Annotated in this window: 208 protein-coding genes, 1 tRNA gene, 1 pseudogene and 1 riboswitch (1 of these 211 only partly in view); of the genes and pseudogenes, 145 read left to right on the plus strand and 65 right to left on the minus strand. The window is 65.3% G+C overall.

Features of this window, described 5'->3' with window-relative positions:
- The first annotated feature begins 314 nt into the window (after nt 1–314).
- Complete coding sequence (locus FHW83_RS17535; RefSeq protein WP_229224246.1) at nt 315–2,579, plus strand: TonB-dependent receptor domain-containing protein; 2,265 nt, start codon at nt 315–317, stop codon at nt 2,577–2,579.
- 11 nt (nt 2,580–2,590) lie between these two features.
- Nucleotides 2,591–3,772 carry a hemin-degrading factor gene (locus tag FHW83_RS17540; RefSeq protein WP_176647641.1) on the plus strand — a complete coding sequence of 394 codons (1,182 nt, stop codon included), beginning with the start codon at nt 2,591–2,593 and terminating at the stop codon, nt 3,770–3,772.
- Between the two features lie 7 nt (nt 3,773–3,779).
- Here the strand turns inward: FHW83_RS17540 and FHW83_RS17545 are convergent, their stop codons facing one another.
- Entirely contained in the window at nt 3,780–4,715 is a 936-nt protein-coding gene (locus FHW83_RS17545) for a DUF535 family protein (RefSeq protein WP_176647642.1), read from the minus strand.
- The gene (locus FHW83_RS17550) at nt 4,705–5,484 is read right to left on the minus strand and encodes a MipA/OmpV family protein (RefSeq protein ID WP_176647643.1); all 780 of its coding nucleotides are present in this window, start codon (nt 5,482–5,484) and stop codon (nt 4,705–4,707) included. The genes FHW83_RS17545 and FHW83_RS17550 overlap by 11 nt, the downstream gene beginning before the upstream one ends.
- 155 nt (nt 5,485–5,639) lie before the next feature.
- On the opposite strand from FHW83_RS17550, the gene FHW83_RS17555 reads away from it, so the two are divergent.
- Both FHW83_RS17555 and FHW83_RS17560 read left to right on the plus strand, forming a co-directional pair.
- Complete coding sequence (locus tag FHW83_RS17555) at nt 5,640–6,335, plus strand: response regulator (RefSeq protein WP_176647644.1); 696 nt, start codon at nt 5,640–5,642, stop codon at nt 6,333–6,335.
- Entirely contained in the window at nt 6,332–7,720 is a 1,389-nt protein-coding gene (locus FHW83_RS17560) for a sensor histidine kinase (RefSeq protein ID WP_373997230.1), read from the plus strand. Before FHW83_RS17555 ends, FHW83_RS17560 begins: the two co-directional genes overlap by 4 nt.
- Before the next feature lie 18 nt (nt 7,721–7,738).
- Here FHW83_RS17560 and FHW83_RS17565 read toward each other — a convergent pair whose 3' ends face one another.
- Nucleotides 7,739–8,944, minus strand: coding sequence for a glycerophosphodiester phosphodiesterase (locus FHW83_RS17565; protein ID WP_176647645.1), 1,206 nt, complete (start codon nt 8,942–8,944; stop codon nt 7,739–7,741).
- Nucleotides 8,944–11,307, minus strand: coding sequence for a TonB-dependent receptor (locus FHW83_RS17570; RefSeq protein ID WP_176647646.1), 2,364 nt, complete (start codon nt 11,305–11,307; stop codon nt 8,944–8,946). Before FHW83_RS17570 ends, FHW83_RS17565 begins: the two co-directional genes overlap by 1 nt.
- A 129-nt stretch (nt 11,308–11,436) precedes the next feature.
- On the opposite strand from FHW83_RS17570, the gene FHW83_RS17575 reads away from it, so the two are divergent.
- Complete coding sequence (locus FHW83_RS17575; protein WP_229224247.1) at nt 11,437–11,733, plus strand: hypothetical protein; 297 nt, start codon at nt 11,437–11,439, stop codon at nt 11,731–11,733.
- A complete protein-coding gene (locus FHW83_RS17580) occupies nt 11,733–12,695 on the plus strand; it encodes a bile acid:sodium symporter family protein (RefSeq protein WP_176647648.1) in 963 nt (320 codons plus the stop codon). Before FHW83_RS17575 ends, FHW83_RS17580 begins: the two co-directional genes overlap by 1 nt.
- Before the next feature lie 93 nt (nt 12,696–12,788).
- Here the strand turns inward: FHW83_RS17580 and hslO are convergent, their stop codons facing one another.
- The gene (gene hslO, locus FHW83_RS17585) at nt 12,789–13,736 is read right to left on the minus strand and encodes an Hsp33 family molecular chaperone HslO (RefSeq protein WP_176647649.1); all 948 of its coding nucleotides are present in this window, start codon (nt 13,734–13,736) and stop codon (nt 12,789–12,791) included.
- Nucleotides 13,737–13,740: 4 nt separating this feature from the next.
- Nucleotides 13,741–14,265: a gamma carbonic anhydrase family protein gene (locus FHW83_RS17590; RefSeq protein ID WP_176647650.1), complete on the minus strand. Its 525-nt coding sequence runs from the start codon at nt 14,263–14,265 to the stop codon at nt 13,741–13,743.
- 135 nt (nt 14,266–14,400) lie between these two features.
- On the opposite strand from FHW83_RS17590, the gene FHW83_RS17595 reads away from it, so the two are divergent.
- From FHW83_RS17595 to bamC, 10 genes are all read left to right on the plus strand, one after another.
- Nucleotides 14,401–15,285 (plus strand): alpha/beta fold hydrolase, encoded by an 885-nt coding sequence (locus FHW83_RS17595; RefSeq protein WP_176647651.1) that lies wholly within the window; start codon nt 14,401–14,403, stop codon nt 15,283–15,285.
- Between the two features lie 210 nt (nt 15,286–15,495).
- Nucleotides 15,496–16,500, plus strand: coding sequence for a threonine/serine dehydratase (locus FHW83_RS17600; protein WP_176647652.1), 1,005 nt, complete (start codon nt 15,496–15,498; stop codon nt 16,498–16,500).
- Nucleotides 16,494–17,327 carry a 3',5'-nucleoside bisphosphate phosphatase gene (locus FHW83_RS17605; protein WP_176647653.1) on the plus strand — a complete coding sequence of 278 codons (834 nt, stop codon included), beginning with the start codon at nt 16,494–16,496 and terminating at the stop codon, nt 17,325–17,327. Before FHW83_RS17600 ends, FHW83_RS17605 begins: the two co-directional genes overlap by 7 nt.
- Before the next feature lie 105 nt (nt 17,328–17,432).
- Nucleotides 17,433–18,314: a protease HtpX gene (gene htpX, locus FHW83_RS17610; protein WP_176647654.1), complete on the plus strand. Its 882-nt coding sequence runs from the start codon at nt 17,433–17,435 to the stop codon at nt 18,312–18,314.
- A gap of 2 nt (nt 18,315–18,316) precedes the next feature.
- Complete coding sequence (locus FHW83_RS17615) at nt 18,317–18,940, plus strand: L-threonylcarbamoyladenylate synthase (RefSeq protein WP_176647655.1); 624 nt, start codon at nt 18,317–18,319, stop codon at nt 18,938–18,940.
- A gap of 167 nt (nt 18,941–19,107) precedes the next feature.
- Nucleotides 19,108–19,785 (plus strand): site-2 protease family protein, encoded by a 678-nt coding sequence (locus FHW83_RS17620; protein WP_176647877.1) that lies wholly within the window; start codon nt 19,108–19,110, stop codon nt 19,783–19,785.
- A gap of 8 nt (nt 19,786–19,793) precedes the next feature.
- Entirely contained in the window at nt 19,794–20,996 is a 1,203-nt protein-coding gene (locus FHW83_RS17625; protein WP_176647656.1) for a tryptophan--tRNA ligase, read from the plus strand.
- Complete coding sequence (locus FHW83_RS17630; protein ID WP_176647657.1) at nt 20,993–21,541, plus strand: bifunctional 2-polyprenyl-6-hydroxyphenol methylase/3-demethylubiquinol 3-O-methyltransferase UbiG; 549 nt, start codon at nt 20,993–20,995, stop codon at nt 21,539–21,541. Before FHW83_RS17625 ends, FHW83_RS17630 begins: the two co-directional genes overlap by 4 nt.
- 84 nt (nt 21,542–21,625) lie before the next feature.
- Nucleotides 21,626–22,501, plus strand: a complete 876-nt coding sequence (gene dapA, locus FHW83_RS17635) for a 4-hydroxy-tetrahydrodipicolinate synthase (RefSeq protein WP_176647658.1) — start codon at nt 21,626–21,628, stop codon at nt 22,499–22,501.
- A gap of 134 nt (nt 22,502–22,635) precedes the next feature.
- Complete coding sequence (gene bamC, locus FHW83_RS17640; RefSeq protein ID WP_229224258.1) at nt 22,636–23,778, plus strand: outer membrane protein assembly factor BamC; 1,143 nt, start codon at nt 22,636–22,638, stop codon at nt 23,776–23,778.
- Between the two features lie 217 nt (nt 23,779–23,995).
- On the opposite strand, the gene FHW83_RS30805 is transcribed toward bamC, so the two are convergent.
- From FHW83_RS30805 to FHW83_RS17650, 3 genes are all read right to left on the minus strand, one after another.
- Nucleotides 23,996–24,241: a hypothetical protein gene (locus FHW83_RS30805; protein WP_229224248.1), complete on the minus strand. Its 246-nt coding sequence runs from the start codon at nt 24,239–24,241 to the stop codon at nt 23,996–23,998.
- A 296-nt stretch (nt 24,242–24,537) separates the two neighbouring features.
- Nucleotides 24,538–25,014 carry a hypothetical protein gene (locus FHW83_RS17645; RefSeq protein WP_176647660.1) on the minus strand — a complete coding sequence of 159 codons (477 nt, stop codon included), beginning with the start codon at nt 25,012–25,014 and terminating at the stop codon, nt 24,538–24,540.
- Nucleotides 25,015–25,031: 17 nt separating this feature from the next.
- A complete protein-coding gene (locus FHW83_RS17650; protein WP_176647661.1) occupies nt 25,032–26,153 on the minus strand; it encodes a cupin domain-containing protein in 1,122 nt (373 codons plus the stop codon).
- Nucleotides 26,154–26,235: 82 nt separating this feature from the next.
- On the opposite strand from FHW83_RS17650, the gene FHW83_RS17655 reads away from it, so the two are divergent.
- The gene (locus FHW83_RS17655) at nt 26,236–26,781 is read left to right on the plus strand and encodes a peptidylprolyl isomerase (RefSeq protein WP_176647662.1); all 546 of its coding nucleotides are present in this window, start codon (nt 26,236–26,238) and stop codon (nt 26,779–26,781) included.
- Between the two features lie 6 nt (nt 26,782–26,787).
- Here the strand turns inward: FHW83_RS17655 and FHW83_RS17660 are convergent, their stop codons facing one another.
- Both FHW83_RS17660 and mutS read right to left on the minus strand, forming a co-directional pair.
- Nucleotides 26,788–27,795, minus strand: a complete 1,008-nt coding sequence (locus tag FHW83_RS17660; RefSeq protein ID WP_229224249.1) for a hypothetical protein — start codon at nt 27,793–27,795, stop codon at nt 26,788–26,790.
- The gene (mutS, locus tag FHW83_RS17665; RefSeq protein ID WP_176647663.1) at nt 27,792–30,470 is read right to left on the minus strand and encodes a DNA mismatch repair protein MutS; all 2,679 of its coding nucleotides are present in this window, start codon (nt 30,468–30,470) and stop codon (nt 27,792–27,794) included. Before mutS ends, FHW83_RS17660 begins: the two co-directional genes overlap by 4 nt.
- Nucleotides 30,471–30,756: 286 nt before the next feature.
- Between mutS and FHW83_RS17670 the strand changes: the two genes are divergently transcribed.
- On the plus strand, nt 30,757–31,248 hold the full coding sequence (locus tag FHW83_RS17670; RefSeq protein ID WP_176647664.1) for a tetratricopeptide repeat protein: 492 nt from the start codon (nt 30,757–30,759) through the stop codon (nt 31,246–31,248).
- Here the strand turns inward: FHW83_RS17670 and FHW83_RS17675 are convergent.
- A complete protein-coding gene (locus FHW83_RS17675) occupies nt 31,233–32,201 on the minus strand; it encodes a GlxA family transcriptional regulator (protein WP_176647665.1) in 969 nt (322 codons plus the stop codon). The two genes, FHW83_RS17670 and FHW83_RS17675, sit on opposite strands and share 16 nt — an antisense overlap.
- A 231-nt stretch (nt 32,202–32,432) precedes the next feature.
- On the opposite strand from FHW83_RS17675, the gene FHW83_RS17680 reads away from it, so the two are divergent.
- The 6 genes from FHW83_RS17680 to FHW83_RS17710 all read left to right on the plus strand — a co-directional run bounded on the left by FHW83_RS17680 (nt 32,433) and on the right by FHW83_RS17710 (nt 37,406).
- A complete protein-coding gene (locus FHW83_RS17680; RefSeq protein ID WP_229224250.1) occupies nt 32,433–33,146 on the plus strand; it encodes an alpha/beta fold hydrolase in 714 nt (237 codons plus the stop codon).
- Nucleotides 33,147–33,204: 58 nt separating this feature from the next.
- The gene (locus tag FHW83_RS17685; RefSeq protein WP_176647667.1) at nt 33,205–34,212 is read left to right on the plus strand and encodes a zinc-binding alcohol dehydrogenase family protein; all 1,008 of its coding nucleotides are present in this window, start codon (nt 33,205–33,207) and stop codon (nt 34,210–34,212) included.
- Between the two features lie 19 nt (nt 34,213–34,231).
- A complete protein-coding gene (locus FHW83_RS17690; protein WP_176647668.1) occupies nt 34,232–35,044 on the plus strand; it encodes an alpha/beta fold hydrolase in 813 nt (270 codons plus the stop codon).
- 24 nt (nt 35,045–35,068) lie between these two features.
- Nucleotides 35,069–35,788, plus strand: a complete 720-nt coding sequence (locus FHW83_RS17695) for a hypothetical protein (RefSeq protein ID WP_176647669.1) — start codon at nt 35,069–35,071, stop codon at nt 35,786–35,788.
- A 15-nt stretch (nt 35,789–35,803) separates the two neighbouring features.
- A complete protein-coding gene (locus FHW83_RS17700; RefSeq protein ID WP_176647670.1) occupies nt 35,804–36,160 on the plus strand; it encodes a hypothetical protein in 357 nt (118 codons plus the stop codon).
- Nucleotides 36,161–36,263: 103 nt separating this feature from the next.
- Nucleotides 36,264–37,406, plus strand: coding sequence for a M48 family metalloprotease (locus tag FHW83_RS17710; protein ID WP_176647671.1), 1,143 nt, complete (start codon nt 36,264–36,266; stop codon nt 37,404–37,406).
- Here FHW83_RS17710 and FHW83_RS17715 read toward each other — a convergent pair.
- Genes FHW83_RS17715 through FHW83_RS17725 form a run of 3 tightly spaced genes read right to left on the minus strand, consistent with a single transcriptional unit; the run spans nt 37,403 to nt 42,189 of the window.
- Nucleotides 37,403–38,032 carry a response regulator transcription factor gene (locus FHW83_RS17715; RefSeq protein ID WP_176647672.1) on the minus strand — a complete coding sequence of 210 codons (630 nt, stop codon included), beginning with the start codon at nt 38,030–38,032 and terminating at the stop codon, nt 37,403–37,405. The genes FHW83_RS17710 and FHW83_RS17715 overlap by 4 nt on opposite strands.
- Nucleotides 38,033–38,078: 46 nt before the next feature.
- Entirely contained in the window at nt 38,079–39,380 is a 1,302-nt protein-coding gene (locus tag FHW83_RS17720; protein ID WP_176647673.1) for an MFS transporter, read from the minus strand.
- A complete protein-coding gene (locus FHW83_RS17725; RefSeq protein ID WP_218106335.1) occupies nt 39,364–42,189 on the minus strand; it encodes a winged helix-turn-helix domain-containing protein in 2,826 nt (941 codons plus the stop codon). Before FHW83_RS17725 ends, FHW83_RS17720 begins: the two co-directional genes overlap by 17 nt.
- A gap of 110 nt (nt 42,190–42,299) precedes the next feature.
- Here FHW83_RS17725 and FHW83_RS17730 point away from each other — a divergent pair, with 110 nt between their 5' ends.
- From FHW83_RS17730 to FHW83_RS17745, 4 genes are all read left to right on the plus strand, one after another.
- On the plus strand, nt 42,300–42,980 hold the full coding sequence (locus tag FHW83_RS17730; RefSeq protein ID WP_176647675.1) for an alpha/beta fold hydrolase: 681 nt from the start codon (nt 42,300–42,302) through the stop codon (nt 42,978–42,980).
- A gap of 84 nt (nt 42,981–43,064) precedes the next feature.
- Nucleotides 43,065–45,200 carry a xanthine dehydrogenase family protein molybdopterin-binding subunit gene (locus tag FHW83_RS17735; protein ID WP_176647676.1) on the plus strand — a complete coding sequence of 712 codons (2,136 nt, stop codon included), beginning with the start codon at nt 43,065–43,067 and terminating at the stop codon, nt 45,198–45,200.
- Nucleotides 45,201–45,212: 12 nt separating this feature from the next.
- Complete coding sequence (locus FHW83_RS17740) at nt 45,213–45,668, plus strand: (2Fe-2S)-binding protein (RefSeq protein WP_176647677.1); 456 nt, start codon at nt 45,213–45,215, stop codon at nt 45,666–45,668.
- A complete protein-coding gene (locus FHW83_RS17745; RefSeq protein WP_176647678.1) occupies nt 45,665–46,201 on the plus strand; it encodes a hypothetical protein in 537 nt (178 codons plus the stop codon). The genes FHW83_RS17740 and FHW83_RS17745 overlap by 4 nt, the downstream gene beginning before the upstream one ends.
- On the opposite strand, the gene FHW83_RS17750 is transcribed toward FHW83_RS17745, so the two are convergent.
- Nucleotides 46,198–47,043 carry a LysR family transcriptional regulator gene (locus tag FHW83_RS17750; protein WP_176647679.1) on the minus strand — a complete coding sequence of 282 codons (846 nt, stop codon included), beginning with the start codon at nt 47,041–47,043 and terminating at the stop codon, nt 46,198–46,200. The genes FHW83_RS17745 and FHW83_RS17750 overlap by 4 nt on opposite strands.
- Before the next feature lie 103 nt (nt 47,044–47,146).
- Between FHW83_RS17750 and FHW83_RS17755 the strand changes: the two genes are divergently transcribed.
- Genes FHW83_RS17755 through FHW83_RS17770 form a run of 4 tightly spaced genes read left to right on the plus strand, consistent with a single transcriptional unit; the run spans nt 47,147 to nt 50,598 of the window.
- Nucleotides 47,147–48,229 (plus strand): L-dopachrome tautomerase-related protein, encoded by a 1,083-nt coding sequence (locus FHW83_RS17755; protein WP_176647680.1) that lies wholly within the window; start codon nt 47,147–47,149, stop codon nt 48,227–48,229.
- 59 nt (nt 48,230–48,288) lie between these two features.
- Nucleotides 48,289–48,477 carry a hypothetical protein gene (locus FHW83_RS17760; protein ID WP_373997235.1) on the plus strand — a complete coding sequence of 63 codons (189 nt, stop codon included), beginning with the start codon at nt 48,289–48,291 and terminating at the stop codon, nt 48,475–48,477.
- Nucleotides 48,478–48,491: 14 nt separating this feature from the next.
- Nucleotides 48,492–49,622, plus strand: a complete 1,131-nt coding sequence (locus tag FHW83_RS17765) for a major royal jelly family protein (protein ID WP_229224251.1) — start codon at nt 48,492–48,494, stop codon at nt 49,620–49,622.
- Nucleotide 49,623: 1 nt separating this feature from the next.
- The gene (locus tag FHW83_RS17770) at nt 49,624–50,598 is read left to right on the plus strand and encodes an SLAC1 anion channel family protein (protein ID WP_176647682.1); all 975 of its coding nucleotides are present in this window, start codon (nt 49,624–49,626) and stop codon (nt 50,596–50,598) included.
- A gap of 21 nt (nt 50,599–50,619) precedes the next feature.
- Here the strand turns inward: FHW83_RS17770 and FHW83_RS17775 are convergent, their stop codons facing one another.
- The gene (locus tag FHW83_RS17775) at nt 50,620–51,474 is read right to left on the minus strand and encodes an ion transporter (protein ID WP_176647683.1); all 855 of its coding nucleotides are present in this window, start codon (nt 51,472–51,474) and stop codon (nt 50,620–50,622) included.
- Nucleotides 51,475–51,585: 111 nt separating this feature from the next.
- On the opposite strand from FHW83_RS17775, the gene FHW83_RS17780 reads away from it, so the two are divergent.
- The 6 genes from FHW83_RS17780 to FHW83_RS17805 all read left to right on the plus strand — a co-directional run bounded on the left by FHW83_RS17780 (nt 51,586) and on the right by FHW83_RS17805 (nt 58,696).
- Nucleotides 51,586–52,596: a glycosyl hydrolase 53 family protein gene (locus FHW83_RS17780; RefSeq protein ID WP_176647684.1), complete on the plus strand. Its 1,011-nt coding sequence runs from the start codon at nt 51,586–51,588 to the stop codon at nt 52,594–52,596.
- Between the two features lie 84 nt (nt 52,597–52,680).
- Nucleotides 52,681–54,933: a TonB-dependent receptor gene (locus FHW83_RS17785; RefSeq protein WP_176647685.1), complete on the plus strand. Its 2,253-nt coding sequence runs from the start codon at nt 52,681–52,683 to the stop codon at nt 54,931–54,933.
- Entirely contained in the window at nt 54,933–55,847 is a 915-nt protein-coding gene (locus FHW83_RS17790; protein WP_176647686.1) for a glycine betaine ABC transporter substrate-binding protein, read from the plus strand. The genes FHW83_RS17785 and FHW83_RS17790 overlap by 1 nt, the downstream gene beginning before the upstream one ends.
- Nucleotides 55,844–56,989: an ABC transporter permease gene (locus FHW83_RS17795; RefSeq protein ID WP_176647687.1), complete on the plus strand. Its 1,146-nt coding sequence runs from the start codon at nt 55,844–55,846 to the stop codon at nt 56,987–56,989. The genes FHW83_RS17790 and FHW83_RS17795 overlap by 4 nt, the downstream gene beginning before the upstream one ends.
- Nucleotides 56,982–57,959 (plus strand): ABC transporter ATP-binding protein, encoded by a 978-nt coding sequence (locus FHW83_RS17800; RefSeq protein WP_176647688.1) that lies wholly within the window; start codon nt 56,982–56,984, stop codon nt 57,957–57,959. The genes FHW83_RS17795 and FHW83_RS17800 overlap by 8 nt, the downstream gene beginning before the upstream one ends.
- Nucleotides 57,956–58,696, plus strand: coding sequence for an ABC transporter permease (locus tag FHW83_RS17805; protein WP_176647689.1), 741 nt, complete (start codon nt 57,956–57,958; stop codon nt 58,694–58,696). Before FHW83_RS17800 ends, FHW83_RS17805 begins: the two co-directional genes overlap by 4 nt.
- A 51-nt stretch (nt 58,697–58,747) precedes the next feature.
- Here the strand turns inward: FHW83_RS17805 and FHW83_RS17810 are convergent, their stop codons facing one another.
- Nucleotides 58,748–59,134, minus strand: a complete 387-nt coding sequence (locus FHW83_RS17810; protein ID WP_176647690.1) for a hypothetical protein — start codon at nt 59,132–59,134, stop codon at nt 58,748–58,750.
- A complete protein-coding gene (locus FHW83_RS17815) occupies nt 59,109–59,354 on the minus strand; it encodes a hypothetical protein (protein ID WP_176647691.1) in 246 nt (81 codons plus the stop codon). The genes FHW83_RS17810 and FHW83_RS17815 overlap by 26 nt, the downstream gene beginning before the upstream one ends.
- 34 nt (nt 59,355–59,388) lie before the next feature.
- On the opposite strand from FHW83_RS17815, the gene FHW83_RS17820 reads away from it, so the two are divergent.
- Complete coding sequence (locus FHW83_RS17820) at nt 59,389–61,080, plus strand: subtype B tannase (RefSeq protein ID WP_176647692.1); 1,692 nt, start codon at nt 59,389–59,391, stop codon at nt 61,078–61,080.
- Between the two features lie 15 nt (nt 61,081–61,095).
- On the opposite strand, the gene FHW83_RS17825 is transcribed toward FHW83_RS17820, so the two are convergent.
- A complete protein-coding gene (locus FHW83_RS17825) occupies nt 61,096–62,715 on the minus strand; it encodes a sensor domain-containing diguanylate cyclase (RefSeq protein ID WP_176647693.1) in 1,620 nt (539 codons plus the stop codon).
- Between the two features lie 175 nt (nt 62,716–62,890).
- Between FHW83_RS17825 and FHW83_RS31080 the strand changes: the two genes are divergently transcribed.
- Together FHW83_RS31080 and FHW83_RS17835 are read left to right on the plus strand one after the other, a co-directional pair.
- The gene (locus FHW83_RS31080) at nt 62,891–64,597 is read left to right on the plus strand and encodes a methyl-accepting chemotaxis protein (protein WP_176647694.1); all 1,707 of its coding nucleotides are present in this window, start codon (nt 62,891–62,893) and stop codon (nt 64,595–64,597) included.
- Nucleotides 64,598–64,652: 55 nt separating this feature from the next.
- Nucleotides 64,653–65,696, plus strand: a complete 1,044-nt coding sequence (locus tag FHW83_RS17835) for an alpha/beta fold hydrolase (RefSeq protein ID WP_176647695.1) — start codon at nt 64,653–64,655, stop codon at nt 65,694–65,696.
- Nucleotides 65,697–65,699: 3 nt separating this feature from the next.
- Here the strand turns inward: FHW83_RS17835 and FHW83_RS17840 are convergent, their stop codons facing one another.
- The 4 genes from FHW83_RS17840 to FHW83_RS17855 all read right to left on the minus strand — a co-directional run bounded on the left by FHW83_RS17840 (nt 65,700) and on the right by FHW83_RS17855 (nt 72,030).
- The gene (locus tag FHW83_RS17840; RefSeq protein WP_155465105.1) at nt 65,700–66,185 is read right to left on the minus strand and encodes a Dps family protein; all 486 of its coding nucleotides are present in this window, start codon (nt 66,183–66,185) and stop codon (nt 65,700–65,702) included.
- 73 nt (nt 66,186–66,258) lie between these two features.
- A complete protein-coding gene (locus FHW83_RS17845; RefSeq protein ID WP_373997231.1) occupies nt 66,259–67,668 on the minus strand; it encodes an efflux transporter outer membrane subunit in 1,410 nt (469 codons plus the stop codon).
- Nucleotides 67,665–68,816, minus strand: a complete 1,152-nt coding sequence (locus tag FHW83_RS17850) for an efflux RND transporter periplasmic adaptor subunit (RefSeq protein ID WP_176647696.1) — start codon at nt 68,814–68,816, stop codon at nt 67,665–67,667. The genes FHW83_RS17845 and FHW83_RS17850 overlap by 4 nt, the downstream gene beginning before the upstream one ends.
- Nucleotides 68,809–72,030 (minus strand): efflux RND transporter permease subunit, encoded by a 3,222-nt coding sequence (locus FHW83_RS17855; protein ID WP_176647697.1) that lies wholly within the window; start codon nt 72,028–72,030, stop codon nt 68,809–68,811. Before FHW83_RS17855 ends, FHW83_RS17850 begins: the two co-directional genes overlap by 8 nt.
- 233 nt (nt 72,031–72,263) lie before the next feature.
- Between FHW83_RS17855 and FHW83_RS17860 the strand changes: the two genes are divergently transcribed.
- Nucleotides 72,264–72,998, plus strand: a complete 735-nt coding sequence (locus FHW83_RS17860; protein WP_176647698.1) for an alpha/beta fold hydrolase — start codon at nt 72,264–72,266, stop codon at nt 72,996–72,998.
- 1 nt (nt 72,999) lies between these two features.
- On the opposite strand, the pseudogene FHW83_RS17865 reads toward FHW83_RS17860, so the two are convergent.
- The 3 genes and pseudogenes from FHW83_RS17865 to FHW83_RS17875 all read right to left on the minus strand — a co-directional run.
- Nucleotides 73,000–74,046 (minus strand): annotated as a pseudogene (locus tag FHW83_RS17865) (YncE family protein); the annotation flags it as partial.
- Entirely contained in the window at nt 74,043–74,447 is a 405-nt protein-coding gene (locus FHW83_RS17870; RefSeq protein ID WP_176647699.1) for a DUF305 domain-containing protein, read from the minus strand. The pseudogene FHW83_RS17865 and the gene FHW83_RS17870, both read right to left, overlap by 4 nt.
- A 4-nt stretch (nt 74,448–74,451) precedes the next feature.
- Nucleotides 74,452–74,778 (minus strand): CzcE family metal-binding protein, encoded by a 327-nt coding sequence (locus FHW83_RS17875; protein ID WP_176647700.1) that lies wholly within the window; start codon nt 74,776–74,778, stop codon nt 74,452–74,454.
- Between the two features lie 127 nt (nt 74,779–74,905).
- On the opposite strand from FHW83_RS17875, the gene FHW83_RS17880 reads away from it, so the two are divergent.
- The 6 genes from FHW83_RS17880 to FHW83_RS17905 all read left to right on the plus strand — a co-directional run bounded on the left by FHW83_RS17880 (nt 74,906) and on the right by FHW83_RS17905 (nt 80,059).
- Nucleotides 74,906–75,577 carry a heavy metal response regulator transcription factor gene (locus tag FHW83_RS17880; protein ID WP_176647701.1) on the plus strand — a complete coding sequence of 224 codons (672 nt, stop codon included), beginning with the start codon at nt 74,906–74,908 and terminating at the stop codon, nt 75,575–75,577.
- Entirely contained in the window at nt 75,574–76,965 is a 1,392-nt protein-coding gene (locus tag FHW83_RS17885) for a heavy metal sensor histidine kinase (protein ID WP_176647702.1), read from the plus strand. The genes FHW83_RS17880 and FHW83_RS17885 overlap by 4 nt, the downstream gene beginning before the upstream one ends.
- 76 nt (nt 76,966–77,041) lie before the next feature.
- A complete protein-coding gene (locus FHW83_RS17890) occupies nt 77,042–77,497 on the plus strand; it encodes a VOC family protein (RefSeq protein ID WP_176647703.1) in 456 nt (151 codons plus the stop codon).
- Between the two features lie 10 nt (nt 77,498–77,507).
- Nucleotides 77,508–77,921 carry a YciI family protein gene (locus FHW83_RS17895; protein ID WP_176647704.1) on the plus strand — a complete coding sequence of 138 codons (414 nt, stop codon included), beginning with the start codon at nt 77,508–77,510 and terminating at the stop codon, nt 77,919–77,921.
- Nucleotides 77,922–77,958: 37 nt separating this feature from the next.
- On the plus strand, nt 77,959–78,771 hold the full coding sequence (locus FHW83_RS17900; protein ID WP_176647705.1) for a YciI family protein: 813 nt from the start codon (nt 77,959–77,961) through the stop codon (nt 78,769–78,771).
- Between the two features lie 31 nt (nt 78,772–78,802).
- Nucleotides 78,803–80,059, plus strand: coding sequence for an RNA polymerase sigma factor (locus FHW83_RS17905; protein ID WP_176647882.1), 1,257 nt, complete (start codon nt 78,803–78,805; stop codon nt 80,057–80,059).
- A gap of 64 nt (nt 80,060–80,123) precedes the next feature.
- Here the strand turns inward: FHW83_RS17905 and FHW83_RS17910 are convergent, their stop codons facing one another.
- Nucleotides 80,124–80,630: a GAF domain-containing protein gene (locus FHW83_RS17910; protein WP_304506227.1), complete on the minus strand. Its 507-nt coding sequence runs from the start codon at nt 80,628–80,630 to the stop codon at nt 80,124–80,126.
- 117 nt (nt 80,631–80,747) lie between these two features.
- Here FHW83_RS17910 and FHW83_RS17915 point away from each other — a divergent pair, with 117 nt between their 5' ends.
- From FHW83_RS17915 to FHW83_RS17940, 6 genes are all read left to right on the plus strand, one after another.
- Nucleotides 80,748–80,927: a hypothetical protein gene (locus FHW83_RS17915; protein WP_176647706.1), complete on the plus strand. Its 180-nt coding sequence runs from the start codon at nt 80,748–80,750 to the stop codon at nt 80,925–80,927.
- A gap of 72 nt (nt 80,928–80,999) precedes the next feature.
- Nucleotides 81,000–82,025, plus strand: a complete 1,026-nt coding sequence (locus FHW83_RS17920; protein ID WP_176647707.1) for a ligase-associated DNA damage response exonuclease — start codon at nt 81,000–81,002, stop codon at nt 82,023–82,025.
- On the plus strand, nt 82,018–83,637 hold the full coding sequence (locus FHW83_RS17925; protein WP_176647708.1) for an ATP-dependent DNA ligase: 1,620 nt from the start codon (nt 82,018–82,020) through the stop codon (nt 83,635–83,637). The genes FHW83_RS17920 and FHW83_RS17925 overlap by 8 nt, the downstream gene beginning before the upstream one ends.
- Nucleotides 83,634–86,066, plus strand: a complete 2,433-nt coding sequence (locus FHW83_RS17930) for a ligase-associated DNA damage response DEXH box helicase (RefSeq protein ID WP_176647709.1) — start codon at nt 83,634–83,636, stop codon at nt 86,064–86,066. The genes FHW83_RS17925 and FHW83_RS17930 overlap by 4 nt, the downstream gene beginning before the upstream one ends.
- Nucleotides 86,063–86,707: a ligase-associated DNA damage response endonuclease PdeM gene (pdeM, locus tag FHW83_RS17935; protein ID WP_176647710.1), complete on the plus strand. Its 645-nt coding sequence runs from the start codon at nt 86,063–86,065 to the stop codon at nt 86,705–86,707. Before FHW83_RS17930 ends, pdeM begins: the two co-directional genes overlap by 4 nt.
- 121 nt (nt 86,708–86,828) lie before the next feature.
- Nucleotides 86,829–87,206 carry a KGG domain-containing protein gene (locus FHW83_RS17940; RefSeq protein WP_176647711.1) on the plus strand — a complete coding sequence of 126 codons (378 nt, stop codon included), beginning with the start codon at nt 86,829–86,831 and terminating at the stop codon, nt 87,204–87,206.
- Nucleotides 87,207–87,223: 17 nt separating this feature from the next.
- Here FHW83_RS17940 and FHW83_RS17945 read toward each other — a convergent pair whose 3' ends face one another.
- Nucleotides 87,224–87,721, minus strand: coding sequence for a pyridoxamine 5'-phosphate oxidase family protein (locus FHW83_RS17945; protein WP_176647712.1), 498 nt, complete (start codon nt 87,719–87,721; stop codon nt 87,224–87,226).
- Between the two features lie 108 nt (nt 87,722–87,829).
- On the opposite strand from FHW83_RS17945, the gene FHW83_RS17950 reads away from it, so the two are divergent.
- From FHW83_RS17950 to FHW83_RS17970, 5 genes are read left to right on the plus strand one after another with little or no spacing between them, the layout of a single operon-like run.
- Nucleotides 87,830–88,522 carry a PepSY-associated TM helix domain-containing protein gene (locus FHW83_RS17950; protein WP_176647713.1) on the plus strand — a complete coding sequence of 231 codons (693 nt, stop codon included), beginning with the start codon at nt 87,830–87,832 and terminating at the stop codon, nt 88,520–88,522.
- 24 nt (nt 88,523–88,546) lie between these two features.
- The gene (locus tag FHW83_RS17955) at nt 88,547–89,056 is read left to right on the plus strand and encodes a DUF2271 domain-containing protein (protein WP_176647714.1); all 510 of its coding nucleotides are present in this window, start codon (nt 88,547–88,549) and stop codon (nt 89,054–89,056) included.
- Nucleotides 89,057–89,071: 15 nt separating this feature from the next.
- Nucleotides 89,072–89,911 (plus strand): DUF4198 domain-containing protein, encoded by an 840-nt coding sequence (locus FHW83_RS17960; RefSeq protein ID WP_176647715.1) that lies wholly within the window; start codon nt 89,072–89,074, stop codon nt 89,909–89,911.
- 7 nt (nt 89,912–89,918) lie between these two features.
- Nucleotides 89,919–90,929 (plus strand): FAD:protein FMN transferase, encoded by a 1,011-nt coding sequence (locus FHW83_RS17965; protein ID WP_176647716.1) that lies wholly within the window; start codon nt 89,919–89,921, stop codon nt 90,927–90,929.
- Nucleotides 90,926–92,290: a sulfite reductase subunit alpha gene (locus tag FHW83_RS17970; RefSeq protein ID WP_176647717.1), complete on the plus strand. Its 1,365-nt coding sequence runs from the start codon at nt 90,926–90,928 to the stop codon at nt 92,288–92,290. The genes FHW83_RS17965 and FHW83_RS17970 overlap by 4 nt, the downstream gene beginning before the upstream one ends.
- 93 nt (nt 92,291–92,383) lie before the next feature.
- Here the strand turns inward: FHW83_RS17970 and FHW83_RS17975 are convergent, their stop codons facing one another.
- The 6 genes from FHW83_RS17975 to FHW83_RS18000 all read right to left on the minus strand — a co-directional run bounded on the left by FHW83_RS17975 (nt 92,384) and on the right by FHW83_RS18000 (nt 96,718).
- On the minus strand, nt 92,384–93,682 hold the full coding sequence (locus FHW83_RS17975) for a DUF2325 domain-containing protein (RefSeq protein ID WP_176647718.1): 1,299 nt from the start codon (nt 93,680–93,682) through the stop codon (nt 92,384–92,386).
- An 18-nt stretch (nt 93,683–93,700) separates the two neighbouring features.
- On the minus strand, nt 93,701–94,033 hold the full coding sequence (locus tag FHW83_RS17980; RefSeq protein WP_176647719.1) for a hypothetical protein: 333 nt from the start codon (nt 94,031–94,033) through the stop codon (nt 93,701–93,703).
- 94 nt (nt 94,034–94,127) lie between these two features.
- Nucleotides 94,128–94,325 (minus strand): hemin uptake protein HemP, encoded by a 198-nt coding sequence (gene hemP / locus FHW83_RS17985; protein ID WP_176647720.1) that lies wholly within the window; start codon nt 94,323–94,325, stop codon nt 94,128–94,130.
- 198 nt (nt 94,326–94,523) lie between these two features.
- Nucleotides 94,524–95,315: a Crp/Fnr family transcriptional regulator gene (locus FHW83_RS17990; RefSeq protein WP_176647884.1), complete on the minus strand. Its 792-nt coding sequence runs from the start codon at nt 95,313–95,315 to the stop codon at nt 94,524–94,526.
- Nucleotides 95,316–95,518: 203 nt separating this feature from the next.
- A complete protein-coding gene (locus FHW83_RS17995; protein WP_176647721.1) occupies nt 95,519–96,163 on the minus strand; it encodes a response regulator transcription factor in 645 nt (214 codons plus the stop codon).
- A gap of 87 nt (nt 96,164–96,250) precedes the next feature.
- Entirely contained in the window at nt 96,251–96,718 is a 468-nt protein-coding gene (locus FHW83_RS18000; protein WP_176647722.1) for a universal stress protein, read from the minus strand.
- Nucleotides 96,719–96,987: 269 nt separating this feature from the next.
- Here FHW83_RS18000 and FHW83_RS18005 point away from each other — a divergent pair, with 269 nt between their 5' ends.
- The 19 genes from FHW83_RS18005 to FHW83_RS18095 all read left to right on the plus strand — a co-directional run bounded on the left by FHW83_RS18005 (nt 96,988) and on the right by FHW83_RS18095 (nt 118,441).
- Complete coding sequence (locus FHW83_RS18005) at nt 96,988–97,818, plus strand: protein phosphatase CheZ (protein ID WP_176647723.1); 831 nt, start codon at nt 96,988–96,990, stop codon at nt 97,816–97,818.
- Entirely contained in the window at nt 97,818–99,731 is a 1,914-nt protein-coding gene (locus tag FHW83_RS18010; RefSeq protein WP_176647724.1) for a chemotaxis protein CheA, read from the plus strand. Before FHW83_RS18005 ends, FHW83_RS18010 begins: the two co-directional genes overlap by 1 nt.
- Nucleotides 99,732–99,922: 191 nt before the next feature.
- Nucleotides 99,923–101,326, plus strand: a complete 1,404-nt coding sequence (gene leuC / locus FHW83_RS18015; RefSeq protein ID WP_176647885.1) for a 3-isopropylmalate dehydratase large subunit — start codon at nt 99,923–99,925, stop codon at nt 101,324–101,326.
- A gap of 51 nt (nt 101,327–101,377) precedes the next feature.
- The gene (locus tag FHW83_RS18020) at nt 101,378–101,503 is read left to right on the plus strand and encodes an entericidin A/B family lipoprotein (RefSeq protein ID WP_092274095.1); all 126 of its coding nucleotides are present in this window, start codon (nt 101,378–101,380) and stop codon (nt 101,501–101,503) included.
- Nucleotides 101,504–101,589: 86 nt separating this feature from the next.
- Nucleotides 101,590–102,237 carry a 3-isopropylmalate dehydratase small subunit gene (gene leuD / locus FHW83_RS18025; RefSeq protein WP_176647725.1) on the plus strand — a complete coding sequence of 216 codons (648 nt, stop codon included), beginning with the start codon at nt 101,590–101,592 and terminating at the stop codon, nt 102,235–102,237.
- An 11-nt stretch (nt 102,238–102,248) separates the two neighbouring features.
- Entirely contained in the window at nt 102,249–103,319 is a 1,071-nt protein-coding gene (gene leuB, locus FHW83_RS18030) for a 3-isopropylmalate dehydrogenase (RefSeq protein ID WP_176647726.1), read from the plus strand.
- Between the two features lie 119 nt (nt 103,320–103,438).
- Complete coding sequence (gene asd / locus FHW83_RS18035) at nt 103,439–104,566, plus strand: aspartate-semialdehyde dehydrogenase (protein WP_176647727.1); 1,128 nt, start codon at nt 103,439–103,441, stop codon at nt 104,564–104,566.
- A 183-nt stretch (nt 104,567–104,749) separates the two neighbouring features.
- Nucleotides 104,750–107,470 carry a FimV/HubP family polar landmark protein gene (locus tag FHW83_RS18040; RefSeq protein WP_304506228.1) on the plus strand — a complete coding sequence of 907 codons (2,721 nt, stop codon included), beginning with the start codon at nt 104,750–104,752 and terminating at the stop codon, nt 107,468–107,470.
- Nucleotides 107,471–107,531: 61 nt separating this feature from the next.
- Entirely contained in the window at nt 107,532–108,335 is an 804-nt protein-coding gene (gene truA, locus FHW83_RS18045) for a tRNA pseudouridine(38-40) synthase TruA (RefSeq protein WP_176647729.1), read from the plus strand.
- A 12-nt stretch (nt 108,336–108,347) separates the two neighbouring features.
- On the plus strand, nt 108,348–109,043 hold the full coding sequence (locus tag FHW83_RS18050; protein ID WP_176647730.1) for a phosphoribosylanthranilate isomerase: 696 nt from the start codon (nt 108,348–108,350) through the stop codon (nt 109,041–109,043).
- Entirely contained in the window at nt 109,021–110,241 is a 1,221-nt protein-coding gene (gene trpB / locus FHW83_RS18055) for a tryptophan synthase subunit beta (protein ID WP_176647731.1), read from the plus strand. Before FHW83_RS18050 ends, trpB begins: the two co-directional genes overlap by 23 nt.
- A gap of 87 nt (nt 110,242–110,328) precedes the next feature.
- Entirely contained in the window at nt 110,329–111,126 is a 798-nt protein-coding gene (gene trpA / locus FHW83_RS18060) for a tryptophan synthase subunit alpha (RefSeq protein WP_176647732.1), read from the plus strand.
- A gap of 157 nt (nt 111,127–111,283) precedes the next feature.
- Complete coding sequence (gene accD, locus FHW83_RS18065) at nt 111,284–112,156, plus strand: acetyl-CoA carboxylase, carboxyltransferase subunit beta (protein WP_176647733.1); 873 nt, start codon at nt 111,284–111,286, stop codon at nt 112,154–112,156.
- A gap of 145 nt (nt 112,157–112,301) precedes the next feature.
- Nucleotides 112,302–113,591, plus strand: coding sequence for a bifunctional tetrahydrofolate synthase/dihydrofolate synthase (gene folC / locus FHW83_RS18070; protein WP_176647734.1), 1,290 nt, complete (start codon nt 112,302–112,304; stop codon nt 113,589–113,591).
- 22 nt (nt 113,592–113,613) lie between these two features.
- Nucleotides 113,614–114,588, plus strand: a complete 975-nt coding sequence (locus tag FHW83_RS18075) for an SPOR domain-containing protein (protein WP_176647735.1) — start codon at nt 113,614–113,616, stop codon at nt 114,586–114,588.
- Nucleotide 114,589: 1 nt separating this feature from the next.
- Nucleotides 114,590–115,078: a CvpA family protein gene (locus FHW83_RS18080; protein ID WP_176647736.1), complete on the plus strand. Its 489-nt coding sequence runs from the start codon at nt 114,590–114,592 to the stop codon at nt 115,076–115,078.
- A gap of 50 nt (nt 115,079–115,128) precedes the next feature.
- Nucleotides 115,129–116,655, plus strand: a complete 1,527-nt coding sequence (purF, locus tag FHW83_RS18085) for an amidophosphoribosyltransferase (protein ID WP_176647737.1) — start codon at nt 115,129–115,131, stop codon at nt 116,653–116,655.
- 89 nt (nt 116,656–116,744) lie between these two features.
- On the plus strand, nt 116,745–117,989 hold the full coding sequence (locus FHW83_RS18090) for a cystathionine gamma-synthase family protein (protein ID WP_176647738.1): 1,245 nt from the start codon (nt 116,745–116,747) through the stop codon (nt 117,987–117,989).
- Nucleotides 117,990–117,991: 2 nt separating this feature from the next.
- Complete coding sequence (locus FHW83_RS18095) at nt 117,992–118,441, plus strand: hypothetical protein (RefSeq protein WP_176647739.1); 450 nt, start codon at nt 117,992–117,994, stop codon at nt 118,439–118,441.
- Here the strand turns inward: FHW83_RS18095 and lexA are convergent.
- Complete coding sequence (gene lexA / locus FHW83_RS18100) at nt 118,368–119,006, minus strand: transcriptional repressor LexA (protein ID WP_176647740.1); 639 nt, start codon at nt 119,004–119,006, stop codon at nt 118,368–118,370. The two genes, FHW83_RS18095 and lexA, sit on opposite strands and share 74 nt — an antisense overlap.
- 99 nt (nt 119,007–119,105) lie before the next feature.
- Nucleotides 119,106–121,718 (minus strand): DUF5695 domain-containing protein, encoded by a 2,613-nt coding sequence (locus FHW83_RS18105; RefSeq protein ID WP_218106341.1) that lies wholly within the window; start codon nt 121,716–121,718, stop codon nt 119,106–119,108.
- A gap of 162 nt (nt 121,719–121,880) precedes the next feature.
- On the opposite strand from FHW83_RS18105, the gene rpsF reads away from it, so the two are divergent.
- From rpsF to FHW83_RS18160, 11 genes are all read left to right on the plus strand, one after another.
- Nucleotides 121,881–122,261, plus strand: coding sequence for a 30S ribosomal protein S6 (gene rpsF / locus FHW83_RS18110; protein WP_176647741.1), 381 nt, complete (start codon nt 121,881–121,883; stop codon nt 122,259–122,261).
- A gap of 21 nt (nt 122,262–122,282) precedes the next feature.
- Nucleotides 122,283–122,588 carry a primosomal replication protein N gene (priB, locus tag FHW83_RS18115; protein WP_176647886.1) on the plus strand — a complete coding sequence of 102 codons (306 nt, stop codon included), beginning with the start codon at nt 122,283–122,285 and terminating at the stop codon, nt 122,586–122,588.
- A gap of 15 nt (nt 122,589–122,603) precedes the next feature.
- A complete protein-coding gene (rpsR, locus tag FHW83_RS18120; RefSeq protein ID WP_072781043.1) occupies nt 122,604–122,894 on the plus strand; it encodes a 30S ribosomal protein S18 in 291 nt (96 codons plus the stop codon).
- Nucleotides 122,895–122,921: 27 nt separating this feature from the next.
- Nucleotides 122,922–123,374 carry a 50S ribosomal protein L9 gene (gene rplI / locus FHW83_RS18125; RefSeq protein ID WP_176647742.1) on the plus strand — a complete coding sequence of 151 codons (453 nt, stop codon included), beginning with the start codon at nt 122,922–122,924 and terminating at the stop codon, nt 123,372–123,374.
- 121 nt (nt 123,375–123,495) lie between these two features.
- Nucleotides 123,496–124,881 (plus strand): replicative DNA helicase, encoded by a 1,386-nt coding sequence (locus FHW83_RS18130; protein WP_176647743.1) that lies wholly within the window; start codon nt 123,496–123,498, stop codon nt 124,879–124,881.
- 60 nt (nt 124,882–124,941) lie between these two features.
- Nucleotides 124,942–125,568, plus strand: coding sequence for a DUF47 domain-containing protein (locus FHW83_RS18135; RefSeq protein ID WP_092274038.1), 627 nt, complete (start codon nt 124,942–124,944; stop codon nt 125,566–125,568).
- A gap of 18 nt (nt 125,569–125,586) precedes the next feature.
- Complete coding sequence (locus FHW83_RS18140) at nt 125,587–126,600, plus strand: inorganic phosphate transporter (RefSeq protein ID WP_176647744.1); 1,014 nt, start codon at nt 125,587–125,589, stop codon at nt 126,598–126,600.
- Nucleotides 126,601–126,697: 97 nt separating this feature from the next.
- On the plus strand, nt 126,698–127,084 hold the full coding sequence (locus FHW83_RS18145) for a hypothetical protein (RefSeq protein ID WP_176647745.1): 387 nt from the start codon (nt 126,698–126,700) through the stop codon (nt 127,082–127,084).
- Between the two features lie 61 nt (nt 127,085–127,145).
- Entirely contained in the window at nt 127,146–127,997 is an 852-nt protein-coding gene (locus FHW83_RS18150; RefSeq protein WP_229224252.1) for a metallophosphoesterase, read from the plus strand.
- A gap of 199 nt (nt 127,998–128,196) precedes the next feature.
- Nucleotides 128,197–128,673: a GNAT family N-acetyltransferase gene (locus FHW83_RS18155; protein WP_176647746.1), complete on the plus strand. Its 477-nt coding sequence runs from the start codon at nt 128,197–128,199 to the stop codon at nt 128,671–128,673.
- Between the two features lie 96 nt (nt 128,674–128,769).
- Entirely contained in the window at nt 128,770–129,339 is a 570-nt protein-coding gene (locus FHW83_RS18160) for a hypothetical protein (RefSeq protein ID WP_176647747.1), read from the plus strand.
- On the opposite strand, the gene FHW83_RS18165 is transcribed toward FHW83_RS18160, so the two are convergent.
- Nucleotides 129,222–131,540 (minus strand): GspE/PulE family protein, encoded by a 2,319-nt coding sequence (locus FHW83_RS18165; RefSeq protein WP_176647748.1) that lies wholly within the window; start codon nt 131,538–131,540, stop codon nt 129,222–129,224. The genes FHW83_RS18160 and FHW83_RS18165 overlap by 118 nt on opposite strands.
- Before the next feature lie 10 nt (nt 131,541–131,550).
- Nucleotides 131,551–132,447, minus strand: coding sequence for an MBL fold metallo-hydrolase (locus FHW83_RS18170; protein ID WP_176647749.1), 897 nt, complete (start codon nt 132,445–132,447; stop codon nt 131,551–131,553).
- Between the two features lie 220 nt (nt 132,448–132,667).
- Between FHW83_RS18170 and FHW83_RS18175 the strand changes: the two genes are divergently transcribed.
- From FHW83_RS18175 to FHW83_RS18235, 13 genes are all read left to right on the plus strand, one after another.
- On the plus strand, nt 132,668–134,284 hold the full coding sequence (locus FHW83_RS18175) for an HD domain-containing phosphohydrolase (RefSeq protein ID WP_176647750.1): 1,617 nt from the start codon (nt 132,668–132,670) through the stop codon (nt 134,282–134,284).
- Nucleotides 134,284–136,563 carry a CHASE2 domain-containing protein gene (locus tag FHW83_RS18180; protein ID WP_176647751.1) on the plus strand — a complete coding sequence of 760 codons (2,280 nt, stop codon included), beginning with the start codon at nt 134,284–134,286 and terminating at the stop codon, nt 136,561–136,563. Before FHW83_RS18175 ends, FHW83_RS18180 begins: the two co-directional genes overlap by 1 nt.
- A gap of 197 nt (nt 136,564–136,760) precedes the next feature.
- On the plus strand, nt 136,761–138,344 hold the full coding sequence (locus tag FHW83_RS18185; RefSeq protein ID WP_176647752.1) for a ShlB/FhaC/HecB family hemolysin secretion/activation protein: 1,584 nt from the start codon (nt 136,761–136,763) through the stop codon (nt 138,342–138,344).
- A 15-nt stretch (nt 138,345–138,359) separates the two neighbouring features.
- A complete protein-coding gene (locus FHW83_RS30820) occupies nt 138,360–143,531 on the plus strand; it encodes an S-layer family protein (RefSeq protein WP_229224253.1) in 5,172 nt (1,723 codons plus the stop codon).
- Nucleotides 143,500–144,372 carry a FecR domain-containing protein gene (locus FHW83_RS18195; RefSeq protein ID WP_176647753.1) on the plus strand — a complete coding sequence of 291 codons (873 nt, stop codon included), beginning with the start codon at nt 143,500–143,502 and terminating at the stop codon, nt 144,370–144,372. The genes FHW83_RS30820 and FHW83_RS18195 overlap by 32 nt, the downstream gene beginning before the upstream one ends.
- Before the next feature lie 66 nt (nt 144,373–144,438).
- The gene (locus tag FHW83_RS18200; RefSeq protein WP_229224254.1) at nt 144,439–146,670 is read left to right on the plus strand and encodes a cation-translocating P-type ATPase; all 2,232 of its coding nucleotides are present in this window, start codon (nt 144,439–144,441) and stop codon (nt 146,668–146,670) included.
- Nucleotides 146,667–147,053 carry a Cu(I)-responsive transcriptional regulator gene (gene cueR / locus FHW83_RS18205; protein WP_176647754.1) on the plus strand — a complete coding sequence of 129 codons (387 nt, stop codon included), beginning with the start codon at nt 146,667–146,669 and terminating at the stop codon, nt 147,051–147,053. Before FHW83_RS18200 ends, cueR begins: the two co-directional genes overlap by 4 nt.
- Nucleotides 147,054–147,152: 99 nt before the next feature.
- Nucleotides 147,153–147,370, plus strand: a riboswitch (cobalamin riboswitch).
- Between the two features lie 77 nt (nt 147,371–147,447).
- Nucleotides 147,448–148,014 carry a MotA/TolQ/ExbB proton channel family protein gene (locus FHW83_RS18210; protein WP_176647755.1) on the plus strand — a complete coding sequence of 189 codons (567 nt, stop codon included), beginning with the start codon at nt 147,448–147,450 and terminating at the stop codon, nt 148,012–148,014.
- A 1-nt stretch (nt 148,015) separates the two neighbouring features.
- Nucleotides 148,016–148,351 (plus strand): DUF2149 domain-containing protein, encoded by a 336-nt coding sequence (locus FHW83_RS18215; protein ID WP_176647756.1) that lies wholly within the window; start codon nt 148,016–148,018, stop codon nt 148,349–148,351.
- Complete coding sequence (locus tag FHW83_RS18220) at nt 148,338–152,330, plus strand: cobaltochelatase subunit CobN (RefSeq protein ID WP_176647757.1); 3,993 nt, start codon at nt 148,338–148,340, stop codon at nt 152,328–152,330. Before FHW83_RS18215 ends, FHW83_RS18220 begins: the two co-directional genes overlap by 14 nt.
- On the plus strand, nt 152,327–154,363 hold the full coding sequence (locus tag FHW83_RS18225; protein WP_176647758.1) for a TonB-dependent receptor: 2,037 nt from the start codon (nt 152,327–152,329) through the stop codon (nt 154,361–154,363). The genes FHW83_RS18220 and FHW83_RS18225 overlap by 4 nt, the downstream gene beginning before the upstream one ends.
- 149 nt (nt 154,364–154,512) lie before the next feature.
- Nucleotides 154,513–156,087 (plus strand): methyl-accepting chemotaxis protein, encoded by a 1,575-nt coding sequence (locus FHW83_RS18230; RefSeq protein ID WP_176647759.1) that lies wholly within the window; start codon nt 154,513–154,515, stop codon nt 156,085–156,087.
- A gap of 27 nt (nt 156,088–156,114) precedes the next feature.
- Nucleotides 156,115–156,816 (plus strand): glutathione S-transferase, encoded by a 702-nt coding sequence (locus FHW83_RS18235; protein WP_176647760.1) that lies wholly within the window; start codon nt 156,115–156,117, stop codon nt 156,814–156,816.
- On the opposite strand, the gene FHW83_RS18240 is transcribed toward FHW83_RS18235, so the two are convergent.
- From FHW83_RS18240 to FHW83_RS18290, 11 genes are all read right to left on the minus strand, one after another.
- Nucleotides 156,817–157,017: a heavy-metal-associated domain-containing protein gene (locus FHW83_RS18240; RefSeq protein WP_176647761.1), complete on the minus strand. Its 201-nt coding sequence runs from the start codon at nt 157,015–157,017 to the stop codon at nt 156,817–156,819. It lies immediately after the preceding gene.
- Nucleotides 157,018–157,081: 64 nt separating this feature from the next.
- The gene (locus FHW83_RS18245; RefSeq protein ID WP_176647762.1) at nt 157,082–157,372 is read right to left on the minus strand and encodes a type II toxin-antitoxin system HicB family antitoxin; all 291 of its coding nucleotides are present in this window, start codon (nt 157,370–157,372) and stop codon (nt 157,082–157,084) included.
- A gap of 283 nt (nt 157,373–157,655) precedes the next feature.
- The gene (locus tag FHW83_RS18250) at nt 157,656–159,461 is read right to left on the minus strand and encodes a PhoH family protein (RefSeq protein ID WP_176647763.1); all 1,806 of its coding nucleotides are present in this window, start codon (nt 159,459–159,461) and stop codon (nt 157,656–157,658) included.
- A gap of 236 nt (nt 159,462–159,697) precedes the next feature.
- Nucleotides 159,698–160,153, minus strand: a complete 456-nt coding sequence (locus tag FHW83_RS18255; protein WP_176647764.1) for a peroxiredoxin — start codon at nt 160,151–160,153, stop codon at nt 159,698–159,700.
- Between the two features lie 21 nt (nt 160,154–160,174).
- Nucleotides 160,175–161,119, minus strand: a complete 945-nt coding sequence (locus FHW83_RS18260) for a polysaccharide deacetylase family protein (RefSeq protein WP_176647889.1) — start codon at nt 161,117–161,119, stop codon at nt 160,175–160,177.
- Between the two features lie 21 nt (nt 161,120–161,140).
- Nucleotides 161,141–162,181, minus strand: coding sequence for a bifunctional UDP-4-keto-pentose/UDP-xylose synthase (locus FHW83_RS18265; protein ID WP_176647765.1), 1,041 nt, complete (start codon nt 162,179–162,181; stop codon nt 161,141–161,143).
- 23 nt (nt 162,182–162,204) lie between these two features.
- Nucleotides 162,205–163,128 (minus strand): formyltransferase, encoded by a 924-nt coding sequence (locus FHW83_RS18270; RefSeq protein ID WP_176647891.1) that lies wholly within the window; start codon nt 163,126–163,128, stop codon nt 162,205–162,207.
- Between the two features lie 7 nt (nt 163,129–163,135).
- Nucleotides 163,136–164,161, minus strand: coding sequence for a glycosyltransferase (locus tag FHW83_RS18275; RefSeq protein ID WP_176647890.1), 1,026 nt, complete (start codon nt 164,159–164,161; stop codon nt 163,136–163,138).
- A gap of 5 nt (nt 164,162–164,166) precedes the next feature.
- Nucleotides 164,167–165,306 carry a DegT/DnrJ/EryC1/StrS aminotransferase family protein gene (locus tag FHW83_RS18280; protein WP_176647766.1) on the minus strand — a complete coding sequence of 380 codons (1,140 nt, stop codon included), beginning with the start codon at nt 165,304–165,306 and terminating at the stop codon, nt 164,167–164,169.
- A gap of 120 nt (nt 165,307–165,426) precedes the next feature.
- On the minus strand, nt 165,427–167,085 hold the full coding sequence (locus FHW83_RS18285; protein WP_176647767.1) for a glycosyltransferase family 39 protein: 1,659 nt from the start codon (nt 167,083–167,085) through the stop codon (nt 165,427–165,429).
- Complete coding sequence (locus FHW83_RS18290) at nt 167,085–167,477, minus strand: Mth938-like domain-containing protein (RefSeq protein ID WP_176647768.1); 393 nt, start codon at nt 167,475–167,477, stop codon at nt 167,085–167,087. The genes FHW83_RS18285 and FHW83_RS18290 overlap by 1 nt, the downstream gene beginning before the upstream one ends.
- 175 nt (nt 167,478–167,652) lie before the next feature.
- Here FHW83_RS18290 and FHW83_RS18295 point away from each other — a divergent pair, with 175 nt between their 5' ends.
- Together FHW83_RS18295 and FHW83_RS18300 are read left to right on the plus strand one after the other, a co-directional pair.
- The gene (locus FHW83_RS18295) at nt 167,653–168,885 is read left to right on the plus strand and encodes a pyridoxal phosphate-dependent aminotransferase (protein WP_176647769.1); all 1,233 of its coding nucleotides are present in this window, start codon (nt 167,653–167,655) and stop codon (nt 168,883–168,885) included.
- 122 nt (nt 168,886–169,007) lie between these two features.
- Nucleotides 169,008–170,330 (plus strand): homoserine dehydrogenase, encoded by a 1,323-nt coding sequence (locus FHW83_RS18300; protein WP_176647770.1) that lies wholly within the window; start codon nt 169,008–169,010, stop codon nt 170,328–170,330.
- A 127-nt stretch (nt 170,331–170,457) separates the two neighbouring features.
- Here FHW83_RS18300 and FHW83_RS18305 read toward each other — a convergent pair whose 3' ends face one another.
- The 7 genes from FHW83_RS18305 to FHW83_RS18335 form a co-directional block, all read right to left on the minus strand.
- Nucleotides 170,458–170,784: a BON domain-containing protein gene (locus tag FHW83_RS18305; protein ID WP_176647771.1), complete on the minus strand. Its 327-nt coding sequence runs from the start codon at nt 170,782–170,784 to the stop codon at nt 170,458–170,460.
- A gap of 208 nt (nt 170,785–170,992) precedes the next feature.
- Nucleotides 170,993–172,393: a sigma 54-interacting transcriptional regulator gene (locus FHW83_RS18310; protein ID WP_176647772.1), complete on the minus strand. Its 1,401-nt coding sequence runs from the start codon at nt 172,391–172,393 to the stop codon at nt 170,993–170,995.
- Entirely contained in the window at nt 172,390–172,953 is a 564-nt protein-coding gene (locus tag FHW83_RS18315) for a hypothetical protein (protein WP_176647773.1), read from the minus strand. The genes FHW83_RS18310 and FHW83_RS18315 overlap by 4 nt, the downstream gene beginning before the upstream one ends.
- Nucleotides 172,943–174,373, minus strand: a complete 1,431-nt coding sequence (locus FHW83_RS18320; RefSeq protein ID WP_176647774.1) for a sensor histidine kinase KdpD — start codon at nt 174,371–174,373, stop codon at nt 172,943–172,945. Before FHW83_RS18320 ends, FHW83_RS18315 begins: the two co-directional genes overlap by 11 nt.
- Before the next feature lie 112 nt (nt 174,374–174,485).
- Nucleotides 174,486–174,830, minus strand: coding sequence for a ribonuclease E inhibitor RraB (locus FHW83_RS18325; protein WP_176647775.1), 345 nt, complete (start codon nt 174,828–174,830; stop codon nt 174,486–174,488).
- A 27-nt stretch (nt 174,831–174,857) separates the two neighbouring features.
- Entirely contained in the window at nt 174,858–176,318 is a 1,461-nt protein-coding gene (locus FHW83_RS18330) for a sensor histidine kinase (protein ID WP_176647776.1), read from the minus strand.
- Between the two features lie 5 nt (nt 176,319–176,323).
- Nucleotides 176,324–177,025: a response regulator gene (locus FHW83_RS18335; protein ID WP_176647777.1), complete on the minus strand. Its 702-nt coding sequence runs from the start codon at nt 177,023–177,025 to the stop codon at nt 176,324–176,326.
- A gap of 194 nt (nt 177,026–177,219) precedes the next feature.
- Here FHW83_RS18335 and FHW83_RS18340 point away from each other — a divergent pair, with 194 nt between their 5' ends.
- From FHW83_RS18340 to FHW83_RS18460, 25 genes are all read left to right on the plus strand, one after another.
- Entirely contained in the window at nt 177,220–178,281 is a 1,062-nt protein-coding gene (locus FHW83_RS18340) for a porin (protein ID WP_176647778.1), read from the plus strand.
- A complete protein-coding gene (locus FHW83_RS18345) occupies nt 178,281–179,249 on the plus strand; it encodes a tripartite tricarboxylate transporter substrate binding protein (protein ID WP_176647779.1) in 969 nt (322 codons plus the stop codon). Before FHW83_RS18340 ends, FHW83_RS18345 begins: the two co-directional genes overlap by 1 nt.
- Nucleotides 179,250–179,273: 24 nt before the next feature.
- Nucleotides 179,274–180,359, plus strand: a complete 1,086-nt coding sequence (locus FHW83_RS18350) for an ABC transporter substrate-binding protein (protein ID WP_176647780.1) — start codon at nt 179,274–179,276, stop codon at nt 180,357–180,359.
- 12 nt (nt 180,360–180,371) lie between these two features.
- Nucleotides 180,372–182,141 (plus strand): iron ABC transporter permease, encoded by a 1,770-nt coding sequence (locus FHW83_RS18355; RefSeq protein WP_176647781.1) that lies wholly within the window; start codon nt 180,372–180,374, stop codon nt 182,139–182,141.
- Between the two features lie 25 nt (nt 182,142–182,166).
- Nucleotides 182,167–183,234, plus strand: coding sequence for an ABC transporter ATP-binding protein (locus FHW83_RS18360; protein WP_176647782.1), 1,068 nt, complete (start codon nt 182,167–182,169; stop codon nt 183,232–183,234).
- 297 nt (nt 183,235–183,531) lie between these two features.
- On the plus strand, nt 183,532–184,206 hold the full coding sequence (locus FHW83_RS18365) for a beta-ketoacyl synthase chain length factor (RefSeq protein ID WP_373997232.1): 675 nt from the start codon (nt 183,532–183,534) through the stop codon (nt 184,204–184,206).
- A gap of 4 nt (nt 184,207–184,210) precedes the next feature.
- The gene (locus FHW83_RS18370; protein ID WP_176647784.1) at nt 184,211–184,981 is read left to right on the plus strand and encodes a 1-acyl-sn-glycerol-3-phosphate acyltransferase; all 771 of its coding nucleotides are present in this window, start codon (nt 184,211–184,213) and stop codon (nt 184,979–184,981) included.
- A complete protein-coding gene (locus FHW83_RS18375) occupies nt 184,974–185,228 on the plus strand; it encodes a phosphopantetheine-binding protein (RefSeq protein ID WP_176647785.1) in 255 nt (84 codons plus the stop codon). The genes FHW83_RS18370 and FHW83_RS18375 overlap by 8 nt, the downstream gene beginning before the upstream one ends.
- Nucleotides 185,229–185,268: 40 nt before the next feature.
- The gene (locus FHW83_RS18380; RefSeq protein ID WP_176647786.1) at nt 185,269–185,520 is read left to right on the plus strand and encodes an acyl carrier protein; all 252 of its coding nucleotides are present in this window, start codon (nt 185,269–185,271) and stop codon (nt 185,518–185,520) included.
- 5 nt (nt 185,521–185,525) lie between these two features.
- Nucleotides 185,526–186,071 carry a hypothetical protein gene (locus tag FHW83_RS18385; protein WP_176647787.1) on the plus strand — a complete coding sequence of 182 codons (546 nt, stop codon included), beginning with the start codon at nt 185,526–185,528 and terminating at the stop codon, nt 186,069–186,071.
- Nucleotides 186,064–187,794 (plus strand): AMP-binding protein, encoded by a 1,731-nt coding sequence (locus tag FHW83_RS18390; protein ID WP_176647788.1) that lies wholly within the window; start codon nt 186,064–186,066, stop codon nt 187,792–187,794. Before FHW83_RS18385 ends, FHW83_RS18390 begins: the two co-directional genes overlap by 8 nt.
- Entirely contained in the window at nt 187,787–188,530 is a 744-nt protein-coding gene (locus FHW83_RS18395) for a glycosyltransferase family 2 protein (protein ID WP_176647789.1), read from the plus strand. Before FHW83_RS18390 ends, FHW83_RS18395 begins: the two co-directional genes overlap by 8 nt.
- Complete coding sequence (locus FHW83_RS18400) at nt 188,527–189,468, plus strand: acyltransferase (protein WP_176647790.1); 942 nt, start codon at nt 188,527–188,529, stop codon at nt 189,466–189,468. The genes FHW83_RS18395 and FHW83_RS18400 overlap by 4 nt, the downstream gene beginning before the upstream one ends.
- Nucleotides 189,455–191,020 carry a histidine ammonia-lyase gene (gene hutH, locus FHW83_RS18405; RefSeq protein WP_176647791.1) on the plus strand — a complete coding sequence of 522 codons (1,566 nt, stop codon included), beginning with the start codon at nt 189,455–189,457 and terminating at the stop codon, nt 191,018–191,020. Before FHW83_RS18400 ends, hutH begins: the two co-directional genes overlap by 14 nt.
- Complete coding sequence (locus FHW83_RS18410; RefSeq protein WP_176647792.1) at nt 191,013–191,453, plus strand: thioesterase family protein; 441 nt, start codon at nt 191,013–191,015, stop codon at nt 191,451–191,453. Before hutH ends, FHW83_RS18410 begins: the two co-directional genes overlap by 8 nt.
- Complete coding sequence (locus FHW83_RS18415; protein WP_176647793.1) at nt 191,440–192,048, plus strand: outer membrane lipoprotein carrier protein LolA; 609 nt, start codon at nt 191,440–191,442, stop codon at nt 192,046–192,048. Before FHW83_RS18410 ends, FHW83_RS18415 begins: the two co-directional genes overlap by 14 nt.
- The gene (locus FHW83_RS18420; protein ID WP_176647794.1) at nt 192,045–194,396 is read left to right on the plus strand and encodes an MMPL family transporter; all 2,352 of its coding nucleotides are present in this window, start codon (nt 192,045–192,047) and stop codon (nt 194,394–194,396) included. Before FHW83_RS18415 ends, FHW83_RS18420 begins: the two co-directional genes overlap by 4 nt.
- Entirely contained in the window at nt 194,389–195,642 is a 1,254-nt protein-coding gene (locus FHW83_RS18425; protein ID WP_176647795.1) for an NAD(P)/FAD-dependent oxidoreductase, read from the plus strand. The genes FHW83_RS18420 and FHW83_RS18425 overlap by 8 nt, the downstream gene beginning before the upstream one ends.
- Nucleotides 195,627–196,172, plus strand: a complete 546-nt coding sequence (locus FHW83_RS18430; RefSeq protein WP_176647796.1) for a DUF3261 domain-containing protein — start codon at nt 195,627–195,629, stop codon at nt 196,170–196,172. The genes FHW83_RS18425 and FHW83_RS18430 overlap by 16 nt, the downstream gene beginning before the upstream one ends.
- A 5-nt stretch (nt 196,173–196,177) precedes the next feature.
- On the plus strand, nt 196,178–197,371 hold the full coding sequence (locus FHW83_RS18435; protein ID WP_176647797.1) for a beta-ketoacyl-ACP synthase: 1,194 nt from the start codon (nt 196,178–196,180) through the stop codon (nt 197,369–197,371).
- Nucleotides 197,368–197,829 carry a hotdog family protein gene (locus tag FHW83_RS18440; RefSeq protein WP_176647798.1) on the plus strand — a complete coding sequence of 154 codons (462 nt, stop codon included), beginning with the start codon at nt 197,368–197,370 and terminating at the stop codon, nt 197,827–197,829. Before FHW83_RS18435 ends, FHW83_RS18440 begins: the two co-directional genes overlap by 4 nt.
- Nucleotides 197,826–198,563 (plus strand): 3-ketoacyl-ACP reductase FabG2, encoded by a 738-nt coding sequence (locus tag FHW83_RS18445; RefSeq protein WP_176647799.1) that lies wholly within the window; start codon nt 197,826–197,828, stop codon nt 198,561–198,563. Before FHW83_RS18440 ends, FHW83_RS18445 begins: the two co-directional genes overlap by 4 nt.
- Entirely contained in the window at nt 198,560–199,792 is a 1,233-nt protein-coding gene (locus FHW83_RS18450) for a beta-ketoacyl-ACP synthase (protein WP_176647800.1), read from the plus strand. The genes FHW83_RS18445 and FHW83_RS18450 overlap by 4 nt, the downstream gene beginning before the upstream one ends.
- A 9-nt stretch (nt 199,793–199,801) precedes the next feature.
- On the plus strand, nt 199,802–200,245 hold the full coding sequence (locus FHW83_RS18455) for an excinuclease ATPase subunit (protein WP_176647801.1): 444 nt from the start codon (nt 199,802–199,804) through the stop codon (nt 200,243–200,245).
- A gap of 16 nt (nt 200,246–200,261) precedes the next feature.
- A complete protein-coding gene (locus FHW83_RS18460) occupies nt 200,262–200,882 on the plus strand; it encodes a 4'-phosphopantetheinyl transferase superfamily protein (RefSeq protein ID WP_176647802.1) in 621 nt (206 codons plus the stop codon).
- Here the strand turns inward: FHW83_RS18460 and FHW83_RS18465 are convergent, their stop codons facing one another.
- Complete coding sequence (locus FHW83_RS18465) at nt 200,883–201,740, minus strand: polysaccharide deacetylase family protein (RefSeq protein WP_176647803.1); 858 nt, start codon at nt 201,738–201,740, stop codon at nt 200,883–200,885.
- Between the two features lie 59 nt (nt 201,741–201,799).
- Between FHW83_RS18465 and FHW83_RS18470 the strand changes: the two genes are divergently transcribed.
- Nucleotides 201,800–202,528 carry a class I SAM-dependent methyltransferase gene (locus FHW83_RS18470; protein WP_176647892.1) on the plus strand — a complete coding sequence of 243 codons (729 nt, stop codon included), beginning with the start codon at nt 201,800–201,802 and terminating at the stop codon, nt 202,526–202,528.
- A gap of 6 nt (nt 202,529–202,534) precedes the next feature.
- Here the strand turns inward: FHW83_RS18470 and FHW83_RS18475 are convergent, their stop codons facing one another.
- Nucleotides 202,535–203,164 carry an energy transducer TonB gene (locus FHW83_RS18475; RefSeq protein WP_176647804.1) on the minus strand — a complete coding sequence of 210 codons (630 nt, stop codon included), beginning with the start codon at nt 203,162–203,164 and terminating at the stop codon, nt 202,535–202,537.
- Nucleotides 203,165–203,306: 142 nt separating this feature from the next.
- On the opposite strand from FHW83_RS18475, the gene FHW83_RS18480 reads away from it, so the two are divergent.
- The 6 genes from FHW83_RS18480 (at nt 203,307) to FHW83_RS18505 (ending at nt 208,906) form a co-directional block, all read left to right on the plus strand.
- A complete protein-coding gene (locus tag FHW83_RS18480) occupies nt 203,307–203,945 on the plus strand; it encodes a response regulator transcription factor (RefSeq protein WP_176647805.1) in 639 nt (212 codons plus the stop codon).
- Nucleotides 203,945–205,216 carry a sensor histidine kinase gene (locus FHW83_RS18485; RefSeq protein WP_176647806.1) on the plus strand — a complete coding sequence of 424 codons (1,272 nt, stop codon included), beginning with the start codon at nt 203,945–203,947 and terminating at the stop codon, nt 205,214–205,216. The genes FHW83_RS18480 and FHW83_RS18485 overlap by 1 nt, the downstream gene beginning before the upstream one ends.
- Before the next feature lie 45 nt (nt 205,217–205,261).
- Complete coding sequence (locus FHW83_RS18490) at nt 205,262–205,462, plus strand: hypothetical protein (RefSeq protein ID WP_176647807.1); 201 nt, start codon at nt 205,262–205,264, stop codon at nt 205,460–205,462.
- On the plus strand, nt 205,459–206,025 hold the full coding sequence (locus FHW83_RS18495; protein WP_176647808.1) for a hypothetical protein: 567 nt from the start codon (nt 205,459–205,461) through the stop codon (nt 206,023–206,025). Before FHW83_RS18490 ends, FHW83_RS18495 begins: the two co-directional genes overlap by 4 nt.
- A 91-nt stretch (nt 206,026–206,116) precedes the next feature.
- Nucleotides 206,117–208,015 carry an MFS transporter gene (locus FHW83_RS18500; RefSeq protein WP_176647809.1) on the plus strand — a complete coding sequence of 633 codons (1,899 nt, stop codon included), beginning with the start codon at nt 206,117–206,119 and terminating at the stop codon, nt 208,013–208,015.
- A 147-nt stretch (nt 208,016–208,162) separates the two neighbouring features.
- Nucleotides 208,163–208,906: a hypothetical protein gene (locus FHW83_RS18505; protein WP_218106344.1), complete on the plus strand. Its 744-nt coding sequence runs from the start codon at nt 208,163–208,165 to the stop codon at nt 208,904–208,906.
- On the opposite strand, the gene FHW83_RS18510 is transcribed toward FHW83_RS18505, so the two are convergent.
- From FHW83_RS18510 to FHW83_RS18520, 3 genes are all read right to left on the minus strand, one after another.
- Entirely contained in the window at nt 208,907–210,436 is a 1,530-nt protein-coding gene (locus FHW83_RS18510) for a response regulator (protein WP_176647810.1), read from the minus strand.
- Between the two features lie 5 nt (nt 210,437–210,441).
- Nucleotides 210,442–211,935 carry an ATPase domain-containing protein gene (locus FHW83_RS18515; protein WP_176647811.1) on the minus strand — a complete coding sequence of 498 codons (1,494 nt, stop codon included), beginning with the start codon at nt 211,933–211,935 and terminating at the stop codon, nt 210,442–210,444.
- Nucleotides 211,936–212,013: 78 nt separating this feature from the next.
- On the minus strand, nt 212,014–214,161 hold the full coding sequence (locus FHW83_RS18520; RefSeq protein WP_176647812.1) for a diguanylate cyclase domain-containing protein: 2,148 nt from the start codon (nt 214,159–214,161) through the stop codon (nt 212,014–212,016).
- A gap of 263 nt (nt 214,162–214,424) precedes the next feature.
- On the opposite strand from FHW83_RS18520, the gene FHW83_RS18525 reads away from it, so the two are divergent.
- The 5 genes from FHW83_RS18525 (at nt 214,425) to FHW83_RS18545 (ending at nt 221,649) form a co-directional block, all read left to right on the plus strand.
- The gene (locus tag FHW83_RS18525; RefSeq protein WP_176647813.1) at nt 214,425–215,594 is read left to right on the plus strand and encodes an efflux RND transporter periplasmic adaptor subunit; all 1,170 of its coding nucleotides are present in this window, start codon (nt 214,425–214,427) and stop codon (nt 215,592–215,594) included.
- Nucleotides 215,595–215,605: 11 nt separating this feature from the next.
- Nucleotides 215,606–218,737, plus strand: coding sequence for an efflux RND transporter permease subunit (locus FHW83_RS18530; protein ID WP_176647814.1), 3,132 nt, complete (start codon nt 215,606–215,608; stop codon nt 218,735–218,737).
- A gap of 1 nt (nt 218,738) precedes the next feature.
- Entirely contained in the window at nt 218,739–220,172 is a 1,434-nt protein-coding gene (adeC, locus tag FHW83_RS18535; RefSeq protein ID WP_176647815.1) for an AdeC/AdeK/OprM family multidrug efflux complex outer membrane factor, read from the plus strand.
- A gap of 72 nt (nt 220,173–220,244) precedes the next feature.
- Complete coding sequence (locus tag FHW83_RS18540; RefSeq protein ID WP_176647816.1) at nt 220,245–220,856, plus strand: TetR/AcrR family transcriptional regulator; 612 nt, start codon at nt 220,245–220,247, stop codon at nt 220,854–220,856.
- A gap of 85 nt (nt 220,857–220,941) precedes the next feature.
- Nucleotides 220,942–221,649, plus strand: a complete 708-nt coding sequence (locus tag FHW83_RS18545) for a fumarylacetoacetate hydrolase family protein (protein WP_176647817.1) — start codon at nt 220,942–220,944, stop codon at nt 221,647–221,649.
- A 5-nt stretch (nt 221,650–221,654) separates the two neighbouring features.
- On the opposite strand, the gene FHW83_RS18550 is transcribed toward FHW83_RS18545, so the two are convergent.
- Entirely contained in the window at nt 221,655–222,479 is an 825-nt protein-coding gene (locus FHW83_RS18550) for a Sir2 family NAD-dependent protein deacetylase (RefSeq protein WP_176647818.1), read from the minus strand.
- Between the two features lie 70 nt (nt 222,480–222,549).
- Here FHW83_RS18550 and FHW83_RS18555 point away from each other — a divergent pair.
- Nucleotides 222,550–222,626, plus strand: a tRNA-Pro gene (locus FHW83_RS18555).
- A gap of 56 nt (nt 222,627–222,682) precedes the next feature.
- Here the strand turns inward: FHW83_RS18555 and FHW83_RS31360 are convergent.
- Nucleotides 222,683–222,907: a BRO family protein gene (locus FHW83_RS31360; RefSeq protein ID WP_373997233.1), complete on the minus strand. Its 225-nt coding sequence runs from the start codon at nt 222,905–222,907 to the stop codon at nt 222,683–222,685.
- 544 nt (nt 222,908–223,451) lie between these two features.
- Here FHW83_RS31360 and FHW83_RS18565 point away from each other — a divergent pair.
- Nucleotides 223,452–224,360: a hypothetical protein gene (locus tag FHW83_RS18565; protein ID WP_176647820.1), complete on the plus strand. Its 909-nt coding sequence runs from the start codon at nt 223,452–223,454 to the stop codon at nt 224,358–224,360.
- 161 nt (nt 224,361–224,521) lie between these two features.
- On the opposite strand, the gene FHW83_RS18570 is transcribed toward FHW83_RS18565, so the two are convergent.
- Complete coding sequence (locus FHW83_RS18570; RefSeq protein ID WP_176647821.1) at nt 224,522–225,064, minus strand: hypothetical protein; 543 nt, start codon at nt 225,062–225,064, stop codon at nt 224,522–224,524.
- Nucleotides 225,065–225,888: 824 nt separating this feature from the next.
- Between FHW83_RS18570 and FHW83_RS18575 the strand changes: the two genes are divergently transcribed.
- Nucleotides 225,889–227,820 carry a TonB-dependent siderophore receptor gene (locus tag FHW83_RS18575; protein WP_176647822.1) on the plus strand — a complete coding sequence of 644 codons (1,932 nt, stop codon included), beginning with the start codon at nt 225,889–225,891 and terminating at the stop codon, nt 227,818–227,820.
- A gap of 2 nt (nt 227,821–227,822) precedes the next feature.
- A protein-coding gene (locus FHW83_RS18580) for a YfiR family protein (RefSeq protein WP_176647823.1) crosses the window boundary here: on the plus strand, nt 227,823–228,144 show its 5' portion. It continues 245 nt past the right edge of the window; 322 of the gene's 567 nt are visible here — the first part of the coding sequence; its start codon is at nt 227,823–227,825; the stop codon falls past the right edge of the window.

Raw genomic sequence — 228,144 nt, forward strand, 5'->3', positions numbered from 1 at the left:
TGGTCCTTGCCCGAAAGCGGGCAATGCAGTTAGAGACCGAATATACGTGAGCAGTCGTACCTGAAAGTCAAAGACGGAATGTTTGCAAACGAGGAGGAGTCCATATACGGTCATCAGGCTCTAACTCATCTGACAATTCCTGTCAGAACAAGCTGAGCCGGTACATCTCATTTTCTCTTGTAAATGAGAATCATTATTGTTAAGATGCGTTTTTGCCAGCGATCGCCCCTTGTCCGAGAGCCAGCTGTTTAACCACTCTCTCTTGGATAACTATGGTCGCTACCCCTACGGGCGCCCGGCACACGGCCGCGCCTTTGTCCCTTCACGTCCAATCCGCCCTGCTGGTGATGCTGGGCGCGGTTGCCTTGCCTGCGTTTGCACAGGAAGCCAAAGTCGCCGGCGAATTGTCGGAAATCCTGGTCCAGGCCAGGCGCGATGATGCCGCCAGCACCACCCGCAATGGCAGCACCACCGTTATCAACTCGCGCCAGCTTGAGCAAAACAACGCGATCGACCTCAGCAACATCTCACGCTACTCGCCGCTGATCAGCGTGCCGGCGGCGGCCAGCGGTGGCGGCAGCGTGTGGGACAGCCCGGGTAATACCGGCGTCAACATCCGCGGCGTGGAAGGCAACCGCGTCAGCCTCGAACTGGATGGCATCTCGCTGCCGGACGCCGCGCCGAAGCCGGACGGCACCTCGATGAACTCGTTCGGCATCGGCCGCGACTACTTCGATCCGGAGACTTTCCGCGAAGTGCGCATCGGTTCCGGCTCCAGCCCGGCCGGCGGCGGCACGCCGGGCCTGGGCGGTTCGGTCTCGTTCGTCACCAAGGCGCCCGAAGACTACCTCGACGGCTCGCGCAAAGTCTACGCCGATTACAAGTTCGGCTACACGTCGGACCACGCGGCGCGCCTGCACGCCATCACCGCCGCCACCCAGATCAATCCGAGCCTGCAGGCGCTGATCGTGGCCGTGCATCGCGACGGCGAGCAGGCCGACAGCAAGAGCAGCGCGCCGCTGAATCCGGATGACTGGAATTCGGACGCCGTGCTGGCCAAGCTGCACTGGACCATCGCGCAAGGCCAGAAGCTGAACTTCACCTTCGACCGTTTCAAGGCCGAGCACAACCGCGACTACGACAACAAAACCAGCGCCCTGTATCCGACCGGCGTCTCGCAAGGCTCCAACACCAGGCGCACCCGCTTCAGCATCGACCACCAATGGGCGGCGGGCATGGCCCTGTTCGACACCCTGGACACCAAGCTATACACGCAGAAAGCCGAAGTGGTCGACCTGACCCACGCCGACTACGTCAGCGGCGGCCAGAAGTACGTGCGCGACATCAACACCGGTTACTACAACGACAGCAAGGGCATAGCGCTGGACGCCACCAAACAAATCGGCGTTGGCAACCTGCTGAGTTATGGCGTGCTGTACGAACAGCAGGAAAGCCGCCGTCCGTGGAACGAGGACCGCCTGGTGGTGGCCACCGGCGCGCACCAGTACACCAGCAAATACCGCATGGCCGACATGGACACCGACAAGTACGCGGCCTACCTGCGCGGCGAATTCGACTTTGCGCTGGGCGGCCATCAAGCGACGTTGACGCCCGGCCTGCGCGGCGAACAGCGCAAGCTGAAGCCGCAAAACCTGGCCAGGTACGGTGTGGCGATACCCAACGCCGCCAAGGAAATCAAGGAGGAAACCGATTCCTTCCTAACGCCTTCGCTGAACCTGTCAGTGGAACTGCTCCCCAACTTCAACGCCTACGCGCAGTACTCGCGCGGCACGCGTTTGCCATCGGCGGCCGAGCGTACCGGCACTTATGACTCGTTCAGCTACACCGCCGCCGGCAATGGCTATGCCGTGCTGGGCAATCCGGATCTGAAGAAAGAAACCAGCAACGCCTTCGAACTGGGCTTGAAAGGGACGCCGACGCCGGGCGTGGAATTCAGCGCCTCCGTGTTCAACACCCGCTACGACGATTTCATTGAATACGTGACGCAGCCGGCCGATCCGGTCAACTACCCGACCATCACGCAAGGCCTGTACCGTCCGGAAAACATCGGCAAGGCCAAAATCTACGGCGCCGAATTCAACACCCGTTTGCTGCTGGGGCAGTGGCTGCAGGGCATGAAGGGCTACAGCGTCAACCTGGCGGCGGGCGCCTCCAAAGGCACGGCGGAAAACGTCCTGACCGGCAAGAAGGCCGACCTGGCGTCGGTGCAGCCGTATAAAGCCAGTGCAAGCTTCGCCTATGACAGCGCGATCGCCGGCGCCGCCTTCACCGCCAGCACCGCACGCGGCAAGCGCGCCGCCAGCGACGTGCTGACCGGCAGCGCCACGACCTTGTTCAAGGTGCCGGGCTACAGCGTGTTCGACCTGACCGCGTACTGGCACATCAACAAGCACGTCGTTCTGAGCGGCGGCGTGTACAACCTGGGCGACAGGAAGTACTGGGACTACGCCTCGTCGCGCACGCTGGTGGCTGGCACCACGGCGGCCAACGTTGCCGACATCGAACGCCAGGCGCGTCCGGGCCGCAATTACGCCTTCAACCTCAAAGTGATCTACTAAGGAGCTAGCATATGAAACCCCACCATCGATTTGTGCTGGCGCTGACCGGCGCCATGCTGATCTCGTCGTTGCCGGCGGGCGCAGCCAGTCTGACCGAGCGCTACGAAGCGCTGCGCGCCGAACAACCCAAGCTGGCGCTGCGCGACGCCGCCGCCAAGCTGAATGTGTCGGAAGCCGAACTGCTGGCCGCCAACGGCATCGGCAAAACCGTCACCCGTCTGCAGGAGGGCGACAATGTGCCGCGCGAAATCATGCGCCGCGCGTTGAATCTCGGCAAAGTCATGGCGATGACGCGCAATGAAAACGGCATCCTGGAGCGTACCGGCGTGGCGACCAAAATGAAGCCGCAAGAACCGGTCACCGGCCTCGACGCCGACAAGGAAAAAGAACGCGAAGCGCGCATGCGCAACATCGCCGGCGGCTACCTGGGTGGCGAGATCGACCTGCGCTTCACCTTCAAGAACTGGAAGTACGCGTTCGCGGTGGCACAGCCGGGCAAGGATGGCGCGGTATCGCGCAGCCTGCAATTTTTCGACGCCAGCGGCAACGCCGTGCACAAGGTGTACGTGAAGAGCGACGCTGGCGTGCCCGTGTTCGACAAGATCGTGGCCGACTTCCGCAATCCGGTGCAGAGCGCGGATCTGAAGGTGGCGGCGGCACCGGTCAAGAAAGTCCAGAAACCGGACAGCGCGGTGGACGTGAAGGAATTCCAGCAAGCCTGGAATGAAATCAACGACGTCCACCAATTCAATCGCCTGCTCAGTGAATTTGGTGTGACGCGCGAACAGGGCCTGCGTCTGGGGCCGGTCGACAAGGTGCAGCGCATCGCGCCGCAGGCGGTGCGTCAGCTGCTGGAAGAGGCGGCCAAGAAACAGGTTGAAATCATGGCCTTCCTGGGCAACGACTCGACCATCCAGATCTTCAGCGGCAAGATCAACAAGGTGCAGGAGGCGGGCGGCTACTTCAACGTGCTGGACCCGGAATTCAACCTGCACCTGCGCGACAGCGCGTTTGTGAGCGGCTACGTGGTCAAGCGCGCCGGCGTGGTGAACGTCGAGTTCTACGACAAGGACGGCAACGAAGTCGTGAGTTTCTTCGGCGTGCGCAGCCGCGACAATCCCGTCCCGCAAGCATGGATCGACCTGGCCATGGCCCTGCCCAAAGCCGACGCGCCCCGCCAGGCCAGCAACTGAACCGGCGTCAGGCCGCGTCAAGCAGGTCGCGCGGCCAGCCCGGCGCCGGCACGGTGACCGCGTGCCGGCTGCGTTTCCAGACGCCCAGCGCATCGCTCATCGCGCTACAGAAGGCGTGGGCGACCTCGTGCCGCTTGCGCGCCTTGGTGGTCAGTGGCGGCGGCAAGTGGCAGGGCAGCGCATAGTTGCCGTCGCCACGCGCCACAGCGTCGAATTCGCGCCATAGCGCATCGTAGTCGGCGTGCACCTTGCCTCGGCGCATGGCGTCACGTACCGTCCGGTTGCCGTTACCGACCAGGATCATGCCAGCGCAACCGTGTTCGCAGCCCCAGCGCGCCACCAGCCTGACCATCAGATTCTTCGGCCTGAGCCCGTGCAGGTCACGGGTGGCGTGCTGCACCCGTTCCAGCCGGCCGGCCTGCTTCGGCCCCTGCAAGCCGCCGATACCGATGTGGATCGCCGCTCCCTCTAGCAGGAAGCAGAACGCCACCGAGTACAGCACGCCGGCGCCGTCCAGTAATTGCAGCACCAGTTCGCCTTCGCGCTCCATCACGCCGATGGCCGATAACTGCAGCGCATACACCTGGCCCGACTTTCCGCTGACGCTGCCGAGCGGCACCGGGCCGCGCGCGGCGCGCTGTACCAGGCTGCCCAGACCGTGCAGGCCAAGGTGGCGATAGTGCGTGCGCAGCAGCTCGACGCGCTGTCCGTGCGACAGCGAGGCGCTGAAGTAGGGGCGGTAGATTTTCTTCATCAGTCCGGGACTGATGCGCAGCAGGTCCCGCATCAGGGGCTGCTCCGCCAGTTGCCGTAACCAGTCACGCGTGGCCTGGCGATGCACGAGGGCGCGGCCGTGCAGCTTCAACCATTCGCGCAGCCTGTCCAGGCCGCGGTGGGCGCTGATGCCCGCGTCCAGGCTGACCGGCGCGCATTCAGTAGGCATAACTGACGTAAAAACCGGCGGTGGGATTGGTCTTGCGCTTGGTGAGCGGGCTGCGCGAGGCATCGCGCAGCAATTGCGTCGCCCCCAGCATGGTGGTCGCGCTCCAGCGGGCATCGAAGCTATGCTCCCAGGTGAGCATGGTGCTGGCCTCGTACAGCCCGCCACGGGGACGGTAGGCGCTGAAGCCGGACGTGGCGGCCTGAGCGGCGGTGACGCCATGGTAGGTCTGCAGGTAGTTGTTGTCTGCAAAACCAGCGGCCAGTGCCAGCGATACATTGTCCGGGCCGCCGCGAAGCAACTGCGCGCCGATGCCGGCGTGGAGCGTTTTGCCGTTTTCGCGGTGTGACAGCGGCAGGTCGGCGCTGAGCGTCAATTCCAGCATGGGCAGCGGTTTGAAGCCGAGGCCCAGCACCGCGCTGGGATTGCCCTTGATTTCGCCCATGCCTTTCAGTTCATTGCTGCCGGTGTTGCCGAACAGCGAGTGCTGATCCTTGTCCTTGCGCCCGCCGCGATAGCCGAGTGCCGCGCTGTAGCTGACCGGACCATCCTGGCCGCCATAACCCACCCCGCGCAGCGTGCTGGCAAAGAAGCCGCTGGCGTGGGTGTAGTCCAGCACCACCAGCGGCGCGGCCTTGTTGCGGTCGGAGCCGGCGTAGCGCGCCTCGACGGCGACACCGCCGCCGATCAGCAATTGGTTGTCCTCGGCCGCCGGGGCGCCGCCACTCAGCAGGCAGGTCGCGGCAAAGATCAGGCAAGAGCGTTTTTGCATAGTTAAGTTCCATTCAGGGTAGAACCGGCGCCACCCCGGGCCGGTTGACTGCGACCAGTATCCGCAGCGGCCATGAAGGCAAGCTGAGCCTTGGATGAAGAACAGATGAAGGCGCGCTTTAGCTGATCTTCAGCTTGGCGTGCTTTAATAACGCCATGAAAATCCTGTTGATAGAAGACGACCTGGACCTTGGCAACGGCGTGCGCATCGCTCTGTCCGAGCAAGGCATGACCGTGGTGTGGGTGCGCACGCTGGCGGACGCCACCCGCTGCCTGGAACACGATGGCTGCGACCTGGTGCTGCTCGACCTCGGCCTGCCGGACGGCGACGGCCTGCGGCTGCTGTCCCAGCTGCGCCGCAGCCGCGAGCGAGGCGACTGGGGCGCCGGTGTGCCGGTGCTGATCCTCAGCGCGCGCGACGCCCTCAGCGATCGCTTGAGCGGCCTCGACGGCGGCGCCGACGATTACCTGGTCAAGCCGTTCGTGCTGGCCGAGCTGCTGTCGCGGGTGCGGGCGCTGGCCCGTCGCAGCTACGGCTTTGACGGCGAGACCATCGAGGTGCGCGGCCTGTTGCTGCACGCGCCCACGCGCCGCGTCAGCATCCACGGCCGCGCGGTGGAGCTGACCGCCAGCGAGTACGCGCTGCTGAAAATGCTAATGATGCGCGCCGACCGTGTGCTGACGCGGCGCGCGCTGGAAGAGCAGACCCTGCCCGGCGGCCAGAGCAACGCCAGCAACACGCTGGACGTGCACGTGGCCAATCTGCGCCGCAAGATCGGCGAGGGCTATATCCGCACCGTGCGCGGGGTCGGTTACGTGATCGACGTGCAGCCGCCGGGCGGTGCCGCGTGAAGCTGCTGCAACGCGGCTGGCGCATGGTCCGCGAGCCGACGCTGGTGCGCCGCCTGATGGTGGCGCAGGTGGTGCTGGTGCTGGCGTTGTGGGGCACGGTGTTCGCGCTGGTCCTGAACGACGGCGGCGATACGCCCGGCTACCTGAGCTCCGCGAGCACCGGCCAGGCGGTGCTGCTGGTGGCCGACAACCTGGCCAGCCAGCCGGCGCAGCAGCAGCGCACGCTGCGCGCGGTGGACGCGGCGCTGCGCGAGGACTTCGTCGAAAGCGACCTGCTCGACATCAGTCCGCTGATGATGGTCTGGCAGGGCGGCAAGCTGATCTACCAGACCGAGGGCATGCCGTCCGGCGTGCAAGGCGCGCCCGAACACGGCGTGGAAACGATGTACCTCGGCGGCGTGCGCTATCGGGCCCGCACCTTCCGCTCACCCGACACCGGCACCACGGTGATGTTCGCCGGACCGGCCGAGCCCATGGAACTGTTCTTGGCGGTCAATTCACGCGGTTATTTTCTGCTGCCATTGCTGATCAGCCTGCCGCTACTGCCGTTGCCGGCCTGGTTGTCGATCCGCCTGGCGATGCGGCCCTGGCGGCAGGTGGCGCAGGAGGTGGCGGCGCGCGGTCCGGCCGACCTGACGCCGCTGACTTCGCGGCCGCCGCACCGTGAACTGGTGGCGCTGGTCGACAGCATCAACGCCTTGTTGTTGCGGGTCAGCAGCAGCGCGCAGCGCGAGCGCAGCTTTATTGCCGACGCCGCGCACGAGCTGCGCACGCCGCTGGCGGCGATGCGGGTGCACGCCGAGGCCCTGCAGCGGCAGACCGACCATCCAGTGCAGCGCGAACTGCTGAATGGCATCCTCAGCAGCGGCAACCGCGCCGGCCGGCTGGTGGGGCAGTTGCTGCAGCTGATGCGCAGCGACGCGCCGGACAGCGCGCCGCATGTCCGGCTGGCGCTGGACGTGCTGTTGCAGGACCGGCTGGCGATCTTGTCGATGCTGGCCTCGCGCAGTGGCGTGGAGCTGGAACTGGTGGCGGCCGAGCCGGTGCACATCCTTGGCCATAGCGAAAGCCTGGTGTCGCTGATCGACAACCTGGTGGAGAACGCCATCAAGTACAGTCCGCCCGGCGGCATGGTACAGGTGAGCATCGCCGTCGCTGGCGATGAGCTGCTGTTGTCGGTGCGCGACCAGGGACCGGGGATTGCGCCGGAGTTGCGCAAGCGGGTGTTCGACCGGTTCTTCCGCGATCCGCGTCAGACGCAAAGTGGAAGCGGCCTGGGCCTGGCGATCGCGGCATCCGTGGCGGCCAGTCACCATGGCCGCATCGACCTTGGCGACGCGCCGGGGGGAGGCCTGTTGGCAACGGTCAGGCTGCCGCGCGCTTAGCGGCAGCCTGACCTGCTCTTAACCAAGGGCGGCGCGGCCCAGGGCGGGATCGTCGGTGAAGAAGCCGTCGATGCCGGTGGCGATGTAGCGCTTGATTTCCGCGATCGAGCCCGCCTCGTTGCGGGCGAAGTCGCCGGCGTTGCTGCGGAAGTCGGCTGCGAGGAACTTGTTTTCTGGGCGGAAGGTCCAGGGTTCCACGCGCAGACCGGCCTTGTGGGCGTCGTCCACCAGCGACGATGGCTCGGCCAGCGTGCCGTCCTTTTTCAGCGGGATGATGGCGCGCGTCGGCGGCGCCACCACGTCGGCGTACTGGGCGATGTCGCGCAGGCCGGCTGGCGTCAGCATTTGCGCGAACGTCAGCGTGCCGCCGGCAGCCGCCACGTCCATCGGACGCACGTTTTCGTTGATCACCAACTGCATCAGGCGCAGGTTGGCGCGGCGTCCAAGCTTGCTTCGCAGGTATTTCAGGTTGGCGATCTCAAACGACTGGATTTCCACCGGGTTGCGGCGCGTGTAATCGTGCGCGGCCAGTATCGACAGGAAGCGGTCCTCCAGCGGCAGGCCGACGCTGGCGAAATACGTAGAATGCTTCAGCTCCGGCACGATGCCGACGATGCGCCCGCGCGCCGCCGCTTCAGCCGCCACGAAGTCGATGATTTCTTCAAACGTCGCCACCTGGAACATGCCGTTGTACTGCGCGCTGCCGGGGCGGAATTGCGGGATGCGCTCCACCGCGCGCAGGGTTTTCAGCTCGGCCAGCGTGAAGTCGTCCACGAACCAGCCCTCGTGCGTTTCGCCGTCGATGGTTTTGCGGGCCTTGCGGCTGGCGAATTCGGGATGGCTGGCGACGTCGGTGGTCTCGCTCAGGAACGCTTCGTGGCGCGCGACCAGCACGCCGTCCTTGGTGCTGACCAGGTCCGGCTCGACGTAGTCGGCGCCATCCGCGATCGCCTTGGCGTACGACGCCAGCGTATGCTCCGGACGCAGCGCGCTGGCGCCACGGTGGCCGAACACCAGCGGGCGGCCGGCGCCGGCGCCCACCGGCGCCACGCCCGGCAGGCCGGACAGATCGACGTTACCGGCCGCCGCCGCCGTGCCGGCCGTCAGCGCGGTCACGCCCTTGGCCAGCGCGGAGGAGGACAGCAGCAGCGTGCCGCCGGCCACCGCCGCCGTCTGGATGAAGCCGCGGCGCGAAAGCCGCTTGGGTAAATAAAGTGTGTTCATCAGAAGTCTGCCATCAAGGTCAGGAAGCCCTGGCGTGGGGCGATTGGGAATGTATTGTACGTGCCGCTGGCCGCGCCGACCACCACGTTGAGATCGCCCTCCTTGTTGGTCAGGTTGGTGACGTTCAGGCGGTAGCGCGCGTTCTTCAGCCAGCCGCCGTTCAGGAACGGCAGCTTGCCCGAGACGCCCAGGTTGGTCAGGAAGTAGCTCTTCACCGACAGGTCGTTGGTGTAGGTGGCGTAGCGATTGCCGACGTAGTCGCCGCTCAGCTGGAATTCGGTGTCGGCCACGGTCAGGGTGGCGACGAATTTATCCATCCACTCCGGGCTGCCCGGCACCTTCTTGCCAGCGGTTGGCACGATGTCCTTGCCGCTGACGTAGTTGTCGTCATACTTGGACTGGTTGTACGACAGCGCGTTGTACAGCGAGAAGTTGCGGCCGAAGTGCAGGGTGCCGGAGAAGTCGATGCCGTTGGTCTTAACGCTGCCGACGTTGGTCAGCACCGCCAGGTTGCCGCCGATGATGGAGGTGATGACCGAGGTCGGGCTGATTTGCAGCAGGCGGTCCTTGAAGTCGACGTGGTAGACGTTGATCTGGCCGTCGAACGCGCTCACCGCGCCCCAGTTCAGCTGGTGGTTGGTGCGCAGGCCGGCCTCGTAGGTGATCGAGGTTTCCGGCTTGGCGGTGGACTTGAACAGGTCGAACGCGCCCTGGCTCGACAAGCTCCATGGCGACACGCCGCCACCGCCATAGGTCACGAACTGGCGCATGTTCTTCTGTACGTTGAAGAAGGCCTGGTCTTGCGCCGTGATGTCCCAGCGGCCGCCGATCTGCGGCAGGAACCATTTCTTGGTGATGATTTCGCCCACCGGCAGTGCGCTCGAGTTGGCGATCGCGCCGAATTTCGGCTGCACCGGGAACTGGCCATCCGCAAACTGCAGGCTGGATTTGAAGCCGGCTTGCAGCGCTACGTCCGGCGACACGCGCCATTCATCCTGCAGGTGCAGCTGGGCGACCTTGTTGTCGATTTCGCTGCCGTACTGGGTGATTAGCGGGTTGCTTGGGCGATCGTAGGGCGAGCTTGGGTTGTTCACGTCCAGCGCGTACCAGCGGCGGTAGGCCGAGGAGCGGTTATGTTCCAGCCAGAAGCCGGCCTGCAGCTTGTGATCGCCCAGTTCGGTATTCAGGGTCGACAGCCAGCCGTTGCGGTTGATGGCGTACTCGGTGGTGCGGGTGGCGTAGCCGGAATTGCCGAACACTTGTTTCAGGTTCTGGCCAGGGAAGTAGACCGCGAACAGCGCCGGCAAGCCGGCCACGCCGATCGGACCTGCCACCACGCCGACGCCGTCGTCGTTATGGTAGTAGATCTGGTTGGTCCAGCTTGTGGTGTCGGTGAGGTTGGTCTCGAACTTGGCGTAGGTCAGATAGTCGGTACGCTGGGCATCGCTGTAGTAATTGCGGTAGTTGTTGCCCTCGGCCGCAGGCGTGGCGCCGGTGGCCGACAGGTAGGCCAGCGCCTGCTGGAAGTTCGGGTACATGAACGGGCGCGTGTACGGCTGGTATTTCTCGGTGGCCGAGTGCACGGTGCTGTCCTCGTTCGGTTCGATCTTGTCCGAGTAGGCGGCGTAGATGGTCAGGCGGCCCAGGCTGCTGTTGTTGACGAACTTGGCGTTGATCTGGTCGCCGCCCTGGCGGCCGTTGAAGTCCCACGCCTTCTGCTCGTGGTGCACGCCGGAGATATAGGCGCTGTTGCCATCGCCAAAGTTGCCGGTGTCGTAGCGCAGATAGGTGCGCGAGGTCTTGTAGCTGCCCACGGTCTGCTGCACGGCCACGTTGCGGTCGGCCAGTGGGTTGCTGGAGAAGGTCTCGATGGTGCCGCCCAGGTTGCTGGTGGAGGCGGTGGCCAGGTCGCCGGCGCCCGACGACAGGATCACGCGGCCGACGTTCTCGCTGGTGATGGCGCGCTGCGGCGACAGGCCGTTGTAGTTGCCGTACTGCTGGTCACCCAGCGGCACGCCGTCCATGGTGTAGCCCAGTTGCTGGCCGCTGAAGCCGTGGATGAACAGCGACAGGTTTTGCTCGTTGTTGCCCCATGGGTCGGCGGTCTGGAAACTGACGCCCGGCAGGGTTTGCAGCGCCTTCAGCGGGTTCACGCCCGGCAGGATTTTCTGCATGTCGCTCTTGCTCAGCTCAACCGAGGAGCGGGTTTTGCGGGTGGCCACCTCCACCGTGGCGATGGGCGCGGCGGCGGCGGCTTCGATCTCCGGCGCCTCGTTCGCAGCCATGTCGGCGACGGCGGCGGCCACGTTGGCGGCCATGGCCAGCATCGGGAGGGTCAAGGCTGCGAGGAATTTCTTGTTCATGTTTTGCTCAGGTTAGGGAATGAATAACGCTGCGCATCATAGGGGCCGAGTGTGACCGGATCATGACGTGCGCGATGCGTTACACTGCTGTCTGGAAATAAGGAGAACGCGACGATGCGGAGATTTTTATTGGCGCTTTTGCCACTGATGTTGGCGGCCTGCTCGATTGACCAGTCCCGGCTGGGGAATTTCATCAACCAGACCGTGCAGCCCGGCATGCCGATGGAGCAGGCGCTGGTGCGCATGCAGGCCGAGGGCTTTTACTGCAACGCCGGCAGTGGTGGTGATGCGATCATCGCCTGTACTCGCACGTATGAGCGGTTGGTCCGGAAGAACTGTGTGGAGCGTGTCGACTTGATCCGCAGCGCCACCAATGCCAAAAACGTCGGCGCCATCGACGTGCTGGAAGTGAAGTGTCCTAAATAATGAATCGTCCCCGTTTTTTGCCGGATAACTTCACGCTGGCGATGATCGCGACCGTGGTCGCGGCCAGTCTGTTCCCCTGCCACGGCCAGGGTGCCGTGATCTTCAATGGCATCACCCATGTGGGCGTATCGCTGCTGTTCTTCCTGCACGGCGCCAAGCTGTCGCGCGAGGCGGTGATCGCCGGCGTCACGCACTGGCGCTTGCATTTGCTGGTGCTGCTGTGCACCTTCGCCCTGTTCCCGCTGCTGGGCCTGGTGTTGAAACCGGTGCTGACGCCGTTGGTGACGCCGGATTTGTATCTCGGCATTCTGTTCCTGTGCATGTTGCCGTCCACCGTGCAGTCGTCGATCGCGTTCACGGCGGCGGCGCGCGGCAACGTGCCGGCGGCGATTTGCAGTGCCTCGGCCTCGAATCTGTTTGGGATTTTCATCACGCCGGTGCTGGTGGGCTTGCTGACCTCGGCCCAGATGCAGGGCGGCTCGCCGCTGGAATCGGCCATGCAGATCGCCTTGCAATTGCTGTTGCCATTCATCGCCGGTCAGGTGGCGCGACGCTGGATCGGCGCGTGGGTGGAGCGGCACAAGCCGCTGACGCGCATGGTCGACCAGGGCTCGATCTTATTGGTGGTGTACACCGCGTTCAGCGAGGCGGTGGGGCAGGGCTTGTGGCACCAGGTGTCGTGGGGCACGCTGGCCGGGCTGATGCTGATTAACGTGCTGCTGTTGGGGCTGGTGATGGGCATCAGCGCGCAGGCGGCGCGCCGGCTGGGCTTCAACCGCGAGGACCGGATCGCGATTGTGTTCTGCGGATCGAAGAAGAGTCTGGCCAGCGGCGTGCCGATGGCCAAGGTCCTGTTCGCAGGCGGCGCGCTGGGCGCCGTGGTGCTGCCGCTGATGTTGTTTCACCAGTTGCAACTGATGGTCTGCGCCGTACTCGCTCAGCGCTACGCGAAAGAAACCTGACGTCATTCCGGCGCAGGCCGGAATCCATAGAACGCGCGCTTTACCACAGCGCATGTGTTCTATAGGTTCCGGCCTGCGCCGGAACGACAGCCGTCAGTGCTTGGCGTCGCCGGCCGGCAGCAGGGTTTCGACCGGGGCGTCGCTGGCGAACAACTGCGCGCAGTCGACCTTGTCGTACTCGTAGTGCTGGCCGCAGAAGTCGCAGTTGACCGCCACCGTGCCGCGCTCGGCAATCACGCCTTCCACTTCCTCGCGCCCCAACATCTTCAGCATATTGCCAACCTTCTCGCGCGTGCAGCTGCAATGGAATTGCGGATGCAGCGGATCGAACACGCGGATGGTCTCTTCCCAGAACAGGCGCTGAATCAGCACGTCGATGCCTGTTTCCAGCAACTCCTGCTCTTTCAGGGTCGAACCCAGGATGACCGCGCGGTTCCACGTCTCCAGCGCCTCTTCCTGATTCAGCGGCGTGGCTTCGGCCTTGCCGCCGTGGTAAGGCAGCTTTTGCAGCAGCAGGCCGCGCGAGACATTGTCGTCGGCCGCCAGCCACAGCTTGGTGTCCAGCTGTTCCGAACGCAGCATGTAGTTTTCAATCACGGTGGCCACGTCGTCGCCATCCAGCGGCACCACGCCCTGGTAGGGCTGTTGACCCGGCACTTTTTCCAGCGGATCCAGCGTGATGATGAAACGGCCCTTGCCGTGCGCGTTCAGCAGCGAGGTCAGGTTGGCGTCGTCGGCAATGGCCACGTCCGGATTCAGCTTGGCGGTGGCGCGCAGGCGCAGCTCGGCGTCGCACTCGACCACCAGCAGGCGTACCGGGCCGTCGCCATGGATCTGCATGATGATGGAGCCGTTGAATTTCAGATTGGCCGACAGCAGGGCGGCGGCGGCCGTCATCTGACCCAGCACTTTCTTGACCGCGGCCGGGTAGTCGTGACGCGCCTGCACTTCGCGCCAGGTGGCGGAAATGTCGATCAACTCGCCGCGCACGGCGGCGTTGTCGAAGATGAATTTTTGCAGGGTGTCTTGGGTGATGCTCATTGTGTTATCCGATCTTTTTGAGTTGCGTCTTGAACAGTTGGCCGCGTTTGACATAGCTGTCGGCGCTGCCTTGCAGGGCGGCCACTTCTTCCGCCGTCAGCTGGCGCGCGACCTTGGCCGGGGCGCCGATGATCAGCGAGTGGTCCGGGAATGCCTTGCCCTCCGTGACCAGGGCGCCGGCGCCAACCAGGCAGCCGTTGCCGATCTTGGCGCCGTTCAGGATCACGGCCTGGATGCCGACCAGCGAGCCGTCTCCAATGGTGCAGCCGTGCAGCATGGCCTGGTGGCCGATGGTTACGTTGCGGCCCACGGTCAGCGGGTAGCCCATGTCCGTATGCATGACCGTGCCTTCCTGCACGTTGCTGTTTTCACCGATGGTGATACGCTCGTTGTCGCCGCGCAGCGTGGCGCCAAACCACACCGAGCTGTGCTCGTGCAGGCTGACCTTGCCAATCACGGTGGCGGTATCGGCAACAAATGACAATGCGGCGATCTCGGGCGTGTGATCGCCAAGTTGGTATATTGACATTGGAAACCTGCTTGAGTGCGGTGGGATGGCGCTATTTTACGCGCCCAGCTATCGAACGGTCGTGCTATTATTTTGCTTTGCTGCCAGCAAGGCTAGGATATGGCGCTGGCTCTCCTATTTTCAAGGCATCGCATCATGACCCACAAACCGTCCCGCTCCGAATTCCTGACCATCCGCGGCTTGCGCTGCCACGTGCGCCACTGGGGCGAGGAGGGCGCGCCCAAGCTGTTCATGATGCATGGCTGGATGGACGTGGGCGCCTCGTTCCAGTTCGTGGTGGACGAGCTCAAGGGCGACTGGCACGTGATCGCCCCGGACTGGCGCGGTTTCGGCCTGTCGCAGCGCAACGGTCTCGACACCTACTGGTTCCCGGATTACCTGGCCGACCTGGACGCCATCCTGCGCCACTACTCGCCGGATCAGGCCGTCAACCTGCTGGGGCACAGCATGGGCGGCAACATCGTCGGCCTGTATGCCGGGGCGCGGCCAGAGCGCATCCGCAAGTTGATCAATCTGGAAGGCGCGGGCCTGCGTTCGTCCAAGCCGGAGCAGGCGCCGGGCCGTTACGCCAAGTGGATGGACAGCCTGCTGGAAAAGCACGAGATGCGCACCTACCCGACTCAGGCCGCCGTTGCCGCCCGCTTGCAGAAGACCAATCCGCGCCTGAGCGACGAGAAGGCCGGCTTCCTGGCCCAGCACTGGTCGGCGCAGAACGATGCCGGCGAATGGGAAATCCTGGGCGACCCGATCCACAAGCAAGCCGGCCCGCTGCCTTATCACGTCGATGACGTGATGGCCTGCTGGAGCGCCATCACGGCGCCGGTGCTGTGGGTGGAAGCCGACCAGACCAATATGTGGGACTGGATGGGCGCCAAGCCGGCCGGCCGCGCCGAACTGGACCGCCGCCTCGGCCACCTGCGCGACGTCACCCAAAAAATGGTCTACGACGCCGGCCACATGCTCCACCACGACCAGCCCGCCGATCTGGCGCGGATGATCGAGGAATTCCTGGGGGCCTAAGAAATGCTTGCCATGCGTTTGCTTTTTCGGCATGATTGAACGCATGAAATTCCTTCACGCCTCCGCAATCAACAGCAGCCGCGCTGCTGGCGGTGGCGCACGCTCCAACATTATTCGAATTATTCAGGGTCGCTGAGCTGCGGCTGCGTGCCGGTGCTTGGCGCCCCGGAGACACGTGTACCCCTTTGAATAATCCGTTTGGAGCATCCCATGACGTCTTACCCATCGCTGTCCGAGATCCACGCCACCGCTGAGCGCCTGAGCGGCAAAGTCCTGCATACGCCCGTGTGGTGCTGGCAGACCGGCATCATCGAAGAACAATTTCCCACCACCGAGGTCTGGCTCAAGCTGGAGCTGTTCCAGAAGACCGGCACTTTCAAGCTGCGCGGCGCACTCAATAACATCGCGGCGATGGATGCGGCGGCCCGCGCGCGCGGCGTGGTGGCGGTCAGCGCCGGCAATCACGCCATCGCAGTGGCGTACACGGCACGCCTGGCCGGCTGCGGCGCCAAGGTGGTGATGCCGCGCCATGCCAATCCGGCGCGCGTGGCCACCTGCCGCGAACTGGGCGCCGAGGTGGTGCTGATGGACGGCATGCACGCGGCTTTCGCCCACGGTAATCAGCTGGTGCAGGAGGAGGGCCGCACCATGCTGCATCCCTTCGAGGGCCCGCTGACTGCGCAGGGCACGGCCACGGTCGGGCTGGAGCTGATGCGGCAGGTGCCCGGGCTGGATGCGGTGGTGGTGCCGGTGGGCGGCGGCGGCCTGCTGGCCGGCATTGCGTCGGCGGTGCGGCAGCTGAACCCGCGGTGTGCGGTGTATGGCGTGGAGCCGTTTGGCGCCGACGCCCTTTACCGCAGCGTGCAGGCCGGCGCGCCGGTCGCGCTGGAGCGCATCGATACCGTGGCCGACAGCCTGGGCGCGCCGTACGCGATGGAGTACAGCTTCAGCGTCTGCCGCCGCTTCGTCAGCGAGGTGGTGCGGGTGACGGATGACGAGATCTGCCTCGCCATGCTGCATCTGTTCCGCGACGCCAAGCTGGTGGCCGAGCCGGCCGCCGCCGTGGCCACGGCCGGCCTGATGGGACCGCTGCGCGAGCGGCTGACCGGCAAGCGGGTGGGGCTGGTGGTGTGCGGCTCCAACATCGATCCAGTCCGCTTTGCCGAGTTGCTGGCGCGGGGGGCGCGCATCCGCGATACAATGACAGCATGTTAAAAGTAGACTTGCACTGCCATTCCAACGTCTCCGATGGCGTCCTTGCTCCTGCCGCCGTGGCGGAAACTGCCCGCAAGGCGGGCGTGGACGTCTGGGCGCTCACTGACCACGATGAAGTGCGCGGCATCCCCGCCGCGCGCGCCGCCGCCGAGGCGCAGGGCATGCGCTTCGTCACCGGCGTGGAGATTTCCATCACCTGGGCCAGGGAGACGGTGCACATCGTCGGCCTGCGGATCGACGAGAACAACCAGGCCCTGGTCGACGGCCTGGCCAGCACCCGCTCCGGCCGCGACAACCGCGGCCGCGAGATCGCCCGGCAGCTGGAACTGATCGGCATCGAAGGCGCCTACGAGGGCGCGCTCAAATACGTCGGCAATCCCGACCTGATGTCGCGCACCCACTTCGCGCGCTATCTGGTCGAGATCGGCGCCTGCGCCAGCACGGCGGAGGTGTTCAAGAAGTATTTGTCCGAAGGCAAGCCGGGCTATGTGCCGCACAGCTGGGCGACGCTCGAACAGTCGGTGAAATGGATCTGCGGCGCCGGCGGGATCGCGGTGATCGCCCATCCGGGCCGCTATCGCTTCACGCCGCTGGCGCAGGGCGAGCTGTTCAGCGAGTTCAAGCAGCTGGGCGGCGCCGCCATCGAGGTGGTGACCGGCAGCCACACGCCCGATCAGTATCCCGAGTATGCGCAGCTGGCCAATCACTACGGCTTCCTGGCCTCGCGCGGCACCGATTTTCACGCGCCGGGCGAATCGCGCGTCGATTTCGCGGCGTTGCCGCCGTTGCCGGCCAACGTCACGCCGGTCTGGCACGACTGGTGGTAATTTCGCCTGTCGATTACCGATGGCCTGTAAGTGGCTGTATCTTGATTTTGCGTTAACCAGGTCTTACCTTATGATCTCGGCTAGTGTCCGAACCGGAGATCCCCTATGAAACGTATTATCCTGTTTATCGCCACCAACCTCGCGGTGATGTTGGTGCTGTCCATCGTCCTGTCGCTGCTGGGCATCGGCCGTCCCGGCTCGGGCAGCACGCTGCAGCTGGGCAGCCTGCTGGCGTTCTCGCTGGTGGTCGGTTTTACCGGCGCCATCTTCTCGCTGCTGATTTCCAAGCCGATGGCCAAATGGTCGACCGGCGCGCGCGTGATCGAGAATCCGTCCAACTCCACCGAGCTGTGGCTGGTGAACACCGTGAAGGCGCTGTCCGAGCGCGCCGGCATCGGCATGCCGGAGGTGGCGGTGTACGAGGGCGAACCGAACGCCTTCGCCACCGGCGCGTTCAAGAACTCGGCGCTGGTGGCCGTCTCGACCGGCCTGCTGCAAAGCATGAACCGCGACGAGGTGGAGGCCGTGCTGGGCCACGAGGTGGCCCACATTGCCAATGGCGACATGGTCACCATGACCCTGATCCAGGGCGTGACCAACACCTTTGTGGTGTTCCTTGCGCGCATCGTCGGCTTCTTCGTGGACAGCATGCTCAACAAGAACGAGGAGCGTCGCGGCCCCGGCATCGGCTACATGATCACCGTGTTCGTGTGCGAGATCGTGTTCGGCCTGGTGGCGTCGCTGATCGTGGCCTGGTTCTCGCGCCAGCGCGAATTCCGTGCCGACGCCGGTTCGGCCAAGCTGCTGGGCAGCACGCTGCCGATGCAGCACGCGCTGGCCCGCCTGAACGGCGTGGAGCCGGGGCAGTTGCCGCAGTCGTTCGCGGCATCGGGCATCAGCGCCGGCCGTGGCGGCTGGGGCGCGCTGTTCTCGACCCACCCGCCGTTCGAGGAACGTATCGCGGCGCTGCGTAGCGTACAATCTTAAGCATGAGCCAATTTTTCCAGATACATCCCGTCAATCCGCAAGTCCGCCTGATCAAACAGGCGGCGCAGATCATCCACGGCGGCGGCATCGTCGCCGTGCCGACCGACTCCTGCTATGCGCTGGTATGCCATCTGGACGACAAGGGCGCGGTCGAGCGCCTGCGCCGCATCCGCGGCATCGACGAGAAACACCATCTGACCCTGCTGTGCCGCGATTTGAGCGAGCTGGGCGTGTATGCCCGCGTGGACAACCGCCAGTTCCGGCTGCTCAAGGCGGCCACGCCGGGGCCCTTCACGTTTATCCTGGAAGCGACCAAGTGCGTGCCGCGCCGGCTCAGCCATCCCTCGCGCAAGACCATCGGCCTGCGGGTGCCGGAAGACGCCATCATCAATGCCCTGCTGGCCGAGCTGGATCAGCCGCTGCTGGGCACCACGCTGATCATGCCGGATGAGCAGGAACCATTGAACGACGCCGACGAGATTTGCGAGCGTCTCGGCAAGCAGCTGGAACTGATCATCGATGGCGGCGCCTGCAGCATGGAGCCGACCACGGTGATCGACCTGACCGGCGACGCGGCGGTGCTGGTGCGCCAGGGCCGGGGCGACGCCGCCGCATTTGGACTCTGATCCAGCTACTGTCATCCCGGCGCAGGCCGGGATCCATGCCGAGTGTGCGATCCCGCCAGCGTTCCATGGATTCCGGCCTGCGCCGGAATGACGAATTCCCAGGCAAGCACGCCGGCCTTCGACGGCGCCGCAAAGCAAGGCCCAGCACCTCTGGTAAAATCCCGCCCATGAACGAAACCGACAGTATTATCCAGACCATCACGGTCTACCTGATCCCTGTTCTTTTTGCAATTTCCCTGCACGAAGCCGCACATGGATACGTCGCCCGTTACTTCGGCGACCCCACCGCCGCCGACCTCGGCCGCCTGACCGCCAATCCCCTGAAACACATCGACCCGTTCGGCACCATTCTGCTGCCCCTGGTGCTGAGCCTGGTCGGCTTGCCGGCGCTGGGCTACGCCAAGCCGGTGCCGGTCGATTTCGGCCGCTTGCGCAACCCGAAAAAACAGATGGCCTTCGTGGCCGCCGCCGGTCCCGCCGCCAACTTCGCCATGGGCCTGGGCTGGACCATCCTGTGGGTGGTTCTGATTCAGGTCTTCGGCTTTGATGGCGATGATTTCTTTGTGAAGATGGCGCAGGCGGGGTGGGCCGTTAATTCCGCCATGTGCGTGTTTAACTTGATCCCTGTGCCGCCGCTGGACGGGGGACGCATCGTTACCGGCCTGCTGCCGATGTCGCTGGCGCGCCCGTACGCGCGCATTGAGCGGTACGGGGTGTATATTTTCATTGCCCTGATACTGATGATGCAGTTCGGCCTGCTGACCGGCTTCCTGGTGCGCGGCATGCATTTGGTACAGAGTATTTGGCACCTGCTGGTACTTCCGCTGCAACTCCTTTTTAGCTGAGCCAGACTATGTATCCCGACCGCGTAGTATCCGGCATGCGTCCCACTGGCTCCATGCATCTGGGCCATTACCACGGCGCCCTGAAAAACTGGATCAAGATGCAGACCGAGCTGCCGTGCCTGTTCTTCGTGGCCGACTGGCACGCGCTGACCACGCACTACGACGACCCCTCCGTCATCGAGCGCAGCACCTGGGACATGGTGGTCGACTGGCTGGCCGCCGGCATCGACCCGTCGCAATCGACCATCTTCATCCAGTCGCGCGTGCCGGAACACGCCGAGCTGCACCTTCTGCTGTCGATGGCCACGCCGCTGGGCTGGCTGGAGCGGGTGCCGACCTACAAGGACCAGATCGACAATCTGGCCAACAAAGACCTCGCCACCTACGGCTTCCTCGGCTATCCGCTGCTGCAGGCCGCGGACGTGCTGATCTACCGCGCCAGCCAGGTGCCGGTGGGCGAGGACCAGGTGCCGCACATTGAGATGATGCGCGAGATCGCGCGCCGTTTTAACCATTTGTACGGCAAAGAAAAGGGATTCGAGGAGAAGGCGCAGGAAGCCGTCAAAAAGCTGGGCAGCAAGCGCGCCAAGCTCTACAACGAACTGCGCACCGAGTACCAGCAGGACGGCAAGGAGGAGGCGCTGGAGCAGGCCAAGGCCATGCTGGACGACGCCCAGAGCCTGTCCATGGGCGACCGCGAACGCCTGTTCGGCTACCTGGAAGGCAGCCGCAAGCTGATCCTGGTCGAACCGCAGGCGCGCCTGACCGAGGCTTCGCGCCTGCCGGGCCTGGATGGCCGCAAGATGTCCAAGAGTTACGGCAACGCCATCGCCCTGCGCGAGGACAAGGATGCGGTCAGCAAGAAGATCAAGACCATGCCGACCGACCCGGCGCGCGTGCGCCGCACCGACTCCGGCGACCCGGCCCGCTGCCCGGTCTGGCAATTCCATCAGGTGTATTCCGACCAGGCTACCCAGGAATGGGTGGTAAAAGGATGTAAATCCGCCGGCATTGGCTGCATCGAATGCAAGCAGCCCGTCATCGACGCCATCGTCAAGGAGCAGGAGCCGATGCACGAGCGCGCCCAGCCGTACCTGGACGACCCGTCGCTGGTGCGCGCCATCGTGGCCGACGGCAACGAGGCGGCCCGCCGGCTGGCGCTGGAAACCATGCGCGACGTGCGCGAAGCCATGGGATTGGCCTACACATGAGCGATCAAATCTCGGCCTGGGTGGGGCGCTACGCGCCGCTGGTGCCCGGCGGCGCCGTGCTGGACCTCGCTTGCGGCAGCGGCCGCCACGCGCGCCACCTGGCGGCGCTCGGGCATGAGGTGGTGGCGGTCGACCGCGACGCCACGGCGCTGGCCGCCGCCAGCGGCCCGGGCATCACCACCAGCGCCATCGATCTGGAGGAGGAAGGCGCGGTCTGGTCCTTCGGCCCCCATCGTTTTGCCGGCATCGTGGTGACAAACTACCTGCATCGTCCGTTATTCGGCGACATGCTGGCCAGCCTGGCGCCGAACGGCGTGCTGATTTACGAAACCTTCGCGGACGGTAATGCCCAGTTCGGCAAACCTTCCAACCCGGCCTTCCTGCTGCGCCCTGGCGAGCTGCTGGAGCTGGCGCGCGAGCACGGTTTGCGCGTGGTGGCCTTCGAGGATGGCGTGATTACCGAGCCAAAAGCTGCCATGGTGCAACGTCTATGCGCGGTGAAGCCCGATTTTCCCCGAGAGGCGGCTCTATTACCGCCATTTTGAGCGTCGATATCTGGCCCCGGATGCACCACGGGCGCAAGCTATCGACTACAATCGTTGTTTTAATACTTTTAGCAGTGGTTTCCTATGATTAAGGGCAGCATCGTAGCAATCGTCACCCCGATGCACGCAGACGGCAGTCTGGACTTCGAGGGGTTGAATCAGCTGATCGACTGGCACATCGCCGAAGGTACGGACAGCATCGTCATCGCCGGCACCACCGGTGAATCGGCCACCGTCAGCGTGGAAGAGCACTGCGCGCTGATCAAGGCGACGGTCGCCCATGCCAAGGGCCGCATCCCCATCATCGCCGGAGCCGGCGCCAACTCGACCGCCGAGGCGATCAAGCTGACCCGCTACGCCAAGGAAGCCGGCGCGGACGCCACCCTGCAAGTGGTTCCCTACTACAACCGTCCGACCCAGGAAGGCATGTACCAGCACTTCAAGGCCATCGCCGAGGCGGTGGACCTGCCGGTGATCCTGTACAACGTGCCGGGCCGCACCGTGGCCGACATGAGCAACGACACCATCCTGCGCCTGGCGCAAATCCCGAACATCGTCGGCGTGAAGGACGCGACCGGTAACATCGGCCGCGGCTACGACCTGCTGCGCCTGGCGCCGAAGTCGTTCGCCGTCTACTCGGGCGACGATCCGACCGCCATGGCCCTGATGCTGGCCGGCGGCGCCGGCAACATCTCGGTCACCGCCAACGTGGCCCCGCGCATCATGGCCGACATGTGCCGCGCGGCGATCGCCGGCGACATCGCCACCGCCGTCGCGCTGAACAACCAGGTTTTCCCGCTGCACCAGAAACTGTTCATCGAACCGAATCCGGTGCCGGTCAAGTGGGCGTTGGCGGAAATGGGCAAGATGCCGGCCGGCATCCGCCTGCCGCTGGTGCCGCTGGCGGCCGACTGCCACGCGGCCGTGCGCGCGGCGCTGCAAGAAGCCGGCGTCCTGTAAACCCGTAGCAACGAGCACTCGTCCCGACTCGCGTCGGATCATTATTGCTGCACCTTAGCTTCTTAAACAGTAACGACATGACTATTCGCAAGACAGCTTTTATTTCCTCGCAGCGCGCGCTGGCAGTGGGCGCCATGGTGGCCACCGTGACCAGCCTGAGCGGCTGCGGCATGATCAGCTCGGTGGTCGGCAACGACAAGGTCGATTACAAGTCGGCCAAGAAGGCCAGCACGCTGGACGTGCCGCCGGACCTGACGCAACTGCAGAAGGATAACCGCTACTCGCTGCCGGATTCGAACAACGGCGTGGCCACCGCCTCCGGCTACAGCGCCGCTAAGGCCGCGCAGTCGGGCGCCCTGAACCAGAACGCCGTGATCATCCCGGGCCAGCCGGCCGCCGGCACCGTGGCGCAGACCACGCTGAGCGATATCAAGGTCGAGCGCGACGGCAACCAGCGCTGGCTGGTCATCAAGCAGACGCCGGAGCAACTGTGGCCGCAGCTGAAGCAGTTCTGGGAGGATTCGGGCTTCACGCTGGCGCAGGAACTGCCCGCCGCCGGCATCATGGAGACCGAGTGGAACGAGAACCGCGCCAAGATCCCGCAGGACTTCATCCGCAACACCATCGGCAAGGTGTTTGACTCGGTGTATTCGAGCGGCGAGCGCGACAAGTTCCGCACCCGCATCGAGCGCCGCGCCGACGGCTCCAGCGAGATCTACATCAGCCACCGCGGCGTGCAGGAAGTGGTGGTGGGCGCCGAGAAGGAAAGCACCAAGTGGGCGCCGCGCGCCAACGATCCGGGCCTGGAGGCGGAATTCCTGGCGCGCCTGATGAACAAGCTGGGCAACGGCGGCGAGCAGCTGGCCTCGGCCAAGACCGCGGTGGACGGCGCCATCGTCCAGCCGCAGCACGCCTCGCTGGTGGGCGCCGGCGCCGACCGCGCGGTGCAGGTGGACGAGGGCTTCGACCGCGCCTGGCGCCGCGTCGGCCTGGCGCTGGACCGCGCCGGCTTCACCGTGGAAGACCGCGACCGCACCCAGGGTATTTACTTCGTGCGTTATATCAACGACGCGACCGAAACCAAGGGCTTCTTCAGCAAGCTGTTCAGCTGGGGTTCGTCGTCGGAGGAGGAAAAGGATGCGCAGCGTTACCGCATTTCGGTGAAAGCCAGCGAAGGCAATACCAGTGTCGTGAAAGTATTGACCAATGGCGGCCAGCCGGAAACGGGTCCGGTGGGCGAGAAGATTATTGGCCTGCTGCACGAACAGTTGAAATAATCCCGTCGTCCCGGCGAAAGCCGGGATTCATGGAACGCCAGCGATACCATGCGGCGTGCGCTCCATGGATTCCGGCCTCCGCCGGAATGACGCGGTATTGTCACCGGCGCGAGCCGGTTTTTTTATGCCCGTTTAAAACCTACAGGCGAAAAAAAACCGCCTGCACTGAGCGCGATCTTAAGCGCGCTCAGGCTGGCGGTTTTTTTCTCAGCTGATATTACTTCGAAGCAGCTGGAGCGGCGGCAGCCGAAGCGGCTGGAGCAGCGGCGGCGTCCGAAGCGGCTGGAGCAGCAGCGGCTGGAGCGGCAGCGTCAGCTGCTGGAGCGGCTGGAGCAGCAGCTGGGGCTGGAGCAGCAGCTTCTGGAGCAGCTACTGGAGCTGGAGCGGCAGGAGCTTCTTCTTTTTTCGAGCAAGCAGCCAGAGCAACAGCCAGCAGGGAGGCGATCAGCAGGGATTTTTTCATGGGTTTTCCTTAGTTAATTCAAAAATTAAACACAGTGTTGCGATTAATAATTACCGGTAATTATCGCTCATTAGGTCGTCCTCGAAGGCTTTCGTACCTTTGAAAAGGTGCCTACTAGACAACGGAAACTTCCTAGCCGAATATTATAGCGATTTTTAGTGCATCGCAATAGTTCCACAAGCCTAACGCATAACTATTTTGCGTTATCGCAACATTTCGTTTACGACTCGACTTGGGCTATGTCCCGTTAATTACCAGTGTTCGCATCGAACATGCGCATTTTACCCAAAACCCGCTCATAATCCAGTTGAGTTTGCATACAATCCGGGTCCGGATTCTATCCAAATTGTAAGGAAACGTTCCAAACTGGTTTGCAGGTCGGCCGGGCCATTCAAAACTGCTTCGCCACGGAAATGGTCGGAATGAAAACGGCGCACAATATCACGCTGGTCGGCGATGCAAAAGGAATCGGTTAATTGCCGTAATTGCTGATTCGTGCGGCGAACTTCGATCAAATGCCCGTAATCCTTCAGCAAGCGCAGGAAACGCGGCGCGTCGCGCTCCATGTGCCGGCCCTCGTGCGCCACCAGCTGCAAGCGGCCGCCGCCTTGCAGGAAGCGCCGCAGCTGGGCGTCGGTGGCGCTGCTGCCCAGTTCCCAGATGGCGTAGTCGGGATCGAACATCTGCAGCGTCTGTTCGGCGCGCGACAGGCAAGTGGACAGGTGCCGCTGAAATTCCGCCCGCGTGGTGAAGGGAATGAGCTGTCTGTCCATATTGCCTCCGAATTAAATCAACCGAGTTCGACCCAGCCGTCCTGATACCAGGTGTACAGCGCTTCCAGCACGTCGTCCGAGGCGCTGGCGAACTGCTCGCCGTCGAGGCGGCGGTTGTTGGCCAGCAGTTCCAGCGTGGCCTTGTCCGCCTTGCCGACGCCGAACGATTCGCCGTTGATGAACACATGCTTGCCACGGTACAGCATTTGCGTCTTGGCCGACAGCGACAGGCCTTTCTTCATCACCGCCTCGCCGAACTTGCCCACCGTGAGCGGCTTGGCCGGGCCGGTGAAGAACACATTATGCTTGGGCTCGGAAAGATACTCGCCAAAGAAGATGGTGATGTCTTCCTCGGTGAAGCGCACCTTGTTCAATTCCTCGGTCAGCGCGGCCAGCATCTGGCGCGGGATCTCGGCCGGCTTGTTGGTCGGCTCCAGGTCCGGATCGGCGTAGCGGCCCGGCAGGTCGATCGAATCGGCCATGAATTGCAGGAAGTTCTCGCCCAGCTCCTGGTAGGACGGCGAGCGGAAGCCGATCGAGTACGTCTGGCAATCGCCGATCGCCACGCCGTCGTGCGCGTAATGCGGCGGCAGGTACAGCATGTCGCCCGGATTGAGCACGAACTCCTCCTCCGGCTGGAAGTCCGCCAGGATCTTCAGCGGCAGGCCCTCGATCAGCGTCAGGTCCTTCTGCGCGCTGATCCGCCAGCGGCGCTGGCCCTGCGCCTGCAGCAGGAACACGTCGTAGGAATCGAAGTGCGGACCGACGCCGCCGCCATCGGTGGCGAAACTCACCATCAGGTCGTCCAGGCGGGCGTCCGGAATGAAGCGGAACTGGCGCAGCAGCGCGTCGGCCTTGGCGTCGAACAGGTTGACGCCTTGCACCAGCATGGTCCACTCCTTCTTGTCGCGCGGCGGCAGGCTTTCCAGCGGGCCATGCTGCATCGCCCATTCGCCGTCGAAGCCGGTGACCAGGCGCGATTCCGCGTGGTTGGTCGAGGCCAGCCTGGCCAGCGCGTCAAAGCTCAGCAGCGGCTTGAAGCCGGGAATGGCGTTGCGGATCAGAAGGGGCTTTTTATGCCAGTAGTCGCGCAGGAACTGCGCGGGCGTGATATCGCCGAGAAGAGGTAATTTTTTCATACGCCATTATAACCAGTCCCCGGCAAGGGCTGTCTGCGATCCAAGGTATAATCCATGGCTAATTACTGAAAGGATGCACAACATGAAGATTGCCAAGAACACGGTCGTGACTGTGAATTACAAGCTGTCCGATGCCCAGGACAATCTGATCGAAGACGGCCGTCAACCCATGGTCTACCTGCACGGTGGCTACGAGAACACCCTGCCAAAAATCGAAGAAGAACTGGATGGCAAAGACGTGGGCTACTCGTCGATCATCCAGATCGAGCCGGAAGATGCATTCGGCGACTACGACGCTTCGCTGGTCAAGGTGGAAGACCGCAAGCGCCTGCCCGAACCACTGGAAGTCGGCATGCAGTTCGAAGGCATGCCGGACGGCGAGGGCGGCGAGGAAGAAGCCATGATCTTCACCGTGACCGACATCGCGGACGACAAGGTGGTCCTGGATGGCAACCATCCGCTGGCCGGCATGGCCCTGCGTTTCTCGCTGAACGTGGTGGACGTGCGCGAAGCCACCGATGAAGAAATCGCCCATGGCCACGTGCACGGCGCCCACGGCCATCACCACGATGACGAGGATGATGAAGGCGAAGAGGGCGACCACGTCGCCATCCACCCGATTCACTAAGCGTTTTTACTGCTGCGCTTCGGCACCGCCGCCCTTGATGGTGAACAGGGCGGCGGCGCCGGGCGCGACCTGCACCTCGGCCCAGTCGGCGCTCATGTTCAGGTGCCCCACATTGCCGCGCCACTGAATCGCCGGCTCTCCCGCCGCCGTCGCACCGCGCTGCGCGTCGATCAGCAATACCTTCCCCTTGTATTTCTCCGCCATGGAGCGGATCTGCTTGCGCACTTCGGCAAAGCCGTCCTGTTTGGTCTTGAAGCTGGAGAGCAGCGAAAAACCTTCTTCCTCCGTCACGCGCGGATCGCCGTCCGAGAACAGCACCAGGCCGTGCATCTTCTGCCGCTCCGCCAGCATGAACAGGCGATGCAGCCATGCGCGGTTGGCCACCAGGCGGTCCTCGTACTCGCTGTTGCGTCCCGCCTCGGCGCGGAAGTGGTTGTTGTTGGCCGGGAGGTTGATGGTGGCGAACAGCACCTTGCCGTATTCCCAGTGCGCGTTCTCGGCGTAGCTGCGGAACTTGGCGGTGGACGACAGACGCGTGACCGTCAGGTGGCGCGCGCCGAGCGATTCGCCATCGACATAAAACAGTTCACGCAAGCGGTTCAGGCGTTCGATGGCGTTGGAGCGGCCGGCGGAATTGAGGCAGGCGGTCCAGTCGCTGCCGGCCAGCGAAACGATCATCGGCTGCGCGGATTCATTGAGCAGCGCATGGCGCTGGGAGTACAGCTTGTCGCTGCAAGCTTCGTTGGCGGCCTTGATGCCGGTGGCGACCACGAAGGCGGCATCGGCTTGCGATGCTTCCGCGATCGCACGCTTGAGCGCCGCTTCGTCGCGGCCGTGCTGCAGCGGATGACCGATGACGGCGAACTGGAAGCCGCGCACTGCCTGTGCCGCGCTGCTGGCGCGCGCCGTGCCGCTCTGCGCGGCGTGTGCTGTTGCATGCGCCAAGGCCAGCGCCGCCGACAACGCCATGGCGGCGGTCAGCAGTGGATGGCGATGGCGCGCGGCGCGCATCATGCCTGCGCCGCCTCCGTCAGGCGCTTCAACTGATACAGGCGATCCAGCGCCTCGCGTGGCGTCAGCGCGTCCGGATCCAGTTCGTCGAGGGCGTCGAGCAGCTCGCGCATGGCGGGGCTGCTGGCGGGCGCCGGCGCCTCGATCTCCTCGTCATTGGCATCGACCGATGGCGCGGCGAACAGATCCAATTGCGGCGTGGCGTCCAGCGCCTGCGCCTCCAGGCGCGCCAGGTGCTTGCGCGCGGCCTTGATCACCGGCTGTGGCACGCCGGCCAACTGGGCCACCTGCAGACCGTAACTCTGCGACGCCGGGCCTTCCTGTACCGCGTGCAGGAACACGATGGTGTCCTTGTGCTCCACCGCCGACAGGTGCACATTGCTGGCGCTCGGATGGCTCTCCGGCAGCTGCGTCAGCTCGAAGTAGTGGGTGGCGAACAGCGAGAAGCTGCGGCTGGTCTCTATCAGGTGGCGTGCGATCGCCCACGCCAGCGCCAGGCCGTCGAAGGTCGAGGTGCCGCGGCCGATTTCGTCCATCAGCACCAGCGAGTGTTCGGTGGCGCCGTTCAGGATGGCGGCGGCCTCGGTCATCTCCACCATGAAGGTCGAGCGGCCGCCGGCCAGGTCGTCGGTCGCGCCGATGCGGGTGAAGATGCGGTCGATCGGACCGATCACCGCGCTTTGCGCCGGCACGTAGCTGCCCATGTAGGCCAGCAGCGTGATCAACGCCACCTGGCGCATGAAGGTCGATTTACCACCCATGTTGGGGCCGGTGATCAGCAGCAGGCGGCGTTCGTCGACAAAGCGGCAATCGTTGGCGATGAAGCGCTCGATCTGGTTCTCCACCACCGGGTGGCGGCCTTCCTTGATGTTGATGCACGGCGCGTCCACCAGCTCCGGCGCGCACCAGTTGTTGCGCAGCGCGTGGTCGGTGAGGGCGGTCAGCGTGTCCAGCTGCGCCAGCGCCTTGGCGATCGATTGCAGTGTGCCGATGAACGGCGCCAGGTCGCCCAGCAACTGGTCGTACAGCATCTTCTCGCGCGCCAGCGCGCGGTCCTGCGCCGACAGGGCCTTGTCTTCAAACGCCTTCAGTTCCGGCGTGATGTAACGCTCGCAGTTCTTCAGCGTCTGGCGGCGGCGGTAATCGTCCGGCACCTTGTCGGCCTGGCCATTGGTGACTTCGATGTAGAAGCCGTGCACCTTGTTGTACTCCACGCGCAGATTGGCGATGCCGGTGCGGGCGCGTTCGCGCGTCTCCAGGTCGACCAGATACTGGCCGGCGTTTTCCGACAGGCCGCGCAGCTCGTCCAGCTCCGCATCGAAGCCGCGCGCGATCACGCCGCCATCGCGCACCATCACGGCCGGTTCCGGCATCACCGCGCGTTGCAGCAGATCGAGGCAGGCTTCCGGCGTGGCCAGGTCGGCGTGGATGCCGGCCAGCAGGCCATTGGCATCGGTCAGCGTGCGCTGCATGCCGTGGCGCAGGGCTGGCAGCTGGGTCAGGCCATCGCGCAGGCTGGCCAGGTCGCGTGGGCGGGCCGACAGCAGCGCGATGCGGGTGGTGATGCGCTCGATGTCCGGCACCTGCGCCAGCGTGTGCGACAGCAAGCCAGTCGCGTCGGCCTGCGCCAGCGCGGCGATGGCTTCGTGACGCGCGCGCGCCACACGCTGGTCGCGGCGCGCGTGGTGCAGCCAGTGGCGCAGCAGGCGCGACCCCATGGCGGTGCGGCAGTGGTCCAGCAGCGAGAACAGCGTTGGCGATTCCTGGCCGCGGATGGTCTCGGTCAGCTCCAGGTTGCGGCGGGTGGCGGCGTCGAGGCCGATGAATTCATTTTCGGTTTCGGTGGTGAGCGTGCGCACGTGCTGCAGGCCACGGCCCTGCGTCGATTGCGCGTAGCGCAGCAGCGCGCCGGCCGCGCCAAACGCGGCGCCCAGGCCATCGGCGCCGAAGCCGGTCAGCGTGGAGACGGCCAGTTGATCGAGCAATGCCTTGTGGCCGCTGACCACGTCGAAGTGCCATTCAGGGACGTGGTTGACGTGGCAGCCGGTATATTCTTCAAACAGCTCGCCGTTGTCGCCGCGCAGGATTTCGGCCGGCGAGATGCGCTCCAGCTCCTGCTGGATGCGCGAGTTGACCGTGTGCGCGTCGCCCGAGAACTCCATCAGGCGCAGCGCGCCGCTGGCCAGCGACAGCCACGCCAGGCCGGCGGTGGCCACCTTGCGCTGGCTGATGATGCACAGGGCCAGCAGCGGGCGTTCCGATTTTTCCGGCAGCAGATCGGCATCGGTCAGCGTGCCTGGCGTCACCACGCGCATCACCTTGCGCTCGACCGGGCCCTTGCTGGTGGCGGGATCGCCGATCTGTTCGCAGATGGCGCAGGATTCACCGATCTTCACCAGCTTGGCCAGATAGCCCTCCAGCGAATGGAACGGCACGCCGCACATCTTGATCGGTTGACCACCCGACGAGCCGCGCGCGGTCAGCGTGATGCCGAGCAGGCGCGCCGCCTTTTCCGCGTCCTCGAAGAACAGCTCGTAGAAATCGCCCATGCGGTAGAAGACCAGCATGTCCGGGTGCTGGTTCTTGATGCTCATGTACTGCTGCATCATCGGCGTGAGCTTTTCGGTCGGGCTGTTCTTGACGGCTGCGGCGTTGATTTCGTTCGGGACGGTGGTCATTGGTTCTTTAGGCGATGCAAAAAGTCTGGTTTTGCGAGGGCTCAAACAGCCCCCGCGCGTAACCCGTCATTCTACCAATTTCGGCAGTGCGCTGAAGAATTCGTGGAAATGGGCTCGATATCATGACCAGATGTGAGCAGGAGTGGGCGATTGCGCGTAAACGGTGCGCAGTCTGGTTCGCGTCCCCGGACCGGCAAAGAGGGCTGCATGGAGCTACAATGGACCAATGCATACGAGGGCAGGTTAGCGAAAGATGCGGTGGAAATGCTGTCGCGAGGAAGGCGAAATGAACTACGCGCTTGAAATTGATCGAGCCATCGAAAACGAGGATCCGGCGCTTGCCTTGGCGCTTGCGGAGCGATGGGTAGCTGAGGCGCCCGAAACGCATGCGGCCTGGGGCAACTTGGCGCATGTTCATGAAATGCGGGACGACTTTGCCAAGGCAAGCCAGGCTGTCTCTGAGGCACTCAGGATTACGCCTGATTATCCCCCTTATTTGTTCGAGCAGGGCTATATCGCATATCGGCTAGGGAACTACACGCAGGCTGAACGCGCGTTCGGCTTGTGTGTCGAACAATCTGAAATGACACATGACAATTTCTATCTGGACGCCGCCCGGATCGCCCGCGCCAGATGTCTTGTGCTTGACGGACGGGCGAGCCTGGCGGCCAAAGTCATCGCCGACGCCGCTGGAGACGCGGCCGCTTGGCTGGACGGGCGCTTTTCCAAAGAGGATGTTCTGACGTCCATCCGCGCCGCGACTCAGGGACCATCCTGACCCTCCGTGCCCACGGCGCGCGCATCGCGGCGCAGCGACTGCGGCGAGACGCCGATTTCGCGCACAAACACTTCACGCAGATGGCTGCGGTCGCGGAAGCCAGTTTCGCGGGCGATCACCTCCAGCGGATGCCGGCCGCGCTCGATCATGGTGCGCGCCGCCTCCAGCCGTAGTTGTTCGATCGCCTTGGCCGGCGACTGTCCGGTCTCGGCCTGGAAGATGCGGCCGAATTGGCGCGGGCTGAGGTTGATCGCCTTGGCCAGATCGTCCACCCGCAACGGCTGCGATAAATTCTGCCGCGCGTATTCCAGCGCCTTTTGCACCCGGTCCGATTTCGGCGCCAGCTTCAGCATCTCCGACAGCTGCGACTGGCCGCCGGAACGCCGGTTGTCCATCACCATCACCTGCGCCACCCTGGTGGCGATCGCCTGCCCGAGGTCGCGCTCCACCATCCCGAGCGCCAGGTCCATGGCCGCCGTCAGGCCGGCCGAGGTCCAGATCGGCCCGTCCACCACGTACAGGTGATCGACCACGATGCGCGCGCGCGGATGGCGCGCCTTGAGCGCTTCCACATACGCCCAGTGGGTGGTGGCGCGGCGGCCGTCGAGCAGGCCGGCGTCGCCCAGCACAAAGGCACCGGTGCACAGGCCCACCGTGCGGCGCGATTTTTTGGCGGCGTGCGCGATGAAGTCCAGTTCCTCGTCGCTGGCGCTGCGGCCCATGGGATCGACCACGCCGCTGACCAGCCAGCTGTCGGCCTCGTTGCCGTCGCCCACCGCCTGGGTCTTGATGGTGATGCCCTGCGAGGTTTGCAGCTCGCCGCCGTTGAGCGAGTAGTTAGTCACCTGGTAGACCTTCTCGCGCGCCACCACGTTGGCGAACTCAAAAACCGACTGGGTCCCCAGCGCCATAACCTGGAACTCATCCGTAAGGAAGAAGCCTAACCGATGCATCGCTGATTTTCCTGTGTTGTGTCCGAAAACCTCATTATAAATGGCGTAGAAAACACGGTCGATAGCATGGATGATAGGCACTCATTTTTTACCGACAGGTGCCCCATGAACACGTTCTCCCCCAGCCTGAATGCCCCCTCCCAAATGGTAGAAACAGGCGGCCGCCGCCTCGCATACCGTACTTTTGGGAGTGGCAAGGCGCTGCTTTTGTGTGTGCGTTTTCGCGGCACCATGGACAGCTGGGATCCGCTGTTCCTCGACAGCCTGGTGGAGCAGGGTTTTCAGGTGACGGTGTTCGATTACAGCGGCCTGGGGCAGTCCACTGGTGAGCCGAGCTACAACCCGGCCTCGCTGGCGCGAGACATCATCGACTTGATCGGCGCCCTCAAGCTGGGCAAGGTGGTCCTTGGCGGCTGGTCGATCGGCGGCATCGCCGCGCAGATCGTGCTGGCGCAGGCGCCGCAACTGGTCAGCCATCTGGTGCTGATCGCCACCACGCCCCCCGGCCCGCTCGTGAAGCGTGGCGAGCAGCTGTTCTACACCATGGCCAAGCGCGAAAACAGCTTCGACGATTTCGTCAGCCTGTTCTTCGAGCCGGCATCGCCGGCCAGCCGCGATGCCGCCGTCGCATCGGCCAAGCGCCTCGCCGGGCGCACGCTGGACCGCAGTCCCGAGGTGCCGTATGAGTGGGCCGGCCGGCAGCTGGGCGATGAGCCCAAGAACCCGGTGTTCCCGGTGGACGCCGTGCTGCAGGCGCTGAAGACCACCAGCATCCCGGTGCTGCATCTGGGCGCCGATCACGACATCGTGTTCCCGGTGGAGAACTGGTATGCGCTCAACGGCCAGTTGCCCACGCTGCATCTGGTCACCTTCCCGAGCGCCGGGCATGGCCCGCAGCTTCAGCACCCGCGTGCCGCTGCCATGCACATTGCCGCATTCATTTAAACAGAAAAACGAGGACCGCATGCTGGTCATGAACTCTTAACGCTGGAAAGGAAAATACATGAAAGCTATCGTCTACGACAAGGCTGGCCTGCCGATCGACCAGGAGCAAGCCTTGTATGAAGTGGATTTGCCCAGGCCACAGCCCGGCCCGCGCGATCTGCTGGTGAAAATCGAAGCCATCGCGGTCAACCCGGTCGACTCCAAGCTGCGCCAGGGCGTGCAGCCGCCCGGCCCGCGCATACTCGGCTGGGACGCGGCCGGCGTGGTGGAAGCCGTGGGCGCGGAGGTGGAACTGTTCAAGGTGGGCGACGCGGTCTGGTATGCCGGCGACATCACGCGCGCCGGCAGCTATGCGGAATATGGTTTGGTCGATGAGCGCATCGCCGGCCACCGACCGCAGTCGATACCGGCAGCGCAGGCGGCTGCGCTGCCGCTGACCGGCATCACCGCCTGGGAGCTGTTGTTTGACCGATTGAAGGTGGATGAGCAGGGCGGCGAGGGCCAGCGCCTGCTGGTGATCGGCGCCGGCGGCGGTGTCGGCTCCATCCTCGTGCAGCTGGCGGCCAGGCTGACCCGGTTGACCGTGGTGGGCACGGCCTCGCGCCCGAACACGCAGCAGTGGGTGCGCGAACTGGGCGCGCACCACGTCATCGATCACAGCCAACCCTTCGCGCCACAGCTGAAGGCCATCGGCATCGAGCAGTTCGACCATGTGATCAGCCTGACGCACACCGACAGCTACTACACGCAGATTATCGAGGTGCTCAAGCCGCAAGGCCAGTTGGCGTTGATCGATGACCCGGCCACGCTGGACGCCTTGCCGCTCAAGCGCAAATCGATCTCGCTGCATTGGGAATTCATGTTCACGCGCTCGATGTACCGCGCGGCAGACATGCTCGCGCAGCACCAGCTGCTGGAACGCATCGCCGCGCTGATCGACCAGGGCGTGATCAGAACCACCGTTGGCGAACATCTGGGCACGATCAGTGCCGCCAACGTGCGCAAGGCGCACGCCCTCATCGAGAGCAACAAGGCGGTGGGCAAGATCGTTCTCGCCGGTTTCTGATGCATGAAAAGGACTTGATATGCCAAACACCAAATACATCGCCGTCAACGGCATTCGCACCGCCTATCGCCGGCTGGGCCGCAACCAAGGCACGCCACTGGTGCTGCTGCAGCATTTCACCGGCACCATGGACAACTGGGATCCGGCCGTGGTGCAGCCATTGGCCGCGCAACGCCCGGTCATTTTGCTGGACAACGCCGGCGTCGGGGCGTCGCACGGTCAGACGCCGGACAACGTCGAGCAGATGACGGCGCACGTCATTGCCTTCATCGAGGCGCTGGAGTTCAAGCAGGTCGACTTGCTGGGCTTTTCACTGGGCAGTTTCATCGCCCAGCAAATCGCCCAGCGCCGCCCGGAGCTGCTGCGCAAGATCATCCTGGTGGGCGGCTGCCCGCCGGGCCAGGGCTCATCCACCTTTCACAAGGTGATTTCGGACGTTGCCGATAAATCCGGTGCGGACGTGCTGCTACACCTGTTCTTCACGCCCACCGAGGCCAGCCAGGCCCTGGGGCGCGCCTTCGTCCAGCATCTGTCATTCGACGGCGAGCGCGGTCCCAATCCGCCACAGCAGGTGTTCACCGCCCAGTACAAGGCGATTGCCGCTTGGTGCGATGCGCCGTTTGACGTGGCGGCGCTGCGCGGCATCCAGCATCCGGCGCTGGTGGTGCAGGGCAGCAGCGACACCATGTTCCCGACGCCGCAATCGGTACGCCTGTTCGAAGGCATGCCGAATGCGCAACTGAGCCTGTACCCGGATTCCGGCCACGCCTCGCTGTTCCAATACCCCGCGCTGTTCACCGAGCAGGCCAACTACTTCCTGACGGCGCAATAAACCAGATTATCAAAGGAGTGACTCATGCAAAAACTGTTAGAACAAGTTATCGAAGCACACGGCGGCATGGCGCGCTGGAAGTCGTTCAACACGCTGTCAGCACATCTCAAGCAGGGCGGCATCGTCTGGCCGCTGAAAGGCAAGGGCGGCATGCTGGATGAGGTGAACATCCGGATCAAGCTGCACCAGCCGTGGACCTCGCACAGCCCCTTCGGCGACGCGCAGCGCCGCACCGCCGTCACGCCGGACCGCGTGGCGATTGAAACCACGGCCGGCGCACTGGTGGAGGAATTGAAGGAACCGCGCGCCTCATTCGCCGGCCACCAGCTCGATACGCCGTGGAGCGACGCGCAGTTGGCGTACTTCGTCGGCTACGCCATCTGGAATTACTTCACCGTGCCGTTCACGCTGGCAGGCGAGGGCTTTTCGGCGGTTGAACTGTCGCCATGGCAGGAAAACGGCCAGACGCTGCGCCGCCTGCAAGTCACCTTCCCCGAGCATGTGGCCACCCACAGCAAGGTCCAGACCTTCTATTTCTCGGCCGATGGCCTGTTGCGCCGCCACGACTACGATGTCGATATCAGCGGCGGCGCTCCGGCGGTGCATTATCTGTCCGGCCACACCAGCGTGCAGGGCATCACCTTCCCGACCCGGCACCTGATCTATGTGCGCGATGCGGACGGCGGCCATCAGCCGGAACCGCTGGTGGTGTCGATCGACGTCAGCGACATCCAACTGGCCTGATCGAAAGGACAGCGATTGACGCCAGTACGTCGTTTGAAAGTCAGCGTCTGCCACGCCGAGCCGGTGGTCAGGGCGGGGCTGGCGGCGCTGTTGTCCGGGTGCTCCGACATGGAGGTCGCCACCGGCGCGCCGCCGGTTCCAAAGTGGGCCGACGTGATCGTCACCGACTTCAGCGACGCCGTGTTGCGCCTGCGCGCCTCGGCGGCGGAGCGCATCATGATCGTTACCCAGCGCGAGCGCGAATGGGATGTGCGAACCGCTCTGGCGGCCGGTGTGCATGCCTATATTTCCCAGCGTGTGGCCGCGGTTGAAGTGCCGGTCGCCGTGCGGGCGCTGGCAGCTGGGCAGCGCCTATCGAAGTCGGCACCGTGAAAACCCATGTCAAGTCCCTATTCAGCAAATTGGGCGCCAAGGACAGGGCGCATGCGCTGGTGCTGGCCACCCGGCGCGGCATCGTCTCATAACGAATATATAAATGAACACGCAATTTCATCCCGCCACCTCGACCGGGGCGTATCTGGCGCAGATTCCGGCCGACGTGCAACTGCGCGCGGCCGATTACACCCACGGCGGCCACTGGATTGTTTTATTCAGCGCGCTGGTCGGCGTGGCCATCAACCTGTTGATACTGCGCTTGCGCTGGTTGAGCCGTTTGCGCTGGCGCGCACGCGCCGGCCTGGTATTCGCGGTCTACTACCTGCTGGCGTGGACGCTGGACCTGCCATGGGCAATGTACGCCCATTGGTGGCGCGAGCGCCATTATGGCCTCAGCCAGCAAGGCTTGGGAGCGTGGCTGTCGGAATCGTTGATCAGCGCTTGCTTCTCGGCCGTGCTGCTGGCGGTGGTTGCGATGCTGATGTATGCCCTGATGCGGCGCGCGCCGCGCACCTGGTGGATCTGGTCCGGCGGCGTGACGTCAGCCATGATCATCGCCGTCACGGCGCTGGCGCCGGTGGTCATCGAGCCGGTGTTCAACCAGTTCCAGCCGCTGCCGGCGGGCAGCCAGCGCGACGCCATCGGGGCGCTCGCGCGGCAGGCCGGCATCCCGGCCGGTCAGATCATCTCCTATGACGGCAGCAAGCAATCGAGCCGCTACACGGCCCATGTGTCCGGACTGGGCGGCAGCGCGCGCATCGCCGTTTCCGACGCCTTGCTGGCCCAGGCCAGCGAGGCGGAACTGCGCGCCGTGGTCGGCCACGAAATCGGCCACTACGTCATGCATCATGAGTTATGGCTGGCGTTCGGCTATTCGGCATTGCTGACCTTCGCTTTCTGGATGCTGCACCGGCTTTACGTGCCGCTGGCGCGGCTGCTGGGCGCGGCGCATGCCGGTCCGCTATCCGATCCGGCCGGGCTGCCGCTGCTGTCCATCATCCTCACGCTCAGCTTCCTGCTGTTCACGCCCATCACCAACGGCATGACGCGCCTGATCGAGAACCAGGCCGACGTCTATTCGCTGGAACATGCGCGCGAGCCGCAAGGTATGGCGTTGGCCCTGCTGCGCACCGCCGACTACCGCGCCGCCGATCCCGGGCTGCTGGAGGAATGGCTGTTCTACGACCACCCATCGATTGCGCGCCGCATTCAGCGCGCGCTGGACTGGCAGGCGCGCCACTAGTAAGTGCTTTTGCGCTTCTGCAGCGACAAGGCGAAGTGTTCGGTCATGCCATTCGAGATGGCGATGCTGGCAGCCTCGGTGCGGCTGCTGGCATCCAGCTTGACCATGATGGACTTGACGTGAAACTTCACCGTCTCGGTGGCGATATCGAGCTGGCGGCCGATCGACTTGTTGCACAGGCCTTGCGCCAGCAATTGCAGGACGTCGTCCTCGCGCGTGGTCAGCACGTTGTTGCCGGCGACGTTGGCGACCTGGAAGGCCAGCGCCTGACAGAGAAAGGTGCGGCCGCGCGCGACGCTGCGGATGCCGGCCACCAGTTCCTCGGTGCCGGAGCTGCTCAGCATCACGCCGTTTATCCCGCGCTGGAAGGCGCATTGGATGGCATGCCGCCGAGCGCTGGCCGCGATCACCAGCACGCGCGAGGCGGCGTAGCTTTCCGGTAGCTCCCGCACCGCCGATCCGTCGATCACCAGCACGTCCACCTTGCCCGGCGGGCCTTCGGCGCGGTAGTCGACCAGGACGATGTCTGGTTCCCGCTGCAGCGCGGCGCAGGCGCCGGCGTGCAGCAGCGGCTCCCTGACCTGCACGCAGACGTAAATCGGCGGCTTGACTTCATTCCAGTTCATTTCAACTTCCCGGCTAATTACAATGGCTGGACGCCATCATCGCCAGTCAGTCGAAAAGAGTCGAGTTAGCTGTTGTTGAACGTTGTGAGGGCAGGCTGTGAGCGCGGTCCCTGGTCTCCGGCAGCAGCAGCGTGGCGATCACCGCCGCGCCGCTGGTGGCGGCGATGCACCACGCCGGCGCCATCGGATTGCCGGTCGCGCCGATCAGCCAGGTGACGATGAACTGGGCGCTGCCGCCAAACACCGACACGCCGATGGAATAGATCAGCGCCAGCGCCGATGCGCGGCGCTCGGCCGGGAACAGCTCGCAAATGGTGGTCAGGACGGCGCCGGCCGTGACCGCGGTCAGGAAGGCCAGCGCCGCCGACATGGCCTGCAGCGCGTGCGCGTTCGGGTGGGCTATCAGCCAGGCGAAGGCCGGCATGCTGACCACGGCCGTCAGCAGGCGAGGCCAGAACATCAGCGGCCAGCGTCCCAGACGATCGGCCAGGTGGCCGCCGATAAGCGCCCCCACCAGCGTGGTGAGGCCGACCAGGATGGCGGCTTGCAGGCCGTCGGCGGGCGGCAGGTGCAGCACCGCCGTGCCGTAGGTCGCCATGTAGCTGCCGATGTAGGTCGATACGGTGCCGCCGGCGATGACCAGAATGCCGAGCACCACTTGCCGGCTGCGCCAGGGCAGCGCCATCGGCGCGGACGGGATGCCCTCCGGCCGCGCCAGCGTTTCCGGCATCTTGAAACGCAGCGCCAGTGCGATCGGGATCAGCACCGTGCCGAGCGCGAACGGCACGCGCCATCCCCAGTCCAGCATCTGCTGCGCGCTGAGCGACAGCGACAGCACCAGCCCGAGCGCGCCGGCCAGCGCCGAGGCGATGCCCTGGCTGCCCATTTGCAGCGCGACGTAGAAGGCGCGCTGTCGTGGCGGCGCCCCCTCCAGCAGAAAGGCGGTGGAGGGGCCGGTCTCGCCGCCCAGCGCGAAGCCCTGCACCAGCCGGAAGCAGGTCATCAGGATCGGCGCGAGGATGCCGATGGCGGCATATCCCGGCGTCAGCACCAGCCCCAGCGTGCCCAGCGTCATGAGGATGGCGCTGAGCAGCAGGGCCGGCCGGCGACCGGCACGGTCGGCGTAGCGCCCGATCAGCAGGCTGCCCAGCGGACGGGCGATGAAGCCGACGCCGAACACGCCCACGGACAGCAGCAAGGAGAGCTCCGGCGCGGCGGCGGGGAAGAACACCTTGCCGATGATTTGCGCAAAAAAAGCGTAGGTGACGAAGTCGAAGAACTCAAGGCCGTTGCAGACCACCACGCCCAGCACCACGGACTTTTCAGGCTGTCTACGCAATGTCTGCATGCTGGTCGATGAGGTGGCGGGCGCGCGCGATGTCGGGCGAGGTCTCGTCCCCGGCCTCGCCGACCAGGGGAGCGAGCAGCGGCGCCACGCCCGCCGCCTGGCCCTGCGCCAGGCGCAGTTCGGCCAGCGCCAGGGCGGACCGCAGGCGCCAGGACCAGGCGCCCTGGCCGGTGGCGATGTCAAGCGCCGACTGGTAGCTTTGTGCGGCGTCTTCCCCGCGTCCCAGTCTGGCCAGGCACTTGCCGCGCGTGGTGAGTAGTTCCGGCAGGCGCAAAAGGTCGCCGCCGCGCCGGATGGTGGCTTCCGCCTCGTCGCACATCGACATGGCGGCGGCGTGCAGCGACAGGTCCGACAAGCCCCTGGCCATGTGGGTCAGCGCCACGCTGGTCAGCATTTCGTAGCCATGTTCGTGCAGCGACTGCACCGCGACGCGTATGCGCTCGCCGCCGGCGGAGGGCTGGCCATCCAGGATCTGGGCTTGCCCGTACAGGATCTCGGCCGCCTTGCGGTAGGGTTCCAGCGAGTGCTGCTTGCCGACCCGCTCCAGCTCGTCGGCGACGGCGATGATGTGTTCCACGTCCTCGGCGTAGCTGTAGACCGATCCGGCCCAGATCAGCGCCAGGCAGTAGGTCACGGCATGGCCGTGCAGCCGGGCCTGGGCGATGGTCTCGCCGGCCAGCGCGTAGGCCCGCGCGTAGCGGCCCGTGAGCCACAGGGTGCGGCTCATGCCGCACAGCGCGCGGACCTGGTACTCGAAGCCTGATTTGGAGTCCAGCACCTGCGGCGCGCTGGCGGTGTAGCGGAAGCAGCTCTCCCAGTGGCGCACCGAGTCGTCGATCCTGCCGACCATGTGCAGGCACACGCCCATCAGGGAATCGACGATGAAGCGCGATTGCGGATCATCGAGTTCAGTCAGCAGCGACTGCGCCTTGTGGGCCGTGGCCAGCGCCTCGGTGTACGAGCCCTCGCGGTGCAGCAGCACCAGGTAGCCGCTCAGCAGGTGCAGCATCTCGGGCAGGTCGCCCAGTTCCTCCGCCAGCGCGATGCTGCGGCGATAAGCGCTGGCGCCGCGTCCGCCGCGGCCACTGCCAAGGAACATCAGCGACTGGCCGAGCGCGCGCTGCAAACGCATCTCCAGCGCCGTGCCGGTCAGCGTGTGCGGCAAGCGCGATAGCGCGGCCTGCGCCCAGCGCGAGCACTCCACCAACTGCGAGTGCTGCAGCAGCAGCGGGCAGGCCGCCGCCGCCAGCTCGATGGCATGGATGACTTGCGTGTCGTCCTGCAGATACCAGTCCAGCGCGGCGCGCAGGTTAGTCAGGTCCGGCGCGATCAGGGCGGGCGTTTCAGACTGGCGCGCAATCCACTGGCTGAAAAAATCGGCGTGGCGCTGGGCCATGGCGGCCAGCTCGCCGGAGTCTTGCAGCAGATGGCGGCAGTACGACCTGGTGGTGTCGAGCATGCGGTAACGCAGGGTGGCGCTGCCCGCATCCACCGCGACCAGCGACTTGGACACCAGATTGGCCAGCAACTCCATGGCGGCAAACCTGTCCTCCTCACAGCCGCAGACGGCAATCGCGGCGTCAAGCGAGAAGGTGCCGGCAAATATCGACAGGCGGCGCAGCAGCTGTCCCTCCTCCTCCGGCAGCAGCTTGAAGCTCCAGTCCAGCGTGGCGCGCAGCGTCTGGTGGCGGGCGTTGGCGGTGCGCTGGCCGGACCAGGACAGCGAGGCGCCGGCGTCGAAATGTTCGGTGATGGCACGCAGGCCCAGCGCCTCGATGCGGCTGGCCGCCAGTTCGATCGCCAGCGCGATGCCATCCAGTTCCCGGCACAGCCGGGCGACCAGCGGCGCGTCCGCGTCCGACAGCGTGAAACCCATCCCACCCGCCGCCGCGCGTTCAACGAACAACTTGACGGCCGGATAGGCCAGCGCCTGTGGTCCGGTCAAGCCATCGTCATCGGCGGGGAAGGCCAGCGGTTGCAGGCGATAGGCGTACTCGCCAACGGCACGCAGCACCTCGCGGCTGGTGACCAGGAAGCGGATGCCTGGGCAGTTGCGCAGTATGCTTTCGACCAGCCTGGCCACCGCGTCGATCAGGTGTTCGCAGCAATCGAGCATGATCAGCGCGCTGCGGCCGGCCAGGTGGGCTTCCAGCGCGCGCTGGTCATCGGCGCAGTGCGCCATGCCGAGCGCGCCGGCCACGGTGGCGTGCACCAGCGTGTGCCCGGTGATGAAGGAAAAGTCGACGAAGTAGATCGCGCCCTCAAAGCGGGGCGCGGCGGCGTGCATGGCGGCGATGGCGACCGTGGTCTTGCCGATGCCGCCGGCGCCCACCACCGACACCAGCCGGTAACGCGCCAGCGCCGCCGTCAGCGCGGCGATTTCCTCGTCGCGTCCCAGCACCAGCGTGGACAGGGCGGGCAGGCGCGCGGCCTGCTGCTGCGCCGTGGCGGCGGGTGCCGCCGGCGCTATCGCACCGGTCTTCACCACCGGTGCGACGAAGCTGTAACCCTTGTTGGCGACATTGACGATATGGCGGTTGGCGCCACCGGTGTCGCCCAGCGCCTTGCGGATGGCGACGATGTGGAAGCGCAGGCTGCCTTCCTCCACCACCATGTTGGGCCACACGCGCGCCAGCAGCTCGCGCTTGCCGACCACCTCTCCGGCCGATTCGACCAGCGCGATCAGCACGTCCAGCGCGCGGCCGCCCAGACGGACCGGCGTGCCGTCCTGCTCCAGCAGGCGCTCCGCCGGCGACAGCGTGAACGGACCGAATTGCGCGCGCCACTCCAGGTTCATACTTTTATTCACACTATCCTAACAGAACATACAGCGCCCGATTTTACCCTATATGGGTGGTTGTGCAGGCAGGGCCATTCGCTCAAACTGCCTTGGCACATCAAGGGAAAAAGGTTGAACACATGCGAGACGTGGTGCTGGTACATGGCGCCTTTGTGGACGGCAGCGGCTGGGAAGCGGTCTACCGGATACTCAAGGCCGAAGGCTACCGCGTGCATGTGGTGCAGCACCCGGCGGTCTCGCTGCAGGCCGACGTGGCGGCGACGCGCGCGGTGATCGATTTGCTGGATGGACCCGTGGTGCTGGTGGGCCAGGGCTACGGCGGCGTGGTCATCACGGAAGCGGGCAATCACGAGAAGGTGGCGCGGCTGGTGTACGTGGCGGCCTTCGTGCCGGACAGCGAGGAGTCGGTGCAGGCATTGTGCGCCCATCCCTTGCCCGGCACGCCGATACCGCCGATGCTGGCGCCGGTCAAGGGCTTCCTGCGGCTGGACCACGCCAGGTTCCCCGAGGCGATGGCGGCCGGCCTGGCGCCGGAGCGCGCCGCCTTCATGGCGAGCAGCCAGCGGCCTTTCGGCATGGCGGCTTACACGGGCATGGTGGGCAGTCCGGCGTGGCGTTCGAAACCAAGCTGGTATCTGGTCGCCACCGGCGACCGGATGATAGCGCCCCAGCTTCAGCGGGCCATGGCCCGGCGCGCGGGCGCCGTTGTGGAGGAGGCGGCCGGTTGCCACGTTTTGCAGGAGTCGCATCCCTCAATAGTAGCAGGCCTGATCGGGCAAGCGGCGCACCTGCCCGCATGATGTCCGGATTTACCCGCTTCTTTGTCCGTTTTGTTTCGCGGACGGTGCCTATAATTTTTTTCACATATTTCGCAAGGAGTTTGCATGACCGATCGTCGATCATTCCTCAAAGTCATGGCGGCGGCCGGCGGAGGCTTGCTGCTGCAGGTGGCGATACCAGGCGCCCGCGCGCGTGATGGCGGCAATGCCGCCTGGCAGGCCAACGCGGTGGTGCGCATCGCCGCCGATGGCAAGGTGCACCTGATCATGCCGTACATCGAAATGGGGCAGGGCACCTACACCTCGATACCGATGCTCATCGCCGAAGAACTGGAAGTCGATCTGAAGGATGTGGTGCTGGAGCACGCACCCGCCGACGACAAGGCTTACATCAATCCGGCGCTGGGCTTCCAGGTCACCGGCGGCTCGACCACCATCCGCGCCGCCTGGCTGCCGATGCGCCAGGCCGGCGCCGCCGCGCGCATGCTGCTGGTGCAGGCGGCGGCGCGGCAGTGGCAGGTCGATCCGTCCGCCTGCGCCGCCGCGCATGGCTCGGTGGCGCATGCGGCCAGTGGCCGCAAGCTAAGCTACGGCGCGCTGGCCCAGGCCGCCGCGGGGCTGCCGCTGCCGGCGCCGGAAGCCATCGTGTTGAAGCAGCCCAAGGACTTCCGCCTGATCGGCAAGGCACAGCACCGTCTCGACACGCCGGGCAAGCTGAATGGCTCGGCGCAGTACGGCATCGACGTGCGGCTGCCCGGCATGAAGGTGGCGGCGCTGGCCATCACGCCGGCCTATGGCGGCCGCCTGCTTGGCCTGAACGAAGCGGCGGCGCTGAAGGTGAAGGGTGTGCGTCAGGTGGTGCGCCTCGATAACTGCGCGGCCGTGGTGGCGGACAATTACGGCGCCGCACAGAAAGGCCTGTCGCTGCTGGAGCTGCGCTGGGACGATGGCCCGAACGCCCAGTTGTCCACCGCCGATATCGTGGCCGACATGGCGCGCGCGGCGAAACAGGGCGCGGCCAAGGTGCGCAGCGACGGCGAGCCGGAGCAGGCACTGGCCAAGGCCAGCCGCGTGCTGGAGGCCACCTATGAACTGCCATTCCTGGCGCACGCCGCGATGGAACCGATGAACTGCACCGTTCACGTGCAGCCGGACCGCTGCGACGTCTGGACCGGCACCCAGGTCATTACCCGCGCCCGCGCGGTGGCGGCCAAGGTGACTGGCCTGCCGGAAGAGAAAGTCACGGTGCATAACTTCCTGCTCGGCGGCGGCTTTGGGCGCCGTCTGGAGATCGACGGCGTCGAGATGGCGGTGCGCATCGCGCGCGAGGTCAAGCATCCGGTCAAGGTGATCTGGAGCCGCGAGGAAGACATCCAGCACGATATGTTCCGTCCATACTTCTATGACCGCGTGCGCGCCGGGCTGGATGAACAGGGCATGCCGGTGGCCTGGTTCCACCACCTCACCGGTTCCTCGGTGCTGGGCCGCTTCCTGCCGCCGGCCTTCAACAACGGCTTCGATCCGGAGACGCTGGATGGCGCCGATAGCCCGCCGTATGCGTTCAAGGCGATCCGCGTCGACTACACCCGCCACGAGCCGCCGCACATTCCGACCGCGTTCTGGCGCGGCGTCGGCCCCACCCACAATGTGTTCGTGGTCGAGAGCTTCATCGACGAACTGGCGGCGGCAGCGGGCAAGGACCCGCTGGAATACCGGCTGGCGCTGATGCGGCAGAACCCGCGCGCCACCGCGGTGTTGCAGCTGGCCGCACAGAAGGCCGGCTGGAACGGCCCGCGCAGCGGCGATGTCGGCCGCGGCTTGTCGGTGCAGTTCGCCTTCGGCACTTACATGGCGATGGTCGTCGATGCGCAGCTGGTGGATGGCGAGGTGCGCGTCAAGCGCGTGGTGTGCGCGCTCGATTGCGGTGTGGTGGTGAACCCGGATACGGTGAAGGCGCAGGTTGAAAGCGCCGTCATCTTCGGCATCTCGGGCGCGCTGTATGGCGACATCACCTTCAAGAACGGCCGCGTCGAACAAAGCAATTTCCACGACTACCGCGTGCTGCGCATGCATGAAACGCCGCTGATCGAAACCCACATCGTCAGCAGCAATGAGGCGCCGGGCGGCATGGGCGAACCGGGAACGTCGGCGCTGATGCCGGCGCTGGCCAACGCCGTGTATGCCGCCACCGGCAAACGTATCCGCAAGCTGCCGATCGCGACGGCCTTGCAAGCAAGCTGACAGGAGTAAAACATGATGAATCTGAATATCAACGGCAAGACCGTCAAGGTGGAAGCCGAAGCCGATACCCCGCTGCTGTGGGTGCTGCGCGATGAGCTGCATATGTCCGGCACCAAATTCGGCTGCGGCATGGCGCTGTGCGGCGCCTGCACCGTCCACATCGACGGCCAGCCGACGCGCGCCTGCGTGATGCCGCTGTCGGCGGCGGCGGGCAAGAAGATCACCACCATCGAGGCCATCGGCGCCACGCCGGTCGGCCAGCGCGTCCAGGCCGCGTGGGCCGAGATCGACGTGCCGCAATGCGGCTACTGCCAGTCCGGCCAGATCATGGCGGCCACCGCGCTGCTGCGCGCCATCCCCAAGCCGACCGACAAGGATATCGATGAGGCCATGTCCGGCAATATCTGCCGCTGCGGTACTTATCCGCGCATCCGCGCGGCGATCCACAAGGCGGCGGGGCAGGCATGATGCGCGGTGTGCTTTTGCTGTGTCTAGCGCTGGCGGGCGTGGCGCAGGCTGCGCCGGAGAAGGGTGACGGCAAGCTGTTCGACCCCGTCGCCAGCGTGGTGATGACGCCGCGCTGCGTCAATTGCCATCAGGCCGAGGCCCCGCGCCAAAAGGACTTTGCGATGATCCATGCGCAGCGGGTAGTGCGCGGCAACGATGGCCACGGCTCGGCGGTGCTGCATTGCGCCGCCTGCCACCAGACGACCAATACGGCGCAAGGCAAGGTGCCGGGCGCGCCCAACTGGCACCTAGCGCCGCTCAGCATGCGCTGGCAGGGGCTGGACAAGAAAGGCGTGTGTCAGCAGATGCGCGACCCCAAACGCAATGGCAACCGCAAAACCGGCGAGCAGGTCATCGAGCATATGAAGACCGATCCGCTGGTGCTGTGGGCGTGGAATCCCGGGAACAACCGCACCACGCCGCCGATGTCGCATGAGGAGTTCATCCGCGTGCTGGAGAAGTGGGCCGAAGCGGGCATGCCTTGTCCGGACTAGGATAGCGCAGCCAGGGTGGCGTCCAGCAGGGCGCGCAGGCGCGGCGAACGTTTCAGGTCCTTGTGATAGCCGGCCCAGACGTCGCGTCCGGGCGGTGGTTCGCCCAGGTCGACCAGGTGCAGGCCGCGAATGCCGTCTCCGATGCAGCGCGGCAGCACGGCCAATCCGGCGCCGTTGCGGCACAACGCGGCCTGCACGTCGCGGCTGTTGGCGCGCAGCGTGGTCTGCGCCTTGGGCAGGCGCCGCCGCAGCCAGGTGACGTCGGCCAGCTCGCCGTAGGCGGTGTCCATGATGATCAGGCGATGCTGGCCACCTTCGGCCTGGCGCAGATAGGCGCCGGAGCCGTACACCCCAAATGCCGCGTGGGTCGCCTTGCGCTGGATGACGTCCGGCTCGTCGAACTGGCGGAAGCGGAACACCAGGTCCGCCTCGCGCCGCGCCAGGCTGACCAGCCGTGTTTCGGTGATCAGCTCAATGGTCATGGCGGGATGCTGGCCGCTGAAACTGGCGAAGACAGGCGCCAGCACATGTGCACCGAACCATTCGGTGGTGGAGACACGCAGCAGGCCTTCCAGTTGCTGGCGGCCGGACAGCTTGCGCATCACCGCATCCGCCTCGTGATCCATTTGTTGGACGTGCTCGAACACCGCATCACCCTCGTGCGTGAGCAGGAAACCGTCATCGGTGCGCTGGAACAGGGTGTAGCCCAGCTCCTCCTCCAGCGCGCGGATGCGCCGCCCCATGGTGGATTGCGATTGGCCCATCGCCCGCGCGGCCCCGCTCAGCGTGCCGTTGCGGGCGATGGACAGAAATATTTTCAGGTCATCCCAGTTTGCGTTCATATCCCTCCCATGCATTTTTGCATGATGTTAAACCATTTGTGGAGATTTCAAATCGTTTTTGCATGAGGTACGCTACAGCCATCCCATATTCGTGGAGCTTTACATGAAAAAGAACATCGTGATTGCAGCATTGATCGCAGTCTCCAGCCTGAATGCCGGCGCGACTGAGCCCCTGCGGGTCGCCGCGCAAAGCGACAGCATGATCTGGAACGGCGTGGCGGTGGACGGCGAACGTGTGTTCGTCGCCGGCCCGCGCTGGACCGGTTCCAGGGGACCGGCCGTTGGTCTGATCGACAAGGAAGGCAAGCCGCGCCCGTATCCGGACGCGGGTTGGAACAGTTGGAAGGAGGGGGGCAATAACGCCACCGCCTTTGTCAACGTCAACGCCATTCATCTGGACGGGAAAGGCCACCTATGGGTCATCGATAGCGGTTCGCCCGATTTCGGCGGCGACCCGCTGCCGCATGGCGCCAAGGCCGTTCAGATCGACCTGCGCACCAGCCGCGTCAAGCGCGTTTACGAATTCGGCCCGGACACCGCGCTACCGGGCAGCTATGTCGACGACATCCGCTTCCATGGCGACCATGCCTACCTGACCGACGCCGGCAAGGCGGGCATCATCGTGCTGGATCTGAAGACCGGCAAGTCGCGCCGGGTGCTGGATGGCGCACCTTCGACCACCGCGCCCAGGGGACGCGTGATTGAGGTTGCCGGCAGTGTGGTGCGCGGCGGCGATGGCCAGCCGCTGCGCGTGAATGCCGATCCGTTTGAGGTCAGCCCGGACGGCAAGTATCTGTATTTCGGCCCGCTGTCAGGCCCATGGTCGAAAGTCGAGACGCGCCTGCTGGACGACCCTTCGGTGGATGCGGGCACATTGGAACGCGCCGTCCGGCCGTGGGCTGACCTGCCGCCGGTGGGCGGCACCGCCATGGACCGCAAGGGCAATCTGTACTTCACCGACCTGAAAACCAGCAGCCTGAAAAAACGCACGCCGGATGGCGGCGTCACCACCCTGATCCAGGACGATCGCCTGCACTGGGTGGACGCTCCGGTGATCGATGCCCGCAACCGCATCTGGCTGCCGGTGCCGCAAATGGACCGTGGCGCCTTGTTCAACCAGGGTGTCTCCAAGGTGCGATGGCCGATTACCTTGTACACCTTGCAGCTGGAAGGGGATGGGAAATGAAAACGTAGCCGGTATCAGCCGGCGAGTGGGGGGGCATCCCATTCTGGCATCAGCAGTTCCTGCACGCCCGCCATCGCATCCGCGCGCTGGTTGAGCCCAAGGGCATGCTGGGCGGGACGGACGCCGCCACGCTGATGATGCGCCGCGACGCGGAGGGCAAGATGGCACCTGCCACCATTCGCGCCCTGGAAGGGCTTTATCTTGGAAACGATGTGGTTACCGCTATCGATGCCGCTATCACGAAATGATTCATAGGGAGTTCATGATGTCTAAAATCTTCAGGTTTTTGCGTATTACCTCGGTTTTGCTTGCAGCGTTGAGTTTCGCCAGCGCCTATCCGGCGACGGCCGCAACGCTGGCCAATGTCGAAGCGGTTCAGGCGTTCGACGGCGCCATGCCGACCGGCGTGACGGTATCGGCCAAGGGCCGCATATTCGTCAATTTCCCGCGCTGGGGCGATGACGTGCCGTTCACCGTGGGCGAAGTCCGCGACGGCAAGGTGGTGGCTTTCCCTTCGCAGCAAATCAATATCTATGATCCCGCGCGGCCGGCGCAAACGCTGTCCAGCGTGCAGAGCGTGGTGGTGGACGCGTTTGACCGGCTGTGGATACTGGACCCCGCTGCGCCCAAGTTCCAGACGCGCATCGCCGGCGCGGCCAAGCTGGTGGCGGTGGACCTGAACAGCAATCAGGTGGTCAAGACCATCGTTATTCCGCCCAGCGTGGCACTGGATACCACTTACCTGAACGACGTACGTTTCGACCTGCGCGTCGGCAAGGCCGGCGTGGCGTATATCACGGACTCCTCCGTCAGCGGCCCGGGTGGCATCATTGTGGTCGATCTGGATAGCGGCAAGAGCTGGCGCAAGCTGACCGGGCATGCCTCCACCTCGGTCGATCCGACCTTCGTGCCAGTGGTGGAAGGGCAGCGCTTTACCTCGCTCAGCGTCGCTTCGGACGGCATTGCGCTGTCTGCGGATGGCAAGACACTGTATTACAGCCCGCTGTCCAGCCGCCACCTGTATTCCGTGCCGACCTCCTTGCTGATTGATCCGGCGGCAAACGACAAGGCGGTGGCAAGCGCGGTGCGCGACCTGGGTGAAAAGGGCGCCTCCGATGGCCTGGAGGCTGACGACAAGGGTCGCCTCTACGCCAGCGACTATGAGCACAACGCCATCCACCAGCGTCTGCCGGACGGCCAATGGAAAACCCTGGCCGCTGATCCGCGCATGCTGTGGCCAGACACGCTGTCGGTGGGACCGGATGGCTATCTCTACTTCACCGCCAACCAGTTGCACCGCCAGGCCGGCTTCCACGACGGGAAGGACCTGCGGACCAAGCCTTATATGCTGTACCGTGTGCGCATCGACGCCAGCCCGGTGCTGCTGAAATAAGATGGATGCCACCGCACACAAAACCGTCGCGGCCCTGCCGGTCGCCTTGTTCGGGTCGGTGATGGGCCTGGCCGGCCTGTCGCTGGCCTGGCGCGCCGCCCACGTCCAGCTAGGAGCGCCGGCATGGATCGGCGCGGGCCTGGGCTGGCTGACGCTCGCCGTGTTCATCATGGTCAGCGCCGCCTATGCCACCAAGATCGCGACCGCGTTCGACGCCGTCCGGGCCGAGTTCCAGCACCCGGTTGCCGGCAATATGTTTGGCACGGCGCTGATCAGCATCATGCTGCTGCCGATGCTTCTGGCCGATTTCAGCCTGCCGCTGGCGCGCGCGGTCTGGGCGGTCGGCGCGGCCGGCATGACCGCATTCGCGTGGCTGGCGGTCAGCCGCTGGATGAAGGGCGAGCAGCAAGTGGAGCACGCCACGCCGGCCTGGATCGTCCCCGTGGTGGGGATGCTGGACGTGCCGCTGGCGGTGCCGTCGCTGCATTGGCAGGGCTTACAGGAAGTCATGCTGTTTGCGCTGGCGGTTGGCCTGTTCTTCGCGATGCCGCTGATGACGCTGATCTTCTCGCGCCTGATCTTCCAGAAGCCGATGCCGGCGCCGCAGCGGCCATCGCTGATGATCATGCTGGCGCCGTTCGCGGTGGGATTTTCCTCGTACGCCATCACCATGCAACGCATCGATGACTTCGCGCAGGGCCTGTACATGCTGATGCTGTTCATGCTGGCGGTGCTGCTGGAACGGCTGCGCAGCCTGCCTGCCTGCTCGCCATTCCGGGTGTCGTGGTGGGCGGTCAGCTTTCCGCTGGCGGCGGCGGCCGGCGCGGCCTTGCGCTACGCGGCCCACGCGCAAAGCGTGTTTGCCGATGCGATCGCGGTGCTGCTGCTGGCGCTGGCATCGCTGGTGATCGCCGCGCTGTTCCTGCGCACGCTGTTTGGCATCCTGCGTGGCGAGCTGCTGGCGCTGGTCGGCTGACAGGAGCGGGTGCGGGCCGGGCTAGAGCGGCGCGCCGCAATCCTTGCAGTAGCGGGCGGTCGGTTCATGCCCGGGGCTGAGGCAGCTCGGGCAGATGCGCGGCAGCAGGGCGCGCTGGCCGCGCTGGTGGGTGATCTCGGAGCTGATGATGCCTGTCGGGACCGCCAGTATGCCCCAGCCCAGCAGCATCATGAAGGAGGCTATGGCGCGGCCGATGTCGGTCTTGGGCACCAGATCGCCAAAGCCGACCGTGGTCATGGTGGAGATGGCCCAGTACACCGCCGTAGGGATGCTGGTGTAGCCATGTTCCGGCCCTTCCACCACATACATCACGGTCCCCAGCAGGAACACGATGAGGAATACCACCGACAGGAACACGAAGATCTTGCGGCGGCTGGCCAGCAGCGCATCGCCCAGCATGCTGTATTCCTGGATGTACAGGGCCAGTTTCAGAATCCGGAAAATCCGCAGCAGACGCAGGATGCGCACGCCCATGATGACGTGCGCCCCTGGCACAAACAGCGACAGATAGCTGGGCAGGATGGACATCAGGTCGATGATGCCGAAGAAGCTGCGCGCGTACACCACCGGCCGCCGCACGCACAGGCAGCGTCCCACGTACTCGATGGTGAACAGCACCGTGAAGAACCACTCGGACCCGTGCAGCCACGCGCCGTATTCGGCCGCGATCGACTGCACGCTGGTCAGCACGATCACCAGCACGCTGAGCAGGATGGCGCCAATCAGCGTCAGGTCGAACGCCCGTCCCTTGGGCGTGTCGGATTCAAAGATGATGGCGTAGAGCTGCGCGCGCCAGCCGCCGGCCGGCTTGCCGAGGCGTTGCTGCAATGGATCGATAGGGCTGGGGGTATTCATGGGCGTCTATCTTACCGGCAAATTCAGCAAGCTGGCGGGCATATCGAATAGGCATGGCTTGTCATGTTTTCCTCATGCGTGCGGCGGCGGGCTTTCGGCTACGATGGCGGCATGAAAAAATTACTGATAGCGCTGCTGGCGGCCATCGCCTTGCCCGCCGGCGCGGAGACGTTTGTCAAGGGCGCGGACGTCGGCTGGCTGCCGCAGATGGAGGCCACCGGCTACAAGTTCTACAACAAGCAGGGGCAACAACAGGATGGCCTGCAAATCCTCAAGGACCATGGCATCAACACGGTGCGTCTGCGCACCTGGGTGAATCCGTCCGACGACCGCGCCAGTGGCCATAACAGCCGGGATGAAACGGTCGCCATGGCGGTGCGCGCGCAAAAGATGGGCATGCGCGTGATGCTCAATTTCCACTACAGCGACAGCTGGGCCGATCCGCAGCAGCAGCGCAAGCCGGCCGCGTGGGTGGGCCACGATTTCCCGCAATTGCTGAAGGATGTCTACGCTCACACCTACGATGTGATGAGCGCGCTGAAGCAAGCCGGCGTCACGCCCGAGTGGGTCCAGATCGGCAACGAAACCCGCACCGGCATGATATACCCGGAGGGCCACACCGACAACTGGCCGCAACTGGCGCAGCTGATCAACCAGGGCTATGTGGCGGTCAAGGCCGTCAGCCCGGCCTCCAAGGTGGTGCTGCATCTCGATCGCGGCAACGACAAGCAATGGTTCCGCACCTGGTTCGACAACGCCACGGCGAATGGGGCAAAATACGATGTGATCGGCCTTTCCTATTACCCGTACTGGTTGGACGGGCGGCCCGACTACACCCTGTCCATCGACGATCTGGGCGACAACCTCAAGCAGCTGGCCGCGCGCTACGGCAAGGCGGTGATGGTGGTGGAAGTCGGCGGCGAGGACACGCAGCCGCAAAACACTTACGACATGCTGATGGCCGTGCAGCGCAAGGTCCGGGAGGTGCCCGACCACAAAGGTTTGGGCGTGATCTACTGGGAACCCCAAGGCGCGCGCAGCTGGAGCCACTATGAATTGAGCGCGTGGGGCGCCGATGGCCGTCCGACCAAGGCCATGGACGCATTCTTGGATTCCTTATAAGGAAGCTCGTTTATCTTCGTTTTCAGTGTTTTGTTGGTTGTATATACTTTTTGCAATCAACTAATAAGACACTGAAGGAGCGGGATGAACAAGCATTTGATGGCGCTGGCGGTTGCCGGCGCATTCACCGTGGCGCACGCGCAGGATAGCGCCTCCGATAAGATTGAAAAAGTCGAGGTGACGGCCACCCGCACCGGCGCGGTCGACGTGCAGCAGGTGCCGGCCGCGATCACGGTCATCAAGCCGGAAAGCCTGACCAGGTACGGCCAGGGCTCCCTGAGCGACATCGCCAACCTGGTGCCGGCCATGTCGCTGCAGGAGCAGGGGGCGGGCGTCAACAACATCACGATCCGCGGCCTGGTGGTGCGCGGCATTGTGCCGTCCGAGGTGCAGGATGCCTCGCTGGTGGCGGTGTACATCGATGAAATGCCGGTCACGCTGAAGTCCGGCAATCCCGACCTGAAAGTGCTGGACCTGGAGCGCGTGGAAGTGCTGCAAGGCCCGCAAGGCACGCTGTTTGGCGCCGGCGCCATGGCCGGCACGGTGCGTCAGATCACCCAGAAGCCGGAGTTCAATGACTTCTTCGGTTCGGTGGAGGCGGTGGGTTCGCAGACCTCCAAGTTCGGCGGCAGCAACTACAACCTGCGCGGCACCGTCAACGTGCCGGTCAAGAGCGATGTGCTGGCGCTGCGCGTTACCGGCTACACCGGCAACGATTCCGGCTATGTGCTCAATCAGGTCAACGGCAAGACCGACAACGACGTTTCGACCAACCAGGGCCGCATCGCCGCGCGCCTGCGGGTGTCGCCGGAGTTGCTGGTGGATGCCAGCGTGACCGCCTCCAACATCAAGGGCGGTATCAACGACGCCTATTCCAAGCTGGCGCCATACACCACCAACTCGCTGATCCCGCAGACCAGCAAGGACAATCTGCAGCTATATAACCTGACGCTGAACTATGATGCCGGCGCGGCGCAGCTGGTGTCGTCCACCTCCTACCTGCATCGCGACACGCTGTACATCAACTCGGGCCAGTACAAGGCGACCGCGTTCATCTTCGGCGGCCAACTGCCGCTGATCGCCTCGTCCTACGTGATCGGCAACAAGATCACCAACTTCGCGCAGGAATTCCGCCTGCAATCCAAGGCGGGCGGCCCGCTGAAGTGGACCGCCGGCGCCTTCTACACGCAAGGCAAGCGCGATCTGCGCCAGGACCAGCCGACGCCCGGCTTCGACGCGCGCTTCGCCATCGCGAAGAACTTCCCCGGCTATAACTCGCAGCTGAACGACAACGCGTTCACGCCGGATGATTACTTCTCGGGCACGCAGAACATCGATTCCAAGGAAGCCGCGCTGTTTGCGGAAGCCACCTATACCCTGTGGGACAAGCTGGACCTGACGGCCGGCCTGCGCCTGTTCCGCGGCACGCAGGACTTCGACCTGAAATTCAGTGGCCTGTTCGGTAACCTGATCAACTCCACGCCATCCAAGCCACAGAGCAGCATCCCGGAGACCAGCACCAGCAGCGAGACCTCCAAGGGCGGCAATCCGCGCTTCGCCGCTGCTTACCGCATCGATCCGGACCACACTGTGTACGCGTCGGCCGGCAAGGGCTTCCGCTATGGCGGCAACAATCAGCCGGTGCCGTTCGACTTCTGCGGCCAGAACGCGCCTTCGACCTTTGAGCCGGACAGCCTGTGGAACTTTGAAGCCGGTTCCAAGAACGCGCTGTTCGACCGCCGCGTGATCTTCAACGCCAGCGCCTACCTGATCAAGTGGAAGGACGTGCAGGTCTTCAACAAGCTGCCTTGCACCTACTACTTCACGCAGAACGCCGGCAAGATCCGCAGCGAGGGTGTGGAGCTGGAGACCTTCTTCAAGCTGTCGCGCCAGGCATCGTTCGGCGTGAGCGCCACCTTCAACCACGCTTACGCCGCCGAGAAAGTGGTGACCGGCATCGCCGCGCAAAACATTCCGGAAGATGCGCGCGTGCCGTACTCGCCCAAGTTTGCCGCCACCGCCGTCGCCAACTACGTGATTCCGCTGGCGGGCGCCGAGGAGATCCTGTTGTCGGCGCAGTATGCGCACCGGGGCGAGTCGTTCACCAACTTCGCCGCGTCGCAGGGCAGCTACTCGCGCATCCCTTCGTCCAATACGCTGAACGCGACGGCGGTGTACAAGGTGGGACAGTATGAAATCGGCCTGTTCGGCACCAACCTGACCAACGGCGCCAAGATCAGCGATGTCACCACCAACACCATCGCGATCCAGCCGGGCGACAATCTGTACATGATTCGTCCGCGCACGGTGGGTGTGCGCGTCAAGGCGCGCTTCTGATGAAGCTTCGGACGGCAGCCGCATTGCTGCTGTTGCCGGCCACGGTGATGGCGGCCACGGACGGCGCCATCACCATCGGTTCCAAGATCGACACCGAGGGCGCGCTGCTGTGCCCTCTGGTGGGGCTGGCGTTGAAGGCCCATGGCATCAGGGTGGTGGAGAAGTGCGGCACCGGCGCCACGCAAGTGGTGCGCAAGGCTTTGCTGGCGGGCGAGATCGATGTCTATCCCGAGTACACCGGCAACGCACCTTACCTGATCAAGAACGTGCGCTTCGCGCCCGGCACCTTCCGTGATCCGGCGCGTGGCTACGCGGCCGGCGCGGCGGCGGATCTGGAGCACAACCGCATCGTCTGGCTCAAGCCGGCGCCCGCCAATGTCACGTACGGATTCGCGATTCCCGCCAGGTTGTCGGCGTCGGCGGGTATCACCTCGCTGCCGCAACTGGCGGCGTACATCAATGCCGGCAAGCCGTTCAAGGTGGTGGTCAGCCAGGAGTTTGTCGACCGCGCCGATGGCCTGAAGGCGTTCGAGCATGCGTATGGCTTCAGGCTGACGCCATCGCAGCTGATCATTCTCCCCGGCGGCAATACCGCGCAAACAGAATCGGCCGCCGCGCGCGGCACCAGCGGCGCCAACGCGGCCATGTCCTACAGCACCGACGGGCAACTGGCGGCATTGGGACTGGTGGGCCTGAACGACAGCGGCGCGGCCGCCGACATCTACCAGCCCTTGCTGACCATACGCAGCGAGGCGCTGAAAAAATACCCGGCTGTTCCAGCCATCATCGAGCCTATCTTCGCCACGCTTGATACGGCCACGCTATCGCGCCTGAATGCCCGCATTGTGGTGGGCGGCGAGCCGGGCGCCAAGGTGGCGGAAAAATACCTGCGTGAGAAAGGATTCCTGAAATGAGCGCGGCACTTCCCATTTCCGTCGCGGGCCGCGCAGGCCTGGGCTGGCGCTTGACGGTGGGGCGTCCCAACGCCATCGCCTTGTCGGCCGTGCTGCTTGGGCTGTTGTCCCTGCAGTGGCCGTTTCTGTCATTGCATCCGAACCGCGTGGCGCCGGACGGCGAGGACTTCACCGTGTTCGCGCTGGGCGGACAGTGGGCGGCGCTGGTGGCGGGCGGCTGGCTGCTGCTGGCATTGGCCGTGTGGTTGGGGCGTGGCCGCGTGCGCCCAGCGGCGCTGGCCTTGTCGCTGACGTGGGTCGCAAGCGCCAGTCTCGCGGCGTTGACATTTGGCGCGGCAGGCAAGTTGGGCGCGCAGGAATGGGCACGCTTTGCGATCGCGTCCGGCGCGTGGGGAACGCTGGCGGCTGTGTACATCGGCGCGTTCGCGCTGTACGCCGAGGCGCCGCGCTGGCTTGCGCTGCCGGTGGCCGCGCTGACGGCGCTGGCGTGGGTGGCGCCATATCAGCATCTGGGCGTGGTGATGGAGTACCGGATGGCCTCCGATGTCTTCTACGAAGAACTGCTGCGGCATCTGCTGCTGGTGGCGACCGCGCTGCCGCCGGCCATGCTGATCGGCGCCGCGATCGGGCTGGCGGCGGCGCGCGGCAAGACGTTGGAGAGCGTGCTGCTGGGCGCCGTCGGCCTGCTGCAAACCATTCCGTCGATTGCCTTGTTTGGCTTGCTGCTGCCGGTGCTTGGGCTGGGCGCCAGGCCGGCCATCCTGGCGATGGTGCTGTATGGCCTGTGGCCCGTGGTGGTGCACACGCACACCGGGCTGACATCCGTGCCGCCAGCGATGCTGGATGCGGCGCGCGGTGTCGGCATGAGCGCGTGGCAGAAGTTTTGGCGCGTCGAGCTGCCGCTGGCTGCGCCGTTTTTTATCGAAGGTGTGCGCGGTGCGATGCTGATGCTGATCGGCCTCGCCACGGTGGCGGTGCTGGTCAATGCCGGCGGTCTTGGCTACTTCCTGCTGCGCGGCACGGAACAGGCGGTGCCGGATCTGGTGCTGCTGGGTTCTTTGCCGGTGGTGGCGCTGGCGTTTGGCGCGGATGCGCTCATGCGGTTGCTGGCCTGGCGTTTGAAAGGAGCGCGGCATGATTAGCCTGCGTAACATCGAAAAGCATTATGGCGGCGTGACGGCGCTGAATCAGGTCAGCCTCGACATCGGTCGCGGCGAGCTGGTGGTGCTGATCGGGCCATCCGGCTGCGGCAAATCGACCCTGCTGCGCACGGTGAACCGCATGACAGAGCCGAGCGCCGGACAAATCATCATCGATGGCCGCAACGCGCTGGAGAGCGATCCGGTGCTGCTGCGCCGGTCGATCGGTTATGTGATCCAGAACGTCGGCCTGTTTCCGCACATGACGGTACGCGAGAACGTGGCGGTGGTGCCGCAGCTGCTGGGCTGGGACAAGGCCAGGCGCCTGCGCCGCGCGGATGAGATGCTGGACCTGGTACGCCTCGACCCGCACAAGTTCGGCGGGCGCTATCCGGGGCAGCTGTCCGGCGGCCAGCAGCAGCGCGTGGGCATCGCGCGCGCATTGGCGGCCGATCCGGCGTTGCTGCTGATGGACGAACCATTCAGCGCAGTGGATCCGATCACGCGCGAGCAGCTGCAGGAAGAGCTGTTGCGCATCCAGCGCGACGTGCGCAAGACCATCCTGTTCGTCACACACGATATCGACGAGGCGATTCGGTTGGCCGACAAGATTTGCCTGCTGCGCGACGGCGCGGTGGCGCAGTATGCCGACCCGGACACCATGCTGCGCCAGCCGGCCGACGCGTTTGTGGCGCAGTTCTTCGGGCAGGAGCCTGCCTTGCGGCGCCTGGCGCGCTACACTGTGGCCGATTTCGCGCGCACGGATGCCGCCAGCCTGGCTGCGGCCAGCGCGGCGCTGGCGTCCGGCGCAGGCAGCGTGCCGCATGACGCTGGTGCGCGCACGGCGCTCAGCAAGCTGCTGGGCGGGCAGGCGGCGCTCGCCGTCGTGGATGAAGCGGGCGCGGTGGTCGGGCAAGTGTCGCTGTCCGATCTCACGCTGGCCCAACCAGCCGACCGGGCCATCGCGGCATGACGCGGGCGCGTTTCGAGATGGCGCTGGCGGTGTTGTGCTGGCCGGCGCTGTGGCTGATCTACAGCCGCGAGGATTGGTGGCAAGCCTTGCTGGCGCCGCTGGCGGGGCCGGACCAGCCGGTGCTGTACGAACGCATCCCCCTGCTGGAGGCGGCACAGAGCCACGTGCTGATCGTGCTGGCCTCGATGGCCGGCGTGATCGCGCTTGGTGTGCCGCTGGCCATCCTGGCCACGCGCGCGGCCGGCAAGCCTTTGCTGCCGCTGATCGCCAACACGGCCACCATCGGCCAGACGCTGCCGCCGGTGGCGGTGCTGTTCCTGGCCACGCCCATCGTCGGTTTCGGGCCGCAGGCGATGATGGTCGCGCTGTTCACCTATGGCCTGATGCCGACCGTCCAGGCCACGCTGACCGGCTGGCGCGAGATCGACGCCGACGTGCGGCGCGCGGCGGAGGGCATCGGCATGGGGCCGTGGCGGCAGCTGTTCACGGTGGAACTGCCGCTGGCCTTGCCCGGCATCCTGGCCGGCATCCGTACCAGCCTGATTCTGTCGGTGGCCACCGCGTCGCTGGCGCCGATAACCGGCGGCGTCAGTCTCGGCACGGCTATCGTTTCCGGTCTCGCGGTGGACAACGCCGCGCAAGTGATGGAGGGCGCGCTGGCCGTGGCCCTGCTGGCGCTGAGCAGCGATTACGCCATGCGCGTCCTGCAGCGCAAACTCACTCCATGGCGCGCATGAGCGATAGCGACAAGATCACGTTGACGCGGCGCATCGGGCGGCAGCTGGGCATCACACTATAGCGGCCCGCTTGCGCGCCAGCCAGGCCTCGATGGCGAGCGACAGCGGCGCGATGCAAACCAGGTTCCAGAGCGGCGCCGCCAACAGGTTGAGCGCGTCGGTGGAATGGCTGGGCGCGATGAAGACCGACCACCATGCGATCGTGTCCAACAGCAACATCAGCAACGCGCCCGCCATCAGGGCGATGCCGGCGCCCCGGCGGCGCAACATCCACGCCAGCAGCGCGTAGGGCGCCAGCGACCAGGCGCACAGCCCGAGACGAAACGCCGCGCCGCCCTCCCCAAGCAGGGCGGTGGTCAGGTGCAGGCAGACGCCGGCGGCGAGCAGCAGCCAGCTGATCCGCCTTGATGTGTCACGCGGCGATATTTCTGGCCTCATAGGTCTGCGGCAAAGTGGTTTGCAGCAGATCGTATCTGTCTTTCGCGCCCAGCGCCAGACGCGACGCGATCGTGCCCTCCGCCGACACCAGCGCGTCGTAGCGGGCGGCCGGTGTAAAGCTGGCCGACAGCGGCGATAAGTAAAAAGCAAACCCCAAGAAGAGAAAGGCAATGGTGCGGATTTTATCCGCGCCTATACTCGCCTTGCCTGGCCAGCACAACAATAAATCGAACTTACCCTACCCTGGAGACACTATGAAACGCACTGCGATAGGCGCCAGCCTGTTGATGTCGCTGGCCGCCTGCGGCTCGGACGGAACGAACACCACCGCCACCACCAATTCCCCCGCCGCCGCCACGCCGGCGGCGGGCGCCTACGACAGCGCGCTCGCCTTCGACAAGACCAGGTACACCACCATCAACGTCACCATCGACGGCGTCAAGACGCCGGTGCGCTGGTACAAGGAGGTCTGCTACGTCGGCAAGCCGATCGCGATGGCCGCCAGCCAGGTCAGCCTGAGCGGCGCGGCCACCACCATCGCCAACACGCAGTGCGGCTACCAGAGCATGAATATCTTCGTGCCGGAAAGCGTGGCGGCCAGCCAGGACGCGGCCATCTATTTCGCCGTCAACAACGGCGGCTGGTTCGCCAGCTATATCAAGGCCAGCGTGGCCGACGGCGGCGTGTTTGACAGCGGTACCAGCAACGTGGGCGCGGCGCTCAAGGCCGGCTATGTGTATATCGACGTGGCCACGCGCGGGCGGGGCATCGTGGCAGCCGACGGGACTTACGCCGGCAAGGCGCCGGCCGCGATTGTCGGCGCCAAGGCGGCGGTGCGCTACCTGCGCCTGAACGACAGCGCCATGCCGGGCAACGCCAACCACATCGTGGTCAACGGCACCAGCGGTGGCGGCGGCCTGTCTTCCATCCTCGGGGCCTCGGGCAACAGCAAGGATTATCTGCCCTACCTGGCGACCATCGGCGCCGCCGGCGTGACGGCGGAGGGCGCCAGCACGCTGCGCGACGATGTGCTGGCGGTCAACGCCTACTGCCCGATCACCGACCTCGGCAATGCCGACCTGGCGTACGAGTGGGTCTACAACATCCTCAACACGCGCCAGACGGTGGGCAGCCTGCCCAACGCCAGGGGCAGCGCCGAGCTGATGGCCAGGTTCGTGGCGTACCAGGCCGGCCTCGGCCTGAAGACCGCCAGCGGCAGCGCATTGACCGCCACCAATATGCTGGAAACCATCAAGGCCGAAGTGATCCGCTCGGCGGAAACCTATCTGGCCGCCGGTGGCGCCATTCCCAACCTGGGCGAGGCCATGAGCTACACCAGCGGCATGGGCCCGGCCGCCACCACCAGGAGTTACATCAACGACTGGATCACGATCGACTACGCGACCAGGAAGGTCACCGCGCTGGACATGGAGAAGTACCTGAAGTTCGTGGCCACCCAGGCCACGCTGAAGAACACGCCCGCCTTCGACCAGACCGGCCTGACCATCACGGCGTCGAGCGGCGAGTCGAATATGTTCGGCACCGACAAGCAGGCGTATTCCAACTTCACCGAGTACGGCTGGGACAACAACGACGTCGCCGGCGACGGCATCGGCTATCTCGACACCGGTTATTCGTGGACGCAGTTCTCGGCGCTGTCGACCTCGCCGCAACTGGCGCAGGTCAGGCTGATCAATCCGATGGCCTATCTCGGCGGCGCCAACAGCACCGCGCCTTACTGGTACGTGCGCCACGGTACGCGCGACCGCGACACGGCGTTCACCGTGTCGATCAACCTCAGCCGTGCGCTGGCGGCCGACGCCAAGGTGCGGGACCTGAACTACCGCCTCACGTGGAACCAGCCGCACGCCGGCAACTACGACGTGCCGGAAGCCATGGCGTGGATCGCGCAAACCCTGAAGGCGGCCGCCGCCAGGGGCTTGTAGGCCATCCTTGCCCCGTCAGCGCACGCGCACCACGCGCTCGGCGCCGACCGGGTTGACCGCGTAGCCATTGCGGCCGGCCGCCTTGACGCCGTACAGCGCCTGGTCGGCGGCGCGCATCACTTCCTCCGCCGTGGACGCCGCGCTGGTGGTGACGGCGATGCCGACGCTGGTGCGGACCTCGCGCTGGCCGGCGGCCAGCGGGAAGGGCGGCTGCATGGCCTCGATGATCTTCCTGCCCAGCACGTCCATCTCGGTCGAGGACGACAGCTGTTCAAACACGATCACGAACTCGTCGCCGGCCAGCCGGGCCACGGTGTCGGTGGTGCGCACGGCGGTGGTCAGGCGGCGCGCGAACTCGATCAGCACCTGGTCGCCGGCCGCATGGCCGAGCGTGTCGTTGATGGCCTTGAAGTGGTCGATGTCGAGGATGGCCAGGCCCACCGGCTGGCCCGAGCGGGCCGCGCGCGCCAGCGCCTGCGGCAGGAAGGCGTCGAACATGCGGCGGTTGTTGATGCCGGTCAGCACATCGGTGGTGGCCAGCCGGTGCAGCTCCAGCTCGGCCTGCTCGCGCCGCTGCGACAGGCCAAAGAAGGCGCGGCTCAGGTGGCCGAACTCGTCCTTGCGGGCCACGTCAAACACCGCGATGTTGGCGCGGCCCTCGCTGATGTCCTCCACGTGCCGGTGCAGGCGCCGCAGCGGCCGCAGCAGGTTCTTGGTGATGAGCCAGCCGAACAGGCCGGCCACGGCGGTCAGCATGGTCGCGCCCAGCAGCGCCCGCAGCCGCACGCTCAGCATGGAGGCGAAGGCGCTGCGCACGGGGTAGGACAGGCCGATGGTCCAGTCGGCCTCGCGCAGGTGCTTGTGCGCCAGCAGCACCGGCACGCCGTCGTCGAGGATGCCGTCCTCCCAGCCCTCGGGCGTGCGCAGCGCCGCCTCCAGCAGGGTGCCGGCGCCGTCGTCGCCGCGTTCCAGGATGCGGCTCTTGTCCGGGTGGTGCACGAAGACGCCCTGGTCGGTCACGATGAACAGATAGCCGTCGGCGCCCGCGCGCAGCGTGTCCAGCTGGGCCGAGAACGAGGGCCGCAGCAGGTCGATCGCGCCCAGCAGGATGCCGGTCAGCCTGCCCTCGGCGTCGCGCAGCGGCTGGGTCAGCACCACCACCGGCTGGCCGGACAGCGTGCTCTTGAACGGCGCCGACAGCACGCCCTCCTGCAGGCGCAGCGTGTCCTGGAAATACTTGCGCTCGGTGATGTTGACGCGCTTGGCGCGGCGGTCGCGCAGGCTGGCCACCAGGTTGCCCGAGAGGTCGAAGGCGTTGACGTTGAAGAAGGCGTCGCGCAGGCTTTCGTGGGATTCCAGCTGGGCCTGGATCTCATCCAGCCCCAGGCCGCGATTGTTGATTTCCTCGGTGACCGACCTCAGCAACTGGCGTTTGTTTTGCAAGTCATTGTCGATGAACGCGGCCGCCCCGGCCAGCAGCGAGAGTTCCTGGCGCGCGATGACCAGCCGCAGCTCGGATTCCGCGATCAGCAACGAGATGCCGCCGGCGCCGATGCCGGCGAACGACACCAGCGCGATGACCAGTGCGGTGATCTTGAACTTGAAACTGTAGAAAAAGCTCGAAACAGGCCGCATGGTGGCTCCTGGCCGGCAACGCGGGTGGACTTCCAGTATAGCGCATTGGGTAACCGCGCCGCGCGCGGCAACGGTCGCGCCGCCACACCCGGGCGCTTTTTGATGGGATGGTATTGTTATGTAGAAATGATTGGTCTAAGCTGGGATAACACAATAAGCCAGAATAAGGGGAGACATGATGCTTGCTAACCTGACCATTCGCACCCGGCTGATCGCCACCATGGCGCTGCTGGGCGTACTCATCATCTTTATCGGCGCGCGCGGCATCGCCGCGCTGCACACCTCCAACAATGTGCTCAAGGACGTGTACTCGAACGCCATGGTGTCGATGAAGGCGATCTACGAGGCGCAGATCCAGATCGACCGCGCGCGCCTGTCGCTGGACCGCGTGGCGCTGAGCCCGGACGCGGCCAACGTGGAGGACACCTTGAAAAGGGCGCAAGGTTTCCTCGATGGTAACGAGAAATTCTGGAAGAGCTATCTGGCGCTGCCGTTCGGCGAGGGCGAGAAGCTGCTGGCCGACCAGGTCGACGCCACGCGCCAGGCGCTGATCAAGGATGGCTTGCAGGCGGCCATCAAGGCCCTCAACAACAAGGACAAGGCCGAGATCGACCGCCTGATGCTGAGCGAGGTCACGCGCCTGTTCCGGCTCTACACGGACGCCTCCGAAAAGCTCTCCAGCTACCAGCTGAAATCCACGGCGGACCAGTACGAGGCCAGCCAGGCCGACTACCAGCGCAACATGACGCTGGCGATCGTCACCATCGTGGCCGGCATCCTGATCGCGGGCGTCTCCGGCATGCTGTTGCTGCGCGCCGTGATGCAGCCGCTGGACCAGGCGCGCAACCATTTCCACGCCATGGCGGGCGGCAACCTGGCCAACCAGATCGAGCTCGGGCGCAAGGATGAGATGGGCGAGATGATGGAGGGCCTGCGGCAAATGCAGGAACGGCTGGCCGGCACCGTGCGCAGCGTGCGCGAGGGCAGCGACGCCATCGCCACCGCCAGCAGCGAGATCGCCGCCGGCAACCTGGACTTGTCGCGCCGCACCGAGCAGCAGGCCGCCAACCTGGAGGAGACCGCGTCCTCGCTGGAACAACTGACCTCCACCGTCAAGCAGAATTCGGACAACGCGCGGCAGGCCAACGCGCTGGCGGCCTCGGCCTCGGACATCGCGCTCAAGGGTGGCGAACTGGTCACGCGCGTGATCGACACCATGGGCTCGATCACCGAATCGTCGGACAAGATCGCCGACATCATCGGCGTCATCGACGGCATCGCCTTCCAGACCAATATCCTGGCGCTGAACGCGGCGGTGGAGGCGGCGCGCGCCGGCGAGCAGGGGCGCGGTTTCGCGGTGGTGGCCACCGAGGTGCGCAACCTGGCGCAGCGCTCGGCGGCGGCGGCCAAGGACATCAAGGCGCTGATCACCGATTCGGTGGAAAAGGTCGGCAGCGGCAGCGCGCTGGTCAACGAGGCCGGCGCCACCATGCAGGAGATCGTCACCAGCGTGCGGCGCGTTACCGACATCATCACCGAAATCAGCTCGGCCGGACGCGAGCAGGAGATCGGCATCGAGCAGATCAACACGGCGGTGGCGGAGATGGACAACGTCACGCAGCAGAACGCCGCGCTGGTGGAGCAGGCGGCGGCCGCCTCGCAAGCGATGCAGGAACAGGCCGCCAAGCTGGCCGAGATGGTGGCGGTGTTCCAGGTGGCGGGCGACGGCGCCGCGCGCCGCCCGGCGCCAGCGCCCAGGCCGGCGGCGGCCCGGCCGGCCGCCGCCAGACCCGCGCTCAAGCTGACGCCCAAGCCCGCCGCCAAGCCGGCCGCGCCGCGCAAGCCGGCGGCCGACAGCAGCCAGGAGTGGGAAGAGTTCTGACCTGAGGAACTCGCGGCGCGCTGGCCGGGTCACATGGATTTGACCGGAGAGCGCGATGCCTGACCTTGATATCCTGAACCCCGCCGCCCAGCGCGGCAAGCGCTGGCGCAACGCCGGCCTGTTGTCGGCGGCCACGCTGGCCGCCGCCTATCTCCTCGTGCGCGTCCAGAGCGCGCGCACCGAGCGCGCCCATCCGCCCGCCGGCAGCTTCGTCGAGGTCGACGGCCTGCGGCTGCACTACCTCGAGCAGGGCGAGGGCCCGGTGCTGGTGCTCCTGCACGGCAATATGGTGATGGCCGACGATTTCCGCCGCAGCGGCCTGCTCGAACGGCTGGCGCGGACCTATCGCGTGATCGCCTTCGACCGCCCCGGCTTCGGCTACAGCGACCGTCCGCGCGGCGTCAGCTGGACGCCGGACGCGCAAGCCACGCTGCTGCACCAGGCGCTGGGCGAACTGGGCGCCGCTGAATACCTGGTGCTGGGACATTCATGGGGCACGCTGGTGGCGCTGGCGATGGCGCTGCAGCAGCCGGAGCGCGTGCGCGGCCTGGTGCTGCTGTCCGGGTACTATTATCCGGGCCCCCGTCTCGACGTGCCGGTGGCGGCGATGCCGGCCCTGCCGCTGGTGGGCGGCCTGATGCGCAACACGGTTTCCCCGCTGCTGGGCCGGCTGATGTGGCCGCTGACGGCCAAGGGCATGTTCAGTCCCTGCGCGGTGCCGAACAGTTTCCGGCGCGAACCGCCGTGGATGTTGTTGCGGCCGTCGCAGGTGCGCGCCACGGCGGCCGAGGCGGCGCTGATGATCCCGGGCGCGGCCGTGCTGGAGGGGCGCTACGGCGAGCTGCGCATGCCGGTCACCATCATGGCCGGCGAGAACGACCGCGTGATGGATCCGCACGGCCATTCGGAACGGCTGCACAAGACCTTGCCGGACAGTGAGTTGGTGCTGTTGCCGGAGATGGGGCACATGTTGCCGCACCTGGCGCAGGAGGAAATCGTCGACGCCGTCGACCAGCTGGCCGAGCGCGCCGGCCTGAGCGTGCCGGCGCGGCTTGATGGCGCGGCGCCGTATCACGGGGACGCGGCGCCGGCGATGTAGGGCTTACTCTTCCAGCAGGCTGCGCAGCATCCACGCGGTTTTCTCGTGGACGTCCAGGCGCTGGGTCAGCAGGTCGGCGGTGGGCTGGTCGTCGGCCTCGTCGACCACCGGCAGCAGCTTGCGCGCGGTGCGGGCGGTGGCTTCCTGCGCCGCCACCAGATGGCGCACCATGTCCAGCGCGTTCGGCACGCCTTCGATTTCCTTGATAGTGGCCAGCTTGACGAACTGGGCGTAGGTGCCCGGCGCCGGATAGCCCAGCGCGCGGATGCGCTCGGCGATCTGGTCCAGCGCGGCCCACTGCTCGGTGTACTGCGTCATGAACATCTGGTGCAGCGAATTGAACATCGGGCCCTTGACGTTCCAGTGGAAGTTGTGGGTCATCAGGTACAACGTGTAGCTGTCGGCCAGCAGGCCGGACAGGCCGGCGGCAATGGTGGCGCGGCTTTCATCGGAAAGGCCGATGTCGATCTTGATCGCTTTATCACCCATCACATACTCCTTTTCAATCAACTTGGATGGTGCCATTGTAGCGCCATGGCGCCGAACCTGCCTGTCCCGCTGGCTAGAGGGGGGCCGACCAGCCGCCGCCGATGGCCTTCACCAGCTGCACGCCGGCCTGGCGGTAGCGCGTGGTCAGGTCCAGCTCGCTGCGGCGCGCCTGCAGATAGGCCGTTTGCGCCGTCACCACCTCCAGGTAGCTGGCCGCGCCCTGGTCGTAGCGCTGCTTGGCCAGGTCCAGCGCGCGGCCGGCCGCGGCGGCGGCCTGGTGGTCGAACCGGGCCGCCTCGTCATAGTTGTTGAGCAGGGTGAGCTGGTCTTCCACCTGCTGGAAGGCGCCCAGCACCACCGAGCGGTAGCGTGCGCCGGCCTCGTCCAGCTGGGCTTCGGCGCCGGCGATCTGCGCCTTGCGGCGGCCGCCGTCCAGCAAGCTGACCGCCAGCGTCGGACCGACCGCCCAGAACAGATTGGACGCTTGCGCGAAGCGGCCGAAGTCGCTGCTCTGCAGGCCCGTGCTCAGGCCCAGGGTCAGCGACGGGAACAGGGCGCTGCGCGCCACGCCGACCTGGTCGCTGGCGGCCGCCACCCGCAGCGCGGCGGCGGCGATGTCGGGACGGCGTTGTAGCAGCAGCGAGGGCACGCCCACCGGCACGGCCGGCGTGACGAAGTGCTGATCGGCGGCCGGTGGCAGCGTGAAGCTGGAGGCGCTGGCGCCGACCAGGGCGGCGATCGCGTGTTCCAGCACGTCGCGCTGGGCCAGGCGCTGGCGCAGCACCGAGCGGTTCGATTCCAGCTGCGTTTCGGCGCGCGCCAGATCCAGGCCGGAAGCGTTGCCGCCGTCGTGGCGCCGCGTCATCAGCTCGGCCTGGCGCTGGTAGGCGGCCTCGGTTTCGCGCAGCAGCTTGATGTCGGCGTCGGCGCCGCGCAGGGCCAGCAGGGTGTCGGCCAGCTGGATCTGCAGCGACAGGCGGGCCGCCGCCAGGTCGGCGTTGGCGGCGCGTTCCTGCGCCTCGCCGGCGCTGACCTGTTGGCTGATGCGGCCCCACAGGTCGACTTCGTATCCGAGGTCGAATTGCAGCGTGCCGCTGTTGTACTCGGCCGGCGAGGTGGCGCCGCGCAGCGGCTTGAGGTCGGACTGGCGGTCGCGCTGGCCGTTCAGCGACACCCCCAGCGTCGGCGATTGCGCCGCGCGCAGCACGCCGGTGGCGGCCTGCGCCTGCTTGTAGCGCGCCAGCGCGCTGGCCAGGTCGGGGCTGTTGGCGATCAGCTGCTGTTCCAGCTGGTCGAGCTGGGGATCCCGGTACATGGTCCACCAGTCGGGCGGCAGCAGCGGCGCCTGGGCGTTGGCGTCGGCCCAGCCGGCGGGCACGTCGCGGAAGCCGCCGGCCAATGGCACGGCCGGCGGCTGCCGCACCGGCGCTTGCGCGCAGGCGGCCAGCGCCAGGGCGAGGGTAGTGGCGTACAGGATCTTCACAGCTTGGCCTTCGCGTTGGTGGTGGCGGCCGCCACGCGCACCACGTCGCCGGTGGTCACGCCGTCCGGCGGGTTGGCGATGACCTGGTCGTTGCGGTCGATGCCGGAAGCGACTTCCAGCAGGTTGCCGAGGTCGCGGCCGATGGTGATGGGCTTGACGACCACGCGGTTGTCCTTGCCCAGCGTCGCCACCTGGGTGCCGGACTTGTTGAAGATCAGCGCGCTTGGCGGAATGCTCAGCGCGGCGCTGGCCAGCGGCGCGTCGAAATGGATCGAGGCATAGCCGCCCGGCAGCAGCTCGCGGCTGTCGTTCTGCACGGTGAGCTGCACCAGCATGGCGCCGGAACTGGCGTTGATGGCCTGCGACAGCGACTGCACGGTGGCGGTGAAGACCTTGCCCGGACGTTCCGGCACGCTCAGCTCGGCCTTGTCGCCCACCTTGATGGAGGCCACCTGGCGCTGCGGCACGTTGACGTACACGCGCAGGCGGCTGATGTCGGACACCACGAACAGTTCGCTGCCGGGCGCGCCGCCAACGCTGATCAGCGCGCCCACGTCGGTGTTGCGCGCCGTGACCACGCCGTCGAACGGCGCCACCAGGCGGGTGTAGCGCTGCAGCGCCTGGACGCGGTCGACATTGGCCTGCATGGCGTTGACAGCCGATTGCTTGGCCGCCAGGTCGCCGGCCTTCTCGTCGGCTTCCTGGCGCGAGACGGCGTCGGCCGCCAGCAGGCCCTGCCAGCGCTTGGCGGTGCTGGCCGCCAGGGTCAGGTTGCTGCGCGCGGTGGCCAGTTCGGCTTTGGCTTGCAGCAGTTGCTGGTCGAGGTCGGGCGTTTCGATATCGGCCAGGGTCTGGCCCGATTTAACCTGGGCGCCGATATCGGTGCTCCAGCTTTTCAGGTAGCCGCTGACGCGGGCATAGATCGGCGCGCGCTGCCACGGTTCGATGCGCGCCGGCAGTTCCAGCGGCGCGCCGGTGACCTGCCCGGCGGCCAGCACGCTCACCAGCGGCACCAGCGGCTTGCTGGCTTCCTTGACTTGTTCGGCTTGCGAACGGCGGCTGATCACGCCGGTCGCCACCAGCGCGGCGGCGAGAACGATCAGGCCCAGGGCCAGCGGCTTGTGACCCGTACGAGAAGTGTTAGACATGGACAGGTACTCCGGAAATGGGTTGGTCGTTGGATCGGGATTTGGGCGCGTGCTTGCGGTGCACCAGGCTGAACACGACTGGCACGAACAGCAGGGTGGCGGTGGTCGCGAAGATCAGGCCGCCGATCACGGCGCGGCCGAGCGGCGCGTTCTGCTCGCCGCCGTCGCCCAGGCCCAGCGCCATCGGCAGCATGCCGATGATCATGGACAGGGCGGTCATCAGCACCGGGCGGAAGCGCACCGAGCCGGCTTCCAGCGCGGCCTTGGTGGCGTCGCCCAGCTCGTCCAGGCGTTCACGGGCGAAGGAAATCACCAACACCGAGTTGGCGGTGGCCACGCCCATGCACATGATGGCGCCGGTCAGGGCCGGCACCGACAGCGTGGTGTTGGTGGCGAACAGCATCCAGACGATGCCGGCCAGCGCGGCCGGCAGCGCCGAGACGATCACCGCCGGGTCGAGCCAGGACTGGAAGTTGACCACGATCAGCAGGTAGATCAGCACCACCGCGCCCAGCAGGCCGAACAGCAGGCCGGCGAACGCGCGGTCCATGGTCTTCACCTGGCCCAGCATCTGCACCGACGAGCCTTTCGGCAGCTCGGCCTTGGTTTCTTCCAGCAGCTTGTTGATGTCCTTGGCCACGGCGGCCAGGTCGCGGTCCTGGGTGGTGGCGTAGATCTGCACCATCGGCTGAATGTCGTACTGGCTGACGATGGCCGACTGCGTGCCGCGCTCGAAGCGGGCCACGCCGCCCAGGGTGGCGGTGCCGGCGGTGGAACCATTGCCGACCGGCAGATTGGCCAGCGCCGACAGCGAATCGAGCTGCGGTTGCGGCGTCTGCATCACGATCGGGTAGCTGACGCCGTTGGCCGGATTCAGCCAGAAGGTCGGCGCCACCTGCGAGGAACCGGCCAGGTTGACCACCATGCTGTTGGTGATGTCGCGCGTGGTCAGGCCCAGCTGCTGCGCCTGGGTGCGGTCGATGTCGACGTTGAACACCGGCGACTTGTTGGACTGCTGGATGCGGGCGTCGGCCACGCCCGGAATGGCGCGGATGCGTTTCAGCAGCTTGTCGGCGTAGGCGTAGTTGTCGTCGATCTTGGCGCCGCGTATCTGCACGTCGATCGGGGCCGGCGAACCGAAGTTCAGGATCTGGCTGACGATGTCGGCCGGCGGGAAGGAGAAGGTGGTGTCCGGGAATTCTTCCGGCAGCACCTTGCGCAGCTTGCGCACGTAGTCGGCGGTCGGCGCATGGTCCTCGCTCAGGGCGATCTGGAAGTCGCCGTCCTGCGTGCCCATGGTGCCGGTGTTGTTGTAGACCGTGTTGATCGAGCTGGCCGGCAGGCCGATGTTGTCGGTCAGGGTGACGATCTGCTCGGCCGGAATCACGCGGCGGATGGCTTGCTCGATGCGGGCGAAGCGGGCCGCGGTTTCCTCGATACGGGTGCCGACCGGCACGCGCACGTGGATCAGCACTTGGCCGGCATCCACCGACGGGAAGAAGTTACTGCCCAGGAAAGGCACCATCGAGAACGAGGCCGCCACCACCAGCAGGAAGCCGATGATGAATTTCCGGCGGTTGGCCACCGCCGATTCCAGCACGCCGGAGTAGGCGGCGCGCAGGCGTTCGAAGCGGGCCTCGAACGCGCGCTGGAAACGCACCAGCGGATTGCGCGACGGTGCAGGCGCACCAGTGCCGCCGTGGGCGTGGGCATGGCCCTCGCCGGTGTCGTGTGGCTTGAGCAGGTAGTTGGCCATGGTCGGCACCAGCGTGCGCGACAGGATGAAGGAGCAGATCATGGCGAAGATCACCGCCTCGGCCATCGGCACGAACAGGAAGCGCGACACGCCGTCCAGGAAGAACATCGGCACGAACACGATACAGATGCACAGCAGCGAGACGAAGGCCGGAGTGGTGATCTGGGCCGCGCCGTCGAGGATGGCCGCCTCCACCGGTTTGCCTTGCTCCAGATGCCAGTTGATGTTCTCGATGGTGACGGTGGCGTCGTCCACCAGGATGCCCACCGCCAAGGCCAGGCCGCCCAGCGTCATCAGGTTGAGCGATTCGCCCAGCGCGGACAGGGCGATGATGGAGCCCAGGATCGACAGCGGGATCGACACCGCGATTATGATGGTCGAGCGCCAGCTGCCGAGGAACAGCAGGATCATCAGGCTGGTCAGCGCGGCGGCGATCACGCCCTCCGAGGCCACGCCCTTGATGGCGGCGCGCACGAACACCGACTGGTCGTTGATCGGCGTGACGGTCAGCGCTTCCGGCCAGCCGGACTTCAGCGTGTTGATTTTCTCGCGGATGCCATCGACGATGGCCAGGGTGGAGGTCGAGCCGTTCTTCAGCACCGACATCAGCACCGAGCGGCTGCCATCCACGTGCACCACGTTGGTCTGCGGCGCGTTGCCGTCGTGGATGTTGGCGATGTCGCCCAGGTAGATGGTGGCGCCATTGACCACTTTCACCGGCAGGCGCGCGAGATCGGCAATCGCCGAAGGGGCGCTGTTGAGCTGAATGGTGTATTCCAGCGAGTCGATTTTCTGCGTGCCGACCGGGGTCAGCACGTTTTGCGCGGCCAGCGCGTTGGCGATGTCCTGCGCCGACAGGCCGCGCGCCTGCAGCAGCGCCGGATCGACGTCGATCTGCACCTGGCGCTGCTTGCCGCCGTACGGCAGCGGGATCGCCGCGCCGGCCACGCTGACCAGTGGCGTGCGCACCGTGTTGGTGCCCAGGTCGGACAGCTGCTGTTCGGACAGGCCCTTGCCGGACAGGGCCACCTGCAGGATCGGCACGGTGGCGGCGTTGTAGTTCAGGATCAGCGGCGGCGTGATCCCGGCCGGCATCTGCTTGAGCAGCGATTGCGAGATGGCCGTCACCTGCGCGTTGGCCACCGCGATGTTGACGCCCGGCTGGAAGAAGATCTTGACGATGCTGACGCCGGTGAAGGTGTTGGCCTCGATGTGCTCGATGTCATTCACCGTGGTGGTCAGGGCGCGCTGGAACAGGGTCGAGACGCGCCCGGCCATCTGGTCCGGCGGCTGGCCGGTGTACTGCCAGGCCACCGCGATCACCGGGATTTTGATGTCCGGGAAGATGTCGGTCGGCGTGCGCAGCGCCGCCAGCGGACCGACGATCAGCAGCAGCAGGGCCATGACCACAAATGTATAGGGGCGCCGGAGCGCCACGCGGACGATATCAATTAACACAAGCTTACCCCCAGGGAAAGACGGTATGCGGCGGCGGAGTCGCGGCGCAAAGAGATTGCTACATTAGTGAATAATTTTAGCTTCTTAATCATGACGGCTGACTTAAGAATTGTTTCTGGCATGTATCGGTGTGTATCTCGCGGTTTTGTCATCTGCTTGTAATCTGGCCGTCATGTTGCGGTCAGGGGGCGGTTTCTATACTGGGCTCACCATCAACCCACAAGGAAATCACCATGAAAAAGCTGTTACTTGCCGGCGCCTTCGCCGCCCTGTTTTCCGGCGCGGCGTCGGCCGCGGTCGACAATATCGTATTAGTACATGGAGCGTATGCCGATGGCTCCTGCTGGAATGAAGTGATCGCGCTTCTCCAAAAGGCAGGGAAGCATGTGACCTCGGTGCAGAATCCATTGACGTCGCTGGCGGACGACGCCGAAGCCACGCGCCGCGTGCTGGCCTTGCAGGATGGCCCGACCGTGCTGGTGGGCCATTCGTGGGCCGGCACCGTCATCAGCGAGACCGGCGGCGATCCCAAGGTGAAGGCGCTGGTGTACGTGGCGGCGCGCGCGCCGGATGCCGGCGAGGATTACGGCGCGCTGGCGGCCCGTTTCCCGGCGCCGCCGGCCAGCGCGGGCCTGGTCAAGTCGGCCGATGGCTTCGCGCAGCTGAGCGAGGAGGCGTTTGTGCGCGACTTCGCCGGCGATCTCGATCCGGCCCGCGCGCGGGTGCTGTATGCCGGGCAGGGACGCATTTCGCAAACCCTGTTCGGCAGCCGCACCACGCAGGCCGCGTGGAAGCTCAAGCCGACCTATTACGCGGTATCGGCCAATGACCGCACGACATCGCCGGATCTGGAGCGCTTCCTGGCCAGGCGCATGGGCGCCAGGACCATCGAGCTGCAATCGAGCCACGTCTCGATGATCTCGCACGCCCGCGAGATTGCCGACCTTATTTTGGAAGCGGCGAAGTAGGCACGGCGGCGCCGAGGTTGGAACGGTCCTCCGCCGACGGCGCCACGTTGGACAGATAGACCAGCGCTTGCGGCGCCATGCCGCCGGCGACGGTGGCGACGATCCGGTTGGTGGCGGTGTCGATGACCTGGATGCCGTCGCCGTTCTCCAGCCCGATGTAGACGCGGGTGTTGTCGTCCGAGGCCCAGGCGCCGTGCGGCAGGGCGCCGGTGGCGATGGTCGCCAGCAGCTTGGGTTGCTTGCCGGTGCTGTACACCTTGACCAGGTTCTCGCCGCCCACGGTCACATAGGCGCGCACCTCGCCGCCCACCTTGGCGAACGCCAGGTGGTTGGTAATCAGACCGGTGTCGATGACGCCGGTGACCTCCAGTGTGGCGGTGCTGATGCGCGTGACCTTGCCGACGTCCTTGTGCGTCATCCAGATCTCGCTGAAGTCCGGCGTGAATTGCAGGAACGGCGAGAACGGGCTGACTACGTCGATGCGCTTGACGACGGTGTGGGAGGCGACGTCGATGATGTCCACCACCGGGGTAAAGCTGGACACCACGAATGCCAGCTTGCCGTTCGGATGGAACTGCACCATGCCCGGACCGACGTCGGTCTGGATGCGCCGCGTCTCCGTGAACGTGAGCGGATCGATGACCGAGATGTAGTCCTGCCCGCGCACCACCACCCAGACTTCCTTGCCATCGGCGGTAAAGAAACCCTCGTGCGGCGAACGGCCGATGTAGGTCTTGCCTTTGACCTTGTTGGTGGCGGTGTCGATGAAGGTCACCGAGTTGGAGCCGTTGGATATGGCTATCAGCGTCTTGTGGTCGGGCGAGAAGCCCAGGCCGTGGACGTTGATCTCACCGCGATACAGCGGCGACAGCACGTCCGGCCGGGCGTTCCCCAGCTTGATCTGGCCGAGCAGGGTGTTGGTGGCCGGGCTGAAGACGGAGACGGTGTTGGTGTTCTGGTCAGCGGTATAAACGCGGTCCAGCGGCGAAGAGGCGGCGAAAGCCTGGGCGCACAGCAGCGCGCCCGCGGCAAAGGCGAATGATTTCATTTGGTGGGTTCCTTGTGGTTTTGCAGCCAGGCCTGCATGACTTTGATCTCGATCTGCTGCTCGGCGATGATGCCCAGCGCCAGATTGCGGATTTCCGGGTCCTGGGTGGATAGCAGCACGGCTTTAGCCATATCGACGGCGCCCTGGTGATGGGGCATCATCATGGTGACGAAGTCGTGATCGGGATTGCCGTTCATGGGCGCCTGGCGCATGCCGGCGTCCATCACGTTCATGGCGTCGTCCATCAGGGCGCTGAACGGCTTGGCGCTGCTGGCGACGAAGGTGGGCGGTGTGGCGGGCGCGGAGTCCGCGCCGCCGTGGTGGTGCTGGTGTTCCTGCGCGTGTGCGCCTGCCGCGATCAGCGGCAGGACGGCGAGGCAGGCAGCGATGGCGGCCCGCACCGGATCAGCCCCGGTACAGCGGGTTGCTGGCGACGTACACCGTGACCATGCCGGCGTTGATGCCTGCCGGGGCGATTTTTGCCAGGTCGAAGGCCTGTTCGCTGTGCAGCGTGTCAAAATGCCAGGTGAAGGATTTGCCGTCGATCTCGAAGGTGACGGTGTCGCCGTTGTCGACGTTGACCCATTTGGTGTCGGCCTTGATGACGATGTGGCGGTCGGCGTTGGCGGGTGCCGCCGCCATGCCGAATTGCGGATTCGGATTGACCGAGGCGTGGGCGGCGCCGGCGGCCAGGGTTGCGGCGATGATGGTGATGCGCAGTGCTTTGAACATGATGCTTCCTTTCGTGGTGGAGTGAAGATGTGGCCAGTCTAAGGAGCGGGCACTGACAGGAAGATGACGCCCAAATGACAGATTTGTAATCCCGGCGGCACGGCAAAAAGCCGACAATGAACACATCATGAAAATACTGATTGTTGAAGACGAACCGAAAGCAGGCGACTATCTGGTCAAAGGCCTGCAGGAATCCGGCTACGTGGCGGACCTGGCGCGCAATGGCGTCGACGGCCTGGCGCTGGCGCAGGAACACGACTATGACCTGATCGTGCTGGACGTGATGCTGCCGCAAATGGACGGCTGGACCGTGCTGGCGCGCCTGCGCGAGCGCAAGGAAACCCCGGTGCTGTTCCTGACCGCGCGCGACGACGTGGCCGACCGCGTCAAGGGCCTGGAGCTGGGCGCCGACGATTACCTGGTCAAGCCGTTCGCCTTCGCCGAGTTGCTGGCGCGGGTCAAGACGCTGCTGCGGCGCGGCCCGGTGCGCGAGGCCGACATCATCCGCGTGGCCGACCTGGAAATCGACGTGCTGCGCCGGCGCGTCACGCGCGGCGCCGACCGCATCGACCTCACCGCCAAGGAATTCGCGCTGCTGCACCTGCTGGCCAAGCGCCAGGGCGAGGTTCTGTCGCGCACCCAGATCGCCTCCATGGTGTGGGACATGAATTTCGATTCCGACACCAATGTGGTGGACGTGGCGATCCGCCGCCTGCGCGCCAAGGTGGACGACCCCTATTCCCTGAAACTGGTGCAGACGGTGCGCGGCATGGGCTATCTGCTGGAGCCACGGCCGTGAGCTGGCGGCGCGGCCGGCCGCTGTCGCTGACGCTGCGTGTGGCGCTGCTGCTGGCGGCCGTGAGCGTGGCCAGTTTCCTGGCGGTCGGTGCCTATCTGTATCACACGCTGCAACGGCAGATGAGCAGCCGCGACGACGTGGAGCTGATCGTCAAGGCCGACCAGGTGCGCCACCTGATCGCCGGCATGCCTTCGGCGGAAGCGGTACGCCGTGAGGCGCATGCGTTGAAGGATACGCTGTACGGCCATAACGATTTCATGTTGCGGGTGAACGCGGCCGATGGCAAGCCGCTGCTGCAAACCGCGGTGACCTCGCGCCCCTTGCCGCAAGTGGACAGCGTGCCGGCCCAGCGCGCGCTGACGCTGGACGACATTCACGACTGGCAGCCGGCCAGCGGCGTCGGCCGCATGGTGCGCGCCACCGGCCAGGCCGGCGCCGATCCGGTACAGGTCACGCTGGCGCGCGAGCGCTCCGACCGGCTGCAGGTGTTGCGCGTCTACGCCGGCGACCTGTTGCTGGCGCTGGGCGGCGGCGCGCTGCTGGCGACGCTGCTGGGTTATGTGATCGTTCATCGCAGCATGCGGCAATTGCGTTCGGTGGTGGCCAAGGCCAACGACATCAGCACCAGCCGCATGAACACCCGGCTGTCGGTGCAGGATGCGCCGGTGGAGCTGCGTGAGCTGGGCGCGGCCTTCAACGCCATGCTGAACCGGCTGGAGGACGGCGTGCAGCGCCTGTCCGGCTTCGCCGCCGATCTGGCGCACGACATGCGCACGCCGCTCAATACGCTGATGATGGAGACGCAGGTGGCGCTGTCGCGCGCGCGCACGGTGGAGGAATACCAGGCGCTGCTGGCCTCCAACTTCGAGGAATACGAGCGGCTGTCGCGCATGATCGACAACACGCTGTTCCTGGCCAGGGTCGACAATGCCCAGCTGGCGCTGAAGCGCGAACCGCTGGACCTGCAGGCCGAGCTGCAGCGCATCCACGATTATTTCGAGTTCCTGGCCGACGATGCCGGCGTGCGCCTGGGCGTGGAGGCCGAGCCGCTGCGGGCCAGCATCGATCCGGTGCTGCTGCAGCGCGCCGTCAGCAACCTGATGGCGAACGCCCTGGCGCACACGCCGGCCGGCGGCGCGGTCACGCTGTCGGCGCGCCAAGGGGAGGAGGGCGTCGAGATTGCCGTGGCCAACAGCGGCCCCGGCATCGATCCGGCGCACCTGCCGCATATCTTCGACCGCTACTACCGCGCCGACCAGGCCCGCTCCGCCGGCGCCGGGCTCGGGCTGTCCATCGTGCGCGCCATCATGGAGTTGCATGGAGGTAACATCTCCGTGGCCAGCCAGCCGGGCTTGACGACTTTTTCGCTACGCTTCAAAAAAATTTGAAAAACCGTGTCGATTTCTGAGGTGCTGCTTCGTCGTAGGTATAGAGTTACCTGTTCAACCTACGAAGGAGACCATCATGGACAATCAATTGCACACCGTCACTCCCCACCTGGTATGCGAAGGCGCCGCCGACGCCATCGAGTTCTACAAAAAAGCCTTTAACGCGGTCGAAATCATGCGCATGCCGGGTGAAAACGGCCGCCTGATGCATGCCGCCATCAAGATCGGCGATTCCACCATCATGCTGGCCGACGACTTCCCGCAGTACGGCGGCCTGGGGCCGAAGGCGCTGAAGGGCAGCCCGGTCACGCTGCACCTGTCATCGCCGGACGTGGACGCGGCCTTCAAGCAGGCGGTGGACGCCGGCGCCACCGTGCGCATGCCACCGGCCGACATGTTCTGGGGCGACCGCTACGGCCAGGTGACCGATCCGTTCGGGCATCACTGGTCGATCGCCACCCACATCAAGGACATGACGCCGGAAGAAATGATGGCCGCCATGAAGGAACAGATGCCCAGCGATTGCCAATAAGGAGAATCCCATGCGATTCATGGTCATTGTGAAAGCCACCGCCGACTCCGAGGCCGGCAAGATGCCCAGCACGGAGTTGCTGACGGCTATGGGCAAGTTCAACGAGGAACTGGTCAACGCCGGCGTGCTGCTGGCCGGCGAGGGCCTGCATCCCAGTTCCCGGGGGGCGCGCATCCGCTACGACGGCGCCAGCCGCACCGTGATCGACGGTCCGTTCGCCGAGACCAAGGAGTTGATCGCCGGCTTCTGGCTGATCCAGGTGAAGTCGAAGGAGGAGGCCATCGAGTGGATGAAGCGTTGCCCGAATCCGTTCGACACGCCGTCGGAAATCGAAATCCGCCAGGTGTTCGAGCTGAGCGACTTCGGCGACGCCGTCACGCCGGAACTGGCGGCGCAGGAGGAGTCCCTGCGGGCCCGCTTGTGATACCTTATCGGCTGAGACCAGTCTGGAGCACGATGTAATGGAATTCATGGTACTGCGCCGCGCCAATCAGAGCACGGAACGAGGCATACAACCCCCGGCGCTGGAGCCGGGCACCTTCCTGCGCCCCAGCGCGCAGGCGGTGCGGCTGCTGCGCCGCGACGGCGAATGGAGCGAGGTGCGCGGCCCGTTCCCGCCCAAGGAGCTGGTGGCCGGCTTCGTGCTGCTGGAGGCCGAGTCGCGCGCCGACATCATCGAGCAGGTGCGCTGGTGGCCCCTGTTCGACAGCGGCGCGGTCTATGAAATCCGCGACGCGGGCTGCCCCGGCAATTGCGTCGGCTTCGACGAGCGCGGCACGGCCGCCGGCACCATCCCGCGGCGCAAGGAGGAATTGACGCGCTACGTGGTGTTCCTGCGCTCGGACGCCGACAGCGAGGCGGACGCGGTGCCGCCGCCGGAAGTGATCGACGTCATGAACGCCACCAACGAGCAGGGCGTGCAACAGGGCGTGCTGCTGGCCGGCGAGGGCCTGAAGGGCACGGCCAACGCGGCGCGCGTGCATTACGCCAACTCCAGGACCACGGTGGTGGACGGCCCGTTCACCGAGGTGAAGGAACTGATCGCCGGCTACTGGATGCTGCAGGCGGCCTCGATGGAGGAGGCGATCGCCTGGGCCAAGTCCTATCCCTATCCGCAGCCGGGCGACATCACGCTGGAGGTGCGCGAGGCGTGCGAGCGCGTGTCGCACACCGAGTTCACGCCGGAGATGGTGGCGGCCGAGGCGCGCATGCGCGCCGAACTGCTGGAAGCCGGCTTGCGCAACGCCTTCAGCAAAGCGGCCCGTGGCGGCTGAGGTCCACAAAATCGTCGAGGCGGTGTGGCGGATGGAGTCCGCCAGGATCATCGCCGTGCTGGCGCGCATGTTGCGCGACGTCGGCCAGGCCGAGGAACTGGCGCAGGACGCGCTGGTGCAGGCGCTGGAGCGCTGGCCCGAGACCGGCGTGCCGGAGCAGCCGGCCGCCTGGCTCACCACGGTGGCAAAGAACCGCGCGCTCGACGCGCTGCGCCACCGCCAGATGCACGCCGAGAAGGAGGCGGCGATCAGCTACGAGATCGACAACCAGCTGCGGGACGCCGCGCCCGACCTGGAGGCCGAGGTGGCCAACGCGCTGGAAAACGACATCGGCGACGACCTGCTGCGGCTGGTGTTCGTGGCCTGCCACCCGGTGCTGCCCACCGATGGCCGCGTCGCGCTGACCCTGCGCATGCTGGGCGGCCTGAGCACCGATGAAATCGCCCGCGCCTTCCTGGTGCCGGAGAAAACCGTGGCGCAGCGCATCGTGCGCGCCAAGCGCACGCTGGCGGAGGCCAAGGTGCCGTTCGAGGCGCCGCGCGCACACGAGCTGGGCGAGCGGCTGGCCTCGGTGCTGCAAGTGATCTATCTGGTTTACAACGAGGGCTATTCGGCCAGCGCCGGCGCCGACTGGATGCGGCCGGCCCTGTGCGAGGAAGCGCTGCGGCTGGGGCGCATCCTGGCCGGGCTGCAGCCGAATGAACCGGAGGTGCATGGGCTGGTGGCGCTGATGGAAATCCAGTCCTCGCGCGCCCGGGCCCGCGTCGGGCCGAAGGGCGAGCCCATCCTGCTGCTGGAGCAGGACCGCACGCGCTGGGACCAGTTGCTGATACGGCGGGGGCTGGCCGCGCTGGCGCGCGCCGAGCAAACCTCGCGCGGCTTCGGCCCCTACGCGCTGCAGGCCGCCATCGCCGCCTGTCATGCGCGCGCGCGCCGCGCGGAGGACACCGACTGGCAGCGCATCGCCGCGCTGTACGACGCGTTGTCGCAACTGTCGCCGTCACCGATAGTGGAATTGAACCGCGCCGTGGCGCTGTCCATGGCCTACGGCCCGCAGGCGGGGCTGGAAGTGGTGGATGGGTTGCTGGCGGCGCCGGCCCTGAAGAACTACCATCTGCTGCCCAGCGTGCGCGGCGACCTGCTCGCCAAGCTGGGCCGCAACGACGAAGCGCGCGTCGAATTCCAGCGCGCCGCCGAACTGACGCACAACGAACGCGAACGCCAGCTGCTGCTGGCGCGCGCCCACTCCGGGGTCAGGTCCTCCATTTCTACACGGCCCCAGCCGTAGCTCTTGCTACGGCTGGGGCCGTGTAGAAATGGAGGACCTGACCCCGGATGGGACGCCGGAGGATTTATGCCAGCGTGGCTTCTAGCACCTTGACCAGCGATTCGATGCCGGCCGCGTCGGTCTGGTCGAAGCGGTTCGGCAGCGGGCTGTCAAGGTCGAACACGCCGACGATGGTCCCATCCGCGCCGCGCACCGGCACCACCAGCTCCGAACGCGAGTTGACGTCGCAGGCGATGTGGCCGGGGAAGGCGTGCACGTCCGGCACGACGATGGACTTGCCCTCCACCACGGTGGTGCCGCATACGCCGCGCCCCTTCTTGATGCGGATGCAGGCCGGCTTGCCCTGGAACGGCCCCAGCACCAGTTCATCGCCCTTGAGGAAATAGAAGCCGGCCCAGTTCAGGCCCGGCATGCTGTTGAACACCAGCGAACTGAAGTTGGCGGTGTTGGCGATCAGGTCGGTTTCGCCGTGGACCAGGCCCTGCAGTTGCGGGCGCAGATCGTCGTACATGGCGTTTTTGGCATCGGCGCTGTCGGTGCCGTAGGTGGTGTCGCTGAGGGTGAAAGTCATGATCGGAATGCGGTTGTAAAAAACAGGGCTATATCCTACCCCATTTGTAAGCGGTATCTGATGGCGCTCGTGCTTTTGAGGGGCTACGCTGGTGAGAAAAACCCGTGGGGAGTCACTATGTCAACCAGAAAAAAGAACACCGACCCAGCGTGTGACAAGCACCCCAAGGCGCTCCCGCCGCCGCCCGGCGCCCTCGACATCGAAGCCCTGCTCATGATCGGCGAGGAACGCGTGATCATCGACCATGAGGAAAATGACAACGTTGACTTCATGGCGGAGGTGATCGACAGCCTGTAGCTCGGTGCGTTGCCTGACAGACGACGCCGTGGCCACGCGGCATAATCGCTTATCTTTGTTCGAAAGCCGTTTATGTCCGCAGATATGGTGATCGTGCGCCGGGAGGGCTTGTATTGCGTGCCCGGGCAGTTTTACATCGACCCGTGGCGACCCGTGGAGCGCGCCGTCATCACGCACGCGCACGGCGACCACGCGCGCGGCGGCCACCAGCACTACCTCGCCGCCGCCGCCGGCGTGCATGTGCTGAAGTCGCGCTTGGGGCCGGTCAACATCACCGGGCTGGCGTATGGCGAGCGGGTGCTGCACAACGGCGTGACGGTGTCGCTGCATCCGGCCGGCCATGTGCTGGGCTCGGCGCAAGTGCGCATGGAATATCGCGGCGAGGTGTGGGTGGCGTCCGGCGACTACAAGGTGGAGGCCGACAGCACCTGCGCGCCGTTCGAGCCGGTGCGTTGCGACACCTTCATCACCGAATCGACCTTCGGGCTGCCGATTTACCGCTGGCGGCCGCAACAGGAAATCTACGACGAGATCAACGCCTGGTGGGCCGCCAACGCGGCGCAGGAGCGCACCAGCGTGCTGCTTGGCTATAGCTTCGGCAAGGCGCAGCGCATCCTGAGCGGACTCGATAGAGGCATCGGTCCGATCGTCTGCCACGGCGCGGTGCAGGGCCTGAACCAGGTGTACCGCGATAGCGGCGTGTGGCTGCCGCCCACCGTGATGGTGGGGGAGGTCGCCAAGAGCGAGCTGAGCCGCTCGCTGGTGCTGGCGCCGCCATCGGCCGGCGGCTCGCCCTGGATCAAGCGCTTTGGCGATTTCAGCGATGGCTTCGCCAGCGGCTGGATGCAGTTGCGCGGCGCGCGCCGGCGGCGCGGCGTGGATCGCGGCTTCGTGCTGTCCGACCATGCGGACTGGCCGGGGCTGCTGCAGGCGATTGCCGCCACCGGCGCCCAGCGCGTGATCGTCACGCACGGCTCGATCGCCGTGCTGGTGCGCTGGCTGCGGCAACAGGGCTTGCAGGCGAGCGGCTTCGACACCGAATACGGCGACGACGAGGCCGAGGACGCGGCGCCCGCCGCGGAGGACGGCCATGCGTGACTTCGCCCTCCTGTACGCCGAGCTGGACGAGACCACCGCCACCAGCCGCAAGCTGGCCGCGCTGCAAACCTATTTCACCACCGCCGCGCCGCAGGACGCCGCCTGGGCCGTCTACTTCCTGGCCGGCGGCAAGCCGCGACAGGCGGTGCCGACCAAGCTGCTGCGCCAATACGCCATGGAGTACGCCAACCTCGACGAATGGCTGTTCGACGAGTGCTACCACGCCGTCGGCGACCTGGCCGAAACCATCGCCCACATCCTGCCGCCGCCCAAGCATCCCAGCGAAATCGGCCTGGCCGACTGGATCGAGCTGGGCATCGCGCCCTTGCGCGGCGCCGCGCCGGAGGCCGTGCGCGCGGCCTTGTTCACCTACTGGGACCAGCTCGACACCCGCGAACGCTTCCTGCTCACCAAGCTGATCGGCGGCGGCTTCCGCGTCGGCGTGTCGCGCCTGCTGGTGACGCGCGCGCTGAGCGCCGTGGCCGGCCTCGATGGCAAGCTGATCGCGCAACGCCTGATGGGCTGGACCGACGGCAGCATCAGTCCCACCGCCGCCGGCTTCCTGCAACTGATCGCCGCGCACACGCCGCAGGAGCAGGCGCAGCGCGGCGGCCAGCCGTATCCCTTCTTCCTGGCCCACCAGCTGGAGCGCGATCCGGCCACGCTGGGCGAGCTGTCGCAATGGCAGGCCGAATGGAAATACGACGGCATGCGCGCCCAGCTGGTGCGGCGGGAGGGCAAGAACTGGCTGTGGTCGCGCGGCGAGGAATTGATCACCGAGCGCTTCCCGGAACTGGCCGTGCTGCGCCTGCCGGATGGCGTGGTGCTCGATGGTGAAATCCTGATCTGGCATGGCGGCACGGCGCCGGCGCCATTCGCCGACCTGCAGAAACGCATGGGCCGCAAGCAGGTTTCGGCGCGCGTGCTGGGCGAGTTCCCGGCCGTGATGGTGGCCTACGATCTGCTGGAGCTGGATGGCCGCGACCTGCGCGACCTGCCGCAGGCCGAGCGGCGCATGCTGCTGGAGCAATTGATCGGCAGCCTGCAAGGCGCGCCGCAACTGCGTCTGGCGCCGCTGATCGAGGCGGACAGCTGGGAGCATCTGGCGCGCATCCGCGAGGAATCGCGCGAGCGCGGTGTGGAAGGCATGATGTTGAAAGCCGTCGACGCCCGCTACGGCGTCGGCCGCACCAAGAGCGTGGGCACGTGGTGGAAATGGAAGATCGATCCCTACAGCGTGGACGCGGTGCTGATCTACGCGCAGGCGGGCCACGGCCGCCGCGCCTCGCTGTACACCGACTACACGTTTGCCGTGTGGGACGAGGAGCGCAAGCTGGTGCCGTTCGCCAAGGCGTATTCCGGCCTGACCGACGCCGAGATCGCGCAGGTCGACCAGGCCATCCGCAAGACCACCATCGAGAAGTTCGGCCCGGTGCGCAGCGTTACGCCGAGCATGGTGTTTGAAATCGGCTTTGAAGGCATCGCCAGCTCGCCGCGCCACAAGTCCGGCGTGGCGGTGCGCTTCCCGCGCATCCTGCGCCGGCGCGAGGATAAAACGATCGAGGAAGCCGACACGCTGGCTTCGCTGAAGAACCTGCTGGCCGCCCCATGAACGCGGACGCCTGGTTTGCCGAGCGCGGCTGGACCGTCTTCCCGTTCCAGCGCGCCGTGTGGGAAGCCGCCGCCGCCGGCCGCTCGGGCCTGCTGCACGCCACCACCGGCGCCGGCAAGACCTACGCCGTCTGGTTCGCCGCCCTGCGGCGTGTGGCCGCTCTGCGCGCGGCTGGCGGACGTCAACCCGCCGGTCTGCGCGTGCTGTGGATCACGCCCATGCGCGCGCTGGCGGCCGACACGCTGCGCGCCTTGCAGGAAGCCGCGCCCGACTGGCAGGTCGAGGCCCGCACCGGCGACACCAGCTCGGCCCAGCGCGCGCGCCAGAACAAGCGCTTGCCGGACGCCTTGATCACCACGCCCGAAAGCCTGACGCTGCTGCTCAGCCATCCCGACGCGGCCGAGCGTTTCAAGCATCTGGCGATGATCGTCATCGACGAATGGCACGAGCTGATGGGCAACAAGCGCGGCGTGCAGACCCAGTTGGCGCTGGCGCGCTTGCGGCGCTGGAATCCGGCGCTGCTGGTGTGGGGCTTGTCGGCCACGCTGGGCAATCTTGAGCGCGCGCGCGACGTGCTGGCGCCGGATGGCGTGATCGTGGAGGGGCACGTCGCCAAGCAACTGGTGATCGACACGCTGATACCGGAAAACCCTTCGCGCTTCCCCTGGGGAGGGCACCTCGGCGTGCAGATGCTGCTGCCGGTGATCGCAGAAATCGAGCGGCATGCCACCACGCTGGTGTTCACCAATACGCGTTCGCAGGCGGAGCTGTGGTATCAGCATCTGCTCGATGCCCGCCCGGACTGGGCCGGGCTGATCGCGCTGCACCACGGCTCGCTGGACAAGGAGGTGCGCGAGTGGGTGGAGCAGGGCCTCAAGCAGGGGCAGTTGAAAGCCGTGGTGTGCACTTCCAGCCTGGATCTCGGCGTGGACTTCCTGCCGGTGGAGCGCGTGCTGCAGATCGGCAGCGCCAAGGGCATCGCGCGCCTGCTGCAGCGGGCCGGCCGCAGCGGACACGCGCCGGGCCGGGTGTCGCGCCTGACGCTGGTGCCGACGCAGAGCCTGGAGCTGCTGGAGGCGGCCGGCGCCATCCAGGCCGTCGCCGCGCGCGATATCGAGGCGCGGCCGGTGCCGGACAAGCCGCTGGACGTGCTGGTGCAGCATCTGGTGACGATGGCGCTGGGCGGTGGCTTCCGCTCGGCGGAGCTGCTGGCGGAAGTGCGCGGCGCCTGGTCTTACCGCAACCTGACGGACGAGGAATGGCAATGGGCGCTGGACTTCGTCGCGCGTGGCGGGCAGACGCTGGTGGCCTATCCGGAATACCGGCGCGTGCTGCCGGACGAGGAGGGCGTCTACCGCGTGCCGGACGCGGCGCTGGGGCGGCGGCACCGCATGGGCATCGGCACCATCGTGTCGGATTCGTCGCTGCAGGTGAAGTATGTGAGCGGCGGCCGGTTGGGCAGCGTGGAGGAGTCGTTCATCGCGCGGTTGCGCAAGGGCGATCATTTCCTGTTTGCCGGCCGCATCCTGGAATTCGTCCGGCTGCATGAGATGACGGCCTATGTGCGCCGCGCCACCGGCGCGCGCGGCGCGGTGCCGCGCTGGCAGGGCGGCCGCATGCCGATGTCGTCCGAACTCGCGCACGCGGCGCTGGCGCAGTTGCAACGGGCGGAGGATGGCCGCTACGACGGGCCGGAAATGCGGGCGCTCAAGCCGCTGCTGGAGATACAGCAGCGCTGGTCGTCGCTGCCGACCGGCGAAGTCACGGTGGTCGAAACCATTCACAGCCGCGAAGGCCGCCACCTGTTCATGTTTCCGTTCGCGGGCCGTTCGGTGCACGTGGGGCTGGGCGCGTTGCTGGCCTACCGCGTGGGCCGCATGATGCCGGTGACGTTCTCCATCGCCATCAATGATTACGGTCTGGAGCTGCTGTGCGCGCAGGAACTCGATTGGGGCGGGTTGCTGAACGTGGCGCATGGCGCCGACGCGAGCTTGTTCAGCACGGAACATCTGCTGGAGGATGTGCTGGCCAGCCTGAACGCCAGCGAGATGTCGCAGCGGCGCTTTCGCGAGATCGCCCGCATTGCCGGATTGGTGTTCCAGGGCTATCCGGGGCAGGGCAAGAGCGCGCGTCAGTTGCAGGCGTCGTCTTCGCTGTTCTTCGCCGTGTTCAGCAAGCATGACGCCGGCAACCTGTTGCTGACGCAGGCGCAGCGCGAGGTGCTGGAGCAGGAACTGGAGCTGGGCCGCCTGCGCGCCACGCTGCTGGCGTTGCAGTCGCGCAGGGTGGCCTTCCATCCGATCAAGCGCGCCACACCATTCGGCTTCGCGCTGATGGTGGAGCGCTTCCGCGAAAAACTCAGCACCGAAAAATTGTCGGACCGCGTGGCGCGTCTGGTGCGCGAACTGGAAAAGGCGGCCGGGCCATGAAGCTGCACGTCGCCGGCGAGGAACTCCTGCTGCTGCCGCAGAAGGCCGTGTACTGGCCGCGCGAGCGGACGCTGGTGGTGGCCGACATCCACTTCGGCAAGGCGGCCTCGTTCCGCGCGCTGGGTGTGCCGGTGCCGGCCGGCACCACCAGCGCCAACCTGCTGGCGCTGGACGACTTGCTGGCGCGGCACGCGGCGCGCGAGATCCTGTTCCTGGGCGACTTCCTGCACGCCAGGGCGGCGCACGCGCCGTCCACGCTGGCGGCGATGCTGGCGTGGCGCCGGCGCCATCCGTCGTTGCGGCTGACCGTGGTGCGCGGCAATCATGACGCGCATGCCGGCGACCCGCCGCCGCAGCTGGAGATCGCCATGGTCGACGAGCCGTACCCGCTGGGGCCGTTCGCGTTTTGCCATCACCCCGATGTGCTGTCGGCGGCGTATGTCATGGCCGGCCACGTGCACCCCGTGTACCGGCTGCGCGCCGGGTGGGAATCCGTGCTGCTGCCATGCTTCCTGATGTCGCCGCAACGGCTGGTGCTGCCATCGTTCGGCGCCTTCACTGGCGGCCATCCGGTGCGGCCCGGGCCGGGGGAACGCGTGTTCGTCAGCAGCGGTGAGGCGGTATTGGAAATCCCCTTATAAAGTCTCCGGAATCTTCCTACATCAGTTGCTGGGCGTGTCCTACATCGTGTGCTTGTGCGGTGAACTAGGATGACTGCTCCTGTGATGCACGCAGGAGTGGTTATTACTTCAGGAGATCATCATGGCAACCAACGACAAAGGCAGCAAACAGGAAGGAAAATCCGGTAGCAAACAAAGCGGCGATACCAGCAAGCGCGGCTTCGCTTCGATGGACCCGGAACAGCAGCGTGAAATCGCCGCGGAAGGCGGCCGCGCCGCGCATGAAAAAGGCACGGCCCACGAGTTCACCTCGGAAGAGGCACGCCGCGCCGGCGCCATGAGCCACAAGAACGATCCGGGGCGCAACAGCCAGAGCGCCTCGTCGGGCAGCGGCTCGCGCGGCAGCGCCGGCGCCGGCAACAAAGGCGGCGCCGACGAGGATGATGAGGAAGAGGACGAAGGCGGCGGTGGTAGCGGCGGCAAGGGTGGTCGCGGTTCCTCGGGACGCTCGAAAACCTGATCGTCCCGGCGCCGGCATTACAGGCAAATGGTGGTGTGCTTGCCCATGACCACCGGCGTGTCGCCCGTAATCCTGGCCTTGGCCAGTTGCACCAGCTGCTTCATCTTGCTGGTGCTGGCGTCCCAGTACTCGGCGGTCTGGATCCTGACCCGTATCATGGCCAGATGCGGGTCGTCCAGGCCGCCGGGGAACCAGGTCCGCATCAGTGGATTCCACAGCTCGCGCGCCTTGGCGCGGTCCTTGACCAGGTAGGCCTGCCCGGTCACCGACAAGTACATGTGCTGGTCCGGATTGGAAAAGCTGACGTTGACCTCGGGATTGTCCTCCAGGTCGCGCGTGAAGGCCGCCTCGTCCGAGGTGAAGAACCACATATTCCCCTCGTTGTCGATCTGCTGGGCGGTCAGCGGCCGGCTGCTCAGCATGTTGTCGTTGTCGACCGTGGTGAACATGCCAAAGCGCACATCCTTGATCTTGGCGGCGATGGTGTTGATCTGTTCCTGTGAATAAAGCGGCATGATGCGCCTCCAGCGTGAAGGGATGGTGGCCCCACCTTAGCGCGCGCGGCCGCTTCGCACTGTGCGCAACTTTACATAATAGATACACAAGTCGGATTGACTCATCAAATGATAATCATTATCATTTATGTTTTTCGATCCGAAGGACCTCCCGTGAGCGTACCCAGCGCCAGTTCCGCCCGCAATGCCAGCCGCGCCGTCTGGCTGAAGCATTTGCACCAGTGGCATTGGGTCAGCTCGGCCATGTGCCTGCTTGGCATGTTCCTGTTCGCGATCACCGGCATCACCCTCAACCATGCCTCCCAGATCGAGGCCAAGCCGACCATCGTGCGTCAGCAGGCGCAGCTGCCGGCGGCGCTGGCGGCCGAGCTGCGCGCCTACGCCGAACGGCATGACGGCGCCAAGGAGCCGCTGCCGGCCAAGGCCGAGCAATGGCTGGAGCAGATGTTCAAGATCCAGCCGGGCGGGCGCGCGGCCGAATGGTCGGTCGATGAAGTCTACCTGCCCCTGCCCAAGGCCGGCGGCGACGCCTGGGTGCGCATCGGCCTGGAGGATGGCGCCACCGAATTCGAAAACACCGACCGCGGCTGGATCTCCTGGCTGAACGACGTCCACAAGGGCCGCAACACCGGCGCGGTATGGAACTGGTTCATCGACATCTTCGCCGTGGCTTGCCTGGTGTTCTGCGTCACCGGCCTGCTGATCCTGAAATTCCACGCGGCCAACCGGCCGTTCACCTGGCCGATGGTGGGGCTGGGTGTGCTGATCCCCGTCGGTATTGCACTGCTGTTTATTCACTGATATCACTCTCACCACAGGACTTCCATGAAATTACGCTACTCCATCGCGCTCAGTTTGCCTCTCGCCAGTGCCTCGGCCATGGCGGCCGATCTGGCGCTCAAGCTCGACGTGCCGCAGCTGAACGTGGCCGAATACCATCGTCCTTACATCGCCGCATGGCTGGAGAACGCCGACCAGAAGGTGGTCGCCAACCTGGCCGTGCTGTACGACACCAAGAAGAAGGACAACGCCGGCACCAAGTGGCTCAAGGACATGCGTCAGTGGTGGCGCAAGACCGGCCGCGAGCTGACCATGCCGATGGATGGCGTGTCGGGCGCGACCAAGGCGCCGGGCGAGCTGACCCTGAATATCCCGAAGGGCGCGCTGGACAAGCTGCCGGCCGGCCAGTACACCGTGCTGGTGGAAGCGGCGCGCGAAGCGGGCGGGCGTGAAGTGGTGAAGGTGCCGCTGGCGTGGCCGCCGAAGAGCGCCGCCAGCGTGACCGGCCAGGGCAAGGAGGAACTGGGCGCCGTCGTTGTACAAGTCAAACCATAAGCCAGGGGCGGAGACATGAAACTGCACAAATCGTTGATCGCGCTGGCGCTGGCCGGCATGTCGCTGGTGTCGACGGGCGCTCACGCCCACAAGCCATGGATCCTGCCATCGTCGAGCCAGGTGGAGCCCGGCCGCGACGGCAACGCCTGGGTGACGGTGGACGCCGCCATCTCCGAAGGCCTGTTCGATATCGACCACCAGGCGCTGAAGCTCGATGGCATCGACATCACCGGCCCGGACGGCGCCAAGCTGACCCCGGAGAACGTCGGCAACGGCAAGCTGCGCAACACCTTCGACCTGAAACTGGTCAAGCCCGGCACCTACAAGATCGCGCTGGTGTCGCAAAGCGTGTTCGGCAGCTACAAGGACAAGGAAGGCAACGTCAAGCGCTTCCGCGGCAGCGAGGAATCGCTGGCCAAGGACGTGCCGGCCGACGCCACCGAGGTGAAACTGTCGCGCACCGAGAGCCGCCTCGAGACCTTCGTCACCAACGGCGACGCCAGCAAGGAAGTGCTGAAGGCGACGGGCAAGGGCCTGGAGCTGGTGCCGGTCACCCATCCGACCGAACTGCGCGCGGGCGAGAAGGCCACCTTCCGCTTCCTGCTGGACGGCAAGCCGGCCGCCAACCAGGGCGTGAGCCTGATTCCGGGCGGCGTCAAGTATCGCGGCACGCTGGGCGAAATCCGCAAGACCACCGACGCCAACGGCGAACTGACCCTGGTGCTGCCGGCCGCCGGCGCCTACATGGTCAGCAGCAGCTGGCCGGCCGCCGCGCCGCAAGCGCCGGGCCAGCCGCCGCAGATGCCGCCGCGCCGCGCGACCTACGCGGCGGTGGTCGAGATCCTGCCGGAATAAGGCTGGCATGCGCCGGGTTCTCCTGCCTCACGACATCAGCGACGACCCGGCGCCGGAAGGCGGCGTGATCCGCGAGTACGCCGGCCACAGCATGGGCACCAGCTGGTCGGTGCGGCTGGTGGCGGCGCCGCATGCCGTCTGCGATCATCTGCGGGACGGGCTGCAGCAGCAGCTCGACTCCATCGTCGACGAGATGAGCCACTGGGAGGCCGAGTCCGACCTGGGGCGCTTCAACCGCGCGGCGCCGGACAGCTGGCAGGTGCTGCCGCCGGCGTTCTTCGACGTGCTGTCCTACGCCATGGAGGTGGCGCGCGCCTCCGGCCGCGCCTACGATCCGTGCGCGGGTTCGCTGGTCAACCTGTGGGGCTTCGGGCCCTACGGGCGGTTTGACCAGCCTGATTTCGTGGCGCCGTCCGCCGACGAAATCGCCATCGCGCGATCGCAACTGGCGGCGCGGCCGCTGATCCTGCAGCGCGACGGCCGCCGCGCGTTGCAGCCGGGCGGCGTGCAGCTGGATTTGTCGGCGGTGGCCAAGGGCTACAGCGTCGACCGGCTGTCCTACTACCTGAAAACGCAGGGCTGCGCGCACCACCTGGTGGAAGTCGGCGGCGAGCTGCGCGGCAGCGGCGTCAAGCCGGATGGCCAGCCCTGGTGGGTGATGCTGGAGCAGGTGGCCGGCGCCGAGATGGACGAACTGGTGCTGGCGCTGCACGGCCTGGCGGTCGCCACCTCGGGCGACTACCGGCGCTATTTTGAAATGAATGGCCGGCGCTATTCGCACACCATCGACCCGCGCAGCGGCATGCCGATCGCCAACGACCTCGCCTCGGTGACCGTGGTGCACGCGCAATGCATGGCGGCCGACGCGTGGTCGACCGCGCTGACCGTGCTGGGCGCGCGCGACGGCCTGCAACTGGCCGAGCTGCAGGGCCTGGCCGCGCGTTTCGTGGTGCGCCGGGCGGACGGCGGCTGCAGCGAACACCTGAGTACCCACCTACGCAACATGCTCGACGAATGATCTGGACCAACGACCCGACCCGATTGATGCTGGTGGCAGGCATGGGCGCGGCCTACGCGCTGGTGTGCCTGGCGCCCTACCTGCGCGCGCGCCGCAAGCGCCTGGCCGCCGCGCGCGCCAAGGCGGAGGCGGCGGCATCGCCGGGCTGGATCGTCGCCTACGCGAGCCAGACCGGCAATGCCGAGGAACTGGCGCGGCAGACCGCCGCCACGCTGAAGCTGGCCGGGATACCGGCGCGGCTGGCGGAATTGTCAGAGCTTGGAGCGGCTGATTTGCAGGACGCCGAGCGCATCCTGTTCCTGGTCAGCACCTACGGCGAAGGCGACGCGCCGGACGCGGCGGCGGCGTTCGCCGGCCGCCTGATGACCGCCTCGCTGCCGCTGCCGCGGCTGCATTACGCGGTGCTGGCGCTGGGCGACAGCGCCTACGCGCAGTTCTGCGGCTTCGGCCGCGCGCTCGACCAGTGGCTGCAGGCGCAAGGCGCGCAAAGCCTGTTCCCGCGCGTGGAAGTGGATCGCAGCGCCGACCAGGCGATCGGGCAATGGCGCTGGCAACTGAGCCATCTGGCCGGCACCAGCGACGCGCCGGACTGGGGCGCGCCAGCGTTCGACGCATGGCGCTTGAGCGAGCGCGTGCAGCTGAACGCCGGCAGCGCGGGCGCGCCGATCTACCACCTGGAGTTTGAGCCGGTGAATGGCGCGCTGCCGGAATGGCAGTCGGGCGACCTGGCGCAGATCGCCGCGCCGGCCGATCCATCGCGCGCGCGCGACTACTCGATCGCCTCGATCCCGGCCGATGGGCGCGTGCACTTGCTGGTGCGCCTGCATACGCACGAGGATGGCAGCCACGGCGTGGTTTCCGGCTGGCTCACGCGGCAGGTCGCGCTGGGCGACAGCGTGCAATTGCGCCTGCGCCAGCACAAGCGCTTCCGTCTGGAAGGCAACGCCGAGCGTCCGCTGATCCTGATCGGCAACGGCAGCGGCATCGCCGGCCTGCGCGGCCACCTGAAGGCGCGCGCGCTGGCGGGGCGGGGGCGCAACTGGTTGCTGTTCGGCGAGCGCAACGCCGCCTACGACCATCACTATCGCGCCGAGCTCGAAGGCTGGCGGCGCGACGGCATGCTGGAACGGCTGGACCTGGTGTTCTCGCGCGACCAGGCCGGGCGCCGCTACGTGCAGGACCGGCTGGCCGAGCAAGCGGCGCTGGTGCGCGAGTGGGTGGCGCAAGGCGCGGCGATCTACATTTGCGGCAGTCTGGAAGGGATGGCGGGCGGCGTCGACGCGGCGCTGGCGCAGGCGCTGGGCCGGGAAGCCCTCGACCGACTGGCCGCCGCCGGCCGCTACCGCCGCGACGTCTACTAAAATCCGGGGTCAGGTCCTCCATTTCTACACGGCCTCAACCGTAGCGGGACGCTACGGTTGAGGCCGTGTAGAAATGGAGGACCTGACCCCGGATTAGTCGGCGCTGGCTTGTTCCAGGCCGCGGGCGAGGCTGGAGATCGATGGGTTGTCGATGAATACGCAGCGCTTGCCGTTGCGCTTGCAGTAGTCTTTCACGCGCCAGTAGGCGCTGTGGCTGATGCAGCCGGTCTGGCAAATCACCAGGTCGGCCGCCGCCAGGCTCGCTTCGAGCCGGTTGGCGTTGTCCTCCAGCCCGCCATCGTGGTGCGCGAATTGCGCGCCTTCGCGTTCGATCAGTTCGCGGTAGCTGGCGACGTTGCCGTTGCGGCCGCCCACGCACAGCACGGAACGCTCGCTCAGGCGCAGCGGCATTTTCATCACGTGTTCCACCACCTGCCGCGCCTCCTCCTGCACCGGCGCCGGCGCCGCCTGCTGCTCGGCGGCGCGCGCCAGTTCCAGCTTCAATTCGGTGATCTGGTTGCGCATCGCGCGCTCGCGTTCCTCCATCTGGCTCAGCCGCTCGGCCAGCCTGGCGCGCGATTCGAGGCCCGGGATCGATTCGCGTAATTGCTCGAGCTCGGTCTTCAGGGAGTCGATCATGCTGTCCTTGCCGACCAGTTGCGCGCGCAGCTGCATCAGCTGGGCGGCGTGCCTTTCCGCGTCGCCGCTTTTTTCGCTCATCAGGACGGTCGCGCGCTGCTGCGCCTTGGCCAGGTCGTGCGCGAGGCGCTTGTTTTCTTCCAGCGTGGCGTTGAATTTGTTGAGGTCGGCCCGCACGCACGCCCCGGCCTGGTGCTGCACCATGTGCAGGTCGCGGCACATCTGTTCCTCCAGCTCGGCGGTGCAGCGCGGATGCGTGAGGCCGGCCCAGAAGGCGCCGGCGACGTCGCCGTTGTGGACGGCCGCGCGCCACAGCTCCGCCACCTGTTCGGTGGTCTTGGCGTTGCGGAAGCGCAGCAGCACGCCGGCGTAGCGGCGCTCCAGCTCTTTCTGCAGCGCTTCCGACAGGCGGTTGCGCGTGCCGCATTCGGTCACGGCGCCGACGTGCACCTCGTAGTCGTCGGCCACCACTTTGCCGTTGGTGACTTTGTCCACCAGCTTGCGCAGCACGCCCAGCGGGAAGCCGACGCCGATCAGCGGGCAATGACAGGCGTGGCCCAGTTCCCACAGGCGGCGCCGGCGCGACGCCTGCGCCTCCGGCGCTTTGGCCAGCACGTTCAGGACGTTGTTGATGATTGGCTTGATGACTTGCTGTTCAACCGGACGGGCCGCGCCCGCCGGGCCCGGCGTTGCCGCGGCTGGCGGCATGGCGGCGGCGATGATGGCCGCCAGGGGATCGTGTTTCTCGCACATCGCTGGACGCTCCTCCGCTCACGCCACCGACGGCGCGGTGCGCGCGCGCGCCATGATGCGGCTGAGGAAGTTGGTTTTTTCCTGTTCGTGCAGGTTGCGCTCCACCTCGTTGGCCCATTGCTCGGACAGCTGCTGGCACGTCGCGCTCAGCACCGGCGCCAGCTCGGGCAGGCTGGCCAGCGCTTTCAGGTGGCGCTCGATCACCGAGGCCAGCTTGACGCAGCCGCCGGCCGCTTCGCTGCCGGCCGTGTAGTGCGACATCAGGTGCAGCACGGCGGACAGCATGAGTTCGGGATTGTGGCCGCCATGCGATGGGGCGAGGAAGATCGGGTTGCTATGTTCGATGGCCATCAGACGCTCCTGTGTAAGAGAGAGTACGGCTGGCGGCGTGCTGGCGACTCGGAGGGGAGGGTGGGCGCGCGGCGGCGCGCCCTTTAACGCACGGTTAAGCGGTGAGAATCAGTTTATTGAGTTGCGTGATGCGCAGGCGATAGACGCGGCCGCCGTGCTCGATTTCCAGCTCGCGGCCGCCCTCCATCAGGCTGGCGCTGCTGACGCGCTTGACGGGCTTGATCGCTTGCGCGGCGGCGGCGACTGGGTGGGCAGCGATGGCGGGCGGCATGGCGGGGGGGGTGGTGATCATCGTCTGGTTCTCCATAAATAAGAATGATTCGTATTTGCATTCATTATTGTGGAAGCCGCGCCGGAATGCAAGCCTTTTTCAGTTATAAATTCATTAAAAAACCTCATTAAAAAAACGGCCCGGTCGAAACCGGGCCCAAGGCTGGGTGATACGGGAGGTAGTACTGGAACGCTACAAGTGCTACGGGTGCTACGGGTGCTACAGGGCCGCCAGCAACTGGCCGGACGGTACGGTGGCGGCGCCCTTGCCGCGCGACGCCGGCTTGCCGCGCGTGCGCGAGGGCGGCAGGCGGCGCAGGGTTTTCAGGGCTTCCGGATCCTTGATGCCGATGGTGCGCTGGTCGACGCTGATCAGGCCGATCTCGTTGAAGGCCGACAGCGTGCGGCTCACGGTCTCCAGCGTCAGCCCCAGGTAGCTGCCGATCTCGTGGCGCGTCATGCGCAGGTTGAACAGCTTGCTGGAGTAGCCCATCTGCGAGAAGCGCTCCGCCAGCGCCACCAGGAAGCGCGCCACGCGCGCCTCGGCGCTGAGCGCGCCCAGCATGCCGATCATGGCTTGCTCGCGCACCAGCTCGCGGCTCATCACGCCGTACATCATGTTCTCCAGCTCCAGGTGCACGCGCCCCAGCGCGGTCAGCTTCTTGAACGGCAGCAGGATCAGGTCGCAGTCCGACAGCGCCACCGCCTCCGACGAGTAGTGGCGGGTGTGGATGCCGTCCACGCCCAGCATGTCGCCCTTCATCGGAAAGCTCAGCACCTGCTCGTTGCCGTACTCGTCGATCAGCACCGTCTTGAGGAAGCCGGAGTTGACGATGTACAGGGTGTCGAACGGCTGGCCGATGGTGTGGATGCGCTGGCCGGTCTTGAATTGCACGTGCTGGAACAGCAGCTCCTCGTTGGCCATGGAGTTGGCGGCCGGGATGTGCAGGAGGTCGCAGACTTCCTTGAGGTTCGACCAGAGCCGCCCCTGACGCTGGCGGCCGGCTTCCATCGACGACGATTGCAGCGTCGTCGCGGCCGGACGAATTTCAGTCGTTTGCGTAGACAGCATGGTGATCTCTCCTGTGGGCTAGGTGCTGTGCGGTATGGTTTCAGTATGCCAACACAGGGGGGAGATAGATATCAGCAACGGCTGAATGTGGACGTAGGAGTCCCACCGGTGAATGTAGGAGTACTCCTACGCCAGAGCCCGCCTCAGGTCTTGAACGGCGACAGCAGCCGGTGCGCCACCGCGTACTGCACCATCTCCGACAGCGAGTTCATGCCCATCTTCTGCATGATGCGGGTCTTGTGTGTGCTGACGGTCTTCACGCTCAGGTGTAGGCTGTTGGCGATCTCGGTGATGGAGCGCCCCGCCACCAGCAGCGAGAACACCTCGAACTCGCGGTCCGACAGCTGTTTGTGCAGCAGCGACTCGTGCGGCATCATGATGTTGAGCGCCAGCTGCTCGGCCACCTCGGTGCTGATATAGGGACGGCCGGAGGCGACCTTGCGGATCGCCCCCACCAGCTGGGTGCCGGCGCTTTCCTTGGTGAGGTAGCCCTGCGCGCCGGCGCGGATGGCGCGCACCGCGTATTGCTCCTCCTCGTGCATGGTGAGGATCAGGATGGCCAGCTTGGGCGCCTCGGCCTTGATCTGGCGGATCAGGTCGACCCCGCTGCGGCCGGGCATGGACAAGTCCAGCAGCAGCAGGTCGAAGCCGCCCTGGCGCACGTGGCCCAGCACCTCGAAACCGTCGATGGCCTCGCCCACGATGTCGATGTCCGGCGCGCCGTCGAGGATGCGCTTGAGGCCCTCGCGCATGATGGTGTGGTCATCCGCAATGACGATACGAATCATAAGGATCGCTTAAAAGTGATTGATGGTAATTGTTGTTGCGATTGAATTAACCTTATGATCTTACTACAAAAGCCCGGCGCGCGCCGTCTATTTGCCACCGGGTTCCTTGATCAGGCGGTGCACCAGCACCGGGATTTTGGAATGCTGCAACACCTTGTTGGTTACACTGCCCAGCAGCAACTGGCCCCAGCCGCTGCGCCCGTGCGAACCCATGAAGATCAGGTCGCAGCCATGCTGTTGCGCCACGTCGACGATCTTCAGCGCCGCGCTTTCGTGGAAGGCGGTGATGGCCTCGCAGCGCACGCCGCGCCTGGCGCAGGAGTCGGCCACGTCCTGGGTGTGCTCCCGGCCGGCGCGCTGCATGGCGGCGCGGTATTCCTCTTCGCTGGGGTAGCTGGGCGGGATGATTTCGACGTAGATCGGGTACTGGTATTCGGGCGCGACGAACAGCACCAGCACCTCGGCCCCGAGCTGCTCGGCGAACTGCACGCCGGCGCACGCGGTCTTGCTGGAGACGGCCGAGCCGTCGGTGGTGATCAGGATTTTGCGGTACATGATGGACCTCCCTTTCTGCATCAGCTCACAGCTTCATTGTAGTCGCGATTTACATTATTGATACTATGGAAAGACTTGATATTTATCAAATAAAAGCGCTTTGTCCCGTGCGGAACGGTGTGGGCTTTTATGCTTTTCACAGCTTTTTTTTGCACTAAAGCACTAGTTTTGTGTCACGCGGCTTACTCCGTTGTTCTATCCGATGTTAGTATCTCCAAATACAGCTAGTTTAGGGCAGCAAATTTACCAAATATGGAGAAGCAGGGATTATGACTAACGCCGCTGACGATTTCGACGCATTATTTGAAGAGGTGTCTGCTCAGAGTAAAAATGCAGCGCCCGCTCCAGCGCCTGCGCCCGCACCGGCTGCCGCCGCGGAAGATGACCTGGAAAGCCTGTTCGAAGAAGTCGCCGCCGCCCGCCCGCCCGATGTGGTGGCCACCGCCGAGCCGGCCGCCGCGCCCGCCGCCGCCGCGGCGGCCGATGGCGACAACGCCGACGGCAAGGATGTGATGTTCGAGCGCCTGGGCGGCATCGTGCGCCTGCTGCACGACTCGCTGCGCGAGCTCGGCTACGACAAGGCGCTGACCGAGGCCGCCACCCAGATCAGCGACGCCCAGGACCGCCTCGAATACGTCGCCTCGCTCACCGAGCAGGCCGCCAACAAGGTGCTCAACACGCTGGACGAGGGCATGCCGGAACAGGACGTGCTGTCCAAGCAATCCAAGGACATGGAAAACCGCTGGGCCGACCTGTTCGCCGGCAAGCTGAGCCTGGAGCAGTTCAAGCAGCTGGCCGGCGACTCGCAGAAATTCGCCGTGGCCGTGTCGGCCGCCACCGAGGCCGAGAAGGCGCGCCTGCTGGACATCATGATGGCGCAGGACTTCCAGGACATCACCGGCCAGCTGATCAAGAAGGTGGTGCACATCACCAAGACCGTCGAGCAGGAACTGGCGCAGCTGTTGAAAGACAACGCGCCGCCTAGCGTGAAGGAAAAAATCGCACAGAAAGAAGTGTCCCTGATGTCTGGTCCATCGGCGCCGACCGTGGCCCTGAGCCAGGATAGTGTTGACGACCTGCTTGCCGATCTGGGGTTCTAATGGACGATATGCTGAGAGATTTCGTCGTCGAGGCGATGGATCTGGCGGTCAACGTCGAGGAGCACTTGCTGCGCCTTGAACGTGACCCCGACAACAAGGAAACGCTGAACGCGGTGTTTCGCTCCTTCCACACCATCAAGGGCGGCGCCGGCTTCATGGGCCTGCCGGCGCTGGTGACCGCCTGCCACCTGACCGAAAACCTGTTCGACGCCCTGCGCACCGGCGCCGCGCCGGTGACGCCGCTGTCGATCGAGGCGGCGCTGCAGGCCTCGGGCTTCGTGGCCGACCAGCTGGCGGAGCTGAACGACGGCGCCGAGCCGAGCAGCCTGCCGGCCCTGCCGAGCGACCTGGAATCGCTGCTGAACGACGCCATCGCCGGCAAGACCGACGCCGCCCCGGCCAAGGCCGCCGCGCCGGCCCCGGCTCCCGCTCCCGCGCCCGCCGTGGCGCCAGCGGCGGTGGCCGCCGCGCCCGCCGCCGCCCCGTCGGCAGACGGCCTGGACTGGGAAGGCATGTACGAGGCGGTGATGCCGCCCGGCAGCTACACCCGTTCGGCCGCGCCGCCGGCCGCCGCAGCCGTCGCGCCGGCCGTGGCCGCCCCGGCGCCGGCCGCCCCGTCCAAGCCGGACGCGGCCGAAATCGCCGCCGTGGCCGCCGAGGTCAAGGCCGCCCCCGGCGCGCGCCGCGAAGCCGCCGAGAAGAAGGACGAGCGTCCGCAAAGCGCGCCGGCCAAGGAGGAATCGATCCGCATCGACGCCGTCAAGCTGGACGCGTTGCTGGAGGTGGCCGGCGAGTCGGTGCAGGCCGCCAACCAGGCCGCCGTGCTGCTGGAACGCCTGATGCAGTTCAAGTTCGAGGGCCAGGCGCAGACGCTGATGTCGACCCTGGCCGAGACGCTGGAACGCGCCTCGCGCTATTCGACCGAGCTGCAGCGCGCCACCCTGGCCACCCGCATGCAGCCGGTCGGCCGCCTGTTCCAGAAGTTCCCGCGCCTGGTGCGCGAGCTGGCCAAGGACCTGGGCAAGGAAGTCGACCTCAACATCGAGGGCGCGGAGACCGAGGTCGACCGCGTGGTGGTGGATTCGCTGTACGATCCGCTGGTGCACATGCTGCGCAACGCGCTCGACCACGGCGTCGAAACGCCGGAGGAGCGCGCCGCCGCCGGCAAGCCGATCCGTTCCTACATCCAGCTGAAAGCCTGGCAGGAAGCCAATAGCGTTATGATAGTGTTGCAGGACGACGGCAAGGGCATGGACCCGGTCAAGCTGCGCCAAAAGGCCCTGCAGAAGGGCCTGATCTCGGAATCGACGCCGCTGACCCCCGATGATTGCTATCAGCTGGTATTCTTACCGGGTTTCTCGACCAAGGAAGTGGCGTCCAGCGTGTCCGGCCGCGGCGTCGGCATGGACGTGGTGAAGACCGCCGTGGAGAAGAACCGCGGCGCCATCCACATCGAGTCCGAGCTGGGCAAGGGCACCAAGTTCTCGATCCGCCTGCCGATCGAGCTGTCGATCGTGCCGACCATGCTGGTCTCGACCTCGGGCGCGGCGCTGGCGCTGCCGATGGCCGTGGTGCAGCGCGTGGTCGAGCTGCCGGAAGTGTTCATGGAAGTGGGCGGCGCCCCGGTCCTCAAGGATCAGGGCCGTCCGCTGCCGGTGCGCTCGCTGGCCGACTCGCTGGGCTACGAGAGCTGCCGCGAGAAGGTTGGTATTGTTGTCTCCGCGCCACAGCCATACATCCTGGCGGTGGAGGCCGTGGACGGCACCGCCGACCTGGTGATTAAACCGATGACCGCGATTACTGTCGAGGGCATTACCGGCACGGCGCGCTCCGCCGAGGGCGAGCTGGTGCTAGTGGTGGGCCTATCGTTCCTAATGGACGGTTGTCGAGGAAGTGTACGCATGGCGGCCTAGTCAAACGACTGGGCCAGCAAAACCAAGAGCCTGCGTCCACACGCAGGCTTTTTTTTTAAGTTTTAGGGGTCATACCAAGTCGATCGGTATGCAGAAGGCGTCGGGCTCAAGAGGCTGGACAGCGGTGGCTGCTATTGCATTGCACAATATGGCATAATCAAGTTGGATAATCGTAGCAGTACGCAAATGACATCATGAAGACGCTTTACGACAAACTCTGGGAATCCCACGTGGTCCGCACCGAAGATGACGGCACCACCATCCTGTACATCGACCGCCACCTCGTGCACGAAGTGACCAGCCCGCAGGCCTTCGACGGCCTGCGCGCCGCCAACCGCCAGCCGTGGCGCCTGTCGGCCAACCTGGCGGTGGCCGACCACAACGTGCCGACCACCTCGCGCGCCGACGGTATCGCCGACCCGGTCTCGCGCCTGCAGGTGGAAACGCTGGACAAGAACGCCAAGTCCTACGGCCTGACCTACTTCAACATGAACGACAAGCGCCAGGGCATCGTGCACGTGATCGGCCCCGAGCAGGGCGCCACCCTGCCGGGCATGACCGTGGTCTGCGGCGACTCGCACACCTCGACCCACGGCGCCTTCGGCGCGCTGGCGCACGGCATCGGCACCTCGGAAGTGGAGCACGTGCTGGCCACCCAGACCCTGCTGCAGAAGAAATCCAAGGCCATGCTGGTGGAAGTCAACGGCGAACTGCCGGCCGGCGTCACCGCCAAGGACATCGTGCTGGCCATCATCGGCAAGATCGGCACCGCCGGCGGCACCGGCTACTGTATGGAGTTCGGCGGCTCGGCCATCCGCGCGCTGTCGATGGAGGGCCGCATGACGGTCTGCAACATGGCGATCGAGGCGGGCGCGCGCGCCGGCATCATCGGCGTCGACGACACCACCATCAACTACGTCAAGGGCCGTCCATTCTCGCCGGCCGGCCCGCAGTGGGATCAGGCGGTGGCCTACTGGCGCACCCTGCACACCGATCCGGGCGCCAAGTTCGACCTGGTGGTGACCCTGAACGCCGCCGAGATCAAGCCGCAGGTCACCTGGGGCACCTCGCCCGAGATGGTGCTGCCGGTCGACGGCCGCGTGCCGGACCCGGACCACGAGAAGGACAGCGTCAAGCGCAACGCCATCGAGAAGGCGCTGGTCTACATGGACCTGAAGCCGAACACCGCCATCGAGGACATCCGCATCGACAAGGTGTTCATCGGTTCCTGCACCAACTCGCGCATCGAGGACTTGCGCGCGGCCGCCGCCGTGGTGCGCGGCAAGCAGCGCGCCTCCAACGTCAAGCTGGCGCTGGTGGTGCCGGGCTCGGGCCTGGTGAAGGAGCAGGCCGAGCGCGAAGGCCTGGACCAGATCTTCAAGGCCGCCGGCTTCGAATGGCGCGAGCCGGGCTGCTCGATGTGCCTGGCGATGAACGCCGACCGCCTGGAACCGGGCGAACGCTGCGCGTCGACCTCCAACCGCAACTTCGAAGGCCGCCAGGGCCAGGGCGGGCGCACCCATCTGGTGTCGCCGGCGATGGCCGCGGCGGCCGGTATCGCCGGCCACTTTGTCGACGTGCGCGCACTGCACTGATTTATACAACGAGCGGCTGAGGCGCCGCACCCAACTAGGATAGGAACCATCATGAAAAAGATCATCGCTCTGACCATTATCGCTACCTTCGCACTGACCGGCTGCAACACCGTGGCCGGCATCGGCAAGGACGTGCAAAAAGCGGGGCAGGCGGTCCAGGGCGCCTCAGGCCATTAAAAACCGACGGCCTCGCCGCCGCCGTCATCCCGGCGAACGCCGGGATGACGGACGCAGGGGCGCTGGCCGTCCACAGCATAACGATCATGGAAAAATTTACGATTTATGAAGGGCTGGTCGCGCCGCTGGATCGCGCCAATGTCGACACCGACGCCATCATCCCGAAGCAGTTCCTGAAGTCCATCCACCGCACCGGCTTCGGCCCGAATCTGTTCGACGAGTGGCGCTACCTCGACCACGGCGAACCCGGCATGGACAACAGCAAGCGTCCGCTCAACCCGGACTTCGTGCTGAACGAGCCGCGCTACCAGGGCGCCTCCATCCTGCTGACCCGCAAGAACTTCGGTTGCGGCTCCTCGCGCGAACACGCGCCGTGGGCGCTGGACCAGTACGGCTTCCGCGCCATCCTGGCGCCCTCGTTCGCCGACATCTTCTTCAACAACTGTTTCAAGAGCGGCTTGCTGCCCATCGTATTAACCGAAGCACAGATCGATCATCTGTTCAATGAAGTCAAGGCCTTCCCCGGATACAAGCTGGTGGTGGATCTTGAGCAGCAGCGCATTTCCACCAGCAACGGCAGCGTCTCCTACCCATTCGAGATCGACGCCTTCCGCAAATACTGCCTGATGAACGGGCTCGACGATATCGGCCTGACGCTGCGCCACGCCGACGCTATCCGCGATTTCGAAGAGCGCCATCTGGCAAACCAACCCTGGTTGGCTAACGTCATCTAAAGATCGAAAAAATGAAAATCGCAATCCTCCCGGGCGACGGCATCGGCCCGGAAATCGTCGCACAGGCAGTCAAGGTACTGAATGTGCTGGGCGAACAATTTGAGATGGAAACCGCCCCGGTCGGCGGCGCCGGCTACGAGGCCAGCGGCCACCCGCTGCCGGAAGCCACGCTCAAGCTGGCCAAGGACGCCGACGCGGTGCTGTTCGGCGCCGTCGGCGACTGGAAGTACGACACCCTGGACCGTCCGCTGCGTCCCGAGCAGGCCATTCTGGGCCTGCGCAAGAACCTGGGCCTGTTCGGCAACCTGCGTCCGGCCATCCTGTATCCGGAACTGGCCGGCGCCTCGACGCTGAAGCCGGAAGTGGTGTCGGGCCTGGACATCCTGATCGTGCGCGAACTGACCGGCGACATCTACTTCGGCCAGCCGCGCGGCGTGCGCGAGTGCCCGGACGGTCCGTTCAAGGGTCAGCGCGAAGGCTACGACACCATGCGCTACGCCGAAGGCGAGATCCGCCGCATCGCCCACGTGGCGTTCCAGGCCGCGCAAAAGCGCGACAAGCGCCTGACCTCGGTGGACAAGGCCAACGTGCTGGAGACTTTCCAGTTCTGGAAGGACATCGTCACCGACGTGCACAAGGAGTACCCGGACGTGGCGCTGGACCACATGTACGTCGACAACGCCGCCATGCAGCTGGTGCGCGCGCCGAAGAAGTTTGACGTCATCGTCACCGGCAATATGTTTGGTGACATCCTCTCGGACGCCGCCGCCATGCTGACCGGTTCGATCGGCATGCTGCCGTCGGCCTCGCTGGACGCCAACAACAAGGGCCTGTACGAACCGTCGCACGGCTCGGCGCCGGACATCGCCGGCAAGGGCATCGCCAATCCGCTGGCCACCATTCTGTCGGCTGCCATGATGCTGCGCTTCTCGCTGAACAAGGCCGAGCAGGCCGACCGCATCGAAGCCGCCGTCAAGAAAGTGCTGGCGCAAGGCCTGCGCACCGCCGACATCTACGAGGCAGGCACCACCAAGGTGGGCACCGAAGAGATGGGCAACGCGGTCGTCAAGGCCCTCGGCTGATGCGCGTCGTCCCGGCGCAGGCCGGGACCCATAGAGCGTGCGCAGGGCCGCACACTCAGTATGGATTCCGGCCTTCGCCGGAATGACGTCGGGATAGATAACTTAAAAGGAAGAGCAAAATGAAACTCGTAGGTCTGGTAGGTTGGCGCGGTATGGTGGGTTCGGTCCTGATGCAACGCATGCAGGAAGAGGGCGATTTCGCCCACATCGAGCCGGTGTTCTTCACCACCTCTAACCCGGGCGGCCACGCCCCGGCGATGGCCAAGAACGAAACCAAGCTGAAAAGCGCCACCGACATCGACGAACTGAAAAAGTGCGAGATCATCATCTCGTGCCAGGGCGGCGACTACACCACCGAAGTGTTCCCGAAACTGCGCGCGGCCGGCTGGAACGGCTACTGGATCGATGCCGCATCGACCCTGCGCATGGAAAAAGACGCGGTCATCGTGCTGGACCCGGTCAACATGCACGTCATCAAGGACGCGCTGGGCAAGGGCGTGAAGAACTTCATCGGCGGCAACTGCACCGTGTCGTGCATGCTGATCGGCCTGGGCGGCCTGTTCCAGCACGGCCTGGTCGACTGGATGACCTCCATGACCTACCAGGCGGCCTCGGGCGGCGGCGCGCAGCACATGCGCGAACTGCTGACCCAGTTCGGCACCATCAACGGCGCCGTCAAGCCGCTGCTGGATGACCCGGCCTCGGCCATCCTGGAAATCGACCGCCAGGTGCTGGCCACCCAGCACGGCCTGAGCGCTGAAGAAACCAAGCAGTTCGGCGTGCCGCTGGCCGGCAACCTGATCCCTTGGATCGACAAGGACCTGGGCAACGGCCAGTCGAAGGAAGAGTGGAAGGGCAGCGCCGAGACCAACAAGATCCTGGGCCTGGGCCCGGACTTCGGTTCCAAGGCGATCCCGGTGGACGGCCTGTGCGTGCGTATCGGCGCCATGCGTTGCCACTCGCAGGCGCTGACCATCAAGCTGAACAAGGACGTGCCGCTGGACGAGATCACCGACATCATCGCCTCGGCCAACCAGTGGGCCAAGGTGGTGCCGAACACCCGTGAAGCGTCGATGAAGGACCTGTCGCCAGCGGCCGTGACCGGCAGCCTGACCATTCCGGTCGGCCGTCTGCGCAAGATGAGCATGGGTCCGGACTACCTGTCGGCCTTCACCGTCGGCGACCAACTGCTGTGGGGCGCGGCCGAACCACTGCGCCGCATGCTGCGTATTGTGCTGGATCAGTAAACCGCGTTAAACCCGGCAAGAGAAGGGCTTTTCCCTATGTGTTTTCATAGGGGAAAGCCCTTTTGTTGGTTTACAGTGGTGCAAAGCTTGCATGCTCCTGAGCATGATGTTATGTTTTCCCTCTGACAATCATAAAAACGCCCCACTATGCCAGTACAAAATCGCCCCTTTGTTTCGTTCGCGTTGAAGTCACTCACCAGCGCGGTGGCCAGCGCGGTTTTGTTGGCCGCGTCAGCGAACGCGGCGGGACTGGGCAAGCTGACCGTCCTGTCCGCGCTCGGTCAGCCGCTGCGGGCGGAAATTGAACTGACGGCCGTCACGCCGGAGGAAGCCAGCGCGCTGGTCGCCAAGCTGGCGCCGGCCGAGGCGTTCCGCTCCGCGAACATCGATTTCAACCCGGCGCTGCTGTCGCTGCGCTTCGACGTCGAGCCGCGCAACGGCAAGCAAGTGATCAAGGTGAGCTCCAGCCAGCCGATCAACGAACCCTTCGTCGACATGCTGCTGGAGCTGAACTGGACCGGCGGGCGCATGGTGCGCGAATACACCTTCCTGCTCGATCCGCCGGATCTGCGCGCCACCCAGGCGCCGCAGGTGACGGCGCCGGTCGACGTGGCCAACCGCCCGGCCGCCGCCGCGCAGCCTGCGCCGGCCACGCCTCAAGCGGCCGCGCCTGCCGCCGCGCCGGCCCGTCCGGCCGCAGCGCCCGCGCCGGCGCCGGCCAGCAAGCCGATCGCCAACGAATACACCGTCAAGGCCGGCGACAACCTGACCCGCATCGCCAACCAGGTCAAGCCGGTCGACGTGTCGCTGGACCTGATGCTGGTGGCGCTATACCGCGCCAATCCGGAAGCGTTCAGCGGCAACAATATGAACCGCCTGAAATCGGGCCAGATCCTGTCCGTGCCGGATGCGGACGCGATCCGCGCCGCCGGCAGCGAAAGCGAGGCGCGCGGCGTGGTGGTGGCGCATGCGGCCGACTTCAACGCCTACCGCGCCAAGCTGGCCGGCCAGGTGGCGGCCAGCACGGCGGCCAAGGAGCCGGACGCCTCGCAGAACGTGTCGGGCAAGATCACCGCCAAGGTCGAGGAAAAGCCGAACGCCGCCAACACCGCCAAGGACAAGCTGACCCTGTCCAAGGCCACCGCCAGCGCGCCGCAGCAGGGCAAGACCGGGGTGGCGGCGGAAGAGGACAAGATCGCCAAGCAAAAGGCGGTGGACGAGGCCTCGGCCCGTGTCAAGGAACTGGAAAAGAACGTCAACGACCTCGAAAAGCTGATGGCCCTGAAGAGCAAGACCGCTTCCGAGGCCAAAAAACCGTCGGCGCCTGCCGAGGCATCGGCGGCCGCCTCCGGCGTGCCGACGCTGGACGTCACGCCGCAGGAGCACAAGCCCAAGCGCACCCTGGTGCTGCCGCCGAAGAAACTGGAGCCCAGCTTCTTTGAAGTCCTGATGGACAACATCACCTACGTCGGCGCGGCCGCCGCCGCCGTGCTGCTGGGCGTGGTCGGCATCATGGCGTCGCGCCGCCGCAAGAAATTCGTGGTGCCGGCCGAGGAGCCTTCGATCCTGGGCGATACCGCCTTGCCACCACCGCAACCGCTGATCGCCGACGCCGGCGGCCAGAGCGTGGACACCAACAACAGCGTGTTCAACTCCAACTTCGCGCCGTCGGCCAGCCAGCTGGACACCAACGAGGTGGATCCGGTGGCGGAAGCCGACGTCTACATCGCCTACGGCCGTGACGCCCAGGCCGAGGAAATCCTGAAGGAAGCGCTGCGCACCCATCCGGAACGCCACGCCGTGCGCCTGAAACTGCTGGAAATCTACGTGACCCGCAAGGATGCGCGCGCGTTCGAAACCCAGGCGTCCGAGCTGTACGCGCTGACCCGTGGCCAAGGGGGCGAGTGGGAGCAGGCCGCCGCGCTGGGCCGCACGCTCGACCCGTCCAACCCGCTGTACACCATGGGCGCCGATAGCGGCAACGGCGCGTTTGCGGCGACGGCCGCCGTGGCTGGCGCCGCCGCGGCCGGAGCCGCCGCCGCGACCGATTTCGGCAACGATTTCGGCAATACCTACACCCCGGCCGAAGCGCCGGCCGCCGCGCTGGACCTGGACCTGAGCCAGGACGCCGCGCCGCCGGCGCCAGCCGATGCGCCCGCTCCGGCGCCGGCCGCCGCGGCCGACTTCAACGATCTCGATTTCGGCGCCGATCTCGACACCGCGCTGCCGCAGGCGGCCGACGCCACCGTCTCGCCGGCCTCGGTGGCGGCGGAGGCCGACAACCTGATGGACTTCGACCTTGGCGGCCTGAGCTTCGAGCCGGCCGACACGCCAACGCCAGCCATCGAACTGCCGGCCGCGGAGTCGCCCGCGCCAGCCCCGGCACCCGCCGACGATCTCGGCATGGACTTCGGCCTCGACCTGCCAGCGAGCGCCGCGCCGGCCGAGACCAGGCCGGCCGACACCAGCGATCCGCTCGACCTCGACCTGGCCGGGTTCGACATTCCGGAAGTGCCGGCCTTCACCGAGCCGCCGAAGGCCGAAGCCGCCGCGCCGGACTTCGACGCCGCGCTCGACCTGCCGCCGGAGGTGGAAAACATCACCGCCGCGCCGCCGCCGGCCGCGCAGGAGTTCGACCTGTCGGGCATCGACCTCGACCTGGACAACCTGGGCGGCGCGGCCACCCCGGCCGCCAGCGAAGCCCCGGCCCCGGCCCCGGCCCCGGACAGCGGCGAACCGCTGTCCGCCCACCACATGGAAATGGACACCAAGCTGGACCTGGCGGTGGCCTATCAGGAAATCGGCGACAAGGAAGGCGCGCGCGAACTGCTGGACGAGGTGCTGCGCGGCGGTAATGCCGAGCAGGTGGCCAAGGCCAACGCCATGAAGGCCCAGCTGGGATAGGGCATGGGCGCCCGCCGCGCCGTTATATAATCGCTGATTCAGACATTTGGATTGGGCAGTAGTGAAACGGATCGCAATCGGGCTGCAGTACGACGGCCAGGCCTGGCACGGTTACCAGAAGCAGGACCACGGTCTCACCGTGCAGGACAAGCTGGAGCAGGCGCTGCTGGAGTTCGCCACGGTGCCGCTGGCCACCACCTGCGCCGGCCGCACCGACGCCGGCGTGCACGCCGCCGAGCAGGTGGTGCATTTCGATACCGACCTGAATCGCCTGCCGCACGCCTGGGTGCGCGGCGTCAACGCCTTCCTGCCGCCGTCGATCGGTGTGCGCTGGGCCAAGGTGCTGGACGGCGATCCCACCGTCGAAAACTTCTTCCACGCGCGTTTCAGCGCGCAGGCGCGCACCTACCACTACGTGCTGTACAACCACCAGGTGCGCTCGTCGCTGCTCAATGGCCGCGCCGGCTTCTACCATCACGCGCTGGACGTGGAGCGCATGCGGGAGGCGGTCAAGCCGCTGATCGGCACGCACGACTTCACCACCTTCCGCGCCGCCCATTGCCAGGCCAAGTCGCCGGTCAAGCAGATGCACGACATCCAGATCCGCCGCCAGGGCGACTTGATCATCTTCACCCTGAAGGCCAACGCCTTCCTGCACCACATGGTGCGCAACCTGGTCGGCTCGCTGGTCTACATCGGCCAGGGCAGGGAGGACGTCAACTGGATGGCCGAGCTGCTGGAAGCGAAAAACCGCCAGCTTGCCGCCCCGACCTTCATGCCGGACGGCCTGTACCTGGCGAAAATCGATTACGATGAAAAATGGGCGCTGCCGCAGGAATTCGCCAGCCAGCTGCCCTGGTTTTAAAAGGATAGACGCATGCGCACCCGTATCAAAATCTGCGGCCTGACCCGTGAGGAAGACATCCAGGCGGTGGTCGCCTCGGGCGCGGATGCGATCGGTTTCGTGTTTTATCCCAAGAGCCCGCGCTACGTGACGCCCGAGCGCGCGGCCGAGCTGATCCGCGGCGTGCCGCCTTTCATCACTACCGTCGGCCTGTTCGTCAACGCCACGCCGGAGGAAGTGGCGGCGGTGGTGCGCGTGGCGCCGTTGTCGTTGCTGCAACTGCACGGCGATGAAACGGTGGAGCAGGGCGCGGCCATTGCCGCGGCGGCCGGGCGACAGTACATGAAAGTGTTCCGCGTCAAACCTGACACGCGCCCGGATGAACTGTTAGAATATGCGCAGGCAAACCGCGCCGCCAGTCCCTTGTTCACCAGCCTGTTGCTGGACACCTATGTGGACGCCTACGGTGGCGCAGGAAAGGGTTTTGATTGGTCTCTCATTCCAAAAGATCTCGCGCCTCGGGTCGTTTTAAGTGGTGGCTTGAGCGTACACAACGCGACTGACGCGGTGGCTAGTGTACGCCCCTACGCGGTCGACATCAGTTCCGGTGTCGAAGCGGCGAAGGGGATCAAGGACGCTCGCAAGATCGCCGACTTTGTCGCGGCGGTGCGGGCGGGAGATACCCTTATCGAAAGCGAAACCCATCATGAAAGCGCTGTTCCACGCTAAAGACTACGAATTCCCCGACGCCAAAGGCCACTTTGGCCCCTACGGCGGCAGCTTTGTCGCCGAAACCCTGACTTACGCCCTGTCCGAACTGAACGAGGCCTACGCCAAATTCAGCAAAGACCCGGAATTCCTCGAAGAGTTCCGCTACGAGCTGAAGCACTTCGTCGGCCGTCCGTCGCCGATTTATCACGCCAAGCGCTGGTCCGAACTGGCCGGCGGCGCGCAAATCTACTTCAAGCGCGAAGACCTGAACCACACCGGCGCCCACAAGATCAACAACGTGATCGGCCAGGCGTTGCTGGCCAAGCGCATGGGCAAGCCGCGCATCATCGCTGAAACCGGCGCCGGCCAGCACGGCGTGGCCACCGCCACCATCTGCGCGCGTTTCGGCCTCGAATGCGTGGTCTACATGGGCAGCGAGGACGTCAAGCGCCAGGCCCAGAACGTCTACCGCATGAAGCTGCTGGGCGCGACCGTGGTGCCGGTCGAGTCCGGCTCCAAGACGCTGAAAGACGCGCTGAACGAAGCCATGCGCGACTGGGTCACCAACATTGAAAACACCTTCTACATCATCGGCACCGTGGCCGGCCCGCACCCGTACCCGATGCTGGTGCGCGATTTCCAGTCGGTGATTGGCGAGGAATGCCTGGTGCAGATGCCGGAACTGGCCGGCCGCCAGCCCGACTACGTGGTGGCCTGCATCGGCGGCGGCTCCAACGCCATGGGCATCTTCTACCCGTACATCGACCAGCCCGGCGTGAAGCTGATCGGCGTGGAAGCGGCCGGCGAGGGGCTGGACGGTGACAAGCACGCGGCCTCGCTGACCAAGGGCTATCCGGGCGTGTTGCACGGCAACCGCACCTACCTGCTGCAGGACGAGAACGGCCAGATCATTGAGACGCACTCGGTCTCGGCGGGTCTGGATTATCCGGGTGTCGGCCCCGAGCACGCCTACCTGAAGGATAGCGGCCGCGCCGAATACGTGTCGATCACGGACGAGGAAGCGCTGAAGGCCTTCCACGATTCCTGCCACATCGAGGGCATCATTCCCGCGCTGGAATCGTCGCACGCGCTGGCCTACGCGGCCAAGCTGGCGGCCACGCTGCCGAAAGATAAGATTGTGTTGGCCAACCTGTCGGGCCGGGGTGACAAGGACATGCATACGGTCGCGGAGCGTATGGGGTTGAACTTCAGCTAGCGTGTCGTTCCGGCGCAGGCCGGAACCCATGCTGAGTATGGATTCCCGCCTGCGCGGGAATGACGACCGACACATCAGGAAAATACCATGTCCAAAATTGCAGCAACCTTCAGCGCCCTGAAAGCGCAAAACAAAACCGCGCTCGTCACCTTCATCACCGCCGGCGATCCGGGCCGCGAATCGACCGTGCCGCTGATGCACGCGCTGGTGGCCGGCGGCGCCGACATCATCGAGCTGGGCGTGCCGTTCTCCGACCCGATGGCCGAGGGCCCGGTGATCCAACGCGCCTGCGAACGCGCGCTGGCCAACGGCGTCGGCATCAAGGACGTGTTCAACTACGTGGCCGAGTTCCGCAAGACCAACCAGACCACGCCGGTGGTGCTGATGGGCTATGCCAACCCGATCGAACGCATCGGCGCGGCCGAGTTCATCGCGCAGTCGCGCGCGGTGGGCGCGGACGGCGCCATCGTGGTGGACTACCCGCCGGAAGAGTGCGAAGAATTCGCCGCCGCCATGCGCGCGGCCGAGCTCGACCTGATCTTCCTGCTGGCGCCCACCTCGACCGAGCGGCGCATCGAGCAGGTGGCCAAGGTCGGCGGCGGCTTCAGCTACTACGTCTCGCTGAAAGGCGTGACCGGCGCCGGCAACATCGACACGGCGGACGTGGCCAAGCGCCTGCAGGCCATCCGCAAGCACGTGAAGCTGCCGGTGGGCGTGGGCTTCGGCATCCGCGACGGCGCCACCGCGCGCGCCGTGGCCGAGGTGGCGGACGCTGTGGTGATCGGCAGCCGCATCATTCAAGAGATTGAAACCGCCGGCAAGGATGGCGCGGTCGCCGCCGTCCAGGCCTTCACCAGCGCCATCCGCACCGCCCTCGACGCCTGACGCGTGGCAAGGGGCGTCGCGTTGGCGCCCCTTGATATATTCTCAAACTTGACTATCTTGAAATAATGTCCGTTCAGTAGTGGAAATCCTCTAAAGTTCGACAGGGGGGCGAGAAACGGCTACACTTCGGGCCACGAGTTAGCTGCAAGGAGAATTTATGAGTTGGTTGGAAAAACTGCTGCCCCCACGTATCCAGCGTTCCGACGCGGGCGCGCGCAAGACCATGCCGGAAGGCCTGTGGGTCAAATGCCCATCGTGCGAAGCCGTGCTGTACCGCACCGACCTGGAGTCGAACCTGCACGTTTGCCCTAAATGCGACCACCACATGCGCATCCGCGCGCGCGAGCGCCTCGACAGCCTGTTCGACGCCGGCGGCCGTTATGAAATCGGCATGGACACCCTGCCGGTCGATACGCTGAAGTTCAAGGACAGCAAGAAATATCCAGACCGCCTCAAGCAAGCGATGGAAGCCACCGGCGAGACCGACGCGCTGATCGTCATGGGCGGCTCCATCATGAGCCTGCCGGCAGTGGTGGCCTGCTTTGAATTCGAATTCATGGGCGGTTCCATGGGCTCGGTGGTGGGCGAGCGCTTCGTGCGCGGCGCGCAGATGGCGCTGGAGCAGAAGGTGCCGTTCATCTGCATCACCGCCACCGGCGGCGCCCGCATGCAGGAAGGCTTGCTGTCGCTGATGCAGATGGCCAAGACCACCGCCATGCTGACCAAGTTGTCGGAAAAGAAACTGCCGTTCATCAGCGTGCTGACCGACCCGACCATGGGGGGCGTGTCGGCCTCGTTCGCCTTCATGGGCGACGTGGTGATCGCTGAGCCGAAGGCCCTGATCGGCTTTGCCGGCCCGCGCGTGATCGAGAACACCGTGCGCGAGAAGCTCCCGGAGGGCTTCCAGCGCGCCGAGTTCCTGGTGCAGAAGGGCGCTGTTGACATGATCGTCGACCGCCGCAAGATGCGCGAGGAAATCGCCCGCCTGCTGGCCTTGCTCCAAAATCAACCGGTAGAAGTGTTGGCCTAAACTCGTCGTCCCGGCGGACGCCGGGACCCATAGAACGCATATTCAGCATGGATTCCGGCTTGCGCCGGAATGACGAAGCTCACGCCGCGGCGCGCAATCGGATATCATCCGGCCTGCGCGCCGTTTTCATTTCAGAGTCACCATCATGTCGAACCTCCCAACTACTTTGCCCGCCTGGCTTGCGCTGCTTGAATCGCGCCATGCCGAAACCGTCATCAACATGGGCCTGGACCGCGTTCTCGCCGTCAAGGAACGCCTGCAACTGAGCTTCAGCTGCCCGACCATCATGGTGGCCGGCACCAACGGCAAGGGTTCGACCTGCGCCATGCTGGAATCGGTGCTGATGCGCGCCGGCTACAAGGTGGGCCTGTACATCAAGCCGCACTTCCTCGACTTCAACGAGCGCGCCCGTATCAACGGCGACATGGCCAGCGACGAGACACTGGTGGCCGCGTTCAATGCCGTTGAGGCGGCCCGTGGCGACACCTCGCTGACCTACTTCGAATTCACCACGCTGGCCATCATGAAGCTGCTGTCGGAAGCCGGCATGGATGTGGTCATCCTGGAAGTGGGCCTGGGCGGCCGGCTGGACGCGGTCAATATCATCGACGCCGACGTGGCCATCGTCACCAGCGTCGACATCGACCACACCGACTACCTGGGCGACACCCGCGAGAAGATCGGCTTCGAGAAGGCCGGCATCTTCCGCGCCGGCAAAACCGCGATCTGCTCGGACCCGGTGCCGCCGCAATCGCTGATCGACCACGCCAACGCCATCGGCGCCGACCTGTGGCTGATGGGCCGCGACTTCAACTACTCTGGCGACAAGCAGCAGTGGAGCTACGGCGGCCGCGGCCAGCGCCGCAACTCGCTGGCCTACCCGAGCCTGCGCGGCGCCAACCAGATCCTCAACGCCTGCGCCGCCCTGGCCGCGCTGGAAGCGCTCAAGCTGGTGCTGCCGGTGGGCGCGCAGGAAGTGCGCACCGGGCTGGTGACGGTGGAGCTGCCGGGCCGCTTCCAGGTGCTGCCGGGCCGCCCGACCATCATCCTCGACGTCGCCCACAACCCGCACGCGGCCGCCGCCCTGAACCAGAACCTCGGCAACATGGGCTTCCACCGCTACACCTACGCCGTGTTCGGCTCCATGCACGACAAGGATATCGACGGCGTGATCGCCGCCATGTCCGAGCACGTCGATCACTGGTGCCTGGCGACGCTGCCGTCGCCGCGTTCGGCCAGCGCCTCGGAGCTGGCCGCCAAGGTGCAGCTGGTGCAGCCGGAACGCGACGAACGCACCATCAATGTGTTCGACGATCCGGGGGCGGCGTACGCAAATGCCATCAGCCGGGCCGGTGAGGATGATAGAATTGTGGTCTTTGGATCTTTCCTGACCGTCGCCGGTGTCATGGCGGCGCGAAAATCCTCACTCCACTGAACGCACAGGACTGAAATCACGCATGGGCTTGTTCTCGAAACTCGGTAAAAACAAGCAAGACGCAGGTCAAGACAGCGGCTATTACACCAGCGCGGATGACCGGGCGGCCACCGAGCGCGCCCGCGCCAAGCGCGCCTCGTCGGCCGACGGCGGCGCCACCCGGCGCCGCACGCGCGACCGTGAGGAAGATGATGCCGTGTTGCCTGAAAAGAAACGCGCGCGCCGCCGCCTGGTCGGCGCGATCGCGCTGGCGCTGGCGGTGGCGGTCGGCTTGCCGATGGTGCTCGATTCCGAACCCAAGCCGCTGTCGTCCGACATCGAGATCAAAATCCCCGCCAAGGACAAGCCCGCCGCGCCGCTAGCCGCGCCGGCGCCGGTTCCCGCCCAAGCCGCGCTCGACAGCCGGGAAGAGATCGTCGAGGACGTCAAGCCGGCCGCCAAGCCGCCGGCGCCGGCCGTGGCCGCCACACCGGCGGTCGACACCGTCAAGCAGGCCGCCGACGCCAAGGCCAAGGCCGAGCAGCAAGCCAGGGCGGAGCGCGAGCTGAAAGCGCGCCAGGAAGCCGACCACAAGCAGGAACTCGAACGCAAGCAGGCCGAGGCCAAGGCCGAAGCCAAGCTCAAGGAAAAACAGGAGGCCGAACGCAAGCTGGCCGAGGCCAAGGCCAAGGCGGCCGAGAGCGTCAAGGCTCCCGACGCCAAGCCCGCGGCCAAGAGCGAGGACGCGCGCGCGCTGGCCATCCTGGAAGGCAAGCCGGCCGCCGCGCCTGCGGGCGAGAAATTCGTGCTGCAAGTGGCCGCCCTGAGCGACCAGGCCAAGGTGGAAGAATTACGCGCCAAACTGAAAAACGCCGGGATCAGCTCCTTCACGCAAAAGACGCCTTCGGGCGACATCACCCGGGTGCGCGTGGGGCCGTTCACCAGCAAGGAGGAGGCCGAGAAGGTCAAGGCCAAGCTGAGCAGCATGGGCCTGACCGGCCGTCTGGAAACCGTCTGACGTGACGATCTTCGATTACCTGGTGATTTTCGTGCTGGTCACGTCGGTCATCATCGGCGTGGTGCGCGGACTGGTGAAGGAAGTGCTGTCGGTGCTGAGCTGGATCATCGCCTTCGTGGTGGCCAACGCCTACGCGGCGGCGCTGGCACAGATGCTGCCGGAGGTGATTCCGGGCGAGGTGCTGCGGCTCATCGTTGCCTTTATCGCACTGTTCATCGGTGCGCGGATTTTAATGGGCCTGTTGTCGCTGGCGCTGGACGCCTTGCTGGACGCGGGCGGCCTGAGCTTCATCGACCGCGCGCTGGGCGCCGTGTTCGGTGTGGCGCGCGGGCTTGTAATTGTGTTGGCAGCCGTCATCTTAAGCGGGATGACGTCCTTGCCGAAGCAGGATTTCTGGAGGCACGCCGTCTTGAGTCCATACGCCGAGCAGGGCGCTCGCATGGTCAAGCAGTACCTTCCCGCTGCGATGGCGCAGCATGTCAATTTTTGAATTCTTTAAATCTGCGTTTTTAATCTGTAGTCCAGTCCAGGAGCATCATCATGTGTGGCATTGTCGGCGTCGTATCCCATCAACCTGTCAACCAAATGCTGTATGACGCCTTGCTGCTGTTGCAGCACCGCGGCCAGGATGCGGCCGGCATCGCGACCAATCACAGCAGCATGTTCGCCATGCACAAGGCCAACGGCCTGGTGCGCGACGTGTTCCGCACCCGTAACATGCGTACGCTGCAAGGCAATTCCGGCATCGGCCACTGCCGCTACCCGACCGCCGGCTCGTCGAGCGAGGAGGAGGCGCAGCCGTTCTACGTCAACGCGCCGTTCGGCATCACGCTGGCGCACAACGGCAACCTGACCAACTGGGAACAGCTCAAGCAGGAGATGTTCAAGAACGACCGCCGCCACATCAACACCGACTCCGACTCGGAAGTGCTGCTGAACGTGCTGGCGCACGAACTGCAAAAGAGCACCACCGGCCTGACGCTGGACGCGGACGCCATCTTCAACGCCGTCACCGTGCTACACCGTCGCGTGCGCGGCGGCTATGCGGCGGTGGCGCAGATCGCCGGCGTCGGCCTGCTGGCCTTCCGCGATCCGTTCGGCATCCGTCCGCTGTGCCTGGGCATCAATGAAACCCCGGAAGGCGTGGAATACCTGATCGCCTCGGAATCGGTGGCGCTGGAAGGCATGGGCTTCCGCTTCGTGCGCGACATCGCGCCGGGCGAGGCGGTGTTCATCGACGCCGACAAGCAGCTGCACGCGCGCCAGTGCGCCGACAACCCGACCCTGAACCCGTGCGTGTTCGAATACGTCTACCTGGCGCGTCCTGACTCGGTGATCGACGGCGCCTCGGTGTACGCCACCCGCCTGAAGATGGGCGAGTACCTGGCCGAGAAGATCAAGCGTGAACTGAAGGACATGAAGATCGACGTGGTGATGCCGATTCCGGACTCGTCGCGTCCGGCGGCGATCCAGCTGGCGCTGGCGCTGAATGTCGAATACCGCGAGGGCTTCATCAAGAACCGCTACATCGGCCGTACCTTCATCATGCCGGGCCAGGCTGCGCGCAAGAAATCCGTGCGCCAGAAGCTGAACGCGATCCCGGATGAATTCAAGGATAAGGTGGTGCTGCTGGTGGACGACTCCATCGTGCGCGGCACCACCAGCCGCGAGATCGTGCAGATGGCGCGTGATTCCGGCGCCAAGAAGGTGATCTTCGCTTCGGCGGCGCCGCCGGTGATCTACCCGAACGTGTACGGCATCGACATGCCGACCCGCGACGAGCTGATCGCCCACGGCCGTACTGTGGAGGAAGTGTGCCGCGAAATTACCGCCGATGCGCTGGTGTACCAGGATATCGACGCGCTCAAGCGCGCCATCTCGGACGTCAATCCGGCGCTGAAGAACTTCGAGGCTTCGTGCTTCGACGGCGTGTACGTGACCGGCGACGTGACAAAGGAGTATCTGGACAAGCTGGAATACGCCCGTCACAACCCGACCAAGGCCAAGGTGCCGGAAGACGCGGCCCGCACGCAGCTGAACCTGAACCTGGCGGCCACCGAAGCCTGATCGTCGTTCCGGCGAAAGCCGGAACCCATACTGAGCATGCGTTCTATGGATTCCGGCGTGCGCCGGAATGACGGCGCAAAGGTCAACAAATGAACGAAAAAAAGAACTACGGTTTCACCACCACCATCCTGCACGGCGACCGCCAGAAGGGCATCGAGCACGGCTCGCTGCACAAGCCGATCCACACCTCGGTCGCCTTCGGCTACGCAGACGCGCGCCAGCTGGCCTCGGTCTTCCAGGGCAAGGAGCCGGGCTTCCGCTACGGCCGCCAGGGCAACCCGACCATCTCCGCGCTGGAGGAAAAGGTCAACAAGATGGAGCAGGGCGTCGGCACCATCTGCTTCGCCACCGGCATGGGCGCGATCGGCGCCGTGGTGCAGGCGCTGCTGCGCGCCGGCGACCATGTGGTGTCCTCGTCCTTCCTGTTCGGCAACACCAACAGCCTGTGGCAGACCGCCATGAGCCAGGGCATCGGCGTATCCTTCGTGGACGCCACCGACGTCGCCAACGTCGAGGCGGCCATCACCGACAACACCCGCGTGGTGTTCGTCGAAACCATCGCCAACCCGCGCACGCAGGTGGCCGACCTCAAGCGCATCGGCGAACTGTGCAAGGCGCGCGGCATCCTGTACGTGGTGGACAACACCATGACCACGCCGTATCTGTTCCAGCCGAAGTCGGTGCACGCCGGCCTGGTGGTCAACGCCCTGACCAAGTCGATCGGCGGCCACGGCAACGCGCTCGGCGGCAGCATCACCGACACCGGCGCCTACGACTGGACCCGCTTCCCGAACATCTACGAGAACTACAAAAAGGCCGCGCCGCCGCAGTGGGGCCTGGCGCAGATCCGCGCCAAGGCGCTGCGCGACTTCGGCTCCTCGCTGGCGCCGGACGCCGCGCACCACATCGCCGTCGGCGCCGAAACGCTGGCGCTGCGCATGCAGCGCACCACCGCCAACGCGCTGGCGCTGGCCGAGATGCTGGAGAAGGATGAGCGCGTCGCGGCGGTCCACTATCCGGGCCTGAAATCGCACCCGCAGCACGGCATCAGCGCGGAACTGTTCCGCGCCCACGGTTCACTGCTGAGCTTTGAGCTGAAGGATGGCCTCGATTGCTTCGACTTCCTGAACCGCCTGAAGCTGGCGATTCCGGCCTCCAACCTGGGCGACAACCGCACGCTGATCATCCCGGTCGCGCACACCATCTTCTACGAGATGGGCGCCGAGCGCCGCGCGTCGATGGGCATCGCCGAATCGCTGATCCGCGTCTCGGTGGGCATCGAGGACACCGACGATCTGCTGGACGACTTCTGCACCGCCCTCGAGGGCTGCTGACGATGAAAGCGCTGATCGCCACCAGCTTGATCGCGGCGGCCGCCGCGGCGCAGGCCGGCGATCAGCGCGTTGCCATCGACTACTACACCCATCACTACGACGGCGCCGACATCGCGCTGTCGCGCTTCCACTGCGGCGCCGCCAGCGCCATGCGCACCAGCGAGGAACGCGGCGCGTGGCTGGCGTGCTACGACCGCTTCGCGCGCAACTTCCGCGCCGCGCTGCCGGTCGGCCGCACTATCCCGGTGGAGGTGGCGCAGGCCATGAGCGAGGCCGAACTGGCCGCCGCCCAGCAATTGATGAATCAGGTGTTTGTGCAGGTCGCGCAAGAGGCGCGCCAGCAAGCCGATCTGGTCTTGCTGGCGCAGGGTGACGTGCTTAGTGCCAGGTCCGCATCAGGCCTACTGCCAGGCCTTCCAGCGCAAACTCGTCCGCTTCCGGATCGACCTTGATGATCTTGAAGTCCGGATTCTCCGGCAGCAGCTCGATGGTCGAGCCGGTCTTGCGGTAGCGCTTGACCGTCACTTCGCTGCCGATGCGGGCCACCACGATCTGGCCATTCTTGGCGCTGTCCACTTTCTTCACCGCCAGCAGGTCGCCATCCATGATGCCGGCGTCGCGCATCGACTCGCCGCGCACCTTCAGCAGGTAGTCCGGCTTGGACGCAAACATCGCCGGGTCCACGCTGTAGCTGGTTTCCAGGTTCTCCTGCGCCAGGATCGGCGAGCCGGCGGCCACACGGCCGATCAGCGGCAGCGACATCATCAGCGCGGCCGGCACTTTCGGCGCCGGCGGCTCGGCGTGCGCGCCCAGCAGGCGGATGCCGCGCGAAGTGCCGGCGGCGATCTCGATCGCGCCCTTGCGCGCCAGGGCCTGCAGGTGCTCCTCGGCGGCGTTGGCCGACTTGAAGCCCAGTTCGGCCGCGATCTCGGCGCGGGTCGGCGGGAAGCCGGTGTTTTCGATGGCGTCCTTGATCAGATTCAGGATTTGTTCCTGGCGTGCGGTGAGCTTGAGCATGAGTACAGTGAGCCTGTGTATATGAACAGTCTGTATTTTTGTACAGTGTGACGCGAAAAGCAAGGGGATTTGTTGCTTTGCGCGAAATTAATTCATGTTTTAGTTGCTGGTCCAGCTCGTCGGGCCATCGGACAGCGCGCCGAGGTACTCGTTGCGCTTGCCGTCGCGCTCGGTAACGATGCGTGCCTGCGGCGTGTGCGGCGTGCGCGCCGCCAGTTGCAGCGTGACCGCGCCGCTGCGCGGATCGTAGATGGCGCTGTCGTATTTGCCGGCTTCCAGCGTGATCCAGACGCGGTGCGGCGCGATGAACAGGCGGGTGCGGGCGCTGTCCTTCGGCGTGATGTGCAGCTTGCCGTCGTCCGCGACCCGCAGGTTGGCGCCGAAGGCCAGCCAGCCGAAGGTCGGATCGTTCACCACATAGGTGGCGGTGGCGTAGGCGTGGCCGTAGAAGCCCATGCCGTAGTCGCCGCTGTAGGCGTCCCAGCGCATCATGTCGGGCCAGGCGTGGAAGGCGGCCGAAGCGAAGCCCTGCTGGTCGATATTGGTGACGCCGCCCATCAGGCCGCCGTAGGCCACGCGCAGCAGGTGCAGGTCGGACGGATTGGCGCGGAAGGCCTCAAACAGCGGCACCGCGTTCAGCGTCGAGCCGTAGTGGTGGATCTGGCGCTCGATGCGTCTGGTCTTGCCGCCATACAGGAAGTCCCAGTAGCGGCGCGCGTTGCCGTTGTAGCCCCAGCTTGGCATGGTGGGATCGTAGCCAAGGATGACTTCGCGCGTGATGTCGGCCTGCGGCTGGTAGCCGAAGTGACGCATCCAGGCGTAGACCTCGGCCTGGCCGGTGGAGTCCCACGCCATCTCGCTGCCGAATGGGTAGGTCAGCGTGCGCCAGTGGTCGGCGCGCTGTTTCATCAGGCGCTCCATGTCGGCGGCCTCGGCGTGCAGGCCTTCGCGTTGCAGGTCCTTGAGGATGTCGACGAAGACATCGCCCTCCATCAGGCCGAACTGGGCGTACTCGGGCGCGTCGCGCACCATGGCCGCCACGGTCTGGTAGGCATGCTCCAGATACCAGCGCCAGTCGTGCGCGGTCACAAGTCCCGCATGGTTGCGGGCCAGGCGGTACAGCACCCAGTGGCCGATGGCGACGTGGGGGTAGTTGTAGGCGCGGCCAAGGTCGGCGGCGTCTTGCTTGCTCCATGAGGTCCAGGTTTTCCAGTCGGCCTTTGGGTCGTAGTAGCCGGGGAAGGCTTGCGGGTCGTAGTAGAACAGGCTCTTGCGCACGGCGCCGGCCTGCGGCCCGTCGGCCACCTGCAGCTTGCCGACCACGGTCTGGTTGACCAGCTGCTCCAGCCTGGCGACTTCGCCGGGGTCGGGGTTGTCCAGCTGCTTCATGATGGCGGCCACCCAGCTGCCGCCACCGCCTTCGTCGCTCATGCCGGAGATCCACACACGGGTGTCGTCGGTGACGATACGGTTGGCATCGCGGTCGTAGGTCAGGATGGCGGGCGCGCGCTGGAACGGATCGTTCTTGTCGTCGAACCATTGGCGCGTGGTGGCGAAGCGCCCCAGGTCGGCCACGGCCTGCTCCAGCGGCTTGGTGATGAAGTAGCTGATGGTTTGCACGCTGTGGTCGGCGTAGGTGATGTTCAGGCGCGCCGGCCCCCAGCCCTGGCTCTTGACGGTGTAGCGCAGCCAGCCCCTGGCCGCCCAGTCGCCGCCGGCACCGCCCGCCGCCGGCGTGACCGCCAGCGCACCGGCCGGCTCGGCGGCGATGCTGGCGACTTTTTGCGCGCTATGCAGGAACAGCGTGGCGTCCATATCGGTCGGCACCACGTAGCCCGGAACGCCGACCGCCACCGGCCGCCGCTGCGCGATCAATGTCTGCTCGATGGCGCGGATCGACGGCGCGGTCACGAAACGCAGGCCGATCTCGCGCCGCTCGCCCGGCCGCAACGTCAGGCTGGTGGGCGTGTTCCATTGCTCTCCGGCGTTTTTCCACTCAGCCTCGGCGTAGGCCTTGCTCGCAACAGCCCAGTCGTAGAAACCTTCGGCGGTCTGCTCGCGCTTGCTGCCGTCCTCGATCGGGCGCCACGCTTCCAGCGGCGTGTGGCCATCGGGCAGCACCAGCAGGGCGGGGCCCTGGCCGTTGAGGCGGGTCACCTGCACGTAGCCGGCGTCGCGCCCGATGTAGGGATCGGCGAAGCTGGCGCTGGCGTGGGCCTGCTCCAGCGTGCGGCCGGTGATGATGTTGTCGAACACCATCGGCATGCCCAGGCCGCCGATTTCCACCGGCCGCCGCGAGCGGTTGATCAGCGTGAAGCGCAGCACCAGCGCGCCCTTGTCGTTGAGCCAGCGGCGTTCCACCGTCAGCGGCAGGCCGGCGCCCATGCTGGCGCTGAGGTCGGCGGCGGCCAGCGCGCGGCCGGCCGGCAGGATGCGCGCCGGCTTGCGCACGCGCGACGAGGAGTAGTCGCGCCAGGCGCCATCGCCCTCGCGCAGGCGCAGGTTGAGGTCGCCGATGTGGGCATAGCCGTCGCCGCGCCGCTCGGCCACCCGGGTGCCGGGCGCGAAATCGAAAGACGGATCGCTGACCGGCGTCAGGCGCGCCAGCGTCTGGGTGTCGCTGCGCAAGGCCAGCAGCAGTTGCGGCGTGCTGTAGGCCTGGCCGGAGGCGAGCGAGGGCAGGGCGATCAAGGCGGCGACAAGTAGTTTCATGGGCAATCCTGTTGAAAGTGCAACACGATAGTAGCATTGCCCCGGCCACAACACGACGCTGGATTTCCGGCGCAAAAGCTGCTATAGTCGCGGGCTTACCTCTTCCCACACCTGTCTTGACGCCAGGGTGGGCTATTTATCAAGTCCTTAAGGGAGTTATACATGCGTCACTACGAAATCGTATTTATCGTCCATCCGGACCAGAGCGAGCAAGTGCCCGCCATGATCGAGCGTTACAAAACCACCGTAACGACCCGTGGCGGCAACGTTCACCGTGTTGAAGACTGGGGCCGTCGTCAAATGGCTTACCCAATCCAGAAACTGGCGAAAGCGCACTACATCTGCCTGAACATCGAAGCAGACAACGAAACCCTGGTTGAGCTGGAAACCGCATTCAAATTCAATGATGCCGTCCTGCGTCACCTGACCGTCAAGCTGAAGAAAGCCGAAACCGCTCCTTCGCCGATGATGAAGTCGGTACAACGCGAAGACGCAGCCAAGTCGCACCGCGCGGAAGCCGCCGCTGCCGCTCCAGCCGCTTAATTGTCCTGAGAAGGAACCGCGCTGAACCAGCTCCAGTTCATCGCCCTCATCGCCGAACGGGATGCAATCCGTTACACCCCGGCCGGCATGCCGATCGTCAACGCTGTACTCCAGCACCGGTCGCAGCAGATGGAGGCGGGCATCGCCCGTTTGACCGAGTTTGAAGTGTCCGCCGTCGCGGCGGGCGAGATTTCAGGCCGTTTCATTCAGGCGCCACTGGGCGGGATGTATCAGTTCTCCGGTTTCCTCAGCAAGAAAAGCCGCAATAGCAAAAGCCTGGTGTTTCACATCATTGATTTTAGTGCTGTCCAAGACAGCTCAATTTAAATACAGGAGCCTAAAATGGCATTCGGTAAAAAGTTCGACAAAAACAAGCTCAAGCTGAAAGAAAAGCGCAAGCAACAAAACCCACTGTTCAAGCGCAAGAAGTTCTGCCGCTTCACCGCCGCTGGCGTTGAGCAAGTAGACTACAAAGACGTAGACACCCTGAAAGACTTCATCCAGGAAAACGGCAAAATCATGCCAGCACGTCTGACCGGCACCAAAGCCCACTACCAGCGTCAAGTTGACACCGCGATCAAGCGCGCGCGTTACCTGGCCCTGCTGCCGTACACCGATCTGCACAACGCCTAATCGCGGCAGAGAAACTGGAGAAGAACTATGCAAATCATTCTGTTGGAAAAAGTTGTCAATCTGGGCAACCTGGGTGAAGTCGTTAAAGTCAAAGACGGCTACGCACGTAACTTCCTGATCCCGCAAAAAATGGCCCGCCGTGCGACCACGTCGGCCATCGCGGAATTCGAAGCCAAGCGCGCCGAACTGGAAAAAGCTGCCGCCGCCAAGCTGGCCGCCGCTCAAGCCCAGGGCGAAAAGCTGAACGGCATGACCGTGACCGTGTCGCAGAAAGCCGGCGTCGACGGCCGTCTGTTCGGCTCGGTGACCAACTTCGACATCGCCGAAGCCCTGACCAAAGCAGGCTTCGCTGTTGAAAAAGCCGCTGTGCGCATGCCAACCGGTCCGCTGAAGACCGTGGGCGAGTTCCCAGTCAGCGTTGCCCTGCACACCGACGTGGTGGCGGAAGTAACCGTTGCCGTTGTGGGCGAAGCCGCCTAAGACTTGACCGGGCGGCAACGCCTGTCGAGTTTGCAACACCCTTGAAAAAAGCCGGGCTCCGCCCCGGCTTTTTTCTCGTCATAAATTTTGTAGTCCGGCACAAGCAGGTATAATTCGCGCCATGAACGCCCCCTCCGATCCGCAAGTCGAGTCGCTCCGCGTCCCGCCGCATTCCATCGAAGCAGAACAGTCCGTCATTGGCGGCCTGCTGCGCGATAACGCCGCGTTCGACCGCATCGCCGACATGATGCAGCCGGAAGACTTCTACCGCTACGACCACCGCATCATCTTCGAACAGATCGTGCGCATGATCAACTCGTCCAAGCCGGCCGACGTGATCACCGTGTTCGAGAACCTGACACAGCTGGGCAAGGCCGAGGACGTCGGCGGCCTGGCCTACCTCAACGCCATGGCGCAGAACACGCCGTCGGCGGCCAACATCCGCCGCTACGCCGAGATCGTGCGCGACCGCTCGGTGCTGCGCCAGCTGATCACCGTGGCCGACGACATCTCCGGCCAGGCCTTCAGCCCGCAGGGCAAGGAAACCAAGGAAATCCTGGACGAGGCCGAGTCGCGCATCTTCGCCATCGCCGAGCAGGGCGCGCGCGGCGCCGCCGGCTGGCTGGCGGTGCAGCCGCTGCTGACCCAGGTGGTCGAGCGCATCGACGAGTTGTACTCGCGCGACAACCAGTCCGAGATCACCGGCGTGCCGACCGGCTTCATCGACCTCGACCGCATGACTTCCGGCCTGCAGCCGGGCGACCTGGTGATCGTGGCCGGCCGCCCGTCGATGGGCAAGACCGCGTTCTCGGTCAACATCGGCGAGAACGTGGCGATCGAGGCCGGCCTGCCGGTGGCCGTGTTCTCGATGGAGATGGGCGGCGCCCAGCTGGCCATGCGTATGCTGGGTTCGGTTGGTCAGCTGGACCAGCACCGCCTGCGGACCGGCCGCCTGAACGACGAGGACTGGCCGCGCCTGACGCACGCCATCCAGAAGATGAACGACGCCCAGTTGTTCATCGACGAAACCCCGGCCCTGAACCCGATCGAGATGCGCGCGCGCGCGCGCCGCCTGGCGCGCCAGTGCGGCAAGCTCGGCCTGATCATCGTCGACTACCTGCAGCTGATGCAGGGTTCCAAGGCCGGCGACAACCGCGCCTCCGAGATCTCGGAGATCTCGCGCTCGCTCAAGGGCCTGGCCAAGGAGCTGGGCTGCCCGGTGATCGCCCTGTCGCAGCTGAACCGCTCGCTGGAGCAACGCCCCAACAAGCGTCCCGTCATGTCCGACCTGCGCGAATCGGGCGCTATCGAGCAGGACGCGGACGTCATCATCTTCCTGTATCGCGACGAGGTCTACAACCCGGACTCGCCCGATAAGGGAACGGCCGAGATCATCATCGGTAAGCAGCGTAACGGCCCGATCGGCGCGGTACGTCTGACCTGGATCGGCCAGTACACCAAGTTTGGCAATTACGTCGGTAACCTGTCTATCTACCAGGGCGACTAATCCTTGCGCCGGCCCGACCCATGGCTGGCGATCTGCAGTAGTAATAAAACGGAGAAAAATATGTTTGGACGTTTGATGCCCACCGAGGGCAAATTCTTTGACCTGTTTAATCAGCACGCCGAGCTGTGCGTCAAAGGCGCGAAAGAAATGGTGGGCCTGATGTCCAATTTCGACGACCTGGAAAACCGCGTGCACGCGATCGAAAGCATCGAGAAGCAAGCCGACAAGATCACCTACCAGACCGTCGACATGCTGCACAAGACCTTCATCACGCCGATCGACCGCGACGACATCCACAAGCTGATCACCCGCCAGGACGACATCCTGGACCTGCTGGAGGACGCGGCCCAGACCGTGTCGCTGTACGACCTGCACTCGGTCACGCCGGAAGCCAAGCGCCTGGCCGAGCTGGTGCTGGCCTGCACCGAGAAGCTGAAGGAAGCGGTGTCGATGCTGCACAATATGGACAACTCGCGCCAGATCGTCTCCATCTGCGAAGAGATCGACCGCCTGGAATCGGACGCCGACCACGTGATGCGCGCCGCCATGTCCAAGCTGTTCCGCGACGAGCCGGACGTGCGCAACCTGATCAAGATGAAGGCCATCTACGAAATCCTGGAAACCGTGACCGACCGTTGCGAAGATGTGGCCAACATCATCGAAGGCATCATCGTCGAAAACGCATAATTACAAAGACGAGTACCCATGCAAACCCTACAAATCAGTATCTACGTGCTGGGCATGCTGATCGCCCTGGCGCTGATATTTGACTTCATGAACGGCTTCCATGACGCCGCCAACGCGATCGCCACCGTGGTCTCGACCGGCGTGCTCAAGCCGCAAACCGCCGTCGCCATGGCGGCCCTGTTCAACTTCGTCGCCATCTTCGTGTTCCACCAGCTGACCGTGGCGGCCACGGTGGGCAAGGGCACCATCGATCCGGGCGTGGTCGACCAGTACGTCATCTTTGGCGCGCTGGTGGGCGCCATCGTGTGGAACATCTTCACCTGGTACTACGGCATCCCGTCGTCGTCGTCGCACGCGCTGATCGGCGGTCTGGTGGGCGCGGCCGTGGCCAAGAGCGGCACCGGCGCGCTGATCTCGGCCGGCCTGATCAAGACCGTGGTGTTCATCGTGCTGTCGCCGCTGCTGGGCTTCGTGTTCGGCTCGCTGATGATGCTGCTGGTGTCGTGGATCTTCGTGCGCTCGACGCCGCGCCGGGTCGACAAATGGTTCCGCCGCCTGCAGCTGTTCTCGGCCGCATCGTACAGCCTGGGCCACGGCGGCAACGACGCCCAGAAAACCATCGGCATCATCTGGATGCTGCTGATCGCGGCCGGTTACTCGACCGCCGGCGCCAAAGAGCCGCCGCTGTGGGTGATCGTCTCGTGCTACACCGCGATCTCGTTCGGCACCCTGTTTGGCGGCTGGCGCATCGTCAAAACCATGGGTCAGAAGATCACCAAGCTGAAACCGGTGGGCGGCTTCTGCGCCGAGACCGGCGGCGCCATCACCCTGTTCACCGCGACCGCGCTGGGCGTGCCGGTGTCGACCACCCACACCATCACCGGCGCCATCGTCGGCGTCGGTTCGGCGCAAAAGATGTCGGCGGTGCGCTGGGGCGTGGCGGGCAACATCGTGTGGGCGTGGATCTTCACCATCCCGGCCTCGGCCTTCGTGGCCGCGATCGCCTGGTGGATAGGGCATCACATCATGTAAAACCAAAGGGAGCTTCGGCTCCCTTTTTTTCTGGAAGACGCATTTTGCGACTTCAAATTGGCGCGAGTAGAATCGACATTCTTTTGATGAGCGACAGATGATGGCGATGGATTTTGCGGGTTTGATGCAGTTGGCGCAGCGGTCGGCGGCGGTGACCGCGCAGTGCGGTTGCCACGATGCCGCCTTGCTGGCATGGCGGGCCGTTCCGCTGACGCTGGAACTGGATCAGTTCGAGGAAGTGGCCACGCTGGTGGCAGACCCATACACCGAGCCGACCTTTGCCGAATACCACGCCAACGGCACCCGCTACCACAGCGAAGACGCCCCCATCGCGCCGCGCTACTTTCCCTGCAACCGCAGTCACGTCGTACGCTGCGTGAAGTGCGGTCGCCACTACCTGCGCTACACCGAAGCCGGCGGCTACTTCAGCGAAGTGCGCATGCGCGCCCTGCGGCCATCGGTGCTGGCAGACGCCGCTTTATAGCGCATTCGGTGCCGGGATGCGCTATCATCCCGGGTCCGTTTTTTAATCCAGCCCGATCCCCATGAGTCCTCCTCGCAGCAAGCGTTACTCCCGATACCGCCAAGGCCTGGAAGCCGTGATGAACATGGCCACGCTGGGCGGGCTGGTGAGCGCCCTCAGCTACCACTGCGGGCTGCATGGGCGCATGGGCGTCACCCGCTACAGCGTCACGCTGCCGGCCGAGCGCCGCCTGCGCCGACCGCTGAAAATCGGCTTCGCCTCCGATTTCCACGCCGGCCGTCCGACCCATCCGGCCATCTTCGCCGACCTGTTCGCCAAAATCGCCGAGGAGCAGCCCGACGTGCTGCTGCTGGGCGGCGACTACGTCACCGGGCCGGCGCGCAACGCCGCCTTGCTGTGCCCGGGCCTGGCCGCGTGCCAGCCGCCGCTGGGCAAGTTCGCGGTGTTCGGCAACCACGACCTCACCACCGACGACGCGGAGATCGCGCGCCTGTTCGGCGAGGCAGGCGTCACCATGCTGGTCAACCGCGGCGTTGCCTTGCCGGCGCCGTTCGACAGCGTCTCGGTGTGCGGCATGGACGACCCCTGGACCGGCGAGGCGGATGGCGACGCCACCTTTGCCGGCGCCGGCGCCACCCGCATCCTGCTGGTGCACGCGCCGGACGGGCTGCTGATGTTGAACGGCCACCGCTACGATGTCGGTTTCGCCGGCCACACCCACGGCGGCCAGATCGCCCTGCCCAACGGCACGCCGCTGGTGATGCCGCAAGGGCCGCTATCGCGGCCGTTCTACTACGCCCGCTTCCCGGTCACCGGCAATGGCGACCTCATCGTCAGTCGCGGCGTTGGCTGCAGCGGCATCCCGATCCGCATCAACGCCGACCCCGAGCTGGTCATTTGCACCCTGCAATAAATTCGGGGTCAGCTCTGACATTCGGACAAGCGCACCAGATGTTTGATTTAGCTCAATACGAAAATCCTGGCATTTTTGCGTATTGAGCTAAATCAAAGATGAGCGTTCGCTGTCCGAATGTCAGAGCTGACCCCGAATGCTGTGTCTGGCATTACGGCGTGTAAAATGGCCATATACGTGACCTGACTCCGGATTAATCATGACCACGATCCAACTAGCAATGGAAGACCCGGGCGCGGCCGATTCGCTTGCTTTGATGGATGAGCTGTCGACGGCGCTGGAGGCGATTACCGGCGATGGCGGCAGGTCGTCGTTCGATGTCGACGATGTGCGCGGGCCGATGGCCTGTTTCGTGGTCGCGCGCGATCTCAACGGGGCCGCGCTCGGCTGCGGCGCGCTGCGTCCGCTGGAGCCCGGCGTCGCCGAGATCAAGCGCATGTACGCGCGCCACGGCACCAGTGGCGTGGGCAGCGCCGTGCTGCGCTATCTCGAAGAGGAGGCGGTTGCCATGGGGTATCAGGCGATCTGGCTGGAAACGCGGCTGGTCAATCGGCGCGCGGTCGATTTTTACGAGGCGCGCGGCTATACCCGCATCGCCAACTATGGCAAGTACATCGGCAATCCGCTGGCGGTGTGCTTTGAAAAGCAGTTGCCGTCGGTGCTGGAGCTGGCGTAAATAACTTCCTTGCAAGTTTGATGTAAGCCTGATCTTACAAGGTCTTGCGACGGACGCTGCTTTCGTGCGCGCGCTCTGGGGCGCACAATATCTGCCATGAAAATCATAGACCAACGCTACTTGGAGAGCGGCAACCGCTATTCCACCCAACCGTGTTTGCTCAGCATCCTGGAGCTGGATGAGGCGGTCACGCCCGAAGCGACCGAGAAGCTGCAGAAACGCCTGTACAACGTCCTGCCCGGCCTGCGCCGGCTGCGCGGCGTGGTCGGCAAACGCGCCGACGCCGTGCCGCCCCTCGTGGAGCTGGTGCAGCAGACCGCGATCGAATTGCGACGCCTGGTGCTGAACGACGTCGCGATCGGCTTTGTCGGTGTCGTGCCGCGCATGCAGGGACGCTACCGGCTGGTGCTGCCGGCCACGGCCGGCGCGCCCGCGCTGGCGATCGCCACGCAACTGGTCAGCGCCATGCTGGCCGGCCGCTCGTACAACCTGAAAGCCGGCCTGGCCCACCTGCGCGCGCTGGCAGACCGTCGCCGCAAACCGCGCGGTTATTTGATGCACACCGCCCGCACCATCTTGATGTCGGTGATCCCGAGGAGGACTTTCTCGATGCCGTCCATTTTCAGAGTCAGCATGCCGTCCTCCAGCGCGGCGGCCAGTAGTTGAGCCACGCGCGCGTGCTCCTGTAGCAGCTTCTTGACCTTGTCGGTGCCGACCATCAGCTCGTGCAGGCCGACGCGGCCTTTGTAGCCTTTGTTGCACTCGTCGCAGCCGGCCGCGCGGTAGAGCGTGAACTTGCCGTCTTTCGTGTATTGCTGGCGCCAGCGCGCCAGTACCACGGACTTGTCGAGCAGGTCTTCGCAGTATTCAGTCAGCAGGGCGTCCAGCTCGGCCGGCGACGGCTCGTAAGCCTGCTTGCATTTGCCGCACAGGCGCTTGGCCAGGCGTTGCGCCAGAATGCCCAGCAGCGCGTCGGAGAAGTTGAACGGGTCCATGCCCATGTCCAGCAGCCGCACGATGGATTCCGGCGCGCTGTTGGTGTGCAGCGTGGAGAACACCAGGTGGCCGGTCAGCGAGGCTTCGATGCCCATGCTGACGGTCTCCTTGTCGCGCATTTCCCCCACCATGATGATGTCCGGATCGGCGCGCAGGAAGGCCCGCATCACGGTGGCGAAGTCCAGCCCGGCCTTGCGGTTGACCTGCACTTGCCGCAGGCCTTTCTGGGTGATCTCGACCGGATCCTCGGCGGTCCAGATCTTGGTGTCCGGCGTGTTCAGGTAGTTGAGCACGGAGTGCAGGGTGGTGGTCTTGCCGGAGCCGGTCGGGCCGCATACGAAGAACAGGCCGTAGGGCTTGCTGACCGTCTCGCGCAGGCGTTCCAGGTTGAACGGCAGCACGCCCAGCTTGTCGAGCGGGATCGGTTCGCCTGCCGCCAGGATGCGCATGACGATGTCCTCCACCCCGCCCGACGAGGGTATGGTCGCCACCCGCAGTTCGATGTCGAGCGGGCCGTATTTCTTGAACTTGATCTTGCCGTCCTGCGGCTTACGGCGCTCGGAGATGTCGAGGTCGCACATGATCTTCACGCGCGCCACCAGCGCCGCACGGTAGCTGGCCGGGATTTCGATGTAGGGCACCAGCGTGCCATCCTTGCGGAAGCGGATGCCGGTCTTGCCCTTGCCCGGCAGCGGTTCGATGTGGATGTCCGACACGCCCTGGCGGTGGGCGTCCATGATGATCTTGTTGAGCAGCTTGACCAGCTCGTTCTCCACCGCCTCCGACACCTCGCCGGCGCCTTCGCCATCCTCGTCGTAGCTGTCGTCCATGCCGGACAGCAGGTCGCCCACGCTGGCGTTGTCGCCATGGCCGAAGAACAATTCCACCATCTGGCGGAATTCGCGCTGCGAGGTGACACGGTACAGCGGCTTGGCGCGCGGGAAGATCTGCTCGACGATGTGGGTGTGCGCCACCCGCTCGGGATCGAGCGCCACCACCAGCAAGCCGTCCTTGCCGTCCTCCAATGGCAGCCAGCCGGCTTCCTCGACGTACTGGCGCTTGAGGTTCTTCAGCAGCTCCACCGGTTTCAGGCGGTCGGCGCGGAAGTGCTCGTACGGCACGCCGAAATGCCTCTCCAGCGAGACGCCGATGGTGGCCGGCTTGATCTCGTATTCGTCGATCAGCACATCCTCGATGTCGACCGCCCTGGCGCGCGCGCCGCGCGTGGCCAGCTCCAGCTCCTGCGCCGAGATCACCGCCCCGGTCACCAGCCCGTCATACTTGGTGCGTACCATCTGTGGCGGCTTCATGCGCTGCGAGAAGGCCACCGACAAGGTTTCGCACAATTCCTTCACGCCATCCTCGGCGATGCTGGAGAAGGGCACGCGGTCGCGGTTGTTGATGAACTGGACCACGCCCAGCAGCTCGCGCGACTGCACGGCGATCAGCGGCGCCACCAGCATCTGCTTGGTGCGGTAGCCGGTGCGCTGGTCCACGCCCCGCTGGAAGCGCAGCTCGGGCGAGTAGCGCGCCAGCTCGCTCTGGTCGTAGACGTCGGCGATGTTGACGGTCTTGCGCGTCAGCGCCACGTAGCCGGCGATGCTGGCCGGCGTGACCGCCAGCTTGAGGTCGCGGAATGAGGTCAGGCCGGTCTTGACCTTGGAGACGATGTAGTCTTTCTCCTTGTCCATGGCGTACAGCGTGAAGCGGTCGCAGTTGAACAGGTCGCAGAATTCCATGCCCAGGTCGAGCATGATTTCATCGAGGTTGCTGGTGGCGTGGATCTTGGTGGTGACCGCTTGCAACTTCTGAAAAAACGCCAGCCGCAGATCGACGTCGCTAGGTCGTGTGCTGGGGCCGGCGTCATTCATGATCGCTCCGCTAAGTGAGTTGGACTTCCATGCCTTCGTATGCGAGGAAAACCTGCAGATCGCCCAGTAGCGGGGCGTGGCGCGCCATGACTTCGGCAAACACGGCTTCCAGCTCGTCGTCGCCGCGCGTCGGTTCGTGATGGGTGCAGTATAGCGCCTTGGCGCCGGTGCGCAGCGCCAGCGAGAACGCCGAGTCGAAGGTGCCGTGGCCCCAGCCCTGCTTGGCCGGGTACTCCTCGCGCGTGTACGAGCAGTCGACGATCAGGGCGTCGACCCCGCGCACGGTGGCGTCGATGGCGGCGTTGCGCTCGGTCATCCATTGCTCGTAGGCGGCATGCTCGGGGTGGCCGGGCGGATGGATGTTGTAGTGCGGCTCGTGGTCGCCGGTGAAGAACAGCGAGCGGCCGTTGCATTCGATGCGGTAGCCGAGGTCGGTCACCGGGTGGTTCATCACCACGTTGCTGACGGTGGCGTCGCCCACGGCGACCGGCTGGTCCACCTCCAGCGTCTGGTACTCGATGGTGGCGTCCATCTGGGTTTCGCTGACGGGGAAGTAGCTGTTTTGCAGCTGCACCCCCATCACGTGCTCGATGCCGTTGCCGGTCACCGGGTCGGTGACGCCATGCAGCCGCACCCGGCTGCCGGCGATGAACAGCGGCGTGAAGAAGGGCAGGCCGTGGATGTGGTCCCAGTGGCTGTGGGTGATGAAGATGTTGGCGTGGATGGGCTTGGTTTTATTCTGGATCAGCGATTGCGCCAGCGCGAACAGGCCGGTGCCGCCATCGAGGATGATCAGGGTGTCGTTGTCGGTGCGTACTTCGATGCAGGTGGTATTGCCGCCGTAACGCGCCGTCCGCGGACCCGGGGAGGGAATGGAACCCCGGACTCCCCAAAATTTAAATTTCATACGCCATCCCTGATAAACGCCCTTATTGTTGTTAATTTGTTGCTTCGTTACCTAGGCCGATAATAACTTTTTTTTGCAACAAGGGGGAAAAGCCGATGCAAATTCGTCGCATCGCCAATTTCCTGATGTACAACAGCTTGCACTAGAGCTACACTTCCAAACTGCGCTTGCGTCTTGCGCGCCCTTGTGCCTGTCCAAAACGCTGTCTAAAAAAACAACCATGCAAGAGTTGAACCACACCAAAATCGCGGAGCGCCTGGACCAGCTGACCGAGCTCAGCGTCCAGCTCGGCAGCAATCACGACACCGATTCGCTGCTGGAACGCATACTCATGGTTGCCAAGAGCATGACCAATGCGGACGGCGGCACGCTGTACCGTCCCAGCGACGACAAGCGCCACCTGAACTTCCACATCCTGTTCAACGACACCCTCAACATCCGCCAGGGCGGCACCAGCGGCGTGCCGGTGAGCGGGGGCGTGCCGCTGTACGACGACCAGGGCGAGAAAAACCTGTCGGCGGTGGCGGCCTACGCGGCCCACTTCCACCTGTCGGTCAATATCGAGGATGTGTACAAGGCCGATGTGTTCAACTTCTCCGGCATGGTCAAGTTCGACCAGCTGCGCGGCTACCATTCGCAATCGATCCTGACGGTGCCGATGAAAGACCACGAGGGCGAGCTGGTGGGCGTGCTGCAGCTGATTAACGCCAAGGACAAGGAAACCGGCGAGATCCTCGCCTTCAGCCAGACCGACCAGCGCTTCATCGAGGCGCTGGCCGCGCAGGCGGCGGTGGCGCTGACCCATCAGCGTCTGATCATCCAGTTGGAAGAGCTGCTGGAGTCCCTGGTCAACCTGATCAACATCGGCATCGACGACAAGTCGCCGTACACCGGCCGCCACTGCCAGTTCGTGCCCGAGCTGACCATGATGCTGGCCGAGGCCGTGCACAACACCGACAGCGGCCCGCTGGCGGACTTCCGCATGACCGACGCCGACCGCAAGGAGCTGTGGCTGGCCGGCCTGCTGCACGACTGCGGCAAGATCACCACCCCGGTGCACGTGGTGGACAAGGCCACCAAGCTGGAAACCATCGTCGACCGCATCGGCATGATCGACACCCGCTTCGAGGTGCTGCTGCGCGACGCCGAGATCGCCGCCCTCAGGCGCAAGCTGGCGCCGGGCGCCGACAGCGCCGCCATCGACGCGGAGCTGGCGCAACAGCAGGCCACGCTGCGCGAGGAGCGCGAATTCATCCGCGTGGCCAACATCGGCGGCGAGGGCATGAAGCCGGAGGACCAGGAGCGCGTGCGCCAGATCGGCAAGCGCCGCTGGGTCGGCCCGGACGGCGTCGAGCGCGATTTCCTCGACGACGATGAGTTGCTGAACCTGACCATCAAGTTCGGCACCCTGACCGACGCCGAGCGCAAGGAAATCAACAACCACATCGTCATGACCATCAAGATGCTGGAGGCCCTGCCGTGGCCCAAGCACCTGAAGAACGTGCCGGAATACGCCGGCGGCCACCACGAGCGCATGGACGGCAAGGGCTATCCGCGCGGCCTGACCAAGGACCAGATGTCGGTGCAGGCGCGGGTGATGGCGATCGCCGACATCTTCGAGGCGCTGACCGCCCGGGACCGGCCTTACAAGAAGGGCAAGATGCTGTCCGAGTCGCTGCGCATCCTCGGCAACTTCTCGCTCAACGGCCACATCGATCCGGACCTGTTCGACATCTTCATCCGCAACAAAATCTATCTCGAATTCGCCCATAAGAACATGGACGAAAAACAGATCGACGTCATCGACGAAGCCAGGATCCCCGGCTACACGCCCTGATGCGCCTGCTTCCCGCCAAATTCACCAAGGTCGTCGCCAAGTACTGGAAACGCTGGCTGCTGGGCATGCTGATCACCGCCATCGGCGTGGCCTATTCGCTGGCGCTGTTCAGCAACGACACCATCGCCCGCCTCGACAACCTGTGGGCCGGCGAGCGCATGAAGCTGGAGGCGCCCACGCTGGACCAGCGCATCGTGATTGTCGACATCGACGGCAAGTCGCTGACCGAGTTCGGCCGCTTCCCGTGGAGCCGCAACGTGCAGGCCAGCCTGATCTCGCAACTGGTCGACCACTACAAGGTGGCGGCGGTCGGCTACGACATCTCGTTCCCCGAGCCGGACACCTCGTCCGGCTACAACGTGCTGGAGAAACTGTCGAAGACCGAGCTGAGGGACGTGCCGGTGCTGCGCCAGCGGCTGGAGCAGCTCAAGCCGATGATGGATTACGACGGCGTGTTCGCGGCGGCGCTGGCGGGCAAGCCGGTGATCCTCGGCTTCAACCTGTCGCCGGACCAGATCAAGGGCGCGCTGCCCAAGCCGCTGTTTTCAGAGGCCGACCTGAACGGCCGCGAGCTGCTGGCCTACAACGCCCCCGGCTTCGAGGCCAACGTGCCGGTGCTGACGCAGGCTGCGGCCGGCGCCGGCAGCTTCTCGGTGGTGACCGACCCGGACGGCATCGTCCGCAGCGCCTACCTGATCCAGCAGGTCGGCGAGCATTACTACCCCTCGCTGTCGCTGGCCACCGCCTCGCTGTACCTGAAGGCGCTGGCGGTCAAGCCGCTGATGACGGAAACCGCCGACCAGCTGTCGCAAAACCAGCTCGACAGCGGCGGCTACGACGCCCTGACCATCCTGCTGCCGGGGCGCAAGCAGCGTGTGATCCCGGTGGGCGAGGCGATGAGCACGGTGGTGCAATACCGTGGCCGCGGCGGCCCGCACGGCGGCTCGTTCCGCTACGTGTCGGCGGCCGACGTGCTGACCGGGCGCGCGCCGCAGGACTTGCTGCGGGGCACGGTGGTGCTGATCGGCACCACGGCGCCGGGGCTGGTCGACCTGCGGGCCACGCCGGTCAATCCCGAATATCCCGGGGTGGAGATCCACGCCAACCTGATCAAGTCGATCCTCGACAACCGTTTCAAGTCGCGGCCGTACTGGGCGTTCGTGGCCGAGGCCGGCGAGATCCTGGTGGCCGGCCTGGTGCTCAGCTTCGCGCTGGCGGCGCTGTCGCCGCTGCGCGTGATCCTGCTGGGGAGCGTGGCGCTGGCCGCCGTGGTGGGCCTGAATTACTACCAGTACAGCGGGCAGGACCTGATCTTCAACCTGGCCATGCTGGTGATCGTGATTGTCAGCCTGTTCGTGGTGAACGTGGCGTGGGGCTATTTTGGCGAGGTGCGCCGCAACCGCGGGCTGGTGTCGCGCTTTGGCGAATACGTGGCGCCGGAGCTGGTCGAGCAGATGTCCGAGGATCCCGACCAGTACAACATGGACGGCGAAAGCCGCGAGCTGACCGTGATGTTCGTCGACGTGCGCGGCTTCACCACCATCTCGGAAGGCCTGACGCCGAAGCAGCTGCGCGAATACATCAACCTGTACCTGACGGCCATGTCGGAGGATATCCGCAGCGCCCACCAGGGCACGCTGGACAAGTACATCGGCGACGCCGTGATGGCGTTCTGGGGCGCGCCGGTGGCCTTCAGCGACCACGCCAGCCGCGGCGTCGCCACCTCGCTGCTGATGCAGGCCAGCGCCCAGCGCCTCAACCAGGACTTCCTCGCGCGCGGCTGGCCGGAGCTGAAGATCGGCATCGGCCTCAACACCGGCATGATGCACGTGGGCGACATGGGCTCCAACATCCGCCGCGCCTACACGGTGATGGGCGACGCGGTCAATCTGGGCTCGCGGCTGGAGGGCATCACCAAGGTGTACGGCGTCGGCATCGCGGTGGGCGAGGCGACGCGCGCGGCGGCGCCGGAATTCACTTACCGCGAGCTGGACCTGGTGCGGGTCAAGGGCAAGAACGAGCCGGTCGCCATTTTCGAGCCGATCGCGCTGGCGCGGGACACCGACGAGGCCACCCGGCGCGAGGTCGAGCGCTGGCACGAGGCGCTGGCGGCGGTGCGGGCCCAGCGCTGGGAGGAGGCCTCGGCCATCCTGGCCGAGCTGCGGGGCGTGTCGCCCGGGCGCGGCCTGTACCAGCTGTATCTCGAGCGCATCGACCACTACCGCGCGCACCCGCCGGGCGACGGCTGGGATGGCGTCACCACCTTCGAGACCAAGTAGCGGCGTAACCGGTGGTCAGCGGGTCCATATTGCAACTATTGACACGCAGAAATCCAACACTTGCGGCGGCCACAGCCAAGAACCCGTCTCAGAGGGGTATTGCTATGCTAGCATCGGGGAAAGATTGTTATTGTAAAATAACAAAAATACCAAGATTGTTGACAGTGCCAGCTGCCAAATAAAACAGAGTCCATAACATGAGATACCGCTTAACGCGCCTGCTTGCCGGGTCGCTACTCGCCGCCGCCGTTGCTTCCGCATGGGGCGCGGATGCGACGGATGACAGCGTCATCCGTTTTGAAATTTCCCGCTTCGAAGTCAAGGGCAACACGCTGCTGACCCAGCAGCAGATCGATGCCGTGCTGTCCGGCTACAGCGGCAAGCAGCGCGACTTCGGCGACGTTCAGCGCGCGCTGGAGGCACTGGAGAAAGTCTATCATGATCGCGGCTACAACGTTGTCACGATTGAACTGCCGGAACAGGAGCTGAATGGCGGCGTGGTGGTGTTGCGGGTGGTGGAAACCAAGATCGGACGCGTGTCGGTCAAGAACAACCGGTATTTCGACGAGGCCAATATCCGCCGCAGCCTGCCGGCGCTGCAGGAAGGCCGGTCGCCCAACCTCAAGGCGGTCTCTGCCAACCTGAAGCAAGGCAATGACAATCCGGCCAAGCAGGTCACCATGAAGCTGCAGGGCGGCGAGCAGGCCGACGAGGTCGACGCCGTGCTGGAGGTCAAGGACGAGTCGCCGTGGAAGCTGATGGCCAACGCCGACAACACCGGCACCGAGGCCACCGGCAAGACCCACCTCGGCGTGATCCTGCAGAACGCCAACCTGTTCGGGCGCGACCACCTGGCCTCGCTGCAGTACACCACCTCGGCCGAGGAACCGGGCCGGGTGAAGGTGTACGGCGCCGGCTACCACATTCCGCTGTACGCCAGCGGCGACTCGCTGGACTTCTTCGCCAGCTATTCCAACGTCGACTCGGGCACCATCACGGCCGGCGCCTTCAACCTGGCCGTCAGCGGCAAGGGCGCCGTGTACGGCGCGCGCTACAACCAGGCGCTGGCCAAGCGCGGCGAGCTCGATTCCCACCTGAGCTACGGCGTGGACGTGAAAGCCTTCAAGAACAGCGTGCAGCTGCTGGGCACCGAGCTGGGCAACGACGTCACCGTGCACCCGGTCAGCATCAGCTACCAGGCCAGCGCGCCGATCAAGCTGGGCGAGGCCGGCGCGCAGATCACCCTGTTGCGCAATATCTCCGGCGGCTCCAACGGCGGCCAGGACGCCTTCACGGCCGCGCGCACCGGCGCCAAGGCCGATTACACCATCGTGCGGGTGGCCGGCAGCTTCACCCGCGCCTTCAGCAACGAGTGGCAGGTGCGCGCCATCCTGAATGGCCAGTACTCGCACGACGCGCTGATACCCGGCGAGCAGTTCGGCGCCGGCGGCGCCACCTCGGTGCGCGGCTTCCTCGAGCGGGAAATCTCCAACGATTCCGGCCTCAGCGTCAACCTGGAAGCTTATACGCCGAACCTGTGCTCGCGGGCGGGCTGGAATTGCCGCCTGCTGGGCTTCTACGACAGCGCCTACATCCGTCGCAACAAGGCGCTGCCGGGCGAACTGGACAGCACTTCCATCGCCAGCGCCGGCGTCGGCGCGCGCTTCGTGCTGTCCACGTATGTGAACCTGCAACTGGACTACGGCCATGTCACCAAGGCCGGCGCCACCACCCGCGATGGCGCCAACCGCCTGCACGTGCGCGTGGGCCTGGCTTATTGATTGAAGAAGATACTCATGAAACCGCAAATCCCATACAAGATGCGCCGCAAGGTGCTGGCCGTGGTGGTGGCCGCCGCCTTCAGCACCGCGCAAGCGAACCCGGTCGCCCCGACCGTGGTCCATGGCATGGCTACCTTCAATCAGCAAGGCAGCCTGTACTCGATCACCAACACCCCCAACACCATCATCGACTGGCGCGGCTTCTCGATCGGGGCCGGCGAGATCACCCGCTTCATCCAGCAGAGCGCCGACAGCAAGGTGCTGAACCGCATCACCGGCCAGGACCCGAGCCAGATCCTCGGCTCGCTGCAGTCGAACGGCAAGGTGTTCCTGATCAATCCGAACGGCGTGCTGTTCGGCGCCGGCGCGCGCGTGGACGTCAACGGCCTGGTCGCATCGAGCCTGAACATCTCCAACGCCGACTTCCTGGCGGGCAAGAACAACTTTGACGGCGGCGCCAACGCCGGCAAGGTCAGCAACCAGGGCACGATCACCACCCCGTCGGGCGGGCAGATCTTCCTGATCGCGCCGGCGGTGGAAAACAGCGGCGTCCTCTCCTCGCCGAACGGCGACGTGGTGCTGGCCGCGGGCAGGAGCGTGCAACTGTTCGACTCGGCCGATCCGAACGTGCAGGTGGTGGTGTCGGCGCCGAGCGACCAGGCCGTCAACCTGGGCAGCATTGTCGCGGCCGGCGGCCGCGTGGGCGTGTTCGGCGCGCTGGTCAACCAGCGCGGCAGCATCAACGCCAACAGCGCCGTGCGCGGCGCCAACGGCAAGATCGTGCTCAAGGCCAGCGGCACCACGCTGGTGGAGGCGGGCAGCAGCACCACCGCCACCGGCGCCAACCTCAACACCGGCGGCGACATCGTGCTGCTGGGCGCGCAAGTGGGCGTGACCGGCAACGCGGTGGTGGACGCCAGCGGCGAGGCCGGCGGCGGCAAGGTGCTGATCGGCGGCGACTACCAGGGCAAGAACGCGGCGCTCATGAACGCCCAGTCCACCTACGTGGGCAAGGACGCGGTGATCCGCGCCGACGCCACCGGCGACGGCAATGGCGGCACGGTGGTGGCCTGGTCGCAGGAAGCGACCCGCATGCACGGCGCCATCTCGGCGCGCGCCGCCGGCCACGGCAATGGCGGCCTGGTGGAGACCTCCGGCGATTATCTGGACGTGGCCGGCGCGCGCGTGAACACCAGCGCGGCCAAGGGCAAGACCGGCACCTGGCTGCTGGACCCGTACGACCTCGAGATCGTGACCGGCCGCGGCGGCGACCTGACCGACGCGGCCACCTTCGGCAGCGCCAGCAGCGGCACCACTTCGGTGGGCGCCGATCTGATCTCGGAATCCAGCAGCAACGTGGTGCTGCAGGCCAAGCATGACCTGACCTTCAGTTCCGCCATTTACAACACCAGCAATGTCAGCCTGACGGCGCAGGCCGGCAACGACATCCGGGTCAACGCGCCGATTCACATGACCGGCGACATCAACCTGACCGCCAACGATCCCGCCTTCGCCAGCGGCGTGGGCGGCGTGACGGTGGCCAACCTGGGCGACGGGTATGTGATCAGCACCGGCGGCGGTACGCTGAACATGAAGGGCTCGTATCTGACCGTCAACGGCTGGATCGATGTCAGCGGCGGCAATGCCGACCTGCGCGCCAATGTGGCCAATGGCTACATCACCATGGGCGCCAACAGCCGCATCGACGTGGCGGGCGGCGACGAGGCCCTGATCTCGCTGATAGCCGACAATATGAACCTCAACGGCGCCGGGCACAGCATCGGCAGCGGCGCCGCCGACGGTTTCGATACCATCGCGCTGGCCGGCTACAGCAGCGGCCGCGACATCGTGCTGGGCGGCACGGGCACGGGCAAGCTGGGCCTGAGCGCCACCGGCCTGGCGTCGATTTCCGGCGGCAGCCTGGCGATCGGCCACAGCGGCGCCGGCACGATCACCACCGGCGGCGATGTCAGCCCGAGCGGCGTCAACTACCTGCTGCTGGAGAGCGGCAAGGACATCACGCTGAGCAAGACCATCAGCAACGCCAACCATGTGCGCGTGAGCGTGGATGGCACCGGCACGCTGAGCACCGCCAGCGGCTCCGGCTTCTCCGGCATCACGTCCGTGGCGCTGGTGGGCAACAAGATGAACCTGGCGGGCGCGGTGAACGCCGAAGGCGTCACCATCGATGCCTACGGCAGCTCGGTCGGCATCAGCCTCGGCGCCGAGGTCAGCGGCAAACTCAGCCTGACGCAGGCGGAACTGAAGAACATCAGCGCCGGCTTCATCGACATCGGTTCGGGGGAAACCTACAACGGCGCCATCACGGTGGGCGGCGCGGTCGACCTGAGCAGCGGCAGCGCGGCCGTCGGCCAGCTCAACCTGCGGGGCGGCTCGATTGCCGTGTCCAGCGCACTCAAGGTGCAGGGCGAGCTGAAGCTCACTACCGTGAGCGGCGGCGCCATCAACGGCGCCGGCGCCATCAGCGCCGCCGACCTGGCGGTCAACGGCGGCTCGGTCGCGCTGAGCGGCGCCAACGTCGTCGGCGGCCTGAGCGGTTATGCCAACAATGGCGCGTTCACCTTCAACCAGGCCGGCAATCTGGAAGTCAATGACACCATCAACGCCAGCAGCACGGTCAGCCTGACCGCCACCGGCAACCTCGATATCAACGGCAATGTCAGCGGCGCCAGCGGCATGACGCTCAAGTCGACCGGCGGCAACATCACGCAGGATCTCAGCGTCACGCTGGACACGCCATCGCTGACGGTGACCGCCGCCAAGGCGGTGAGCCTGCCGGGCATCACCAACCACATCGACGCCTTGAGCGCGACCAGCGTCGGCTCGCTGTCGGTGCACAACACCGACGGCATGACCCTCAACGCCATCATCCTGACCGGCACCACCGTCAACGACCAGCTCAGCGTGGAAGCCGGCGGCAACCTGGTGGTAACCGGCCCCGTCAACGTCAACAAGCAGAACGCCAGCCTGCAGGGCACCGGCGTGTCCGGCGGCGGCGTGATCACCGCCGGCGCGCTGAACGCCGTGGCCACCGGCGCCGATGTCAGCCTGACCGGCGCCAACAAGGCCACCGCGGTGGGCGGCTCGGCCAACCAGGGCAACTTCAGCTACAACTCGGGGATGGCGGTCAACCTGAACTCCATCAGCACCGCCGGCACGCTGTCGCTGAGCGGCACCGGCAACATCACCCAGGTCAGCGGCACCAGCGTGCTGGACGCCAGCTCGCTGCTCGTCAGCACGCCGGGCGCGGTCAGCCTGACCGGCGCCACCAACCAGATCGACGCGCTGAGCGCCTCCAGCGTCGGCTCGCTGACTGTGAAGAACATGGGCGCGCTGCAGGTGGACGCGGTCACGCTGACCGGCACCCTGGCGACCGGCGTGGTCGACCTGACCGCCGGCACGCTGACGGTGGCGCACGCCATCGACGGCAAGACGAAACCGGTGCGCCTGACCGGCAACACGGTGGCGATCGAGGCGGCCAGCAGCGCCGGCCTGTTCGAGATCGGCGCCAACACGCTGACGCTGAACGCCGATCTGACCGCCGACATCGCCAGCATCCACCCGCGCACCGCAGGCTACAGCATGTCGATCGGCGGCACGTCGTCGGCCTGCAGCTCCAATTGCCTGGTGGTGGAAAACCTGTGGCACCTGGTGGCGCCAACGCTGGGCCTCGGTTCGACCGACACCGCGCTCAACGTCGGCGACATCATGGTGGAGAGCATCATTGGCGGCGGCGGCACCACCGTGGCCAGCCGCAACAGCAAGACCACGCGCATCGGCCTGCTGAGCAACGGCGGCGCCATCACACAAGGCGCCGTCATCAACGTGCGGGACCTGGGCGTAGAGACCTCGGGCAACATCACGTTGAACAACGCCGGCAACCAGGTGAGCAACCTGGCGGTCAGCCAGGGCGGCAGCGGCGACCTGAGTTTTTCCAATACCGGCACCCTGAGCATCGCCACCCTGCAAGGCGGCACCGGCGGCACCGAGCTGTACAACATCGCCGGCGTGACCAGCGCCGGCGACGTCGTGCTGGACGTGGTGAGCGGCGCCATCGTCAAGGGAGGCGGCACTGTGCCGGGCGGCGTTATCACCGCCAACACGCTGACCATGAACGCGTCGGCGGGCATCGGCAGCTCCTCGACGCCGCTGGCGACCAAGGTGTCCGAGCTGACGGCCACCAATACCGCAGGCAGCGCCAGCACGGCGGTGATCAATATCGCCAACGTCAACAATCCGGCCCATCCGACCATGATGACCGTGCACGACGTGCGCCAGGTAGACGCCGGCGGCGGCAACAACGGCTCCATCACCATCGATAACACCGGTGGCATGACGATCGCCGGCACGGTGGACACGTCCACCGGTTTCATCAAGCTGCAAACGCACAGCCCGCTAGTGATCGATGGCTCGGTGACCAGCAGCTCCGGCGCGATCACGCTGGCGGCCGGCACCGGTTACGGCGCCGACAACAAGATCACCATCGGCAGCTCGGCAGTTGTCAGTTCCAGCGGCGCGGTGACCATGACCGCCAGCGATTACAGCAACCTGGGCGGCTCGGTGACCAGCAATGGCGACCCGGTGTCGCCGACCTTGATTTCGGCGCCAACCCCGACCCCGACCCCGACCCCGACTCCGACCCCGACTCCGACCCCGACCCCGACTCCGGTCGAGCCCACGCCGACGCCGACGCCGACCCCAGTCGAGCCAACGCCAACGCCGACTCCGGTGGAGCCGACGCCAACGCCGACGCCAGTGGAGCCGACCCCGACGCCAACTCCGGTTGAGCCGACCCCAACCCCGACGCCGACGCCAACGCCGACGCCGACGCCGACGCCGACCCCAACCCCGACGCCGCCGGTCTCGGCTGATATCTGCACCATCGCGCCGAACTCGGCGCTTTGCCAGGTGCTGTCGCCTCCGACCGCCTCTGAGCCGGTCAAGCCGGTACAGTTCGCGGCCACCGAAGTCATCAAGACCTTGGCGGCGACCGAGGCTGGCGGCGGCAGCGGTAGCGGCGGCGGCTCGGGTGGCGGATCGAGCTCGGGCGGTTCGGGCATGTCCACCACGCCGGAAGATAAAAAGGCGGCTGACAAAGTCGATGCCGCGAACAATGACAAGACCGGAACCAAAAATGAAACTGTTAAAAAACTGTATTGCAATTAAGGCCCTGATGTTGCTGGCGCTGTGCTGCGCGGCCAGCGCCGGCTGGGCGGCGCAGGTCGCCGGCACCGTGGTGCAGCTGAGCGGTCCCTTGCTGGCCAAGAAGGCGGACGGCGCGGTGCGCATCCTGTCGATGAAATCCGAGGTCGAGAGCGGCGACACGCTGGTGACCGAGAAAAACACCTACGCCATGGTGAAATTCATCGACAACAGCGAAATCACGCTCAAGCCGCAGACCACCTTCAAGGTGGAGAATTTTTCCTTCGACGCCGGCAATCCGGGCGGCGACACCGCCTCGTTCAACCTGGTGAAGGGCGGCCTGCGCTCGGTGACCGGCCTGCTGGGCAAGCGCAACAAGGAAAAGTTCTCGATGAAAACGCCGAGCGCCACCATCGGCATTCGCGGCACCACCTTCATCGTCGAGTGGGTGGAGGCGACGCCGGAGGCGGTGGCGCAGGCTGCCGCGACGCGCCAGGCCTGGCTGATGGCCAGCACCGCCGCGCTGGGCGATGCCGCGCCGGTGCAGCCGCTGATGCTGGCACAGGGACCGTCGCCAGTCAGCCCGGTCATCCCGGGCAGCCCGGGCAGCCCGGGCGGGATGACGCCGGGGCTGTATGTGCAGGTGATCGACGGCATCATCAACCTGAGCAACCAGGGTGGCTCGCTGGTGTTTAACGCCGGGCAGTTCGGCTTCACGCCGAGCTTCAAGGTGCCGCCGATTGTCGTGCCGCAGAACCCGGGCCTGAAATTCAGCCCGCCACCTATATTTAACAGCTCCGTCCCGCAACAGAGCAATGGCGGCGCGCCCGCCAAGTCCAACGCGGTCGACTGCGAAGTCCGCTAAAAACACTTGACCTTCCCATCGTGGGATACTTGATGCTGTAGTTGGTATAACAGCGTCGGGTGTCCCATGAACCAGCAAGCGATCAAAATTGAAGGCATGAGCTGCGCCTCCTGCGGGGGCAGGGTGGAGCGGGTGCTGGCGGCCGTTCCGGGCGTTGACAAGGTCAGCGTCAACCTCGCCACCGAGATGGCGCGGGTGGAATCGGCCGAGCCGGTGGACTTCGCCGTGCTGGCGCAGGCGGTCGACAAGGCCGGCTATCAGGCCTTGCCGCTCGAGCCGGCCGTGAGCGCGTCCGCCCACACCGGCCCCGCGGACCCCGCCGGTGCGGCGACGGCGGCCGCTGGCCCCGCTCCCCGCGTAATGAACCTGATCCCCTCGGGCGGCCTCGCCGTGTTGATGGCAGCGCTGTTTTCCCTCCCGCTACTGTTACCCATGCTGCTTGAGCTGGCCGGCATCCACTGGATGCTGGACGGCCGCCTGCAATGGTTGCTGGCGACGCCGGTCCAGTTCTGGCTGGGCGCGCGCTTCTATCGCGCTGGCTGGCTGGCCGCCCGCGCGCGCAGCGGCAACATGGACCTGCTGGTGGCCATCGGCACCAGCGCCGCCTATGGCCTGAGCGTCTACCAACTGCTGTCGGCGGCCGCCATGCCGCACCTGTACTTCGAGGCCTCCTCCGTGGTCATCACACTGGTCCTGCTGGGCAAGTGGCTGGAAGCGCGCGCCAAGCGCCAGACCACCGCCGCCATCCGCGCGCTGCAGACGTTGCGTCCCGAATCCGCCCGCGTGCGCCGCGACGGCCAGGATGTTGACGTCGCCATCAGTGACGTGCGCGTTGGCGACATCATCGTCATCCGCCCCGGCGAGCGCATCGCCGCCGACGGCGTGGTCAGCGAGGGCGCCAGCCACGTCGACGAAGCGCTGATCACCGGCGAAAGCCTGCCGGTCGCGCGTCACGCCGGCGAGCGCGTAACGGGCGGCGCCATCAACGGCGAAGGCCTGCTGCTGGTGCGCGTGACCGCGATCGGCGCCGAGAGCACACTGGCGCGCATCATTCGGTTGGTGGAGGATGCGCAGGCGGCCAAGGCGCCGGTGCAGCACCTGGTCGACCGCGTCAGCGCGGTGTTCGTGCCAGTGGTGCTGGTGCTGGCGCTGCTGACCTTGGCCGGCTGGTGGCTCGCGGGCGGCGATGTGGAACAGGCCATCATCAACGCGGTGGCGGTGCTGGTGATCGCCTGTCCGTGCGCGCTGGGGCTGGCCACGCCGGCCGCCATCATGGCCGGCACCGGCGTCGCCGCGCGCCACGGCATCCTGATCAAGGACGCGGAGGCGCTGGAGCTGGCGCACCGCATCACCACCGTGGCGTTCGACAAAACCGGCACGCTGACCGAAGGCCAGCCATCGCTGGCGGCGCTGGCGCCGGCGCCGGGCGTGGAGCAGGCGCGCCTGCTGTCGCTGGCGGCCGCCGTCCAGCGGGGCAGCGAACATCCGCTGGCGCGCGCCGTCCAGCAAGCGGCGGGCGCCAACGCCGCGCCGCTGACGGCGGCCGAGGTGAGCGCGCTGCCGGGGCGCGGCGTGGCGGCCACGGTGGACGGCGCGCGGCTGGTGCTGGGCAGCTCGCGGCTGATGCGGGAGCAGGGCGTGGCGCTGTCCGCGCTGACGGCCCGCGCCGAGGAGCTGGAGCGCACAGGCCACACCATCTCCTGGCTGGCCGACGCCGGCGCGAAACAGCTGCTCGGCCTGCTCGCCTTCGGCGACCGCATCAAGCCACAAGCGCGGGTCGCCATCGAAGCGCTGCACGCCATGCGCATCGACACCGTCCTGCTCACCGGCGACAACCAGGGCAGCGCGGACGCCGTCGGCGCGCAACTGGGCGTACGGCGCGTTGTCGCCAACATGCTGCCGGCCGACAAAGCCGGCGCGATCGCCGGGTTGAGGCGCGAGCACGCCACCATCGCCATGGTTGGCGACGGCATCAACGACGCCCCGGCGCTGGCGGCGGCGGACGTCGGCATCGCCATGTCCAGCGGCACCGACGTCGCCATGCACGCCGCCGGCGTCACCCTGATGCGTGGCGATCCCGCGCTGGTGGCGGCGGCGATCCAGATCTCGCGCCGCAGCTACAACAAAATCCGCCAGAACCTGTTCTGGGCCTTCATCTACAACCTGATCGGCATCCCGCTGGCCGCCTTCGGCCTGCTCAACCCCATGGTCGCCGGCGGCGCCATGGCGCTGAGTTCGGTGAGCGTGATCAGCAACGCGCTGCTGTTGCGCCGTTGGAAACCGGAGAAGCAAGCATGAACATCGGCCAAGCCGCGACCGCCACTGGCGTTTCCGCGAAAATGATCCGCTACTACGAAAGCATCGCCCTGATCCCGCCGGGCAAGCGCACCGACGCCGGCTATCGGATCTACGGCGAGAACGACCTGCACACGCTGCGCTTCGTGAAACGCGCGCGCCAGCTGGGCTTCTCGCTCGACCAGATCCGCGAATTGCTGTCGCTGTGGCAGAACAAGGAGCGCGCCAGCGCCGACGTCAAAACCATCGCCATGGGGCACGTGGCGCAGCTCAACCAGCGCATCGCCGAACTGACCGAAATGCGCGACACCCTGCAAACCCTGGCCAGCTGCTGCCACGGCGACCATCGGCCCGACTGCCCCATCCTCCAAAGCCTCGCCAGCTAACTCCGGGGTCAGGTCCTCCATTTCTACACGAGCCCAGCGGTAGGCACGCCTACCGCTGGGCTCGTGTAGAAATGGAGGACCTGACCCCGGATTTTCAGTATAATCTCGCCACGTTTTGGTGCCCGCGTGCCTGTCCAGGTGCGCAGTTAAACGGGAAACAGGAACCTTCACCGGCCAGCCTGTGCTGCCCCCGCAACGGTCAACGAGCGTCGTCATACGACGACAACCCGCTTCGCTAAACCACTGTGCTTCATGCATGGGAAGGTCAGGCGGGTCGCTTGCCAGCCCGGATACCGGCCAAACAGGTGGAAATGCGCCATGCGTCACCAGCATTTCTGTTCAATCCGCTCACGGGGAGGTGAGCGGTTTGCGCCCTGATTTTCACAATCCGTCTATGCAAAATCTGCCTGTCGACGCAGCGATTCATTCTATTGAAACGCTGCTGTACTCCATTTCCAATCTGCTTTACCTGCCGGTATTGCTCGGCATCGCCGCGCTGGTGCTGCATATGCTGGTGTGCTTCGGCACCTTCGCCGCCGAGTGGCTCGAGCGCCGCCGTGGCGTGCGCATGCTGGTCGCCACCGCCAAGCAGGAGATGGCCGCCGCGCTCGCCGCCAAGGAGGGCCAGCCGGCCCTGGACGCGCGACTCGAACGCGTGGTGCAGCGCGCCGACGCCAGCGGCGTGCGCCGCCTCGACGGCGTGCGCTTCGTGGTGCGCGTCGGCCCCGCGCTCGGCCTGATGGGCACCCTGATCCCGATGGGCATCTCGCTGGCCGGCCTGGCCCAGGGCAATCTGCCGAAGATGGCCGAGTCGATGACCACCGCCTTCACCGCCACCGTGGTCGGCCTGGCGTGCAGCGTCAGCGCCTACGTGCTGACGCTGGTGCGCGAGCATTGGCTGCGCAGCGACCTGACCGAGATCGCGTTCGCCGCCGAGACGCTGCTGGCGGCGGAGGGCTGACATGCGCTATCTGAACAAGCATCGCTATAGCCGCCACGGTGAGCATGGCGAGGATCCGCTATCGGGCGTGGCCAACCTGTTCGACGCCAGTATCGTGTTCATCGTGGCGATGATGCTGGCGCTGTTCTCGGCCTGGAACATGATGGATCTGCTGGATCCGAACTCCGAAGTCACCATCGCCAAGAAGACCGCCGACGGCCGCGTGGAAGTGCTGACCAAGAAGGGCGCGGAGATCAAGGTGAGCAAGGTCAGCGACAAGCCGCTGTCCGGCTCCGGAAAACGATTGGGCACCGCGTACCAACTGCCTGATGGGAAGGTGATCTATGTTCCGGAATAAGTTATGGGTGTTGGCGGCACTGCTGTTGTCGCTATGCGTCGGCGGCCACGTGCACTCGGCGCAGGCGCCGCGCACGCTGGCGCTGATGCTGGGCGATGTCGAATCGCGCCCGACAGTGCTGGCCGTGCGCGGCTTGCGGGACGAGTTGAAGGAGCTTAATCTCAGCATCCGCATCGTTCCGGTGAACGGTCTGACGCCGGCGGACCGCAATGCGTTGGCAAGCGCCGATGTGGCGGTCATCAGCGTCAAGGGACGCCAGGCCATGGCCGGCCTGACCGCCGAGTTGCAGGCGCTGCAAAAGGCGCGCAAGCCGGTGTTCGCGGTTGGCTCCATCGATGACAGCCTGCGCGAGCTGGGCGTGCGCGATGATAAGACCATCCAGGCTTATCACGCCGAGGGCGGCGTGGAGAACATCGGCAATATGCTGCGCTACATCCTGCGCAACAGCTTTGGCTCCAAGGTCGGCGTGGCGCCGGTGCACGCGATGCCCGAATCGGGCCTGTACGATGTGCAGGCCAACCGCACCGTCGGCAGCTTTGACGATTACGTGCGCGGCTACGCGCATCACAAGCCGGGCGCGCCATGGATCGCCGTGCCGTTTTATCGCGCCAGCCTGGTGGCGGGGCAAACGCTGCCGCTGGCCGCCAGCGTCGCACGCCTGGAGGCGAGCGGCTACAACGTGGCGCCGGTGTTTGGCTATCCATATGAGGTGCCGCTCAAGCTTCTGCTCGACGAAAACGGCAAGAGCCGCGTGGACCTGATCGTCGCGCTGGGCATGAAGGTGGGCGGTACCGCCAGCGTTGGCGCGCTGCTGGACCAGATCGGCGTGCCGGCGATTAACGCCATCACCCTGAGCCAGCAATCGCTGACGCAATGGCAGGAATCCAAGGTGGGCCTCGATATCATCGAGCGCACCTGGCAGCTGGCCGGCGCGGAGGCGGCGGGCCTGATCCAGCCGACGGTGGTGGCCAGCCGCGAACGCATCAGCGATGCGCAGACCGGCCTGGCCTACGTGGAGGAGACGCCGATCGCGGAGCGCATCGAACGTCTCAACGAACGCGTGGCGGCATGGCTGGCGCTGCGCCAGCAGGCCAACGCCGACAAGCGCGTGGCCATGATTTACTTTAACTACCCGCACGGCTCCGAGACCATCGGCGCGGCCTATCTGAACGTGCTGCCGGAAAGCCTGTGGCAAATCGTCCAGCGCCTCAAGCATGAGGGCTACCGCACCGGCGACGCGCTGCCGGCCAGCGAGGACGAGCTGCAAGGCGAGATCCAGAAGTGGGGCAATTATCCCGGCAAGTCCAGGGGCGATTACATGGCGGGCCTGAAGCACCTGGCGGAAAGCGGCCAGGCCTTGCTGGTGCCGCTGTCCGACTATCAGCAGTGGTTCGCCAAACTGCCGCAGCCGTTGCGCGCTTCGATCGAGCAGTCGTGGGGCAAACCGGAGAAGGCGCCGGTCCTGTGGCGCAATGTGAGGGGGGAGGCGTTCTTCGTTTATCCGGCGCGCCGCTTCGGCAACGTGCTGATGGCGCCGCAGCCAGGCCGCGCATGGGAGCAGAACCTGGAGAAGCTGCACAATGAGGTCAGCATGCCGCCCTCGCACGAGTACATCGCGTTTTATCTGTGGCTGCAAAAAGACTTCCAGGCGCACGCGGTCATGCACATCGGCACCCATGGCACGCAGGAGTGGCTGACCGGTAAGGAGGCCGGCCTGTCGGAGGCCGATCCGACCGAGGCGCTGATGGGCGCCATGCCCAACATCTATCCCTACGTGATGGACGACGTGGGCGAGGGCATACAGGCCAAGCGACGCGGCATGGCGACCATTATCGATCATATGACGCCGCCGTTCGATGTGGCGGGCCTGAATCCCGATCTGCGCGAATTGGGTGCACTGCTCAACGACTACCGCGTGGCGGAACAAAAAAGCCCGCTGCTGGCGGCCAGCCACTTGAAAGCCATCAATCGCCTCGCCGCCAAGAGCGGCGTGTTGAAGGACATGAAGAAGGCGTCGCTGCAGTCCGAAGCCGACATGGAAGCATTGGAGGAGTATCTCGACGACACCGGCAACAAGCTGACGCCATTCGGCTTGCATACCTTCGGCGTGGCGCCTGCGGCCGAGCAGCGCAACGCCACCGCGCGCGCCGTGGTCAGCCTCGATACCACGTCCACCCCGGAGCAGAAGGTCAAGCGTATAGCGCAGCTGGAAGCGGATATCGAGCAAAGCGCGCAGCTGGAGCTGGACCGCCTGATGCAGGCGCTGTCCGGACGCTACATCCCGACCGGCGCCAGCGCGGATCTGGTGCGCAATCCGAACGCGCTGCCCACCGGGCGTAACTTCTTCGGCCTCGATCCCTCGCGCATTCCAAGCAAAACCACCTACGAAGCCGGCGCCAAACTGGCGCAGCAACTGGTGGATGATTACCGCAAGCGCCATGGCGTCTATCCGGAAAAGCTCAGCATGAATCTGTGGGGCGTGGAGACTTCGCGCCACGAGGGCGTGATGGAAGCTCAGGCCATGTCGCTGATGGGCATCCGTCCAACGTGGGATGAGCGTGGCCGCGTCACCGGCGTGGAGGCGCTGAGCCGCAAACAGCTGGGCCGCCCGCGCGTGGACGTTACGCTGGTGTCCTCCGGCTTGTTCCGCGACCTGTTCCCCAACTTGCTGACGCTGATGGACCAGGCGGCGCAGCTGGCGCAGAAGCAGGACGATGAAGGCGGCAACGTCATGACGGCCCACAGCCGCAAGACAGCCGCCGCGTTGACCGCGAGCGGCATCACTGCTGAGGAGGCGCAGCGCATGGCGTCGGTGCGCATCTTCGGCGTGCCGAGTGGTGCGTACGGCACCCAGATCGAGAAGCTGATCCCGCTCACCAACGCCTGGCAGAACGAGAAGGAAGTGGCGGACGTGTTCATCAACCGCATGAGCCATCCGTTCGGCGCCGGCTACTGGGGCGATGACAAGGCCAATCCGGAGCAGCGCCGCGCGCTGTTCAAGCAGGCGCTGTCCGGCAGCCAGATCGCGCTGCACAGCCGCTCCAGCAATTTGTTCGCGACGCTGGATAACGACGACTTCTTCCAGTACCTCGGCGGCACCGCGATGGCGATCCGCAGCGTGGACGGCAAGACGCCCGAGGTGATGGTGAGCGACCTCGCCAATCCGCGCCGCGCCACCCACAAGACGCTGGAGCAGTACATGGGCCAGGAGATGCAGTCGCGCTACCTGAACCCGCGCTGGGCCGACTCGATGCTGAAGGAGGGCTATTCCGGCGCACGCTACATCAATCGCGTGGTGGATTATCTGTGGGCGTGGCAGGTGACGGTGCCCGAGGTGGTGGATGACGGCAAGTGGCAGCGCATGTACGACACCTACGTGGCGGACCGCCATGGCCTGAAGGTGCGCGAGCGCTTCGCGGCCGCCGGCAACCTGCGCGCGTTCCAGGCGGTGACCGATCGTATGCTCAGCGCCATCGAGCGTGGCTACTGGAAGCCAAGCGACGCGGTGTTCAGGAAACTGGAGCAAATGAATGCCACTGCCATCAAGGACGCGGGCGTGTCGTGCAGTGCCGACTCGTGCAGCAAGGCGACGTTAAAAATAGCGCCGCAATTCAACGCCGACTTCGTTCCAAACGTCGGCACCAATGCCTCGATCATTCGAGGAGCCGCCAACGCCGCGCGCGCGGGTGGCGCGGCGCCGTCACCGCAGGTGGCGATGCAAAACGCCGCCGCCGAGTTGAAAGCCCTTCAGGCAAAAGCTGAAACTCAGCCACCGCCCGCGCCGCGACCGGCGGCCAACATCAAGACCGAAGCCGCGGACGCCAAAGTCAGCGGCTTTGAAATGCAAACCATGTCCAACCTCACACCGGTGCAAAAGACCGTGGGCACGCTCGCGCTGCTGGCGCTTGCCGCCGCGCTGGTGGGCGCGGGTTATGTCAGCCGCCGTAACAAACTTCGCAAATTGAAAGGCTTTGTATGATCCGGATGTCCCTCGTGGCGCTGGCTGCCGTGTTGCCGCTGGCCGCTTATGCGGAAACCGTCGATACCACCATCGAAGTGCGCGGACACTACGACAACGGTGTCGGCACGTCCGGCGCGGCCAGCCAGGGCGCGGTGACGGCGGACCTGATCGCCAATCGTCCGGCCTTGCGCCCGGGCGAGTTGCTGGAGTTTGTGCCGGGCGTGATCGTCACGCAGCACAGTGGCGACGGCAAGGCCAATCAGTACTTCCTGCGCGGCTTCAATCTGGATCACGGCACTGACTTCGCGACCTTTGTCGACGGCATGCCTGTCAACATGCGCACCCACGCGCACGGCCAGGGTTATACGGACCTGAACTTCCTGATCCCGGAACTGGTGGACCGCATCAATTACAAGAAAGGCCCGTACTACGCCGACGAAGGCGACTTCGCGTCGGCCGGCGCGGCGCACATGGCGCTGGCGAACAAGCTGAAAGAAAACACCGCCAGCGTGACGGTGGGCGAGAACCAGTATTACCGTTCGGTGGCGACCGGTTCCACGCCGCTTGGCGCTGGAAACCTGGTGTACGGCGCGGAGCTGGCGCATAACAATGGCCCGTGGGTGACGCCGGAAGCTTTCCACAAGAGCCTCGGTGTGCTGCGCTACGCGCAGGGCGCCAGCGATGACCAGTTCAGCGTGACCGGCATGTTCTACAAGGGCGCGTGGCACGCGAGCACGCAGATCCCGCTGCGCGCGGTGGCGATTGGCGAGCTCGATCCCTACGGTGCGATCGACAGCAGCGATGGCGGACGCACTTCGCGCTACAGCTTGTCCGCCGCGCTGCGCAAACGCGGCAGCGATACGCTGCTGCAGGCCAGCGGCTACCTGGTGCAATCGAGCCTGACGCTGTTCAACGACTTCACTTACTTCCTTGATGATCCGGTCAACGGTGATCAAGGGCGCCAGACCGAGAAGCGCCGCATGGGTGGCTTCGATGTGGCGCAGACGTGGTTCAGTCATTGGGGCGGGCTGGATGTCAGCAACAAGATGGGTGTGCAGGGCCGCTACGATTATCTGTCGCCGCTTTCGCTGTACGCCACGCGCAACCAGCAACCGCTGCGCGCCATCTCCGAATCGACCGTGAAGGAGGGCAGCGTGGGCGCCTACCTGGAGAACACGGTGCAGTGGCGCGACTGGCTGCGTACCACGGCCGGCTTGCGCTACGACCGTTATCGCTTCGATGTGGACAGCAACATCGCGGAGAACTCGGGCAAGGTCAGTGCCGGCACCACGTCGCCGAAATTCTCGGTGGTGCTGGGGCCTTGGGCCAAGACCGAATTCTTCGTCAACTACGGCGAGGGCTTTCACAGCAACGACGCGCGCGGCACCACGGTGCACCTGACGCCGAAGGAGCGCGAGCCTATCGATCCCGTCACGCCGCTGGTGAAGACGCGCGGCGCGGAGATTGGCGCGCGCACCGAGTTCCTGCCTGGCCTGCAAAGTTCGCTGGCCGTGTGGAAGCTGCGCTCGGATTCCGAACTGGTGTTCTCCGGCGACGCTGGCGACACTTCGCCAAGCCGTGGCAGCTACCGTTCCGGCATCGAATGGAACAACCATTACATCGCCAACGCCTGGCTGTTGTTCGACCTGGATCTGGCCTACTCGCGCGGGCACTACACCGAGCATGACGCGGCCGGCGATTATATTCCCGGCGCGATTGGCAAGGTGGCGTCGTTCGGTGCGACCATCACGGACCTGGGTCCGTGGTCGGGGGCATTCCAGATGCGCTACTTCGGCCCGCGTCCTTTGATCGAGGATGACAGCGTGCGTTCGGCCACCACGGCGATCGCTTACGCGCGCGTCGGCTACAAGTTCAACCGTCGCTGGTCGGCGTCGCTGGACGCCTTCAACCTGTTCGACCGCAGGGTGAGCGACGTGGATTACTACTACGCCTCGCGCCTGCCGGGCGAGCCGGCGGAAGGCGTGGACGATATCCACTACCACCCGGCCGAACGCCGCACGTTCCGTCTGACCGTGAAGGCCGTCTTCTAACCGTGACCGCCGCGCCGGGCTGGATGGGTGTTTCCCGACTGAAAAATCAGGATTGCCTGATAGTCCGCGCCAAGGGCTTGCCGTACGCTTGAGTATTGTCGGCGGCAAGCGGTTCCCATCACGTCTTCCGCCGTCTGAGCGGAGATGAAATGAAAATCAAGGACTGGAAAATCGGCACCCGGCTCGGTGGCGCGTTCGCGCTGCTGCTGGTGCTTATGGCCGGCTGTGTCGGGCTTAGTATCTGGAGCCTGAGCCTGCTGCACGAGCGCACGGCAAGGATTGTTGATGATAAATATCCGAAGACGGTGCTGGCATACGAGGTGCTGGATCTCGTCAATCGCAATGCCAGCGTCATGCGCAATATGCTCACGCCGACGGGCCGCGAGGAGATCGGCAAGGAGCGGCGGACGCTGCTCGACAACGGCAAGGAGCTCGCGGCCGATCTCGACAAGCTGGACGCTTTGATCAAGTCGAATGCCGGCAAGGCGCTGTTCAAGGCGATCCAGGAGGCCAACCTCAGCTACGGCGCGTCGCAGCAGGCTTTTGTGGCGCTGGCCGAGGGCGGCAGCCAGCCCGAGGCGTCGGAATTGCTGCGCACCCGCGTGCAGCAGGACCAGCGGCGCTACGTGGAGGCCGCGCGGGCGCTGATCCAGCATCAGGACAGCAGCCTGATCGAAACCGGCATACAGGCCGAACAACTGTACCGCTCCACGGCGCACATCGTGCTGGGGCTGGCCCTGGCGGCGCTGGTGCTGGCCGTGGCCATGGCGTGGTACATCACGCGCTCCATTACCCGGCCGCTGCGGCGGGCGGTGGAGATCGCCCGCACGGTGGCGAGCGGCGATCTGAGCGGCGTGATCGCCGACGGCTCGAAAGACGAGACCGGATTGCTGCTGCACGCCATGCGGGACATGCGGGACAGCCTGGTGCGCATCGTCAGCACGGTGCGCGCCGGCGCCGACACCATTGCCACCGCGTCCGCGCAGATCGCCGTCGGCACGCTGGACTTGTCCTCGCGCACCGAGCAGCAAGCCAGCTCGCTGCAGGAGACCGCGTCGTCGATGGAGCAGTTGGCGTCGGCGGTGCAACACAACGCCGACAACGCCCGCCACGGCAATCAACTGGCGCTCGCGGCGACGCAGGTGGCCAGCCAGGGCGGGGCCGACGTGCTGCAGCTGGCCGCCACCATGGAAGCCATCAGCGCGGCGGCGAGGAACATCGGTGAAATCACCGCTGTCATCGATGGCATCTCGTTCCAGACCAACATCCTGGCCCTCAACGCCGCGGTGGAGGCGGCGCGCGCCGGGGAGCAGGGACGTGGCTTTGCCGTTGTCGCGTCCGAGGTGAGGGCGCTGGCGCAGCGCTCGGCGGGCGCCTCGCGGGAAATCCGCGGCCTGATCGAGGATTCGGTCGCCAAGGTGGCCGAGGGCGGCAAGCTGGCCTCCGAGGCGGGCGACACGATGCTGCGGGTGGTCGACAGTATCAAGCAAGTGGCCGGGATGATGACGGAGATGTCGGCGGCGAACCAGGAACAGTCCCACGGCATAGGGCAGGTCAACCAGGCCATCACGCAGATGGACGCGGTTACCCAGCAAAACGCCGCCCTGGTCGAACAGGCCGCCGCTGCCTCGCAATCCCTGCAGCACCAGGCCAGCAACCTGACCCGCTGCGTGAGTGTGTTCAAGCTCGATGGCGGCAGGCAAGTCCTGATTGGTGCGGCCTGAGCGGCGGGTTGGTGCTACCATCGCCGCATGAGCTATCAACTTTTGTATTGGCCCGGCCTGCAAGGGCGTGGCGAGTTTGTCCGGCTGGCGCTGGAGGAGGCCGGCGTGCCGTACGTCGACATGGCGTTGCGCAAGGACGGCATGCCGAAGATCGTCGCCAGCCTGGATGCAGGCAAGGTCGATCATCCATCGTTTGCGCCGCCGGTGCTGAAGGCCGGCGATCTGTTGATCGGGCAGACCGCCAATATCCTGATGTACCTCGGCGCCAAGCACAAGCTGGCGCCGCGCGCGGAGGCGGGGCGCTTGTGGGCCAATCAGCTGCAGCTGACGATCGCCGACATCGTCAGCGAGGCGCACGACACGCACCATCCGATTTCCACCAACCTGTATTACGAGGACCAGAAGAAGGAAGCGAAAGCGCGCGCCAGGGATTTCCGCGAAGAGCGGATTCCGAAATTCCTCAATTATTTCGAGAGCGTGGTACGGGGCGGGCACGCGGTGGGCTCGCGCCTGTCGTATGTGGACCTGTCGCTGTTCCAGCTGATCGAAGGGTTGCGTTACGCCTTCCCGAAAACCATGGCGCGGCTGGAGCCTTCGTATCCCAAACTGATCGCGCTGCACGACAAGGTGGCGGCGCGTCCCAACATCGCCGCCTACCTGCAATCCAAACGCCGCATCCCGTTCAACGAGACCGGCATTTTCCGCCGCTATCCGGAGCTGGACAAATAGTCAGGCCGCGCTGGTGACGGGATAGCCGGCATCGGCGATGGCGGCCTGGATTGGCGCCAGAGGGGCGCCGCTGTCGATCCGGACGGACTTGGTGGCCAGGTCGATCTCCACCTTGGCCGCCGCATCCACGGCCTGCACCGCCTTGGTCACCGCACCCACGCAGTGACCGCAGCTCATGTTTTCGACTTGAAGCTGATACATCGCGCACTCCTCAAACAGTTTCGATGAGTACACTTTAATCCTTCCAGCGATGGGAAGGTCAAGCTCAATCTTCCGGCGGGTCGTCCAGTTTGGCCAGGTCGAGGCTGACCAGGGCCCAGATGCCGCCGGCGTAGTCGGGCTCCTGCGACAGGGTTTCAACCTCGGACGGGCGGATTTCGAACGGTTTGCCTTGCTCGACCAGCAGGCCCACGTGGCCGTAGATGGCCTTGGTGGCGTTGCTCATGGCTTTGTCCACTGTCTCGCCGGTGGTGACGCAGCCGGGGATGTCCGGCACCGTCACGTCATACTTCTTTTTGGCGTCCACGGTCTTCTGGATCAGGATAGGGATGTCCATGATGTCTCAACCTCAGCTAGGGCGCGAAAGACGGGCAAAATCAATGACTTGGGAGTTTAGTGTTATACAGGTCGGCGCCGGTTTCAAGCGTTTTCTTGGATGCCGTTAACGTCAATTTGTGTAATTGATATTGAGTGTTGCCGCAAGGACCGCATTCGTACTATGAGGGCCGCCCGGCGGGCGTTCGCACGCCGTTGTTGCCTTCGCCCGACAGCCACAAAAAATCAGCCCCGCCGGCATCGCTGCGGGCGGGGCTGGGAAACGAGCTAAACAGTTTAGATCGTTATAGGACGTCGCTGGCGTGGTCGGCCAGGCGCGAGCGTTCGCCGCGCGCCAGGGTGACGTGGCCGCTGTGCGACCAGCCCTTGAAGCGGTCGACCACATAGGTCAGGCCGCTCGAACCCTCGGTCAGGTAAGGCGTGTCGATCTGCGCGATGTTGCCCAGGCAGATGATCTTGGTGCCGGGACCGGCGCGCGTCACCAGCGTCTTGACCTGCTTCGGCGTCAGGTTCTGCGCCTCGTCGATGATCAGGAACTTGTTGACGAAGGTACGCCCGCGCATGAAGTTCAGCGACTTGATCTTGATGCGCGAACGGATCAGGTCCTGCGTCGCCGCCCGGCCCCACTCGCCGCCATCGGAATCGGACTTGTTGAGCACTTCGAGGTTGTCGTCGAACGCGCCCATCCATGGCGACATCTTCTCCTCCTCGGTGCCCGGCAGGAAACCGATGTCTTCGCCGACCGGCACCGTCACGCGGGTGACGATGATTTCGTTGTAGAGCTTGGTTTCCAGCACCTGCGCCAGGCCGGCCGCCAACGCCAGCAGGGTCTTGCCGGTGCCGGCCTGGCCGAGCAGGGTGACGAAGTCGCATTCCGGGTTCATCAGCAGGTTCAGCGCGAAGTTCTGCTCGCGGTTGCGCGCGGTCACGCCCCACACGTTGTTCTTGTTGTGGCTGAAGTCGCGCAGGGTTTGCAGCACGGCGGTCTTGCCGTTGATCTGCTTGACCTGGCCGTAGAACGGCGCCTCGCCATTCTTCGGCTCCAGGAACACGAACTGGTTGACCAGCATCGATGGCACGAACGGCCCGGTCACGCGGTAGAACGTGGCGCTCTGGCCGTTCTTGTTTTCCTGCCACGATTCGAGGTCCTTGCCGTGCTTGTTCCAGAAATCGTCCGGCAGCTGCACGATGCCCGAGTACAGCAGGTCGGTGTCTTCCAGCACGTGGTCGTTGAAGTAGTCCTCGGCCGGCAGGCCCAGCGCGCGCGCCTTGATGCGCATGTTGATGTCCTTCGACACCAGCACGATGGCGCGGCCTTCCTGCTCCGCCTCCAGCGAGCGCACCACGGACAGGATCTGGTTGTCCGCCTTGCCCGACGGCAGGCCGACCGGCAGCTCCGCCGTTTGCAGGCGGGTCTGGAAGTACAGGCGGCCCTTGGCGTCCTTGTTGCCCAGCTTGGACAGCGGGATGCCGTTCTCGATGGCGTCGTCGTCGGTGTTGGAGACCAGCGCGTCCAGCGTGCGCGACACCTGGCGGGCGTTGCGCGCCACCTCGGTCATGCCCTTCTTGTGGTTGTCCAGCTCTTCCAGCGTCATCATCGGCAGGTAGACGTCGTGCTCCTCGAAGCGGAACAGCGACGATGGATCGTGCATCAGCACGTTGGTGTCCAGCACGAACATCTTGGTGGCGCCGGTCTGGTCGGCGTGGCGGCTGGTGGAGGACTTGATGGTCACCTCGTTCAGCTTGTGCTTGGCCGGATGCGGCGCCTCGGCCGTGATCGGCGTGACCTTGCCGCGTGGCGAGGTCTTGCCCTTGGCCTCGACGGTGTCGGCGGCGGCTTGCAGCACCGCCGGCGCGGCCTTCAGGACGGCCGCCACGGCTTTGCCCTTGGCGGCTGGGGTTTTGGCTACTGCTGGTTTCTTTGCTGCGGGTACTGGTTTAACGGTCGCCGCCTTCTTCGGCGCTGGTGCAGGCTCCGGTGCGACGTCGGCGACTGCCGCGAGGGCAGGCGTTACGCGGCCGCTGGCCTTGGGGTAATCTTTTGCCAACAGTATAGTCGCTGGCTTACTAGGTATTTTTGGCAGTGGCATCAGGATCTCAATTGGAAAAATAAAGGAGGAATCCGCCATGGGGCGCGCGGCCGCATGGGGTGGATGCTTTAACGGAAAACAGGTGAAAGACTGCCGATGGGCATGGTTCCAGCCCGGTGAGTACCGCAAGGTGGCCGGCTGGCCACCGAGGAGGGTAAGAGGTACAGTGATGACTCAAAATGTGCGTAAGTTCCTGCTGGTTGAGCAAACCGGAACCGCAACGCGCATCGTAATGCTTAAGTCTGACGCGCGATAAATTCCAGCACTTCGTCGACGTGACCCGCCACCTTCACGCCTCTCCATTCTTTCACCAATTGGCCTTGAGCGTCAATCACAAACGTACTGCGCTCAACGCCGCGCACAGTCTTACCATACATTTGCTTCATCTTCATGACGCCAAACTGCTGGCAGACCGCTTCCTCCGGGTCCGAAATCAGCTCAAACGGCAGTCCCAGCTTGGCCTTGAAGCTTTCGTGCGAGCGCAGCGAGTCGCGGCTGATGCCGTAGATCTCGGCGCCGGCGGCGGCGAACTGCGCGTGCAGGTCGCGGAAGGCGATGTTTTCCGTGGTGCAGCCGGGGGTGTTGTCCTTGGGGTAGAAGAACAGCACGGTGTAACGGGCCGGACGGCCGGACAGCTGGAAGGTCTGGCCGCTGGTCATCGGCGCGGAAAAATCGGTTACTACGTCAGCCACAGGCGTCTCCTGAAGGGTATGTTAAGCGCTGGCCGCGCCTTGTACGATCAGCGTGCCAGAACGTCCCGGCAGCTCGCCCCAGGTGATGGGGCAAACCGGCATCGGCAGGTGCTGGATCTTCCGGTGGTAGTCGGCCATGGACGCCAATTGGTATCCCTGCGCTTGCCATCCTGCCAATAGCTGCTCGAATATGGGGGCGAGTTTCTGTCCTTCAAGCTCCGCATGCAAAGTATAAACGTGGTCGCGCGTGGCGCCCTCGGTCAGCCTGAGCAGGAACGCGGCGATGTTGGCGGTGGTGATGGTGACGCCGTCGATCTCGCAGCCCAGCACCTCGTCCAGCGTCGGCAGGGTGGTCGGCATCTGTATGTGCGCAAGCACTTTATTCCCATCGGACAGGCGATGCGGGCCGTCGGCCGGATTGGCCAGCGTGCCGTCCTCCTTCAGCACGCAGCGGCCGTCGGACGCGTAGGCGTAACCGGCGTGGTCGTGCTCGTGGAAGGCGCCGTTGTTCATCTGCCAGCCGGCCGCGCCATGAGTGTGCGGCGCCACGCCAAACACCTGCGTGTAGCGGGCGGCGGCCTTGCGCATCATGTTGACGGCCCAGCCGGCGTCGCGCCTGGCGACGTTGTCCTGCCACAGCACATGGTCCCAGGTGTGGATGCCGCACTCGAAGCCGGCGTCGCGCACGGCGCGCATGTCGGCGGCGCAGTCCTTGCCGATGTCCGGACCGGGCAGCAGCACGCCGTACATCAGGGTCTTGATGCCGTAGTGCTCGACCACCGAGGTGCGCGACACCTTGCTGAAGAAGCCGGGACGCAGCGCGCGCCGCATCGCCCAGCCGGTGTGATCCGGACCGAGCGAGAACAGGAAGGTGGCGCCCGCGTTGTGCGCCTTGAGCATGCGCACCAGGTTGGGTACGCCCTCGCGGGTGCCGCGATAGGTGTCGACGTCGATCTTCAACACCATCAAGGGTTGATTACTCAATGTTCAGTCCATCAGGGCTTGGGCGGCGGCCACCTGGCCGCGGTAGGCGTCGAAGATTTTCTTCAGGGCGTCGGCCATGGAGGTGGTCGGCTTCCAGTCCAGCTCCTCGCAGGTGTTGGTGATCTTCGGCACGCGGTTCTTGACGTCCTGGTAGCCGGCGCCGTAGTAGGCGCCCGAGGTGGTCTCGACGATCTTGACCTTGGCCGCGCCTTCGGCGTACTCGGGATACTGCGGCGCCAGCGCCAGCATCATGTTGGCGAGCTCGCGGATCGAATAGTTGTTGACCGGGTTGCCGATGTTGTAGATCTTGCCGCTGGCGGCGCCGTTCTTGTTCTCGATGATCTTCATCAGCGCGTCGATGCCGTCGTCGATGTCGGTGAAGGCGCGCTTCTGGTGGCCGCCGTCCACCAGCGAGATGTTCTCGCCGCGCACGATGTGGCCGAAGAACTGCGTCACCACGCGCGAGGAACCTTCCTTAGGCGTGTGGATGGAATCGAGGCCGGCGCCGATCCAGTTGAATGGGCGGAACAGCGTGAAGTTCAGGCCCTCCATGCCGTAGCCCCAGATCACGCGGTCCATCAGCTGCTTGGCGTTGGAGTAGATCCAGCGCGGCTTGTTGATCGGGCCGCAGATCAGCTCCGAGTTCTCGGGATCGAATTCCTCGTCGTGGCACATGCCGTACACTTCCGAGGTCGATGGGAACACCAGGTGCTTGCCGTACTTGGCGGCCGAACGCACGATCGGCAGGTTGGCCTCGAAGTCCAGCTCGAACACGCGCAGCGGGGCTTTCACGTAGGTCGAAGGGGTCGCGATCGCGACCAAGGGCAGGATCACGTCGCACTTCTTGACGTGGTACTCCACCCATTCCTTGTTGATGGTGATGTCGCCCTCGAAGAAGTGCATGCGCGGATGCGCGAGCAGCTCGCTGATGCGGTCGGTACTCATGTCCATGCCGTAAACATGCCAGTCGGTGGTTTCAAGGATGCGCTTGGACAGGTGGTGGCCGATAAAGCCGTTCACGCCGAGGATGAGTACTTTTTTCATGTTTTGGTTTCCAATCGATATTCTTATGCCGCCAGGCGGGCTTTTAATTGTTCGGCGGTGATGGGATCGCCATCCGCCGTCAGCGCGGAAATCGCCAGCATGCGGCCATCGCCGCAGACTCCAAAGATACAATTATCTATCACCGTCAGTCCCGGTGGCAAACCAAGACAACTTACGTTGCCAAAATTGCCACTGCCCGTGCCGGCCAGGCGGGCGCGCTGGATCACATAGCGTACACCGCCGAGGTCGGTGAAGGCGCCTGGATAAGGAGGGGCGACCGCCCGGTGCAGGTTGTAGACCTGCTGCGCCGGCTGGTTCCAGTCGATGCGGCCATCCTCGGGCGTGCGGCCGCCGAAGTAGCCGCCGCGCGTGAGGTCGTTGTGCAGGCGCGGCGCCGTGCCATCCAGCAGCGAGGGCAGCACGCGCCACAGCGCCTGCTCGGCCGCCACCTGCACCTTGCCGAACACCTCGTGCGCGGTGTCGTCCGGCAGGATGGGCACCTCCATCTGCGAAACGATGGCGCCGGCGTCCGGCTTGACCGTCATCTCGTGCAGCGTGGCGCCGGTGACCGTGGCGCCGTGCAGCACCGCCCAGTTGACCGGCGCGCGGCCGCGGAATTCCGGCAGCAGCGAGCCATGCATGTTGAAAGCGGGCGCCACCGCCAGCAGCTCGGCCGGCAGCATGTGGCGGTAGTAGAAGCTGAACATCAGGTCCGGCCGCGCCGCTTGCACCCGCGCCAGCAGCTCGGGCGACCTGGCGTCGGCCGGGGTGACGTAAGGAATGCCCTCGCTCTGGCACAGCGAGATCACCGATTCGAACCAGATGTTCTCGCTGGCGCTGTCCTCGTGGGTGACCACCAGCGCCACGTCCACGCCGGCCGCCAGCAACACCTTGAGGCAGCGCACGCCGACGTTGTGGTAGCCGAACACCACCGCGCGTTTGCGCACGTCCAGATCATTCATGGCGACGGCCCACGGTACGTTTCTCGACGCCGGCCGGGGCCGGCGCCGGGGCCGGCGCGTCCTCGCGCTGCTGCAGGATGGTCTGCACCACGTAGCGCGGCCGCGCGCGCACCTGCTGGAAGATGCGGCCGGTGTACTCGCCCAGCAAGCCGATGCCGAACAAGATAACGCCCATGAAGAAGAAGGTGATGGCGAACAGCGTGAACACGCCCTCGGCCTCGGCGCCGAGGAACAGGCGGCGCACCAGCAGCACCAGCACCAGGATGCCAGACACCAGCGACAGCAGCATGCCCATCATCGAGTAGAACTGCAGCGGCACCAGCGAGAAGCCGGTGACCAGGTCGAAGTTCAGGCGGATCAGGCTGTACAGCGAATACTTCGACTCGCCGGCCGCGCGCTCCTCGTGCTCGACCACGATCTCGGTCGGGTTGCGGGCGAAGCGGTAGGCCAGCGCCGGCACGAAGGTGTTGACCTCGGCGCACTGGTTCATCAGGTCGACGATGTTGCGGCCGTAGGCGCGCAGCATATTGCCCTGGTCGGTGATCTTGATGTTGGTGATGCGCTCGCGCAGGCGGTTCATGGCCTTGGAGGCGTAGGTGCGCCACGCCGTATCCTGGCGCTTGCGGCGGATCGAGCCGACGTAGTCGTAGCCTTCGCGCATCTTGGCCACCAGGTTGCCGATTTCCTCGGGCGGGTTCTGCAGGTCGGCGTCGAGCGTGACCATGATCTCGCCGCGCGCCGCCTCGAAGCCGGCCAGGATCGCCATGTGCTGGCCGTAGTTGCCGTTGAACAGCACCACGCGCGTGACGTCCGGGCGCGCGCGGAACTGCTCGGCCAGGATGGACACCGAGTTGTCGCGGCTGCCGTCGTTGACGAACACGATCTCGTAGCTGGTGCCCAGCTTGTCCAGCGCGGGATACAGGCGCGCGAACAGCGCGGCCAGCCCGGCCTGCTCGTTGTAGATCGGGATGACCACCGAGATTTCCGGCTTGCCCTGGGTAATGGTCACATCGGTCATGTCGGTCATTTGATCAGGATCGCTTTCACGGCGGCGGCCACGCGGTCGACGTCGGCGGTGGTCATGGCGTAGAACATCGGCAGGGTCACGGTCAGGCGGCCGATCTTCTCGGCGACCGGGAACATGCCTTCCTTGAAGCCGCGCTCGCGGTACATGGTGAACAGGTGGATCGGCGCGTAGTGGTAGCCGGTGCCGATGTTGAAGCGCTCCTTCATGGCGTTCATGAAGTCGGCGCGGGTGGTCGGGCCCTGGTCCGGCAGGATGATCTGGAACAGGTGATAGTTGCTGGAGTCGAAGGCCTGCAGCGGCAGCTGGGCGCCCGAGCGCGCCTCGAAGTCCGGCCCGAACGCCTCGTAGTAGCGGCGCGCCAGCGCGCGGCGGTGGGCGGTGATGTTTTCAATATTGGCGAACTGGCCCAGGCCGATGGCGGCCATGATGTCGCTCATATTGTATTTGCCGCCGAGGACGTCGACGTCGATGCCGTCCACGCCGCTGCGGGTCACGCCCTGCAGGCGGTACTTGTCGGCCAGCCTGGCCTCTTCATCGTTGTTGAGCACCAGCGCGCCACCTTCGCCGGTGGTGATGTTCTTGTTGGCCTGGAAGCTGAACGAGACGAAGTCGCCGAACGAACCAATGCGCTTGCCCCGCCACTCCGAGCCGAAGGCCTGGGCCGCGTCCTCCACCACGCGCAGATTGTGCTTCCTGGCGATGGCGTACAGGCGGTCCATGTCGACCGGCAGGCCGGACAGGTAGACCGGAATGATGGCCTTGGTGCGCGGCGTGATGGCCGCTTCAAGCTTGTCGAGGTCGATGTTGCGGGTAATCGGGTCGATGTCGGCGAACACCGGCGTGGCGCCCACCTCGATGATGACGTTGGCGGTAGCCACCCACGAGATCGGCGTGGTGATCACCTCGTCGCCGGCGCCGATGCCGGCGATGCGCAGCGCGATCTCCATGGTGCAGGTGCCGGAATTGAAGGTGCGCACCGGACGGCCGCCGAAGTACTCCGACATGCGGGCCTCGAACGCCGCCACTTTCGGGCCGCTGGTGATCCAGCCCGAGCGCAGGACTTCGGCGACGGCGGTGATGGTGGCCTCGTCGATGGTGGGCCGGGAGAATGGCAGGAAGGGCAGATCAGCACTCATGAGGTGGTTTGCTCGCTAGTATTTTTTATATAAAACGTCTGGCCGCAATTCTAAAGTGTTCATCAGGTGCGCGCCAGCCGCACCGCACGGTTCGGGCGTGTGAACTGGTCTATTTGTTCATTACCGATTGGTAATAACTATGCGGCGGGTGTCCTCCGCCACCACGCGCATCGGTATGCCCCGGGCCTTCAGCGCCTCGTAGGAATTGTCGCTGAGGATGGCCATGGCCTTGACGTTTTGTGCGCTCAGGTGGTTCCACTGCTCGACAAAGCCTTGCATCGGGATAGACAGTTCCGGCTGCTGGCGCAGGCCGAAGGTGAATTCATCCCAGTAATCGACCAGGGTCACGGTGCGGCCGAGGTAGAAGGTCATGGATTGCTCGTAGGTGCCGACCGAGTAGACGCGGGTGTCGGGCCCTAGTTCGGGCAGCATCTTCAGCGCCAGCGCCTTGCCGGCCCGCATATTACCGTAGGGCTCGAAGCCGGCCAGGATCAGCTGCACCGAGGCGAAGCCGGCGATGGCCAGCGTCAGCACGCCGAGGTCGCGCCGCAGCTGGCGCGCGTGCAGCAGCGCCAGCGCGCCGCCGGCGGCGGCCACGATGGCGGCGGTCAGCACCCACGGCTGGTAGGCCTCCAGCAGCGCGCGCTCGTCCGGATGGCGCACCGACATCTCGACCATGTGCGGCATGGCGATCAGGCCGGCCACGCCGGTCACGATCAGCAGCACCGCCGCGATCGAGCGGTTCAGGCGCGAGGCGCTTTCCAGGTAGGTCGCCAGCAGCATGGCCATGGCCGGGAACACCGGCAGGATGTAGCCCGGCAGCTTGGAGCTGGAATAGCTGAAGAAGAAGGTGATGAACACCATCCAGATCACCAGCATCAGCCTGGGCTGGAACACCGCGCCCGGCGTGCGCCGCACGCCGCTGAACAGCGCCTGCGGCGCCAGGCCCAGCCAGGGCATCAGGCCCGGCAGCAGCAGCAGCAGGAAGTAGTACCACGGGCCTTCGCGGTGGTGGGTCTTGAGGAAGAAGCGTTCCCAGTGTTCATGGATGAAGAAGAAGTGCGGCTGCTCCGGGTTCTTCAGGCCCACCAGCACGAACCACGGCGCGGCGATGGCGAAGAACAGCAGCAGGCCCTTGCCGAGATGCAGGCGCTTCCAGATGGCGAAGTCGCGCGACAGCAGGCTGTACAGGGTCAGCACGGCGCCCGGCAGCACCAGCCCGATCAGGCCCTTGGCCAGCACGGCCAGCGCCATGCCGGCCCAGCAGGCCAGCATCCAGTTGCGGCGCTCGGCCGGCGCGGCGCCGTCGCGCTGGGCGATCAGCATCGCGCACAGGGCGATGGTCATCATGCCGGACAAGCTCATGTCCAGAGAGTTGATCTGGCCGGACGCCACCCAGAACAGGCTGGAGCCCAGCACCAGCGCGGCGTAGAAGCCGGCGCGCGCGCCGAACACGCGGTGCGCGGCGTAGCCGGTGAACAGCACGCCGCCCAGGCCGCACAAGCCGGTCCACAGGCGCGCCTGCCACTCGCCCAGGCCGAAGGCGCCGAAGGACAGCGCGTTCATCCAGGTTTGCAGCGGCGGCTTCTCGAAATACTTGATGCCGTTCAGGCGGGTGGTGATCCAGTCGCCGGTGGCCCACATCTCGCGCGCCATCTCGGCGTAGCGGCCCTCATCGGGCGGCACCAGGGTGCGCACGCCCAGCATGTACAGCCAGACCAGGGTGAACGCCGCCAGCAGCGACCACAGGAATTTTTTCGAGTTGTACAGGTCGTTCATCAGGCCTGGTCGCCCTCGTTGGCGTCGATCACCAGGGCCAGCGTGACTTTGCGGCCCTCTCCCATCAGGATGTTGTAGGTGCGGCAGGCGGCCTGGCTGTCCATGCATTCCACGCCGATGCGGCGCATGGTCAGCGCGGCGGTCAGTTTCGGGTGGATGAAGCGCTGGCGCGCGCCGGTGCCGAGGATCACCACGTCCGGGCTGTCGGCGCCGATGATGTCGAAATGTTCCGCGGTAATGGATTCGAAGGTGGGGGCGTTCCACGCGCGGGGCGGGGTTTCCGGCAAGACAATCAGGCTGTAGTTGTAGCGCTCGGCGTTGATCTCCACGCCGGTTTCATCGTAGCCGGTCACGGTCTGGTATTTTTGGGTATCGCTTTGGTGGAGCTTCATGGTGGAAATCGCGTATTTTGGACAGCAAAAGAAGCGTCATTGTAGCGTTTTAAAGATGAAAGGTTGATTAAATCAGGGCCTTTCGGCAGAATGGTTCTTTTCGCATTGCAGCACGGGCCGGCTTGGGCGTTTTGGCAGGTCAGAGAAGTTTGCCTCACATAAACAGGATTTTATTTTGCGACCGATTCAAAAATCGAACAAACTGGCGGAAGTCTGCTACGAGATCCGCGGCCCGGTGCCGGAAAAAGCCCGGCAAATGGAGGAGGAAGGCCACAAGATCACGAAGTTGAATATCGGCAACTTGGCCGTGTTCGGCTTCGATCCGCCGGACGAGATCGTGCAGGACATGAAGATGAACCTGTCCAACGCGGCCGGCTACACCGACTCCAAGGGCATGTTCGCGCCGCGCAAGGCGGTGATGCATTACACGCAGGGCAAGAACATCCGCGGCGTCAGCATCGACGACATCTACCTCGGCAATGGCGCCTCGGAACTGATCGTCATGTCGATGAACGCGCTGCTCAACAACGGCGACGAGGTGCTGGTGCCGGCGCCCGACTATCCGCTGTGGACGGCAGCGGTGTCGCTGTCCGGCGGCAAGCCGGTGCACTACGTCTGCGACGAGCAGCAGGACTGGTTCCCGGACATCGAGGACATGCGCGGCAAGATCACGCCGAACACGCGCGCCATCGTGGTGATCAACCCCAACAACCCGACCGGCGCGCTGTACCCGGTCGAGCTGCTGCTGCAGATCATCGAGCTGGCGCGCCAGCACCAGCTGATCATCTACGCCGATGAAATCTACGACAAGGTGCTGTACGACGGCGCCCAGCACGTGTCGATCGCCTCGCTGGCGGACGACGTGCTGTTCGTGACCTTCAACGGCCTGTCGAAGAATTACCGCGCCTGCGGCTACCGTTCCGGCTGGATGGTGGTGTCGGGCGAGAAGTCGCACGCCAAGGATTACATCGAGGGCTTGAACATGCTGGCCTCGATGCGCCTGTGCGCCAACGCGCCGGGGCAGTTTGCGATCCAGACTGCGCTCGGCGGCTACCAGTCGATCGACGACCTGGTGGGCCCGGGCGGGCGCCTGTTGAAGCAACGCGACCTGGCTTACAAGCTGCTGACCGAGATTCCGGGCGTCACTTGTGTCAAGCCGAAAGCGGCGCTGTACATGTTCCCAAGGCTCGATCCGAAGATCTATCCGATCGCGGATGACCAGCAGTTCGCATACGAGTTGCTGGCCGAAACCAAAGTGCTGATCGTCCAGGGCAGCGGCTTCAACTGGATCGCGCCGGATCACTTCCGCGTGGTGTTCCTGCCGAACTCGGACGACATGGTGGACGCCTTCGGCCGCATGGCCAGGTTCATGGAAAGCTACCGCAAGCGCCACGGCGCCAGCTTTTAACGCCGTCATTCCGGCGAACGCCGGAATCCATGCTGAGCCAACGAATTCGGCGGCGTTGCATGGACCGCAGCGGCGGACCGTCCGCCTGCGCCGGAATGACGATTAAGATTTTTGGAATTTATATGAAACCAATCAAAGTAGGCTTGTTAGGCGTCGGCAATGTCGGCGGTGGTACGTTCGACGTGCTGGAACGCAATCAGGAAGAGATCCGCCGCCGCGCCGGCCGCGGCATCGAGGTGGTGGCCGTCTCGGCCCGCAACCTGGAACGCGCCAAGGCGCGCACCGGCGGCAAGGTCAAGGTGGTGGCCAACCCGGCCGACATCGTCAACGATCCGGAAATCGACATCGTCGTCGAGCTGATCGGCGGCTACGAGCAGGCGCGCGAGCTGGTGCTGAAGGCCATCGAGAACGGCAAGCACGTGGTCACCGCCAACAAGGCGCTGCTGGCCGTGCACGGCAACGAGATCTTCGCCGCCGCCCAGGCCAAGGGCGTGATGGTGGCGTTCGAGGCGGCCGTGGCCGGCGGCATCCCCATCATCAAGGCGCTGCGCGAGGGCCTGACCGCCAACCGCATCCACTGGCTGGCCGGCATCATCAACGGCACCACCAACTTCATCCTGTCCGAGATGCGCGACAAGGGCCTGGACTTCGCCACCGTGCTCAAGCAGGCGCAGGAGCTGGGCTACGCCGAGGCCGACCCGACCTTCGACATCGAGGGCGTGGACGCGGCGCACAAGGCCACCATCCTGGCCGCGATCGCGTTCGGCATTCCGGTGCAGTTCGACAAGGCGCACGTGGAGGGCATCTCCAAGCTGAACGCGGTGGACATCAGGTACGCCGAACAGCTGGGCTACCGCATCAAGCTGCTGGGCATCGCCAAGCGCGCCAAGGTGGGCGGCAAGGAAGGCGTGGAGCTGCGCGTGCACCCGACCCTGATCCCGGCCAAGCGCCTGATCGCCAACGTGGAGGGCGCCATGAACGCGGTCCTGGTGCAGGGCGACGCCGTCGGCGCCACGCTGTACTACGGCAAGGGCGCCGGCTCCGAGCCGACCGCCTCGGCCGTGATCGCCGACCTGGTCGACATCACCCGCCTGGCCACCGCCGATCCGGAGCACCGCGTGCCGCACCTGGCGTTCCAGCCGAACGCTATGACCAACATCGAGATCCTGCCGATGTCGGAAGTGACCACCAGCTACTACCTGCGCATGAACGTGAGCGACCAGCCGGGCGTGCTGGCCGACCTGACCCGCATCCTGGCCGACGCCGGCATCTCGATCGATGCCATGCTGCAGAAGGAGCCGGCCGATGGCGAGACCCGCACCGACATCATCTTCCTGACCCACCAGACCCAGGAGAAGCACGTCACCAGCGCCATCGCCAAGATGGAAGGCCTGTCGACGGTGTGCGGCAGCGTCACCAAGATCCGCCTGGAAAACCTCAGCTAAGCAGGCGAAAAAAAGCCGGGACGGTGTCTACGCACACCATCCCGGCAAAGGGTAAGGGGCAGCTACTCCTATTTAGTGCCCGGTACTACGGTACTACGATGCTGCTCGGTTGCTGCTCAGTTGCGGATTACTTCGAAGCGACGGTCAGTTCGCTCTTCACTTCCTTCACGCCCGGCACGGCCGATGCCACCTGGATGGCCTTGGTGCCGACGTCGGTGCTGGCCACGGTGCCGCTCAGGGTCACCACGCCGTCAGCGGTGGTCACGCCGATCTGCTTCTGGTCCGCCAGCGACGCCTTGATCTTGCTGGTGATTGCCTCATCGTTGGTCGCGGTGCCGGCCTTGGCGGCGCCTGCCAGGGCGGCGTCCTGCTGGGCGAAAGCGGTACCGGTTGCAGCGGCGGCGGTCAGGGCGGTGGCAACCATCAGGCGGGCGATCAGTTGTTTGGTCATCATGATTTGCTTCCTTTATCGAGTTTGAGGATAAAACGTCTGGGACGTTACCCAACCTATTGCAAACCCCGTGCCAGCCTGAATTTTTTCTTTAATTTCAATGGCTTATAATGATTTTTCTAATGGGAAATCATAATGTCGTGGCTTTTTCGGCCATATTGCCGCGATTTTGTCGGGAAATGGCGACATCCAGCCGCCATCGTTATCCAAGTCATTGATTTTTAACGGTATCCTCCTGTCGCTCGGTGGCGACATCGCCACGGAACAGGCTGGCGTCGAGCTCATGTTTCTGCAGCAGGCGGTAAAACTCCGTGCGATTGCGCTCCGCCAGGCGGGCGGCGTCGGCCACGTTGCCATCGGTCAGCTTCAGCAGTTGCACCAGGTAATTGCGCTCGAAGCGCTGGCGCGCCTCGTTGTAGCTGAGCACCTCCAGCGACGGCACGCGCAGCGCCCGCTGCACCAGCGACAGCGGCACCAGCGGCGCGGTGGCCAGCGCGCACACGTGCTCGACCACGTTGTATAGCTGGCGCACGTTGCCTGGCCAGGCCGAGGTGGTGAGCGCCTCCAGCGCGTCGGGCGCGAAGCCGCGCACCGTCTTGCCGTACTTGGCCGCCAGCGTGTGCAGGAACTGGGTGGCCATGGGCGCGATGTCCTCGCGCCGCTGCGCCAGCGGCGGCAGCGTCAGCGTGATGACGTTCAGGCGGTAATACAGGTCCTCGCGGAACTGGCCCTCGCGCATGGCGGCGTCGAGGTCGCGGTGGGTGGCGGACAGCACCCGCACGTCGACCGGCTTGGCCACGTCCGAGCCCAGCTGGCGCACCACGCGCTCCTGCAGCACCCGCAGCAGCTTGACCTGCAGCAGCAGCGGCATGTCGCCGATCTCGTCGAGGAACAGGGTGCCGCCGTCGGCCGCCTGCAGCAAGCCTTCGCGGCTGGCCACGGCGCCGGTGTAGGCGCCCTTGACGTGGCCGAACAGCTCAGACTCCAGCAGCGCCTCCGGGATCGCGCCGCAATTGACCGCGATGAAGGGCGCCTGCGCGCGCCGGCTGGCGCGGTGGATGGCCTGCGCCAGCAATTCCTTGCCGGTGCCGCTTTCGCCGCGGATCAGGATGCTGGCGTCGGAGGCGGCCACCAGCCGCGCCTCGGCCAGCAGCTCGTCCATGCACTGGCTGCGGCTGATGATGGCCGAGCGCCATTCCTCGTCGGCCTCGGCGGGGCGGGCCGCCGGCGCCGCCAGGCTCAGCGCCTGGGCGATGCGTTCCAGCAGCACCTTGGCGTCGAACGGCTTGGTCAGGTAGGCGTAGGCGCCCAGGGTGGTGGCTTCCACCGCGTCCGGGATGCTGCCATGCGCGGTCAGCAGGATCACCGGCAGCGCCGGGTAGCTGCGGCGGATTTCCTGGAACAGCCACATGCCGTCGCGCTCGGGCAGGCGGATGTCGCTGATCACCAGACGAGGCAGTTCAATCGACAGCCGCGCCAGCGCCGCCTCGGCGCTGGTGACGGCCGTGACGCGGTAGCCGTTGGCGCTGAGCCGCATCGATAGCAGGCGCAGCAGGTCGTCGTCATCGTCCACCAGCAGCAGGTGGGCGCCTTGTCCCTGGGTCGTGGTCATTTGGTCACCTGTGGTCCGGGCGCCGGGCGGGCCGGCAGCGTGCGTTCTATGGTCTTCAAGCCTTCCAGCATCTCGTTCAATTGCTCGATGCGGCGCTGGTTGTCCTTTTGCTGGGCGGCCAGGCGGTCGGCGTGCTCGTACAGGCGGCGCGTCTCGGCGCAGTTGCTCGACAGCAGTTGCGCCAGCGGCCGGAACGGCGCCGCCTCCACCTCGGCCGAGGTGGCCACGCTGTCGAGCAGCGCCTGCGCGCGCGCCAGGTCGCCGCCGCCGCGCGTGAGCATCAGCGCCATGCCCATCTGGATCGCCACGCGCGGGCTGCGCTGTTGCAGCCCGAGGCCGCTCAACTCCTTCAGCAGCTCGCCCTGGCTCATGCGGCGCAGCGACTGGTGGTAGCTCAGCAGCGGCCCCACCTCGTCCGGCGGCGGCGGCGGCGCCTGGATCACTTCCACCACCGGCGGTGGCGGCGGCGCCGGCGCCGGGTCGGCCGGCAGCGGCGAATTCAGCGTGCAGGCCGCCAGCGACAGGCAGGCCAGCAGGGTGGTGAGGTGCTTAGCGTTCATAAGGAAGTTCGATATGGAAGTGGGCGCCGCGCTCGGAGGGCAGCAATTTCAATGCGCCGCCATGCGCGGTCACGTATTCATGCACGATGGACAGGCCGATGCCGTTGCCGCGGCGCGCGCCGGGCGGCTGGCGCTGGCCCTGGTAGAACGGCTCGAAGATGCGGGCGGCGTCCTCGGCCGCCACGCCCGGCCCCTGGTCGACGCAGTCGAGCAGCAGCTTGCCGTTCAGCTCGCCCAGGCGGAAGCTGATCAGGCCCCCTTGCGGGCTGAAGCGGACGGCGTTGGACAGCAGGTTGCCCAGCACGGTGGCCAGCTTGTCGGCGTCGGCGGCGATCGGCCGCGCCTTGCCCTCGCTGACCACGGTCAGGCGCGCGGCCTGCCACTGCAGGCGCTGGCTGTCCACCGCCTGGGCCAGCAGCTCGCCCATGTCCACCAGCTGGCGCTGCAGGTGCTGGGCGTCGAAGGTGGCGGCGTTGTAGCGCAGCAGCGCCTCGATCTGCGACTGCAGGGCGGCGGTGTTCTGGTTGAGGATGCCGGCGATCTCGCGCTGGTCGGGCGACAGCGCGCCGGCCACGCCATCCTCCAGCAGCGCCACGCCCTCGCGCAGCGCCGCCAGCGGCGTCTTCAGCTCGTGCGAGATGTGGCGCAGGAAGCGCGCCTTGTCCGCCTCCAGGTCGGCCAGGCGCTGGCGCAGCCAGTTCAGCTGCTGGCCCACGCGCTGCAGGTCGCTGGGGCCGGGCACGGCGATCGGCTGGTCGTAGCGGCTCTCGCCCAGCGTGTCGATGGCCTGCTCGATCCGCGCCAGCGGGCGCGACAGCCAGAAGCCGAAGCCCGAGGCCAGCGCGGCCGCCAGGATGATGGAGCCGATCACCTGCGCCTTGAGCACGGCCCGGCGCTGGTCCAGCTCGGCCAGCAGCTCGCCGTTGCGGCGCTCGACCTCCTGCTTGACCTCCTCGGCCAGTTGTTCGTTGACGTCCGGCAGCGGCGCCAGCACCCGCTCCAGCGCCTGCTGGCGCGCGCCGCGCGCGCTGACCGGGCGCGACGGCGCCTGCAGGATTTCCCACGCCTGCTGGCCGGCCTCGCGCCAGCGTTCGAACAGGGTTTCCTGGGCGTAGGGCAGGGCGGCCGCCACCGCGTCCAGCGCCAGCTGCGCGTCGCGCCAGGCGTCGGCGTAGCGTTTGCGGAAGGCCGGGTCGTCCAGCACCATGTACTGGCGCGCGCTGCGCGTCATGGCGACGCTGCGCTCGGCCAGTTGCTGGGTATTTTCAGTGAGCGCCAGCGCGTGGCGTCCGCTGTCGCGGCTGTGGGCGGCCAGGCGGTCCAGGGTCCACAGGGCATGCAGCGAGGCGGCGCTCAGCAGCACGGCAATCAACAGGAAGACGCCCAGCAGCAACTGGCGAAACGAGAGTTTCGAGAGCATGCGGGGTGAGGAAAAGTTAAGCTATTTGAATCATATGATCAAATAGCCGCATGCCCCTGTTCGATTGACGCAAAATATTGCTCTGCCGCATTAATTGGCGCGGCTGGCGGCCTCAGGCTTCGGCCGGGCCGACGTCCATGCCGTCGTAGGATTCGAGCTGGTGTTCGGCGGCGAACTTGTAGAATTCCTGGTTGCGCGCGTGCAGGGTGTCGACCGTGTGCTTCTCGACCTTTTCAATGTGCAGCCACCACAGCGCCGGGGTGCCGGCCTCCGGCTTGGAGTCGTAGATGCCGACGAACTGGTAGCCCTTGGCCTGCAGCGCCGGCACCACGCCTTCCAGCTTGGCCTTGTCGGCGTCCGCGAAGAAGTAGCCCCACAGCAGCGGCTTGCTGATGTCCCACGGGGCGTTCTGCTTCATGTCCGCAAACAGCGTGACCATTTCTTCTTTGGTAATCATTCATTATTCCTTGAGCGGCGGTAAAAGCTATTTTACCGCGTCGAAGCCGATGGTGACTTTCAGGCCGCTGTGATGGCTGGCGTCGTCGAGGATGATGGTGGCGCGGTGCAGGGTGGCGATGTCGCGCACGATGGCCAGGCCGAGGCCGTGGCCACCGGGGTTGCGCTCCAGCGTGGCGGCGGCGCGGTAGAACGGCGTGAACACGCGCTCGCGTTCGGCGGCGGCGATGCCGGGGCCGCTGTCCTCCACCTCCAGCAGCACCTGGCCGTCGCGCTCGCGCACGCGCAGGATGACGCTGCCGCCGGCCGGCGTGTAGCGCAAGGCGTTGTCGACCAGGTTGGCCAGCAGTTCGTGCAGCAGCAGGGACTGGCCCTGCACCATGCCCTCCTGCTTGGCCTCCAGCGACAGGTCGATCTGCTTGCCGACCGCGGCCACGGCCAGCTCCAGCCCCACTTGCCGCGCGAGTTCGCGCAGCGAGACCGGCTCGGTGTTGTCCTCGCTGCGATGCTCGATGCGCGCCAGCGTCAGCAGGCGGTTGGCGAGGTTGACGGTGGAGTCGGTGGTGGTGGCCATGCTGCGCACGATGTCGCGCAGCGCGTCGGGATCGGCGCCGGCCTTGTCGCACTCGCGCAGCGCCAGTTCGGCCTGGGTTTTCAGCACGGTCAGCGGCGTGCGCAGCTGGTGCGAGGCGTCCGCAATGAAGCGGCGCTGGCTGTTGATCAGCATGTGCATGCGCAGGCGTGAGCTGTTCAGCGCCGCCACCAGCGGCCGCACTTCCTTGTGCACCAGCGTGGCGTCGACGTCGGTGGCGTCGTTCGGGTCGCGCGTCTCGACCGCGCTTTTCAGCTGCATCAGCGGCTGCAGCACCAGCCGCACCGCGAACCACACCAGCAGCCCCACCGCCGCCAGCAACAGCGCCTGCCACACCAGGGTGTCGAACAGGATCTGGTTGGACAGCACGCGCCGCGCCTCCAGCGTTTCGCCGACCTGGATCAGCGCGATGCCGCGCATGGAATCGTCGTACACCGGTTGCAGCAGCGCGGCGATGCGCACCGGCTGGCCGTTGTAGTTGGCGTGATAGAAGCGCACCAGCGCCGGATAGGCTTCCGAGCGCGGCACGTTGGCCGGCACCGGCGGCAGGTCGGCGTAGCCGGACACGGTTTCGCCGGCGATGCCGGTGACCTTGTAGTAGATGCGGCCCAGGGTGTCGGTCTCAAAGCTGTCCAGCGCGACGTAGGGCACGTCGGCCACCACCTTGCCGTCCACCACCGAGACCCGCTCGGCCAGCGCGCGCGTGGAGGCCAGCAGGGAGCGGTCGTAGGCGGTGTCGGCGGCGTCCAGCGCGTTGCGGTAGACCGAGATGGTGTTGAGCGCCACCAGCACCAGCAAGGGGCCGAGCAGCCAGCGCAGCAGCTGTCCGCGCAGGCTGCCCAGCGCGGCGCCGGGCCCCAGGCCGAGGCGGCGGGCGAGGGCGGGCAGCAGCGGCATGGCGCTCAGGGGCCGCCGACCGCGGCGCGCGGCTGCAGCAGGTAGCCGATGCCGCGCAGGGTGGTGATGACGGCGGCGTCGGGGCCGGGGATGTCGAGCTTCTTGCGCACCCGGTGGATGTACAGGTCGATGGCGTCGATGCCGGCGTCGTCGCCCAGCGAGAACACCTCATCGAACAGCTTTTCCTTGGACACGGCGCGGCCGCTGCGCGTGATCAGGGTTTCCAGCACCGCGTGCTCGCGCGGCGTCAGCGCCAGCGCGTTGCCGGCGTAGCTGAACATGCGGGTGACGGTGTCGAAACTGAGCGCGCCGCAGTTGTGCACCAGCGCCTCGTTGCCCACGGTGCGGCGCAGCAGCGCCTTGACGCGCGCTTCCAGCTCCGCCAGTTCGAACGGCTTGGCCAAGTAGTCGTCGGCGCCCAGGTTCAGGCCCTGCACGCGGTCTTCCAGCCCGCCGCGCGCCGTCAGGATCAGCACCGGCGTCTTGGCGCGCGGGCCGCCGCGCGCGCGCAGGCGCTTGAGCACATCCAGCCCGTCCATGCGCGGCAGGGTGAGGTCGAGGATCACCAGCGCGTAATCCTGGGTGTGCAGCAGGGCGTCGGCGTCGGCGCCGTTGTCGGCGCATTCCACCGTCAGATGGGCGTCGCGCAGGGCCTTGGCCAGCCAGTGCTGCAATTCGGTGTGGTCTTCAACTAACAATATGCGCATGGGGACTTGCCAGTTCGTTCAAATAAGTGCAGGGTGAGGCCAGCATCATGTGCCGGCGGCGGACAAAAAGGAAGCCCCCGCGTCAATTGTGGTGAGCAGGAGACATTGAAAGGCAATTGAAAGATTGACGCTCCTATAGTGGCAGCACTGATTGAGAAATCAGGCATATAAAAAACTATACACGGAGACAACTCATGAAGAAATCCCCCCTGACCCTCGCGGTCCTGGCATTGTTCGCGGCCGCCGGTAGCGCCCAGGCCCAATCCAACGTGCAGGTCTACGGCCTGCTGGACGTGGGCATGGAAACCGCCAACAACCAAACCCCGACCGGTGGCAGCATGACCCGCGTGATCTCCGGCGGCATGAACACCTCGCGCTGGGGCCTGCGCGGCAGCGAGGATCTGGGCGGCGGCCTGAAAGCGGTGTTCAACCTCGAAGGCGGCATCCTGATGGACACCGGCGCGCAGGACGGCGCGCTGTTCAAGCGCCAGGCCAACGTCGGCCTGGAAGGCGCCTTCGGCCGCGTGGTGGTCGGCCGCTCCTTCACCACCGTGTACGACACCGTGATCGGCTTCGACCCGATGGGCTTCGCGCCGTTCTACTCGTGGGCCACCTCCGGCCCGGCCACCGGCCCAAGCAAATACGGCTTCACCACCCAGTACGACAACATCATCAAGTACGCCGGCACCTTTGGCGACTGGCGCATCGGCGCCAACTACGCCGCCGGCGAGCAGACCACCGGCACCCAGGACAGCGCTAAGACCGGCTTCAGCACCGTCTACAAAATGGGCGACGTCAACCTGATGGCGACCTGGGAGCGCAACAACGGCAACACCGTTCCGGCCACCGGCAACCGTGACAAGAACACCGTGTGGCACATCGGCGGCAATTACGAAACCGGCCCGTTCAAGTTCTGGGCGGTGGTGCGCGACTACAAGCTGGTTGCCGGCAAGGCGCTGACCGCCGACGTCGACGCCACCACCACCTGGGGCGGCGTGGCGTACAAAACCGGCGCCACCACGCTGACCGGCGCGGTCTACCACGTCAACGTCAAGAATGTCGCCGCCGGCAAGGACGCCGATCCGACCATGTACGTGGCGCGCTACCGCTACGCGCTGTCCAAGCGCACCGACCTGCACGTGACGGCGGCCTACGCCAAAGCCAAGAACGGCCAGCTCACCGGCCTGTCGCGCGACGACGCCGGCTACGGCAACAGCCAGCGCGGCCTGACCGTCGGCATGCAGCACCGCTTCTGATGAAAATCCTGCTGGCACTTGTCTGCGCGCTGCTGTTAGGCGCGGCGGCCCAGGCGGCGGGGCTCGAGTGCATCGTGCCGTCCAAGCCGGGCGGCGCGATGGACCTGACCTGCAAGCTGGCGCAGAAAGGGCTGGCCGGCCTGCGCGACACGCCGAATCCGCCGCCGTCGGACATGCACATCAGCTATCTGCCGGGCGGGATCGGCGCGGTGGCGTGGCACTCGCTGGTGTCGCGCCGCCGCACCGAGCCGAATACGCTGGTGGCGTTTTCCGGCGGCTCGCTGCTGAATCTCGCGCAGGGCAAGTTCGGCAAGGTGAAGTCGTCGGACGTGCGCTGGGTGGCGGCGTTGGGCGCGGACTACGGCATGATCGCGGTGCGCGCCGATTCGCCCTACAAAACGCTGCGCGACCTGATCGCCGCATTGAAGGCGAATCCGGAGAAGGTGCTGATCGGCGTGTCCGGCACCATCGGCAGCCAGGACTGGCTGAAGATGGCGCTGGTGTCGCGCAGCGCCGGCATCGATCCGAAGGCGCTGCGTTTCGTGGCGCTGGAAGGCGGTGGCGAGGCCTTCACCGCCATGCACGCCAATTTCGTGCACGTGGTGTCCGGCGACGCCAGCGAGGCCACGCTGTACGCGGCCAGCGGCAACACGCGGGTGCTGGCGGTATTGTCCGAACAACGCCTGCCGGGCGTGCTGGCCAATGTGCCAACCGCGCGCGAGCAGGGCGTGGACGTGGTGTGGCCCATCATCCGCGGCGTGTGGATGGGGCCCAACGTGCCGGACGCCGATTACAAGCAGTGGGTGTCCGCCTTCGACCGCGTGCTGGCAAGTCCGAAGTTCGCGCAGATGCGGGCGGCATCAGGTTTATATCCGTTTGGGCTGACCGGCGATGCGCTGGCGGCCTATGTCAAGAAAGCCGTGGACGACTACGGCAGGCGGGCGGCCGAACTGGGTCTCGTGCGCTGATTACATAACTATCTGGAGATTACGATGAAGTTGAAACATACTGTGGCCGCCGCATGCGCGTTTTTTGCCGGATCGGCCTTTGCGCAAGTCCCGCCGGGTTATCCCGCCGACTACCAGAAGATCATCGACGCCGCCAGGAAGGAGGGCAAGCTGGTGATCTACGGCGCCACCGACAGCAAGGCCACGCAGCCGCTGATCAAGGATTTCAGCGCCATGTACCCGGGCATCACGGTCGAGTACAACGACATGAATTCGACCGAGGTGTATAACCGCTTCATCTCCGAGGTGGCGGCCGGCGGCAACACCGCCGACGCCATGTGGTCCTCCGCCATGGACCTGCAGATGCGCCTGGCCTCGGACGGCTACGCGCTTCAGTACAAATCGGTGGAGGCGTCCAAGATCCCCGGCTGGGCGGTGTGGGACGACAAGGCCTACGGCACCACCTTCGAGCCGGCCGCCATCGTCTACAACAAGCGCCTGGTGGACGCCAAGGAAGTGCCGCACACGCACGCCGACTTCACGGCGCTGATCCAGCAGCCCAAGTTCAAGGACAAGGTCACCACCTACGATATCGAGAAATCCGGCGTCGGCTTCATGTTCATGACGCAGGACGCGCGCGAGAACCCGAAATTCCTCGACATGGAGAACGCCTTTGGCGTGGCCAAGGTGCGCGTGCAATCGTCCACCGGCACCATGATGGAGCGTATCTCGTCGGGCGAAAACCTGATCGGCTACAACGTGCTGGGCTCCTACGCGCTGGTGCGCGCCAAGACCGATCCATCGATCGGCGTGGTGCTGCCGAAGGATTACACGCTGGTGATGTCGCGCGTGTTCTTCATCAACAAGTCAGCCAAGAACGTGAACGCCGCCAAGCTGTGGCTGGACTACATGCTGTCGCATCGCGGCCAGACCATCATCGCCAACGACTCCAAGCTGTTCGCGATCCGCGCCGACGTCACCGGCGAAACCACCTCGGCGGACCTGATTAAGCAAATCGGCAACGACAAGATCAAGCCGGTGCCGGTCCATCCCATCCTGCTGCAGTTCCTGGGACCGGCCAAGCGCATGGCCTTCCTCAAGCAGTGGAAAGAAACCGCGGGCAAGAAGTAAGAGGGCATCGACATGCAAACACTCGCTCACTCCGGCCGGCCAAGCCTGAACTGGCCGCGCGGCGTGGTGGTAACGCTGGCCGCCGGCGTTATCTTCCTGCCGCTGATCCTGATTTTCTATCAAAGCTTTTTGAACGCGCCGTTCTTCATGCCGGCCAAGGAGCTGGGCCTGGACGCCTACCGCTTCATCTTTGAAGATCCCGATTTCGCGGTGGCGTTCAAGAACGCCTTCTGGCTGGCCTCCGGCCTGGCGCTGATCGCCGTGCCGCTGGGCGGCATGCTGGCCTTCCTGATGATACGCACCGACCTGCCGGGCAAGGCCTTCATCGCGCCCTGCCTGCTGGTGCCGATCTTCGTCTCGCCGATGGTGATGGGCTTCGGCTACGTGGTGGCGATGGGACCGGTGGGCTTCTACTCGCTGTGGGCCAAGGACATCCTCGGCTTCATCCCGTGGAATATCTACTCCTTCACCAGCATCGTGGTGATCGCCGGCCTGACGCACGTGCCGCACGTCTACCTGTACGCCTCGTCGGCGCTGAAAAGCCTGGGTTCGGACGTGGAGGAGGCGGCGCGCGTCAGCGGCGCCTCGCCGCTGCAGGTGATGTTCAACGTCTCGCTGCCGATGATCACGCCGGCGCTGGCGTACGCCGGCGTGCTGGTGTTCTTCCTTGGCTTCGAGGTGTTCGGCCTGGTGCTGGTGCTGGGCGATCCGGAAGGCCACATGGTGCTGGCCACCTATCTGTACAAGCTGACCAACAAGCTTGGCACCCCGTCCTACCACCTGATGGCCGCCGTCGCGGTGTGCCTGGTGATGGTGACCATGCCGCTGGTGATGGTGCAGCGCTGGCTGCTCAAGTCGGCCAACAAATTCGTGTCGATCAAGGGCAAGGGCGCGCGCACCAAGGCCATGCCGCTGGGCCGCTGGAAGTGGCTGGCGTTCGCGCTGATCTTCGGCTGGCTGATGTTCACCATCATCATGCCGATGTCCGGCATCGTGCTGCGCTCCTTCGTGCAGTACTGGGGCGAGGGCGTGAAGCTGGCCGACGTGCTGACGCTGCAGCACTTCCGCGAGATCTTCGACCAGCCGGCGCTGGTGCGCGGCATCTTCAACACGGTGCTGATCGGCGTGATCGGCGGCGCCTGCGCGGTGATCTGCTACTGCGCCATCGCGCTGGCCATGCACCGCAAGCCGGACATGATCACCCGCTTCCTCGACTACAGCGTGCTGGTGCCGCGCGCCGTGCCTGGCCTGCTGGCCGGCCTGTCGTTCCTGTGGGTGTTCCTGTTCGTGCCCAGCTGGCTGGATGGCGCCCTGAAGGGCATGGACAACGGCGTCGCGATCTGGCTCAGCGAGCATGCGATCCCGATGCTGCGTTCCCTGCGTTCCACCATCTTCGCCCTGTGGCTGGCGTATTCGGTGGTGTGGCTGGCCTACGGCATGCGCCTGATCTCGACCGCGCTGCTGCAGGTCGGGCCGGAGCTGGAAGAGGCGGCGCGCGCGGTCGGCGCCACCCGCGGCAAGGTCACGCGCGACGTCACCGTCCCGCTGATCAAATACGGCCTGCTGGGCGCGTGGCTGATGGTGTTCCTGATCTTTGAACGCGAGTATTCGACCGGCGTGTACCTGCTGTCGCCGGGGACCGAGGTGATCGGCGCGCTGCTGGTGTCGCTGTGGGCGACCGGCTCCACCGACCTGGTGGCGGCGCTATCGTTCATCAACATATCGCTGGTGGCTGTTGGCCTGGGCGTCGCGCTGCGCTTTGGCGTCAAGCTGCATAACTGAGGTACCTATTATGAAACGAGACATCATGACCAACGAACTGAGTGTCAACGAGCTGCATCTGGACTACGGCACCGGCGCCAGCGCCAACCCGATCCTCAAGGGCGTGTCCATGCACCTGCAAAAAGGCGAAGTGGTGGCGCTGCTGGGCCCTTCGGGCAGCGGCAAGACCACGCTGCTGCGCGCCGTGGCCGGGCTGGAAAGCCCGAAGGCCGGCACCATCAACATCGGCGAGCGCAACGTGTTCGACGGCGCCAAGGGCTTCGAGATGCCGGCCGAGCAGCGCAACCTCGGGCTGGTGTTCCAGTCCTACGCGCTGTGGCCGCACAAGACGGTGTTCGAGAACGTGGCCTATGGCCTCAAGCTGCGCAAGCTGGGCGCGGCCGAGATCAAGGACAAGGTCAGCGACGTGCTGAAGAACCTCGGCCTGGGCCACCTGGCCGAGCGCTACCCCCACCAGCTGTCCGGCGGCCAGCAGCAGCGCGTGGCGATCGCGCGCGCGCTGGTCTACAACCCGCCCGTGATCCTGCTGGACGAACCGCTGTCCAACCTGGACGCCAAGCTGCGCGAGGAGGCGCGCGCCTTCCTGCGGGAACTGATCGTGCGACTGGGCCTGTCGGCGTTGATGGTCACCCACGACCAGGCCGAGGCGATGGCGATTTCGGACCGCATCCTGCTGCTCAACAACGGCAAGATCGAACAGCAAGGCACGCCGCAAAGCATGTACGAAACGCCGGACACGCTGTTCACGGCGGAGTTCATGGGCAGTAACAACCGCCTGCCGGGGCAAGTGATCCAGCGCGATGGCGCGCAGGTGCACCTGGATATCAACGGCACGCGCCTGCAGGCGACCGCGCGCGGCAACGGCGGCGGCGACGCCACCCTGATCCGGGTGGAGGAGGTGCGGGTCAGCGCCACCCAGGTCGACAACGCGATCGAACTGCCGCTGCTGACCTGCATGTATCTGGGCGACCGTTTCGAGTGCCTGTTCAAGAGCGCCAACGGCGAGATCAGCCTGCGGGCCTATTCGAAGTACCGGCTGGACCCGGGCCGCTACTGGCTGCAGCTGCCGGCCGACAAGCTCTGGGTCTTCTAAACACTCCGTTTTCAGTCCCGGCGAAGACCACCCCGCAATCGTGCGGTGTGGTCTTTTTTTTATCGTTTGCCGCTCAGATAAGTGATTGTTGGTGAGAATTAGTGCCAGTTAGCGCACAGTTTAGAGCCTGATGCATAAAATAGTTGCCTGAAATCCATTTTTTCAATCTAAGCCCTTGAGCGCTCGTTTATAATTTGAAAGGCACGCCGGTCGGCACTTTTCTGAATAAATAGTCAATACATGCGTACTCAAGGCGTCAGTTTTTCAATTTCCAGTCAAGCTTATTGGGCGCCTGGTTTGAACACTCCCGAACAATGGGCTGCCTGGGCGCGCGCTCCGCGCACCATCGTCGCGGGCGAGGAGCCCGGTGTCAAAGCGATGCCCGCCATGTTGCGCCGCCGTGCCGGCTTCCTGGGCAAGATGGCGCTGGAGGTGGCGTATCAGTGCCTCGATGGCCGCGGCGATATCCCCACCGTGTTCTGTTCGCGCCATGGCGACGTGGCGCGCGCGGTGGAGTTGTTGAGCGATCTGGCGCGAGGCGAGGCGCTCTCGCCGACGGCTTTCGGCATGGCGGTGCACAACGCGATCCCAGGCTTGTTCACCATCGCCCGCGGCGACCGCGCGAATCACATCGCGCTGGCCTCCGGCGCGGCGACGGTGGAACATGCGGTGATTGAGGCTTGCGGGCTGCTGGCGGATGGCGCGCCGGCGGTGTTGCTGATCGCGTGCGATTGTCCGCTCCCCGAGGTGTTCGCGCCTTTCGAGGATTGCGAGGAACAGCCGTTCGCGTGGGCGTGGCTGGTGACCGCCGGCGGCGGCGAGGCGCTGTCGTTGAGCTGGAGTGCCAGTGACGAAGCGCCGGCCGGGGACATGCCGGGAGGCCTGCAAGTGGCGGCGTTCCACCTGGGCGGGGTGCGCAGCATGGAGCGTTGCGACGGCCGCTTGCGCTGGCGCTGGAGCCGAGAGGCTTGATGTAATGTCGTTCGTATCGCGCTACTGGCGTGTGTTTGCCACCGGCTTGAGTTTTGCGGTGTTCGGCATTGGTGGACTGCTGCTGCGCGTGCTGGTGTTCCCGCTGCTGAATGTCTTCGTATGGAGGCCGGAGCGGCGCGTGGTCGCGGCGCGCACGACGATACGGCTTGCCTTCCGCGCTTATGTGGATTTGATGCGGGCGTTGGGCGTGTTGCGGTATGAGGTGCGCGGCCTGGAGAAGCTGGATCGCGGCGGCTTGCTGATCCTGGCGAATCACCCAACGCTGATCGATACGGTGTTCCTGATGGCGTTTGTGAAGAACGCCGACTGCATCGTGAAGAGCGGGTTGTGGAACAACCCGTTCACGCGCGGGCCGGTGCGGGCCGCCGGTTATATCAGCAATGACAGCGGCGCCGGGCTGGTGGACGACTGCATCGCCTCACTGGAACGTGGCAATAACCTGATCGTATTCCCGGAGGGGACGCGCACGCCGGCCAGCGGGACGATCAGCATGAAGCGCGGCGCCGCCAACATCGCGGTGCGCGGCGCGCGTGACATGACCCCGGTGCTGATCCGCTGCGAACCAGCGACGCTGGGCAAGGGCGAGAAGTGGTGGCGGGTGCCGCCGCGCCGCGTGCTGATACAGATCGACGTGCAGGATGACCTGGCGATCGCACGCTTCACCGACAACGGCGTCAGCGAGGTGATGGCGGCGCGCCAGCTGACGGAGTTTTTACAAAATTATTTTACGGGGAAGTGCCAAAGCCATGCTTGAACTGGAAGTGAAAGAACTGATTATCGATGTCCTGCAGCTGGAGGACATCACGCCGGAAGAAATTGACAGCGCGGCGCCGTTGTTTGTTGAAGGTCTGGGTCTCGACTCGATCGATGCGCTGGAGCTGGGCGTGGCCCTGCAGAAGAAATACGGTATCTCCCTGTCGGCGGACTCGGAGGATACGCGCCGCCATTTCGCATCGGTGCGGGCGCTGTCGGCCATGATCGAAAGTCACAGAAAGAAGTAAATAAAAAAGAAGGGGTGTAGAAATGATCGATTTGAATGAAATGAGCAGAGACCAGCTGCAAACCTGGGTGGTTGATCTGCTTGCGGAGATGTTTGAGCTCGACAAGTCCGAGCTGACCGCGGAATCCAATCTGTACGCGGACTTGGATATCGACAGCATCGACGCGGTGGATCTGGCGGTGAAACTGAAGCAGATGACCGGCAAGCGCCTGGCGCCGGAAGTGTTCAAGAACATCCGCACCATCGCCGACGTGGTGGATGCCCTGGCAGGCATGACGGAGCAGGCTGCGTAAGCACGATGCCGATGACCGTTTTAACGGTGGCGGTGACGCTGCTGTACCCATTGGCGATCTGGTTCGGCCACGGACATGTGGAGCCGCGCTGGCTGGCGGGTTTGCTGCTGCTGGCGGCGGCCACACGCCTGCCCGCGCTCAAATTGAGCGGTGTGGCGCGCTGGTCGGTGGCTGGCGCGCTGGTGCTGGTCGGCTGCGCGATCTGGAGCAATCTGCTGCTGCCTTTGAAGCTGTATCCGGTGCTGGTGAGTATGGCGCTGCTGGCCGGTTTCGGCTACAGCCTGGCCACGCCGATGTCCGCCGTTGAACGGATGGCGCGCTTGGGCGGAGAGGATTTTCCACCGGTGGCGCAGGCCTATATGCGCAGGGTGACGCAGGTGTGGTGCGGCTTTTTCGTGCTGAATGGCGCGATCGCTTTCGGCACCGCGCTGTGGGCGTCAGAGGCCGTTTGGTCGCTGTACACCGGTGTGGTGTCGTATGCCCTGATGGGCATTTTGTTCGGTGCGGAGTACCTGGTGCGTCTGCGGTTCAAGCGTCTGCATCATGTCTGATCGTCTCGAGCATTTATACGCGGCCATTGCCGCCCGTCCCGCCGATGGCGTGATCGGCTGGCGCGGCTCGGAGCGCGTTTCCAATGCCGCGTTCCTGGCGCGCGTGCACGCCTGGCACGGGCTGCTGATCGCGCAGGCCGGCCGTAACTTCGCGCTGTACCTGGATGACAGCATCGAATTCGGCGCGGCGCTGCTGGGCGCCTGGCACGCCGGCAAAACAGTGTGGCTGAGCGCCGATACGCTGCCAGCCACCTGCGCGTCGCTGAGCGGCTCGGTGGATGGCTTCCTTGGCCAATTCCCGCCCGAATTCTCACCGATGCAGCCGCATGCCGCGTTGCCGGTGTCCCTGGCCGCCGGCCTGAGTGCCGATTTGAACGGCGCCATGCCGGCGCTGGTGGTGTTCACCTCCGGCAGCACCGGCGCTGTGCAGGCGATCCCGAAAAAGCTGTCGCAGATGGCCAGCGAGGTGGAGACGCTGGACGTGCTGTTCGGCGAACGCGCCGGTGCGGCCGCGGTGTGGGCGACGGTGTCGCATCAGCATATCTACGGTTTGCTGTTCAAGGTGCTGTGGCCACTGACCACCTGCCGCGGCATCCATGCCTTGAGCGTGATCTATCCGGAAGAGCTGACGGTGGCGCTGGCCGAAGCGCCTTGCGTGCTGATCGCCAGTCCGGCGCATTTAAAGCGTGTGCCGGAGCACCTGGACTGGCGTGCGGCGGCAGGCATGCTGCGCGTGGTGTTCTCGTCCGGCGGCCCGTTGGCGCCCGATGCGGCGCTGGCCGCCGGTGCCCTGCTGGGCACTGTGCCGGTGGAAGTGTATGGCAGTTCCGAGACCGGCGGCGTGGCATGGCGCCAGCGCAGCGCCATCGACGATAACGCGTGGACGCCGTTCCCCACGGTGGCATGGCGTCTTGACGAGGAAGATGGCGCGCTGGAAGTGCGCTCGCCGCACCTGCCGGACGATAACTGGCTGGCTCTGGCCGACCGCGCCGAGCGCGTCGAACAGCGCTTCCTGCTGCTCGGCCGACGCGACCGTATCGTCAAAATTGAAGAGAAGCGCATCTCGCTGAGCGCCATGGAAGCGGCGTTGACCGCGTCCGGACTGGCCGCCGAGGCGCGCGTGCTGTTGTGCGAACCCGATGGCGGTGAGCGTCAGCGCCTGGCCGCATTCGTGGTGCCGACCGCCGAAGGCCGCGCGCTGCTGGACCATGAAGGCAAGGCCGCGTTGAACCATCGCCTGCGCGCCGTGCTGGCGGACGTGGTGGAGGCCGTGGCCCTGCCACGCCGCTGGCGCTATCTGGACCAGATGCCGGTCAACTCGCAAGGCAAGACCACCATGGCCTCCCTGCTCGCGTTGCTCGACGGCGAACGCCCCCGGTTCCCGCGCATGCGCGAACTGGAAAACGCTCAGGACCGCGTGGTGCTGGAATTGACCGCGCCCGCCAATCTGCTGTACTTCGACGGCCACTTCGACGTCGCTCCGATATTGCCCGGCGTCGTGCAGATTGACTGGGCCATCCATTACGGCCGCCAGTATTTTGAACTGCCGCCGGTTTTCAAAGGCATGCAGCAGCTGAAATTCCAGCAGGTGGTGGTGCCGGATGCCGCTGTGCGTCTCGAACTGACGCGCGATGCCGCCAAAGGCAGCCTGCAATTCCGCTACGTGTCGGAAGCAGGGCAGCATGCCAGCGGCCGCATTCTGTTCGGAGCCGCCGATGTTTAAGCCCGTGATCGTGGTCCCGGTCTACAACCATGAACATGCGATCGGCCCTGTACTGACAGGCCTAGTGCGCCACGGCGTTCCCTGTATGCTGGTCGATGACGGCAGCTCCGCCGCCTGCGCCGCCGTGCTGGACGCGCTGGCGCGTGAACACGCGGACAAGGTTGAACTGGTGCGCCTGCCGCACAATCAAGGCAAGGGCGCCGCCGTGCTGGCGGGTTTCCGCCAGGCCGCCACGCGCGGCTACACGCACGTGCTGCAGATCGACGCCGACGGTCAGCATGATACCGGCGATGTCGGGAAGTTCCTGGCGCTGGCGGAAACCAATCCTGCGGCCATCATCTCCGGCCATCCGATCTACGACGAATCCGTGCCGAAGGCGCGCTTGTACGGCCGCTATGCCACCCATATCTGGGTATGGATTAACACGCTGTCGCTGGAAATCCGCGACTCGATGTGCGGTTTTCGCGTCTATCCGGTGGCGCCGGTGAATGCGCTGGCCGCGCGCCACGCCATCGGCACGCGCATGAACTTCGATACCGACATTATCGTCCGCTTGTTCTGGGAGGGGCTGCGTGTGATCAACCTCGGCACCCGCGTGTCCTATCCGACCGACGGCGTGTCGCACTTCCGCGTCTGGCGCGACAACGTGCTGATCTCGCGGATGCATACCGTCCTGTTCTTCGGCATGCTGCCGCGCATCCCCAAGCTGCTGGCGCGAAAATGGCGGGCCAAATGAGCGCGCGCGGGCTGCATTGGGCCTCCATTAACGAAATCAGTTTCGTGGCTGGCATGCGCCTGCTGTTTTGGATCTGCCGCCTGTTCGGCCGCTGGCCGTTCCGCGTCGTGCTGTATCCGGTGCTGGCGTGGTATGTGCTCACCAAGCCGCTGCCGCGCCGCGCGTCGCGCGAGTATCTGCGCCGGGTCTCGGCCTACGCCGGCGTCAAGCTGCCGGGCGTGATGCGTCATTTCGCATCGTTCGGCGAGAGCATTCTCGACAAGATGCTGCTGTGGGGCGGTCTGTTCAAGCTGGATCAGGTCACACTGCACGGTGGCGATCTGATCACCGATGCGGTGGCGGCGGGCAAGGGCGGTCTGATGATCTGCGCGCATCTGGGCAATCTGGAACTGTGCCGCGTGCTGTCGCGTCAGCGCCGCGATATCAAGTTGACAGTGCTGGTGCATACCAAACACGCACAGGCCTTCAACGACATGCTGGGACGCCTGAATCCGGAGAGCCAGCTGAATCTGATGCAGGTGACGGAGATGTCGCCGGCCACCGCGATGCTGCTGGCCGAGCGCGTGGCGCGCGGCGAGTTTGTCGTCATCGCCGGCGACCGCGTTCCGGTCTCTCACAATCCACGCGTGGCGGTGGCTGACTTCATCGGCGCGCCGGCGGCATTCCCGGTCGGCCCCTACGTGCTGGCCAGCGTGCTGCAATGTCCGGTATTCCTGCTGTTCTCGATACGTCGCGGCGATAAATCGGAGGTGCACTTCGAACGCTTCCGCGATGAAGTGCGCATTCCGCGCCAGCACCGCGACGACGCGTTGAACGCGCTGGCCGCCGATTACGCGCGCCGCCTCGAACACTACACCTTGCGTGCGCCGCTGCAGTGGTTTAACTATTACGATTTCTGGCACTTACCTCAATTGGATAAAACCGATGCACCTCGCTGACATCGCTCAACTTAATAGCACGCCACGCACCGTGCGCTTCGATCGGAACCGCTTGGCGATCGAAGACATCGTCGATATCGCGCAAGGCCGCGCCAACGCCGCCTTGTCGGACGATCCGGCCTTCCTCTCCGCCATACAGCGCGGCGCCGACTTCCTCGACCGCCTGCTGCGCGAGGACGGCACCATCTACGGCGTGACCACCGGCTACGGCGACTCCTGCACCGTGAACGTGCCGTTGGAGCTGGTGCCGGATCTGCCGCACCACTTGTACACCTATCACGGCGTGGGCCTGGGCGAGTACTTCACGCCGGCGCAAACGCGCGCGATCCTGGCCACCCGTCTGGCATCGCTGAGCAAGGGCTATTCGGGCGTCAGCGTGGAGCTGCTGTTGCAGATCACGCGCTTGCTGGACGCCGGCCTGCTGCCGCTGATTCCATCCGAAGGCTCGGTCGGCGCCAGCGGCGACCTGACCCCGCTGTCGTATCTCGCGGCGGTGCTGTGCGGCGAGCGTGAAGTGTGGCGCGACGGTGAGCAAGTGCCAGCGGCGCAAGCCTTGCAGCAGGCCGGCATCACGCCGCTGCGCCTGCGCCCGAAAGAAGGCTTGGCGATCATGAACGGCACCGCCGTGATGACCGCGCTGGCCTGCATGGCGTACGACCGCGCCGACTACCTGACGCGGCTGAGCACCCGTACCACCGCCATGGCTTCATACGCGATGGACGGCAACGCACACCATTTCGATGAGGTGCTGTTCTCGGCCAAGCCGCATGGCGGCATGCAGCAAGTCGCCGCGTGGCTGCGCAACGACCTGCCGACCGATCAGTGGGAACGCAACGGCAAACGCTTGCAGGACCGTTATTCGATCCGCTGCGCGCCACACGTGATCGGCGTATTGGCCGACGCCATGCCGATGTTCCGCACCATGATCGAGAATGAATTGAATAGCGCGAACGACAATCCGCTGATCGATGCGGACAACGAGCGTGTGCTGCATGGCGGCCATTTCTACGGCGGTCACATCGCCTTCGCCATGGATGGCATGAAGAACGCGGTCGCCAACCTAGCCGATTTGCTGGACCGGCAAATGGCGCTGCTGGTCGATAGCCGCTACAACCATGGCCTGCCGGCGAATCTGTCCGGCGCCTGCGGCGAGCGCGCGGCGATCAACCATGGTCTGAAGGCCCTGCAGATCAGCGCTTCGGCGTGGACGGCGGAGGCATTGAAGGCGACCATGCCCGCATCCGTGTTCTCGCGTTCGACGGAATGCCACAACCAGGACAAAGTCAGCATGGGCACCATCGCCGCGCGTGACTGCCTGCGCGTGCTGGACCTGACCGAGCAGGTGGTGGCCGCCTTGCTGATCACCGTGCGCCAGGGCGTGTGGCTGCGTCAGCGGGTCAGCCCCGAGTTGCAACCGCATGCGGCGTTGGCCGCGATGCAGGATGCGCTGTCGGCCGACATCCAGCCGGTGGAGGAAGACCGCCGCCTGGAGCCGGATCTGCGCCTGATGCTGGACCGCATTCGTTCACAGGCCTGGGATTTGTATGCGTAAGAAAAAAGAGAGCCGCTGGTTCGCCGAAGTCGACATGCAGGTCCAGTTTTTCGATCTGGACCCGATGGAGATTGTCTGGCACGGCCGTTACGTCAAGTATCTGGAAGTGGTGCGCTGCGCCTTGCTCGACAAGATAGGCTACAACTACCCGCAGATGAAGGAATCCGGCTATGCGTGGCCCGTGATCGACATGCAGTTGCGCTACGTCGGTTCGGCGACTTTCGGCCAGAAGCTCAAGCTGCGCGCCGATATCGTCGAATGGGAAAACCGTTTGAAGATCGATTACCTCATCACCGATGCGGAAACCGGCAAGCGCCTGAACCGCGCCAGCACCACCATGGTGGCCGTCGATATCGCCACCAGGGAGATGTGCTTTGTGTCGCCGCCGGTGCTGTTTGAAAAACTGGGGATTACTCCTGATGAACAAGTTTAAATACGTTGCCGCCGCCGCGCTGCTGGCCGGCGCCACTGGCGCGCAGGCCGCGATTCCGGCCGCGAAAATCCAGGCCATGCTGGCCAAGCCGGCGTTGATGTGCGGCCGTTTCGACCAGACCAAGCAACTGGCCGGCATGAAGAAGCCGCTGGCGTCGGAGGGACGTTTCTGCGTCATCGCCGGCAAGGGCGTGTTGTGGCGCACCTTGAAGCCTTTCCCCAGCACGCTGCGTCTGACACGCGATGAAATCGTCAACTACCAGGGCGACCGCGTGGCGATGCGCCTGGATGCCAAGACCGAACCGACCGTCCGCATGATTAACAACGTGCTGTTCTCGCTGCTGTCCGGTGATCTGGGCCAGCTGGACACGTTGTTTGAGGGCGACGGCACCGTCGAAGCGAATAGCTGGAGCGTGGCGCTCAAGCCGCGCCAGGCCGCGCTGGAAAAAGCCATCGGCGCCATCAAGCTGGAAGGCGGTGCCTACGTCAAGTCCATCGTCATGAACGAGGGCAGCGGCGACCGCACCACCATCGTCTTCTCCGACATAAAAACCGGCGAAGGCGCGATGAGCAAGGAAGAGGCGGCGCTGTTTTGACCCGTACCCGACAACTCGCGCTGCTGTGGCTATTGGCGGTCTGCCTGCTGCTGGGGCATAACGCCTGGCTGTGGGCCGTCAAGCGCATTGTGCCCGACACCGACATCATGGCGCTGCTGCCGGTGCAGGAGCGCGATCCGGTATTGCAGGCGTCATTCAACCACATGGTGGATGCGGCGCAGCAGCGCGTGGTGGTGCTGGTCGGCGCGGCCGATTGGGAAGACGCCAAGCGGGCGGCCGGCGCCTACAGCGGCGTGCTGGCGGCGCACAAGGATGTGCTGGATGCGACGCCCGTCAACGAGCAGACGCAAAGCGATTACCTGTCGCTGTTCCAGAAGCACCGCCTCACGCTGCTGACGGCGCAACAGGAGCGGCAGCTCCGCGAGCAGCCGCCGGCGTTCTGGCTGGAGACTGCGTTGGCCGGCTTGTATGCGCCGTTCGGCGGTCCGAAGCTCGGCTCATGGCAGGAGGATCCTTTTGGCCTGTTCGCGGGCTGGGTGCAGGAGCGCGCGCGGGAAACGCCGGTGCGTCCGCGCGACGGCCAGCTGTTTGTGGCCGACGACAAGCGGCAGTACGTGCTGCTGCCGATGACGTTGAAAGTGCCCGCGCTGTCGATGACGGCGCAGGAGACGGTGTTGCCGTTGCTGAAGCAGGCCGGCGAAGCCGCGCGCAAGGCTGTGCCGCAGGCGGAAGTCATTCAGGCCGGCGTGATACTGCACGCGGCCAACGCCAGCGCGCAAGCCAGCGGCGAGGTGTCCACCATCGGTATCGGCTCGCTGCTGGGCATTATCCTGCTGATGTGGTTCGCCTTCCATTCGTTTAAACCGATTTCCCTGATACTGCTGTCGATTGGCATCGGCTGCCTTGGCGCGTTGTCGGTGTGCTGGCTGCTGTTTGGCCGGATTCACCTCATGACGCTGGTGTTTGGCGCGAGCCTGATCGGCGTGGCGCAAGACTATGGCATCTACTTCCTGTGCAACCGCCTGGCGGCGGATGAACAACTTGATTCGCCGGCCCTGCTCAGGCGCCTGCTGCCGGGCCTCGGCCTGACGCTGCTGGCGGCGGTGATCGGTTACATGGGCCTCGCGCTGACGCCGTTCCCGGGTCTGCGTCAGATGGCGGTGTTCTCGGCGCTGGGCCTGGTGTTTGCCTGGCTGACGGTGGTGTGCTGGTTCCCCGCGTTGATCGGCGGCCGTTCGTTGAAAAGCGGCGGTCTGGTACGAGTCTATGGCGCGGCCTTGCGGCATTGGCCGGTGCTGCGCCTGAATCGCGCGACCCTGGTGGCCGCCGCGGTGTTGGCGCTGGCGGCGGGCTATGGCATCTCGCGCCTGGGCGCGAATGACGATATTCGTTTGCTGCAAAATCCACCCAAACACCTGATCGACGATCAGCTCAAGCTGAGCAAGCTGCTGGATGCGCCAACGCCGGTGCAGTACTTCCTGGTGCGCGGCGCATCGGCGGAAGAGGTGCTGCAGCGCGAAGAGGCGCTGAAGGCGCGGCTGGACAGTTTTATCGCCGACAAGCGCATCACCGGCTATCAGGCCATGTCGAACTGGGTGCCGTCCGCGCATACGCAGGCCGCGCGCCGTGCGCTGCTGGAGGAAAAACTGCTGGCGGAAGGCGGCCCGCTGCATGCGATCGCGGCGCAGACCGGCGAGGACGCGGCGTGGATCGCCGCCACCAAACAGGGACTGCTGGACCTGGGCGCGCCGTTGTCGCTGGACGCCTTCCTGCAATCGCCGGCCAGCGAGCCGTGGCGCCATCTGTGGTTGGGCCAGAGCGATGGCGTGTACGCCAGCATTGTGGCCCTGCGCGGCATGAGTAATGCCTCGGCAAGGCAGGTCGCGCTGGCGGCTGAAAACCTCCATGGCGTGCAGTGGGTGGACAAGGTGGCCGAGATTTCGTCGGTGCTGGGGCGCTATCGCCAGGACATGAGCTGGGTGGTGCTGGGGGCGTACGCGGTGGTGTTTGGGTTGCTGTTCCGCCGCTACCGCAGCCGCACCTGGCGTGTGCTGGCGCCCACCGCCCTGGCCAGCGTGGTCACGCTCGCGCTGCTCGGCTACACCGGCCAGCAGCTGCAGCTGTTCCATGTGCTGGCGCTGATGCTGTTGCTGGGCGTCGGTGTGGATTACGGCATCTTCATGCAGGAGCATCCTGACCGTGGCGACCGCACGCCCTGGCTGGCGGTCGGCATGTCCGCCGCGAATACGATTTTGTCCTTTGGTTTACTGGGCCTGAGTTCCACTCCGGCGTTGCAGGCGTTTGGCTTGACGATGTTGATGGGGACCGCGCTGGTCTGGTTGTTTGTTCCCTGTTTTGGTTTTATCAAAGAAAGCGCGCATGACTGAAGCAACGAAGAGCGAGGCCGTGGAAATCCTGATCGTCGGCGCCGGGCCGGCAGGCTCGGTGGCGGCGGCCCTGCTGCGCCAGCAGGGCAGGCAGGTGCTGGTGATCGAGCGCGAGCAGTTCCCGCGCTTCTCCATCGGCGAAAGCCTGCTGCCGCAAAGTATGGCTTACCTCGAGCAGGCGGGCATGTTGCGGGCGGTGGTGGAGGCGGGTTTCCAGTTCAAGAATGGCGCCGCCTTCATGCGTGATGGCTGCTACACGGACTTCGATTTCCGCGACAAGCATTCGCCCGGCTGGGGCACCACCTATCAAGTGCAGCGCGCGGATTTCGATCATGTGCTGGCCAGGGAGGCGGAGCGCTTCGGCGCGGAAGTGCGCTATCGCCATGAGGTGCTGGACATCGCGCTCGGCGCGGCCGCAAACGGCGGCGCGATCGTGACGGTCAAGGCGTCGGATGGCGCGGTGTATCAGGTGGAGGCGGGCTTCATCCTGGATGCCAGCGGTTTTGGCCGCATCCTGCCACGCTTGTTGAAACTGGAGACGCCGTCCAACTTCCCGGTGCGCGGTGCGATTTTCACGCACGTTGAAGATGGCATCCGCGACAAGGGCTTTGACCGCAACAAGATCCGCGTGACCGTGCATCCCAGGCATTGCAATGTGTGGTTCTGGACCATCCCCTTCGCCGCCGGCCGCTGCTCGCAGGGCGTGGTGGCGGAAACGGCGTTCCTTGATCGCTACCAGGGCACGCCGACCGAGCGTTTGCAAGCTATTATCGCCGAGGAGCCATCGCTGCATGCCTTGCTGGCCAACGCCGAATGGGATACGCCCGCACGCCAGATCGTCGGCTATTCGGCCAACGTCGAGCGCCTGTGGGGCGAGGGCTACGCGCTGCTGGGGAACGCGGGCGAGTTCCTTGATCCGGTGTTTTCCTCCGGCGTGACCATCGCCTTCAAGTCGGCCAGCCTGGCCGCCGCCGCGCTGGAGCGCCAGTTCAAGGGCGAGACGGTGGATTGGCAGGCTGATTACGGCGTGCCGCTGCGGCGCGGCGTGGACACGTTCCGCGCCTTCGTCGAATCCTGGTATGCCGGCGGCTTCCAAAAAATCATCTTCCACGAGAATAAGCAGCCGGACGTGCGCCGCATGATTTCCGCCATCCTGGCCGGTTACGCGTGGGACCAGACCAACCCGCTGGTAAAGGAGACGCAGCGCAGGCTGGCGGCGCTGGAGGCGTTATGCACGCCCGCTTGACCGCCGTTGTGGCGGCGTTGCTGCTGAGCGCCTGCGCATCCGCGCCAAAGCAGCCGGCGGCGCGGCTCGGGTTGAAGCTGCCGCCGGCGGCGCTGGGCACTTCCATCAGCGTGCAGCAGCATCTGAAAGTCGAGCGCCAGGGCCGTGTCGATGATCTGGACGTGGCCTTGCAGGTCGAGCCTGATGCGGTGGACGTGGTTGGCCTGGCATTTGGCCAGCGGGTGCTGACTTTGCATTACGATGGCAAGGAACTGACCTCGTGGCGCCATCTGATGCTGCCTTCGCAGGTGCGGGCGGAGGATGTGCTGGAGGATATCCAGCTGACGCTGTGGCCCGCCGATGCGGTGGCGGCGGCGCTGCCGCCGGAGTGGCGCGTGGAGGAACAGGGCGGGATACGCACGCTGACGTTGGCCGGCGAGCCTGTCATGCGGATAGTCTACAGCGGCAATCCACGCTGGAGCGGCACGGTGGTCTTGGATAACTTGCGATATCACTATAAGCTGACGATACAGTTCGCGGCGACGGAATAAAGGCAATGCTGAATTTTTACTTGAACGCCTGCGGTATCACTTGCGCGCTTGGCGACGGCCATGAGCAGGTGAAGGCGCGCCTGTACGCCGCGCAGCCAGGTGTGGAACCCACCGCGCGCAGGTCGGCGGGCCGTGAGCTGCCGCTGGGCGAGGTGCGCGGCGCGCTGCCGCCGGTGGCGCATCTGCCGCCGCATCAGCGCAGCCGCAATAACGCGCTGGCGTTGGCGGCATTGGCGCAGATCCGTCCAGCGGTGGATGCGGCGATCGGCCGCTATGGCGCCGACCGTGTTGGCGTGGTGATCGGCACCAGTACTTCCGGTATCGGCGAGACGGAGCAGGCTATGGCGCGCAAGATCTCGGATGACGAGCTGCCGGCAGGCTTCCATTACGGCACGCAGGAAATGGGCTCCCCCGCCGCGATGCTGGCGCGGGAGCTGGGCCTGAAAGGCCCGGCCTATGTGCATTCCAGCGCGTGCTCGTCCAGCGCCAAGGCCCTGGCCAGCGCGGCGCGGCTGATCAACATGGGCCTGTGCGACGCGGTGCTGACCGGCGGCGTCGATTCGCTGTGCGCCTTCACGGTGGCTGGCTTCGCGGCGCTGGGGTCGGTCAGTCCGGCGCAATGCAATCCCATGAGCGTCAACCGCAAGGGGATCAATATCGGCGAGGGCGCCGCGCTGTTCTTGATGAGCGCCGATGCGGAAGGCACGTCGCCAGTCATGCTGATGGGCTGGGGCGAATCGTCCGACGGCCATCATATGTCGGCGCCGGATCCGACTGGCGTGGGGGCGGAACTGGCGATGACGCAGGCGCTGCGCCGCGCCGGCCTGCAAGCCACGGAGATCGATTACATCAACATGCACGGCACGGCCACGCCGCAGAACGACGCGATGGAATCGAAAGTGATCGAGCGCCTGTTCGGGACAGAAGTGCCGGTCAGCTCGACCAAGCCGTTCACCGGCCATACGCTGGGCGCGGCGGCTGCGATTGAAGCGGCGCTGTGCTGGCTGGCGATGCAGGACGATAACCAGCAAGGCAGGCTGCCGCCGCATCTGTGGGATGGCGAGATCGATCTCGCGCTGCCGGCGTTGAACCTGGTGCCGCCCGGCGCCACGCTGGGCCGCCCGCTGCGCCGCATCCTGAGCAGCTCCTTCGCGTTCGGCGGATCCAACGCCGCGCTGGTGCTGGGGAGGGGCGCATGACGATGCCCGATATCCGCAAGCTGGTGCCGCATTCCGGCCAGATGGTGCTGCTGGACCGCGTGATCAGCGCGGACGCCGATAACCTGTGCGCCGAGGTGCGCATCCATGAGGGCAGCGTGTTCGCCGGCGAAACCGGCGTCGGCGCATGGGCCGGTATCGAATACATGGCGCAGGCCGTGGCGGCGCACGCCGGCTGGGTCGCGCTGCAACGGGGCGAGGAGGTCAAGGTCGGCTTCCTGCTCGGCTCACGCAAATATGAAGCCAGTGTGGCGGAGTTCACGCTGGGCAGCGTGCTGCGGGTGCACGTGCTGCGCGTGCTGCAAGGCGATAACGGCCTGGGGGCGTTTGAATGTCGAATCGATATCGTCGACGGCCACGCCAGCGCGGCGACGGCCACGGTAACGGTGTTCCAGCCTCACAATGTCAATCAATTTCTCAAAGATGGAAACGTAGGATGAGTCAGAATAAATCCATGAGCGTGCTGGTGACGGGATCGTCGCGCGGCATCGGCAAGGCGATCGCGCTGCGCCTGGCGCGCGACGGCTACGACGTGGTGCTGCATTGCCGCAGCCAACGCGCCGAGGCGGACGCGGTGGCGCGCGACATCACCGGCATGGGCCGTGCCGCGCGCGTGCTGCAGTTCGATATCGCCGACCGCGCCGCCACCGCCGCCGCGCTGGAGGCGGACGTCGCGGAACATGGCTGCTACTACGGCGTCGTGTGCAATGCCGGCGTGGCGCGCGACAACGCCTTCCCGGCCATGTCCGGCGAGGATTGGGACATCGTGCTGCAAACGAATCTGGATGGCTTCTACAATGTGCTCAATCCATTGATCATGCCGCTGGTACAGCGCCGCAAGCCTGGCCGCATCGTGACCCTGGCGTCCGTGTCCGGGCTGATCGGCAATCGCGGGCAGGTGAACTACAGCGCCGCCAAAGCCGGCATCATCGGCGCCACCAAGGCGCTGGCGCTGGAACTGGCCAAGCGATCCATCACCGTCAACTGTGTGGCGCCTGGCTTGATTGAAACCGACATGATTGAAGAGGTGCCGATGGAAGAAGCATTGAAGATGATTCCCGCGCGCCGCGTGGGCAAGCCGGAAGAGGTGGCGGCCGCGGTCAGCTTCCTGATCGGCGAGGACGCGGGCTACATCACGCGCCAGGTCATTTCCGTCAACGGCGGCCTGGCATGAGCCGCCGCGTCGCCGTCACCGGCATGGCCGGCATCAGCCCTATCGGCAACGACTGGGGAGCGGTTCGCGAGCGTCTGGGCCAGTACCGCAACGCCGTGGTGCGCATGGCGGACTGGGAAGACTACGAAGGACTCAACACGCGCCTCGGCGCGCCGGCCGCGCCGTTCGAGTTGAGCGACCGCTACCACCGCAAGGCGATCCGCAGCATGGGCCGTGTCGCCCTGATGGCCACGCGCGCCAGCGAACTGGCGCTGGCCGACGCCGGCCTGCTGGATCACCCTTTGCTGAAGAGCGGCGACATGGGCGTGTCGTTTGGCTCGTCGGCCGGCACGCCGAGCGCCATCGGCGATTTTGGCCGCATGATGGAAGAGCGCACCACCAAGGGTATCAACGCCACCACCTACATCAAGATGATGGCGCACACGGCGCCGGTGAACATTGGCGTCTTCTTCGGCCTTACCGGCCGTGTGATCACCACCTCCAGCGCCTGTACCTCGGGCAGCCAGGGCATAGGCTATGCGTACGAGGCGATCAAGGCCGGCAAGCAGACGGCCATGGTGGCGGGCGGCGCGGAGGAACTGTGCGCGACCGAGGCGGCGGTGTTCGATACGCTGTTCGCCACCAGCACCCGCAACGATGCCGCCCACACCTCCCCGCGTCCGTTTGACGGCGAGCGTGACGGCCTGGTGATCGGCGAGGGCGCCGGTTGCCTGATCCTGGAGGACATGGAACATGCGATCGCGCGCGGCGCCACCATCTACGCGGAGCTGGTCGGCTTTGGCACCAACAGCGATGGCTGCCATGTGACGCAACCGAACGCCGCCACCATGCGCAAGTCGATGCAGATGGCGCTGGACGATGCGGGCCTGCGTCCGGCGGACATCGGCTATATCAATGCCCACGGCACCGGAACGGCGCAAGGCGACGTGGCCGAATCGCAGGCCACGCAGGCGGTGTTCGGCAGCGATACGCCCATCAGCTCCCTCAAGAGCTACATGGGCCACACCTTGGGCGCTTGCGGCGCGCTGGAAGCATGGATCAGCATCGAGATGATGCGCGAAGGCTGGTTTGCGCCGACGCTGAATCTGGAGCAGGTGGACCCGGAGTGCGCGCCACTCGACTACATCGCCGGCGAGGGCCGGGCACTGGACTGCGACTACATAATGTCGAATAATTTCGCCTTTGGCGGGATTAACACTTCGCTGATTTTTAAACGCTACGTTAAATAGGAAACCACCATGAAGAAAATGATCTCCGTCGCGGCACTGCTGACCGTTTCGCTGACGTCGTTCTCCGCCCATGCGGCCGACACCATGCTGAAATTTCCTATCGCCGGCGCGATGGCCGTCAATGACGCCGAAAAACGCCTGGGCGACTCGGTGAAGTTCTACTTCGCCGACCAGCCCACGCCCACGGTGCTGACCCGGATTGCCACCGACAAGACCAGCCAGCGCACCAACGGCTTCGGCAAATCCGCCGAAAAGGCCTGCAACTGGGTGTTCCTGTCCGCCATGCTGGCGCTGCAAAAGCGCGCGCAGGAGCTGGGCGCGAACGCCGTCATCAACATCGTCAGCAATTTCAACAACATTGAGATGGCCAGCCAGACCGAATTCGAATGCGCCGACGGCGCCATCATGGCCGGCGTCGCGCTGAAAGGCGACTTCGTCAAGGTCGCGCCATAATCGGCGGTGGATGGCCATGACGGTACTTGCCTCGCTCTTGATGGTGGACGCGGATGCGGTCACCGATGCGGACCTGCAGCGTTATCGCGCCTGGCTGACGCCGAGCGAGATGGCGCGGCACCAGCGTTTCGTGCGCGCGCAGCGGCAGCGCCAGTTTATCGTCGGCCGCGTGCTGCTGCGCGTGGCGCTGGCGCGCATACTCCAGGCGGCGCCGCAGGACGTGCGGTTGGAAGAGCAGGTGGGCAAGGCCCCGCGTCTCGTGGCGCCTGCCGTGAAAGGGGCCGCGCCGGGCTTCAGCATCGCCCATAGCGGCCGCTGGGTCGCTTGCGCCGTCAGCGCGCAGACCGCGCTGGGCCTGGATATCGAGATGCGCGATGCCGCGCGCGACTTGCCGGCATTGGCCGCGCAGGCTTTCGGCGCAGAGGAGATGGCGCAGTGGGCACGCATTCAGAACTTGTCCGGAGATGAACGCCTGGATGGCTTTTATCGTTTATGGAGCGAGAAGGAAGCCCGCTTCAAACTGAACCAACCCGGAGGCCATTGTGTAGTGGTAGTGCATCCGGAGCTGTCTGTTGTGGTGTGCAGCGAGCGGCCTTTGGCGCGGGAGCCGCGGATTGAAATAGCCGCGCTGCCCTGATTATTGCCACAGCCAGTTCCACAACCCGGGCAGGCGCGGCTTGACGTCCGTGCTGTTGATTGTGGCCGCCAGCGCGGCGCGTTCCAGTTCGTCGTGATTGTCGTAGAAGGGCTTGTCGGCCAGTGGCACATTCAGTTCGCGCGCGACGTCGAGCAGGATGTCGAGATACTCCTCGATATGGCTGGAGGTGTAGGTGTTCACGTCGTGGAAGGTCACGACCACGGGTGTGTAGCCGTCGACCGAGGGCATGTCGCCGGCGGCCCAGCGTTTGCGGGTCTCCGCCAGGTGTTTGAGCATGTTGGAGCGTTTGTGCCAGCTGAAATTGATGCCGTAGATCTTGCCGTCGTTGGCATTCAGGTCGGTCAGCAGCATGTGCAAGCCGTGCGCGTGGTAAGACGCCAGGGTGTCGGCGTCGTAGGCCCAGAAGGGCGGGCGCACCAGCTTGGGGGCGACGCCGGTTTCCGCCTTCAGGTCGTCCACGCCCAGCTGCATGGTCGCGTCGAGCGTCTCGCGGCTCATGAAGCGGTGATTGGAATGAAGGGGCGTGGCCGTGTGCAGGCCGATGACGTGGCCTTCCGCGTACTCGCGGCGTATCAGCCAGCGGCCCATTTCGGTGCCGCCGCCGTGCCAGGCCCGGGTCTGGGTGAAGAAGACCGCCTTGATGTGGTCCTGGTGCTGGTTATGCGCCAACACTTCGAGGATGTGCACCGTGGGGTTGTCGTTGACCGCCGCCGCCGGGCCGTCATCGAAGGTCAGCAGAAAACGCACTGGCGCCGGGCCGGATTGAGCCGCCGCCGCTGCGCTGAACAGCAGTAGCGATAAGGCGGCAAGCAGCGGACGTGGACGAAGTGCTAACACGGGCTCAATCAATAAAGGGGTCCGATATTGTACGTGAATTTAACTATAAAGAAGAACATATGAGCGCCAATCTAGATTTGACCCAGCCTCCAGCGGAACCGCATGTGCCGGAAACGGAATTCGGCAAATGGTTCCTGCGTACGGAAACCTGGACCGTTCATGTGCTGGAGCGCGCGCTGCAGGATTTGCAGCGATTGATGCCGGCCGAGCCGCGCACATACGAGGTGGTGGCCGATGTCGGCTGCGGCTACGGGCGTTCGCTGGCCAAGCTGCATCAGCGCTTTGCGCCGCGGCGTTTGATCGGCATGGACATCGATCCGGAGATGCTGCGGGAGTCGGCCAGGGAGGTGGCCGCGCATGGCGTGGAGGCGGAGTTCATCTGCTGCTCCAGCTCCAACATCAAACTGCCGGATAACTCGGTGGATATGCTGTTCTGCCACCAGACGTTTCATCATCTGATCGATCAGGAAAGCGCGATCAAGGAGTTCTTCCGCGTGCTCAAGCCGGGCGGCGTGCTGCTGTTTGCGGAGTCGACCAGGCGCTATATCCACTCGTGGATCATTCGCCTGCTGTTCCGCCATCCCATGGAGGTGCAAAAGACGGCGCCTGAATATCTGGCCATGGTGCGCAACGCCGGTTTCTCGGTGCCGGATAGCGCGGTGTCTTATCCTTTTCTGTGGTGGAGCCGCGAGGATCTGGGGATGATGGAAACCATCTTGCGCATCAAACCTCCGGCGGTCAAAGAAGAGACTTTGATTAACCTTGTCGCTCTTAAACCGGCGGAGTGAAAAAAGTCAGTCCAGACTCCAGACGTACTGCATCCTGGTCCAGGACTGCTGCGCCACGCCATCCACCGTACCCGGCTTGAACTTGCACAGGCTCAGGCCTGCCTGCGCGGCGCGGTCCAGATCACGAAAACCGCTGGAGCGCTCGACGCGCGAATCCGCCACTCTGCCGTCGGTGCCTATCAACAGCGCCAGGACTACTGTGCCGGTGTCGCCATTGCGCAGTGCGGTCTTGGGATATTCCGGCTTGGTGCAGGCATTCGCATCAACCACCGCCGCCACCACTGTGGGTGCGGCTTTCGGCGCCACGACTTTTCCGCCACCGCCGCCTTCAGCCGCCACCGTTGGCGGCTGTTCGGCCGGCCGGTCCGTTGTCCGGATAACGGGCGGCGGTGCGTCGGTCACGAAATCGGTGGGCGGCGTCGGCACATAAATGGGAGGGGGCGTTGACTGCGCCGGTTCCTCCACTTGCGGCTCGCGCTGCTTTGGCTTGGGCGGATCGAGATTGGGCACCAGTTCGATCACCGGCGGCGCCGCGTGGAACACCGTCAACTTCGATCCATGCAGGAAGGCCGCCAGCAACAGCACGTGCAGCACGACCACCGTCGTCATCCCAGTCAGGTTCTTCTTTTGATTCATGACTACTCCTTTGTGGTGGTAAATATTGCTATGTGTTGGAAGTATACTATTCCATTAACTGGTAAAAACAAAGGGCTTTTTGCGTTGCGATGGTGTGATATGCTTCCACCATCGAGTAATCCAAAGCGCTTAGAGGTAGCAAATGAAGAAAATACGGGTAATGCTGGCGGACGACCATCCGATCGTGATGACGGGTTTCGCCATGTCGCTGGAAGGGCAGGGGCTGGATGTGGTGGCGCAGGCGCGCACGCCGGACGAAGCGCTGGCGCAGTTCCAGCAGGTGCGGCCGGATGTGGTGGTGCTCGATATCCGCTTCGGCGAGCAGTTGACCGGGCTGGACGTCGCCAGGCAGATCCTGGCGCAGGCGCCGTCCGCCGCCATCGTTTTCCTCAGCCAGTTCGACCAGGACAGCCTGATCAAGGAGACCTACCGCCTCGGCGGCCGCGCCTTCATGACCAAGGATTGCGATCCGGCCGACCTGGCGGCGGCCGTGCGGCGCGCGCATGACGGCGAGTTGTACTTCCTGCCGCATATCGCCGAGCGGCTGGCCAACCTGTCGGTGCGCGGCGATGCGTCGCCGCAGTCGCAACTCGACGAGCGCGCGCTGGAGATCTTCACCCTGATGGCGGAAGGCCTGACCAATGCCGAAATCGCCGAAAAGCTGGACGTCTCCACCAAGACCATCAGCAATATCAGCCAGGCCGTGAAGGAAAAGCTGGGCGTGCACCGGCAGGCCTACATCACACGGCTGGCGGTCAAGCATGGCTTGATTGAACCTTGATGCGCCGCTTCTGGCGCGGCTGGAGCGTGCGCACGCGGTTGATGGCGATGACCGCGATTCCGCTGGCTTATCTGTTCTGCACCTTTGTCTGGTACGCGTATCAATCGCGCCTGTCAGAGGTGCGCGAGGAGATGGCCGAACGCGGGCCGCTGGTGGCCAAGGTGCTGGCCGACAGCAGTGAATTCAGTCTGGTCTCGCGTCGCTACGATGATCTGAGGCTGACCATCACCGGCATGCTGCGCGCCGATCCGAGCATTTATCGCATCGACGTGCTGGACGCGCAGCGGCGCGAGTTGTTGCACGCCGCCGCGCGCGCGGCCGCCGAGCCGGAGACGCGCTACTACGAGGCGCCCATCCTCAAGCGCCTGATGTGGGTGACCATGCTGGGGCCGGACGGCAAACCGTACCAGAAGGACCGCCAGGCCAACGCCAGCGGCATGACGGTGGAAACCATGGGCTATGTGCGGGTGACGATGTCGCCGTCCGCGCTGCTGCTCAAGCAGACGCGCAGGTTTTACGTGGAACTGCTGGTTGGCAGCATTGGCCTGCTGGCGTGCGTGCTGCTGGCCTGGCAATTGGCGAAAGGGCTGGACGCGTCGCTGCAGGCGTCGATGCGGGCGCTGCGCGAGGCTGACGCGGAGAAGCGCCGTTTGATCCGCAAGGTCAACACGGCGGTGGAGGATGAGCGCCAGAGCATCGCGCTGGAGATCCACGATGAGCTGAACGCGACGCTGATCGCGGCGCGGCTGGAGGCGCAGCGTATCGCCGATCTCAGCCCCGAGGGCGAGGTGCGCGACAAGGCGCAGTCCATCATCAAGCTGGCGCTGGGTCTGTACAACAGCGGGCGGGCGCTGGTGCGCCGTTTGCGCCCGGAGGTGCTGGATATGCTGGGGCTGGACGGCGCGGTGGAAGAGATCGTGCGCCACTATGACAGCGCGCGCGGCGGTTGCCGTTTTGATTTTTCCGCGCGCGGGGACTTCTCTCGCATGGAAGGGGAGGTTGCTATATCCGCGTATCGGATCGTGCAGGAGGCGCTGTCCAACGTGGTCAAGCATGCGAGGGCGACCCAAGCGTCGGTCAGCCTGTCGCTGGAAGCGGGCGAACTGCGCATGCGGATCACTGACAACGGCGTCGGTTTCGATGCGGCGCTGGCGTCCGCCGGCATCGGCCTGGTCGGCATGCGCGAACGAGTGTATGCGCTGAACGGCCAGATCAGCATCGATACCGGCCTGGCCGCGGGCACCCGGATCACCATCACGATCGCCGTGTGAAAACGGGTGTATAGTCCACCCATGATGTCACCGGGGAGGCCACTCATGGAAAACGAGCTGGACGCGTTGCTGGCGGCTTATTCCACTGGAAAGGTGAGCCGGCGCGAATTGGAGCGTGCCACGGGGCTGTGGTTTGGTGAAATATTAGCGGAGATGGCAGCCCGGCGCTTGCCGCTGCCTCGCGTCGATACCCGAGTCCATTTTAACGACGCGCAGCGGCGCTTGTTTGAGCGGGTGTTCGGATGAGCATTACACTGATCGTGACCGATGCCGGTCCGCTGATTACGCTCGCCGTGGCCGATGCGCTGGACACGCTGAAGCTGCTAGGCGCGCGCGTCATCATTCCCGATATGGTGCAGTTCGAGGTCACTCGGTACGCGGACAAACCGGGCGCCAGCACATTCCTGGCATGGCTGGCGACGAATCGAGGCGTTGTGGAGATTGGCGCCACTGAGGAATTTGCCGAGTTTTCTGAACTACTGGCGTTGAATCCTGCCTTGCGCTCCCGCAACCGTGGCGAGATGGCGGCCGCTGAAGTGTTGGCCAATGAGCTCAATGGCATCGATGCGGGCTTGCTGTTATTTGAAGACACCGATATTCGTAAAGCCAATTTTCTGGTGCGCTTGCCGGATAATGTCCTGGTCCTCTCCACCTCTACCTTTTTACATGGCCTGGAGCGCCGCAAACTGATTGTGGACGCCGACGCGATTCTCGATAGGGCCACGGCCGTTCGCGGCCCGACCGCGCTGAGCGCTTATGCGCAGGGCAGCAATGGAGCGGAGGCGGAACTCAAGAGCTGGATCGCTTGACGCCGCGCAGCCGACTTGCTTTTCGGCATGCAGGCGATGGTTCGGGTGCGGTTATAATCCGCTCAATCTTTCTTGAACGGACACGTGCCTCATGAGCCAGCCCAATCAGTTTTCGCTGTTGAAGCAGCGCCGCTTCGCGCCGTTTTTCTGGACCCAGTTCCTCGGCGCGTTTAACGATAATCTGTTCAAGACCGCGCTGGTGGTGATCATCACCTTCGATGCGCTCAGCTGGACCACCATGTCGCCGTCGCTGGTGACCAACCTGATCCCCGGCCTGTTCATCCTGCCGTACGTGCTGTTCTCCGCCACCGCCGGCCAGCTGGCCGACAAGTTCGAGAAGTCCGGCCTGACGCGCTTCGTCAAATGGCTGGAGGTGGCCATCATGTGCGTGGCCGGCATCGGCTGGGTGACGCATCATCTGTGGCTGCTGATCGCCGCCGTGGTCGGCATGGGCGTGCACTCGACGCTGTTCGGTCCCGTCAAATATGCCTACCTGCCGCAGCAGCTCAAGCCGGAGGAACTGATCGGCGGCAATGGCGTGACCGAGATGGGCACCTTCGTCGGCATCCTGATGGGCGAGGTGCTGGGCGCGGTGCTGGTGGTGCAGCAGCCGCACGGCCTGGTGCTGGAGGCCGCCGCCACCATCTGCGTGGCCGCGCTGGGCCTGGCCGCCGCCTACCGCATCCCCCATTCGCCGGCGCCGGCGCCGGATCTGAAGATCAGCTGGAACTTCGTCGGCGAGTCGATCCGCAATATCAATTTCTCGCGCAAGAACCGCACGGTGTTCCTGTCCATGCTGGGCAACTCGTGGTTCTGGTTCTATGGCGCGCTGGTGCTGGCGCAGTTCCCGGTGTATGCCAAAGACTATCTGCACGGCGATCACGGCGCCTTCGTGCTGCTGCTGACCATCTTCTCGCTGGGCGTGGGCAGCGGCTCGCTGCTGTGCGAGCGCCTGTCCGGCCGCAAGGTGGAGATCGGGCTGGTGCCGTTCGGCTCCATCGGCCTGACGGTGTTTGGCATCGACCTGTATTTCGCCAGCCTGGCCTTCCACGCCAACGTGGCGGCCGGCGTGCATCTGGACGCGTTCGCGCTGCTGGCGCAGCACGGCATGTGGCGCATCCTGTTCGACGTGCTGATGATCGGCATGTTCGGCGGCTTCTTCATCGTGCCGCTGTTCGCGCTGATCCAGCTGCGCTGCGATCCGGCGCACATCTCGCGCACCATCGCCGGCATGAACATCCTCAACGCGCTGTTCATGGTGGCGGCGGCCGGCCTGGCCATCGTGCTGCTGGGGCAGGGGCTGAGCATTCCGCAGCTGTTCCTGGTGACCGCGCTGCTGAACGCCGTGGTGGCGGTCTACATCTTCTCGCTGGTGCCGGAGTTCCTGATGCGCTTCCTGGCCTGGGTGCTGATCCACACCATCCACCGCGTGCACGTGGTCGATGCCGAGCGTATCCCGGCCGAAGGCGCGGCGGTGCTGGTGTGTAACCATGTGTCGTACGTGGACGCGATTGTCATCATGGCGGCCGCGCCGCGCCCGATCCGCTTCGTGATGGACCACCGCATCTTCAAGCTGCCGCTGCTGGGCTGGATCTTCCGCACCGCGCGCGCCATCCCGATCGCGCCGGCCAAGGAGGATCCGTGGCTGATGGAGAAGGCGTACGTCGATATCGCCCAGGCGCTGCACGAGGGGGAGCTGGTGTGCATCTTCCCCGAAGGCCAGCTCACCCGTACCGGCGACATCAACGACTTCAAGGGCGGCGTCGCCAAGATCGTCGAGCGCACCAAGGTGCCGGTGATCCCGATGGCGCTGCGCGGCCTGTGGGGCCATCTGCTGAGCCGCAACCACGATAACGTGTTCGAACGCGTGTTCCGCAAGGGCTTGCGCTCGCGCCTGGCGCTGGCGGTGGGCACGCCGGTGGCGCCGCAGGACGTGACGCCGGAGGATTTGAAGCGGCGCGTGGCGGGCCTGCGCGGTGACTGGAAGTAATGGTTTTTTAAGCAAATGTCCACGTCATAGTGGTTAGGAAATGTAACTTACCACAGGTTACAAATTGGTTTTCTGTCTTTACAAGTTTTCTTTAGACTGCGGTGCGGCGCTTCACGAGAGCGCCGTACACAATTAGGGGAAAACTTCATGCAGAAAAAAGACACGTACCGCGCGCTGGCCGCGGCGGCCATGCTGGCGCTGAGCGCCTGCGGCGGCGACAACAGCTACCAGGCACCACCGCAAGCGGCGCCGCCGGCGCCCACGCCGGTGGCCAGCACCATCACGATAGACTTCACCAAGGGCATCGACGGCTGGGCCGCCGGCGTGGCCGATTACACCGACGGCACCGAGCCCACCGAGACCGGCGCCGGCTGGTCCAAGCTGGCGCCGCCGGTGGGGGGCATGGGCTATTACCTGATCTCGCACAACAACAGCGACGACGTGTTCACCTACACCAAGCGCCAGTTCACCGGCCTGGTGCCGAACGCAAAGTACACCGTCACCTTCGAGATGAGCTACGCCACCAACGCGGCCACCGGTTGCTTTGGCGTGGGCGGCGCGCGCGGCGAGAGCATTTACATGGTGGCGGCGGCCACCACCGACGAACCGAAACTGGTCAAGCAAAGCGATGGCCGCTATCGCCTGAACTTCGACCACGGCGACCAGGCCGAATCGGGCAAGCAGGGCAAGGTGCTGGGCACGCAGGGCATCGAGGGTCTCGATTGCGGCGGCACCGAGTTCGCCAAGGCCACCCGCAAGTCCGGCGAGGCGATCGCCTTCACCGCCGACAAGGATGGCAAGTTCTGGATCGTGCTGGGCACCGATTCGGCGTTCGAGGGCACCAACGACCTGTATCTGCTGGGCGCGGTCGCCAACGTCAAGCCGCAGTAATCAGCGCGCCGCCTGGACCTGTTCGCGGTTGTAGCGCGCCCCGGCCAGGCGGACGATCTGTTCCAGTTCCACCGGCTTCACCAGGTGATGGTCGAAGCCGGCCTCGGCGGTGCGCCGGCGCGCGTCGCCCTGGCCCCAGCCGGTCAGGGCCAGCAGCAGGATGTGCTCGGCGCCGGGGAGTTGCCGGATCGCGCGCGCGGTTTCGTAGCCATCCATGCCCGGCATGCCCAGGTCCATGATGATGATGTCCGGCGCCTGCGCCTCCACTGCCGCGATGGCCGAGGCGCCGTCGTACACGGCGCGCACGTCAAAGCCATCCAGTTCCAGCAGCGCGGTGAGCGAGTCGGCGGCGTCCTGATTGTCGTCCACCACCAGCGCCTTCAGCTTGCGGCCATCGGCGCCGGCGCCTTGCGCCAGCGGCACCGGGTCGCGCACGCCGGCGTTGCTGAGCACCGGCAGCCGGATCACGAACTCGCTGCCTTTGCCCAGCCCCTCGCTATACGCCTCCACCGTGCCGCCGTGCATTTCCGCGAACTGGCGCGACAGGCTGAGGCCGATGCCCAGGCCGCTGGAGAACTGGCCGTTGACGGTATTGCTTTGTTCAAACATGCGGAAGATGCGCGGGATGGTGTCGGCGTCGAGGCCGATGCCGTCGTCGCGGATGCTCACCAGCAGCTGGCCGTCGTCGACCGCGGCGCGCACCACCACATGCCCGCCTTGGGGCGTGAACTTGACCGCGTTGGACAGGATGTTGGCGTAGATTTGTACCACGCGCGCGTAGTCGACGTTGAGCATCACCTCATGCGGCGGCAGCTGCCAGGCGATGTGGATGCGCTTGCCGTCGGCGGCCTGCTGGCACAGCTCGCTCACATGGCTCATCACCGAGGCCAGCGACGCCTGCTGTTGCTGCAGCTTGATCTTGCCTCTGGTGATGCGCGCCACGTCCAGCAGGTCGTCCACCAGCCGCGTCAGCAGGCGCACCTGGCGTTCCACCATGTCGCGGATGCGCGCCACCGGCGCCACGTTCGGATACAGGTGGGTCAGCAGCGACACCGAGGTGCGGATCGGCGCCAGCGGGTTGCGCAGCTCGTGCCCGAGGCTGGCCAGGAATTCATCCTTGCGGCGCGCCGCCTCGCGCACCTGGTACTGCTTGTTGCGCGCGCGCAGGGTGGCGTGCAGCGCGGTGATCAGGGTCAGCGTGCGCACCGGCCGCTCCAGCAGCGCCAGGTTGCCGAGCGAGGCCACCGCCTGCCGCACCACCGGCGAGTCGGCGCCGCTGTGGGTGAGCAGGATGATGGGCAGGTCCGACCACTCCGGCTGGCGCGCCACGCAAGCCTGCAGCAATTGCAGGCCGCCCGGCGCCAGCGCTTCCTCCACCGTCAGCACGGCGCCGACGCCGCGCTCCAGTTCCTGTCCCAGCTCGGCCAGGGTGGCGCACACATGGCTGTCGATGGCGGCCACGGTCAGCACCTTGGCCGCCAGCGGCGCATCCCGGCCTGTGGGGGCGTAGATCAGGATGCGGTTTTCCATGATGCTCAATCGTTCGCCAGGTCCGCAGTCGCCGGACCGTGATAGGTCGGCACGCCGGTCAGCACGCCGTGGAAGTCTTTCAGGATCGGCCCGACCCGCAGGCCGCCGGTGCCGACCGAGAAGCGGCGGATGCTGCGCTCGTGCGAGCTGCCGCGTTTCTTGAACACGGAAATCGCCTGCTGCACGTCGCCGTCGCACTCGAAGTAGCGCAGCATGATGATGTTGTCGGCCAGGTAGCTGGCGTCGACCGAGCTGCTCATGCCGGTGCCCAGTATGCCCTGCTGCACGCCGACCAGGATGCTGACCACGCCGCGCTGGCCGAGGTAGGTCAGCAGCTCGTGCAGGTAGATGATGAGGAAGCGTTCGTCCGGCACCGCGTTCAGGTAGCCGTTCAGGCTGTCGATCACCACCACCCGCGCGCCGCGCTCCACCGCCGCCGTGACGGCGGTGGAAAACTCGCCGGGCGACAGTTCGGCCGGATCGATCTGCTGCACCGTGAGCAGGCCGTCGCGGATCGCGTCGTGCAGGTTCAGGCCCAGGTTCGTGCAGCGGTTCAGCATGTTGTTGCGCGCTTCCTCGAACAGGAACATGGCGCATGGCTCGCCGCGCAGCGTGGCCGCGTGCACGAACTGCGCCGCCAGCGAGGATTTGCCGGTGCCCGACGGTCCGCTTATCAGCGTGCTCATGCCTTCCTCCAGGCCGCCGCCGATCAGGCTGTCGAGCGTGGGCATGCCGCTCGAGAGTTGGCGGCGCGGGCCATTCTCACGCGAGTGGGCCGCCACCAGGCGCGGATAGACCTGCAGGCCGCCCTTGACGATCTTGTAGTCGTGCGCGCCGCCGCGGAAGGCCACGCCCCGATACTTGACCACGCGCAGGCGGCGGCGCTCGGCGCCATAGGCCTGGTCGGCCAGCTCCAGCGTCAGCACCGCGTGCGCCACGCTGCGCACCTGCAAGTCGGTGCTGAGGGCGGTGCGGTCGTCCAGCAAAATCGAGGTGCAGCTGCGGCTGCTCAGGTACTGCTTGAGTGCCAGCACCTGGCGCCGGTAGCGCAACGGGCTTTCCGCCAGCAGCTGCAGCTCGGACAGCGAGTCCAGCACCAGGCGGCGCGGCTGGTGGCGGTCAACCGCCGCCAGGATGCGCTGGGTGGTGCTGCCGAGCTCGATCTCGGAAGGGTGGAAAATGGTGTATTGCTGATCCGGGTTCAGCGCCTTTTCGTCGGGGATGATTTCCTCGATGTGGATGCCGTCCATGTCCCAGCCGTGCGAGGCCGCGACGCTGCGCAGCTCGACCGAGGTTTCGGCCAGCGTGATGTACAGCGTGGACTCGCCCCGGCGCTCGCCTTCAAGCAAAAATTGGAGTGCCAGCGTGGTCTTGCCGGTGCCCGGCTCGCCCTCCACGAGGTAGAGCCGGTCGCTGGTCAGGCCGCCGGACAGGATGTCGTCCAGACCCGGTACGCCAGTCGATAGAAAGTCAGTAGTAACGCTGTTTTGCTCTTCCATGAGTCAGACCCGCAACATAAATGCCGATGTTGGAAAATACTACATGAACGCGAGGAAATGAGATGTTCGATAGCGCACTTATCGTCGCGCGCGCAACTGCATGCCTTGCTGCTTGTGGCGGTACATGGCGCGGTCGGCGCGGCCCAGCAGCATTTCGGTGTCCTGCGGGTCGTCCGGGTGGTGGATGGCGATGCCGATGCTGGCGCTCAGCGACACGGTGGCGGTCTTCAGGATGAACGGGCGCTGCAGTGCCGGCAGCAGCTTGTCGGCCGCCTCCTGGGCGGCGTCGTCGCTGTGCAGCATTTCGAGGATGACCACGAATTCGTCGCCGGCCAGGCGGCCGACCGTGTCGGTCTTGCGCACCGCGCCGCGCACGCGCTCGGCGAACTGGCGCAGCAGCTCGTCGCCTTCCTCGTGGCCATAGCGGTCGTTGACCTGCTTGAAGCGGTCGAGGTCGAGGAAGAACACGGCGCAGCTCTGGCGCAGGCGGTTGGCGCGCTGCAGCGCCTCGGGCAGGGCCTGCATCAGCGCGCGCCGGTTCGGCAGTCCGGTCAGGGTATCCTTCAGCGCCATCGCCTCCATCGACGCGAACAGCGACTTGCGCTCGCTGATGTCGTGCAGGAAGGCGATGAACAGGTGGCCGCTGCTGCGCGGCACGTAGGCCAGCGACACCTCCACCGGCAGCTCCTGGCCGGCGCGGTTGTGCAGCGTCAGCTCGACCCGGCGGCTCAGCATGGCGGCGGCGCCGTCGCCGCTGTCGGCCAGCTGGCGCATGTCGCGCTCGTAGGCGCGGCGCAGCAGCGGCGGCAGCATCATGGCCGCCAGCGGCTGGCCGATGACCTCGCTGCGCTTCCAGCCCAGCAGTTTCTCGGCCTGCAGGTTCCACTCGCGCACCACGCCGCCCGGGTCGAGCGCGATGAAGGCGTCGTGGGCGTTGTCGAGAATCGCCCGCAGCTCGGCCGCGCGTTCCTGCAGCAGCTGCTGGGTGGTCTGTTCCTGCGCCAGCGCGCGCTCCAGCTGCAGCGCCTTGCGGGCGATCTCGCGGGTGCGCTCGGCCACCGCCGACTCCAGCTTCTCGTTCATGCCGCGCAGCTGGTCGACGTGGTTCTGTTCGTTGCGCAGCATCTCGCTCAGCGCGCGCGACAGCACCTGCACCTCGTGGTAGCTATCGTCGCGCCGCACGACCGGCAGCGCGGCGGCGTCGTCCGGCGCCGCCAGCCGTTCCTCGATGGCGCGGCTGAGGGCGTTCAGCGGACGGGTGAAGCGGCGCGCCACGGCGGCGGCGGCCAGCGCCATCGCCAGGCCCAGCACGGCGCCCAGCAGCAGGATCTGGCGCTCCAGCGCGCGCGCGCCGGACAGGGCCAGCTCTTCCGGCTGGCGCACCAGGATGGCCCAGCTCAGGGTGGCCGGATCGTCGGCGTGGCCGGTGCGGGCGTAGCCGGTGAGGTAGCTGCGGCCGTCGGCCCAGGTCTCCTTGAGCGCGCCGGAGGCGCCGCTGTGGGCCAGCGTCAGGCTGTCGCTGTCGATCTTTTGCTCCTCCATGCCCGGCGGGCCGAGGATGACGGTGCCGTCGCGCCGCACCACGAAGATCTCGGCCGAGTATTGCCTGTCGGCTGGCGCGAAGATGGTTTGCACCATGCGCCGCGCCCAGCCCCAGCTCATGTGCACCGACAGCACGCCGCGGTACTGGCCGTCGGCGCCGGTGACCGGGCCGGAGGCGTCGACGAAGCGCCATGGATCGGTGTTGGCCGGCAGCTTCTTGCCCAGCAGGTTGGCCGGATGGATGTCGCCGGCGTAGATCTTGTCCTGGCCGCCCTTGAACCAGTCGCGCTGGCTGACGTCCACGCCTTCCTGCACGCCCTGGGTGCCGGCGAACACCTTGCCGTCCGGCGTGGCCAGGCCGATCCAGGCGTAGTCGGGGAAGGTTCTTTGCAGGCTTTCCAGCACCTCGCGCACCTCGGCCGGCGTGCGGCCCTCGCGCACGCGCGGCAGCTCGGACAGCAGCTGGACGTCGCTGGTGGCCTTGCGCACCACGCCGTTGAGCGCGTCGCGCATCTGCCAGGACAGCTGCTGCAGTCTTTGCTCGGCCTCGCGGCGGGCGTAGTCGATGGCGAAATGGTCGACCAATATCAGCAGCGACAACACGGTCAACAGCACCGTCGCGCTCACGCCCACGGTCACCAGGGTGGTGAGGCGGGGACGGGCGGCAGGGGACGACGGAAGCATGGGCTGCACTGGGGGACCGAAAAGATGTCGGAAAGAAAGTGATTTGATTGTAGCATCGCCCACCCTGGCGCAAGCCCTTGTCCTAGGCAATTTTGCCACCTTAAACCACGCTTAAGCTTTCCGCACCGCACAAGAAAGTTGCTTGACTTAATTAGAATGATCGTTCATTCTACGGTTTGTGCTTATTTTTTATACAGAAAGTCCATCCCATGGAAGCCTTTTTCTGCAAAAAACCTCTGCTGCGGAGCGCTGGCGCCGCAGCCATGATCACCGCGATCGCCGTCCTGGCCGGTTGCTCCAAATCCACGACCGAAGCACCTCGCACGCAGCAGGTGGCGGAAGTGGGCGTATTCAAGGTGGCGCGGGAAGCGCTGCAAATCACGACCGAACTGCCGGGCCGCACCGCCGCTTATCAAGTGGCCGAGGTGCGACCGCAGGTCAGCGGTCTGATTCAGAAACGCCTGTTTGTCGAGGGCGCCGACGTCAAGGCCGGCGTCCCGCTGTACCAGATCGACGCGGCCATTTACCAGGCCGCCTACAACTCGGCCAAGGCCGCGCTGGCCAAGGCCAGGGCCAACCTGGCGGCGGCCGCGCCGAAAGTGGCGCGCTACAAGGACCTGGTGGCGATCGAAGGCGTGAGCCGCCAGGACTACGACGACGCCGTCGCCGCCCACGAGCAGGCCAAGGCCGACGTGGAATCGGCCGTCGCCGCGCTGGAGCAAGCCAAGATCAATCTCGATTACACCCACGTCGACGCGCCGATCGGCGGCCGCATCAGCCGTTCGGCGGTGACGCCGGGCGCGCTGGTGACCGCCAACCAGGCCACCGCGCTGACCACCGTGCAGCAGCTGGACCCGATCTACGTCGACGTCACCCAGACCAGCGAGGACATGCTGCGCCTGAAGCGCGAGATCGAAAGCGGCGGCCTGAAAACCGGCGGCGGCCAGGCCAAGGTCACGCTGCTGCTGTCGGACGGCACCAAGTACGCGCAGGACGGCAAGCTGCAGTTCTCCGACGTGACGGTCGATCCGGGCACCGGCAACGTCACGTTGCGCGCGCTGTTCCCGAATCCCAAGCATGATCTGCTGCCGGGCATGTTCGTGCGCGCGGTGATCGAGTCGGGCGTCGACGAACACGCGATCGCCGTGCCGCAGCAGGGCGTGACCCGCAATCCCAAGGGCGAGGCCACCGCGCTGGTGTTGAACAAGGAAGGCAAGGTCGAACAGCGCACGCTGGTCACCGGCGGCACGCTGGGCAACAAGTGGCTGGTGAAATCGGGCCTGAACGAGGGCGACCTGCTGATCGTGGAAGGCGTGCAGAAAGTGCGGCCGGGGGCGCCGGCAAGCGCCGCCAAGCCGTCCGCCACGCTGGCCGCCGGCGGCTCGCCGGGCGCCGGCGGCGCCACGCCAGCCAACGCCAAGAGCGCGCAATAAGGAGCTGACCCATGTCCCGTTTCTTTATTGATCGCCCGATTTTCGCGTGGGTGGTCGCGATCGTCATCATGCTCGCGGGCGTGATCGCGATTCTCGGCCTGCCGATATCGCAGTATCCAAGCATCGCACCGCCGTCGATTTCGATCACCGGCTCGTATCCGGGCGCCTCGGCCAAGACGGTGGAAGACGCCGTGACCCAGATCATCGAACAAAAGATGAAGGGTATCGACGGCCTGCGCTACATGTCCTCGTCGTCCGATTCGACCGGCGGCGTCACCATCACCCTGACCTTCAAGAGCGGCACCAATCCTGACATCGCGCAGGTGCAGGTGCAGAACAAGCTGCAGCTGGCGACGCCGCTGCTGCCTGCCGCCGTTCAGCAGCAGGGCCTGGTGGTGGCCAAGGCCACCAAGAACTTCCTGATGGTGGTGGGCTTCGTGTCCGAGGACGGCTCCATGAAGCAGGCCGACATCGGCGACTACGTGGCCGCCAGCGTGATCGACCCGATCTCGCGCGTGGAAGGCGTGGGCGACGTGACCAACTTCGGCTCGCAGTACGCCATGCGCATCTGGCTGGACGCGGCCAAGCTGCAAAGCTACCAGCTGACGCCCGCCGACGTGTCGTCGGCCATCACCGCGCAGAACACCGAGGTGTCCGCCGGTGAACTGGGCGGCTTGCCGTCCGTCGCCGGCCAGCAGCTGAACGCCACCGTGACCGCGCAAAGCCGCTTGCAGACCGCCGAACAATTCGGCGCCATCCTGCTGAAGACCGCCACCAATGGCGCCACCGTGCACCTGCGCGACGTCGCCCGCATGGAGCTGGGCAGCGAGACCTACAACATCCTGGCGCGCTACAACGGCAAGCCGGCGTCCGGCATCGCCATCAAGCTGGCCACCGGCGCCAACGCGCTGGACACCGCCAACGCGGTGAAGGCCAAGATCGCGCAGCTCGAGAAGCAGTTCCCGCATGGCATGAAGGCGGTGATCGCCTTCGACACCACCCCGTTCGTCAAGCTGTCGATCGAGGAGGTGGTGAAGACGCTGGTGGAAGCGGTGATCCTGGTGTTCCTGGTGATGTACCTGTTCCTGCAAAACTTCCGCGCCACGCTGATTCCGACCATGGCGGTGCCGGTGGTGCTGCTGGGTACCTTCGCCATCCTGTCGGCGCTGGGCTATTCGATCAACACGCTGACCATGTTCGCCGTGGTGCTGGCGATCGGCCTGCTGGTGGACGACGCCATCGTGGTGGTGGAGAACGTCGAGCGCGTGATGACGGAGGAGGGCTTGTCGCCGCTGGAGGCGACCCGCAAGTCCATGAGCCAGATCAGCGGCGCGCTGGTGGGTATCGCCATGGTGCTGTCGGCGGTGTTTGTGCCGATGGCCTTCTTCAGCGGTTCGACCGGCGTGATTTACCGCCAGTTCTCGATCACGATCGTGTCGGCCATGGTGTTGTCGGTGCTGGTGGCGATGATCTTCACGCCGGCGCTGTGCGCGACCATCCTGAAGCCGGTGGAAAAAGGCCATCACCTGACCGACAAGGGCTTCTTCGGCTGGTTCAACCGCACCTTTGAGCGCAGCACCAACAAGTACCAGGGCATGGTTGGCGCGATCCTGAATCGCGGCGGCCGTTCGCTGGCGGTGTACGGCGCCATCGTGGTGGTGCTGGCGCTTGTCTTCATGCGCCTGCCAACCTCCTTCCTGCCGGAAGAGGACCAGGGCGTGCTGTTCTCGCAAATCCAGCTGCCGACCGGCGCCACGCAGGAGCGCACGCTGAAGGTGATTGAAAAGGTCGAGGACCACTTCCTGAACGATGAAAAGCAGGCTGTCGCATCGGTGTTCGCGGTGGCCGGCTTCAGCTTCAGCGGCAATGGCCAGAACAGCGGCATCGCCTTCGTGCGGATGAAGGACTGGGCCGAGCGTCCGGGCGCCGCGAATCGCGTGAGCGCGATCGTCGGCCGCGCCATGGGCAAGTTCTCGCAGATCAAGGATGCGATGGTGTTCGCCTTCGCCCCGCCTGCGGTGCTGGAGCTGGGTAACGCCAGCGGCTTCGACCTGCAGCTGCAGGATATCGGCGGCGTCGGTCACGACGCGCTGATGGCGGCGCGTAACCAGATGCTGGGCATGGCGTCCAAGAGTCCTGTGCTGGTGGGCGTGCGCCCCAACGGCCAGGAGGACACGCCACAGTACAAGATCACCGTCGATCAGCAGAAGGCGATCGCGCTTGGCCTGAAGGTGGAGGACGTGAACAAGGTGCTGAGCACCGCCTGGGGTAGCGCCTACGTCAACGACTTCGTCGACCGCGGCCGCGTGAAGAAGGTGTACCTGCAAGGTTCGGCCGAGGCGCGCATGACGCCGGAAGACCTGAACAAGTGGTTCGTGCGTAACGCCGACGGCCAGATGGTGCCTTTCTCGGCCTTCACCACCGGCCAGTGGATCTACGCCTCGCCGCGCCTGGAACGCTACAACGGCCTGCCGTCGACCGAGATCCTTGGCATGCCGGCGCCGGGCCAGTCGTCGGGCGTGGCCATGAAGGAGATCGAAAAACTGGCGGAGCAACTGCCGCCGGGTATCGGCTTCGAGTGGACCGGCCTGTCGACCGAGGAACGCGACTCCGGCTCGCAGACCACGCAGCTGTATGCGATCTCGATCCTGATCGTGTTCCTGTGCCTGGCCGCGCTGTATGAAAGCTGGTCGGTGCCGTTCTCGGTGCTGCTGGTGGTGCCGCTGGGCGTGGTGGGCACGGTGCTGGCGACGTTTGTGTTCAAGCTCTCGAACGACGTCTACTTCCAGGTCGGCCTGCTGACCGTGATCGGTCTGGCGGCGAAGAACGCCATCCTGATCGTGGAATTCGCCAAGGAGCTGCAGGAGCAGGGCGTGGAGCTGAAACAGGCCACGCTGCAGGCGGTGAAACTGCGCCTGCGTCCCATCCTGATGACTTCCATCGCCTTTGGCCTGGGCGTGCTGCCGCTGGCGATCAGCAGCGGCGCCGGTTCCGGCAGCCAGAACGCGATCGGCGTGGGCGTGTTGGGCGGGATGCTGACGGCGACCTTCCTGGGCATCTTCTTCGTGCCGCTGTTCTTTGTGCTGGTGCGCGGCTACTTCGCGCCGAAGACGGCCGCTCCCGCAACTGTAGAGGTGCATTGATATGAAAAAGTCTTTAATCACGATGGCGGCGCTGGCGATGTTGGCCGGCTGCAGCCTGGCGCCGGTGTATGAACGCCCGGCGCAACCGGTGGCGCAAGCCTGGCCGACGGGCGACGCCTACAAGGGCGTGCCCGCCGCCGCCGACGCCAGGCCGGTGTCGCAAATCCTGTGGCGCGACTACTTCGCCGACGACAAGCTGCGCAAGGTGATCGAGCTGGCGCTGGCCAACAACCGCGACCTGCGCGTCTCGGTCCTCAATATCGAGAAGGCCAAGGCCCAGTACAACATCGACACGGCGGCGCTGCTGCCGAAGCTGTCGGCCAACGTCAATCAGAACGCCTCGCGCACGCCGTCGACCATGACCGGCACCGGCGAGGCGGCCATCAACCGCCAGTACAACGGCGGCTTGGTGATGTCCTCGTATGAGCTGGACTTCTTCGGCAAGGTGCGCAACCAGTCCGAGGCCGGCCTGCAGAGCTACCTCGGCACCGAGGAGGCGCGCCGCACGCAGCAGATCACGCTGGTGTCGGAAGTGGCCAACGCCTACCTGACGCTGATCGCGGACCAGCAGCGCCTGAAGCTGGCGCAGGAAACCCTGAAAAGCCAGCAGACCACCTATGAACTGAGCCAGAAGCGCTTCGCCTCCGGCGTGGTGGCCGGCACCGACATGTACGACGCCCAGACCACGCTGGAATCGGCGCGCAACGACGTCGCGGTCTACACCGCGCAGGTGGCGCTGGACCAGAACGCGCTGACGCTGCTGGTGGGCAGCGCCGTGCCTGAGGAACTGCTGCCGGCCGGCGACCTCGCGGAAGTGACCCAGCTGGCGGCGATTCCGGCCGGCCTGCCATCGGACCTGCTGCAATCGCGTCCGGACGTGCAGGAGGCGGAGCGCGCGCTGCGCGCCGCCAACGCCAACATCGGCGTGGCGCGTGCCGCCTTCTTCCCGAGCATTTCGCTGACGGCGTCCGGCGGCAGCGCCAGCTCCACCTTGTCCGGCCTGTTCAAGGCCGGCTCCTCGGCGTGGACCTTCGCGCCGGCCATCAACCTGCCCATCTTCGACGGGGGCGTCAACCGCGCCAACCTGAACATCGCCAAGGCGGAACGCGACATCTCGGTGGCGCAGTACGAGAAGGCGGTGCAGACCGCGTTCCGCGAAGTGGCCGACGCCCTGGCCACGCGCGGCACGCTGGACGAGCGCCTGGCGTCGCAGCAAGCGCTGGTGGATGCGGCGCAGAAGAGCTACTCCATCAACGAGGCGCGCTACCGCAAGGGCGCGGACTCCTACCTGAACGCGCTGGTGTCGCAGCGCGCGTTGTATTCGGCCCAGCAAGGTCTGATCACCACGCGCCTGGCCAAGAGCAGCAACGCCGTCACCCTGTACAAGGTGCTGGGCGGCGGCTGGCAGCCGGAGTTGCCGCAACCGCGCGGCTAGGCCGGTGCGGCGGACGTGTGGAGCGCGTCCGCCGTTATAATGATGTCATTTAGCATATTCCAGGATCGCCCCATGAATCACGACATCAAGCGGCGCAGTGACCCGGAGCGGGCCCAGAGCCGCCGCAACCAAGTCTTGCAGGCCGCCGCCTTGTGCTTCGCCCGCAAGGGCTTCCATGGCGCCAGCATGTCCGAAATCTCCAAGGAAGCGGGCATGAGCGCGGGCCACATCTACAACTACTTCGACAGCAAGGAGGCCATCATCATGGCCTTCGTCGACCTGGAGTCGGAGCACGTGGCGGCGCAGTTGCGTGAACTAAGCAGCAAAGAGGATCCGCTGCAGTCGATGATCGACGAGGCGCCGCGCCATATCGATGAGAACCTGGACCCGCAATTCTTCCAGCTGCCGATGGAGATGTGCGCCGAGGCGGCGCGCAATCCCAAGATCGCCGAGGCGATGCGCGCCTCCGACGTGGCGGCGATGGCCGAGTTCCGGCCGATCATCAAGCGCGAGCGCGAACGGCGCGGCCTGCCGGTGGATGACGCGCTGCTGGATGGCCGCATCAACACCATGGTGTCGCTGTTTCACGGGCTGCCGATCCGCGCCTTGCACCGTCCGAACATGGACCGCAACTCCCTTGTGGAAGGGTACCGGGTCGCCATGAAGGCATTGCTGCTGACCTGATTTGTCTCCTAATGTATCCGGCCGCTGCAAGCGGTCGGCCGCTGTTGTACCATGATTGATGTCCCTTCCAGCTTACAGGAGCATCATGACTTCCTACGTCGTTCCCGCCCAAGACATCGTCGGCCTGCCGGTCGCCGGTACTTCCGATTTGTTCCCGGTGCGCCGCGTCTACTGCGTCGGCCGCAACTACGCCGGCCACGCGCGCGAGATGGGTTCCGACCCTGACCGCGAGCCGCCATTCTTCTTCTGCAAACCGGGCGACGCCCAAGCCGTGGTGCCGGCCGCGCCGAACCGCGTGCTGGAGCTGCCGTATCCGCCGCTGACCAACAACCTGCACTACGAGTGCGAGCTGGTGGTCGCCATCGGCAAGGGCGGCGCGAATATTCCGGTGGAACAGGCGGCGTCGCACATCTACGGCTATGCCGTCGGCTTCGACATGACGCGCCGCGACCTGCAGTTCAAGATGCGCGACGCCGGCCGCCCGTGGGAGATCGGCAAAGCGTTCGACTACTCGGCGCCGATCGGCCTGATTCATCCGGCGGCCGACGCCGGCGACATCAACAACGCCGCGATCCAGCTGGACGTGGATGGCGTGACCAGGCAGTCCGCCACCATCGCGCACCTGATCTGGTCGATCAACGAGACCATCGCCAATCTGTCCACGCTGTTCACGCTGGCGCCGGGCGACCTGATTTTCACCGGCACGCCGGAAGGCGTGGGCGCGGTGGTGCGCGGCCAGGTCCTGGAGGGCAAGGTGGCGGGCTTGTCGCCGATCACGGTTAAATTGGTATAAACCGTTTATAGCAAAGCGTCGATGGCGCTCAATGCTTCGTAAGCGCCGGCCGCCAGGCCGACGTCGCGCGGACTGGCAACTTGCAGCTCGCGCGGGTTAATCCGTATCATGCGGCCGTTGTGACGGCTGACGACGGCCTGGCCGAAATGGCGCACAGAAGGAATCGCCACGCCGGCGCCCAGTTCCACCACCAGCGGGCGGTCGGCCGCCTGCAGTAAGCGCTGCAAACGTTGCTCCTGCGCTGCGGAGCGCTGCTCGTTCCAGCCCCAGTCGCCAAACATCAAGATATTCGGCCGCGCCAGCGCGCCGCAGTGCGGGCAGGTGGGCGGCGCGTTCAGCAAACGGCACGCGTCGTTGTCGACTTGCGGCGTGTAGCCGTCGGCGCTCCAGATTTGCGAGCCGCAGGGCTCCAGGCATTGCAGGTGATGGATGGAGCCATGGCATTCGTAAATCCGTTGCGGATCGAAGCCGGCCGCCTGGAAATGTCCGTCCACGTTGCTGGTGAAGACGGCGTAGCCGTGTTCCATGCGCTCGCCCCATTGCTTCAGCAGCGCGAAGCCGGCATGCGGCACGGTCGCGCGGTAAAGATTGAGCCGGTGGCCGTAAAAGCCCCAGGCCAGCGCCGGGTCGGCGTGAAAGGTGGCGGGCGACGCCACACTGGTGAATTCCATGCGCGCCCGTCCGAGCGCCGGATACGCATTCCAGAAGCCCTGGTTGCCGCGAAAATCGGGCAATCCGGAGTCCACCCCCATGCCGGCGCCGGCGGCCACGATCAGCAGATCGGCCTGGGCGACGAGGGCGGCGGCGTGTTCAAGCGAGACAGAATCCATGCGCAGATCTTAACGTCGCAAAGCAAACATGACAAATACTTAAAGTGGCTGCTATAATCGTGCGGTTAGTCGGGGCGTAGCGCAGCCCGGTAGCGTACCTGCATGGGGTGCAGGGGGTCGGAGGTTCGAATCCTCTCGCCCCGACCAACACAATAAAATCAAAGGCTTAGGCCGGCCGCCCGGCGATCGCCATCCACTAAGCTTTAGTGGACTTTGCGCTGATGCATTCGGCCTTGTTCGACACGGTTGATCTGCACGGCCTCCGCCGGCGTGAGTGCGCGTACCGGAAGGGAATAGCTCCCTGTCCGTCGGATCGATGGTAGTACCTCCTCAAACATCCAGCGCTCGAAAGCTTCGGCACGCTGGCAGCGTGCTCTGACGATCAGACGCAACACATTGGCTTCGGACAACACGCACAGCTCTTGCATTCCACCGTTCGTCAAAAGAGGGGGCGCGTTTCGTTACCCCCTTGCAGTGGTCCCCATCGCCTTACTGGCGTTGGCGTACCCGAGGGCGTCGCAGACATCTTTGTCGGCAAAGTGCGGCTCGCCATCGATGTGCACTACGGGGATGTCGTGCTTATCGAAGCGGTAGGGGATTGGGTCACATGCGCTCATATTTTCGTGATGCCCACTATGCTGCTCCATTCGGCTTGAACTCTCGGATCGTTGCCAGCATCGCTACGTCCCCGCTAACGTCGGCCACCACATCGCATGCCCACTGCAGCATGCGGTCGGACTGCTTACCTTAGGCCAGCGTCGTGACGAAGATGTCGGCCTGGCCGAACTCGGCGGCGGTGGCGCGCGCCAGTATCGTGTCTACTGCGCGCGCAGGCGCGGTGCCGCCGGCTCAGACTGGTTAGCAATTTCTTACAATCTTTCTTTCAGATCAAAATGGCGAATCGCCATTGAACTTTGCCCCCGCCCTACTTATGTTGTAATCTGTGTTACTGGCTAATCGCCTGGAGGCAGAATGGAACAGTACATCACCGTTGAGAGTAACGGGAAACTTCGGCGTCTAGCAAAAATAATGCAAAGGCCCAGTGGCGATCTGCTGGTTTCCATTTTTGCTGGGTTAAATAATGGGGAGTCGACCACTGACAAGGTAAAAGACATACACTTCTCTGTCCATAGGTCCCCTAATATCCCCAAGGGCAACATGATAAAGACGACTATCCTCTCCGAAGAGAGCAAGGCTGAGGGGAGGGCCATCACTAGCAGTATTAAAGGGAAAGAAGGGTTCTGGAATATCGCCGCATATCGATATACAGATTTAGAAGCAGGCTACTATGATTTTAATTCCTCCGCTGATAATTTTACGCTTCCTTATCCATTTGATACGTCGAAACGCACATTAATACTAGGCTTCGCAGTAGGTGATTCTGATGAAGAGTTCGATTACAGCGGTGATGAATTCTTCACATACACTTTTAAAGGAACCTACTTTACTTTGGTTTTGCTTGTTTCGACGTTGAACGGCCCAGCGCTCCCATTTGGCAGATTTCATGTACCAACAACTCTTAATCCCGATGCGCCACCCAAGGGTATCACCGAAGAGCAAGCGTATGCGCTTATGCGTGGCAGCGCGGTTGAGCAGTGTATTTCACGTTTCCGACTAGCGACGCACTGGTTATTAGCTGACTATCTGGAACGGTTCGCAAGCTTGGCGGAAATGAGTCTGGTGTCTGAAGAAGCGAAAGGAGATGCAAGGTGGATGACGTATGCATCGGCTAAACAATTGCGAAATAAACTAGTCGACATGGCTTCCAAGCCAGACATTTGGGCTCAAATGAGCAGACCAGCACCCGTCTATGCGATCAGGCAGCGCTATGCGATTCGTATCATCGACGCAAACACGAAGCGTGTTATCAGATATTGTTAATGATGGATTGCCGACACCAAAAAAAATTTAGACGGCAAGAGATAGCCCACGATCTTTCTGTTATAGCGTGCGCACACGGGGATTCGCTCGTCCGGAGAAAAGCAGGCCCGCCACCGTAAGGTCGTGGGCTTTTGTGTTCTCGCTTTGTTGCAGTGTTCGAATCACACAATGGTTATGGTGAAGAGCGAGTCTACCTCATCTGTCTTTTCCTTCGAGCCCTCGATGCTCTTGAGCCACTTGCGCACTCCAGCGATGATGTCGGTGCAGAATATATGAACGTCGAGTTGCAGCATTGACTGCGCTCGATTGCAGTGAATCACCGCCCCGCTCTCTGAGCCCACGAATTGAAATTTGGTAATTTTCTCTGGCTTGTTTTTGCCTGTGTCGTCGCTTGCCTCGTGCAACACGGCGCAGCGAAGTGAGTAGCAATCTTTGCCGGATAAAAAAACATTCTCTTCCATTTCCAACGGAAACTTCACGCGCTGTTCTACCGGAGCATTTAAGTCTATCTTTGGAGACAAACTCTTGTATCTCGGCCCGATATATTCTTCGAACCAAGTCGCGTAAAGTAGTTTACCGCTTGTCTTCGATGCGCCATTGTCGATTCGCGCGCAGATGTCCGGCAGAGCCAGCGCTGCCATTAGTGAGCAGTGCCAAGCCTTGGCGCTGAGAGACCGTTCGATTGATTGAATAATCAGCTCCATTTTCACCCCTAGTTTAGTTGTTGGATATATAACTATATCTCAATTTTCCAGCGGTAACTCAGCGAACAGAGGGATGCAGTGAAAACAATTCACCGCCGAGACTTTGTTATTCGTGTCGTTAGCGCAAGAGACGTGACAACCATGGACAAAATCATCAACAAATTACCCTGCTAGACCTCCAGACCACGCGGCACGACTCGCGCGTGCTGTTGTCGTGGCTGGCTGGACGCGAAGCGCATCGGGGCGCGCTGGCATCGCGGCGCTGGGGGAGAACTCCAGCTCCAGTCTGGGCCTCGGTGAATTGACCGGACTGCTGGGCGCCACGTATCGATCTTCCTTCGGAGTCGCAGTGACGGCGGAAACGGCAATGCATCCGAAATATCTTCGATTGGCAGCGTATCTCTTCGTACAATCTCGGACAATAAAAATTGGAGCCTTGTGACAAAAGGCTTTCTTTATGATCGATAAATGTCGCTAGATCTAGTCGGACAGTGCGTAAATATCATGGGGTGCAGGGGGGCGGAGGTTCGAATCCTCTCGTCCCGACCAGCACAATAAAATCAAAGACTTATGTTTCCCTGGAGCGTAGGTCTTTTTATTTTCCGGCTCTCCGGGCGGCGTAAATCTTGCGGCCTGAGCACTGTTGCGTCCGTGCAAATTCGTTCCGCGATATGGCTGAGACAGTTAAATTCCAAGAGGGAACTGTGTCAGAAGTGGCTATAATTTCACCATCCTGACAGCGAGACTGCACTCTTGGGGTTGTTCAGGACAAGCACCGCTGTCGTTTTTCGGCGGGTGAAGCGTACGGCAACTGCGAGGGCTCCATGGCCAGATCCGCCAGTTATTCGTTGGAATTGCTTGTCGCAACCGCGCTGAGCACCGCGTCAGCGCAGGCCATGGTTGCGGAGGCGAACCCGATCGCCGACATGTCGCTGGAACAGCTCAGCGATGTCATTGTCACTTCCGTGTCCCGGCAGGAGGAACGGCTCAGCGGGACGGCGGCCTCCATTTTCATCATCAGCGCGAACGATATCCGGCGCAGCGGCGTGCAATCGCTGCCGGAGGCGCTCAGGCTGGCTCCCAACCTGCAGGTGGCGCAGGTGGACGCCCGCAACTGGGCCATCACCGCGCGCGGCTTCAATAACGCTTTCGCCAACAAGCTGCTGATGCTGATCGACGGCCGTAGCATTTATTCGCCGTTGTTTTCCGGCGTGTTCTGGGATGCGCCGGACGTGGTGCTGGAGGACATCGAGCGCATCGAGGTGATCAGCGGCCCCGGCGCCACGATCTGGGGCGCCAACGCCGTCAACGGCGTGATTAACGTCATCACCCGCTCGTCCGCCGATACCCAGGGCGGCCAGCTGAGTGTCGCCGGCGGCAGCCCGAACAGGAACGGCTCGCTGCGCTACGGCGGCACCATGGCCAATGGCGGCACTTATCGCGTGTACGGCAAGTACCAGGAGTTGAGCGACACCTATTCGGCCGGCGGCCGCGATCTCAACACCGGCATGCACCACACCCAGGCCGGCTTCCGCGCGGACTGGCGGCTGAACAATGCCAACCTGACCTTCTCCGGCGACGCCTATCAGGGCGAGTTGGGCCAGCCCGGGGTGCTGCCGGTGCGGATTTCCGGCGCCAACCTGATCGGCCGCTACACCCGCAAGCTGTCCGCCGACGCCAATCTGCGCCTGCAGGTGATTCTCGATCATACCGAGCGCAACCAGCCCACTGCCTTCGTCGAGCGCCTGTCGACGCTGGACCTGGAGGCGCAGCATGACCTGCGCCTGAACCCGGATAATGTGCTGACCTGGGGCGGCGGCGTGCGCCAAAGCTGGGATGACGTGACCAATTCGCTCAACCAGGCCTTCCTGCCCGGCGACCTGACCATGCGTTGGTCCAATCTGTTCGCGCAGAACGAGTACGCGGTCACGCCGAATCTCAAGCTGACCGCCGGCGCCAAGGTGGAGCACAACATTTACACCGGCGCCGAGTACCTGCCCAGCTTGCGCCTGGCGTGGACGCCGACGCCGGCCCAGCTGTTCTGGGGCAGCCTGGCGCGCACGGTGCGCGCGCCCTCGCGCTTCGACCGCGACCTGTACTCGCCGGGCGTGCCGTTTATCCGTGGCGGCCGCAAGATCTATCTGCTTGACGGCGGGCCCAACTTCCAGTCGGAGGTCGCCAAGGTGATTGAACTGGGCTACCGCGCGCAGCCGATGGCGACGCTGTCCTACTCGATCACCGCGTTTTACAGCCGCTATGACAAGTTGCGCACGCTGGAACCGCAAACCGGCCCGGCCGCGACGGCGCTGTTCGAGTTCGAGAACATGAGCGAGGGCAGCGCGCGCGGCGTCGAGCTGTGGGGGCGCTGGCAGGCGGCGCCGGCCTGGCGCCTGAACGCCGGGCTGGTGGTGCAGCGCGTGCACACCACGCTGCTGCCCGGCAGCGCCGACGCCACCGCCAGCTTCGGCCTCGCCACCAACGATCCCAACCGTCATTGGCAGTTGCGTGCATCGCACGATTTGACCGACAACAGTTCGCTGGATCTGACCTTGCGCTACGTCGGCGCGCTGCCGCGGCCGGCGGTGCCCTCGTATTACGAGCTCGACGGCCAGTGGATGTGGAAGCCGGGGCCTAACACGGAGGTGGCGCTGATCGGACGCAATCTACTGCATCGCTCGCATCCCGAGTTCGGCGCCACGCCGGGACGCAGCATGTTCGAGCGCAGCGCGCTGTTGAAGCTGACCTTGCGATTCTAGACGTGGGGACGCGCACCGCATTCGCACCTCTGCGCCACTGCCTGGTCGCCGTGGCGCTGTGTTGTGGCGTGCTGCCCGTGCCGTGGGCCGGGGATGCCAATCTGGAGGCGCAGGTCAAGGCGGCGTACATCTACCGCTTCGCCGAATATATCGAGTGGCCGGCGGACGCCTTCGCCAGCAGCACCGCGCCGCTGACGATCGGCGTGGTGGAGGCCGATCCCGTCGCCGCCGAGCTCAATCAGTTGCGCCTGACGCGTCAGATCAAGGGCCGCGCCGTTGCCGTGCGCACCTTGCGCGCGGGCGAGGCGGCCAGCGGCGTCCAGG

The organism is Duganella sp. SG902, assembly GCF_013376005.1.
Classification (GTDB): Bacteria; Pseudomonadota; Gammaproteobacteria; order Burkholderiales; family Burkholderiaceae_D; genus Rugamonas.

Coding starts and splice junctions, on each gene's coding strand:
- FHW83_RS17540 (WP_176647641.1), top strand. CDS start 2,591: ATGAAACCCCACCATCGATTTGTGCTGGCGCTGACCGGCGCCATGCTG.
- FHW83_RS17545 (WP_176647642.1), bottom strand. CDS start 4,715: ATGCCTACTGAATGCGCGCCGGTCAGCCTGGACGCGGGCATCAGCGCC.
- FHW83_RS17550 (WP_176647643.1), bottom strand. CDS start 5,484: ATGCAAAAACGCTCTTGCCTGATCTTTGCCGCGACCTGCCTGCTGAGT.
- FHW83_RS17555 (WP_176647644.1), top strand. CDS start 5,640: ATGAAAATCCTGTTGATAGAAGACGACCTGGACCTTGGCAACGGCGTG.
- FHW83_RS17565 (WP_176647645.1), bottom strand. CDS start 8,944: ATGAACACACTTTATTTACCCAAGCGGCTTTCGCGCCGCGGCTTCATC.
- FHW83_RS17570 (WP_176647646.1), bottom strand. CDS start 11,307: ATGAACAAGAAATTCCTCGCAGCCTTGACCCTCCCGATGCTGGCCATG.
- FHW83_RS17580 (WP_176647648.1), top strand. CDS start 11,733: ATGAATCGTCCCCGTTTTTTGCCGGATAACTTCACGCTGGCGATGATC.
- hslO (WP_176647649.1), bottom strand. CDS start 13,736: ATGAGCATCACCCAAGACACCCTGCAAAAATTCATCTTCGACAACGCC.
- FHW83_RS17590 (WP_176647650.1), bottom strand. CDS start 14,265: ATGTCAATATACCAACTTGGCGATCACACGCCCGAGATCGCCGCATTG.
- FHW83_RS17595 (WP_176647651.1), top strand. CDS start 14,401: ATGACCCACAAACCGTCCCGCTCCGAATTCCTGACCATCCGCGGCTTG.
- FHW83_RS17600 (WP_176647652.1), top strand. CDS start 15,496: ATGACGTCTTACCCATCGCTGTCCGAGATCCACGCCACCGCTGAGCGC.
- FHW83_RS17605 (WP_176647653.1), top strand. CDS start 16,494: ATGTTAAAAGTAGACTTGCACTGCCATTCCAACGTCTCCGATGGCGTC.
- htpX (WP_176647654.1), top strand. CDS start 17,433: ATGAAACGTATTATCCTGTTTATCGCCACCAACCTCGCGGTGATGTTG.
- FHW83_RS17615 (WP_176647655.1), top strand. CDS start 18,317: ATGAGCCAATTTTTCCAGATACATCCCGTCAATCCGCAAGTCCGCCTG.
- FHW83_RS17620 (WP_176647877.1), top strand. CDS start 19,108: ATGAACGAAACCGACAGTATTATCCAGACCATCACGGTCTACCTGATC.
- FHW83_RS17625 (WP_176647656.1), top strand. CDS start 19,794: ATGTATCCCGACCGCGTAGTATCCGGCATGCGTCCCACTGGCTCCATG.
- FHW83_RS17630 (WP_176647657.1), top strand. CDS start 20,993: ATGAGCGATCAAATCTCGGCCTGGGTGGGGCGCTACGCGCCGCTGGTG.
- dapA (WP_176647658.1), top strand. CDS start 21,626: ATGATTAAGGGCAGCATCGTAGCAATCGTCACCCCGATGCACGCAGAC.
- bamC (WP_229224258.1), top strand. CDS start 22,636: ATGGTGGCCACCGTGACCAGCCTGAGCGGCTGCGGCATGATCAGCTCG.
- FHW83_RS30805 (WP_229224248.1), bottom strand. CDS start 24,241: ATGAAAAAATCCCTGCTGATCGCCTCCCTGCTGGCTGTTGCTCTGGCT.
- FHW83_RS17645 (WP_176647660.1), bottom strand. CDS start 25,014: ATGGACAGACAGCTCATTCCCTTCACCACGCGGGCGGAATTTCAGCGG.
- FHW83_RS17650 (WP_176647661.1), bottom strand. CDS start 26,153: ATGAAAAAATTACCTCTTCTCGGCGATATCACGCCCGCGCAGTTCCTG.
- FHW83_RS17655 (WP_176647662.1), top strand. CDS start 26,236: ATGAAGATTGCCAAGAACACGGTCGTGACTGTGAATTACAAGCTGTCC.
- FHW83_RS17660 (WP_229224249.1), bottom strand. CDS start 27,795: ATGATGCGCGCCGCGCGCCATCGCCATCCACTGCTGACCGCCGCCATG.
- mutS (WP_176647663.1), bottom strand. CDS start 30,470: ATGACCACCGTCCCGAACGAAATCAACGCCGCAGCCGTCAAGAACAGC.
- FHW83_RS17670 (WP_176647664.1), top strand. CDS start 30,757: ATGAACTACGCGCTTGAAATTGATCGAGCCATCGAAAACGAGGATCCG.
- FHW83_RS17675 (WP_176647665.1), bottom strand. CDS start 32,201: ATGCATCGGTTAGGCTTCTTCCTTACGGATGAGTTCCAGGTTATGGCG.
- FHW83_RS17680 (WP_229224250.1), top strand. CDS start 32,433: ATGGACAGCTGGGATCCGCTGTTCCTCGACAGCCTGGTGGAGCAGGGT.
- FHW83_RS17685 (WP_176647667.1), top strand. CDS start 33,205: ATGAAAGCTATCGTCTACGACAAGGCTGGCCTGCCGATCGACCAGGAG.
- FHW83_RS17690 (WP_176647668.1), top strand. CDS start 34,232: ATGCCAAACACCAAATACATCGCCGTCAACGGCATTCGCACCGCCTAT.
- FHW83_RS17695 (WP_176647669.1), top strand. CDS start 35,069: ATGCAAAAACTGTTAGAACAAGTTATCGAAGCACACGGCGGCATGGCG.
- FHW83_RS17710 (WP_176647671.1), top strand. CDS start 36,264: ATGAACACGCAATTTCATCCCGCCACCTCGACCGGGGCGTATCTGGCG.
- FHW83_RS17715 (WP_176647672.1), bottom strand. CDS start 38,032: ATGAACTGGAATGAAGTCAAGCCGCCGATTTACGTCTGCGTGCAGGTC.
- FHW83_RS17720 (WP_176647673.1), bottom strand. CDS start 39,380: ATGCAGACATTGCGTAGACAGCCTGAAAAGTCCGTGGTGCTGGGCGTG.
- FHW83_RS17730 (WP_176647675.1), top strand. CDS start 42,300: ATGCGAGACGTGGTGCTGGTACATGGCGCCTTTGTGGACGGCAGCGGC.
- FHW83_RS17735 (WP_176647676.1), top strand. CDS start 43,065: ATGACCGATCGTCGATCATTCCTCAAAGTCATGGCGGCGGCCGGCGGA.
- FHW83_RS17740 (WP_176647677.1), top strand. CDS start 45,213: ATGATGAATCTGAATATCAACGGCAAGACCGTCAAGGTGGAAGCCGAA.
- FHW83_RS17745 (WP_176647678.1), top strand. CDS start 45,665: ATGATGCGCGGTGTGCTTTTGCTGTGTCTAGCGCTGGCGGGCGTGGCG.
- FHW83_RS17750 (WP_176647679.1), bottom strand. CDS start 47,043: ATGAACGCAAACTGGGATGACCTGAAAATATTTCTGTCCATCGCCCGC.
- FHW83_RS17755 (WP_176647680.1), top strand. CDS start 47,147: ATGAAAAAGAACATCGTGATTGCAGCATTGATCGCAGTCTCCAGCCTG.
- FHW83_RS17765 (WP_229224251.1), top strand. CDS start 48,492: ATGATGTCTAAAATCTTCAGGTTTTTGCGTATTACCTCGGTTTTGCTT.
- FHW83_RS17770 (WP_176647682.1), top strand. CDS start 49,624: ATGGATGCCACCGCACACAAAACCGTCGCGGCCCTGCCGGTCGCCTTG.
- FHW83_RS17775 (WP_176647683.1), bottom strand. CDS start 51,474: ATGAATACCCCCAGCCCTATCGATCCATTGCAGCAACGCCTCGGCAAG.
- FHW83_RS17780 (WP_176647684.1), top strand. CDS start 51,586: ATGAAAAAATTACTGATAGCGCTGCTGGCGGCCATCGCCTTGCCCGCC.
- FHW83_RS17785 (WP_176647685.1), top strand. CDS start 52,681: ATGAACAAGCATTTGATGGCGCTGGCGGTTGCCGGCGCATTCACCGTG.
- FHW83_RS17790 (WP_176647686.1), top strand. CDS start 54,933: ATGAAGCTTCGGACGGCAGCCGCATTGCTGCTGTTGCCGGCCACGGTG.
- FHW83_RS17795 (WP_176647687.1), top strand. CDS start 55,844: ATGAGCGCGGCACTTCCCATTTCCGTCGCGGGCCGCGCAGGCCTGGGC.
- FHW83_RS17800 (WP_176647688.1), top strand. CDS start 56,982: ATGATTAGCCTGCGTAACATCGAAAAGCATTATGGCGGCGTGACGGCG.
- FHW83_RS17805 (WP_176647689.1), top strand. CDS start 57,956: ATGACGCGGGCGCGTTTCGAGATGGCGCTGGCGGTGTTGTGCTGGCCG.
- FHW83_RS17810 (WP_176647690.1), bottom strand. CDS start 59,134: ATGAGGCCAGAAATATCGCCGCGTGACACATCAAGGCGGATCAGCTGG.
- FHW83_RS17820 (WP_176647692.1), top strand. CDS start 59,389: ATGAAACGCACTGCGATAGGCGCCAGCCTGTTGATGTCGCTGGCCGCC.
- FHW83_RS17825 (WP_176647693.1), bottom strand. CDS start 62,715: ATGCGGCCTGTTTCGAGCTTTTTCTACAGTTTCAAGTTCAAGATCACC.
- FHW83_RS31080 (WP_176647694.1), top strand. CDS start 62,891: ATGATGCTTGCTAACCTGACCATTCGCACCCGGCTGATCGCCACCATG.
- FHW83_RS17835 (WP_176647695.1), top strand. CDS start 64,653: ATGCCTGACCTTGATATCCTGAACCCCGCCGCCCAGCGCGGCAAGCGC.
- FHW83_RS17840 (WP_155465105.1), bottom strand. CDS start 66,185: ATGGGTGATAAAGCGATCAAGATCGACATCGGCCTTTCCGATGAAAGC.
- FHW83_RS17850 (WP_176647696.1), bottom strand. CDS start 68,816: ATGTCTAACACTTCTCGTACGGGTCACAAGCCGCTGGCCCTGGGCCTG.
- FHW83_RS17860 (WP_176647698.1), top strand. CDS start 72,264: ATGAAAAAGCTGTTACTTGCCGGCGCCTTCGCCGCCCTGTTTTCCGGC.
- FHW83_RS17875 (WP_176647700.1), bottom strand. CDS start 74,778: ATGTTCAAAGCACTGCGCATCACCATCATCGCCGCAACCCTGGCCGCC.
- FHW83_RS17880 (WP_176647701.1), top strand. CDS start 74,906: ATGAAAATACTGATTGTTGAAGACGAACCGAAAGCAGGCGACTATCTG.
- FHW83_RS17890 (WP_176647703.1), top strand. CDS start 77,042: ATGGACAATCAATTGCACACCGTCACTCCCCACCTGGTATGCGAAGGC.
- FHW83_RS17895 (WP_176647704.1), top strand. CDS start 77,508: ATGCGATTCATGGTCATTGTGAAAGCCACCGCCGACTCCGAGGCCGGC.
- FHW83_RS17900 (WP_176647705.1), top strand. CDS start 77,959: ATGGAATTCATGGTACTGCGCCGCGCCAATCAGAGCACGGAACGAGGC.
- FHW83_RS17905 (WP_176647882.1), top strand. CDS start 78,803: ATGGAGTCCGCCAGGATCATCGCCGTGCTGGCGCGCATGTTGCGCGAC.
- FHW83_RS17910 (WP_304506227.1), bottom strand. CDS start 80,630: ATGACTTTCACCCTCAGCGACACCACCTACGGCACCGACAGCGCCGAT.
- FHW83_RS17915 (WP_176647706.1), top strand. CDS start 80,748: ATGTCAACCAGAAAAAAGAACACCGACCCAGCGTGTGACAAGCACCCC.
- FHW83_RS17920 (WP_176647707.1), top strand. CDS start 81,000: ATGTCCGCAGATATGGTGATCGTGCGCCGGGAGGGCTTGTATTGCGTG.
- FHW83_RS17925 (WP_176647708.1), top strand. CDS start 82,018: ATGCGTGACTTCGCCCTCCTGTACGCCGAGCTGGACGAGACCACCGCC.
- FHW83_RS17930 (WP_176647709.1), top strand. CDS start 83,634: ATGAACGCGGACGCCTGGTTTGCCGAGCGCGGCTGGACCGTCTTCCCG.
- pdeM (WP_176647710.1), top strand. CDS start 86,063: ATGAAGCTGCACGTCGCCGGCGAGGAACTCCTGCTGCTGCCGCAGAAG.
- FHW83_RS17940 (WP_176647711.1), top strand. CDS start 86,829: ATGGCAACCAACGACAAAGGCAGCAAACAGGAAGGAAAATCCGGTAGC.
- FHW83_RS17945 (WP_176647712.1), bottom strand. CDS start 87,721: ATGCCGCTTTATTCACAGGAACAGATCAACACCATCGCCGCCAAGATC.
- FHW83_RS17950 (WP_176647713.1), top strand. CDS start 87,830: ATGATAATCATTATCATTTATGTTTTTCGATCCGAAGGACCTCCCGTG.
- FHW83_RS17955 (WP_176647714.1), top strand. CDS start 88,547: ATGAAATTACGCTACTCCATCGCGCTCAGTTTGCCTCTCGCCAGTGCC.
- FHW83_RS17960 (WP_176647715.1), top strand. CDS start 89,072: ATGAAACTGCACAAATCGTTGATCGCGCTGGCGCTGGCCGGCATGTCG.
- FHW83_RS17965 (WP_176647716.1), top strand. CDS start 89,919: ATGCGCCGGGTTCTCCTGCCTCACGACATCAGCGACGACCCGGCGCCG.
- FHW83_RS17970 (WP_176647717.1), top strand. CDS start 90,926: ATGATCTGGACCAACGACCCGACCCGATTGATGCTGGTGGCAGGCATG.
- FHW83_RS17975 (WP_176647718.1), bottom strand. CDS start 93,682: ATGTGCGAGAAACACGATCCCCTGGCGGCCATCATCGCCGCCGCCATG.
- FHW83_RS17980 (WP_176647719.1), bottom strand. CDS start 94,033: ATGGCCATCGAACATAGCAACCCGATCTTCCTCGCCCCATCGCATGGC.
- hemP (WP_176647720.1), bottom strand. CDS start 94,325: ATGATCACCACCCCCCCCGCCATGCCGCCCGCCATCGCTGCCCACCCA.
- FHW83_RS17990 (WP_176647884.1), bottom strand. CDS start 95,315: ATGGAAGCCGGCCGCCAGCGTCAGGGGCGGCTCTGGTCGAACCTCAAG.
- FHW83_RS17995 (WP_176647721.1), bottom strand. CDS start 96,163: ATGATTCGTATCGTCATTGCGGATGACCACACCATCATGCGCGAGGGC.
- FHW83_RS18000 (WP_176647722.1), bottom strand. CDS start 96,718: ATGTACCGCAAAATCCTGATCACCACCGACGGCTCGGCCGTCTCCAGC.
- FHW83_RS18005 (WP_176647723.1), top strand. CDS start 96,988: ATGACTAACGCCGCTGACGATTTCGACGCATTATTTGAAGAGGTGTCT.
- FHW83_RS18010 (WP_176647724.1), top strand. CDS start 97,818: ATGGACGATATGCTGAGAGATTTCGTCGTCGAGGCGATGGATCTGGCG.
- FHW83_RS18020 (WP_092274095.1), top strand. CDS start 101,378: ATGAAAAAGATCATCGCTCTGACCATTATCGCTACCTTCGCACTGACC.
- leuD (WP_176647725.1), top strand. CDS start 101,590: ATGGAAAAATTTACGATTTATGAAGGGCTGGTCGCGCCGCTGGATCGC.
- leuB (WP_176647726.1), top strand. CDS start 102,249: ATGAAAATCGCAATCCTCCCGGGCGACGGCATCGGCCCGGAAATCGTC.
- asd (WP_176647727.1), top strand. CDS start 103,439: ATGAAACTCGTAGGTCTGGTAGGTTGGCGCGGTATGGTGGGTTCGGTC.
- FHW83_RS18050 (WP_176647730.1), top strand. CDS start 108,348: ATGCGCACCCGTATCAAAATCTGCGGCCTGACCCGTGAGGAAGACATC.
- trpB (WP_176647731.1), top strand. CDS start 109,021: ATGAAAGCGCTGTTCCACGCTAAAGACTACGAATTCCCCGACGCCAAA.
- trpA (WP_176647732.1), top strand. CDS start 110,329: ATGTCCAAAATTGCAGCAACCTTCAGCGCCCTGAAAGCGCAAAACAAA.
- accD (WP_176647733.1), top strand. CDS start 111,284: ATGAGTTGGTTGGAAAAACTGCTGCCCCCACGTATCCAGCGTTCCGAC.
- folC (WP_176647734.1), top strand. CDS start 112,302: ATGTCGAACCTCCCAACTACTTTGCCCGCCTGGCTTGCGCTGCTTGAA.
- FHW83_RS18075 (WP_176647735.1), top strand. CDS start 113,614: ATGGGCTTGTTCTCGAAACTCGGTAAAAACAAGCAAGACGCAGGTCAA.
- purF (WP_176647737.1), top strand. CDS start 115,129: ATGTGTGGCATTGTCGGCGTCGTATCCCATCAACCTGTCAACCAAATG.
- FHW83_RS18090 (WP_176647738.1), top strand. CDS start 116,745: ATGAACGAAAAAAAGAACTACGGTTTCACCACCACCATCCTGCACGGC.
- FHW83_RS18095 (WP_176647739.1), top strand. CDS start 117,992: ATGAAAGCGCTGATCGCCACCAGCTTGATCGCGGCGGCCGCCGCGGCG.
- lexA (WP_176647740.1), bottom strand. CDS start 119,006: ATGCTCAAGCTCACCGCACGCCAGGAACAAATCCTGAATCTGATCAAG.
- FHW83_RS18105 (WP_218106341.1), bottom strand. CDS start 121,718: ATGAAACTACTTGTCGCCGCCTTGATCGCCCTGCCCTCGCTCGCCTCC.
- rpsF (WP_176647741.1), top strand. CDS start 121,881: ATGCGTCACTACGAAATCGTATTTATCGTCCATCCGGACCAGAGCGAG.
- rpsR (WP_072781043.1), top strand. CDS start 122,604: ATGGCATTCGGTAAAAAGTTCGACAAAAACAAGCTCAAGCTGAAAGAA.
- rplI (WP_176647742.1), top strand. CDS start 122,922: ATGCAAATCATTCTGTTGGAAAAAGTTGTCAATCTGGGCAACCTGGGT.
- FHW83_RS18130 (WP_176647743.1), top strand. CDS start 123,496: ATGAACGCCCCCTCCGATCCGCAAGTCGAGTCGCTCCGCGTCCCGCCG.
- FHW83_RS18135 (WP_092274038.1), top strand. CDS start 124,942: ATGTTTGGACGTTTGATGCCCACCGAGGGCAAATTCTTTGACCTGTTT.
- FHW83_RS18140 (WP_176647744.1), top strand. CDS start 125,587: ATGCAAACCCTACAAATCAGTATCTACGTGCTGGGCATGCTGATCGCC.
- FHW83_RS18145 (WP_176647745.1), top strand. CDS start 126,698: ATGATGGCGATGGATTTTGCGGGTTTGATGCAGTTGGCGCAGCGGTCG.
- FHW83_RS18150 (WP_229224252.1), top strand. CDS start 127,146: ATGAGTCCTCCTCGCAGCAAGCGTTACTCCCGATACCGCCAAGGCCTG.
- FHW83_RS18155 (WP_176647746.1), top strand. CDS start 128,197: ATGACCACGATCCAACTAGCAATGGAAGACCCGGGCGCGGCCGATTCG.
- FHW83_RS18160 (WP_176647747.1), top strand. CDS start 128,770: ATGAAAATCATAGACCAACGCTACTTGGAGAGCGGCAACCGCTATTCC.
- FHW83_RS18165 (WP_176647748.1), bottom strand. CDS start 131,540: ATGAATGACGCCGGCCCCAGCACACGACCTAGCGACGTCGATCTGCGG.
- FHW83_RS18170 (WP_176647749.1), bottom strand. CDS start 132,447: ATGAAATTTAAATTTTGGGGAGTCCGGGGTTCCATTCCCTCCCCGGGT.
- FHW83_RS18175 (WP_176647750.1), top strand. CDS start 132,668: ATGCAAGAGTTGAACCACACCAAAATCGCGGAGCGCCTGGACCAGCTG.
- FHW83_RS18180 (WP_176647751.1), top strand. CDS start 134,284: ATGCGCCTGCTTCCCGCCAAATTCACCAAGGTCGTCGCCAAGTACTGG.
- FHW83_RS18185 (WP_176647752.1), top strand. CDS start 136,761: ATGAGATACCGCTTAACGCGCCTGCTTGCCGGGTCGCTACTCGCCGCC.
- FHW83_RS30820 (WP_229224253.1), top strand. CDS start 138,360: ATGAAACCGCAAATCCCATACAAGATGCGCCGCAAGGTGCTGGCCGTG.
- FHW83_RS18195 (WP_176647753.1), top strand. CDS start 143,500: ATGAAACTGTTAAAAAACTGTATTGCAATTAAGGCCCTGATGTTGCTG.
- FHW83_RS18200 (WP_229224254.1), top strand. CDS start 144,439: ATGAACCAGCAAGCGATCAAAATTGAAGGCATGAGCTGCGCCTCCTGC.
- cueR (WP_176647754.1), top strand. CDS start 146,667: ATGAACATCGGCCAAGCCGCGACCGCCACTGGCGTTTCCGCGAAAATG.
- FHW83_RS18210 (WP_176647755.1), top strand. CDS start 147,448: ATGCAAAATCTGCCTGTCGACGCAGCGATTCATTCTATTGAAACGCTG.
- FHW83_RS18215 (WP_176647756.1), top strand. CDS start 148,016: ATGCGCTATCTGAACAAGCATCGCTATAGCCGCCACGGTGAGCATGGC.
- FHW83_RS18220 (WP_176647757.1), top strand. CDS start 148,338: ATGTTCCGGAATAAGTTATGGGTGTTGGCGGCACTGCTGTTGTCGCTA.
- FHW83_RS18225 (WP_176647758.1), top strand. CDS start 152,327: ATGATCCGGATGTCCCTCGTGGCGCTGGCTGCCGTGTTGCCGCTGGCC.
- FHW83_RS18230 (WP_176647759.1), top strand. CDS start 154,513: ATGAAAATCAAGGACTGGAAAATCGGCACCCGGCTCGGTGGCGCGTTC.
- FHW83_RS18235 (WP_176647760.1), top strand. CDS start 156,115: ATGAGCTATCAACTTTTGTATTGGCCCGGCCTGCAAGGGCGTGGCGAG.
- FHW83_RS18240 (WP_176647761.1), bottom strand. CDS start 157,017: ATGTATCAGCTTCAAGTCGAAAACATGAGCTGCGGTCACTGCGTGGGT.
- FHW83_RS18245 (WP_176647762.1), bottom strand. CDS start 157,372: ATGGACATCCCTATCCTGATCCAGAAGACCGTGGACGCCAAAAAGAAG.
- FHW83_RS18250 (WP_176647763.1), bottom strand. CDS start 159,461: ATGCCACTGCCAAAAATACCTAGTAAGCCAGCGACTATACTGTTGGCA.
- FHW83_RS18260 (WP_176647889.1), bottom strand. CDS start 161,119: ATGGTGTTGAAGATCGACGTCGACACCTATCGCGGCACCCGCGAGGGC.
- FHW83_RS18265 (WP_176647765.1), bottom strand. CDS start 162,181: ATGAAAAAAGTACTCATCCTCGGCGTGAACGGCTTTATCGGCCACCAC.
- FHW83_RS18275 (WP_176647890.1), bottom strand. CDS start 164,161: ATGACCGATGTGACCATTACCCAGGGCAAGCCGGAAATCTCGGTGGTC.
- FHW83_RS18280 (WP_176647766.1), bottom strand. CDS start 165,306: ATGAGTGCTGATCTGCCCTTCCTGCCATTCTCCCGGCCCACCATCGAC.
- FHW83_RS18285 (WP_176647767.1), bottom strand. CDS start 167,085: ATGAACGACCTGTACAACTCGAAAAAATTCCTGTGGTCGCTGCTGGCG.
- FHW83_RS18290 (WP_176647768.1), bottom strand. CDS start 167,477: ATGAAGCTCCACCAAAGCGATACCCAAAAATACCAGACCGTGACCGGC.
- FHW83_RS18300 (WP_176647770.1), top strand. CDS start 169,008: ATGAAACCAATCAAAGTAGGCTTGTTAGGCGTCGGCAATGTCGGCGGT.
- FHW83_RS18305 (WP_176647771.1), bottom strand. CDS start 170,784: ATGATGACCAAACAACTGATCGCCCGCCTGATGGTTGCCACCGCCCTG.
- FHW83_RS18310 (WP_176647772.1), bottom strand. CDS start 172,393: ATGACCACGACCCAGGGACAAGGCGCCCACCTGCTGCTGGTGGACGAT.
- FHW83_RS18315 (WP_176647773.1), bottom strand. CDS start 172,953: ATGAACGCTAAGCACCTCACCACCCTGCTGGCCTGCCTGTCGCTGGCG.
- FHW83_RS18320 (WP_176647774.1), bottom strand. CDS start 174,373: ATGCTCTCGAAACTCTCGTTTCGCCAGTTGCTGCTGGGCGTCTTCCTG.
- FHW83_RS18325 (WP_176647775.1), bottom strand. CDS start 174,830: ATGATTACCAAAGAAGAAATGGTCACGCTGTTTGCGGACATGAAGCAG.
- FHW83_RS18330 (WP_176647776.1), bottom strand. CDS start 176,318: ATGCCGCTGCTGCCCGCCCTCGCCCGCCGCCTCGGCCTGGGGCCCGGC.
- FHW83_RS18335 (WP_176647777.1), bottom strand. CDS start 177,025: ATGCGCATATTGTTAGTTGAAGACCACACCGAATTGCAGCACTGGCTG.
- FHW83_RS18340 (WP_176647778.1), top strand. CDS start 177,220: ATGAAGAAATCCCCCCTGACCCTCGCGGTCCTGGCATTGTTCGCGGCC.
- FHW83_RS18345 (WP_176647779.1), top strand. CDS start 178,281: ATGAAAATCCTGCTGGCACTTGTCTGCGCGCTGCTGTTAGGCGCGGCG.
- FHW83_RS18350 (WP_176647780.1), top strand. CDS start 179,274: ATGAAGTTGAAACATACTGTGGCCGCCGCATGCGCGTTTTTTGCCGGA.
- FHW83_RS18355 (WP_176647781.1), top strand. CDS start 180,372: ATGCAAACACTCGCTCACTCCGGCCGGCCAAGCCTGAACTGGCCGCGC.
- FHW83_RS18360 (WP_176647782.1), top strand. CDS start 182,167: ATGACCAACGAACTGAGTGTCAACGAGCTGCATCTGGACTACGGCACC.
- FHW83_RS18370 (WP_176647784.1), top strand. CDS start 184,211: ATGTCGTTCGTATCGCGCTACTGGCGTGTGTTTGCCACCGGCTTGAGT.
- FHW83_RS18375 (WP_176647785.1), top strand. CDS start 184,974: ATGCTTGAACTGGAAGTGAAAGAACTGATTATCGATGTCCTGCAGCTG.
- FHW83_RS18380 (WP_176647786.1), top strand. CDS start 185,269: ATGAGCAGAGACCAGCTGCAAACCTGGGTGGTTGATCTGCTTGCGGAG.
- FHW83_RS18385 (WP_176647787.1), top strand. CDS start 185,526: ATGCCGATGACCGTTTTAACGGTGGCGGTGACGCTGCTGTACCCATTG.
- FHW83_RS18390 (WP_176647788.1), top strand. CDS start 186,064: ATGTCTGATCGTCTCGAGCATTTATACGCGGCCATTGCCGCCCGTCCC.
- FHW83_RS18395 (WP_176647789.1), top strand. CDS start 187,787: ATGTTTAAGCCCGTGATCGTGGTCCCGGTCTACAACCATGAACATGCG.
- FHW83_RS18400 (WP_176647790.1), top strand. CDS start 188,527: ATGAGCGCGCGCGGGCTGCATTGGGCCTCCATTAACGAAATCAGTTTC.
- hutH (WP_176647791.1), top strand. CDS start 189,455: ATGCACCTCGCTGACATCGCTCAACTTAATAGCACGCCACGCACCGTG.
- FHW83_RS18410 (WP_176647792.1), top strand. CDS start 191,013: ATGCGTAAGAAAAAAGAGAGCCGCTGGTTCGCCGAAGTCGACATGCAG.
- FHW83_RS18415 (WP_176647793.1), top strand. CDS start 191,440: ATGAACAAGTTTAAATACGTTGCCGCCGCCGCGCTGCTGGCCGGCGCC.
- FHW83_RS18425 (WP_176647795.1), top strand. CDS start 194,389: ATGACTGAAGCAACGAAGAGCGAGGCCGTGGAAATCCTGATCGTCGGC.
- FHW83_RS18430 (WP_176647796.1), top strand. CDS start 195,627: ATGCACGCCCGCTTGACCGCCGTTGTGGCGGCGTTGCTGCTGAGCGCC.
- FHW83_RS18435 (WP_176647797.1), top strand. CDS start 196,178: ATGCTGAATTTTTACTTGAACGCCTGCGGTATCACTTGCGCGCTTGGC.
- FHW83_RS18440 (WP_176647798.1), top strand. CDS start 197,368: ATGACGATGCCCGATATCCGCAAGCTGGTGCCGCATTCCGGCCAGATG.
- FHW83_RS18445 (WP_176647799.1), top strand. CDS start 197,826: ATGAGTCAGAATAAATCCATGAGCGTGCTGGTGACGGGATCGTCGCGC.
- FHW83_RS18450 (WP_176647800.1), top strand. CDS start 198,560: ATGAGCCGCCGCGTCGCCGTCACCGGCATGGCCGGCATCAGCCCTATC.
- FHW83_RS18455 (WP_176647801.1), top strand. CDS start 199,802: ATGAAGAAAATGATCTCCGTCGCGGCACTGCTGACCGTTTCGCTGACG.
- FHW83_RS18460 (WP_176647802.1), top strand. CDS start 200,262: ATGACGGTACTTGCCTCGCTCTTGATGGTGGACGCGGATGCGGTCACC.
- FHW83_RS18470 (WP_176647892.1), top strand. CDS start 201,800: ATGAGCGCCAATCTAGATTTGACCCAGCCTCCAGCGGAACCGCATGTG.
- FHW83_RS18475 (WP_176647804.1), bottom strand. CDS start 203,164: ATGAATCAAAAGAAGAACCTGACTGGGATGACGACGGTGGTCGTGCTG.
- FHW83_RS18480 (WP_176647805.1), top strand. CDS start 203,307: ATGAAGAAAATACGGGTAATGCTGGCGGACGACCATCCGATCGTGATG.
- FHW83_RS18485 (WP_176647806.1), top strand. CDS start 203,945: ATGCGCCGCTTCTGGCGCGGCTGGAGCGTGCGCACGCGGTTGATGGCG.
- FHW83_RS18490 (WP_176647807.1), top strand. CDS start 205,262: ATGGAAAACGAGCTGGACGCGTTGCTGGCGGCTTATTCCACTGGAAAG.
- FHW83_RS18495 (WP_176647808.1), top strand. CDS start 205,459: ATGAGCATTACACTGATCGTGACCGATGCCGGTCCGCTGATTACGCTC.
- FHW83_RS18500 (WP_176647809.1), top strand. CDS start 206,117: ATGAGCCAGCCCAATCAGTTTTCGCTGTTGAAGCAGCGCCGCTTCGCG.
- FHW83_RS18505 (WP_218106344.1), top strand. CDS start 208,163: ATGCAGAAAAAAGACACGTACCGCGCGCTGGCCGCGGCGGCCATGCTG.
- FHW83_RS18510 (WP_176647810.1), bottom strand. CDS start 210,436: ATGGAAAACCGCATCCTGATCTACGCCCCCACAGGCCGGGATGCGCCG.
- FHW83_RS18515 (WP_176647811.1), bottom strand. CDS start 211,935: ATGGAAGAGCAAAACAGCGTTACTACTGACTTTCTATCGACTGGCGTA.
- FHW83_RS18520 (WP_176647812.1), bottom strand. CDS start 214,161: ATGCTTCCGTCGTCCCCTGCCGCCCGTCCCCGCCTCACCACCCTGGTG.
- FHW83_RS18525 (WP_176647813.1), top strand. CDS start 214,425: ATGATCACCGCGATCGCCGTCCTGGCCGGTTGCTCCAAATCCACGACC.
- FHW83_RS18530 (WP_176647814.1), top strand. CDS start 215,606: ATGTCCCGTTTCTTTATTGATCGCCCGATTTTCGCGTGGGTGGTCGCG.
- adeC (WP_176647815.1), top strand. CDS start 218,739: ATGAAAAAGTCTTTAATCACGATGGCGGCGCTGGCGATGTTGGCCGGC.
- FHW83_RS18540 (WP_176647816.1), top strand. CDS start 220,245: ATGAATCACGACATCAAGCGGCGCAGTGACCCGGAGCGGGCCCAGAGC.
- FHW83_RS18545 (WP_176647817.1), top strand. CDS start 220,942: ATGACTTCCTACGTCGTTCCCGCCCAAGACATCGTCGGCCTGCCGGTC.
- FHW83_RS18550 (WP_176647818.1), bottom strand. CDS start 222,479: ATGGATTCTGTCTCGCTTGAACACGCCGCCGCCCTCGTCGCCCAGGCC.
- FHW83_RS31360 (WP_373997233.1), bottom strand. CDS start 222,907: ATGCAAGAGCTGTGCGTGTTGTCCGAAGCCAATGTGTTGCGTCTGATC.
- FHW83_RS18565 (WP_176647820.1), top strand. CDS start 223,452: ATGGAACAGTACATCACCGTTGAGAGTAACGGGAAACTTCGGCGTCTA.
- FHW83_RS18570 (WP_176647821.1), bottom strand. CDS start 225,064: ATGGAGCTGATTATTCAATCAATCGAACGGTCTCTCAGCGCCAAGGCT.
- FHW83_RS18575 (WP_176647822.1), top strand. CDS start 225,889: ATGGCCAGATCCGCCAGTTATTCGTTGGAATTGCTTGTCGCAACCGCG.